The sequence below is a fragment of the Kitasatospora azatica KCTC 9699 genome (assembly GCF_000744785.1).
Classification (GTDB): domain Bacteria; phylum Actinomycetota; class Actinomycetes; order Streptomycetales; family Streptomycetaceae; genus Kitasatospora; species Kitasatospora azatica.
In genome coordinates this window covers 1-225,293 of record NZ_JQMO01000002.1, presented here as the reverse complement: position 1 = coordinate 225,293, position 225,293 = coordinate 1, and the positions used below count along the sequence as shown (strand labels likewise).

General features: G+C 70.8%; 233 protein-coding genes and 14 pseudogenes (1 of these 247 running past the window's edge). 132 read left to right on the top strand and 115 right to left on the bottom strand.

Going from position 1 to position 225,293, the window contains the following annotated elements; translation table 11 throughout:
- A protein-coding gene (locus tag BR98_RS01650; RefSeq protein ID WP_035839253.1) for a beta-ketoacyl-[acyl-carrier-protein] synthase family protein crosses the window boundary here: on the top strand, positions 1-462 show its final stretch. It extends 759 nt beyond the left edge of the window; 462 of the gene's 1,221 nt are visible here — the last part of the coding sequence; its start codon lies off the left edge, out of view; its stop codon occupies positions 460-462.
- 12 nt (positions 463-474) lie between these two features.
- On the opposite strand, the gene BR98_RS01645 is transcribed toward BR98_RS01650, so the two are convergent.
- On the bottom strand, positions 475-1,455 hold the full coding sequence (locus BR98_RS01645; protein WP_051969188.1) for a biosynthesis cluster domain-containing protein: 981 nt from the start codon (positions 1,453-1,455) through the stop codon (positions 475-477).
- A 154-nt stretch (positions 1,456-1,609) separates the two neighbouring features.
- Here BR98_RS01645 and BR98_RS01640 point away from each other — a divergent pair, with 154 nt between their 5' ends.
- On the top strand, positions 1,610-1,858 hold the full coding sequence (locus tag BR98_RS01640; RefSeq protein ID WP_035839250.1) for an acyl carrier protein: 249 nt from the start codon (positions 1,610-1,612) through the stop codon (positions 1,856-1,858).
- A 43-nt stretch (positions 1,859-1,901) separates the two neighbouring features.
- Here BR98_RS01640 and BR98_RS01635 read toward each other — a convergent pair.
- Positions 1,902-2,258: pseudogene (locus tag BR98_RS01635) on the bottom strand (extracellular solute-binding protein); the annotation flags it as partial.
- Between the two features lie 285 nt (positions 2,259-2,543).
- On the opposite strand from BR98_RS01635, the gene BR98_RS01630 reads away from it, so the two are divergent.
- From BR98_RS01630 to BR98_RS40030, 4 genes and pseudogenes are all read left to right on the top strand, one after another.
- Positions 2,544-2,963, top strand: coding sequence for a TOBE domain-containing protein (locus tag BR98_RS01630; protein WP_035842413.1), 420 nt, complete (start codon positions 2,544-2,546; stop codon positions 2,961-2,963).
- A gap of 365 nt (positions 2,964-3,328) precedes the next feature.
- Positions 3,329-4,153, top strand: coding sequence for an FAD binding domain-containing protein (locus BR98_RS01625; RefSeq protein WP_035839248.1), 825 nt, complete (start codon positions 3,329-3,331; stop codon positions 4,151-4,153).
- Positions 4,150-4,443: pseudogene (locus BR98_RS37310) on the top strand ((2Fe-2S)-binding protein); the annotation flags it as partial. The gene BR98_RS01625 and the pseudogene BR98_RS37310, both read left to right, overlap by 4 nt.
- 31 nt (positions 4,444-4,474) lie before the next feature.
- Entirely contained in the window at positions 4,475-4,771 is a 297-nt protein-coding gene (locus BR98_RS40030; protein ID WP_198042190.1) for a hypothetical protein, read from the top strand.
- Between the two features lie 72 nt (positions 4,772-4,843).
- Here BR98_RS40030 and BR98_RS01615 read toward each other — a convergent pair whose 3' ends face one another.
- From BR98_RS01615 to BR98_RS01530, 18 genes are all read right to left on the bottom strand, one after another.
- Positions 4,844-5,155, bottom strand: a complete 312-nt coding sequence (locus BR98_RS01615) for a GNAT family N-acetyltransferase (RefSeq protein WP_035839241.1) — start codon at positions 5,153-5,155, stop codon at positions 4,844-4,846.
- A 156-nt stretch (positions 5,156-5,311) separates the two neighbouring features.
- Positions 5,312-5,662, bottom strand: coding sequence for a BBE domain-containing protein (locus BR98_RS40795; RefSeq protein WP_157537302.1), 351 nt, complete (start codon positions 5,660-5,662; stop codon positions 5,312-5,314).
- On the bottom strand, positions 5,662-6,474 hold the full coding sequence (locus tag BR98_RS35905) for an FAD-binding oxidoreductase (protein ID WP_157537300.1): 813 nt from the start codon (positions 6,472-6,474) through the stop codon (positions 5,662-5,664). Before BR98_RS35905 ends, BR98_RS40795 begins: the two co-directional genes overlap by 1 nt.
- Positions 6,475-6,616: 142 nt before the next feature.
- Positions 6,617-8,269, bottom strand: coding sequence for a thiopeptide-type bacteriocin biosynthesis protein (locus tag BR98_RS01600; protein WP_051969186.1), 1,653 nt, complete (start codon positions 8,267-8,269; stop codon positions 6,617-6,619).
- Positions 8,270-8,347: 78 nt separating this feature from the next.
- Entirely contained in the window at positions 8,348-10,228 is a 1,881-nt protein-coding gene (locus BR98_RS01595; RefSeq protein ID WP_035839237.1) for a TOMM precursor leader peptide-binding protein, read from the bottom strand.
- Positions 10,225-12,009 (bottom strand): hypothetical protein, encoded by a 1,785-nt coding sequence (locus BR98_RS01590; RefSeq protein WP_035839234.1) that lies wholly within the window; start codon positions 12,007-12,009, stop codon positions 10,225-10,227. The genes BR98_RS01595 and BR98_RS01590 overlap by 4 nt, the downstream gene beginning before the upstream one ends.
- On the bottom strand, positions 12,006-13,181 hold the full coding sequence (locus tag BR98_RS01585; RefSeq protein WP_035839231.1) for a lantibiotic dehydratase C-terminal domain-containing protein: 1,176 nt from the start codon (positions 13,179-13,181) through the stop codon (positions 12,006-12,008). The genes BR98_RS01590 and BR98_RS01585 overlap by 4 nt, the downstream gene beginning before the upstream one ends.
- 148 nt (positions 13,182-13,329) lie before the next feature.
- Positions 13,330-15,963, bottom strand: coding sequence for a lantibiotic dehydratase (locus BR98_RS01580; protein WP_051969185.1), 2,634 nt, complete (start codon positions 15,961-15,963; stop codon positions 13,330-13,332).
- A 112-nt stretch (positions 15,964-16,075) separates the two neighbouring features.
- Entirely contained in the window at positions 16,076-16,261 is a 186-nt protein-coding gene (locus tag BR98_RS01575) for a thiazolylpeptide-type bacteriocin (protein WP_035839228.1), read from the bottom strand.
- Between the two features lie 294 nt (positions 16,262-16,555).
- A complete protein-coding gene (locus tag BR98_RS01570) occupies positions 16,556-18,013 on the bottom strand; it encodes an ammonium transporter (protein WP_232247196.1) in 1,458 nt (485 codons plus the stop codon).
- The gene (locus BR98_RS01565) at positions 18,010-19,395 is read right to left on the bottom strand and encodes an ammonium transporter (protein WP_035839226.1); all 1,386 of its coding nucleotides are present in this window, start codon (positions 19,393-19,395) and stop codon (positions 18,010-18,012) included. The genes BR98_RS01570 and BR98_RS01565 overlap by 4 nt, the downstream gene beginning before the upstream one ends.
- A 63-nt stretch (positions 19,396-19,458) precedes the next feature.
- On the bottom strand, positions 19,459-20,457 hold the full coding sequence (locus BR98_RS01560) for an urease accessory protein UreD (protein WP_051969183.1): 999 nt from the start codon (positions 20,455-20,457) through the stop codon (positions 19,459-19,461).
- Complete coding sequence (gene ureG / locus BR98_RS01555) at positions 20,454-21,074, bottom strand: urease accessory protein UreG (protein WP_035839224.1); 621 nt, start codon at positions 21,072-21,074, stop codon at positions 20,454-20,456. Before ureG ends, BR98_RS01560 begins: the two co-directional genes overlap by 4 nt.
- A gap of 35 nt (positions 21,075-21,109) precedes the next feature.
- A complete protein-coding gene (locus BR98_RS01550) occupies positions 21,110-21,859 on the bottom strand; it encodes an urease accessory protein UreF (RefSeq protein WP_083975851.1) in 750 nt (249 codons plus the stop codon).
- Positions 21,856-23,580, bottom strand: coding sequence for an urease subunit alpha (ureC, locus tag BR98_RS01545; RefSeq protein ID WP_035839222.1), 1,725 nt, complete (start codon positions 23,578-23,580; stop codon positions 21,856-21,858). The genes BR98_RS01550 and ureC overlap by 4 nt, the downstream gene beginning before the upstream one ends.
- The gene (locus BR98_RS01540; RefSeq protein WP_035839220.1) at positions 23,580-23,978 is read right to left on the bottom strand and encodes an urease subunit beta; all 399 of its coding nucleotides are present in this window, start codon (positions 23,976-23,978) and stop codon (positions 23,580-23,582) included. Before BR98_RS01540 ends, ureC begins: the two co-directional genes overlap by 1 nt.
- Before the next feature lie 99 nt (positions 23,979-24,077).
- On the bottom strand, positions 24,078-25,040 hold the full coding sequence (locus BR98_RS01535; protein WP_198042099.1) for a sirohydrochlorin chelatase: 963 nt from the start codon (positions 25,038-25,040) through the stop codon (positions 24,078-24,080).
- A 3-nt stretch (positions 25,041-25,043) separates the two neighbouring features.
- Positions 25,044-25,349, bottom strand: a complete 306-nt coding sequence (locus tag BR98_RS01530) for an urease subunit gamma (RefSeq protein ID WP_035839218.1) — start codon at positions 25,347-25,349, stop codon at positions 25,044-25,046.
- Between the two features lie 425 nt (positions 25,350-25,774).
- On the opposite strand from BR98_RS01530, the gene BR98_RS01525 reads away from it, so the two are divergent.
- Together BR98_RS01525 and BR98_RS01520 are read left to right on the top strand one after the other, a co-directional pair.
- Entirely contained in the window at positions 25,775-26,473 is a 699-nt protein-coding gene (locus BR98_RS01525) for a response regulator (RefSeq protein WP_035839215.1), read from the top strand.
- A 179-nt stretch (positions 26,474-26,652) separates the two neighbouring features.
- Positions 26,653-27,639, top strand: coding sequence for an Acg family FMN-binding oxidoreductase (locus BR98_RS01520; RefSeq protein ID WP_035839212.1), 987 nt, complete (start codon positions 26,653-26,655; stop codon positions 27,637-27,639).
- 82 nt (positions 27,640-27,721) lie between these two features.
- Here the strand turns inward: BR98_RS01520 and BR98_RS01515 are convergent, their stop codons facing one another.
- Positions 27,722-29,440 (bottom strand): sensor histidine kinase, encoded by a 1,719-nt coding sequence (locus tag BR98_RS01515; RefSeq protein ID WP_035839209.1) that lies wholly within the window; start codon positions 29,438-29,440, stop codon positions 27,722-27,724.
- A gap of 176 nt (positions 29,441-29,616) precedes the next feature.
- Here BR98_RS01515 and BR98_RS01510 point away from each other — a divergent pair, with 176 nt between their 5' ends.
- The gene (locus BR98_RS01510; protein ID WP_035839207.1) at positions 29,617-30,660 is read left to right on the top strand and encodes a zinc-dependent alcohol dehydrogenase family protein; all 1,044 of its coding nucleotides are present in this window, start codon (positions 29,617-29,619) and stop codon (positions 30,658-30,660) included.
- 13 nt (positions 30,661-30,673) lie between these two features.
- Here the strand turns inward: BR98_RS01510 and BR98_RS01505 are convergent, their stop codons facing one another.
- The 7 genes from BR98_RS01505 to BR98_RS01475 all read right to left on the bottom strand — a co-directional run bounded on the left by BR98_RS01505 (position 30,674) and on the right by BR98_RS01475 (position 35,961).
- A complete protein-coding gene (locus tag BR98_RS01505; protein WP_157537297.1) occupies positions 30,674-31,036 on the bottom strand; it encodes an SMI1/KNR4 family protein in 363 nt (120 codons plus the stop codon).
- Positions 31,033-31,476, bottom strand: a complete 444-nt coding sequence (locus tag BR98_RS40790) for a GNAT family N-acetyltransferase (RefSeq protein ID WP_035839202.1) — start codon at positions 31,474-31,476, stop codon at positions 31,033-31,035. The genes BR98_RS01505 and BR98_RS40790 overlap by 4 nt, the downstream gene beginning before the upstream one ends.
- 385 nt (positions 31,477-31,861) lie before the next feature.
- Positions 31,862-32,209, bottom strand: a complete 348-nt coding sequence (locus BR98_RS01495; protein WP_232247195.1) for a hypothetical protein — start codon at positions 32,207-32,209, stop codon at positions 31,862-31,864.
- A 310-nt stretch (positions 32,210-32,519) separates the two neighbouring features.
- On the bottom strand, positions 32,520-33,002 hold the full coding sequence (locus BR98_RS01490; RefSeq protein ID WP_035839196.1) for a macro domain-containing protein: 483 nt from the start codon (positions 33,000-33,002) through the stop codon (positions 32,520-32,522).
- Between the two features lie 146 nt (positions 33,003-33,148).
- Positions 33,149-34,126 (bottom strand): S16 family serine protease, encoded by a 978-nt coding sequence (locus BR98_RS01485; protein WP_035839194.1) that lies wholly within the window; start codon positions 34,124-34,126, stop codon positions 33,149-33,151.
- Positions 34,127-34,331: 205 nt separating this feature from the next.
- The gene (bla, locus tag BR98_RS01480) at positions 34,332-35,240 is read right to left on the bottom strand and encodes a class A beta-lactamase (protein ID WP_035839191.1); all 909 of its coding nucleotides are present in this window, start codon (positions 35,238-35,240) and stop codon (positions 34,332-34,334) included.
- Positions 35,241-35,424: 184 nt separating this feature from the next.
- Positions 35,425-35,961 carry a hypothetical protein gene (locus BR98_RS01475; protein ID WP_035839188.1) on the bottom strand — a complete coding sequence of 179 codons (537 nt, stop codon included), beginning with the start codon at positions 35,959-35,961 and terminating at the stop codon, positions 35,425-35,427.
- A 155-nt stretch (positions 35,962-36,116) separates the two neighbouring features.
- Between BR98_RS01475 and BR98_RS01470 the strand changes: the two are divergent.
- Together BR98_RS01470 and BR98_RS01465 are read left to right on the top strand one after the other, a co-directional pair.
- Positions 36,117-36,818, top strand: a pseudogene (locus BR98_RS01470) (glycosyl hydrolase family 18 protein); the annotation flags it as partial.
- Positions 36,819-37,082: 264 nt separating this feature from the next.
- Positions 37,083-37,646, top strand: coding sequence for a dihydrofolate reductase family protein (locus BR98_RS01465; protein WP_035839185.1), 564 nt, complete (start codon positions 37,083-37,085; stop codon positions 37,644-37,646).
- A gap of 22 nt (positions 37,647-37,668) precedes the next feature.
- Here BR98_RS01465 and ppnP read toward each other — a convergent pair whose 3' ends face one another.
- Positions 37,669-37,950: a pyrimidine/purine nucleoside phosphorylase gene (ppnP, locus tag BR98_RS01460; protein ID WP_035839182.1), complete on the bottom strand. Its 282-nt coding sequence runs from the start codon at positions 37,948-37,950 to the stop codon at positions 37,669-37,671.
- A 751-nt stretch (positions 37,951-38,701) separates the two neighbouring features.
- Between ppnP and BR98_RS01455 the strand changes: the two genes are divergently transcribed.
- Positions 38,702-39,019, top strand: coding sequence for a barstar family protein (locus tag BR98_RS01455; protein WP_035839180.1), 318 nt, complete (start codon positions 38,702-38,704; stop codon positions 39,017-39,019).
- A gap of 282 nt (positions 39,020-39,301) precedes the next feature.
- On the opposite strand, the gene BR98_RS42240 is transcribed toward BR98_RS01455, so the two are convergent.
- The 5 genes and pseudogenes from BR98_RS42240 to BR98_RS01440 form a co-directional block, all read right to left on the bottom strand.
- Positions 39,302-39,523, bottom strand: a complete 222-nt coding sequence (locus tag BR98_RS42240) for a hypothetical protein (RefSeq protein WP_051969181.1) — start codon at positions 39,521-39,523, stop codon at positions 39,302-39,304.
- A 3-nt stretch (positions 39,524-39,526) separates the two neighbouring features.
- Positions 39,527-39,997 (bottom strand): hypothetical protein, encoded by a 471-nt coding sequence (locus tag BR98_RS42235; RefSeq protein WP_051969180.1) that lies wholly within the window; start codon positions 39,995-39,997, stop codon positions 39,527-39,529.
- A 217-nt stretch (positions 39,998-40,214) separates the two neighbouring features.
- Positions 40,215-40,607, bottom strand: a complete 393-nt coding sequence (locus BR98_RS01445) for a DUF6193 family natural product biosynthesis protein (RefSeq protein ID WP_232247193.1) — start codon at positions 40,605-40,607, stop codon at positions 40,215-40,217.
- A 7-nt stretch (positions 40,608-40,614) separates the two neighbouring features.
- A pseudogene (locus BR98_RS40785) lies at positions 40,615-40,955 on the bottom strand (NF041680 family putative transposase); the annotation flags it as partial.
- A 684-nt stretch (positions 40,956-41,639) separates the two neighbouring features.
- Positions 41,640-42,365: an ASCH domain-containing protein gene (locus tag BR98_RS01440; protein ID WP_035842386.1), complete on the bottom strand. Its 726-nt coding sequence runs from the start codon at positions 42,363-42,365 to the stop codon at positions 41,640-41,642.
- Positions 42,366-42,662: 297 nt separating this feature from the next.
- On the opposite strand from BR98_RS01440, the gene BR98_RS01435 reads away from it, so the two are divergent.
- Together BR98_RS01435 and BR98_RS01430 are read left to right on the top strand one after the other, a co-directional pair.
- Positions 42,663-43,760, top strand: coding sequence for a hypothetical protein (locus BR98_RS01435; RefSeq protein WP_035839178.1), 1,098 nt, complete (start codon positions 42,663-42,665; stop codon positions 43,758-43,760).
- A gap of 34 nt (positions 43,761-43,794) precedes the next feature.
- Positions 43,795-44,070: pseudogene (locus BR98_RS01430) on the top strand (transposase); the annotation flags it as partial.
- A gap of 226 nt (positions 44,071-44,296) precedes the next feature.
- Here the strand turns inward: BR98_RS01430 and BR98_RS01425 are convergent.
- Positions 44,297-45,214, bottom strand: a complete 918-nt coding sequence (locus tag BR98_RS01425) for a DUF6891 domain-containing protein (protein WP_035839176.1) — start codon at positions 45,212-45,214, stop codon at positions 44,297-44,299.
- 68 nt (positions 45,215-45,282) lie between these two features.
- A pseudogene (locus BR98_RS40780) lies at positions 45,283-45,978 on the bottom strand (TerD family protein); the annotation flags it as partial.
- A gap of 4 nt (positions 45,979-45,982) precedes the next feature.
- Between BR98_RS40780 and BR98_RS01415 the strand changes: the two are divergent.
- Positions 45,983-47,806: pseudogene (locus BR98_RS01415) on the top strand (ATP-binding SpoIIE family protein phosphatase); the annotation flags it as partial.
- 125 nt (positions 47,807-47,931) lie between these two features.
- Here the strand turns inward: BR98_RS01415 and BR98_RS01410 are convergent.
- Both BR98_RS01410 and BR98_RS01405 read right to left on the bottom strand, forming a co-directional pair.
- The gene (locus tag BR98_RS01410; protein ID WP_035839174.1) at positions 47,932-48,768 is read right to left on the bottom strand and encodes an ATP-grasp domain-containing protein; all 837 of its coding nucleotides are present in this window, start codon (positions 48,766-48,768) and stop codon (positions 47,932-47,934) included.
- 281 nt (positions 48,769-49,049) lie between these two features.
- The gene (locus tag BR98_RS01405) at positions 49,050-50,063 is read right to left on the bottom strand and encodes a helix-turn-helix transcriptional regulator (RefSeq protein WP_035839172.1); all 1,014 of its coding nucleotides are present in this window, start codon (positions 50,061-50,063) and stop codon (positions 49,050-49,052) included.
- 158 nt (positions 50,064-50,221) lie between these two features.
- Here BR98_RS01405 and BR98_RS01400 point away from each other — a divergent pair, with 158 nt between their 5' ends.
- Positions 50,222-50,908 carry an alpha/beta fold hydrolase gene (locus BR98_RS01400; RefSeq protein ID WP_035839169.1) on the top strand — a complete coding sequence of 229 codons (687 nt, stop codon included), beginning with the start codon at positions 50,222-50,224 and terminating at the stop codon, positions 50,906-50,908.
- Positions 50,909-51,238: 330 nt separating this feature from the next.
- On the opposite strand, the gene BR98_RS01395 is transcribed toward BR98_RS01400, so the two are convergent.
- Positions 51,239-52,324 carry an MBL fold metallo-hydrolase gene (locus BR98_RS01395; protein ID WP_051969177.1) on the bottom strand — a complete coding sequence of 362 codons (1,086 nt, stop codon included), beginning with the start codon at positions 52,322-52,324 and terminating at the stop codon, positions 51,239-51,241.
- Between the two features lie 457 nt (positions 52,325-52,781).
- Between BR98_RS01395 and BR98_RS01390 the strand changes: the two genes are divergently transcribed.
- The gene (locus tag BR98_RS01390; protein ID WP_035839167.1) at positions 52,782-53,516 is read left to right on the top strand and encodes a Type 1 glutamine amidotransferase-like domain-containing protein; all 735 of its coding nucleotides are present in this window, start codon (positions 52,782-52,784) and stop codon (positions 53,514-53,516) included.
- 64 nt (positions 53,517-53,580) lie between these two features.
- On the opposite strand, the pseudogene BR98_RS37290 reads toward BR98_RS01390, so the two are convergent.
- The 3 genes and pseudogenes from BR98_RS37290 to BR98_RS01380 all read right to left on the bottom strand — a co-directional run.
- Positions 53,581-53,754, bottom strand: a pseudogene (locus BR98_RS37290) (IS630 family transposase); the annotation flags it as partial.
- A gap of 84 nt (positions 53,755-53,838) precedes the next feature.
- Positions 53,839-54,135, bottom strand: a complete 297-nt coding sequence (locus tag BR98_RS01385; RefSeq protein ID WP_035842371.1) for a cupin domain-containing protein — start codon at positions 54,133-54,135, stop codon at positions 53,839-53,841.
- Positions 54,136-54,587: 452 nt separating this feature from the next.
- A complete protein-coding gene (locus tag BR98_RS01380) occupies positions 54,588-55,619 on the bottom strand; it encodes a medium chain dehydrogenase/reductase family protein (protein ID WP_035839164.1) in 1,032 nt (343 codons plus the stop codon).
- A gap of 121 nt (positions 55,620-55,740) precedes the next feature.
- Between BR98_RS01380 and BR98_RS01375 the strand changes: the two genes are divergently transcribed.
- The gene (locus BR98_RS01375) at positions 55,741-56,400 is read left to right on the top strand and encodes a TetR/AcrR family transcriptional regulator (protein WP_051969176.1); all 660 of its coding nucleotides are present in this window, start codon (positions 55,741-55,743) and stop codon (positions 56,398-56,400) included.
- 1 nt (position 56,401) lies between these two features.
- On the opposite strand, the gene BR98_RS01370 is transcribed toward BR98_RS01375, so the two are convergent.
- The 4 genes from BR98_RS01370 to BR98_RS38890 all read right to left on the bottom strand — a co-directional run bounded on the left by BR98_RS01370 (position 56,402) and on the right by BR98_RS38890 (position 58,359).
- Positions 56,402-56,656: a hypothetical protein gene (locus BR98_RS01370; RefSeq protein ID WP_051969175.1), complete on the bottom strand. Its 255-nt coding sequence runs from the start codon at positions 56,654-56,656 to the stop codon at positions 56,402-56,404.
- A gap of 36 nt (positions 56,657-56,692) precedes the next feature.
- Positions 56,693-57,331, bottom strand: a complete 639-nt coding sequence (locus BR98_RS01365) for a hypothetical protein (protein ID WP_157537293.1) — start codon at positions 57,329-57,331, stop codon at positions 56,693-56,695.
- 306 nt (positions 57,332-57,637) lie between these two features.
- Positions 57,638-58,132 carry a hypothetical protein gene (locus BR98_RS01360; RefSeq protein ID WP_035839158.1) on the bottom strand — a complete coding sequence of 165 codons (495 nt, stop codon included), beginning with the start codon at positions 58,130-58,132 and terminating at the stop codon, positions 57,638-57,640.
- A 62-nt stretch (positions 58,133-58,194) separates the two neighbouring features.
- Positions 58,195-58,359, bottom strand: a complete 165-nt coding sequence (locus BR98_RS38890) for a hypothetical protein (protein WP_157537291.1) — start codon at positions 58,357-58,359, stop codon at positions 58,195-58,197.
- A gap of 296 nt (positions 58,360-58,655) precedes the next feature.
- On the opposite strand from BR98_RS38890, the pseudogene BR98_RS38885 reads away from it, so the two are divergent.
- Positions 58,656-58,769: pseudogene (locus tag BR98_RS38885) on the top strand (IS5/IS1182 family transposase); the annotation flags it as partial.
- Positions 58,770-59,069: 300 nt separating this feature from the next.
- Here the strand turns inward: BR98_RS38885 and BR98_RS01355 are convergent.
- On the bottom strand, positions 59,070-59,480 hold the full coding sequence (locus BR98_RS01355) for a RidA family protein (RefSeq protein WP_035839155.1): 411 nt from the start codon (positions 59,478-59,480) through the stop codon (positions 59,070-59,072).
- A 517-nt stretch (positions 59,481-59,997) separates the two neighbouring features.
- On the opposite strand from BR98_RS01355, the gene BR98_RS01350 reads away from it, so the two are divergent.
- Both BR98_RS01350 and BR98_RS01345 read left to right on the top strand, forming a co-directional pair.
- Complete coding sequence (locus BR98_RS01350) at positions 59,998-60,420, top strand: hypothetical protein (protein ID WP_035839153.1); 423 nt, start codon at positions 59,998-60,000, stop codon at positions 60,418-60,420.
- 114 nt (positions 60,421-60,534) lie between these two features.
- Entirely contained in the window at positions 60,535-61,665 is a 1,131-nt protein-coding gene (locus tag BR98_RS01345; protein WP_232247192.1) for an ADP-ribosylglycohydrolase family protein, read from the top strand.
- Positions 61,666-61,887: 222 nt separating this feature from the next.
- Here the strand turns inward: BR98_RS01345 and BR98_RS35890 are convergent, their stop codons facing one another.
- The 4 genes from BR98_RS35890 to BR98_RS01335 form a co-directional block, all read right to left on the bottom strand.
- Positions 61,888-62,580: a hypothetical protein gene (locus BR98_RS35890; RefSeq protein WP_051969174.1), complete on the bottom strand. Its 693-nt coding sequence runs from the start codon at positions 62,578-62,580 to the stop codon at positions 61,888-61,890.
- Positions 62,577-62,687: a hypothetical protein gene (locus BR98_RS40770; protein WP_407639402.1), complete on the bottom strand. Its 111-nt coding sequence runs from the start codon at positions 62,685-62,687 to the stop codon at positions 62,577-62,579. The genes BR98_RS35890 and BR98_RS40770 overlap by 4 nt, the downstream gene beginning before the upstream one ends.
- 128 nt (positions 62,688-62,815) lie before the next feature.
- Positions 62,816-62,938: a hypothetical protein gene (locus tag BR98_RS41900; protein WP_267886033.1), complete on the bottom strand. Its 123-nt coding sequence runs from the start codon at positions 62,936-62,938 to the stop codon at positions 62,816-62,818.
- Between the two features lie 267 nt (positions 62,939-63,205).
- On the bottom strand, positions 63,206-63,670 hold the full coding sequence (locus tag BR98_RS01335) for a GPI anchored serine-threonine rich family protein (RefSeq protein WP_035839149.1): 465 nt from the start codon (positions 63,668-63,670) through the stop codon (positions 63,206-63,208).
- 681 nt (positions 63,671-64,351) lie between these two features.
- On the opposite strand from BR98_RS01335, the gene BR98_RS01330 reads away from it, so the two are divergent.
- A complete protein-coding gene (locus BR98_RS01330) occupies positions 64,352-65,977 on the top strand; it encodes a flavin monoamine oxidase family protein (protein ID WP_232247191.1) in 1,626 nt (541 codons plus the stop codon).
- 201 nt (positions 65,978-66,178) lie between these two features.
- On the opposite strand, the gene BR98_RS01325 is transcribed toward BR98_RS01330, so the two are convergent.
- Positions 66,179-66,943, bottom strand: a complete 765-nt coding sequence (locus BR98_RS01325) for a bestrophin-like domain (protein ID WP_198042098.1) — start codon at positions 66,941-66,943, stop codon at positions 66,179-66,181.
- 351 nt (positions 66,944-67,294) lie between these two features.
- On the opposite strand from BR98_RS01325, the gene BR98_RS01315 reads away from it, so the two are divergent.
- The 4 genes and pseudogenes from BR98_RS01315 to BR98_RS41895 all read left to right on the top strand — a co-directional run bounded on the left by BR98_RS01315 (position 67,295) and on the right by BR98_RS41895 (position 70,711).
- Positions 67,295-68,470, top strand: a complete 1,176-nt coding sequence (locus tag BR98_RS01315; protein WP_035839142.1) for a cytochrome P450 family protein — start codon at positions 67,295-67,297, stop codon at positions 68,468-68,470.
- Between the two features lie 35 nt (positions 68,471-68,505).
- Positions 68,506-69,082 (top strand): annotated as a pseudogene (locus BR98_RS37275) (transposase family protein).
- 178 nt (positions 69,083-69,260) lie between these two features.
- Positions 69,261-69,959 carry an SDR family oxidoreductase gene (locus tag BR98_RS01310; RefSeq protein ID WP_035839139.1) on the top strand — a complete coding sequence of 233 codons (699 nt, stop codon included), beginning with the start codon at positions 69,261-69,263 and terminating at the stop codon, positions 69,957-69,959.
- 629 nt (positions 69,960-70,588) lie between these two features.
- Complete coding sequence (locus BR98_RS41895; protein ID WP_267886032.1) at positions 70,589-70,711, top strand: hypothetical protein; 123 nt, start codon at positions 70,589-70,591, stop codon at positions 70,709-70,711.
- A 371-nt stretch (positions 70,712-71,082) separates the two neighbouring features.
- Here the strand turns inward: BR98_RS41895 and BR98_RS01305 are convergent, their stop codons facing one another.
- The gene (locus tag BR98_RS01305) at positions 71,083-72,021 is read right to left on the bottom strand and encodes a hypothetical protein (protein ID WP_035839135.1); all 939 of its coding nucleotides are present in this window, start codon (positions 72,019-72,021) and stop codon (positions 71,083-71,085) included.
- Here BR98_RS01305 and BR98_RS42435 point away from each other — a divergent pair.
- A complete protein-coding gene (locus BR98_RS42435) occupies positions 71,918-72,295 on the top strand; it encodes a helix-turn-helix domain-containing protein (protein ID WP_407639434.1) in 378 nt (125 codons plus the stop codon). The two genes, BR98_RS01305 and BR98_RS42435, sit on opposite strands and share 104 nt — an antisense overlap.
- A 121-nt stretch (positions 72,296-72,416) precedes the next feature.
- Here BR98_RS42435 and BR98_RS01300 read toward each other — a convergent pair whose 3' ends face one another.
- Together BR98_RS01300 and BR98_RS01295 are read right to left on the bottom strand one after the other, a co-directional pair.
- A complete protein-coding gene (locus BR98_RS01300; RefSeq protein WP_035839131.1) occupies positions 72,417-73,352 on the bottom strand; it encodes a hypothetical protein in 936 nt (311 codons plus the stop codon).
- A gap of 151 nt (positions 73,353-73,503) precedes the next feature.
- The gene (locus BR98_RS01295) at positions 73,504-74,424 is read right to left on the bottom strand and encodes an NAD-dependent epimerase/dehydratase family protein (RefSeq protein ID WP_035839129.1); all 921 of its coding nucleotides are present in this window, start codon (positions 74,422-74,424) and stop codon (positions 73,504-73,506) included.
- 128 nt (positions 74,425-74,552) lie between these two features.
- On the opposite strand from BR98_RS01295, the gene BR98_RS01290 reads away from it, so the two are divergent.
- On the top strand, positions 74,553-75,299 hold the full coding sequence (locus BR98_RS01290) for a TetR/AcrR family transcriptional regulator (RefSeq protein ID WP_035842359.1): 747 nt from the start codon (positions 74,553-74,555) through the stop codon (positions 75,297-75,299).
- Between the two features lie 7 nt (positions 75,300-75,306).
- Positions 75,307-75,597, top strand: coding sequence for a hypothetical protein (locus tag BR98_RS38875; protein ID WP_035839127.1), 291 nt, complete (start codon positions 75,307-75,309; stop codon positions 75,595-75,597).
- Here BR98_RS38875 and BR98_RS01280 read toward each other — a convergent pair.
- Together BR98_RS01280 and BR98_RS01275 are read right to left on the bottom strand one after the other, a co-directional pair.
- Entirely contained in the window at positions 75,584-76,249 is a 666-nt protein-coding gene (locus BR98_RS01280) for a maleylpyruvate isomerase N-terminal domain-containing protein (RefSeq protein WP_035839124.1), read from the bottom strand. The two genes, BR98_RS38875 and BR98_RS01280, sit on opposite strands and share 14 nt — an antisense overlap.
- A 518-nt stretch (positions 76,250-76,767) precedes the next feature.
- Entirely contained in the window at positions 76,768-76,995 is a 228-nt protein-coding gene (locus BR98_RS01275; protein WP_035839122.1) for a DIP1984 family protein, read from the bottom strand.
- Positions 76,996-77,346: 351 nt separating this feature from the next.
- Between BR98_RS01275 and BR98_RS01270 the strand changes: the two genes are divergently transcribed.
- The 3 genes from BR98_RS01270 to BR98_RS01260 are packed head-to-tail and all read left to right on the top strand — an operon-like array spanning position 77,347 to position 79,465.
- A complete protein-coding gene (locus tag BR98_RS01270) occupies positions 77,347-77,709 on the top strand; it encodes a MarR family winged helix-turn-helix transcriptional regulator (RefSeq protein WP_035839119.1) in 363 nt (120 codons plus the stop codon).
- Positions 77,706-79,139 (top strand): MFS transporter, encoded by a 1,434-nt coding sequence (locus tag BR98_RS01265; RefSeq protein WP_035839116.1) that lies wholly within the window; start codon positions 77,706-77,708, stop codon positions 79,137-79,139. Before BR98_RS01270 ends, BR98_RS01265 begins: the two co-directional genes overlap by 4 nt.
- 32 nt (positions 79,140-79,171) lie before the next feature.
- A complete protein-coding gene (locus tag BR98_RS01260) occupies positions 79,172-79,465 on the top strand; it encodes a DUF1330 domain-containing protein (RefSeq protein WP_035839113.1) in 294 nt (97 codons plus the stop codon).
- A gap of 28 nt (positions 79,466-79,493) precedes the next feature.
- On the opposite strand, the gene BR98_RS01255 is transcribed toward BR98_RS01260, so the two are convergent.
- The 3 genes from BR98_RS01255 to BR98_RS01245 all read right to left on the bottom strand — a co-directional run bounded on the left by BR98_RS01255 (position 79,494) and on the right by BR98_RS01245 (position 81,771).
- The gene (locus BR98_RS01255) at positions 79,494-80,036 is read right to left on the bottom strand and encodes a hypothetical protein (protein WP_232247189.1); all 543 of its coding nucleotides are present in this window, start codon (positions 80,034-80,036) and stop codon (positions 79,494-79,496) included.
- A gap of 364 nt (positions 80,037-80,400) precedes the next feature.
- Complete coding sequence (locus tag BR98_RS01250) at positions 80,401-81,165, bottom strand: glycoside hydrolase family 12 protein (RefSeq protein ID WP_035839110.1); 765 nt, start codon at positions 81,163-81,165, stop codon at positions 80,401-80,403.
- Between the two features lie 378 nt (positions 81,166-81,543).
- The gene (locus BR98_RS01245) at positions 81,544-81,771 is read right to left on the bottom strand and encodes a hypothetical protein (RefSeq protein WP_157537283.1); all 228 of its coding nucleotides are present in this window, start codon (positions 81,769-81,771) and stop codon (positions 81,544-81,546) included.
- Between BR98_RS01245 and BR98_RS01240 the strand changes: the two genes are divergently transcribed.
- Positions 81,770-82,021, top strand: a complete 252-nt coding sequence (locus BR98_RS01240; protein WP_157537281.1) for a hypothetical protein — start codon at positions 81,770-81,772, stop codon at positions 82,019-82,021. The two genes, BR98_RS01245 and BR98_RS01240, sit on opposite strands and share 2 nt — an antisense overlap.
- 189 nt (positions 82,022-82,210) lie before the next feature.
- Here the strand turns inward: BR98_RS01240 and BR98_RS01235 are convergent, their stop codons facing one another.
- From BR98_RS01235 to BR98_RS38870, 3 genes are all read right to left on the bottom strand, one after another.
- On the bottom strand, positions 82,211-83,254 hold the full coding sequence (locus BR98_RS01235) for a hypothetical protein (protein ID WP_035839101.1): 1,044 nt from the start codon (positions 83,252-83,254) through the stop codon (positions 82,211-82,213).
- 5 nt (positions 83,255-83,259) lie between these two features.
- Positions 83,260-83,748 (bottom strand): hypothetical protein, encoded by a 489-nt coding sequence (locus tag BR98_RS01230; RefSeq protein ID WP_051969173.1) that lies wholly within the window; start codon positions 83,746-83,748, stop codon positions 83,260-83,262.
- A 248-nt stretch (positions 83,749-83,996) separates the two neighbouring features.
- A complete protein-coding gene (locus BR98_RS38870) occupies positions 83,997-84,368 on the bottom strand; it encodes a sarcosine oxidase subunit gamma family protein (protein ID WP_051969172.1) in 372 nt (123 codons plus the stop codon).
- Positions 84,369-84,981: 613 nt separating this feature from the next.
- Here BR98_RS38870 and BR98_RS38865 point away from each other — a divergent pair.
- From BR98_RS38865 to BR98_RS38860, 6 genes are all read left to right on the top strand, one after another.
- Positions 84,982-85,434 (top strand): hypothetical protein, encoded by a 453-nt coding sequence (locus tag BR98_RS38865; protein WP_035839098.1) that lies wholly within the window; start codon positions 84,982-84,984, stop codon positions 85,432-85,434.
- A gap of 369 nt (positions 85,435-85,803) precedes the next feature.
- A complete protein-coding gene (locus BR98_RS40765; protein ID WP_232247188.1) occupies positions 85,804-86,019 on the top strand; it encodes a DUF5988 family protein in 216 nt (71 codons plus the stop codon).
- Between the two features lie 169 nt (positions 86,020-86,188).
- Positions 86,189-87,508, top strand: a complete 1,320-nt coding sequence (locus tag BR98_RS01215; protein WP_083975845.1) for a beta-ketoacyl synthase N-terminal-like domain-containing protein — start codon at positions 86,189-86,191, stop codon at positions 87,506-87,508.
- A gap of 100 nt (positions 87,509-87,608) precedes the next feature.
- The gene (locus BR98_RS01210) at positions 87,609-94,022 is read left to right on the top strand and encodes a type I polyketide synthase (RefSeq protein WP_035839096.1); all 6,414 of its coding nucleotides are present in this window, start codon (positions 87,609-87,611) and stop codon (positions 94,020-94,022) included.
- 58 nt (positions 94,023-94,080) lie between these two features.
- Positions 94,081-94,629: an ATP-binding protein gene (locus BR98_RS35880; protein WP_198042097.1), complete on the top strand. Its 549-nt coding sequence runs from the start codon at positions 94,081-94,083 to the stop codon at positions 94,627-94,629.
- Positions 94,630-95,393: 764 nt separating this feature from the next.
- Positions 95,394-96,680 (top strand): Mu transposase domain-containing protein, encoded by a 1,287-nt coding sequence (locus BR98_RS38860; RefSeq protein ID WP_035839093.1) that lies wholly within the window; start codon positions 95,394-95,396, stop codon positions 96,678-96,680.
- 324 nt (positions 96,681-97,004) lie between these two features.
- Here BR98_RS38860 and BR98_RS01195 read toward each other — a convergent pair whose 3' ends face one another.
- The gene (locus tag BR98_RS01195; protein WP_051969169.1) at positions 97,005-97,787 is read right to left on the bottom strand and encodes a phosphotransferase; all 783 of its coding nucleotides are present in this window, start codon (positions 97,785-97,787) and stop codon (positions 97,005-97,007) included.
- 80 nt (positions 97,788-97,867) lie between these two features.
- Between BR98_RS01195 and BR98_RS42230 the strand changes: the two are divergent.
- The 5 genes and pseudogenes from BR98_RS42230 to BR98_RS35860 all read left to right on the top strand — a co-directional run.
- A pseudogene (locus tag BR98_RS42230) lies at positions 97,868-98,233 on the top strand (transposase); the annotation flags it as partial.
- 23 nt (positions 98,234-98,256) lie between these two features.
- Positions 98,257-98,586, top strand: coding sequence for an XdhC family protein (locus BR98_RS40755; RefSeq protein ID WP_232247187.1), 330 nt, complete (start codon positions 98,257-98,259; stop codon positions 98,584-98,586).
- A complete protein-coding gene (locus BR98_RS35870; protein WP_051969167.1) occupies positions 98,565-98,996 on the top strand; it encodes a hypothetical protein in 432 nt (143 codons plus the stop codon). The genes BR98_RS40755 and BR98_RS35870 overlap by 22 nt, the downstream gene beginning before the upstream one ends.
- 79 nt (positions 98,997-99,075) lie before the next feature.
- On the top strand, positions 99,076-99,522 hold the full coding sequence (locus tag BR98_RS35865) for an inorganic diphosphatase (RefSeq protein WP_198042096.1): 447 nt from the start codon (positions 99,076-99,078) through the stop codon (positions 99,520-99,522).
- Entirely contained in the window at positions 99,519-100,394 is an 876-nt protein-coding gene (locus BR98_RS35860; RefSeq protein ID WP_051969165.1) for a hypothetical protein, read from the top strand. Before BR98_RS35865 ends, BR98_RS35860 begins: the two co-directional genes overlap by 4 nt.
- Positions 100,395-100,483: 89 nt before the next feature.
- On the opposite strand, the gene BR98_RS01170 is transcribed toward BR98_RS35860, so the two are convergent.
- From BR98_RS01170 to BR98_RS01155, 5 genes are all read right to left on the bottom strand, one after another.
- Positions 100,484-101,011, bottom strand: a complete 528-nt coding sequence (locus tag BR98_RS01170; RefSeq protein ID WP_035839084.1) for a SixA phosphatase family protein — start codon at positions 101,009-101,011, stop codon at positions 100,484-100,486.
- Positions 101,012-101,047: 36 nt separating this feature from the next.
- Positions 101,048-101,194 (bottom strand): hypothetical protein, encoded by a 147-nt coding sequence (locus BR98_RS38850; RefSeq protein WP_157537275.1) that lies wholly within the window; start codon positions 101,192-101,194, stop codon positions 101,048-101,050.
- A 47-nt stretch (positions 101,195-101,241) separates the two neighbouring features.
- Positions 101,242-101,952 (bottom strand): response regulator, encoded by a 711-nt coding sequence (locus BR98_RS01165; RefSeq protein WP_035839082.1) that lies wholly within the window; start codon positions 101,950-101,952, stop codon positions 101,242-101,244.
- Positions 101,949-103,094 carry a sensor histidine kinase gene (locus tag BR98_RS01160; RefSeq protein ID WP_198042095.1) on the bottom strand — a complete coding sequence of 382 codons (1,146 nt, stop codon included), beginning with the start codon at positions 103,092-103,094 and terminating at the stop codon, positions 101,949-101,951. Before BR98_RS01160 ends, BR98_RS01165 begins: the two co-directional genes overlap by 4 nt.
- 101 nt (positions 103,095-103,195) lie before the next feature.
- Entirely contained in the window at positions 103,196-103,885 is a 690-nt protein-coding gene (locus BR98_RS01155; protein ID WP_035839079.1) for a hypothetical protein, read from the bottom strand.
- Positions 103,886-104,153: 268 nt separating this feature from the next.
- On the opposite strand from BR98_RS01155, the gene BR98_RS01150 reads away from it, so the two are divergent.
- On the top strand, positions 104,154-104,660 hold the full coding sequence (locus tag BR98_RS01150) for a hypothetical protein (RefSeq protein ID WP_157537273.1): 507 nt from the start codon (positions 104,154-104,156) through the stop codon (positions 104,658-104,660).
- A gap of 127 nt (positions 104,661-104,787) precedes the next feature.
- Here the strand turns inward: BR98_RS01150 and BR98_RS01145 are convergent, their stop codons facing one another.
- Positions 104,788-105,192 (bottom strand): hypothetical protein, encoded by a 405-nt coding sequence (locus BR98_RS01145; RefSeq protein WP_157537271.1) that lies wholly within the window; start codon positions 105,190-105,192, stop codon positions 104,788-104,790.
- A 91-nt stretch (positions 105,193-105,283) separates the two neighbouring features.
- On the opposite strand from BR98_RS01145, the gene BR98_RS01140 reads away from it, so the two are divergent.
- Entirely contained in the window at positions 105,284-106,615 is a 1,332-nt protein-coding gene (locus BR98_RS01140; RefSeq protein ID WP_051969163.1) for a lipase family protein, read from the top strand.
- A 153-nt stretch (positions 106,616-106,768) separates the two neighbouring features.
- On the opposite strand, the gene BR98_RS01135 is transcribed toward BR98_RS01140, so the two are convergent.
- Complete coding sequence (locus BR98_RS01135; protein ID WP_083975841.1) at positions 106,769-107,509, bottom strand: amidohydrolase family protein; 741 nt, start codon at positions 107,507-107,509, stop codon at positions 106,769-106,771.
- 416 nt (positions 107,510-107,925) lie between these two features.
- Here BR98_RS01135 and BR98_RS01130 point away from each other — a divergent pair, with 416 nt between their 5' ends.
- The 3 genes from BR98_RS01130 (at position 107,926) to BR98_RS38845 (ending at position 110,415) form a co-directional block, all read left to right on the top strand.
- Complete coding sequence (locus BR98_RS01130; RefSeq protein ID WP_035839072.1) at positions 107,926-108,573, top strand: LuxR C-terminal-related transcriptional regulator; 648 nt, start codon at positions 107,926-107,928, stop codon at positions 108,571-108,573.
- 267 nt (positions 108,574-108,840) lie between these two features.
- Positions 108,841-109,922 (top strand): IS630 family transposase gene (locus BR98_RS42745; protein WP_456152109.1). Its coding sequence is split into 2 segments (ribosomal slippage): positions 108,841-109,323 and positions 109,326-109,922, totalling 1,080 coding nucleotides; the frame shifts between segments, so codons are not numbered across the junction.
- Positions 109,923-110,163: 241 nt separating this feature from the next.
- The gene (locus BR98_RS38845; RefSeq protein WP_157537266.1) at positions 110,164-110,415 is read left to right on the top strand and encodes a hypothetical protein; all 252 of its coding nucleotides are present in this window, start codon (positions 110,164-110,166) and stop codon (positions 110,413-110,415) included.
- A 27-nt stretch (positions 110,416-110,442) separates the two neighbouring features.
- Here BR98_RS38845 and BR98_RS01110 read toward each other — a convergent pair whose 3' ends face one another.
- The 5 genes from BR98_RS01110 to BR98_RS01090 all read right to left on the bottom strand — a co-directional run bounded on the left by BR98_RS01110 (position 110,443) and on the right by BR98_RS01090 (position 115,423).
- Complete coding sequence (locus tag BR98_RS01110) at positions 110,443-110,919, bottom strand: DUF4265 domain-containing protein (RefSeq protein WP_035842321.1); 477 nt, start codon at positions 110,917-110,919, stop codon at positions 110,443-110,445.
- A gap of 73 nt (positions 110,920-110,992) precedes the next feature.
- Positions 110,993-111,595: a TniQ family protein gene (locus BR98_RS01105; protein WP_035839068.1), complete on the bottom strand. Its 603-nt coding sequence runs from the start codon at positions 111,593-111,595 to the stop codon at positions 110,993-110,995.
- Positions 111,592-112,650: a TniB family NTP-binding protein gene (locus BR98_RS01100; protein ID WP_407639433.1), complete on the bottom strand. Its 1,059-nt coding sequence runs from the start codon at positions 112,648-112,650 to the stop codon at positions 111,592-111,594. Before BR98_RS01100 ends, BR98_RS01105 begins: the two co-directional genes overlap by 4 nt.
- Complete coding sequence (locus BR98_RS01095) at positions 112,635-114,179, bottom strand: transposase family protein (protein ID WP_232247325.1); 1,545 nt, start codon at positions 114,177-114,179, stop codon at positions 112,635-112,637. The genes BR98_RS01100 and BR98_RS01095 overlap by 16 nt, the downstream gene beginning before the upstream one ends.
- A 530-nt stretch (positions 114,180-114,709) precedes the next feature.
- Positions 114,710-115,423, bottom strand: a complete 714-nt coding sequence (locus BR98_RS01090) for a TnsA-like heteromeric transposase endonuclease subunit (protein ID WP_232247185.1) — start codon at positions 115,421-115,423, stop codon at positions 114,710-114,712.
- A gap of 275 nt (positions 115,424-115,698) precedes the next feature.
- On the opposite strand from BR98_RS01090, the gene tap reads away from it, so the two are divergent.
- The gene (tap, locus tag BR98_RS01085; protein ID WP_035839063.1) at positions 115,699-117,957 is read left to right on the top strand and encodes a telomere-associated protein Tap; all 2,259 of its coding nucleotides are present in this window, start codon (positions 115,699-115,701) and stop codon (positions 117,955-117,957) included.
- A 6-nt stretch (positions 117,958-117,963) separates the two neighbouring features.
- Positions 117,964-118,518 (top strand): telomere-protecting terminal protein Tpg, encoded by a 555-nt coding sequence (gene tpg, locus BR98_RS01080; protein ID WP_035839061.1) that lies wholly within the window; start codon positions 117,964-117,966, stop codon positions 118,516-118,518.
- A 203-nt stretch (positions 118,519-118,721) separates the two neighbouring features.
- Here the strand turns inward: tpg and BR98_RS01075 are convergent, their stop codons facing one another.
- Positions 118,722-119,159 carry a hypothetical protein gene (locus tag BR98_RS01075; protein ID WP_035839059.1) on the bottom strand — a complete coding sequence of 146 codons (438 nt, stop codon included), beginning with the start codon at positions 119,157-119,159 and terminating at the stop codon, positions 118,722-118,724.
- Positions 119,160-119,300: 141 nt separating this feature from the next.
- On the opposite strand from BR98_RS01075, the pseudogene BR98_RS01070 reads away from it, so the two are divergent.
- Both BR98_RS01070 and BR98_RS01060 read left to right on the top strand, forming a co-directional pair.
- Positions 119,301-119,924, top strand: a pseudogene (locus BR98_RS01070) (ISAzo13-like element transposase-related protein); the annotation flags it as partial.
- 343 nt (positions 119,925-120,267) lie between these two features.
- On the top strand, positions 120,268-120,489 hold the full coding sequence (locus tag BR98_RS01060; protein WP_035839055.1) for a hypothetical protein: 222 nt from the start codon (positions 120,268-120,270) through the stop codon (positions 120,487-120,489).
- Between the two features lie 187 nt (positions 120,490-120,676).
- Here BR98_RS01060 and BR98_RS01055 read toward each other — a convergent pair whose 3' ends face one another.
- On the bottom strand, positions 120,677-121,270 hold the full coding sequence (locus BR98_RS01055) for a DUF4291 domain-containing protein (RefSeq protein ID WP_035839053.1): 594 nt from the start codon (positions 121,268-121,270) through the stop codon (positions 120,677-120,679).
- A 425-nt stretch (positions 121,271-121,695) separates the two neighbouring features.
- Here BR98_RS01055 and BR98_RS01050 point away from each other — a divergent pair, with 425 nt between their 5' ends.
- The 6 genes from BR98_RS01050 (at position 121,696) to BR98_RS01025 (ending at position 125,944) form a co-directional block, all read left to right on the top strand.
- A complete protein-coding gene (locus tag BR98_RS01050; RefSeq protein WP_035839052.1) occupies positions 121,696-122,226 on the top strand; it encodes a hypothetical protein in 531 nt (176 codons plus the stop codon).
- 10 nt (positions 122,227-122,236) lie between these two features.
- Positions 122,237-122,770: a hypothetical protein gene (locus BR98_RS01045; protein ID WP_051969160.1), complete on the top strand. Its 534-nt coding sequence runs from the start codon at positions 122,237-122,239 to the stop codon at positions 122,768-122,770.
- A gap of 70 nt (positions 122,771-122,840) precedes the next feature.
- A complete protein-coding gene (locus BR98_RS01040) occupies positions 122,841-123,044 on the top strand; it encodes a hypothetical protein (RefSeq protein WP_035839049.1) in 204 nt (67 codons plus the stop codon).
- A 265-nt stretch (positions 123,045-123,309) separates the two neighbouring features.
- The gene (locus tag BR98_RS38840; RefSeq protein WP_157537262.1) at positions 123,310-123,684 is read left to right on the top strand and encodes a hypothetical protein; all 375 of its coding nucleotides are present in this window, start codon (positions 123,310-123,312) and stop codon (positions 123,682-123,684) included.
- Positions 123,685-124,178: 494 nt separating this feature from the next.
- Entirely contained in the window at positions 124,179-124,748 is a 570-nt protein-coding gene (locus BR98_RS35855; protein WP_051969159.1) for a hypothetical protein, read from the top strand.
- The gene (locus BR98_RS01025) at positions 124,745-125,944 is read left to right on the top strand and encodes a PrsW family intramembrane metalloprotease (RefSeq protein WP_083975836.1); all 1,200 of its coding nucleotides are present in this window, start codon (positions 124,745-124,747) and stop codon (positions 125,942-125,944) included. Before BR98_RS35855 ends, BR98_RS01025 begins: the two co-directional genes overlap by 4 nt.
- Before the next feature lie 78 nt (positions 125,945-126,022).
- On the opposite strand, the gene BR98_RS38835 is transcribed toward BR98_RS01025, so the two are convergent.
- Entirely contained in the window at positions 126,023-126,193 is a 171-nt protein-coding gene (locus BR98_RS38835; RefSeq protein ID WP_157537260.1) for a hypothetical protein, read from the bottom strand.
- A 173-nt stretch (positions 126,194-126,366) separates the two neighbouring features.
- Between BR98_RS38835 and BR98_RS01020 the strand changes: the two genes are divergently transcribed.
- The gene (locus BR98_RS01020; RefSeq protein WP_035839044.1) at positions 126,367-127,722 is read left to right on the top strand and encodes a HEPN/Toprim-associated domain-containing protein; all 1,356 of its coding nucleotides are present in this window, start codon (positions 126,367-126,369) and stop codon (positions 127,720-127,722) included.
- A 133-nt stretch (positions 127,723-127,855) separates the two neighbouring features.
- Here BR98_RS01020 and BR98_RS35850 read toward each other — a convergent pair whose 3' ends face one another.
- Positions 127,856-128,398 (bottom strand): hypothetical protein, encoded by a 543-nt coding sequence (locus tag BR98_RS35850; RefSeq protein WP_157537258.1) that lies wholly within the window; start codon positions 128,396-128,398, stop codon positions 127,856-127,858.
- A 158-nt stretch (positions 128,399-128,556) separates the two neighbouring features.
- On the opposite strand from BR98_RS35850, the gene BR98_RS01010 reads away from it, so the two are divergent.
- Positions 128,557-128,925, top strand: a complete 369-nt coding sequence (locus BR98_RS01010) for a hypothetical protein (protein WP_157537256.1) — start codon at positions 128,557-128,559, stop codon at positions 128,923-128,925.
- Between the two features lie 103 nt (positions 128,926-129,028).
- Here BR98_RS01010 and BR98_RS01005 read toward each other — a convergent pair whose 3' ends face one another.
- Entirely contained in the window at positions 129,029-129,637 is a 609-nt protein-coding gene (locus tag BR98_RS01005) for a DUF6461 domain-containing protein (RefSeq protein WP_051969156.1), read from the bottom strand.
- A gap of 378 nt (positions 129,638-130,015) precedes the next feature.
- Between BR98_RS01005 and BR98_RS01000 the strand changes: the two genes are divergently transcribed.
- The 4 genes from BR98_RS01000 to BR98_RS00980 all read left to right on the top strand — a co-directional run bounded on the left by BR98_RS01000 (position 130,016) and on the right by BR98_RS00980 (position 133,204).
- Positions 130,016-130,927 carry a hypothetical protein gene (locus BR98_RS01000; RefSeq protein WP_035839042.1) on the top strand — a complete coding sequence of 304 codons (912 nt, stop codon included), beginning with the start codon at positions 130,016-130,018 and terminating at the stop codon, positions 130,925-130,927.
- 998 nt (positions 130,928-131,925) lie between these two features.
- Complete coding sequence (locus tag BR98_RS00990) at positions 131,926-132,234, top strand: hypothetical protein (RefSeq protein ID WP_051969155.1); 309 nt, start codon at positions 131,926-131,928, stop codon at positions 132,232-132,234.
- Between the two features lie 42 nt (positions 132,235-132,276).
- Positions 132,277-132,741, top strand: a complete 465-nt coding sequence (locus BR98_RS00985; protein WP_035839034.1) for a DUF6228 family protein — start codon at positions 132,277-132,279, stop codon at positions 132,739-132,741.
- Positions 132,734-133,204 (top strand): hypothetical protein, encoded by a 471-nt coding sequence (locus tag BR98_RS00980; RefSeq protein WP_232247184.1) that lies wholly within the window; start codon positions 132,734-132,736, stop codon positions 133,202-133,204. The genes BR98_RS00985 and BR98_RS00980 overlap by 8 nt, the downstream gene beginning before the upstream one ends.
- On the opposite strand, the gene BR98_RS00975 is transcribed toward BR98_RS00980, so the two are convergent.
- Positions 133,161-133,529, bottom strand: coding sequence for a DUF6262 family protein (locus BR98_RS00975; protein WP_051969154.1), 369 nt, complete (start codon positions 133,527-133,529; stop codon positions 133,161-133,163). The two genes, BR98_RS00980 and BR98_RS00975, sit on opposite strands and share 44 nt — an antisense overlap.
- Positions 133,530-133,984: 455 nt before the next feature.
- On the opposite strand from BR98_RS00975, the gene BR98_RS00970 reads away from it, so the two are divergent.
- On the top strand, positions 133,985-134,755 hold the full coding sequence (locus tag BR98_RS00970) for a hypothetical protein (RefSeq protein ID WP_157537254.1): 771 nt from the start codon (positions 133,985-133,987) through the stop codon (positions 134,753-134,755).
- A 365-nt stretch (positions 134,756-135,120) separates the two neighbouring features.
- Complete coding sequence (locus BR98_RS00965) at positions 135,121-135,606, top strand: hypothetical protein (protein WP_035839028.1); 486 nt, start codon at positions 135,121-135,123, stop codon at positions 135,604-135,606.
- Positions 135,607-135,738: 132 nt separating this feature from the next.
- Here BR98_RS00965 and BR98_RS38830 read toward each other — a convergent pair whose 3' ends face one another.
- Positions 135,739-136,779, bottom strand: coding sequence for an SCO2583/SCO2584 N-terminal domain-containing protein (locus BR98_RS38830; protein WP_157537252.1), 1,041 nt, complete (start codon positions 136,777-136,779; stop codon positions 135,739-135,741).
- Positions 136,780-137,136: 357 nt separating this feature from the next.
- On the opposite strand from BR98_RS38830, the gene BR98_RS00955 reads away from it, so the two are divergent.
- Complete coding sequence (locus tag BR98_RS00955; RefSeq protein ID WP_035839022.1) at positions 137,137-137,718, top strand: hypothetical protein; 582 nt, start codon at positions 137,137-137,139, stop codon at positions 137,716-137,718.
- Between the two features lie 148 nt (positions 137,719-137,866).
- On the opposite strand, the gene BR98_RS00950 is transcribed toward BR98_RS00955, so the two are convergent.
- Both BR98_RS00950 and BR98_RS41890 read right to left on the bottom strand, forming a co-directional pair.
- Positions 137,867-138,403, bottom strand: a complete 537-nt coding sequence (locus BR98_RS00950) for a DUF3732 domain-containing protein (RefSeq protein WP_035839018.1) — start codon at positions 138,401-138,403, stop codon at positions 137,867-137,869.
- 150 nt (positions 138,404-138,553) lie between these two features.
- Positions 138,554-138,925, bottom strand: a complete 372-nt coding sequence (locus tag BR98_RS41890; protein WP_198042092.1) for a DUF397 domain-containing protein — start codon at positions 138,923-138,925, stop codon at positions 138,554-138,556.
- On the opposite strand from BR98_RS41890, the gene BR98_RS00945 reads away from it, so the two are divergent.
- Entirely contained in the window at positions 138,914-140,083 is a 1,170-nt protein-coding gene (locus BR98_RS00945; protein WP_035839015.1) for a UDP-N-acetylglucosamine--N-acetylmuramyl-(pentapeptide) pyrophosphoryl-undecaprenol N-acetylglucosamine transferase, read from the top strand. The genes BR98_RS41890 and BR98_RS00945 overlap by 12 nt on opposite strands.
- 71 nt (positions 140,084-140,154) lie before the next feature.
- On the opposite strand, the gene BR98_RS00940 is transcribed toward BR98_RS00945, so the two are convergent.
- The 3 genes from BR98_RS00940 to BR98_RS00925 are packed head-to-tail and all read right to left on the bottom strand — an operon-like array spanning position 140,155 to position 143,529.
- Positions 140,155-141,288 (bottom strand): DegT/DnrJ/EryC1/StrS family aminotransferase, encoded by a 1,134-nt coding sequence (locus tag BR98_RS00940; RefSeq protein WP_035839012.1) that lies wholly within the window; start codon positions 141,286-141,288, stop codon positions 140,155-140,157.
- Entirely contained in the window at positions 141,285-142,514 is a 1,230-nt protein-coding gene (locus BR98_RS37230) for an ATP-grasp domain-containing protein (protein ID WP_232247182.1), read from the bottom strand. The genes BR98_RS00940 and BR98_RS37230 overlap by 4 nt, the downstream gene beginning before the upstream one ends.
- Entirely contained in the window at positions 142,504-143,529 is a 1,026-nt protein-coding gene (locus BR98_RS00925) for a dTDP-glucose 4,6-dehydratase (RefSeq protein ID WP_051969153.1), read from the bottom strand. The genes BR98_RS37230 and BR98_RS00925 overlap by 11 nt, the downstream gene beginning before the upstream one ends.
- 193 nt (positions 143,530-143,722) lie before the next feature.
- On the opposite strand from BR98_RS00925, the gene BR98_RS00920 reads away from it, so the two are divergent.
- The 3 genes from BR98_RS00920 (at position 143,723) to BR98_RS00910 (ending at position 149,205) form a co-directional block, all read left to right on the top strand.
- Positions 143,723-145,105, top strand: a complete 1,383-nt coding sequence (locus BR98_RS00920) for a hypothetical protein (RefSeq protein WP_035839009.1) — start codon at positions 143,723-143,725, stop codon at positions 145,103-145,105.
- Between the two features lie 37 nt (positions 145,106-145,142).
- Positions 145,143-145,466: a hypothetical protein gene (locus BR98_RS40745; RefSeq protein ID WP_232247181.1), complete on the top strand. Its 324-nt coding sequence runs from the start codon at positions 145,143-145,145 to the stop codon at positions 145,464-145,466.
- A gap of 142 nt (positions 145,467-145,608) precedes the next feature.
- Positions 145,609-149,205 (top strand): tetratricopeptide repeat protein, encoded by a 3,597-nt coding sequence (locus BR98_RS00910; protein ID WP_157537250.1) that lies wholly within the window; start codon positions 145,609-145,611, stop codon positions 149,203-149,205.
- 916 nt (positions 149,206-150,121) lie between these two features.
- On the opposite strand, the gene BR98_RS00905 is transcribed toward BR98_RS00910, so the two are convergent.
- Both BR98_RS00905 and BR98_RS38825 read right to left on the bottom strand, forming a co-directional pair.
- Entirely contained in the window at positions 150,122-150,568 is a 447-nt protein-coding gene (locus BR98_RS00905) for a hypothetical protein (protein ID WP_035839008.1), read from the bottom strand.
- 172 nt (positions 150,569-150,740) lie between these two features.
- Entirely contained in the window at positions 150,741-150,890 is a 150-nt protein-coding gene (locus tag BR98_RS38825) for a YaaC family protein (RefSeq protein WP_157537248.1), read from the bottom strand.
- A 402-nt stretch (positions 150,891-151,292) separates the two neighbouring features.
- Here BR98_RS38825 and BR98_RS38820 point away from each other — a divergent pair, with 402 nt between their 5' ends.
- The 5 genes from BR98_RS38820 to BR98_RS00885 all read left to right on the top strand — a co-directional run bounded on the left by BR98_RS38820 (position 151,293) and on the right by BR98_RS00885 (position 155,864).
- A complete protein-coding gene (locus tag BR98_RS38820) occupies positions 151,293-151,460 on the top strand; it encodes a hypothetical protein (protein WP_157537246.1) in 168 nt (55 codons plus the stop codon).
- 73 nt (positions 151,461-151,533) lie between these two features.
- The gene (istA, locus tag BR98_RS00900) at positions 151,534-152,802 is read left to right on the top strand and encodes an IS21 family transposase (protein ID WP_035839006.1); all 1,269 of its coding nucleotides are present in this window, start codon (positions 151,534-151,536) and stop codon (positions 152,800-152,802) included.
- Positions 152,802-153,623, top strand: coding sequence for an IS21-like element helper ATPase IstB (gene istB / locus BR98_RS00895; RefSeq protein ID WP_035839004.1), 822 nt, complete (start codon positions 152,802-152,804; stop codon positions 153,621-153,623). Before istA ends, istB begins: the two co-directional genes overlap by 1 nt.
- A 47-nt stretch (positions 153,624-153,670) precedes the next feature.
- Positions 153,671-153,991 carry a hypothetical protein gene (locus BR98_RS00890; RefSeq protein WP_035839001.1) on the top strand — a complete coding sequence of 107 codons (321 nt, stop codon included), beginning with the start codon at positions 153,671-153,673 and terminating at the stop codon, positions 153,989-153,991.
- Between the two features lie 223 nt (positions 153,992-154,214).
- Positions 154,215-155,864, top strand: a complete 1,650-nt coding sequence (locus BR98_RS00885) for an ISAzo13 family transposase (protein WP_407639401.1) — start codon at positions 154,215-154,217, stop codon at positions 155,862-155,864.
- 102 nt (positions 155,865-155,966) lie between these two features.
- Here the strand turns inward: BR98_RS00885 and BR98_RS00880 are convergent, their stop codons facing one another.
- Positions 155,967-156,284, bottom strand: coding sequence for a hypothetical protein (locus BR98_RS00880; RefSeq protein ID WP_035838998.1), 318 nt, complete (start codon positions 156,282-156,284; stop codon positions 155,967-155,969).
- 115 nt (positions 156,285-156,399) lie between these two features.
- Between BR98_RS00880 and BR98_RS40740 the strand changes: the two are divergent.
- A pseudogene (locus tag BR98_RS40740) lies at positions 156,400-156,486 on the top strand (ArsR family transcriptional regulator); the annotation flags it as partial.
- Between the two features lie 10 nt (positions 156,487-156,496).
- Here BR98_RS40740 and BR98_RS40010 read toward each other — a convergent pair.
- Both BR98_RS40010 and BR98_RS00870 read right to left on the bottom strand, forming a co-directional pair.
- Entirely contained in the window at positions 156,497-156,799 is a 303-nt protein-coding gene (locus BR98_RS40010; RefSeq protein WP_198042090.1) for a hypothetical protein, read from the bottom strand.
- A gap of 173 nt (positions 156,800-156,972) precedes the next feature.
- The gene (locus BR98_RS00870; protein ID WP_035838991.1) at positions 156,973-157,587 is read right to left on the bottom strand and encodes a hypothetical protein; all 615 of its coding nucleotides are present in this window, start codon (positions 157,585-157,587) and stop codon (positions 156,973-156,975) included.
- A gap of 330 nt (positions 157,588-157,917) precedes the next feature.
- Here BR98_RS00870 and BR98_RS00865 point away from each other — a divergent pair, with 330 nt between their 5' ends.
- Positions 157,918-158,538: a hypothetical protein gene (locus BR98_RS00865; protein WP_035838988.1), complete on the top strand. Its 621-nt coding sequence runs from the start codon at positions 157,918-157,920 to the stop codon at positions 158,536-158,538.
- A gap of 542 nt (positions 158,539-159,080) precedes the next feature.
- Positions 159,081-159,566: a hypothetical protein gene (locus BR98_RS00860; protein WP_035838984.1), complete on the top strand. Its 486-nt coding sequence runs from the start codon at positions 159,081-159,083 to the stop codon at positions 159,564-159,566.
- A gap of 149 nt (positions 159,567-159,715) precedes the next feature.
- Here BR98_RS00860 and BR98_RS00855 read toward each other — a convergent pair whose 3' ends face one another.
- The gene (locus BR98_RS00855) at positions 159,716-160,546 is read right to left on the bottom strand and encodes a barstar family protein (RefSeq protein ID WP_035838982.1); all 831 of its coding nucleotides are present in this window, start codon (positions 160,544-160,546) and stop codon (positions 159,716-159,718) included.
- Between the two features lie 1,475 nt (positions 160,547-162,021).
- On the bottom strand, positions 162,022-162,399 hold the full coding sequence (locus tag BR98_RS00840) for a hypothetical protein (RefSeq protein ID WP_035838975.1): 378 nt from the start codon (positions 162,397-162,399) through the stop codon (positions 162,022-162,024).
- Between the two features lie 96 nt (positions 162,400-162,495).
- Here BR98_RS00840 and BR98_RS00835 point away from each other — a divergent pair, with 96 nt between their 5' ends.
- The 6 genes from BR98_RS00835 to BR98_RS00810 all read left to right on the top strand — a co-directional run bounded on the left by BR98_RS00835 (position 162,496) and on the right by BR98_RS00810 (position 166,565).
- Positions 162,496-163,068: a hypothetical protein gene (locus tag BR98_RS00835; protein WP_051969151.1), complete on the top strand. Its 573-nt coding sequence runs from the start codon at positions 162,496-162,498 to the stop codon at positions 163,066-163,068.
- Positions 163,069-163,229: 161 nt separating this feature from the next.
- Positions 163,230-163,745 carry a hypothetical protein gene (locus tag BR98_RS00830; protein ID WP_035838973.1) on the top strand — a complete coding sequence of 172 codons (516 nt, stop codon included), beginning with the start codon at positions 163,230-163,232 and terminating at the stop codon, positions 163,743-163,745.
- A gap of 1,005 nt (positions 163,746-164,750) precedes the next feature.
- A complete protein-coding gene (locus BR98_RS00825) occupies positions 164,751-165,269 on the top strand; it encodes a hypothetical protein (protein ID WP_035838971.1) in 519 nt (172 codons plus the stop codon).
- Positions 165,270-165,450: 181 nt separating this feature from the next.
- Complete coding sequence (locus BR98_RS00820; RefSeq protein ID WP_051969150.1) at positions 165,451-165,843, top strand: DUF3085 domain-containing protein; 393 nt, start codon at positions 165,451-165,453, stop codon at positions 165,841-165,843.
- A 39-nt stretch (positions 165,844-165,882) separates the two neighbouring features.
- The gene (locus BR98_RS00815) at positions 165,883-166,083 is read left to right on the top strand and encodes a hypothetical protein (protein WP_035838967.1); all 201 of its coding nucleotides are present in this window, start codon (positions 165,883-165,885) and stop codon (positions 166,081-166,083) included.
- A 242-nt stretch (positions 166,084-166,325) separates the two neighbouring features.
- The gene (locus tag BR98_RS00810) at positions 166,326-166,565 is read left to right on the top strand and encodes a hypothetical protein (RefSeq protein WP_035838964.1); all 240 of its coding nucleotides are present in this window, start codon (positions 166,326-166,328) and stop codon (positions 166,563-166,565) included.
- 389 nt (positions 166,566-166,954) lie between these two features.
- Here the strand turns inward: BR98_RS00810 and BR98_RS00805 are convergent, their stop codons facing one another.
- The 4 genes from BR98_RS00805 to BR98_RS38805 all read right to left on the bottom strand — a co-directional run bounded on the left by BR98_RS00805 (position 166,955) and on the right by BR98_RS38805 (position 169,974).
- Entirely contained in the window at positions 166,955-167,536 is a 582-nt protein-coding gene (locus BR98_RS00805) for a hypothetical protein (protein ID WP_035838961.1), read from the bottom strand.
- 123 nt (positions 167,537-167,659) lie between these two features.
- Complete coding sequence (locus tag BR98_RS00800; RefSeq protein WP_157537242.1) at positions 167,660-168,079, bottom strand: DUF5959 family protein; 420 nt, start codon at positions 168,077-168,079, stop codon at positions 167,660-167,662.
- Positions 168,080-168,791: 712 nt separating this feature from the next.
- A complete protein-coding gene (locus BR98_RS35845) occupies positions 168,792-169,733 on the bottom strand; it encodes a DUF6000 family protein (protein WP_051969149.1) in 942 nt (313 codons plus the stop codon).
- 52 nt (positions 169,734-169,785) lie between these two features.
- Positions 169,786-169,974, bottom strand: coding sequence for a hypothetical protein (locus BR98_RS38805; RefSeq protein WP_157537240.1), 189 nt, complete (start codon positions 169,972-169,974; stop codon positions 169,786-169,788).
- Between the two features lie 66 nt (positions 169,975-170,040).
- Between BR98_RS38805 and BR98_RS00790 the strand changes: the two genes are divergently transcribed.
- From BR98_RS00790 to BR98_RS00700, 23 genes are all read left to right on the top strand, one after another.
- On the top strand, positions 170,041-170,325 hold the full coding sequence (locus BR98_RS00790; RefSeq protein WP_051969148.1) for a hypothetical protein: 285 nt from the start codon (positions 170,041-170,043) through the stop codon (positions 170,323-170,325).
- A gap of 759 nt (positions 170,326-171,084) precedes the next feature.
- On the top strand, positions 171,085-171,675 hold the full coding sequence (locus BR98_RS00785) for a hypothetical protein (RefSeq protein WP_035838955.1): 591 nt from the start codon (positions 171,085-171,087) through the stop codon (positions 171,673-171,675).
- Positions 171,676-171,860: 185 nt separating this feature from the next.
- Positions 171,861-172,811, top strand: coding sequence for a hypothetical protein (locus BR98_RS00780; protein ID WP_157537239.1), 951 nt, complete (start codon positions 171,861-171,863; stop codon positions 172,809-172,811).
- A gap of 975 nt (positions 172,812-173,786) precedes the next feature.
- Positions 173,787-174,305, top strand: coding sequence for a hypothetical protein (locus BR98_RS38800; RefSeq protein WP_157537236.1), 519 nt, complete (start codon positions 173,787-173,789; stop codon positions 174,303-174,305).
- 155 nt (positions 174,306-174,460) lie between these two features.
- Positions 174,461-174,658, top strand: coding sequence for a hypothetical protein (locus tag BR98_RS00770; RefSeq protein WP_035838949.1), 198 nt, complete (start codon positions 174,461-174,463; stop codon positions 174,656-174,658).
- The gene (locus tag BR98_RS38795) at positions 174,658-174,831 is read left to right on the top strand and encodes a hypothetical protein (RefSeq protein ID WP_157537234.1); all 174 of its coding nucleotides are present in this window, start codon (positions 174,658-174,660) and stop codon (positions 174,829-174,831) included. Before BR98_RS00770 ends, BR98_RS38795 begins: the two co-directional genes overlap by 1 nt.
- Positions 174,828-174,953 (top strand): hypothetical protein, encoded by a 126-nt coding sequence (locus BR98_RS41885; protein WP_267886031.1) that lies wholly within the window; start codon positions 174,828-174,830, stop codon positions 174,951-174,953. The genes BR98_RS38795 and BR98_RS41885 overlap by 4 nt, the downstream gene beginning before the upstream one ends.
- Before the next feature lie 889 nt (positions 174,954-175,842).
- Positions 175,843-176,865, top strand: a complete 1,023-nt coding sequence (locus tag BR98_RS00765; RefSeq protein ID WP_035838946.1) for a hypothetical protein — start codon at positions 175,843-175,845, stop codon at positions 176,863-176,865.
- 181 nt (positions 176,866-177,046) lie between these two features.
- Entirely contained in the window at positions 177,047-177,301 is a 255-nt protein-coding gene (locus BR98_RS00760) for a hypothetical protein (RefSeq protein ID WP_157537232.1), read from the top strand.
- A gap of 11 nt (positions 177,302-177,312) precedes the next feature.
- Positions 177,313-177,468 (top strand): hypothetical protein, encoded by a 156-nt coding sequence (locus tag BR98_RS38790; protein WP_157537230.1) that lies wholly within the window; start codon positions 177,313-177,315, stop codon positions 177,466-177,468.
- A gap of 8 nt (positions 177,469-177,476) precedes the next feature.
- Entirely contained in the window at positions 177,477-177,731 is a 255-nt protein-coding gene (locus tag BR98_RS00755) for a hypothetical protein (protein WP_035838939.1), read from the top strand.
- Positions 177,694-177,951, top strand: a complete 258-nt coding sequence (locus BR98_RS00750; RefSeq protein ID WP_035838936.1) for a hypothetical protein — start codon at positions 177,694-177,696, stop codon at positions 177,949-177,951. The genes BR98_RS00755 and BR98_RS00750 overlap by 38 nt, the downstream gene beginning before the upstream one ends.
- A gap of 4 nt (positions 177,952-177,955) precedes the next feature.
- Complete coding sequence (locus BR98_RS00745; RefSeq protein ID WP_198042089.1) at positions 177,956-178,441, top strand: XF1762 family protein; 486 nt, start codon at positions 177,956-177,958, stop codon at positions 178,439-178,441.
- A 17-nt stretch (positions 178,442-178,458) separates the two neighbouring features.
- A complete protein-coding gene (locus BR98_RS00740) occupies positions 178,459-178,983 on the top strand; it encodes a hypothetical protein (protein WP_035838934.1) in 525 nt (174 codons plus the stop codon).
- Between the two features lie 55 nt (positions 178,984-179,038).
- Positions 179,039-179,473, top strand: a complete 435-nt coding sequence (locus BR98_RS00735) for a hypothetical protein (protein ID WP_035838932.1) — start codon at positions 179,039-179,041, stop codon at positions 179,471-179,473.
- A gap of 60 nt (positions 179,474-179,533) precedes the next feature.
- Complete coding sequence (locus BR98_RS00730; RefSeq protein ID WP_035838927.1) at positions 179,534-179,770, top strand: hypothetical protein; 237 nt, start codon at positions 179,534-179,536, stop codon at positions 179,768-179,770.
- A gap of 564 nt (positions 179,771-180,334) precedes the next feature.
- Positions 180,335-180,598, top strand: coding sequence for a hypothetical protein (locus tag BR98_RS35840; protein ID WP_051969146.1), 264 nt, complete (start codon positions 180,335-180,337; stop codon positions 180,596-180,598).
- A 382-nt stretch (positions 180,599-180,980) separates the two neighbouring features.
- Positions 180,981-181,808: a hypothetical protein gene (locus tag BR98_RS00720; RefSeq protein WP_035838919.1), complete on the top strand. Its 828-nt coding sequence runs from the start codon at positions 180,981-180,983 to the stop codon at positions 181,806-181,808.
- Between the two features lie 153 nt (positions 181,809-181,961).
- Positions 181,962-182,201, top strand: a complete 240-nt coding sequence (locus tag BR98_RS00715) for a hypothetical protein (RefSeq protein WP_035838914.1) — start codon at positions 181,962-181,964, stop codon at positions 182,199-182,201.
- 253 nt (positions 182,202-182,454) lie between these two features.
- The gene (locus tag BR98_RS41880; RefSeq protein WP_267886030.1) at positions 182,455-182,580 is read left to right on the top strand and encodes a hypothetical protein; all 126 of its coding nucleotides are present in this window, start codon (positions 182,455-182,457) and stop codon (positions 182,578-182,580) included.
- A 112-nt stretch (positions 182,581-182,692) separates the two neighbouring features.
- Positions 182,693-183,115 carry a hypothetical protein gene (locus BR98_RS00710; RefSeq protein WP_035838909.1) on the top strand — a complete coding sequence of 141 codons (423 nt, stop codon included), beginning with the start codon at positions 182,693-182,695 and terminating at the stop codon, positions 183,113-183,115.
- A gap of 824 nt (positions 183,116-183,939) precedes the next feature.
- Complete coding sequence (locus BR98_RS00705) at positions 183,940-184,959, top strand: hypothetical protein (protein WP_035838905.1); 1,020 nt, start codon at positions 183,940-183,942, stop codon at positions 184,957-184,959.
- A 262-nt stretch (positions 184,960-185,221) separates the two neighbouring features.
- Positions 185,222-185,629 carry a hypothetical protein gene (locus BR98_RS00700; RefSeq protein WP_035838902.1) on the top strand — a complete coding sequence of 136 codons (408 nt, stop codon included), beginning with the start codon at positions 185,222-185,224 and terminating at the stop codon, positions 185,627-185,629.
- A gap of 126 nt (positions 185,630-185,755) precedes the next feature.
- Here the strand turns inward: BR98_RS00700 and BR98_RS00695 are convergent, their stop codons facing one another.
- Entirely contained in the window at positions 185,756-186,649 is an 894-nt protein-coding gene (locus tag BR98_RS00695; protein WP_157537228.1) for a hypothetical protein, read from the bottom strand.
- A gap of 511 nt (positions 186,650-187,160) precedes the next feature.
- Here BR98_RS00695 and BR98_RS00690 point away from each other — a divergent pair.
- The gene (locus BR98_RS00690; protein ID WP_035838899.1) at positions 187,161-187,400 is read left to right on the top strand and encodes a hypothetical protein; all 240 of its coding nucleotides are present in this window, start codon (positions 187,161-187,163) and stop codon (positions 187,398-187,400) included.
- Positions 187,401-187,637: 237 nt separating this feature from the next.
- Positions 187,638-187,997 carry a hypothetical protein gene (locus BR98_RS00685; protein ID WP_035838896.1) on the top strand — a complete coding sequence of 120 codons (360 nt, stop codon included), beginning with the start codon at positions 187,638-187,640 and terminating at the stop codon, positions 187,995-187,997.
- A gap of 250 nt (positions 187,998-188,247) precedes the next feature.
- Here BR98_RS00685 and BR98_RS00680 read toward each other — a convergent pair whose 3' ends face one another.
- Positions 188,248-188,820, bottom strand: coding sequence for an SMI1/KNR4 family protein (locus BR98_RS00680; protein WP_035838893.1), 573 nt, complete (start codon positions 188,818-188,820; stop codon positions 188,248-188,250).
- Positions 188,821-189,229: 409 nt separating this feature from the next.
- Here BR98_RS00680 and BR98_RS00675 point away from each other — a divergent pair, with 409 nt between their 5' ends.
- From BR98_RS00675 to BR98_RS00665, 3 genes are all read left to right on the top strand, one after another.
- The gene (locus BR98_RS00675) at positions 189,230-189,589 is read left to right on the top strand and encodes a hypothetical protein (protein WP_035838890.1); all 360 of its coding nucleotides are present in this window, start codon (positions 189,230-189,232) and stop codon (positions 189,587-189,589) included.
- Positions 189,590-189,933: 344 nt separating this feature from the next.
- The gene (locus tag BR98_RS00670; RefSeq protein WP_035838887.1) at positions 189,934-190,500 is read left to right on the top strand and encodes a hypothetical protein; all 567 of its coding nucleotides are present in this window, start codon (positions 189,934-189,936) and stop codon (positions 190,498-190,500) included.
- A gap of 499 nt (positions 190,501-190,999) precedes the next feature.
- Positions 191,000-191,284, top strand: coding sequence for a hypothetical protein (locus tag BR98_RS00665; RefSeq protein ID WP_035838886.1), 285 nt, complete (start codon positions 191,000-191,002; stop codon positions 191,282-191,284).
- 232 nt (positions 191,285-191,516) lie between these two features.
- On the opposite strand, the gene BR98_RS35835 is transcribed toward BR98_RS00665, so the two are convergent.
- Positions 191,517-191,990: a hypothetical protein gene (locus tag BR98_RS35835; RefSeq protein WP_157537225.1), complete on the bottom strand. Its 474-nt coding sequence runs from the start codon at positions 191,988-191,990 to the stop codon at positions 191,517-191,519.
- Positions 191,987-192,619 (bottom strand): hypothetical protein, encoded by a 633-nt coding sequence (locus BR98_RS00655; protein WP_157537223.1) that lies wholly within the window; start codon positions 192,617-192,619, stop codon positions 191,987-191,989. The genes BR98_RS35835 and BR98_RS00655 overlap by 4 nt, the downstream gene beginning before the upstream one ends.
- Before the next feature lie 429 nt (positions 192,620-193,048).
- Here BR98_RS00655 and mobF point away from each other — a divergent pair, with 429 nt between their 5' ends.
- Positions 193,049-197,542 (top strand): MobF family relaxase, encoded by a 4,494-nt coding sequence (gene mobF, locus BR98_RS41875; RefSeq protein ID WP_198042088.1) that lies wholly within the window; start codon positions 193,049-193,051, stop codon positions 197,540-197,542.
- A 320-nt stretch (positions 197,543-197,862) separates the two neighbouring features.
- Positions 197,863-198,975 carry an SMI1/KNR4 family protein gene (locus BR98_RS00645; protein WP_198042087.1) on the top strand — a complete coding sequence of 371 codons (1,113 nt, stop codon included), beginning with the start codon at positions 197,863-197,865 and terminating at the stop codon, positions 198,973-198,975.
- Here BR98_RS00645 and BR98_RS00640 read toward each other — a convergent pair.
- A pseudogene (locus BR98_RS00640) lies at positions 198,950-199,171 on the bottom strand (IS5/IS1182 family transposase); the annotation flags it as partial. The gene BR98_RS00645 and the pseudogene BR98_RS00640 overlap by 26 nt on opposite strands.
- A gap of 524 nt (positions 199,172-199,695) precedes the next feature.
- On the opposite strand from BR98_RS00640, the gene BR98_RS00635 reads away from it, so the two are divergent.
- The gene (locus tag BR98_RS00635) at positions 199,696-200,067 is read left to right on the top strand and encodes a hypothetical protein (RefSeq protein WP_035838878.1); all 372 of its coding nucleotides are present in this window, start codon (positions 199,696-199,698) and stop codon (positions 200,065-200,067) included.
- A gap of 308 nt (positions 200,068-200,375) precedes the next feature.
- Here the strand turns inward: BR98_RS00635 and BR98_RS00630 are convergent, their stop codons facing one another.
- Together BR98_RS00630 and BR98_RS00625 are read right to left on the bottom strand one after the other, a co-directional pair.
- Complete coding sequence (locus BR98_RS00630) at positions 200,376-201,425, bottom strand: tetratricopeptide repeat protein (protein WP_035838875.1); 1,050 nt, start codon at positions 201,423-201,425, stop codon at positions 200,376-200,378.
- Between the two features lie 472 nt (positions 201,426-201,897).
- Positions 201,898-202,221 (bottom strand): helix-turn-helix domain-containing protein, encoded by a 324-nt coding sequence (locus BR98_RS00625; RefSeq protein ID WP_035838872.1) that lies wholly within the window; start codon positions 202,219-202,221, stop codon positions 201,898-201,900.
- Between the two features lie 272 nt (positions 202,222-202,493).
- On the opposite strand from BR98_RS00625, the gene BR98_RS00620 reads away from it, so the two are divergent.
- From BR98_RS00620 to BR98_RS00595, 6 genes are all read left to right on the top strand, one after another.
- Positions 202,494-203,030: a hypothetical protein gene (locus BR98_RS00620; protein ID WP_035838870.1), complete on the top strand. Its 537-nt coding sequence runs from the start codon at positions 202,494-202,496 to the stop codon at positions 203,028-203,030.
- Positions 203,031-203,070: 40 nt separating this feature from the next.
- The gene (locus tag BR98_RS00615) at positions 203,071-203,268 is read left to right on the top strand and encodes a hypothetical protein (RefSeq protein ID WP_035838867.1); all 198 of its coding nucleotides are present in this window, start codon (positions 203,071-203,073) and stop codon (positions 203,266-203,268) included.
- A gap of 269 nt (positions 203,269-203,537) precedes the next feature.
- The gene (locus BR98_RS00610) at positions 203,538-203,972 is read left to right on the top strand and encodes an ATP-binding protein (protein ID WP_051969142.1); all 435 of its coding nucleotides are present in this window, start codon (positions 203,538-203,540) and stop codon (positions 203,970-203,972) included.
- Between the two features lie 181 nt (positions 203,973-204,153).
- Positions 204,154-204,522 carry a hypothetical protein gene (locus tag BR98_RS00605; protein ID WP_035838863.1) on the top strand — a complete coding sequence of 123 codons (369 nt, stop codon included), beginning with the start codon at positions 204,154-204,156 and terminating at the stop codon, positions 204,520-204,522.
- 215 nt (positions 204,523-204,737) lie between these two features.
- The gene (locus BR98_RS00600) at positions 204,738-205,409 is read left to right on the top strand and encodes a Type 1 glutamine amidotransferase-like domain-containing protein (protein WP_035838860.1); all 672 of its coding nucleotides are present in this window, start codon (positions 204,738-204,740) and stop codon (positions 205,407-205,409) included.
- A gap of 6 nt (positions 205,410-205,415) precedes the next feature.
- Positions 205,416-205,832, top strand: a complete 417-nt coding sequence (locus tag BR98_RS00595; protein WP_035838857.1) for a hypothetical protein — start codon at positions 205,416-205,418, stop codon at positions 205,830-205,832.
- Positions 205,833-205,917: 85 nt separating this feature from the next.
- Here BR98_RS00595 and BR98_RS41870 read toward each other — a convergent pair whose 3' ends face one another.
- The 3 genes from BR98_RS41870 to BR98_RS38785 are packed head-to-tail and all read right to left on the bottom strand — an operon-like array spanning position 205,918 to position 208,095.
- The gene (locus tag BR98_RS41870; RefSeq protein ID WP_267886029.1) at positions 205,918-206,052 is read right to left on the bottom strand and encodes a hypothetical protein; all 135 of its coding nucleotides are present in this window, start codon (positions 206,050-206,052) and stop codon (positions 205,918-205,920) included.
- 31 nt (positions 206,053-206,083) lie between these two features.
- Positions 206,084-207,376: an ATP-binding protein gene (locus tag BR98_RS00590; protein ID WP_035838854.1), complete on the bottom strand. Its 1,293-nt coding sequence runs from the start codon at positions 207,374-207,376 to the stop codon at positions 206,084-206,086.
- The gene (locus BR98_RS38785; protein ID WP_035838851.1) at positions 207,373-208,095 is read right to left on the bottom strand and encodes a hypothetical protein; all 723 of its coding nucleotides are present in this window, start codon (positions 208,093-208,095) and stop codon (positions 207,373-207,375) included. The genes BR98_RS00590 and BR98_RS38785 overlap by 4 nt, the downstream gene beginning before the upstream one ends.
- Before the next feature lie 421 nt (positions 208,096-208,516).
- On the opposite strand from BR98_RS38785, the gene BR98_RS00580 reads away from it, so the two are divergent.
- From BR98_RS00580 to BR98_RS00555, 7 genes are all read left to right on the top strand, one after another.
- Complete coding sequence (locus BR98_RS00580) at positions 208,517-210,034, top strand: S1 RNA-binding domain-containing protein (protein WP_051969141.1); 1,518 nt, start codon at positions 208,517-208,519, stop codon at positions 210,032-210,034.
- A 440-nt stretch (positions 210,035-210,474) separates the two neighbouring features.
- Positions 210,475-211,347, top strand: coding sequence for an integrase catalytic domain-containing protein (locus BR98_RS00575; RefSeq protein WP_157537217.1), 873 nt, complete (start codon positions 210,475-210,477; stop codon positions 211,345-211,347).
- The gene (locus BR98_RS42225) at positions 211,344-211,694 is read left to right on the top strand and encodes a Mu transposase C-terminal domain-containing protein (protein WP_083975827.1); all 351 of its coding nucleotides are present in this window, start codon (positions 211,344-211,346) and stop codon (positions 211,692-211,694) included. Before BR98_RS00575 ends, BR98_RS42225 begins: the two co-directional genes overlap by 4 nt.
- Positions 211,695-212,053: 359 nt before the next feature.
- A complete protein-coding gene (locus BR98_RS00570) occupies positions 212,054-212,998 on the top strand; it encodes a hypothetical protein (RefSeq protein WP_051969139.1) in 945 nt (314 codons plus the stop codon).
- Positions 212,999-213,932: 934 nt separating this feature from the next.
- On the top strand, positions 213,933-215,165 hold the full coding sequence (locus BR98_RS00565; RefSeq protein WP_035838848.1) for an IS256 family transposase: 1,233 nt from the start codon (positions 213,933-213,935) through the stop codon (positions 215,163-215,165).
- A gap of 48 nt (positions 215,166-215,213) precedes the next feature.
- On the top strand, positions 215,214-216,419 hold the full coding sequence (locus BR98_RS00560) for an IS256 family transposase (protein ID WP_083975826.1): 1,206 nt from the start codon (positions 215,214-215,216) through the stop codon (positions 216,417-216,419).
- A gap of 85 nt (positions 216,420-216,504) precedes the next feature.
- Entirely contained in the window at positions 216,505-217,251 is a 747-nt protein-coding gene (locus BR98_RS00555) for a phosphotransferase family protein (RefSeq protein WP_035838843.1), read from the top strand.
- 64 nt (positions 217,252-217,315) lie between these two features.
- On the opposite strand, the gene BR98_RS00550 is transcribed toward BR98_RS00555, so the two are convergent.
- The 4 genes from BR98_RS00550 to BR98_RS00530 all read right to left on the bottom strand — a co-directional run bounded on the left by BR98_RS00550 (position 217,316) and on the right by BR98_RS00530 (position 220,704).
- Positions 217,316-217,552: a hypothetical protein gene (locus tag BR98_RS00550; RefSeq protein WP_035838842.1), complete on the bottom strand. Its 237-nt coding sequence runs from the start codon at positions 217,550-217,552 to the stop codon at positions 217,316-217,318.
- 91 nt (positions 217,553-217,643) lie between these two features.
- Positions 217,644-218,150: a GNAT family N-acetyltransferase gene (locus BR98_RS00545; RefSeq protein WP_035838840.1), complete on the bottom strand. Its 507-nt coding sequence runs from the start codon at positions 218,148-218,150 to the stop codon at positions 217,644-217,646.
- Positions 218,151-218,203: 53 nt separating this feature from the next.
- On the bottom strand, positions 218,204-219,322 hold the full coding sequence (locus BR98_RS00540) for an IS630 family transposase (RefSeq protein WP_035838837.1): 1,119 nt from the start codon (positions 219,320-219,322) through the stop codon (positions 218,204-218,206).
- Between the two features lie 755 nt (positions 219,323-220,077).
- Positions 220,078-220,704, bottom strand: a complete 627-nt coding sequence (locus BR98_RS00530; protein ID WP_157537215.1) for a hypothetical protein — start codon at positions 220,702-220,704, stop codon at positions 220,078-220,080.
- 658 nt (positions 220,705-221,362) lie between these two features.
- Here BR98_RS00530 and BR98_RS00525 point away from each other — a divergent pair.
- Positions 221,363-221,677: a hypothetical protein gene (locus tag BR98_RS00525; RefSeq protein WP_035838828.1), complete on the top strand. Its 315-nt coding sequence runs from the start codon at positions 221,363-221,365 to the stop codon at positions 221,675-221,677.
- A gap of 177 nt (positions 221,678-221,854) precedes the next feature.
- Positions 221,855-222,478 (top strand): hypothetical protein, encoded by a 624-nt coding sequence (locus tag BR98_RS00520; RefSeq protein ID WP_035838825.1) that lies wholly within the window; start codon positions 221,855-221,857, stop codon positions 222,476-222,478.
- Positions 222,479-222,650: 172 nt separating this feature from the next.
- Here BR98_RS00520 and BR98_RS00515 read toward each other — a convergent pair whose 3' ends face one another.
- Together BR98_RS00515 and BR98_RS00510 are read right to left on the bottom strand one after the other, a co-directional pair.
- Positions 222,651-223,469, bottom strand: a complete 819-nt coding sequence (locus BR98_RS00515; RefSeq protein ID WP_157537213.1) for a hypothetical protein — start codon at positions 223,467-223,469, stop codon at positions 222,651-222,653.
- An 8-nt stretch (positions 223,470-223,477) separates the two neighbouring features.
- Complete coding sequence (locus BR98_RS00510) at positions 223,478-223,735, bottom strand: hypothetical protein (RefSeq protein WP_035838821.1); 258 nt, start codon at positions 223,733-223,735, stop codon at positions 223,478-223,480.
- Between the last annotated feature and the right edge of the window lie 1,558 nt (positions 223,736-225,293).

Below are 225,293 nucleotides of genomic sequence, written 5' to 3'. Positions count from 1 at the left end.
CTGCTCGCCGGCTGCGGGTCCACCACCGACGCCCACCACCCCACCGCTCCGCACCCCTACGGCCGAGGAGCCAAGCAGGCGTTGCGCGCCGCGCTGGCCGAGGCCGCACTCAGCCACCAGGACGTGGCCCACGTCAACAGCCACGGCACCTCCACGCTGCGGGGCGACGCCGTCGAGGCGGAGGCGATCAGCACGGTGCTGCCCAGCGGCCCGCTCGTCAACTCCACCAAGGGGGTGCTCGGCCACTCCATGGCGGCCGCGGGCGCGGTCGAAGCCGCCCTGACCGTGCTGAGCCTGCAGCACTCCCTGGTCCCGCCCAGCGCCAACCTCGACCGTCCCGACCCGGCCTTCGACCTCGACTTCGTCACCAAGGTTGCTGCACCCCGGCGCCTCGACGCGGCACTGAGCAACTCATTCGGCTTCGGAGGCCACAACGTCGTCCTGGCCTTCCGCACGCCCTGACCGACCGCCAAGTCACCGCCTGCGGTCGAGGGACCTCGCCACCACGATGGTGCGGTCGGTGGCGAGGTCGTGCACGGCGACGTCGGTCGCCTCCTCGGCGGGATCGTCAGGGTTGACGGAGCTGCGCAGTCGCAGGCGGAGAGTCGCATCGAGATCGGCATTGCCGAGATAGCAGATCCGGGTGTCGAGCACAGCGCGGTCGAGGAAGGAGCGGTCGGAGCGGCCGAGTGAACGCCACCGCTGGAGCTGGGCGCGTTCGACGATCGAGAAGAACGAGGCGAAGTACAGCAGTCCCACGCCGTTGATGTCATGGACGGGGTCGACGGCGTGGTCGACGATCAGATCGGGGCCCGATCGCGGCCAACCGTCCCGGGCCGGGTCGGGGAAGTCATGGGCCGAGCGGGCTGCGGTACAGAGAGCCCGTGGTGAGTACTCGTCGGGAAGCCTCGGCAACCGCGCCTGGGCGAACCCGGTCGGCGGAGCGTGGACCAGACCGACGTTGCTCCGAGCATCGCCCCGGGCGACCCAGACGTTCAGATTCTCGATGTACAGGCAGTCGGGCCGGGGTTTCGTGCGCAGCTCGGCCAGATCGAACGGCTCGCTGTTGTCCGGCCCGTCCGAGTCGGCCACGAGCCGGAGTCGGTGGACGGTCAGAACGGACAGCCGACCGGCGTCGAAGACGAGGGACTGGACCTCGAGCCGGTCCCCGAAGCTGAGCCGCCGCGGGTGGAGGTCACCGCCCGAGGCGATGCGGTAGTAGTAGAAGGCGAGGTAGGAGGGTGTGCCGCGAGGGTCACGGGCACGGAAGACGTCGAAACCGCACACGGTGCTCACCGTCTCCCAGGTCCAGTCACCCACGCAGGCCGCCAGCGCCTGGAGCGATCCGCACATGCCGGGTCGCACGGTCACCAGCCGCCGCACGGATGCGGGCCCGGTCCGCTCAACCTGCGCGAGGACCAGGGGGGAGGCGGGCAGGGCCAGCAGGTCACTCATCAGGAAACCCTCGTGGCAGACGGCGGACGGGCTCCGAGAATGGCACAGGCCGAGCCGGCCGGTCCCCTGAAAGCCGCTCCGACAGCTGCTCTTCAACCGAAAGAGGTCCGAGGCCAGGGCGTATCGGAGAGGTGGCGGTGGTCGTTCATGGTTCATGACCGATCGTCACACCCACCTGTTCGCCGACCTGCGGTCCATCCTCGTCGAGGAGCTTCGCATCCTTGCGCCCGACATCGACCCCGCCGCTTCGGTCCTGGACCTCGGCCTCGACTCGCTGGCCCGGATGGAGCTGTCCGTCGCACTGGACCAGCGCCTGGGCATCGCACTGCCGGCCCAGGCACTGCGCAGCGCAGAGACGCTGGGCGACATCGTTGCCCTGATGGACGCGCAGTCAGCCGGTTGATTCGGATGGCGCATGGCGGATGGCGGATGGCCATCCGCACAGGTCAGGAGGCGCTGAGGAAGCCGGCGTCGGCGAGGACCTGCTGGCCGGCGGGGGATTCCACCAGGGCGACGAAGGCCTGGGCGCCGGCGGTGTTGGGGGCGTGGGTGAGGGTGGCGATGGGGTAGTCGTTGATGGCGGAGGAGGCTTCGGGGAAGGTGACGCCGTCGACCTTGCCGGGGGCGGACTTGACGTCGGTCTGGTAGACGAGGGAGGCGTCGGCCTCCTTCAGTTCGACCTTGGTGAGGGCGCTCTTGACGTCCTGTTCGTAGCTGACCGGGGTGACTTGGACGTTGCCGGCGGTGAGGGCCTTCTGGGGGGCGGCGCCGCAGGGGACCTCCTTGGCGCACAGGACGACCTCATAGTGCCGCAGATGCAAGGACAGCCGGGACATTTGCCTGGCATTAGCCCAGTCGTACGAGCGCTGCCCGTTCGGCCGAGTGCGCCCGGAAATTCGTTCGGAAATTCGTTCGGAAATCACCTCGCCCAGGCAGGGTGAAAATTCACGCCTCGGGCCTGCGGGCCATTCGCGGGCTGCCAGCTCGCATCTGCGGCGGGCATTCCGCGCCGCCCGGAAAGACCGGATACGGTAATCGCGGCAGCACAGGAGAAATACCCGCTCCCCTATTTCGCGAGGTTGGCCACCATGAGCCTGAGCATCCGAAACCAGATCCCCGGTACCGTCACCTCGGTCAGCTCCGGCGAGGCCATGGCGACCGTGAAGGCCCGCCTGGCCGGCGGCCAGGAAGTGACCGCGGCGGTCACGGTCGACGCCGTCAAGGACCTCGGCCTGGTCGAGGGCACCGCGGTACGTGCCATGGTCAAGTCCACCGACGTCTCGCTCGCCACCGGCCCCGTCGCCGGCCTCAGCATCCGCAACCAGATCCCCGGCACGGTCACCGACATCGCCTCGGGTGCGGCCATGGCGACGGTGAAGGTCTCGGTCGAGGGCGGCGAGCTGACCGCGGCCATCACCAGGGACGCCGTGGCCGAGCTGGGCCTCGCCGCGGGTTCCTCGGTCGTCGCGCTGATCAAGTCCACCGAGCTGTCCCTCGCCACGGTCTGACGCGCCGTCAGGTTAGGCCAGTCAGGCAGTCGCGGCGGCCGGGATCCCAGCAGGGCCCGGCCGCCGACCTGTGCCCGGCCACCGACCTGTGCCTGGCGGCCGACCTAAGGGGGTTCCGGCGGGTTGATCGGGAGGCGGGCCCGGAAGCGCCACGCGATGTCCAGGCCGAGGCCGGCGCCTGCGGCAGCTCGCATTTGCCAGGTCACTATGAGTTCTGCCCTGGCGGATGAGAGGTACCAAGCCCCGGCTCTCTTGGGTGATCCTCCAGTGCGAAGGTGGATCATCGGTGTGCGAAACCACTCGTCCCCGCTCGTGGCGCGCTGCTTCAATCGCCGAATCGAGCTCGTCGAGGACGGTGGACCAAGGTGGATCTGAACACGGTGCAGGAGGTGCGCGACGCCCGCCGCCGCGACACGTGGCAGCCGGGCGACGCCTGGCTGGGTGGCGGCACATACCTGTTCTCCGAGCCGCAGCCCCACATCCGCCGGCTGATCGACCTGAGCCGGATGGGCTGGGAGTCCTTGCGGGTGACGCCGGACGGCGGCCTGGAGATCGCCGCGACCTGCACCATCGCCCAGCTCTCCCGCTTCCCCAAGCCCGCCGAGTGGACCGCGGCCCCGCTGTTCGAGCAGTGCTGCCGCGCCTTCCTGGCCTCCTGGAAGATCTGGAACATGGCCACCGTCGGCGGGAACCTGTGCAACGGGCTGCCGGCCGGGCCGATGATCTCCCTGACCGCTGCGCTCGACGGGGTCTGCCGGCTGCTGTCCCAGCAAGGCGGCGCGCGCGAGGTCCCGGTCGCGGACTTCGTCGTCGGCGCCGGCCTCAAAGTCCTGGAACCGGGTGAGCTGCTGCGTTCGATCACCGTTCCGGCCCGTGCGCTGCGCAGCCGGACGGCGTTCCGGCAGGCCTCGCTCTACGGGCTGGGCCGCTCGGGCGCGCTGGTGATCGGCGCGCTCGACCCCTTCGACGGCACCCTGACCCTCACCATCACGGCCTCCACCGTGCGGCCGATCCAGCTGCGCTTCCCGGTGCCGCCGAACGCGGAGGCGGTGCGCGAGGCGGTCGAGTACGCGGTCGAGCCGGGGGAGTACTTCGACGACATCCACGGACTCCCCGCCTGGCGACGGCACATGACCTTCCGCTTCGCCGAGGAGATCCGCCGAGAACTTACCGAGGAGGTCGGACGATGAGCTTCGAGATCCGCGTCAACGACCAGGACTTCGACGCCGAGCCGCGCCCCGGCCAGTGCCTGCGCACCTACCTGCGCGAGCGCGGCTGGTTCGGGGTCAAGAAGGGCTGCGACGCCGGTGACTGCGGTGCGTGCACCGTGCAAGTCGACGGCCGGCCCGTGCACAGCTGCATCTACCCGGCGGTCCGGGCCGGGGGCCGCTCGGTCACCACCGTCGAGAGCCTGGCCAAGGACGGCGAGCTGCACCCGATGCAGCAGCGGTTCCTGGACGCGCAGGGCTTCCAGTGCGGGCAACTTCTCGTGGTCGGGCATGGTGACCGACATGAGCGGCCACGAGGCGGGTTGGGTCTACGACTACTGGGACGGCACCGACAACTGCTCCGTCTTCGTGAAGTCGGAGTACGCGGGGGTCAAGACGTTCACCCAGATCTCGCTCAGCGCCGAGAACGGGCCGCGGGGGTCCGGTGGGTACGACCCCGGCAACTACTCCACCTACGCCGGCCCGGTGCGGGTCAACGGTGTCGGCACCTGCGTCGGCGAGTTGGTCCTCGAGAACGACCCCAACAACCACCAGATCGTCAACTGGTGGTCCGGCTGGCACTCCGGATCCGGCTGCTGACCCACCGGGCGAGCCTCGGAGCCCCGCCGCCCCGGATGGACTCCGGAGCGGCGTCGGTGGCCCGGGCGGTGGTCACAGGCCGAAGCGGGTGCGCTGGGCCTGCGGCACCAGGTCGACGTACTCCGGGTGCTTGCCCAGCCAGCCGCGGATGAAGGGGCAGTAGGGGAGCACGTCCGCGCCCTGCTCCCGGGCGGCGTCGAGGGCGGCGCGGGCCAGGATGCCGGCCAGGCCGCGGCCGGCGAAGGCGGGGTCGATCTCGGTGTGGATGAACGCGATCTCGTTCTCGTTCTCGGGCCGGAAGTACTCGGCGAAGCCGGCGAGTTCCCCGTCGTCGGTGATCTCGAACCGCGACCGGTCGGGGTTGTCCGTCACCTGAGTCGTCATCGTTCCTCCTGCCGTCGGGCTGCGGCGGCGGCCTCAGCGAGATTTAATTTAGCATTCAACAAGATGCTGATCAAGCATGCGCGAGGTCAGGCGGAGTCGTGTCGAGTTCCTCATCCGCATCCGCGGAAATGGCCCTACCGCCGTCGGGAGCCGGCCTCAGGCCAGGGCCACCGACTGGGGGAAGGCGAAGACCTGGTCCGGGTCGTAGCACCGCGACACGTCCTTCAGGCGGGCCAGGTTGTCCCCGTAGTAGGCGGTACCCCAGTCGGGCAAGCTCGCGTCGATGTAGTTGACGTACCCGCCCGTCGCGCCCAGTGCCGCGAGCCCGTCCCGGATCGCGTCCACCGCGGCCGTGGTCGTGTCGCGGTCGGCGGGGGTGGCGCTCGCGTACACCTGGGCCGAGGCGAGCGCCGAGCGGTGCGGGAACGCCGTCGCGTCCGGGGCGAGCTCGGCGACCGCGCCGCCCAGGGCGTCCAGCAGCAGGTCGATCCCGCTGTGCCCGGTCATCAGCTCCGCCACACCCTGCGGGTCGACCGTCCAGGATCCGGGAGACGGCGACGAAGGAGGCCCGGGGCAGCCGCCCGCCCTCGAAGACCGGGTGGCACTGCGCGATGGTGTCGTTGGCGCAGCCCGCCATGTACTTCATCGCGTCCAGATAGCCGGTCGCAGGTCAGCCCGTACTTGCGGGTCAGCACTCCGATCCCGCCGCCCAGGGTCAGTCCGCCGACGCCCACCGTCGGGCAGGACCCGGCCGGCAGCAGCCGCCCGGCCTGCGCCAGTGCCGCATAGACCTCGATCAGCCGCGCGCCCGCGCCGACCCGGGCCGTCCCGTCGGGCAGGACCTGGACCCGCGCCATCGGCCGCAGGTCCATCACCAGGCCGCCGTTCGGCACGCTGTACCCGAGATAGCTGTGCCCACCGCTGCGCGCGGCGATCGGCACGCCGTGCCCGCGAGCCGCGTCCAGGCACGCCTGCACGTCAGACGCCGAGGTGCACCGGGCCACCGCCGCGGGCAGCTGACCGTCGTTCAGCTCGTTGTAGCCGAGTCGGGCGGTGCCGTACCCCTGGTCCTGCGGCAGCAGCAGTCGGCCCGCGAGCCGCGCTTTCAGGGCCGACCAGTCCGGCGGCTCGGGCGCGACCCCGGGTAGCCGCTGCCAGGCCGAGGCCCGCAGCCCCCGTGCGTCGACGGCCGGCCGCACCGGCACAACACTGCGGGCCGTCCCACCGGTTGCCGCCCGCGCCACCCCGCCGGTCCCCGTCACCGCCAGCGCGCCGCCGAGACCCAGGGCCGACAGAAACCCCCGCCGATCGATCGTCATGTGCCCGCATCTCCCGGCGGCCCGGTCGGACCGCGCCCTGACCGCGCGGACCTGCTCCCCCGCCATCCTCCGTCATGCTCATCGGGGAACTGCCGAGCGGCGCGCGGGGTTGCGCCCATCGGTGGACGCCACCGGGAGGCGATCAGTCGGCGAGATCGCCCATGACCGGTACGGTCGAAGCCGACCCCAGCGGCAGCAGGTACTGGAGCGGTTGGTCCAGGTCGTCCAGGGAGAACAGCTCGTGGGCCAGGTCGTCGAGGAAGCCGGCCAGCGGGATGCTCGACAGTCCCAGCGCGGTCGCGCCGAGCAGCAGCGTCTGGGCCAGGTGGCCGGCCTCCAACAGGCCCAGGCGCAACGCCCGCAGGCCGTAGCGCCGCCGCAGCAGGCCGAAGTCCACATACAGGCCCAGGACGGCGGGCGCCTGGTCGATGCCGACGAGGTCGGGATCATCGGCGGGTCGCGAGAAGTAGGAGGAGAGCGCGGTGAGTTCGGCGACGGAGGGGGCCGGGCCGATCGGTCGCAGCGCGCGCTGCTCGGGGAGGCACTGGTAGGTGCCGGGCGGCAGCCCGTCGACCTCCAGGGCGATCAACCGCAGCCGGGCGGTGTAGAGCGCGCCGGCACTCGGGTAAGGGCGGTGCGCGACCGTGCGCGTGGTGCCGTCGGGCAGCCGCTGCTCGGTGCGGTGGCTCTCGGCGTGACAGGACCAGAGCAGGGTGCCGAGGGTGGCGGCGGACAACGGCCCGAGCAGCGGGCCGCGGGCCGACACCCGTGCGGTGAAGGCCTGGTGCAGTGAGCGCGCGGGCAACGGGCCGGCGGGGAGCGCGAGATCGCCGGGCAGCGGCTGGTCGGAGCCCGCGAGGTCGGCCGGTGGCAGGGTGCGCAGGGCGCTGTCCTGGGTGCGCCCAGCCTGGAACTTGCTCCGCTCCAGATACTGGCGGTCCGGTGCGCGATGGCCGGTGGGGAAGAACGACGGCACCTCGCCCGCGTCCAGCAGGGTTCGGGCGGCGAGCCGGCAGATCGCCCGCTCCTCGTCGGGCGTGATGCCCAGCCGGTTGAACAGCATGTGCAACTGCGAGGCCCACACCCATGGTTCGCGGACCTCGCTGTCGCCCACCCGGGACGCCCAGTCGAGCAGCCAGGGCTCGGCGGTCCGCTGCTCCAGGCCGGCCCGCAGCGCCGCGGCCCGCTGCACCAGCGCATCGTGCTGGAGCGCGAAGACGGAGTTGACCCGGGCGTGCACGGCGGCGCCCGGCAGCAGCGGGACCTCGGTGACCCAGCGCCAGCTCGCCGCGTGCCGGCGCAGCCACTGTGCGGCCGCCAGCCGGTCCATGCCCAGGGCCAGCGCGGTGGTGTGCGCCAGGTCCACGCCGAGCGCCAGCCGCCCGGCCCCGCCCTGCGGCCGCCGCAGCGCCAGCACCGCGACCCGGGAGGAGACCGTGAAGACCTCCTCCGCCTCCGGCAGCGCGGCCGCTCCGCCGTAGCGGTCGGTCTCGGGGACGTACGGCATCAGGCGGACCTCGCCGTGGTTCGAGGGCCAGGGTCCATCGACAGCGGGCACCGCCTTGCTGAGCCGACCCAGCGTGGCGGGCAACTCGGCGGCCGCGGCCGGCTGCAGACCGCGCACCCGGACGCGCAGGTGCGGACCGCCCTCGCCGTAACGGATGAAGAACCAGGCGTCCGCCCGGCCCTCGGCGACCAGCTGGTCGAGCAGCGGGGCCAGTTCGTCGGCGAGGAAGCGGTCGACCTCCTCGGTGTCGCTGTGCAGGAAGAGGTGGAAGCTGTGCCAGTCGGCCATGGGAGTCCTCGGTCCGTCGAGCTCATGGGAAGGCGGTCAAGGGCAGGCGGTCACGGGAAGGCGGTCATCGGAGGGCGGTCACGGGAAGGGATGCGGATTGATCGTCAGCTCTTCGTACGTCAATGCGCGTTCGGTGCGCCCGAGTCGGTGCGGGACCTCCAGCAGGCGGGGCAGCCCCCGGGTGCGGTGGTTGACGTGGCCGAAGGTCATCGGCAGGGAGCCGGGCACGACGACCTTCGCGCTGTGCAGGCCGAGCCGCTCGCGCACGCCGGGCTCGTCCTGGCGCACCGCGATCACCTCGAGGCCCTGTTCGGCCAGCCGCCCGACGGTCCGCGCGAGGAGCGCGGTCAGATCCCGTACCGGCTCCGGCGCCCCCGGCCACGCCTCGCGCCACTCCAGCTCCGGCGTCTCGGCGAACAGGAACTCCAGCCGTGGCTGGGCCTCGGGAAGGGTGTTCAGGCCGACGTGGTCGTCCAGGCCGCGGACCAGCTCCGGCTGGGTCAGCATCGGGCGCAACCGATCGGGCGCGTAGGGGCGTTCGGCGGACTGCGCGCGCCGGGCGGACGCGTGGACGGTGGTGACGACCTCGACCACCGCCGACCGGATGGCACTGCGCGGGTCGTGGTGGGCCCCGGCGGCGAGGAAGGCCCGCGGGGCGTCCGGATGGGACCCCTGGTACTGGCAGACGGCGACCACGGCCGGGATGCCGAAGTCGTTGGTGGCGTCGAGCAGCAGCAGCCGGTAGCCGAGCAGCGCCGTGCGGTCGGCGAGCCCGAGCAGTTCGGGATCGTCGGCGGGCAGCGCTATCCGGCGCAGCGGTGTCACGGTGTACCAGGCCATCAGGAACGCGTCGCGCTCGGCCACCTCGAAGAGGCCGTACAGCACGGCCTCCTCAGGGCTGTTGCCGAGGCCGCAGCCGTTGGAGCACTCGTAGACGACCTGTGGCCGGTCCGGGTCCGGCACCTCCCAGTAGGCGACGTGCTCGGGCACCGCGAGCGGCCGGGCCGCGGTCAGCGACCAGCCGTGCACCCAGTCGAGCTCCAGTTGGGGGGTGTAGGCGACGGAGCGGGCGGCCGGGTGTCCGTGGTAGCGGGGGTCGGGCAGGCCGAGGCGCTGCGGGTCCACGGCGCGGTCGGCGCCCAACTGCTCGAAGGAGGCGCGCAGTACGGTCCGACGGCCGGTCGGTCGCATTCCGGTGAGCCGCTCCACACCCTCGAACAGGGCCACGCGTTCGCTGCTCTCGAAGTCGGCCGCCCGACCGTAACCGCCGTCGTCCAGCGGGCGGCCGTCCGTGACGTAGGCGCTGGTCAGGCTGAACGCCGAGTCCTCGGTGCGGACCACGCGGCGCACCGGACCGAAGCGCTCGTCGTGCAGGGCGGCGCGCAGGTCGGCGGCGCCGGTACGGGAGTTCGGCCCGCGCAGCACGGCCGGATCGGGCAACCGGCGAGGGGCCAGCGGCAGTTCGGCGGCCAGCGCACTGTCCGGTGGCAGCGGTGCGCAGACCGCGCAGCCGCCCACCGGCCGGACCTGGTGGGTCGACCAGGTGGCCCGACCGCTGTGGACCAGGTGAACGGTGGCGCCGGCCCCGGAGTTCGACGGGTCCGGCGGTGCTGCGAGCAGCTCGGCGGCCAGCGCCGCTACGGCTTCCTCCAGCGTGGGCGCGACCAGACCGGCCAGCGCCAACCGCGGGCTGTGCCAGGGAACTCGACCGCCGGCGGTGGCCAGCCGCTGGTACTCGACGCAGCACAGGCAGGCCGCCGCGCCCGGCCGCAGCACCGGGCCGACCACGGTCAGCGCGGCGTCGCAGCGCACCGGTACCTGGAGCACCGGGTGGGTGAGCGCGTGGCGGCTCAACTGCTCGGCCAGGCCGAGACTCCACTCCTCCAGCAGGACGACGGCCGAGCCGGTGGTGGCGGCCAGCGCGGCCGCGCCGCTGAGGACGGGCAGTGGCCGGCTCATCGGGCGGCTCCGCCGGGTGTGCTGAGGACGGTGAAGCCGCAGGCGAGCAGCGCTGCTGCCAGGGCGCGATTTTCCGGGTCGGCCGCCTCCCGGAGCGGGGTGGCGCGCAGGTCGGCCTCCAGGTGCAGGCCGGCCTCTCGGTGCATGCCGGTCTCTCGGCGCAGGGCGGCGAGCAGGGCGGGCTCGCGGGTGGCGATGCCGGCCAGCCAACCCGTCGTCCAGCCCTCGTCCTCCCAGCCAGTGAGCACCAGTCCGGCGACCGCGAGTGCGGCTGATGCCCCGCTGGGCACAGATAACTGACGGAACGTCATATCAGCGCTGACGGTCCGTGCCACCGCCCCCAGCGCCGCGAAGGCGGCCGCATCGCCGGGCGTCGCCTCGACCGCACGGCTCAGTGGGCGGCTCAGCCGGTGGCCGGCCACGTGCACGGTGGCGCAGTGCGCCCCGGACCCGAGCCGCTCGACACTCAACTCTGCTGGTCTGTGGAGACGTTCGGTGAGCGTGCGCCACCAGTGCCGAGCCTGCGGGTGGTCGGCCCAGGAACGGGCGGGTAGCCGCTCGCCGCCCGCGCGTGACGCCGCCCGCCGTAGCGCGCGACCCCGGGCGTGCTCGGGGGTCGCACCGACCGCAACGTCGAACTCCTCCTCGCTCAGCCGGAGTTCGGCAGCCCGGCAGACCGCGTCCAGCCGGGCCAGATCGGTACGTGCGCCGGCCGCGAGGAGCGTGCCCCCGGGGATCGGGCAGCCGACCAGCGCGACGGGCAACTGCGGCAGCACACCGGGCAGCGGCGGAGGAAGCACGCCGAGCCGCTCGTCCCCGAGGGCGGCGACCCGGCGCAGTGCCTGCGCCAGCGTGTCCGGCGGAGCGAGCGGCGCGGGGTGGTCCTGGTTCTGCTCCGAGCCGGGTAGCCGCGGGCCGAGCCAGGCGTGGTACTCGGCGCGCAGCGGATCGGCGTCGGCGACCAGCACCGAAGGCCGGCCCGGAAGACCCAGGCGGTCGTCACCCTCACTCGCGGGATCGGGCAGTCCACCGACGGCGCACACCAGCCGCTGGGCGGCAGCCCCCGCGACCAGGGCGGTCAGCGCGGCTGGTGCACTCGACCCGTCCCCGGCCGCCCGGCCCAGTCGGGCGGCCAGCGCCGTGGCGTCCGCAGTGACCTGCTCGGGGGTGCCCGGTGCCGTGACGAAGCCACCGTCACCCGACATCCTGGCCGCGACCGCCACCGACCGGCCTGGTCCGCCCGTCGGCCCGAGCAGGACGAGCAGCCCGGCGGGCCCGCTGGTGGCGAGGGGTGCCGCGACGGAGGGTGTGGCCCCCGCGCGGTGCAGTGCCCGGGCGGCGGCCTGGGCGAACGGGCTCGTCGGATCGGCGCACAGCACCTGCGGGTGTGCCGCGGCGATGGCCGCGGCCGCCGCCGCGGGGTGCCGCGAGAGGGCGTGCAACCACCGCGACGCGGGCTCGGCCCGGTCGACCAGCAGGTCGTGGGCGTGCAAGTGGCCGATCAGGGCGTTCAGGGCGGTACGTAGCGGCGAGCCGGCCGGTGCCCGCACGGTCAGGGCGGTGTGGTCGCCGGTGCGCAGCGCCTCCTCCAGCAACTGCCACAGTGCGGGCAGTGCGCGACTGCCCTCCAGGGTCACGCTGGATCGCCAACCCCGCAGGTGCAACCCGTCGCGCAGCGGCGTGACGCCGACGCCCGGTCGCAGCTGACACCGCACCAGCCCGCCGAGCGCGTCCGGGACCGGATCGCTCGCGGCCGTGGCCGAATCGAGTGCGGCGGTCACGAGGCCGTCTCCACAGCCTCGACGACCTCGTCGAGCCGTTCGCGCCAGCGGTGCCCGGTGAGCGCCGGGACGGCCTGGACGACCAGGTACGCGGCCAGGTAGCGCTCCACCGGCCGGACGTCGCAGACCGTGAACAGTCGGTACAGGCCGTTGGTGCAGGCGCGGTGGATCAGGTAGTCGGGGTGGCTGAACATCGACCCCTGCGGGTCGGACCGGCGCAGCAGTTGGTGGAACTCGCTGTACCGGGTGCGGATTTCGGGGCTCCAGCGCTCCAGCTGGCCGGGATCCCCGGTGGCGGCCGCCCGCTCGCGGTACTCCGCCGGGTGCCCGGACAGGTCGGCCCCGGCGTCGAGCCGACGTCGCGTCAGCCGCCAGGCGTCCGCCGACCACTGGGCCCACGGCCGCTCGCGTTCGAGCAGTTCGCCGCCGGCGATCCGTCCGACCAGGGCGGTCACTGCCGCCCGGGAGTCCTGCCAGCGCTGCTCGAAGCTCTGCCGCAGCCGTCCGTCCGGGTCCTCGTGCACCAGGAAGTCCTCCAGGTGGGAGACGTACGAGTAGTGCCCGCCCACCAGCGAGCCCGGGTGCGCGGCGGCGTGCGCGGCGAGCGCCGACACCAGCAGCTGGAGCCGGGCGGCCGTGCCGTCCCCGTGCTCGCCCAGAAAGTTCGAGCCGGCGCGCAGGGCGGGCAGCCCCAGCTGCAGCAGGTCGTCGCGGAGCACGGCGCCGTCCGCGCCCAGCAGGGCGCGCAGGGCGGTGCGGTCGACGCATTCGATCCGGACCGTGTTGTCGGGCACAACCGGCCCGTAGGGCGGGGCGATCAGCTCGACGCGGCCCGCCTGCGCGGCTTCGGCGAGCAACTCGGCCTCGCTGCGGTCACTGCGCGAGGGGTGCACGGACAGCCAGCCGCGGACGGCGGCCGCGCTTTTCGCGGCGGCCGCGACCACCTGCGCGGGCGCCGGGACCACGTCTTCGGCTGCCGGGGCCACCTGCTCGGGCGGGCCGTCGATCCGCAGTCGCAGGTGTGGACCGTGCAGCCAGTGCCGCTCCACGTGCACCCTCAGACCCTGCTCCGCATACCATTCGGCGAGCGGCAGGACCGCCTCGCGCAGCAGCGGGCCCTTGACCGGCTGGTGGTAGTAGGTGACGACGTCACGGGCGGTCGTGTCGGACACGGGTGCCTCCTGCTCGGGTCGGTCGTCGGGTCGGTCGTCCGTCGTCCGTCGTCCGTCGTCCGGTCGGTCGTCCGGTCGGTCGGTCGGTCGTCCGGTCGGTCGTCCGGTCGGTCGTCGGGTCGGTCGGTCGTCGGGTCGTCGTCCGGCGTCATCGGGCCCGTCCGGCGCGGTAGGCCTCCACCACCAGCTCGACGGCCCGGGTGGGTCCGGGCCGCCCTCCGGGCGCGGGCAGCGCTTCCTCCAGCACCGCTCCGGCCGGGTGCCGGGCCAGCCACCGGCTCAGGCAGCGCAGGTGCAGGGCACTGCCGAGGTCGACGAACTGTGGCTTGGGCTGACGCAGTTGGGCGAGCAGCTGGTCCGCGGTCCAGTCCGCCGCGGTGGTCGGGGCCGGGCGCAGGAAGAGCTGCTCGGGCAGGCCGAGCAGGGCGCGCCAGCGGGCCACGGTCGCCACCGGGACCTCCCGGTCGGCGGCGAGCTCGGCACCGAGCACCCCGAGCACCTCGGCGGGCAGCTGCCAGCGGCGCCGGTGCAGCACCAGGTGGCGGTAGGTCAGCCGGGGTGTGCGGACCACCTGGCCGCCGGGCGCCGGCAGCGCGCGGTGGGGGAGCAGCGGGCGGAAGTCGACGACGCCGTGCGGGTGGTCGCTGAGCAGCGGGGCCAGTCGGCGCGGCAGCATGACGGGGGCCAGGAAGCCCGCGTACAGCACATCGAGCAGCTCGCCGGTGGCACGTAGCCGGAACCGGAGCTGGTCGCCGGCCTCGTCGTGGACCAGGTCCACATCGGACTCGCCGATCGAGGCCCAGCGTCGGTCGGGGCCGATCTCGTCGGGTACCAACAGCGGATGGAGGTTGGCGTTGAACCCGCCCACCGGGCGGACCTGGGCGGCGCGCGCGCCAGGTCCGAGACCCCGGCGAACCTGCCGGGCCACCTCGGTGGTGGCGGCGGGATCCAGCGCGTCCAGAAAGCGGCTGCTGAATCGGCCCCAGCCGCCGTACACGTGGTTGACGCAGAGCAGCTCGCTGCCCGGGTCGAGGTCGCGCTGGACGAAGTACGAGTAGCTGAGCGGGCGTTCGACGACCCAGCCGGGCAGCCGCGCACCGAGCCCCCGGACCAGCCCGGCAGGCAGCACGATGTCGCGCATCCCACCGTCGGCGTGGTCCGTACGGTCCGCGCCGGCTACGGCGGCCAGCACGGACGCCCGCAGTTCGGCCAGCTCCGCCAGGCCGCTGGGGAGTGGCTGCGGCGGAGCGAGAGCCGCCACCCGCCAGGCCTGTTCCCAGGCAGCGGCCACCTCGGCGCCGAACTCCCACACGTTCGGGCAGCAGCCGCCGGGCCCGTAGCGGGCCACGAAGCGGTCGCGGACGGCGCGGCGCAGCACCTGGCCGAGGTCGAACAGCTCGGCGAGCGGCGTCAGTTCGCAGAGCGCCTCGGTGTCCGCAGGGGACAGCTGCCCGTCCAGCCGCAGCGGGGTCGGTGCCACCACGTCCTCGGACAGCACGGTCAGCGGTGCGCCCCGCTCCGGGACCGGGCTGCCCGCCGCACCCAGCACGTCGGTCCAGCGGGTCGCAAGGTCGGCGAGCACGGCCGGGCGTCGGTCGGCAGCGGTCCGGGCGAACCGCGCGGTGCGCCGGGCGATCTCGTCGATCTGCTCGGCCAGTCGGGCGTCCTCGGGCCAGGCTCGCAGCCACCGCGCCAGCTGGGACAGCGGCTGCGCACTCTGCGGATCCAACGGCTCGCAGGGAACCAGCAGTTCGGCCTCGGCCAGCCGAGCGAGGAAAGCGGCGGCAGCCGGCGCATTCGCCGGGCCGCCGAGTGCGGAACTCAGTCGCAGCGTCAACTCGTCCAAGACGACCGGAGGTTGGCACTGCGCGGTGACGAAGGAGAGCGGCCCGCCAGCGGTCAGGGCGACCTCGTCCTCGGTGGTGATGAGGTAGCGACCACCGGCGAAAACCGGTCGGCTGCGGGCGTAGGTCGCACGGCCGTCGCTGATCCGCGCGGTACTGGTCATCCGGTGCGGGAGGTCGGCGCGCCGGCGCGGGGAGTCCAGCAGGGCCTGGCTGAGCGCGGCGACCAGCGTCCGGTTGGCCTCGACCAGCGAGGTCGGCGTTCCCAGCGCCAGGTCGTCGGGCGGTCGCCAGGGGCCGGACGATCCGGCGGGCAGCGCGCCCCAGCCGACGGCGGTGAACCACGAGAACGGACTCGTCTTGGTGCTGGCCCGCAGGGCGTAACGCAGCACCCCGGGCTCCTCCTTGCGTGCCTTGCGGTCGACGGCGCCGGCCCCCGCGCGCTCGACGGCGCGCAGCAGGTCGGAGCTGGTCAGAGCCACTGACTGAGCCAGCGCGGGTTCTCGGCAGAGCGCCGCGAGCGCACGGCGTTCGGCGGCCACCGCGGCCGGGGCGGTGCGGTCGGCTTCGGCGAGCAACTCGGTGTGCAGGCGGCGGAGCGTCAGCCAGGCGGCGAGCTCGGGCACCCGCTCGGGCAGGTCGCCGAGGCGCTGCAACAGCGCGGGCCGGGGCTCGCGGGCGTTGTGCAGTGAACGGCGAAGCGGCAGCACCACCTCGCGGTGGAAGGTCTGCGGGTGCCCGTCCCGGCTGGCGTAGAGCGCGTCGCCGAGCGCGGGGCCCAGCTCGGTCAGGTCTGTCACCAGCCGGGTCAGCCGGGCCAGTTCGGCACGGAAGGCGGCGGCCTGCGGGTGCTCGGCGGGGTGGTGCAGCACGGTGGCCCGGACCAGGGCGTACGGCGCGCAACTCACGGCGTAGCCGCCGTTCGGGCTCTCGGTCACGACACCCTCCCCTCCCAAGTCCATCCGCCGCTCCGGGCACCCGGGGCGCACGTCGGTGACGTGCGCCCCGGATACGGCGGTCAGCTCGCCGCCGGCCAGTCACGCGCCTCGGTCAGGCGACGACGGGCACCTGCGGCTGGGCACAGGACGAGGACCCCTGGCAGGAGCTGGAACCCCAGGACGCCCCACCCTCGGGCAGGGCGGCGGTGTCACGCATCGAGGTGACGGTGAGGTCGCTCAGGTCGAGGTCCTGGAGCTCGAAGTTCGGGTTGTCGGTGGTACCGGTGGCGTCGGACATGGTGATCTCCTGTCGTCGGAAACGCTGGACGGAGTGCAATCCGGGTCGAGCCGATCAGGCGCCGATCGACTGCCGACTCTAGGCCCGGCCGGCGTGGCCACCGCTCCCGAAGTCGCCTGGTACGGCTACTACATGAGTGACCATCAGACACTTCGCCAGGTTCCAGGACCACCGGGGGGCGAAATTCCGGGGATACGACGGGTCTGACTCAGGAACGCGGAAGGTGCTGGTCGAGACGAAGCTCAACCAGCACCTTTCCGGAGCCCGTGGGCCCACAGCCGGCCGTCCGGCGGCTCAGTCCTTCGAGCGTGGGGACTGCTCGGACCGCTCGCCCGGCTGCGTCTGCCGAGCCTTCTCGGGGTCGGCCGCCAGCATGCGGCGGACCTGGTCGAGGAGCGCGCTCGCGTCCGGTTCGGGGCCGGACCGGCCGGCGGGCTCGTCGGCGCCGCGGAGCGCGTCGACGATCTCCTTGAACTGGTCGTCCCAGTCGTTCTGGTAGACCTGCTCGTGCTCCTCGGTGCCGCCCCGCTGGCGCAGGCCGAGGGTGCGGTCGACCACCTTGCCGATGAGTGCGGTCATTCCGAACGAGAAGAGTCCGAGCACCAGCACGGCCACCAGCTGCTTGCCCAGCAGGTCCCAGCCGCCGCCGTACAGCAGGCCCTTCTTGCCGGTCATCGCGCCGGTTGCCGCGAGGCCGACCATCACCATGCCGAACAGGCCGCCCCAGCCGTGGATGCCGACCACGTCCAGGGTGTCGTCCACACCGAAGCGGTACTTCCAGCTGATCGCGAACGCGCAGGTCAGACCGGCCAGGAAGCCGATGATGACGGACCACATCATGCTCACGCCGCCGGCCAGCGGGGTCGTCGCGACCATGCCGGTGACCGCGCCCATCGACATGTCGAGCAGCCCGACCTTGCGGGTGCGCAGGTAGACGGTCACCGCCCAGCCGGCCATCGCGGCGCCGGCCGCGAGCTGGGTGTTCATCACGCCCATCGCCGCGGCTCCCGGCGTGCCCAGCGAGGAGCCGGTGTTGAAGCCGAACCAGCCGAACCAGAGCAGCGCGAGGCCGATCACGACCAGCGGCAGGTTGTGCGGACGGATCTTCGTACGCTCGAAGTCCTGCCGCTTGCCCGCCACCAGCGCCAGGGCCAGTCCGGCCGCTCCGGAGCTCAGTTCGACGACCGTGCCACCCGAGAAGTCGACCGCGCCGACCTGCTTGCTGACCCAGCCGTCGGGCGAGAACACCCAGTGCGCCATCGGGATGTAGACCAGCAGGGTCCAGGCGCCGACGAAGGCCATCCAGCCCTTCATCGTGGCGCGCCCGGCGACCGAACCGCTGATCAGGGCGACGGTCACGATGGCGAACGACATGTGGAAGACCGAGAAGATGACGGTGGGGACGCCGTCGGTGGTGCTGTTCATGCCGACCCCGGACATGAACAGGTGGTCCAGTCCGCCGATCAGCCCCTTACCGCCGGCGTCCGTACCGAACGCGAGGGTGTAGCCGACCGAGAACCAGATGATGGTCACGATGACCAGGCAGAGGAAGCACATCTTGAGCATCGCGATGACCTGACTGGTCTTCACCATGCCGCCGTAGAAGAACGCCAGCCCGGGTGCCATCAACAGCACCATGGCGGCGGCCATCATCAGCCAGGCCGAGTTGCCGCTGTCCTGGATGTTCGCAGCCAGAGTGTCCGCGGCCAGGGCTTTCGCAGCCAGCATCCCGGCTGCCAGAGCGGAAGTCACTTCTCGCTCTCCCGTCGCTCCAGCACCTCGCGCAGGTCGGCGAGCAGCTGATGGTCGGCAGCCGCGAGGTCGGCCTCCTGCCCGGCCGCGCCGCCCGCGCCGACCGTCACCGGAACCCGGGCCCGGACCAGGCGCGCCCGGATCTCGGCGATGGTCTCGTCGTCGTAGGCCAGCTCCTCCTCCTGGCCGGGAACGTGCTCGTACTCCTCGTCGGCGCGGAAGCCGACGGTCTTCTCGATCACCTTGGCGATCAGCCAGGTGGCCGTGAAGGAGAACACGGCGCAGGCGACCACCGCGACGGCCTGACGCCAGAGCAGATCGGCGCCGCCGCCGTAGAACAGGCCCTTCTTGCCGCTCATCTGGACGGTGGCGAACAGGCCGATGGCCACCGTGCCGACGATGCCGCCGAAGCCGTGCACGCCGACCACGTCCAGGGTGTCGTCGTAGCCCATCTTGTACTTGAAGTTGATCGCGAAGGCGCAGACCACACCGGCGATGAAGCCGACGGCCAGCGCGCCCATCGGGGAGATCTCACCGCAGGACGGGGTGATCGCCACCATGCCGGCCACGGCGGCACCGGCGACGCCGAGCATCTCGACGTGTCCGAGCTTCCACTTCTCGATCAGCGGCCAGCCCACCATCGCACCGGCGGCGGCGAGTTGGGTGTTGAAGAAGGCCATCGGGGCGGTGCCGCCGGTCTGCAGCGCGGAACCGGCGTTGAAGCCGAACCAGCCGAACCAGAGCAGCGCGAGACCGATCACGACCAGCGGCAGGTTGTGCGGACGGATGGTCTCCCGCTCGAAGTCCTTGCGCTTGCGCACCACGATCGCCACGGCGAGGCCGGCCGCACCGGAGTTGATCTCGACCGGGAGGCCACCCGCGAAGTCGAGCGCCCCCAGGTGTGCGGTGACCCAGCCGTCCGGGGCGAACACCCAGTGCGCCAGCGGCACGTACACCAGCAGCGTCCAGGCGACCACGAACCAGAGCCAGCCGCGCATGGTGGCCCGACCCGCGATGGACCCGCTGATCAGCGCCACGGTGATGATGGCGAACGCCATCTGGAAGCCGGAGAAGATGACGGTGGGGATGCCGGTGGAGCCCCAGAGGCTGGTCATCCCCACGTCGTGCATCATCCAGTGCTCGGGGGTGCCGATCAGGCCCAGGCCGCCGACGTCCTTGCCGAAGGCCAGGCTGTACCCGACGGCCAGCCACAGCAGGGTGACCAGGGCCAGGCAGACGAAGCTCATCTTGAGCATGACCAGGACGTGTTTGGTCTTGACCATGCCGCCGTAGAAGAAGGCGAGGCCGGGGGTCATCAGCAGGACCATGGCGGTGCTCGCCATGAGCCAGGCGGTGTTGCCCGTATCGAGGGTGGTAGGCATCCGAGGTCTCTCTGGATCGGGTCACCGTGCCCGGTCGGCATGGTGACGGCTCGTCAGGAATGGTCAGGATCTGCGCATCGCCGGTGCGGGTGCGCCGATCAGGAGTCGGCGCACGGCGTCCCAGGCGCGGTGTGCCGCCGCCGTGACGGCGGGGGAGTCGCTGCCCAGCACCCGGAGCCAGGCTCCGCAGTCCCCTGGCAGCACGCTCACGCCGTACAGCAGCCCGCTGCTCGCCAGCGCGCCGTGCAGCGTGTCGGCGATCGCGGTGGCGGGAGCGAGCGGGCTGACGGCGTAGAAGGTGGACACCAGGTCGTGGCCGGCCAGCACGGCCGGGCCGGTGACGCCGGAGCCGCCGGGCTCCAGCCGTACCGTGTCCAGCGCGAGGAGCCGGCCGTCGGGGCGGCGCCACTCCAGGTCGGAGGCGAACACCTGGTAGGCGTTGCGCTCGCCGTGCGCGATCCGGCCGGCCGACACGGTCTCCGAGGCGAGCACGGTGGCCGAGGGCGCGACCGTGATCACGGTGCGCTGGTAGCACCGTGAGTCGCGGTGGGGGATGATCGGTTCGGGCAGGTACTCGACGTAACTGCCCTCTGCTGCCGTCAGGTTGACCAACTGGGTCGCGTAGTCGGCATCCATTCGGTGGATCTTGGTGGCGGCCTGGGTGGTGAGGTGGACGGCGGTGTCCGGGCCGCAGTGCAGGTCGAGGCGCAGCCGGTCGGCCTGGACAATCCCGCCGCCGGTGGACATCAGGTAGGTGATCGCCAGGTCGGGCCGGGCCGGGTCGAAGTACAGCGGCCGCATGATCTGCAGCGGGGACTTCTGGTAGCGGGTGACGAGTTCGGTGCGCCGGCCTGTCTCCGTGGGCCGGCCGATCCGCTCGAAGCCCAGCTCCAGCAGCCCGATCTTCCCCGGCCGGCCCACCCCCAGCGTGTCGGGCCGACCGGCGTGCCGGAGCACCACGGCCGGGACGCGGTCCGGCTCGTAGTGCGCGGGAGTCAGTCGGTGCGCCGGGCTCGGCCGGTGTGACGGGCCCGGTCGGTGCGCGGTGGCGGCGGTCGTCATGCCGGGACCCTGCGGTAGGACTCCAGCAGGTCCGCGACCCGCTCCAGGCCCTCGCCGGTCAGGCTGTTGGTGAGCACCACCGGCTTGCCCTCGCGGACCCGGTCGGCGTCGGAGGCCATCACCTCCAGGTCGCAGCGCACGTACTGGGCGATGTCGACCTTGTTGATGACCAGGACGTCCGAATCGGTGATGCCCGGGCCGCGCTTGCGCGGCATCTTCTCGCCCTCGGCGGTGTCCAGCACGAAGAAGAACATGTCGACCAGCACGGGGCTGAAGGTCAGCGTGAGGTTGTCGCCACCCGACTCGTACAGCAGGGTGTCGATCTCCGGGAACCGCTCCAGCAGTTCGGCCCCCGCCGCCAGGTTCATCGTCGGGTCGTCCCGAACGGCGGTGTGCGGACACGCGCCCGTCTCCACCCCCACCACCCAGGCGGGGTCCAGCACCCCGGCCAGGTTGCGCCGGACGTGCTGGGCGTCCTCCTGGGTGTAGATGTCGTTGGTGATGACCGCCGGGCGGTGTCCCCGCGCGATGAGCACCGGTACCAGCGCCTCGATCAGCGCGGTCTTCCCGGAGCCCACCGGTCCGGCGATGCCCACCCGCAGCACGTGGTCCGTCATGTCTCAGCCCTCTACTCTTCCTGGCCGGCCTATTCCTAGCTGGCGAACATCCGGGCCTCGGCCCGTTCATGGCGACCTGACATGGCGTCAGCCACTGGGGTGCAGCCGCCCAGGTCCGCCAACTGCCGTTCCAGCGCGCCCGCCGTGACCTCGGCGATCACCGGCGCGAGCGCCCGCAGCGTGGTCTGGGCGCGCCGGTGGTCGGTCAGGCGCAGCCGCAGGCCGGCCCCGACGAAGCTGACCGCGAAGGCGAACAGGTCGCTCGCCACCGCCTGTTCGGTCGGCACGCCGCCGGCCGCGTACGCCACACCGGCGGCGACCGCCTGGCAGCCGGGTGACCGCCGGGCCGTCACCAGCTCCGCGTAGCGGTCCAACGCCTCGCCGCCCAGCGCCAGATGGGCGGTGTCCAGCATCTGCCGTCCGGTCCGGGTGGAGGCCAGCCGCAGCTCGCGGTTGAGCTTGCTCGCATGCAGGCGCTCGTCGACCTCGACCACGGCGTCCCAGTCCTCGACCACGGCCGCCCGGTGGGCCAGGGCGAGCGCGGTGGCGTCCGCCGGGCCGACCGAGTGCCGCAGCAGGTCGGCCAGCAGCGCCGGCAGGAGGTCGGCGTCGACCTGCTTGGCCTGCGCATAGCCTTCGAGGCCGTGCGAGAGGGTGTAGAGGCCGCTGGGGAAGGCCGAATCGGTGAGCTGGAGGCTGACCAGCAGCGAATCCAGGGAGGGGGTTGCGGCGGAGGGGGTTGCGGCCGGGATCCCGATCGTGTCCGCGGTCATGTTCCCGGTCATGCGAGGTAGAAGAGCTGGTTGAGCGGGAGGGTCCGGGCCGGCTCGATGGTGGCCGGCACCCCGTCGAGGGTGACCCGGTAGAGCTCCGGGTCGACCTCGATCCGCGGCGTGGCGTCGTTGCGCACCATGTGCTGCTTCCCGACCGTGCGGCAGTTGCGCACCGGCAACACCCTGCTGTCGAGGCCGAGTTCGGCCGGCACCCCGCGATCCACCGCGGCCTGCGACATGAACGAGACCCGGGTGGCCTGCCGGGCCCGGCCGAGCGCGCCGTACATCGGGCGGTAGTAGATCGGCTGGGTGGTGGGCAGCGAGGCGTTGGGGTCGCCCATCAGCGCCCAGTTGATCATGCCGCCCTTGATCACCAACTTGGGCTTGGCGCCGAAGGAGTTGATCGGCCAGAGCACGATGTCCGCGAGCTTGCCCGGTTCCAACGAGCCGATGTAGTCCGAAGTGCCGGACGCTATCGCCGGGTTGATGGTCAGCTTGGCCAGGTAGCGCAGCACCCGGAAGTTGTCGTTGCGCTCGCTGTCGCCGTCCAACCTGCCACGCTGGTCCTTGCAGTGGTGGGCGGTCTGGAAGGCCCGCGCGAAGGACTCGCCGATCCGGCCCATCGCCTGCGAGTCCGAGGAGAAGATGCTGATCACGCCCTCGTCGTGGAGCACGGTCTCGGCCGCCACGGTCTCGGCGCGGACCCGGGACTCCGCGAAGGAGACGTCCTCGGGGATGTCGTGGCTGAGGTGGTGGCAGACCATCACCATGTCGAGCAGCTCGTCGATCGAGTTGACGGTGTAGGGCAGGGTCGGATTGGTCGACGAGGGAAGGACGTTGGGCTCGCCCGCGATCCGCATGATGTCGGGGGCGTGGCCACCGCCCGCGCCCTCGGTGTGGAAGGTGTGGATGGTCCGGCCGTCGATCGCCGACAGGGTGTCCTCGTAGAAGCCGGACTCGTTGAGGGTGTCGGTGTGGATCGCGACCTGCACGTCGTACTCGTCGGCCACCCTGAGCGCGGTGTCGACGGCGGCGGGCGTCGTGCCCCAGTCCTCGTGCACCTTCAGCCCGCACACGCCCGCCTCGACCTGCTCGCGCAGGGCCTCGGGCAGCGAGGCGTTGCCCTTGCCCAGCAGGCCGACGTTCACCGGGAGGTCCTCCACGGCCTGGTACATCCGGCCGATGTTCCACGGCCCCGGCGTACAGGTCGTGCCGTTGGTCCCGTCGGACGGGCCGGTGCCGCCGCCGATCAGCGTGGTGATCCCGTTGGTCAGGCCCTCCTGGACCTGCTGCGGGGCGATGAAGTGGATGTGGGTGTCGATGCCGCCGGCGGTGGCGATCAGATGCTCGCCGGAGATCACCTCGGTGCCGGGACCGATGACCAGCTTGGGGTCCACCCCGCTCTGCAGGCGGGGGTTGCCGGCCTTGCCGACGGCGGTGATGAAGCCGTCCTTGACGCCGATGTCGCCCTTGACGATGCCGAGCACCGGGTCCATCACCACCACGTTGGTGATCACCAGGTCCAACGCACCCTGCAGCGAGGTCGCGGCCGGGTCCTGGGCCATGCCGTCCCGGATGCCCTTGCCGCCGCCGTAGACGGCCTCGTCGCCGTAGTGCCCCTGGTTGAAGTCCTTCTCGATCTCCACGACGAGGTTGGTGTCGGCGAGTTGAAAGCGGTCTCCGATCGTGGGGCCGAAGAGGTCGGTGTACTGCCTGCGCGGGATGATCGCCATCAGAGTTCGCCGCCCTCGTTCTCGCACCGGGCGCCCTTGAAGCCTCGCTCGACGGCCCGGCGCAGCGCCTTGACCCGGGTGTCGGCGGAGCCGAGGCCGCCGTCCACCAGGCCGCTGAAGCCGATCAACCGCCGGTGTCCGGCGTAGGCGGCGAGGTCCACCTCGCGGGTGTCGCCCGGCTCGAAGCGGATGCCGGTGCCGGCGGGCAGGTCCAGGTGCATGCCGAACGCCCGGTTGCGGTCGAAGTCCAGCGCGCGGTTGACCTCGAAGAAGTGGTAGTGCGAGCCGACCTGCACGGCCCGGTCGCCCGTGTTGCTCACCACCAGACGTACCTTCGCCCGGCCGGTGTTGATCTCGACCGGTTCCGTTCCGTACAGGTACGCGGGTCTGCCTGACATGGCGTCTCTCTCTCGTGCAACGGTGGGGGGCCGCTCGGGGGTCGGCGGGCGGGCGGGCTGGCTGGCTGGCTGGCTGGCGGCTGCGGCGGCTTGGCGGCGTCAGTGGTGGGCGTGCAGGCGGTGCTCGTGGCTGTGGTGATCGCTGTGGCCGACCGACGGCTGCGTCCCGTGCGCTCCGTGCGTGTCATGCGAGTCGTGCGGGCCGTGCGAGTGCGCGTGACCGTGGCCGTGCGCGGCATCGAGTCCGGCCGCGATGCCGTCCTGCCCCTGGCTCAGCCGGTGCAGCGCCTGCGCCACGCGGGCCCGGAGCACCCCCGCGACGGCCGACGTGCTGAGCAGGTGGCCGCCGTCCTCGGCGCCCGCCACCGGCCGGGCCGCCACCGGCCGGGCCGCCGCCGGACCGAAGGCCGCCGGCAGCATGACCACCCGCCGGGCGCCGAGGTCACGGCAGCGCCGGACGCCCTCGGCGAGGCCCGGATCTCCGCCGTCGAAGGCCACCTCCACCCACCGGTGCGAGCCGTGCTGCCGGACCAGCCGCGCGATCCGGAAGAGCTCGGCGTCCTCGAACGGTCCGGCAGCCGGCGCGGTGACCAGCACCGCGGAGTCCTCGGGCCGGGCGTCGGCCACCCGGCCGGCCGCGGCCCGCAGCCAGCCGACGAGATGCGTCGCGCTGCCGAAGGGCTCGGTGAGCGCGATCCTCCCCTGGGGACCCGGCCCGGCCGCCCAGCGCAGCGCCCGCGCGGTGTCGGCGACCAGCTGGGGATCCCGGCCCAAGGTCATCGGCACGACGCAGACCGGCAGGTCCGTCCAGGCCAACGCCTCGCTGACCGCGAGCGTCAGTTCCCGACCCACGCCGACCGCGCGCAGGGCGTGCCCGCCCTCGACCAAGGGACGCAGTGCGCTCGCATCGCCGCCTTCGTGCCCGCCGACCAGGACGAGCGTCGCTGTGCCGCTGCGCCCCCGATCATTGCTGCCCGCCCGGTGGTTGCCGCGTGCTTGGCCGTCGCTCTGCGCCCGACTGGTGCTGTGCGCTTGGCCGATACTGCGCCCGAAAGCCGTCATTGCTCAGGCACCCACCGGATCGTGGCAGGAGACGAGCTTGGTGCCGTCCACGAAGGCCGCCTCGATCTGCAGCAGCGGGAGCATGTCGCGCACGCCGGGCATGACGTCCTCGGCGGTGACGAACTTCTTCCCGATCTCCATGCACTCGGCGACGGTCCGGCCGTCCCGGGCCGCCTCCAGGATCCCTTCGCTGATCAGTGCGACGGCCTCGCTGTAGTTCAGCTTCAGGCCGCGAGCGCGACGTCTGCGGGCGAGGTCAGCCACCACGTAGACATAGAGCTTGTCGATCTCCCGTGGAGCGAGATTCACGGATGCACTCCTTTCGAGGGCGGGGCGGCTGTGTGCGGTCGCGCGGCGACTGAACCGGGCAGCCGGGGGGTTCCCGGGCATGCCGGAGGTCAGGCGGGCACCTGTTTCGGGGGACTACGCCCTGGGGTTCGGGGCGGCTTGGGCCGTGGGCCCGATGGGGCAGAAATTTCACTATGCGGAATTATGTTTCCGCATGAACGAACGTAGAGCGGCCACGAGCTCGCGTCAACGGGTTGTTGAAGGGCTTGGTCGTTTCTTTAACCGCGCACCGAGAGGCATGGACAGCGCCGAGGGATCGGGCGACTCGGGCCCTCGGGGGTGCGCCCGACCGAGCCCCCGGCCGGACCGCCTCCCGCTTCAGGCAAGGGTCCGCCGCCGCGGGCAGAATCAAGACAGGGCACCGTGGTCCGGGTCAGGAGGCAGTGATGGGCGCCAGTGAGGTCCGTGCCGAGTCCCGCGAGCCCGAGCTGCCCCTCCGGATCTTCCTCCTCGACGACCACGAGGTGGTCCGGCGCGGGGTGCGCGACCTGCTGGAGGCCGAGCCGGACATCGAGGTGGTCGGCGAGGCCGCCACCTGTGCGCAGGCGCTGGCCCGGATCCCCGCGCTGCGGCCGCGGGTGGCCGTCCTCGACGTCCGGCTGCCCGACGGGGACGGGGTCACCGTCTGCCGCGAGCTGCGCGATCGGCTGCCGGACCTGGCCTGCCTGATGCTGACCTCGTTCGACGACGACGACGCGCTGCTGGACGCGATCATGGCCGGAGCCGCGGGATACGTGCTGAAGCAGGTCAAGGGCGAGGACCTGGTCGCCGCGGTGCGCACGGTGGCCGCCGGGAAGTCGACGCTCGACCCGGCGAGCACCGGCAAGCTGATGGAGCGTCTGCGCCACCACGAGGAGAGCGACACCGAGGCGGTCCTGGGCCAACTGACCCCGCGCGAGCGCGAGATCCTCGTGCTGGTAGGTGAGGGCAAGACCAACCGGCAGATCGGCGAGGAGCTGTACCTGGCCGAGAAGACCGTCAAGAACCACGTCTCGCGGCTCCTCGCCAAGCTGGGCGTGGAGCGCCGGCTCCAGGCGGCCGTGCTCGCCGCGCAGGTCGAGGCCGAGCAGCACCACTCGCACTGACTCCTCCAGCCGTGCCGAGCCGTGCCGTGCCGAGCCGCTGCGGGCAGGGCAACCCGACCCGCGCCGGGGCCGGTCGCCCCAGCGGTAAGAGCCGATCGGCCCAAGCGATCCCGGCGGACCGGGCGGGAGAGTGGTCCCAGAAGCCAGAGCTCCGTTCCGTCCGGCCTAGGAGCGTCGCCATGATCGCAGCGGCCCTCGACGCCGCCACCCTGGAGAAGCTGATCTCCGCCGCAGTGGCCGCGCCGTCCATCCACAACACCCAGCCCTGGCGGTTCCGGCTGCGCCCGGAGACCTCCGTGCTGGAGGTCCGGGCAGCCCGCGAGCGCGCCCTGCCGGTCACCGACCCCCGCGGCCGGTCGCTGCACATCTCGGTCGGCGCCGCCGTGTTCAACCTGCGGATCGCCGCCCGCGAGCTCGGCTGGGCCCCCGAGGTGCGGCTGCTGCCCGACCCCGGCGAACCCGACCTGCTGGCCGCGGTGGTGCTGGACCGGCCGGCCCTGGCCGCCGCCTCTGAGACCGATCGGCTGTACCAGGAGATCTGGCACCGGCACACCGTCCGGGCGCCGTTCAGCGGGCAGCCCGTTCCCGCCGAGGTGCTCGACGAACTGGTCGAGGCGGCCGGCTGGGAGGGCGCGCTGCTGCACCTGCCGGGGCCGGCCGAGCGGACCCGGCTGCTCGAACTGACCGCCGAGGCCGAGCGCCGCAGCACCACCGACCCGGAGCGCAGCGTGGAGAGCCGGGGCTGGGTGCAGGGCCCTGGCGCGGCTCCGTACGGGATCCCGGTCGCCGCGCTCGGACCGCAGGACGCGGCCGGGCGGCTGCCGATGCGGGACTTCGCGGCCCTGCACCCCGCCGAGCACCAGCCGCCCGCCGCCTTCGAGGCCGACCCCTGCCTGGCGGTGCTGGCCACCCGTGAGGACCGCCCGGTGGACTGGCTGCACGCCGGGATGGGGCTGCAGCACGTGCTGCTGGTGGCCACCGCGCACCAGGTCCGCGCCTCGCTGCTGCACCAGGCGATGGAGTGGCCCTACCTGCGCTGGAACACCCGCGAGCCCCGGCAGGGCCCGGGCTTCACGCAGATGCTGATCCGGCTCGGCTACGGCCCGCAGGGCGCGGCGACCCCGCGCCTGGAGGTGAAGGAGGTGCTGGAGGGCGACGAGTACTGAGCAGTCGTCAACTGAGCAGCCGTCTACTGAGCAGCCGTCAACTGAGTGAGCGTCAACTGGGCAGTCGTCAACTGAGTGGGCGTCAGCTGTCGGAAAGCGGGACCCGCCAGACCAGCTCGGTGCCGCCCTGCTCCCGGGCCTGCGCGCGGAAGCTGCCGCCGTGGGCGGCGGCCCGTTCGGCGAGGTTGGCCAGGCCGCTGCGCCGGCCGTCCGCCGGCAGCCCGACACCGTCGTCCGTCACCGTGACCACCAGCTCGGAGCCGGCGGCCAGCTCGACCTCCACCGCGGTGGCCCGCGCATGCCGGGCCGCGTTCGAGAGCGCCTCCTCAAGCACCGCCACGGCGTCCTCGGCCAGCGGCGCCGGCACGGTGACGTCCAGCAGGCCGGTCATCCGCAGGGCCGGGGCGAAGCCCAGGGCCGCAGCCCCGCGCTCGACGGCCTGGACCGCGTGCGCCCGCAGACCGGTGGCCTGCGGGCCGCTCTCGCGCACCCGGAGACCGAAGATCGTGGCGCGGATGGTCCTCGCCGTCTCGTCCAGGTCGTCGACGGCGCGCAACACCCGCTCCCGCGCCTGCGGGTGGTCGATGAACCGGGTGGCGCTCTGCAGGGTCATGCCGGTGGCGAACAGGCGCTGGATGGCCAGGTCGTGCAGGTCCCGGGCGATCCGGTCGCGCTCGCTGAGCAGGGCGACCTGCTCGGAGTCCCGGCGTCGCTCGGCCAGCTCCATCGCGACCGCCGCCTGTCCGGCGAAGCCCGCCAGCGGCGCGGACTCGTCCTCGTCGAAGAGCGCCTTGCCGGCCGCCCGGGCCAGCATCAGCACCCCGCGCACGCCGCCCTCCGGTGTGCCGACCGGCACCGCGACCGCCGGGCCCAGGCCCGCCCAACGCGGCGGTCCGGCGGTGATCCGCGGGTCCTTGCGCACGTCGCTGCTGACCACCAGCCCGCCGGTCAGGGCCGCGGCGCCCATGAACGAGCCGGACAGCGGCAGCACGAGCCCGGCGTGCTTCTCGGCGTCCAGCCCGACCGCGATCCGTACCTCCAGCTCGTGGGCGCCGGTCACCGGCAGCGCGATCACGGTGAGATCCGCGCCGGCGATCTCGCCGGCCCGGGCCACCAGCAGGTCCAGCACCTCGGACTCGCCGTGCCCGGACAGCAGGCCGCTGGTCACCTCCGCACCGGCCGCCAGCCAGCGCTCGCGCAGTTGTGCCTGCGCGTACAGCCGCGCGTTGTCGATCGCCACGCCCGCCGCCACCGCGAGGGTGGACAGGACCGCCTCGTCCTCGGGGTCGAACTCGCGCCCGCCGCGCTTCTCGGTCAGGTAGAGATTGCCGAACACCTTCTCCCGCACCCGGATCGGTACACCCAGGAAGCTGTGCATCGGTGGATGGTTGGCTGGGAAGCCGTACGAGGACGGGTGGCGGGAGATCTCGGGCAGCCGCAGTGGCTGCGGGTGGCGGATCAGTTCGCCCAGCAGGCCGTGCCCGGTCGGCAGCCGGCCGATCCTCCCGACCTGCTCGTCGGTCACCCCGACCGGGATGAACTGTGCGAGCCGCTGGTCCTCGCCGATCACCCCGAGCGCGCCGTACTCCGCGTCCACCAGGCTCACCGCCGCCTCGACGATGTGCCGCAGGGCCTGCGAGAGTTCCAGGTCCCGGCCCACCGAGAGGACCGCCTCCAGCAGGCCGTGCACCCGGTCCCGGGTGCCGCGGGCGGTGTCGAGGCGGGCCTGCAGCTCGTCCAGCAGCTCGTCGAGCCGAAGGCGCGGCAGGCCGGCCGACCCCTCTTCCGATCCGTCGTCCACCGGCTCCTCCACCGTTGCCGAGCGCCTTCGACCAGCCTAGGCACAACCTGCTCGGGCGGCGTGCGAGGACCGTGGCGTGCGAGGACCGTTCGGCCCGGCACCGGGGCCACTCGGCCCATGCGACTCCCCGTCTCCGGGCGGAGGCTGAAGGGGACACCGAGACACGGGAGCGCGCGATGAAGGCACTGACGTACCACGGACCGGGCCGCCGCACCTGGGGCGAGGTCCCCGACCCCGTCGTGGTCGACCCCGAGGACGCGGTCGTCCGGGTGGACGCCGTCACCATCTGCGGCACCGATCTGCACATCCTCAAGGGCGATGTCCCCGAGGTCACCGACGGGCGCATCCTCGGCCACGAGGCCGTCGGCACCGTCGTCGAGACCGGACCGGGCGTGCGCACCATCGCGGTCGGCGACCGCGTCCTGGTCTCCTGCATCTCCGCCTGCGGCCGCTGCGGCTACTGCCGGCAGGGCGCTTACGGCCAGTGCACCGGCGGCGGGGGCTGGATCCTCGGCCACCTGATCGACGGCACCCAGGCCGAGTACGTCCGCACCCCCTTCGCCGACAACTCCCTGCACAGGCTGCCCGACAGCGTCACGGACGAGGCCGCCCTGCTGCTGGCGGACATCCTGCCCACCTCCTTCGAGGTCGGCGTCCGCAACGGCCGGGTGAGCCCGGGGGACACCGTGGTGATCGTCGGCGCCGGCCCGATCGGCCTGGCCGCCATCATCACCGCCCGCCTCTACAGCCCCGGCCGGATCATCGCCGTGGACCTGGCCGACAGCCGGCTCGACGCCGCCAAGCGCCTCGGCGCCGACGAGGTCCTGAACGCCGCACGCGCCGACGCTGCCGCGATCCGCGCGCTCAGCCCCGACGGGCTCGGCGCCGACGTGGCCATCGAGGCCGTCGGCGTGCCGGAGACCTTCGAACTGTGCACCCGCGTGGTGCGCCCCGGCGGCCGGGTCGCCAACGTCGGCGTCCACGGCAAGCCCGCCACGCTGCACCTCGAAGAGCTGTGGATCAAGAACCTGACCATCACCACCGGCCTGGTCGACACCAACACCACCCCGCTGCTCCTGGACATGCTCGCCGCCGGCCGGCTCGGCACCGCGGACCTGGTCACCAACCGCTTCGGCCTGGACGAGATGCCGGACGCCTACGACGTCTTCGCCGACGCCGGGAACAACGGCGCGCTGAAGGTCGCCCTGTTCCGCACCTGAGGACGAGCCGCGCTCAGGCGGCCCACGCCCGCAGCAGTTCCAGGAACGAGCCGAACTCGACCTGCGTCGGCGGCCCGCAGTCCACGCAGACCACCTGCCCCACCCGGCCTCCGCGCAGCGGCACCAGGTCCACCGCCCGGTACGAGCTGTCGCCGCCGTCGTGCACCGGCAGCCACCCCGGGTACCAGGAGTTCCCCTGACGCACGGGGTCACCGTTGCGCTGGTTCCACTCGCACCCGCAGTCCTCGTCGCCGTCCTGGTGGTCGCACGACGTGTCGGTACAGCCCAACAGCCCCTCGTGCGGCTCCGCGATCCGGTGCACCGGCAGGAGCTCGAGCGGTGGCCCCCACTCGGGGTGCTCGTCCGGGAGACTCAAGTGAGTCGAAGGTCGACGTAGGCGATGGTGTCGCCCGGGAGGATGTAGCGGTCGAACTCGGTGAAGCCGCGGGCGTGGGCGAAGCGCAGGCCGTCCTCGTTGGTGGCCAGGACGACGGTCTCGATGACGGTCGCGCCCAGCGCGCGGGCATGTTCGAGCCCGCGCTGGTAGAGCTGCTCGCCGAGGCCCTGGCGGCGGTGGGCGGGGAGGATGCGGGCGATCACGGTGGCGGTGGTGGGGTTGCCGCCGGCGGGCGGGCGTACGGTCATGCAGCCCACCGGTTCGCCGTCGCGGTACGCGACCACCAGGTGGTTGCGTCCGGCGCGTTCGCGCACCTCCTCGAGTGACAGGACGTCAGTCGGGATGATCACGTTGTGTATGTGCTGCCAGTCGGCGAGCGTGGCGTCGTCCGCCGGCTGCGTGAAGATGAGGTTGGCCACCGCAGTAGCGAACCGGCTGACCCGGCGAGCCGTCAACCGGATTCGCCGGCCGTGCAAGCAGGCGGCGGACCGCGAGCCGTCCTCCTGCTCATGCTGCTCATGCGGTACTGCGGTCACCCGCCGCCTCGATGTCGTGAGCTGCCGGGCACGGTGAGCGCGACCGAGCCCGAAGCGGTTGGGGCGGTGGGTAGTTGTCGCAGCCCGGCTACTGCTGTGATGCCCGTAGGGCCGCTCCCGAGGAGGCGACATCCAGGTCGATCACGACTTCCTCGCCTTCTCGGCGGCTGAACCGTGGGCTTGTACTCGCGTCAGACACCACGATCTACCGGATCAGGGCACGATCGTGAGGGCGGAACCCACACATTGATCGCCGCCGGTACCCGCCCTAGCCGTACGGGTTGAGAGCCCAGAAGCGGACGGTGTCGCTGCGACGGTCGAACCACAGTTTTGCGGACCGGCCGCCGCCATCGCGGTCGAGCTCGTGCGACCGGATCCACTCCGGGTTCTTCGGCCCCTCGCCCTTCAGCGGCTTCTCGAACCACGAGGAGAAGTCGTCGGTCGGCCCCTCGGACACGAAGGCATGGGCCGCCGTCAGCTCGGCCAGTTTCCCCGCTGTCAGCCGGGCGAGGCCCGAGATCACCAGCTCCGGCGACGGCGTGCCCCGGCCGTCGTCCCGGCTGCTCACCCACTTGGCGTCGGTGAGCGGGCCCAGTAGCGGGAACGCCTGCTCCAACGGTGCGGTGTCGGTGTGCCAGTTCCCCTTGACCCCGGTCGCCACCTGACGCAGGGCCCACCAGGCGGGTACGACTGCCAGTCCCGCCCCGAGCCCGATAAGCTTCCGTCGCTCCAACACATCCCCCTCATAATCCGGTCAATGCCGTCAGCGCACAAGATCATCACCGAAACCGGTTGTGGTGTCCTTAGCAGCTCGGCTGTGGCTCATGTTGACGGTCTGTTGGCAGCAGTTCCGCGCTCGTGGTCCGCGTGTCTGGAGGTCGACTGGGCGGTCGTTGCCCCGGCTCACCTGCCTATCCGGACAGCCGTCAGTCGTGGTCGTAGACCGTCACCGGGATGCCTTGATCGGTGAGGCGGGCGGTGACCAGCGGTTCCACCCGCTCCCAGCGGCCGCCGGCCAGGCCGCAGCCGATCCGGGGAAGGTGGACGGAGGCACCCAGCGGGAGGACCAGGTCGGCGAGCCGTCCCAGTGCGGTGTTGATCGCCTCGTAGCGGACCGGGACGCCGGCGGAACGGCTGGTACGAATGCCGCGCTGGCCGACCATGTTGGCCACCCAGGTGTCCGGTGCCACCTGGACCAGCTGCACCGCGCCGAGCCCGAAGTCGTTGCGCGCCCGTTCCCGGTGCCAGCGCCGGTAGGCCGCCTCCGGCTCCGGCCACCGACGCGAGAGGGCCAGCACGAAGCCCTTGCCCCAGCCCCCGAGGTCGTTGCAGACGTGCGCGATCACCTTGGGTCCCTTGGCCTGCGGACTGGTCGCATCGCCACGCAGGTATCTGATCTCACTCCCCATGCCCGCATGCTACGGACCGTCACCGACATCGCCCGCCCCTGAGGCGATCAGGCCATACGAACTGATGGTGGGCCGGGACGGTGGTGGTGCCGACGTTGTGGCGGTGCCCCCAAGTCGCCGCGCGTGCGACTCGAAGGCGCCGCCGCTCAGGCCGGCGGGGTGTATCCCTTCACCGGGTGTTTGGCGAGGGTGGCGCGGACGGCTTCGGGGAGGGTGGCGGCGAAGACGAGTTCGAGTCCCTGGCGCTGTTTGGCGGTGAGCTGGTGGCTGTCGGGTTCGTTGGCGGCCGGGGCGACCAGGCGGGTGGCGTGGCCGTGTTTGGCACCGGCGGCCGCTTCTTGCAGGTTCGCGGCCACCACCAGTTCGCCGGACGCGGACAGCGCCCCGGTCACCGCCGACTCGGGCCGGACGATCCGGCCGGTGAGCAGCGAGACCAGGGCGACAGCGGCCGCCACCGCGGTGCCGGCTGCGTGCTCGGGGCCCGCGCCGTCCGGCAGGCCGCCGTAGGGCTGGTCGAAGCGCAGGTCGTGGCGGGTGAACCAGTCGGTACCCAGCTGCGGCAGGACGTCGGCGGCATGGGCGCGGACGCAGGCGACGGCGGCTTCGGCCGGTGCGCCCAGCAGTGCGCCTAGCGGCCCAGTGGTGATGATCTGGCCCCGGCCCGGACCGAGGGCGACCTGGAGCGGCAGCAGCATGCCGGCCACCGGGGTCCAGGCCAGGCCGGGCCTCTGATCGTAGCGGTGGGCGAGAAGCTCGGACTCGGCCCGGTAGCGATTGGCCTGCTCCTGGTAGTGCTGATGGTTCTGCAGGTCGGCCTCGTAGTCGACGACCAGTCGGGAGGGGTTGGCGGGGTCGTACCAGACCGGGACTGTGCCGCCCTGCAGCTTGAGGGTGTGCGCGCGGGTCAGCACGGTGGCCTCGAAGGGCAGGTCCATCGGGTTCGGCGGGACCACCCGCAGCTTCAGCCGGACGTCCAGCCAGCGGGAGGTCAGGTCCTCGTCGGGGGCCCAGAGCGCGCGGAGGTTGGTGCCGCTGCCCAAGGTGGTGACCGACAGGATCTCGGCGGTCGCCTGGCAGCCCGTGCGACGCAACTCGTTGAGCAGGTGCTGGTGTTTGAAGAGCATCGACGCCCCCTCGTGCGCCGCCCCCGGCGGACGGCCGCCCCAGCATACGAGCAGCTTCTGAAAGGGTCCTGGGTGCTCGGGCTGGCACGTTGCCCCCAGTGCCCCAGGCCCGCTCTTGTGGATCGTGCGGGGCGCGCGACGCGGGTCCGCGTGCTCAGCCGGCAAGATCCCTATGAGATTGCTCTGGCCCTGGCGCTGCCGGTGGTCAGGTCAGTGTGGTTGCCAGCAGTGCGGCGGTAGCGGCGAGCAGTGGTTCGTCCGCGGGTGTGGCGGCGTGCTGAGTGGTGGCCAGGATTGCGATCACGATGGGTCCGTGGTCGGGTGGCCAGGCGATGCCGACGTCGTTGGTGGTGCCGTAGCCGCCGGTGCCGGTCTTGTCCGCGACCGTCCAGCCGTTGGGCAGTCCCGCTCGCAAGCGGTTGCCGCCGGTGGTGTTGGCGAGCAGCCATCCGGTCAGCCTCTCGCGGTCTCGCGGTTCGAGCGCGGTGCCCAGGGTGAGCCGGGCGCAGGTGCGGGCGAGCGCGCGGGGGCTGGAGGTGTCGGTCACGCGCTCGGGCTCCGCCGAGTTCAGCTCGGGCTCCCACCGGTCGAGCCGGGTCACGTCGTCTGCGATGGATCGGCAGAACCGGGTGACCGCGCCGGGGCCGCCGAGTTCACGCAGCAGGAGGTTCGCCGCCGTGTTGTCGCTGTGCTCGATGGCGGCCGCGCACAGGTCTGCGACGGTCATGCCGCCGGCGAGATTCTCGGGCTGGCCCGTGATCGGCGCGTAGCCCGACCGCGTGACCTCCTGCTGCGTGTACCGGATGCGCGTGGCGAGGAACTCGCCGTCCCGGTCGAGGTCCCTCAGAACCGCGGCCGCGGCGATCGTCTTGAACGTCGAGCACATCGGGAACAGTTCGTCCGCGCGGTGGAGCACGGTCCTGCCGGTGACGGTGTTGCAGGCGAACACCCCCAGGCGTGCGGAATGCGCCTGCTCAAGAGCGCGCAGCCGCCCGGTGATCCCGTCTTCGTCCGTGCCTTGCGCGAACGCGCTTTCCCCGGTGGGGAGAACAACGGCAAGGGCCGAGGCGGCGGCCCCGGCAAGAACCCCACGCCGACTGGGACGCACTTCCATGACCTTCTCCCTTTTTCTCACGCGATCACGCGATCGCGGTCACCCGGGCGCTATAGCTGCCCCTTTCAGATCATCTACCCCTCATCCATCCCTTGCGGGGACGCGCCGCATGCGAGCTCACCGGTTCGGGGCCGACTTGCCCGACGTGGACCAGCGACACGGTTTCGGCCCCTCAGCCAGACCTCTACTGGACCGGACCAGCCAGCGTTTCGATGGGTAGGGGCGGCCATTTCGGTTCCGTCCGGGTAAGGCTTGCCAGCTCTTCCGGTGGCTCGGCGCCGTCCTGAACGGTCGTGATGTAGGCCTTTGCTTCCTGCGGGTTCAGCCGCGGGGCCTGCTTGCGCAGGTGGCTCATTGCGGCCACGACGCCGGCGGAGTGGATGAGCGAGCGCACGGCGGAGGCCAGTGGATCAGGCGGTCTGATGCCCTTGGTCTGCAGGAGGTACTGCTCCTCCCAGCCCTCGTCCTCCCACCAGACGGCGGGCACGTAGTGGATGCTCCCGTCGTGCCGGTCAACCAGGTAGTGACCGCCAACGAAGCTGCCGCGCACCTCGCGAGAGCGGGCCTGCTCCGCCGAGCGCCAGAAGACGAGCCAGCCGACCGCGCGTTCCTGCACGTGGTAGACGTCCGGCGTGGGGGCGGACCCCCTCCATGGCTGCGTCGGCAGCTCTGTGGCCAGGAAGGACTCGACGAGCTCGACGGCGCGTTCCTTGGAGATCACGATCTCATCATTCGCCACGGGTCAACCAGTTTTCGGCATGCCGGCGCCGTCGCGGGCCGAGAAGGTAGCGACACGCCCCTTGCCCAGCGCTTCAGTTGGCGAAGCCCGCCGACCGAAGCGCTCAGTGCCGTGCAATTGGTCCAGACCTATTGACCGAGATGTGCCAGGCCAAGGCGGCCGGGGCGACGATCCTGATGTCGATCGGAGGTGCCACCGCCGGCATCGACCTCAGCTCCAGCACGGTCGCCGACCGGTTCGTGGCGACCGTCGTCCCGATCCTCAAGAAGTACAACTTCGACGGAATCGACATCGACATCGAGACCGGCCTGTCCGGAAGCGGCAACATCAACACGCTGTCCGCCTCCCAGGCCAACCTGGAGCGCATCATCGACGGCGTGCTGGCCCGGATGCCCGCAGGCTTCGGCCTGACGATGGCCCCCGAGACCGCGTACGTCACCGGCGGAAGCGTCACCTACGGGTCGATCTGGGGCGCCTACCTGCCGATCATCAAGAAGTACGCCGACAACGGGCAACTGTGGTGGCTGAACATGCAGTACTACAACGGCAGCATGTACGGCTGCTCCGGCGACTCCTACCAGGCCGGCACCGTGCAGGGTTTCACCACGCAGACCACGTGCCTTCAGGGCACCACCATCAAGGTGCCCTACGACAAGCAGGTGCCCGGCCTGCCGGCCCAACCCGGCGCGGGCGGTGGCTACATGGACCCGAGCCTGGTCGGCCAGTCGTGGAACGCCTTCGGCGGTTCACTGAAGGGGCTCATGACGTGGTCGATCAACTGGGACGGTTCGAAGGGCTGGACCTTCGGCGACAACGTCAAGTCCCTGCAGAGCCGTTGATTTCCGGCTGACTTCCGTCGACGTCCCGCGCTGTCGAGGAGCCGTTCCTGCAGTGCACTGCGTACGAACAGCGGGAGACGCGACGCGCCGCGGTGGCCCTGCATCGCGGTTCGCACCGGCGGCGCCGGCCTCGCCGTACGATCGATTGGGCCGCCCCAACCAGGTGGGCCGCCCGAACGGATTGGACCGCCCGAGACGAAGCGTCCTCGTGTCGACGTCGGCCCCGGCTGCGGTGGCGCAGCCCGCGGAAGGAGAGCCGCAGCCATGCTGATCTATTCGATGGGTGTCTCGCTGGACGGCTACATCACCGATCGATCGGGCAGGTTCGGGTGGACGGTCCCCAGCGAGGAGCAGTTCCGTTTCCACGTCGAGCAGACCCGAGAACTGGGCGGCTTTCTGTGCGGCCGCAAGCTTTACGAGACCATGCTGCCGTGGGAGACGGATCCGTCGATGCGCGAGAACGAGCTCTGGGCCCAGTTCGCCGACCTCTGGAGCGCACTCCCGAAGATCGTCTTCAGTCGCACGCTCGACAGGGTTCAAGGCCATGCCCGGCTCGCCGAGGCGTCGGTGTCCGAGGAGGCCGCCGCAGCGCTCGCCGAGACCGACAAGGAGGTCGCGATCGGCGGCGCCGGGCTGGCCGCAGCCGCGATCGAGCTCGGCCTGGTCGACGAGCTGCGGATGTTCCGCCATCCGATCGTCGTCGGTGGCGGTACACCGTTCCTGCCGTCGGTCACCGAGGACATCCGGCTGGACCTGGTCGAGACCAGGACGTTCGGCTCGCGGGTGGTCTACGAGCGTTACCGGCGCGCCCTCGACGACTCGGACTGAGTCCCGCGTCCGCCGTGGTGGGTCAGCGGTATTCGCAGAGGTAGGCGGTGTCAACCGCCACCTGGAGCTGGAACTTGCTGTCTCCGGGGACCTCGAAGCGGCTGCCGGCGGTGAAAGTCTCCCAGTCGTCGGCGCCGGGCAGCTTGACGGTGAGGGCGCCGCTGACCACGTGCATGATTTCCCGGGCGGCCGTGCCGAACTCGTACTCGCCGGGAGCCATCACGCCGATGGTCGCCGGTCCCTGCTCCTGGGTGAAGGCGATTGACGTGACCGAGCCGTCGAAGTATTCATTGACCTTGAACATGGACATCCTCCCGGGAAGTGAACGGAGACGGCTGCCAGGTATTCGGCGGCGGCCGGTCACCGATCGGGAACTCTAGCAGCGGTGACCACCCGTTCATCAAGTGTCCACCGCCATGCGGACGGGAACTGATCGGCGCCGAAATGGGCGCCTACCGCATCCCGGGTTTGCCTGCAACGTCGGCCCAGTCCGTGGACAGCTGCGGTATTCCCTGCTGCTTTCCGGGAACTGCCCGTCGTCCTCCTTTCCGGGCGATCCGAATTCCCCCATCCGGCACAACGCACCATTCGCTGCCATGGCGATCCCGCTCGGTGGCGCAAGCAACAGGAGGCATTCCCGGTACCGCTTCCCGTGGCCGTGCTGGACGGCCACGGGCCAAGCAGGACCGGACTCTGGCCCGCTACGGCCTCCACACCGTCGGCCCACTGGTCGAACCCGTGCAGGGGACCATCGAGAGGATCCTGGGTGGACGGGCCGGGCGTCTGGCGGCGAACCGGGCGCGAGGCATCGACCCGCGCCGCCTCATTCCCCGGGGACCTGCCCGACAGTGCCCGGGAGAAGATAATTCGCGGCCAAGTCCGGAAGCGTTCGCTAGGTTCGAGCAGCTCACGGCCGTCGAGACGGGAGCCGGTCCTGCCCTGGCGAAGTAGCGCTGCGGCGGGCTCGGCCACTTACGGATCGTCGGCAGGACTGGTGATCACCCAATACGGGGTGCGCTGAGTGAGGGCGGGGACGTGCATGGAGGGATCGTCGCATGAGGGTTGTCATTGACGGACAGTTGATCCGGACCGAGTCGGATGTGCATGACGCCCTGTCCGGCCCGCTGGACTTCGGCCCCTACTACGGCGGGAACCTCAACGCCCTGTGGGACCGCCTCTCCACGGACGCGGAGCGTCCGGTGGAGCTGATCTGGGAGCAGGCGCAGGCCAGCCGGGAGGCGCTGGGGGCGGCGAAGTTCGGGGCGATCTGTTCGGTGTTGCGACGGGCGGCCCGCGAGGATGCCGCTTTCGGGCGCAAGGAACGGTTCAAGGCGCGGATCGAAACCGAGAGCGGTTGGGAGGAGCTGGCATAGCAAGCGCGGGCCCGAGCAGCGGACATGTCCTCACGCACGTGACGACGCGGGGGGAGCCTTTCTAGTTCGGAGAATTCGCGGCCCACCTGAACTGGGCCGCGATCAGCCTGATGACCCGCCGCCTTGCTCGCCAGCAGCAAGTGGCACGTGGCAAGAGCACCCGCACACCGAACTGCTGAAGGCCGGAACGTTGCCGCCTGACTTGAGCTCGTGTCAGCTCCTGGCAGCCGTCCGGTCGCATCGCATCGCATCGCATCGACGTCGGCGCAGGAAGCGAACTGCCTACTGGATGGCCCAGCGGTGTGGATGCGCGGGATCGGTGGGGCAGGCGAAGATGTTGAGCTCGCCAGAACGGCCCACAATGACGCCGGTCGGCGTGGCGTACAGGTGTGGGGGCAGGCCGCGATCTTCGACTGGCGTCCAACTGCCGCTGCCGCCGTCCCACTCCGAGCTGTCGACGGTGAGCAGCAGATGCATCGGCGTCGCGCAGGTCGGGCAGTCCATCGGCTAGGGGTCGGTCCTGTGCCAGGAGGCGTAACCTCCCACACGCCAGCCCGGCGGAATGGACAGGTCGTACTGATAGTCGACTGACGCGCGTGTGCCAGCCCCTTCCGGCTGCGCAGCGTCCTCATCGAACCTCTCTTCCATGAGGGCGTCCTCCCACGCATCGATCCGGGCGCACAGGTCTTCGGGCAGGAGGTCGGCATACGGATAGGTGAACACCTGCTCCGGATGCACCACGCACGGCTCAGGCACGTGGCCTTCGCGGCCGACGACCTGTGGCTGCGGCGGCATGGAGAGCACCTGACCCACCTCCCGCGAGCGCCGCCACCTCAGGTCCAGCGCCCGGCCGTACCCGGTGGGGCCGTGCGAGTCGAGAGGGCACCAGAAGACCTGCAGCAGGTCGCAGTCGCCCGGTCCGGCCGGCAGGTCGGGCACGTCGCGCCGGTACAGCTGCGCCAGCGCGAGCATCGGCATCGGCTGGGCCTCACGCTCCCGCTGCTCCCGCCCCAGCTCGTCGAGCAGCCGGCGCTCCCGCTCAGTGAGCGGCGCGTGGGGACCGCGGGCCGTACCCAGGAGCCGCGCGGACAGCCATCACCGCGACGCCTGTCCGAACGGCTTCCTTGCACACACCAGGGCCCGACAAGCCGCTGACTGGGAACTACAGGTTCAGGCACAGGCGCTGAGCTTGCCGTTAGCCGTCGAGCTGCCCTTGCGTCGCCTCGTGGACAGCGAGTTCCTCCGGAGTGCCGAGGAAGGCCGGCCCGCAGCCGACCGGGAGGCGCTCCAAAACCATGGCGATGGCTTGAGCGACCGACTCCGCAGGCCCCACGGTCTGCGAACGGAGAGGACCTGACACCCAGTAGCTGTCGCCGGCTGCGGGCTGGATGTAGGGGATGTCCCACGTCCACCGTTGTTCGGTGCAGCGGCTGAAGTGCAGCTCACCCATACCGGTCCAGGGAAACAGCTGCCGCAGGCGCGGTTCGGCGTATGCGGCTTCCAGCAGCTCCGGGCGCACGCGTCCGTCAGCGCGGACCTTCTGCCAGCCTGCTTCGACAGCGTCATCGCTCGATGGCCTCAGTGTCATTGGGACATCATGGCCGGACGCGGCCAACGTCGTTAGGTGGCGCCGAACGGCGGCTCGTCGACCCGGGCGGTCGGCCGGGGCCGGGCCGGGTCGATGTTGGTGCACGCGCTGGCGCGTGGGTCATCGCGTGGAGGTTCCTGAACCCCGTCGGACCCGCGCCGGGGTGAGCCTGTTCGACTCGGTCCGCTTCTCCCGGGGGCGGCGGAGGTCGTCGGCCAGGGGACGGGCGGGCCGAAGCTGGGTTTGGGCGGCGATCACCAGCCACGTCCACCGGTCCGCAGCCTGTGGGCTTCGCAGCCTCGGCTTCGTCCAGCCAAGTGCCTGCTTGAACAGACGGAACGTGTGCTCGCGATGAACATCGGCCTCCGACCCACTCTCCCATGGCTCGGGGTCCGAGTTAGGAACGGACCAGGAAACCGGTATTGCTGTCAGAAGTTCTGAGAGGGTGTTCTGCGAGTCTTGGGTTGTTCTCGTAGTCCTTGAAGGCAGGTTGTTGTGACGTAGTTCCTCAGTTGGCCCGTTGGCGGTCCAGCCGACCCGGTGAGTGCCTGAGTTGATCCCCCGTCGCCACCCCACCTCAAGCTGAAGCCCGGAGAAGGCTCACAGAACACCCTCTGACAGGCCGTGATCCAGCCGCCAGGTCCGCCTCCTCTGCTTCCTGTCTGTCGTCAAACGAACGAATGACGACAGGTCTGGCGGGCGTCCAATGAACCCGGGCTTTCCGCGGCCTCGTGGTGGCGCGGATCCAATCAGATTCGACGGCAGCTGGTGACAGGGTTTGCTGACAGGGCTACACGCTCCGCGTCAGCGCCGTGCCCTTCGATCCACTGGCGGCTTCTGACTCGCTGCCAGCCTCTCGACGGCCCCTCGGCCCCGGTCACCTCGACTCAGCGCAAGGACCACCGTGAGTACGCCAACCGCGTCAACACCCCAGCGGACGACACCCCGTAGCGAGTCGTCCTGAATCCGAGATCATCCTGCTCGGAGTGGCCCCCCGGGGAGCGACGCATCGGCCTCGGACCGATCGCAGCATCACTGTTCGGCGTCAGGCGCTTCGACGGTAAACGTCACAACTTCGACCTCGGCATCGGAGGGCAGGCCTGGATAGTGGTCCTGTAGGCCCTTTTTGAGCTCGTCGATGCTCGTGCCGCCGTCGAGCCGAGCCTGTTCGGCGGTGAGGCGATCGAGCCGGTGGCGTTCGACGCCGGTGACGGTGCCGTCCAACGTGCGGTGGGCGTCGTCGTCCTCGAAGAGGAAGATCGCGGGCCCGAGCGCGATCGGATCGTCGTAGCGGACGGTGGAGGTCTTCCGCGCGGTGGCGATGGCCTCGTAGTAGCGCTTGTTGAACCGGACAATTCGACGCGCATCCGCATCGGGGAAGAAGTAGGTGTCCGGCAGGAGCTTCCGGATCGGGCGCAGCGCCGGCCCTTCGTCGGTCGGTACGGCGACGAAGATGTCGGGATGGAGGTCGAGAAGCGCCTGGCGGCAGCGCCCGCACGGCGGGATGAGGCCACGACCTCGATCTCCCGCGGCGGCGATGGTGACGAGCGGTCCGGCTCCCGCTGTTGCGGCGGCACCGAGTACGACGAGCTCGGCGCACGGTCCACCGGTGAAGTGGTAGACGTTGACCGCCTCATGGATCCTGCCGGCCGTGTCCATCGCCGCTGCGGCCACGGTGTGGTTCGGGTCGCTCCCAAGCGTGGCGGCGAGCCGTTCCGCAGCCTCGATGACGCGGCGCTCGGAGTCGAAGAGCTTCATGGAGACCATGGTGCTGACCATAGTGCGATGGACCGAGAACGTCTGCCGGGTTGATGTTCTCGGCCACGCGCGAGGAGTCACCGTCGAGTCGGGACCGCACTCCGACACCATGGTCCAGCTCGCCTCCGGGTGTTGAGATCGTCGCCACCCGTGAGTACTGAACTTGAAAGCGTGATGTCGGCCTGTCGGAGGTGGCCTCAGCGCCCGGCTCGGGGTCCGCTCGGCGGCGTTGGCATTGCGCATAGGGTTGGGCTGTCAGGCCCTCACGTTGTCCGTCGTCTGTGGCTGGAAGAAACCGTGACCATCGCCGCTCGTCTCATCGCCACCGTTACTGCACCGCTGGACCCGGGGACGGCAGAGGCTCCGCAGGTGCTGTGCTGGCCGGACCGCACGCTCCTGGTGCAGCGCGGCGACGCTGAGGTGGTGGCTGTCGACGTTGATCAGCCTGATGCTGGCCGAGGCGCTGAGATCCGCTTCCCCGCGCCCTGGCCCCGCCGCTTTGGGACGGTGACGGTGTCACCGGAGCGGGATGCAGCGGTGTTCGCCGGCGTGCACGCAGTACGGTCGGTGGAGGCGACTGGTGCGACGCGGTGGGAAGTGCGACATGGCTGCTGGGGTGGCTGTCCTCAGCTGCACGCGTCGTTCCACGAGTATGCGGACGACGAGGACCACCTGCATGCGGACAGCGGCTCGGCCGCTGTCAGCGCAGATGGCGAGCTCGTCTGGGCACACGTCCGCGGGCCGCTGGTCAGTGACGGGAACACGGAGGACGACCAGGAACTGTGGGTGGTCCTGGCCGCCGCGGCCGGAAGGCCCGTGGGACGTATGAACACCGGGACCGTGGCCTCCAGTTCCGAGCACACGTCACACCCGGACCCTTCGCAGATGGGGCTGAGCCTCGGCGAGGGAGAAGAAGGGTCGCCCGTGCTGTGGGGACGATGGGACGGGCAGCAGTTGACCGCCGAGCTTGTTGGCGACGAGCGGATCCTTCTTGCGGTGAGCCCGTCCGGTCGGCGGCTTCTGACCGTGCCCGTCGGGCAGTGGTCCCTCTCGCTCCACCAGCTGGAGAACGGCTGGAAGGTCGCGCGGAAACTGGACGCCACGGACGCCGTGCCGGCGCACCCGCAGAACACCGGCAACGGCAGGGTTTACTGGGACTTCGAAGCGGCCTTCGTGGACGAGGACACCGTCGTTGCCGGCACCTCCGAATGCGATGCCCGGTACGGTTCGGTTCGTCACTGGCTGGTCGACGTACGGGGAATGGACCTGCTTGGCGAGATCTCCTACCCGGTCCCAGCCTCGGGACCTGCGCGCGCGGCTGGGAGCGGCAGGTGGCACACGATCTCGAAGGACGGGACCACCGTGTACCTGTGGGGGCTGGCCCAGGAGAACTGACGTTGGCCGGCTGACGCTCGCGCCATTCAGGGACTGGGACAACGTCCGCCTCCACCTGACTGCCGGGATGCTGGAGTTCATCGACGCGAACGCCGAGTGGCTCACCGTGTTCCAGCTGCCCGCCTACACGCTTGACCTCAACCCCCAAGAGGTCATCTGGTCCCTGGTCAAGCGCGACGTCGGCAACCTCGCTGCCGCCGACCTGAGCCAGATCACCAGAGCCGTCAGACGCCGGCTCAAGCGCATTCAGTACCGCCCGGACCTCGTCGACGGCTGTCTCGCCGAGACCGGCCTGATCATGGACGACTGACCGCCGACATCACGCTTTCAAGTTCAGTAGCGTGACCAGCACACCCTGCTGCTGCTCGTCGGTCCCTTCACCGGCGTCTTCGACTTCCAGCCCGCCGCCGCAGGCCAGCTTTTCCTCCTCACCATCCCGGTCCGCCTCATCGGCGCCCTCTGAAATTGGCCCTGTTCGATTCCTGACCTGGGAAAACTCCGTCAGGACCTTTAGGAACAGGCTCTGCGGACCTTCTCTATCCGACCAGGCGGCGGCGCCAGTCCAGGGGCGTGATGGCGATAGCCCGGTCGGGGTCGCGGTCCCACTCGACGGGGAGGCCAACCGCTTCGAGAGCGGCTGCGACCTCGTGGCCGATGGTTGCGGTGGTATCGGACGAGCCGTCGAAGCCGCCGTAGAGCAGCATCAATCCGTGGCCGGCCGCGGCGGCGTCCGTGCACTGCGAGTGGAAGTAGACGAAACCGCGGGCGTCGGGCCCGCCTTCGGCGCCGATCTCGGACTGGCCGCAGCTGCGGCAGCAGGTGAAGTTTTCGCGTGCGGTGATGCCGGCCCCCTGCAGGGCGGTGAACGCGCGGGTGAGCCGTTCAGGGTCGGTCTCGCCCTGCCACTCGGTCTGCTCCGCAACGCGTGCCAGCCACATCCGGTCGGACAGCGCCGCAGCCTGCTCGCGCGAGACGGGCCGGCGGTCCTCCGTGACCAGGTACTCCTCGGCGAGCTCCGCCAGTTCGGCACGGGAGGCGTAGCCCCCGACCAGCATCTCGCGGACCCGCTTCTCCAACTCCTCGCGCTCGCCTTCGTCGAGGTCAAGAGGCGGCACCTCACTGACGGGACCCATGTCCAGCAACGACCAGGCCAGACCGCCGTCCCAACCGGACTTCCGACCGGCCCAGCCAGTCATCGCCGCGATCACGGTCTCGGGACCGTCGACGATCGTCTGGAAGTGCCGGTCGGCGGCGCCGTCGCGGTGCTCCAGCGTGTAGTCGCCGCCGGACTCGTGCCAGACCTGGGCGAAGACGTCCGGCAGGTCGGGTGCCCGCTGGACGACCAGGAACCGGTCACCGTCACCGCCGATGCGCCGGACCAACTCGGCCAAGTCCTCGGCAGACACGCGGACGTGCCGCTCCCCGTTCTCCGTCTTCACCACGATCTCGAGCATCCGCAGACTCTGACACACCCTCCTGACAGCGGCTCGCACCGCCTCCTCAGGGTCCAGATCGAGCAGTCGTAGTCCTGGACCTGGTCGGCGTTGAGCCGGTTGCCGTTGGTCTTCGTCTCCAGCAACGCGGTCCACAGCTTGCCTGCCCGCTCGACCCGGATGACGCCGTCAGGGCGCCTGGGCGTGTCCCCGTGGGGCAGCACGACCTCGGTGAACGTCTCCAGCCGGCCGGCGGGTGAGCCGAAGGGCGCGGTGAGGCGGCGCCCGAACTCCGGTACGTGCGCCATCACGGCAAGCAGGACCGAGGTGGCGCGCATCTCGCGCTCGCGGTCGTTCTTGAGCGAGGAGGCCGGGAAGAGTCGTGCGTGGTGCCAGTTCTCGTTCTCGGCCAGCGCAGGCTTGGCGGCGATCTTGGGCAGGACGACTTTCTTCTTGGCGGTGCGCGGCCGCCGAGCCGGGGTCGTCGGCGCGGTCGGCGGACCGTGCCGGGGGACCGCGCCGGCGCGGGCGGGCGGGATCGGTCCGTCGGAGGCGAGGGCCGCTTCGGGCTCGGGAGCCTCGGCCGGGGTGTCGTCGACATCGATGCCGAAGTCGGTGGCGAGTCCGCCGAGTCCGCTGTCGTATCCCTGGCCGATCGCCCGGAAGCGCCACAAGCCCGCCCGCCGGTACAACTCGCCGAACAGCAGAGCCGTCTCCGTCGTGGCGCCGCTGACGGAGAAGCCGAGCAGGATCTCACCCGCGCGATCCGCCACCGTGATCCGCACAGCGGTCCCCGACCTGGAAGCCCGCTGCCGCCAGGCGGCCGCACTGGCCTCTCCGACAGGCTTCGACGTGCGGATAGCGGCCGGGCGCCGGCATCATCTGCGGCTGGTCCCGGGGCCGGACGGACTCACCCTCTATCTCACCGATGTCACCGACCGGCGGCGGCAGGAGGCCGAGCGCTCCGCCGCCGAGCGCTCCGCCGCCGAGCGGGCCGCCGCAGAGCGCTCGGCCCGGATCGCCGAGTTGACCGCTGCACTCGCCAAAGCGCGGACCTCTCGCGATGTGGTCGATGCGGTCGCCCGGCGGGTGCTTCCGCCGTTCGGCGCCACTGGCCTGGCGGTGATCGCCGTCGAGGGAGACCGGGCGCAGGTCGTGGGCGCCGTCGGCTATCCCGAGGCCTTGCTCGACAAGGTCGGCGGCCGACAGATCATGGCGGGCGACCCGGTCGGGGATGCGGTGCTGACCGGCGCGCCGTCGTTCTTCTCCTCGGCGCAGGAATACGCGCAGCGCTACCCGCTCCTGAAGATGCGGCCCCAGTTGGCCGGCAAGCAGGCCTGGGCGTTCTTGCCGCTGACCGTCTCCGGGCGCACGTTCGCCGTGTGCACGGTCTCCTTCGACCAGCCCCGCCGCCTCACTCCCGATGAGCAGACTCTGCTGACCGCGATCAGCGCCCTGGTCGCACACGCCCTGGAGCGGGCGCGGCTCTACGATGCCGAGCACATCCGCGCCAAGGAGCTGCAACGCGGACTGCTCCCGAGCCGGCTGCCCGAGGTGTCGGCATGCACGGCTGCCGCGCGCTTCCTTCCGGCGGGGCAGGGTACGGACGTGGGCGGCGACTGGTACGACGTTATCCCGCTCTCGGCCGGCCGTGTCGCCCTCGTCGTGGGAGACGTCATGGGCCATGGCCTGCCCGAGGCGGCGACCATGGGGCGGCTGCGCACGGCCGTCGCCACACTGGCCGACCTGGAACTGCCTCCCGACGAAGTCATGATCCACCTCAACGACATCGTGGGCGGCCTGGGAGAGGACTCCTTCGCCACCTGCCTGTACGCCGTCTACGACTCCACCACCGGGACGTGCACCCTCACCGGAGCCGGCCATCCGCCACCAGCCGTCGTCCAGCCCGACGGCGTCGTCTATTTCCCGGACCTGCCTGCGAACCCGCCGCTCGGCGTGGCCCAGCCGCCATTTGAAACACGTGGGCTGACACTTCCCGACGAGAGCATCCTGGTCCTGTACACCGACGGCCTGGTCGAATCCGCACACCGCGAGATCGACCAGGGCATGGCCGACCTCAGCCAGTTCCTGCGCACAACCGACCGCAAAGATGACCTTGAACGGCTGTGCGACACCCTCACAGCCGGGCTGCTTCCCGACGATCAGCGCCCGACCAGCGACGACGCAGCTCTCCTGGCCGTTCGTGTCCACGCGCTCACCACCGACCGGATGGCCTCCTGGCAGCTCCCCGAAGACCCACGGGCGGCAGGGCAGGCTCGGAAGCACGTTCGGGAGCAACTCCAGGTCTGGGACCTGGATGATCTGGCGATGGCAACGGAACTCATCGTCAGCGAGTTGGTGGGCAACGTCGTACGACACGCCCAAGGCCCGGTGCGCCTGCGGCTGCTGCGCAGCACCAGCCTGATCTGCGAAGTCTCCGACGGAAGCCTGACCACCCCCCACATTCGCCGCGCGTCGGACACGGACGAGGGCGGCCGCGGCCTGCAGCTCGTCGCGGCACTCAGCCAGTGGTGGGGTACGCGCTACACGGCGTCCGGAAAGTGCATCTGGACGGAGCAGACACCCTCCGGTGACCCGAACGGCCTGCCATGATGTCCAGAAGATTCGGGCCGGCCAGGGCTTCGCCGTCACACGACGACCCTCGGACCGTTCCTGATGGACCGTCAGGAAAGCCCCGAAAGTCTGAGCGATCGCTTGTCGCAGACTCGTGTGCCGCCTCAGGTGCGGGGCTGAGTGTCCAAGAACCGGTGGAGGGATTCCGTCATGCTCGCCACGAAGGAGCTGCGGGTCTGGTCGGGGACCAGCTCCAGGGACAGGTAGGGGTTGAGGTCCTCCAACTCGACGAGGAGCAGCTCGCCTTCGCGGGTGCGGCAGGCGTCAACGCGCTGGATGCCGTGGTCGAGGGTGTTCCAGTCGATGAAGTTCCGGGCAAAGGCCAGGTCGGCGTCGGAGGGTTGGTAGGGCTCAAGGACCCAGCGCCGCTCGGGGTCGGGGGCGTGCAGGGCGTACTGGAAGGCGTCGTCGACGTAGTAGAAGGACACCTCGTAGCGGAAGTCGATGCGCGGCTGGACCAGGATGTCACCGTAGGCGAGGCGGTCCAGCTGCTCTCGGGGCACGAAGGCCAGGCCGATGGAGTCCGCGCCCGCCTTCGGCTTGACCGCGTACTGGTCGGTGTCAGGCAGTAGGTGCAGGTCCTCGGGCCGGTCGATGCTGGGGATGACCGGGTATCGGGCGGCGGTCAGATCCAGCAGGTACTGCTTGCCGGCCATGTCGCCGCGGCCGGTCAGCGGGTTGTAGACCCGGGTGCCGGTGGCCGTGGCCCGCTCACGGAAGGCGTCGTACTCCTCCTGGTAGTGCAGCACGGGACCGCTGTTGCGGACCACGACCACATCGAAGGCGCCCATCAGCGCGGCGGCATCCAGCGGGTGGCACAGGGCGATATCGAAGTCGCCGCGCAGTCGGGAGGACAGGAAGATGTCCTCGTCGCAGTAGCGCCGCCCCCGGGCCTGGTAGGCGAGGTCGGTCACAAACAGAACGCTACGGCGGTCGGGCATCGTGGACTCCCCTGGACGGTGCCACAAACCTACCTGTCCCGCTGGGCACGGTCTCGGGCAGCGGATCCACCAGCTCGGGCCCTCGCCTCCCATATCGCCGCAGGCCAGGAGTTGGCGGCTGGACCAGGCCATGACGCATTGGGACGCCCGGCATTGCACAGCTGTCATTGGGTGGGTGCTGAGGACGGGCAGGTCGCCCGTGATGACGCCGACTTCGGCGGTCATCCAGTTGGAGCAGCGCAGACCGTTACCAACTGACCCAGCAACAGGTCAGGGAGCCCTCACTCGCCACCGACGCCCGGGATCCAGCCCTGCCCGGCCTCCGATGTCGGCCCGGTCACGGCCGCACCAAGGCGGGATGCCATTGTGGCAACCGCGTCCCGGAGCTCCGGCCCGCCCACGACGTGGAAGGCGAGAGGGACCGCCGCCAGCCACTCCTGCGCGTACATCGCCGGGTTGCGGGTGCTGCCGACGAGCACGCAGCGTTCTCCCGCCACCCCCACCGGTTCGAGCCGTCCCATCGACGGCCCGATCCACGGGGTGACCTGCTCCACCGGTGCGTCGAAGAGCACGCGTGTGGGGTAGGCCCATCCGGTGCCCAGGTTCTCCTCCAGCATCGCGACCGGGTCGAGGTCCTCGGGCATCCGGAATCCGATCGCAGTCTCCTCGGCCGCCAGTACGCGATCGACCCGGTAGGTGCGCACTGCTTGCGCGCGATGGGAGTGGCAGAGCAGGTACCAGCGCGCCCGGCGTACGACGACCGCCCACGGGTCCACCTCCGCCTGCCACTGGTTGCCGGCCTCGCTCCGGTAGCTGATCAGCAATCGCTGCCGGGACGCGATCGCGTCCACCAAGACGCTGGTGACGGCGGGATCTGCGTAGGCCGCACTCGGATCGGGCGCGGCAGCGGCATGCTCGCGCAGCGCGGCCGCCTGACGCCCGATCCCCTCGGGCAGCGCGTGGATGACCTTGCCGAGGGCGGAACCGACGAGGTCCCCGGGATCGGTGGCGGCCGGCCTGCCGTCGAGAACTGCCATGACCAGGCCGAGCGCCTCGCTCTGGGTGAAGCTCACCGGCGGCAGCCGGGTCCCGCGCCGCAACCGGTAGCCGCCGTGCGGGCCGCGCACGGAGTCCACGGGGATGCCGGCCTCCCGCAGGATCGCGACGTAGCGACGTGCGGCGCGATCGGTCACGCCGAGCTTCTCCGCGAGTTGCTCGGCCGTCGTGCCCGGGCGCGTCCGCAGGATCTCGAGGGTGCGCAGGGCGCGGGCAGTGGGGCTCGTTCCGGTCTGCATGTCGGACAGGGTAGGCAGCTGCCGAGGAATCAGGAAGCTGATCGTCCTGAACTGCTCCTAGCATGGGAGAGCCCGGTCGGGCAGGCCGCGTCCACTGCGCGACGCTTTCGGCCATCTCTTTCAACCCCGACAACCCCGACACGAAAGTGGATCTCACTGTGGAAATCCTGCTCATCGGCGGCCTGTGGCTGGACGGCACCGCCTGGGACTCGGTGACACCGGCCCTTGAGGAACTCGGGCACCGCCCGCGGCCGGTGACTCTTCCGGGCCAGGGCGACGGACGCTCGTCCGCCACGCTCGACGAGCAGGTGACGGCAGTCCTCGCGGCCGTTGACGCAGCGTCGGAGAAGCCCCTGCTCGTCGCCCACTCCGCCGCCTGCACCCTCGGCTGGCTGGCCGCTGACGCGCGCCCCGAACGGGTGGCCAAGCTGGCGCTGATCGGCGGCTTCCCCAACGAGGACGGCCAGCCGTACGCCGACTTCTTCGAGATGCGCGACGGCGCCATGCCCTTCCCCGGCTGGGGCCCGTTCGCGGGAGCAGACAGCGCCGACCTCGACGAGGACCTCCGGCAGCGCATCGCAGCCGAGGCCATCCCCGTCCCACAACAGGTGGCCAGGGGAGTGGTCCGGCTGACGGACCAGCGCCGCTACGACGTTGCGGTGGTGGTGGTCTGCCCGGAATTCACCCCCGAGCAGGCCCGCGAATGGATCGCTGGCGGCGAGGCGCCGGAACTCGCCCGAGCCAAGCACGTCGAGTTCGTCGACATCGACTCCGGCCACTGGCCGATGTTCACCAAACCGGCCGAACTCGCCCGTCTCCTCGACCTGGCAGCGTCCCGGGACTGACCAAGCAGGGACTTTTCATTCCGTGGCTGTTGGTGCATCGGCTACCACCCCGAGTGCGGCCAACCTGGAATCCCGCAACAGCGACTGACGCCCACGCATATGCGAGGTGGGTGAGGTGACTTCAGTGGTGCCTTGAGGGGCGCCTCAGGAGAAGGGCGCCGTCTGGCCTACAGCCAGCGGTCGTACCAGGTGCGGATACGTGACCGCCTGGCTGAGCGGGACGTTGGTGTCCTGCTCGCCGTGCAGGATTGAGGAGGGCGGCGGGGGTGATGGCTGCCCGATGGTCGCTCAGCGGCTCAGCGGCTCAGCGGCTCAGCAGGGGAACGCCCGTCAGCCGGGACCGTCGCTGCCGGCACGGGTGCCGGGATCCGCAGGGCCGGGGTTGCGCAGGGCGGGCCGGGACCAGGGTCCGTCGTCGGCCGTTGGGGACTCCGGCCGTAGCCCGAGTTCGCGGAGCTGGTTGACCGCCACCATGGCGGTGAACATCGCATTCGGGTTGGCGCCGCCCACCTCCAGCTCGGCGAAGGCTTTCGCGTAGCCGGTGGCAAACGCGCTCGGCCGAACCTGACGGCTCTCTCCGATCACACCGAGGGCAGCTGCTTGCAGGGCGGTGGCCTGGTCCAGCAGCCCGTCCAGATAGGCCACCGCATCGGAACCGCGGCGCAGGGCGAAGGTGTGCCCGTCGGTGAGGAGCGTGGCTTCCTTCTCCTCGAAGAGTCGGCAGGCGGCGCCGAGCACGGTCTGGATCTTGAGCTGGTCGGCATCGATCATCGCACCGCAGGGCCCGTTGCCCTCGTCCGACAGGTGGAGCACGCCGCAGTCGCGCAGGTGCACGATCACGTGCCCGGCGCAGTGGCCCTGGCTGCGCAGCACCCGGACCGCGCCGTCGGCGAAGGTCCAGCCGGCGAATCGAAGCGAGCCGATGCGGATGGGCTCGAGCGGTCGCTCCTCGTAGGCGCGGGTCGTGACGCCGAAGGGCCGCATGGGCTGGAAGAGCGCCAGCATCTTGCCGGCGAGTGCCGACGGAGCGGGTAATGGCGACAGCCCCGCGATGCGGTGGAAGGACTGCACCCAGTACTGCGCAGGGTCTAGCATCTGGTCGATGTCCGGAGCGGGGACGTAGTGCTCCACCGGCACACCCAGTTCGTCGGCCAGGTCGTTGTTGCCGACATGGTCGGGGTGGCCGTGCGTGGTCAGCAGCAGTGCGCGTGACCATGGTCCGACGCGGCCGGTCGCCTCCCGTAACGCCGTGCGAAAGCTCTCCGTGACGCCGGTGTCGACGATCACCAGGGTGTCGCCGACCCGGTGGACGAGGGCGTTGGCGACATCCGGCTGATCCCGCTCGAGATGCAGTCCCTGCCCGAGGACCAGCGCGGTCCGGTCGTCGATCTCGATCAGCTCACCGAGCGCGGTCATGGACCCTCCCGCAGTCTCGTCCCGGTCCGGATCGTCGGGCCGTGAGCGGCGGAAGCGACGATCCATCCGGTGAGTGATGGCGGGTGTTGCCAGCCGATCCGTCTTGGCGGCCCGGCCGCCCACCGCCACGTTGCGGACGCGTCTTCGACGAGTCCCTGCCGACCAGCCTAGGCCGCGCGTCGCCGGCTGTCCGCGCGGAGCCGACGGCCGGGACATCCCTCGGCCACTCCGGCTCTGCCGCGCCCTGAGCGCCGAGCAGCGCCACCGGTTGCGTTGGCCGGTTGTGTCGTACCTGCCTTTTATGGTCTGGGAGTGGCTCGTTGTGGTGATCGGACCGATGTTCGGGTGGTGCATCGCGCCGCCCGGATTGGTCTGTGTCTGGCCCAAGCGCGGGTCCAGCGAGGCTCCTCGGGGCGCAGCGAGCGCTCCGCGGTAGGCAACTCAGGGAGGTAGGCAGATGAGAGCACTCCTTACGTCCTCCGGGATCAAGAACAGCAGCATCCACGACGCGCTGGTCGACCTGCTGGGCAAACCGATCGCCGAGTCCAACGCCCTGTTCATCCCCACCGCCATCTACCCCTTCCCTGGCGGGCCCGGCATGGCGTGGCGGGCGATGTCCGGTGAGGGCCCATCGCCGTTGTGTGGATTGGGTTGGAAATCGTTGGGGATCCTGGAGCTGACGGCGCTGTCGAGCATCGAGGAGGCTGCTTGGGTGCCAACGGTCCAGGCCGTCGATGCCCTGCTGGTGTGGGGCGGAGACCCCCTGTTTCTCGCCAACTGGATGCGGCGCTCCGGTTTGACCGGCCTACTGCCGACGCTGCGCTCCGAGGCGGTCTACGTGGGGGTGAGCGCCGGGAGCATGGCTGTTGCCTCCACCTTTGTCGAGACCTACCGCGAACCGCCCCGCGGGAACGATGGACCGTTGAGGTCGGAAGACATCGTCTTCGCCACGCCTCAGGGTGACGTCGACAGAATCCTGGTCACGGGACAGGGAGCAGGACTCGTCGACTTCGCGGTGATCCCGCACCTGGAGAATCCGGACCACCCCGACGCCTCCTTGCCCAACGCGGAAAGGTGGGCGGCACGAATTCCCGCGCCGACGTATGCGATCGACGACGAGACCGCCATCAAGGTGGTCGACGGCGCCGCCGAGGTCGTTTCCGAGGGGCAGTGGAAACTGTTCCAGCCCTAACAGCACCGGGCAGTTCCTGAGGGAACGTCGGTCGGGGCGTTCCCTCCTTGACCTGTCCGCCACGTCACGCCGCAGTTGACCGGGGCCGTCCGCCCCAGCGGACGCCTTTCTCGCTGCGGATACGGGCGCGTTCGCGGCGTTGGGCATCCCGGATGCCGGGGTGGCGGGCGTTGGCGTTGGCGTTGGCTTTGCGCCAGCGCAGGTAGACGTGCAGCGCGCGGGTCTGGACCGCGTGGTTGTCCAGGATCACGCTGGCGCGGTGCTGCGGGAGGAGGTCGGGTGACCCGGCCCGGCTACCCGGTTGCGTCGGTGGTGCGGGCGGCTACTTCAGCTCGAACAGCAGGGAGCGGACCTCGGTGTTCCCGGTGTTGTGAGTTGAGTGATCCACGGCTGGGAACCACATCGTCTCGCCGGCTGCGAGCGAGACCTCGATGGTTTCCCCGGACTCGTCGGTGAAGGCCACCTTCCCGTCCGCGAGGTTGTAGACGAGGTTGTCGCGATGATGATGCATGGCTGTCGTGGCACCAGGCTGAAGCCGGGCCTCGAGCAGCCGCACCCGATCGTTCTCGAAGAGGACCTTGTATGCGTCGGGTGCCACCTGTGCAGCGTCAGCTGCCATGGGAACCTCCTGATTGAGAGTGGAAGCATCGTTGACCTGCTGTCGACGGTAGCTCCGGGCACACGGCCGTGCACGGCGGGACAGCCCGGCCGGTGGGCCGGTCCTCGAGCGCTCCGCACCGTCAGTTCCAGCCGGCCCGAGGGTGATCGCAGAACGGACGTCACGTCACATTTCGTGTCGGAGGCCGCTCGGCCTGCTCTGCCTGCCCGGCCCCGGATCGCGGACGTCACCTGCGGACGACCTCGTCGGGATCGTCCGCAGAGTTCTGGCCGGCGACGCGCAGGGCGGTTACGGCCTGCGGCTTCTCGAAGCCGACGTGGCGCATCCTCAGGTCAGCGACCTCAAGACAGCGCCTTGGCCCGCCTGCCCCGTGCGACAGTTGGCGCCCGTTTGCTCGTTTGCCCGTTTGCCTGTTCGGCCGTTCGCCGGGACGGCCGTCCGACTCGGCGACATCAGGAGGTCAGCACCACCTTCCCCGTGACCGTTCCCGACTCGGCCAGCCGCAGCGCCTCGGCGGCCTCGGCGAGCGGGAGCCGGGCGCCGATGGGGGCGGTCAGCTCACCGGTGCGCAGGGCGGTGAAGACCTCGGTCAGGTCGCTGCGCAGCCGGGCGCGGAACCGGGTCGGCTGGAGCTTGCGGCCGGCCCAGATGTTGTAGAAGTGGGCGCGACGGCCGTTCGGCAGCGCGTTCCACAGCATGGTGCGGGCGAGGATCTTGAGCACCGGCCACTGCTTCGAGCCGCTGTCGTCCCGGGTTGCGGCGCTGCCGTAGCAGACCAGGGTGCCGCCGGGGGCCAGCATCCCCCAGGAGTCGACGACGCCGGGCCCGCCCACGTGGTCGAAGACGGCGGCCACGCCGCCGGGGGCCAGCTCGCGGACCTGGGCGGGCACGTCCGCCTCGCGGTAGTCGATCGGGCTGACACCCAGGGCGCGCAGCGCCTCGTGGTGCCGGGGCGAGGCAGTGCCGATCACCCGCACGCCGGCCGCGTTCGCGAGCTGCACCAGGACCTGGCCCACCCCGCCGCCGGCGCCGTGCACCAGGACGGTCTGGCCGGCCCGGACTCGGGCGGTGCGATGCAGCAGCTGCCAGGCGGTGATGCCGTTGACCACGACGGTCTCGGCCTCGGCGGCTGACAGGCCGTCGGGCACCTCGACCGCGTCCCGCGCGTCCACCAGCACGTGGCTGGCCCAGCCGCCGACCTTGAGCAGCACGGCCACCCGGCGCCCGGCGAGGGCCGGGTCCACCCCCGGACCGGTGCTCAGCACCCGGCCGACCACGTCGTACCCCGGGACGAAGGGGAACGGCGGCTGGTCGTAGTACCGCCCGCGGCGCATCTGCTGCTCGGCGAACGAGACGCCGGTGGCCTCCATGGCGATCACCAGCTGCCCCGCCCCCGGCGTCGGCACCGCCGCCTGCCGGATCTGCAGGCCTTCCGGCGCCACGATGCCCGGGAGCACGACCTCCGTGAGGGTCTGGTCGTTCATGTCCACTCTCCCATCCGTCCGCTAGTTGCTCTTGCGTTCGTTAGAAGTTGTAACACTCGAAGCCGTGATGGTCAATCGCTTCCGTGATACCTTCTAACCAATGCTGGAGCTGGACGGGAGAATGGAGCACGGGGTCGTGAGCAAGCCGGAGGCGGTGACACCCAGGGAGCGCTACCGCGCCCAGGTGCAGGAGGAGATCAAGCGCCACGCCTGGGAGCAGATCGCCTCGGCCGGTGCCTCCGCGCTCTCGCTCAACGCCATCGCGAAGCAGATCGGCATGAGCGGCCCGGCCCTGTACCGGTACTTCGTCAACCGCGACGAGTTGATCACCGAGCTGATCCGGGACGCCTACCGCAGCCTGGCCGACACCTTCCGCACCCGCGCCGAGGCCGGCGCCGACCTGGCCGGCCTCGCCCACGCCCTGCGCGACTGGGCACTGGCCGACCCGCAGCGGTACTTCCTGCTCTACGGGACCCCGGTGCCCGGCTATCACGCGCCCGAGGACACCACCCGGATCACCGCGGAGATCATGTCCGTCCTGCTGGACGCCTGCGCCGACGGGCCTCTCACCGCAGTTCCGACCTCACCGCTGGAGGCACGGCTGGCCGAGCACCTCGCCTGGGCCGGTCGGCACCCGGAGGCGACGAGCCGGCGCGCACTCGCCTTCTGGACCCGCCTGCACGGCGTGCTCTCCCTCGAACTGGCCGGCCACTTCACGGGCATGGGCTTCGACCCGGCCCACCTCTATGCCGCCGAGGTGGCCACACTCACCGGCCGCTGACTCAGTAACCCCGAGTGCAGAACACGCAGCCGTCGACGCACGCCAACGGCGCGAGCACCCGATGGCGGGGGCAGCGGAGGTCGTCCACCTCCTCCGGCGCCGACCCGGGCGCGACGGCGCCCCGGTCGAAGGCCTCGACCAAGCGGTGGAACTCCCGCAACTGCTCCATCACGAACGGCGGTTCGCATCCCAGCTCGTCCCAGCGGTGCCGCGCCATCGCCAACTCCACCACCCGCAGCACGAACGCCTTGTTCACCGCCTGCTCGGCCGCCCCCGTCTGGGCAGTTCGGACCTAATAGGGCGGTCTCGGCCGCGGTCCCTCCGAGAAGTACGTGCGGATCAATGAGATCTCAGCCACGCGATGGCCGCTAGACAGCGCCGACTCCGCAGCACTCATATCGCCCAACGGCCGTTGTTCGCGGCGAAATTGGGTGGCCCCTTCGAAGTACTGCTCGTTCTTGAGCAGTGGAAGGGACTCCTGGTCGCTGATCATCGTGATGACCAGGTAGTCGTCCGTCGCACTGTCGATGTAGTCATAGCGCTCGGCGCGGTAGCCTGCGCCGGGCGGGAATGGCGCCGCGGAGCCTTGCCAGTGGGCGGCGTTGAGCTTTTCGCACCACTGCCGGGCGACATCCTGGACGTTGCCGTCGAAGGCCAGGTACAGCGCCGTCTGCCGCTGGCAGAACACCGGGAGTGCAGGGTCGGAGGCGAACTCGCGCCGCTCTCTGAGACAGCGGTCCAGCGTCGCATCTCCCAGGCGTCGGGGAGCGCCGGGGAGCGTGCCGGCCGTCTCGGCCAGCCGGCGGTCCAGCTCCGCAGACGCGGTCCGGCTCGCAGCTGCCACTTCGGCGGATCGTGCGACACCCCCGATGCCCGGCCAGCCGGGTAGGTAGCCCCAGTAAGCGCCGGCGACAACCGCCGCGGCCAACACGCCGGAACCTAGGACCAGGGCTCTGCGCCGCCAGTGTGATCTTTCCATTGCCACACGGCCATGCTGTCGTCCGTTTGTCACGAAGCCGTCCCGGCCGCGTCGCTACCCTGACATACAGTCACCTGCTGACCAGCCGGGAGCAATAGTCAAGAGTTGTGGATGGGTTGACCATCCCGTTCGGATGTACCTGGCTGCGCCCGGCTGCGGTTGGCCCGGGAGACAGGTGGATCGTGCGAAGTCCTGGTAGGAGCACTGGTCGTTGGGCCCGCCGGTTGCACCACCAACCCGGCCCGAAGAGGCCCATCGTCACTGGCTCGGCGGAGTCAGCTCGGTCTGCATCGCACGAAGCATGTGATGGTACGGATGGTCCTTGTTGGCATCGTCGACCATGAAGATCCCGGTGCCGCTGGCCGCCTCCGGCCAGAAGGTGCGAAGCCACTCGGTGTATGTGTCCAGCTCCGCTTGCACTGGAGCGCTGGCCAGGAGGAACGCCTCGACCCGGCGGATCTCGAATTCGGTGTCCAACTTGTCGAGTTCCGGTGGCGCCGGGTACTCCGCCGTCGGGGTGGGCTGGGCCTGGTTCACCTTGTAGTACTCCATGGCCTTGTCGAAGAGCGCCTGCGCGGCCACGATCAGGCGGGCGTAGGCCTCATGACGGGCTGTGCGTATCTCCCGCTCGATCTGCAACCGGTGCTCCTGTTCCACCCGGCGGTACTGCCAGCGCTGGGAGAAATGGGCGGTGAGAAGGCCGAACAGGGCCGTGATGAAGACTCCGCCCAATGTACCGATGAGTGTCAGCATGATGCGCCTGAACCTACCAACGGGTGGGCCGGGAGACCTCCGAAATTGGGCACGCGATTCTGTCATGCGGCCTGGTCTTGCCGCTCGACGAGGACGCCGTTGTCGAACGTTGCGCCGGCTCGGACGAGCGGGACCAGATGGGCGCTGGTGATCGCCGCCGGTTGCTGCCGGGTCGGCGCCGACCAGCGCGCCAGGACCCCGGCCCAGGCGGAGGGGTGAAACCGCACCCGGTCACGCAAGATGCGAACTCGCCTTACAACCCGGATAACTGGTCAGGCACGTGAGAAGCCGATTCTGTTCGGTACTGGCAGGCCTGCCCGGAGCGGTCGGCTCGCCGTCGCTCGGGTGGGGGAGGGCGGCGAGCGCCGTTTGCGCGGCAACGGCGTATGGGCCCGGGGGTCGAAGCGCCGCTGCCGGATCGGCGTGGTGGGGCGGCGTTGGACCAGGTCCTCGAGACGGTCGGCGCTGGTCGGGACGGCGGCGCGAAGGGAGTGCATGCCGCGAGCGCGGCTGTGTGCACGGTCTGGCCCGCGACGCCGGCGTCTCCCGGGCCCCCGGCTACCGCTACCTCCACGAGGGCATCGATGTCCTGGCCGACCAAGCATCCGATCTGCACCGAGTCCTGACCCGCTGCCAACGGCAAAGGCCTGATCAGGTGCGTCCGAGCGCTTGGCGAGCGGGCCGCCGCCGAGCTCAAGGAACGCTGGCGCGCGCTCAAGCATGTCACGCTCAGCCCGTGCCGCATCGGCGACATCGCCCGCGCCGCCCTCCTCCTCAACGGGCAATCGAAGTGATCCTCGTGTCTTGAAGACCGTCGCGGCGGCCATGTCGCCGTGGGTTCGAATCCCACAGGCTCGACGCGGGAACGGTCTCCGAGCAGCAACACCGGTCGGGCGCCTCATGGTTGTCGGGTGGCGGTGCCGCCCGTCCGCTGAACTCAGGAATCGAGGACGGCAGCGACGGCCTCGATCTCGACGAGCTGGTTCTCGTAGCCAAGTACGGTGACGCCCAGCAACGTGCTGGGGACATCATGGTCACTGAACGCGTCCCGGACCACCTTCCAGGCGGTCACCAGGTCCTCACGTCGGGCCGAGGCGACGAGGACGCGCGTGCTGATGACGTCCTGGAGTGTTGCACCCGCGGCAGCCAGAGCCGTCTCCATGTTCTCGACCGCTTTCGCAGCCTGGCCCGCGTAGTCCCCGATCGCTGCCGTGGAGCCGTCGTCGTTCAGCGGGCAGGCACCGGCGAGGAAGACCAGGCGGGAGTCGGCGGGTGCCGTGGCCGCGTAGGCATACTCGGCGACGTCGGAGAGGGAGGCGGAGCGGATCAGAGTGACGGTACGAGGCATGCTGGTCAGTCCTTTCACGTCGAAGGTCGAGCGTGGGCATTTTGCCAACGCTCTGCTGGGTCCCGCCTTCCATTTCCTCTGCGCCCCCACGCGATGAGCGGCTGCGTCACGGGTTCCAGCCGCAGCCGCCGGCACGGCCAGGGGACCGGTTCGCACGGGCCGATCCGCCCGACTCGCACCACTCCTTCGCGAAGATCATTTCCCTGAGAAAACGTCACTCCGCCCATGAACAAAGTCACGGAGAGCGCAGAATTGATCCCGCGCTGGCAGGGACGGTTGGACACTGCGCTCGGTCGCCCGCCGACTGTCCACGGCCCGGTGTCGAGGATGACGTCGTCGAGGGCGTGCACGCCGTCTCAGGGCGCCGACGGCAGTGTCGGCGAGCCAGCGCCGATGCCGACAGTGGACCCGGGACGGGCCGGTGCCGCGTCCTGTGCACCGCGCCGTCGGCCGCGACGATCCGCACCGACCGGTCAAGGTGGACGGGTGATCGTTCGGGGGCTGGGACGATGTGCCTGTGCATGCTGATGATCAGGTTGGCGAGGGTGTCTCTGCGGAGCTCGCGGTGTTTCTCCGTAGCGCTGCCGACGGCCGTCCGGTGAGGATCGTTGCTTCTGTCTGTGGTGGGTGCGGCGGGCGGGTGTTCCGCGTGCTTGTCGACGATGTCGAGGGCGGAGCGGAGCGGCTCTGTGCTGGTTGCGGCCGCCGCGCGTTCGTCGCGGACAGCGAGGAGTTCTGGGCGGACGCGGATCCTGGCGAGGCTTGTTGCCCGTGCGGGAGTGAGGAGTTCGAGACGGCGGTCGCGTTCTCGCTCTCCGACTACGGGTCGGTCCGCTGGGTGACGGTTGGGCTGCGGTGCCAGCGGGACGGCTTCGTGGGGGTCTATGTCGACTGGAAGATCGACTACGGTCCCACGGATCACCTGGTGACCATGGTCTAGCCGTGGCGTGGCGGGGGAGCGGGTCGGCCGGGGGAGCGGGTGGGCGTCCCATTGGGCGCGTGGCGTGTTCGGGAAGCGGCCGACTTCGTGGAGGCGCTCTTGTGATGGGATGTCATGGTGAAACCGGTGGCGCGATGGGGGAGGCAGGGTATGGCGGGGAAGGCGGCGGTGAGTGAGGCGCGGGTGCGGGGGCTGGTGCTGGGAGCGGCGTTGGGGGACGCGGCGGGGGTGGTCCGGGGCCGGTGGCCGGCCGAGGGGCCGTTGCGGATCGGTGTGAGTACGCAGTTGGCGGCGTTCACTATCGAGGGGGCGATCCGCGCCTCGATGCGGAGCAGCCACAGGGGGATCTGTCATGCGCCGTCGGTGGTGTGGCACGCGTATTGCCGCTGGGCGTTTTTGCAGGGGATCGAGCCGGAGCGGATCGCCGAGCGGTGGGCGGGCAGTGGTGGCGACCGGTGGCCGGACGGCTGGCTGGCGCAGGTGCCTGCCTTGCGCGAGCGTCGCGGCTCGGCGCCGGCCACGGTGGCGGCGCTGACCGCCCTGACGCAGGGGACGTTGACGCGGCCGGTCTCCGACAGCCGGGGGGCCCACGCGCTCACCCGGAGCCTGGCCCTTGGACTGCTGTGGCAGCTGTCCGGCTCGGACGGCTGCGCCTCGGCGATCCGTGAGACTGCCGCGCTCACCCACGGTGCTGCGGACGTCCAGGAGGTGGTTGCCGGCTCGGCCGAACTCGTGTCCCGCTGCCTGACCGAGAGCGATCCGTTCCAGGGCTGGACGAGCCTTGGTCCGGTTGCGGAGCACCCGGCCGCCGCGCTGGTCCGTCGGCTGCCCCTGCCGCACTCGGCGAGCCCGGACACCGTTGTGGACCTGCTGAGGGCGCCCGGCGGCGTCGCGGACCACGGGCAGCTCGCCTGGATAGCTCCGGATGCGACGGCCTCCTCGGCGCTGCTCGGCGCGCTCCTGGTCGTCTCCCGCTTCCCCGGCCGCGACACCGTGCGTGCGGCCCTGCAATTCGCGGCCGGCGCGCCGGACGGCAACTCGGTGGCGTCCACCGCCGGCGCGCTGCTGGGTGCCGCGCACGGCGTGGACGCGTTGCCGGTCGAGCTGCTGAGCCGGCTCGAACTGGCCTGGGTGCTCGATACCTTGGCCCGCGACCTGCTTCAGGAGCACGTCGACTCGCCCGGTGGCAGCGAATACTTGCCGGCCCGCGACCCGAACTGGTGGAACCGCTATCCCGGCTGGTGACACCAGCCCCGGCCTCCCCTGGCTGGGCCACCCCTGGCCGGGACGGGAGGGACGGGACGGGTCCCGCAGGCCCCTGGGTCCCGTTCGTGTGGATAAGCCGGCGGCGTCTCGCGGCTCGGCTGACGCAGCGTCAGGCTGACTCGCGGGCGGGCACCCATGACGCAGCGCCAGGCCGCGCCCCAGTCCGCGAGCAGGCGCCCGCTGGACGACGGCTTGTCCTCCTCACGACGGCGGGGTCGGCGCCGCCGCTGCCGCACGTTGCGCCGCGTCCTGGGGCACGGGGACCGTCACTGCGGTGGCGATGACATCGCGGCTGCCGTTGGAGGCGTTCCGGCAACTGTCCACTCCAATGCGGACCTCGACGTCGGGTCCGCTCGCGTAGACGAACCGCACGGCCGCGACCGTGTCCGCATCGGCGATGCAGCGCATCGCACCCTTCGGTGCGGCGTCGAGCGACGCGACCAGGGCGTTCAGCTGAGGGCCGGACAGAGGGCCGGAGCGGGCGGGCACCAGACCCTCCGGGCTTCCCGGGGCCGTAGACGACAATGGAGCGTAGACGCAGAGCTGTGCGGACACCGGCGACGCCGGGACCATGACGCCCGCTGCCTCCGGGCGCTGCGAGGCGCTCAAGGGCTCCAGCTGCGCCGGGCACGGACGGTCGGTGCTGCTCGCCTGTACCCGCTCGGTATCCCCGTGCCGGTCGGTCAACGTCGTGACGGCCGACGCCCCGCCCGCCACGACCAGGACAGCGCCGGCGATGCCGAACAGCGTGAGCCGACGGCGCCGACGGCGCCGACGGCGCCGTGCACCGGCCGAGACGTTCGCGAACAGGTCAGTCCTTGCGGCCGGAAGGCAGGCGGCGGCGTCGCGCAACAGGTGCCGCACAGCCGTCTCCTCGTGGGTCGGCTCGTTCATGCCACCTCTCCTGGGGTCTGGGACAGCAACGCCGCCGGCGCCAGCCGGCGAAGGGTGGAAAGCGCTTTGGCCGTCTGGCTCTTCACCGTGCCGACGGTGCAGCCCATCGCCTCTGCGGTCTGAACCTCCGTCAGATCGGCGTAGAAGCGCAGAACAAGGCCGGGGCGGTGAGCTGCTCGAGAATCGCCGTCGGGTGGGCCGGATCGCCGTAGCCGTGGAACTTCTCGGTCTCTGATCAGGGCACGGCCGCCTGGGTCGCCTCGGCCGCCCGCACGGTGAGCGCCTTGCTGCGCTCGTGTTGGACGCGTCGGGGCTTGGTCGGCGGGGAGGCGGGTTCGCTGTTGGAGCTGCGGGACAAGGGCCGACCCGGACCCCGGTTGGAGCGGCCTGGGGCATGAACACCTGGGCCGCGAAAGCTCTCGGGTCGTTGCGGCTGCCCCTGCCCACCGAGAAGGAGCGGATGAGGCACCGGCGCGCCAGGACCGGGGATCCGTGGAGGGAGGTCCGCGTCCCGCGCCTCGGTGAGGCGCCCGGTAGCGCCTGATCGCGCATGCCCGTCAAGGACGTGGAGCGGCGGCCCGCCGGGGTGGTGGGCCGCCGCTTGGTGTTGTCGGTGGTCTCGGTGTCAGGGCCTTGCGGGTGCGGGTGCGGGTGCGGGTGCCAGTGCCGATGTGGGAATGGGTGCGTGTGCGGCGTGGGTGTTTCGGATGGTGAACTGGCCGGTGAAGCCGATGTCGGGCGAGTTCCCGAGTGCGATCGCGTAGGTGTTGTCGCTGGGCAGGTCAGCTGGGACGGCCCACTCGTAGTGGCCGGCGGCGCCGTCGACGACGGCGATCTGCGCGACCTGCTGCAGCGCGGTGGCCTGTCCCCTCATCAGCTTCAGCGGGTGCCGGCCCGGGGTGGCGTCGGTCCAGATGATCGAGTGTGGTGTGCCCGTTTCCCATACGACGTTGGTGATGGGTTGGGAGAACTTGGCGGCTGCGGCGGCGGGCTGCGGCTGGGCCAGGCCGGTGGCCGTCACGTATGCGAGGGCCAGGACGGCGGCGGCCGGAAGGCGTGGCCGCCGCGCGGTGGTGGTGAGGGTCTGCATGGCCTGCTCAACGGGTTTCTGCTCGAGCCGTCACCGGTTGTTGTCGTCCCCACGGGCCGGGCTGTGGTGCCGCGCTGAGTGGACGGCCCGTTGCCCGTCACCAACGCGCGCGTAGGGGTGTCTGGCGGGAGGGGCATGGGGCTGGGTCGTGGCCGTTGCGTGTGTGGGGTGGTTGGGCTCGGTTCGGGGATCGGCGGGGTCCGGCGCCTGGGTGTCGCCGGAGTGGCTGCTCGGCCTCGGCCTTGGGGTGGTGCGGGGGGTGTGTGTCGCGGCCGCCTCGGGCGTAGCTGCTCCGGGGTGTTTGTCGGTCTGGGACGGGGTGGTTGGTCTCGTTCGGGTGGTGTTGGTGGTGGTGTCGTGTCTCGTACGGGGCGGGGGAGTTGGCCAGGTGTTGTCCGGTTTTTCTGTTCCGACACCTTGGAGTTTCTTGTGGATCTGCCTACCAATCAGCCCGCCCCCGCACCCGGTCCGGGCCCTGTTCCCGATGCTGTCCCCGAGCCGGGTTCGGGGCGTGGTGGGGTGTCGCGTCGTGCGGTGCTCGGTTCGGCTGCCGCCGGTGCGGCGCTGGCGGGAGGTGCCGCGTTCGTGGGCCGGTCGTCGGCGGGTGCGGCGGCGGTGCCTGCTTCCCGGGGCGGGGGTGCTGACGAGGGTCTGGCGCGTGAGTTGGCGCGCAGGATGCTCATGGTGGGGGACGACGAGGCGAGTGATCTGAAGCTGGACTATCTGAAGGTCCTTATCGATGGCAGGTTGCCGGCCCGGGCGGCGCGTAAGAAGGTGCTGGTCGTGGGCGCGGGTGTGGCGGGGATGGCCGCCGCGGCGCTGTTGAAGCAGGCCGGCCACGAGGTGGTGGTGATCGAGGCGAACGGGAGCCGGGTCGGCGGGCGGGTCAAGACGTTTCGCGGGGTGTTCGAGGACAGGCAGCTGCACGCGGAGGCGGGGGCGATGCGCCTGCCGGACTTCCACCCGATGGTCCTGGCGCTCGCGGACAAGCTCGGTCTCAAGCGGCGCCTGTTCTACAACGCCGATGTCGCCGCAGGTGCGGCCGCGACCGGTGACCTGCCGCCGGTGGTGTACCGCTCCTTCACGGGCGAGACCTGGAGCAACGGCGACGGTGGGCCCAAGAACGCGCCGTTCGTCGCGCCGACGGCCAACTTCCGTACCAGGATCGCCGTCAACGGCGTCCAGAGCACCCGCGCCGCGTACGCCCAGTCACCGAAGTCGGTCAACGGCACGTTCGGCAGCGCCCTGGACGGCACCACGGCGGCCGCCGTCACCAAGGCCTTCGAGAAGGTCACCGTCCCGGACGGCCCGATCGCGGCCCAGCTGGCCGCCTGGGCGGGCATCTTCCAGAAGTACGACGGCTACTCCACCCACCGCTACCTGGTAGAGGAGGCCGGCTGGGACCTGCCCACCCTCCAGGCGGCCGGGACTTTGGAGAACATGACCTCGCGTCTGCACTACTCCCTGGTCCCCACCTTGATCGACCACTCGGTGATCAGTCCCACCAACCGGTACTGGGAGCTGGAGGGCGGCACCGACACCCTCACCGAGGCCATGGCGGCACCTCTGCGGAACGAGCTGCGGATGGGCCGGCGGATGACGCGCCTGCTGCAGAGCGACACGGGTGTGCGGATCGAGACCTGCGCGGAGAGCGGCGACGAGGAGTCCTGTGACGGCGCGCCCACCGACCCGGTCGAGGTCTTCGAGGGCGACTACGCGATCGTCACCATCCCGTTCAGCGCCCTGCGCTTTTGCGACATCCAGCCGCTCATGTCGTACCGGAAGCGACGCGCCGTCAACGAGCTCCACTACGACTCCGCGACCAAGGTCCTGCTGGAGTTCAAGACCCGCTTCTGGGAGAACGGACCTGGCGGCTTCACCGGTGGCGGCTGCGTCTCCGACAGCCCCAGCCGCTTCACCTACTTCCCCTCCCACAGTCCCGACGGGTCGCCCGGCGGGGTCGTCCTGGCCGCCTACACCTGGTCCGACGACGCCGCCCGCTGGGACTCCCTCACCCCGGGCGAGCGCTACGCCTTCGCCCTGAACGACATGGAACGCCTCTTCGGTCCCCAGGCCCGCACCGAGTTCACCGGAACCGGCGCCACCCAGTCCTGGGCCCGGGCCCGCTACGCGCTGGGTGAGGCCGTCATGTTCACCCCCGGTCAGCTCCACGAGCTGCACCCGGCGACTCGCACGGTCGAGGGCCGGGTCCACTTCGCGGGCGAGCACACCAGCCTCAAGCCGGCCTGGATCGAGGGCGCCCTGGAATCCGGCGTCCGCGCCTTCCTTGAGGTCCACCCTCGCTGAATCGCCGCCCGGCCCCTCGCCCGGCCGCCGCCCGTCTGGTCGGGCGGGGGCCGGGCGTGTCCGTTCCCGCGGCCTTGCGTTGTGCTGCGGTCGGGTCGGGTCGGGTCGGGTCGAGCCGAGGGCGGGGGCGGTGCATGGGGAGGACGCGACCCGGTCTGCGGCGACACCGCCAGCGCCCGGGCTGTCGGGTTCGGTTGGCGGTCAGATGACGGCGTAGCGGGTAAGGGCGAATCTCAACGCGTCGGGTGCTACGTGGATGCCCCCGCTGAAGGGGTGGTTCATGGCTGACAGCAGGGTCAGCACGCCGGACAGCAGCAGGGCCAGGCCGCCGATTCCGATGATTCCCGGCCAGGTCAACGCACGGATCTGGAGCGCGGATGTGGCTACGAGGAGTACCGCGGACAGGATCAGGCCGATCCACAGGTAGTCGGGTACGTGCTGGGAGACGGCCAGTATCCGCGCGCGCCGGGCGTCTCCCACTTCGCGAAGGGCCACGAGCGAGTCCCGTGCGAAGGTCTGCTCCTGCTGGGTGCTGCCTGCCGTGTCCTGCAGTACGCGCCGCAGTTCGTCGTACTGTTCCTGGGCGCGTGCGCTGGTGGCGCCCTGGGCCATCGCCGGCCACTCCTCGTTGATCACGGTGACGGTGTACTGGCGGGTGAGCTCGCGGACTTGTGCGCGTGTGGCCTGGGGCAAGGGTCGGGTTGCCCAGTAGAGGTTGACGAGGCTTGCGCCTTCGTTGCTGACCTCGTCGCCGGCTTTGCTCAGGCTCGTGCCGGCGGAGACGATCGAGAGGGCCAGGATGAAGCTGAATAACGTCCTGTTGAGGGCCGAGAAGTGTTCGAGGCTGTCCTTGAGGGTCGATCCCTCGTGCCAGCGCTGGGGGATGTAGCGAACCATGAGGAACAGGACGAGGATTGAGGCGCCGACACAGCCGGCGATCAGGACGGTGATGGAAGCCGAGCTCATGGGCCCCATTTGACCTCACCTACGGGTGCGGGCCGGGGCGTGCAGTGGTAGATCCATCCCATTGAGTGCACAGGACGTCGACGTTGTCATCGGTCATCCCCGCGCGGCCGGCGCCGAGTTGCCCGGCCCGGCTCGGTGGGTGCGGCCGGGGCCGCAGCCGCCGGGCGATGTCGCGTCGGCGTTCGGGGGCCTGATGCCGCGCTCGCACGGGTGGCGGCGGTACGTGTTGTGGTGGTGGCCATGGTCGGAGAAGATCCGCCTGGGGCCGGTGGCGCGGGCGTATGCCGCAAGCGAGATCGTCCGCACGGCCTCGCGCGAGGCACCGATGCCCGAGACGGCGCAGGGATGAGCATGAGCAACCCACTTCAAGATCCGGCCTTCTTCCAGAACCCGTACCCCGCCTTCGACGCGCTCCGAAGCGTTTCGCCGGTCCAGGAGGTGCCCAGTGGCGGCGGCCGGTCCAGTTACCTCGTGACCGGCTACGCCGAAGCCAGGGAGGCGTTCGCCGACCTGCGGCTGTCGAAGGACACGGCGCGCTTCTTCGCCGGCAAGGACACCGGGCGCAACCTGCACCCTGCTGTATCCCAGAGCATGCTGGCCACCGATCCGCCTCAGCACACGCGACTGCGAAGCCTGGTGACGAAGGCTTTCACTCCAGGAGCCGTCGCACGCCTTCGCCCGTACATCGCGAGCGTGACCGACGAGCTGCTCAACGAGTGGGTGCCCGGCGAGCAGACCGACGTCATCGAGAGCTTCGCTGTCCCACTGCCCGTCACTGTCATCTGCCAACTGCTGGGAGTTCCCGACGCCGACCGCGCGGCGGTGCGCGCATGGTCCAACGAACTCTTCGCGGCCGGACGGCCTGAACGGATCGACTCCGCCTCCCACGCCGTCGCCGGCTACATGGCTGACCTCATCGCGTTCAAGCGCCGCGCGCCGGACGACAGTCTGCTCAATGACCTGATCCGTGCCCGCGACGGTGAGGACCGGCTCAGCGAGGACGAACTCGTCTCCCTGGCGGTGCTCCTCCTGGTGGCCGGGCACGAGACCACCACCAACCTGATCGGCAACGGTCTCCTGGCCCTGCTCCAGACACCGGGGTCGTTGCACCGCCTGCGCGATGAGCCTGACCTGGTCGACGCGGCCGTGGACGAGCTTCTCCGACTTGACTCGCCAGTGAGCCTGGCCACCTTCCGGTTCACCACCGAGGCCATCAGTCTCGGCGGCACTGAGATCCCGGCCGGCTCACCCGTGCTCATCGCGCCCGGCGCCGCGAACCGCGACCCTGCCCGCTTCTGGGAGCCGGACCGGCTCGATCTCAACCGCGCTACGAAGGGGCACCTCGCCTTCGGACACGGCATCCACCGCTGCCTCGGCGCGCCTCTGGCCCGAGCCGAGGCCGAGATCGCGTTCCGAAGGATCGTCGCCCGCTTCCCCCGGCTGCGACTCGCCGTGCCCAACGCCGAGCTGCGCCGACGGCCCACGCGGCTTGTGCGGGGCCTCGAGTCTCTGCCGGTCCTGCCATAGGCGGAAACAGCCGTGAGCCGGGGCGCCTTCGCCTGATGGCAACTCGAATCTCCTGCTGCAAAACGTGGGATCTCGTTGGCGAGAGGGCGGGGCGGCCGTGGAGTCTGCCGCTGAGGACCGGATACTGCTGGTCGCGGTTTACGCGGACAAACCTGACACTGCGACAGCTCGCCCTGCTGTTCGGGGTGTCCAAGTCTGCTACCGACCGGATCATCGACCACATCGGCCCGCTACTCGCGCTCAAGCCCCGGCGTCGCTTCCACAAGGACACCGTGCTGATCGTGGACGGCACTCTCGTTCCCACCCGCGACCACACCATCGCCGAACAGCCGAAGACTTACCGGTACACCACCAACCACCAGGTCGTGATCGACGCCCACTCCCGCCTGGTCGTCGGCATCCACCGAATGGCAGGCCGAGCACAACCGCGAGCACAAGCAGGTTCGAGCCCGCGTCGAGCACGTCTTCGCCCGAATGAAGACCTGGAAGATCCTCCGCGACTGCCGTCTCAAGGGTGACGGCGTTCACCACGCCATCAGCAGCCCACGCAGGTACGCAGTGCGTTCTGCCGCAGGTCACGGCGGTGGAAGACCGGCGCCAGGCTTGCGGTGAGTTCAGCGAATACCGTTTCCATCAGCCCGGGATCGACACTTGCGGCGCAGGCCGCCCGATCTTGATGTTGCGTCACAACATCATGATTATCGGGTAGCCTGCGTCCGCCAACTCAGTGTTCACCGACACCTGAAGCCCGGCGCATCGCCGATACCGCCGTCACCAAGGAGGCTGTGCCATGGAACCCGTCACGTTGATCACCGGCGGTTCGAGCGGGATCGGTGCGGCCACTGCCCGTGTCCTGCTCAAGCAAGGCCACCGCGTGGCGATCACCGGCCGCGATGCCGATCGCCTGGCCGCGTTCGCCACCTCCACCGGAGCGGGCGAGCGGCTGCTGACCATCACCGGTGACGCCAGTGACGAGCGCCATGTCGCCGCTGCCGTGCGTCAAGTCGTGGGCTTGTGGGGCGGATTGGACACGGTGATCGCGAACGCCGGGTTCTCCCTGCCCGGCACGCTGGAGGACCACGACCCTGCGGCCATGCGTGCCATGGTTCTCACCAACATCCTCGGCCCGGCTCTGCTGGTACGCGAGGCACTGCCACACCTGAGGAAGTCCAAGGGCCGGATCGTGATCGTCGGTTCGGTCGCGGGTACCAGGAACACGCCCGGCAACCTGTACTCCGTCACCAAGTGGGCCGCGCACGCCCTGGCCGAGAACGTCCGACTCCTGGTGGCCAAGGACCGTGTCGGCGTCACTCTTGTCGCCCCAGGGGTTGTGGACACCCCATTCTGGGACGAGCGCGGCGGATCACCCGCAGAGGCGCCGACGCTGACCGCCGAGCAGATCGCCGAGGCGATCCTGTTCGCCGTCAATCAACCCGAAGGCGTGGACATCAACCACCTCGTTATGCGGCCCGCCGGCCAGGTCAACTGATCTCGATCGCGCTGTGGGCGACGGGGCGCATGAGCACCGACACCCTCGACGGCTTCATCGCCGGCACCAGCCGGACCCTCGACACCCACCGTCACCCTGACAAGCCGAAGTCAGTAGACCGCGTGCACCAGCCTAGGGGACGGTCGCACCAGGCACTTTGACCAAGCACGCCTGGACCGATTCGCCGGGCGAGGTCGGTGTCAGGTCCTGCTCGACGCCACGTCCACGTTGTCGGGGGGTAGAGGCACAGTGCTCCGTCAACCGGACACTGCAGGCCGACCGACAGGCGGCAAACCCGGCCGTCCGCGGCAAGGACAGAAGCGACCGACACGTGAAGCACGTCGTGTCCGGCGGGGCATACCGGGTCAGCTGATTTGCGGAGGACCTCACTCAGCCAGGGCAGTGGAGAGGCGGACGGCGTGAGTTCCCGGGGGTTCCGCTCGGGTAGACATCTCCGTCCACTATGTCGTTCGGCAGGCAGCAGCCCTCGCAGAAGCACTCGCCTGCGGTCACTTCGAACTGGTCCCAGTCGCACCATCTGCAGACGATAGGCGTGATCACCACCAGCCCGAGCGGCTCCCGGAGGACAGTCCGGCCCAGCAGCGACACCAGGCCGCCGCCGTCCGTCGTTGCCTCGCCCGCCGGTCCAGTGCTCCACGCGCCTGCCCGACCTCAGTCCCGCACAGGCCGCCGACGTGGTGGTCGACACGCTGCTGCGCGGGCTCGGCGCCCCCCTGCTCGCGGCGAGGTGAGTCACCGGGATGGGCACTCAAGGCCCGGTGGCGGCGGAGAATCGCCATATCCGAGGTGATGAACCGGACATGACGACCCGTCCGTCCGGCCGCCGGAGCGAGGGGAGCGCACCGCCGTGACGGACGGGCAGGAACCGCGCTGGCCGCCTGCCGGGAGACGGTGGCCGAACGGATGGCACTCCTGAACGGATGGCACTCCTGCTGGACCGCGCCCGGTCGGGCGAGGAGGTTCCCGACCGGCGCACGTCCAAGCGCGGCCTGCGGATCCACGCCGCCCTCGAGGGCCGCCACCAGGCGGTCACCGACGCGCTGGGCGCAGTGCTGATCGAGGGACTGCCGCTACTCGAGTACGGCGAACGCGGCTGCGGCTTTCAGGACTCCGCCGGCCACACGTCGCGGACGACGACCGTGCGGCGGACCCCCGCGTCCATCATCGCCTGCGCACGGTGCTGCCCGTTGACGTAGCCGACACCCTCGCTCGGCTGGATGGCCACGGCCAGGCTGAACAGTGAGCGCAGCGCTTCCCGCTGCCAGTCGTCCGCGCCGGCCGCGGCGGCGCGCTCGTCGGCGAAGCCGGCCATGTCCTCGGCTGCGATGGCCGCCTCGGTTCCTTGGGCGAGGATCGCGATAGCCATGCGGTTGACGGTGTGCCAGTCGCCGCGGTGGTACCAGCAGCAGTCACGGACGCCGCGCCACGGCACGGCCTGGCGCCACCAGCGCCGCCACCACGGCGTGCCCGCCGGCATGCACTCGGGCGCCCGGAACGGGTTGGGGCTGGACAACCGCCATACCGCCATCACCTCGAACTGCGACTCGGGCTCCGGGAGCGGCTCGCGCGGCACGTACCCGGCTCCCCGGTCCTCGGCGACCGGGCCGCCGACCAGCTTCGCCAACTGCTCGGGTGAGATGGTCCGCCACGTCGGCGAGCTCAGCCGGTACGGCTCGACCTCGCCGAAGGTGACCAGCTCGAACCGGTCCTTCATCCCGAACTCGCTGTCGTGCAGATGCCGCTGCACCCACAGCGGCGGGAACTCCTCGTTCGGGCAGTGCCGTTCCCACACCGCGGAGGCGTACACCTCCGCCGCGTTGGTCAGACTCATGCCTTCGTGCATGGTCTGCGAGGCCACCGCCACCGGTCGCTGACCCTCTGCGGTGAACAACTGCAGCCGGAACGACGCCGACGACCTGTCACCGGACGGCCGGAACATGTGGTCGTCAACCGTGCGCACCCGGGGCGCGGCGAGTTGCAGCACGGACGGCACGACACCGCGTGCGGGGTCCGTGCCGAGGGGGAGATCGTCATCAGTCATCCCCCGATCATGCCGCCCCACCCGCCGCCAGGGGCAGCCATCACGCAAGCCCGCCGCAGTCGTTGAGCCCGGCGCGCCCCGCTCCCCAGCCCCGGCCGGGCTGGCCAGGCACGAGCGCATCGAGGTGGAAACGGACGAGCACTGCGTCGCGCTATGGGCGCTGATCGGCACCGCGGGTGCCCGCCGCTTCGCCTCGCTCATCGCGCCGATCACCAACGCGTTCACCGCGGCGGGAACGTTCCAGGCCGTTCATGGACGGTCTGGTCTCGCATAGACGGTCCGTTGCCCGAGCAAGATCAAAAAGAGCTGCACGGAGATCACGAAGCATCGCCGCCGACGTCCGTGACCTGGTCAGGTCCTGCGGGCGGGAACGGTCGGCTCGACGGGGCGGCCGGTCACGCCGGCACTGCCGTGCGGGTCCCGGTGGCCGTCACAACGGACGCCGCCACGCCAACGGCCAGCAGGGCCACGGCCGTCAGGGTCGCGCCGTCGGGGTGGACGAGCGACTGGCCGCGCAGCGCTTGCCAGGTCAGGATCGCCAGCACGCCCGCGTAGGTCCCGGTCGCCACCAGGACCAGGCGTAGGCGCGTCCGCTCGTCGCCCAACCGCGGGAACCGGCGGGACAGCGCGACCAGCAGCCAGGCGAAGAGCGGGATGGCCTGCAGCGCGTGCAGGCCGACGAAGTGCGGGATGCGCAGGTCGCCGCCGGTGCTGCTCCAGCCGGTGATCGCCATGCCGGGCGAGTCGTCGGCGACGCCGACGCTGTGGGCCCCCACGATGCCCACGGTGGCCCCGCTGCGCATGGTGTCGAGTTGGGCAGGGGTCGGGCTGGTCATGAGGAAGCCGAGTGCCATGCCCACCAGTGCGAGGAGTAGGCCGAGCCGGACGGACCAGGTGGCCGCGCGGTCCCCGGTCCGCTCGCGAAACAGCCTGGCCGCGATGGCGAGGTTGGCCAGCCACAACGTGACGATCGAGGTGGCCATCGCGTACCAGAGGTCGGCGTCCAGCGGTGTGGCGACGTTGAAGTGGCTCTGTCTGCCGCGCAGTACCTGGCCGACGATGACGACCATCTCGATCACGTTGGCGGCGGCGATCGTCGTCCCGAGCCACCAGACCCAGCGGGGGGCCGTGCGGCCCAGGGACAGCATCCACGCGAGGGTCACCGAGTAGATCGCGATGGAGACGGAGAACTTGAAGGGCTTCAGCCAGATCGGCGCCCCGACCAGGACCCGGTCGTCGACCGCGAGGCCGACGGCGCAGACCAGGGCGAGGGCCGTCATGGCGGCGGCGAGGAGTACCAGCGGGCGGTGCCAGAGGCGGATCGTCATCATTTCCTCGGAGAGTGGACGGCACCGCGGTGCTCTAGGCCACGCTGCGCTTGGAGTTGATTCACTGAACGCGGCTTCGGCCCGCTCCCGACTCGCCGCAGGATCTGCGCAGCCCGATGGCCGATGCCCGGTGGCCGGTGCCTGGCAGGCGGCGCTACCGACTGAGCCTGGCCCGCCACCACTCGACGGTTGCCCCCAGCGCCTCGTCGATCGGGGTCGACGCCTCGCCGAAGGTCGCGGTGTAGGCCTGGGAGTCGAGCACGAACGGCCGGTCGAACTGGTACTGCACCTCCCGCAGTTCCCCGAGCATGGGGTTGACCAGGCCGACCAGGTGGAGCGGCCACCAGGGGATCCGGCTGACCTTGGCCGGCGGCAGACCCGCCAGCCGGCACAGGTGCCGGGCCGCCTCCCGGGTCGACAGCGGCGGGGCGGTGGGAACGTGCCAGGCGCGTCCCCAGGCTCGCTCGTCGGTGCCGAGCCGTACGAGCGCGCGGGCGACATCGGGGATGTAGGTGAAGCTGTGCGGTGCGTCCGGGTTGCCGATCAGCCGGACTGCACGGCCGGCCAGGAGTGCCGGCATCATCCGCTGGGCGAGGTGGCCGGCGTCGGTCACGCCGGGTCCGAAGAAGTCCGAGGCCCGTGCCTCCGCGACGCGGATCCGGCCGGCCTCGTGCCGGGCCAGCGCGTCGCGCCACATGCCGATGCGGACCCGGGCCTTGGTACCGGTGCCCGCGAGCGGCAGGTCCTCCGTGAGGGGGGCGTCGACGGGGCCGTAGCCGTACAGGTTGCCCATCGTCACCAGCACCGAGCCGGCGGACTCGGCCGCGTCGAGCAGGGCGTTCGCGATCGGCGGCCAGTCGGTGGGCCACCGGTGGTACAGCGGGCTCGCACAGTTGTAGATCACCTCGGCGCCCTTGGTTGCCTGCCGCAGTGACGCCGTGTCAGTGACGTCGAGCGCCGTACTCCCGTCGCCGCCGGTGCGGCTCAGGACGACGACCTCGTGCCCCTGTTCGTTGAGCAGTCGCGCCGTGGCGGCGCCGACCGGGCCCTTGCCTATGACGATGTGCCGTGCCACGGGAGTCCTCCTGGAGAGTTTCGAGAGCAGTGCTCTCTTCGTGGATAAGTGTTCTCGTATTGGTGGAGGTAAGTCAAGATCGGTGCTCTCGCTTGTGTGCACTGCTCTCGAATGACAGAATGGACGGCATGACGGCGTCGCAGACCGCGCGGCAACTGGCCCGCGCCGAGCTCACTCGCGCGATCAAGGAAGCCGCCACGCGGCAGCTCGCCGAGACCGGGGCAGCCGCGCTGTCGCTCCGCGCGGTGGCGCGTGACCTGGGCCTGGCCTCCTCGGCGCTGTACCGCTACTTCCCCAGCCGGGACGCACTGCTCACCGCGCTGATCATCGACGCGTTCAACGCCGTCGGAGCGGCGGCGGAGTCGGGAGCGGCTTCCGCCGCTCCCGCCGATCCGGGTGCTCCCGCCGCTCCCGCCGATCCGGGCGCCCGGTGGCTTGCCGCGTGTCGGGCGGTCCGCCAGTGGGCCCTGGCCCACCCGCACGAGTTCGCCCTGGTCTACGGCTCGCCCGTCCCCGGCTACCAGGCCCCCACCGACACGGTCGACCCCGCCACCCGGGTCACCCGGCTGATGGCCGGACTCGTCGTCGAGGCACACGCTTCGGGCCTCCTGCGACCCCCCACACGGCCGCTCCCCGGGCCGAGACTCGTCGCCCAGAAGGTGCTCGACAGCGCGGGCGGGGCGCCGGCCGAGCCGTACGCGGACCTGGTGGAACGGTCGCTCACCCTGTGGATCGCCCTGATCGGCACGATCAGCTTCGAGCTGTTCGGTCACCTGAACGGGGTGATCACGGACTACCCCGGGTACTTCGACGCCGCCATGACCGTTGCAGCCGAGGCGATCGGGCTCCACGTCCCGCCGCTTCCTCCTGCGTGACACCCCTGTGGCGGGCGGCGAGGTCGCGCATGGCAGCGAGGTCGCGCATGGCGGCGAGCTTGTGCTCGGCGGCGGCGAGGCCGGCGTCGATCGCGGCGACCTCGCCGAGCCGGCCCTGCGGCTCGGCCTCGCGGAGCCGGTCGAGCAGGTTGGTGTGGATCTCCTGCAGCCGGGGCATCTGCGCGGGGTCGGGCCGCAGGACTGGGCAGCGGATGCAGGCTTCGCTGAACTACGAAGTGATCAGCACCGCGTGCTGTTTGTCCGGGCTGACTACCTGCGATGGGTCAGATCGCGTTGATCGCCGTCGGAGCCCGCTCCACTCGGGTCAACGCTCTCAGCAACGCGGCTTGGCCGTGCCGCCGGGCGGCGAGCCGGGCCAACAGCACAAGCACCGGGTCGAATACGTCCCCCGGGAGTTCTTGGACGGCCAGCCCCACGCTGACGGCGAGATCGTCCATATGCACAGCGAGCTCCAACATCCGGGTGACCAGGAAGTCATCGAGACGCAGCGCCCATCCCGTCTGCGGCATGAACACGGCCTCCTCGCCCGAACACTCCGTGAGCCTGGTCCGCTGCTCAACGAACGAGGCGCGGGCAAGCTCTGCCAACCACGATGCCCCCTGGGACGCGATGCCCTCGCCCTTCGCCCGAATGCCGAGGTTGACCTCCCCGTCGAGCGGCGCATCGATCCAAGCAGCTCGGGCGTAGTGTTCCAGCAGGGGAATCGGCGCCTCTTGGGGCGGGGACTCCTGCAGGGCGGAGTTGACACACACTTGCAGGGCAGGGCTGACACTCAGGATCTGATAGGCGAGGTGGCCGGCCAGGCCGCCGACCGTCATCTTGGCCAATGCACTGGGCCGCTCCCAAGCCGTGGCAACTTCCGGAGCCTCCAGCAGTGCTAATGCCTTGTCCGCGGCGCCCAGGTAGGCGTCTATAACGCTAACGCTCATCAAGCCCTCCGTGATCTGGAACCCCCGACATTACGGGCCCTGGGACGTGGGTTGGGCAGCAGCCTCGCGTTCGGTGGTGACGTGACGTCCAGTGATGTCAGAGAAGGACGGTAAGCCGAGGTCGACCTGAGTGGCTGTTGACACCGCCATCCTGGCCCTGCTGTCGATCAGTTGCCACGGGTCCGCGGCCGCATGTTGATTCTCTGCGAGCCCCAACGGACCCTGACGACGCCTCTTGAGTGGCTCGGGGGTGGAGTTGGTGCGAGGGCCGTGGTTGTATGCACGGCCCTCGCACCGGGTGTGGGGCGCCCCGTTCCCGCCCTCGTCGTCCGGATCTGCACATGGTGGTGAGCTGTGTGGTGTGCTCTGTCACCTGTACGCGATGCTGAGCTGCATTGTTGGTGAGGAATCGAACCCCTGCGTTGCTCTTCACGCGCCAAGGGCCGGATAAACCGCCGGCCCGCGGTGTGTGCACGCCTCCGTGGCGACTACCTGCTTCCCACACCCAGCTTGTGGGGTCAGTCCTCGATCAGGTCGATCTCCCAGTTGGTGCGCTGGATCAGGGTGTCCACCTCGCGGATCTCCTTGGCCAGGAGGTCCGCCTGGGCGCGGAGCTCGGCGACCGGCAGGGCGGAGAGGAGTTCCTCACCCTCCTGGTAGCGGGCGCTGCCGACGACGCGCGCCCGCAACTGCTCCACCCGCCGCACCGCAGCCGCGCGCTGCGCGAGCGCCTCAGCCAGCTTCACCGCGTCATCACCTCTACGTCCTTCTGATCGTCCGGCAAGTATGCACGTCGGTAGCCGACGGTGCGGTTCGCGGGGCGGCGGGTGGAACAGTTGGGGGTGGTCGCGCCGGTGTGGGGAGGTGAACAGGCCGGTGAGCACGATGACTTCGGGGTAGGTGGCCACTTCGAGTCGGCGGTTCCACCTCTGCCGAAGAGGCCCTCCGCGACAGTCGACCATATCCATAAACTATGAATATAAAAGTGCTATGCTTCGAGCATGAGTCGTCAAGACACCGCTCCTGGCGCGTCCGCCGCCATCGGGGCAGCCCTCTACGGCCTGGCCACCAGGGCCGCGAGACGCCTTCCCCGCGACATGAGCCTGACGTCCGCCGCCACCCTGGCCACCCTGGACAAGACCGGCCCGCGACGGATCACCGATCTGGCCGCGGTCGAGGGCGTCACGCAGCCCGCGATGACCGCCCTGGTCCGGGTGATGGAGGAAACCGGGCTGGTCGAGCGGCGGGGCGATCCGTCCGACAAGCGGGTCACGCTGGTGTGCCTGACCGAGGCCGGCGCCTCGTACGTCCGGACGCGACGCCAGGCGGGCGTCCACGCGTTCGAGCGGTTGATCGGCGAGCTCGCCGGCGACGAGGTCGAGGCGCTGGTGGCGGCCCTTCCGGCACTGAAGCATCTGGCGGAGCTCGAAAGCCAGGACCGCGAAGGGCCGAAGCGGTGACCGGGCAGCCGGTCGGCGGGGTCGTGGTGAAGGCGTTCCCGGTGGCGCGTTCCGAGGCGCGGCTGCTGGTCCCCGCCCTGATGTTCATCGCTCTGGTCGTGGCGGCGGTCGCCAGCCTCGGGGCGCCGCTCATCACCAGCGTGGCGACCTCGTTCCACGTCTCGCTCGGCAGCGCGCAGTGGACGCTGACCGTCGCGCTGCTCAGCGGCGCCATCGCCACGCCGGTCCTGGGCCGGCTCGGAGCCGGCCCGCACCGGCGGGCCACGATCCTCGCCACCCTGGCGGTCGTCGTCGCCGGCAGTGCGCTCACCGTGCTGCCGCTGCCCTTCGCGTGGCTGCTGGCCGGCAGGGCGGCCCAGGGCGTCGGGCTCGGGCTGACGGCGCTGATGATGGGCGTGGCCCGGGACCACCTCCCCGAGGAGCGCAGCGCGGCCGTGATCGCCCTGATCTCGGTGGTCTCGATCATCGGGGCCGGCGTCGGCTACCCGCTGGCCGCACTGCTCGCCGAGCTCGGCGGGGTACGGGCCGCCTACGGCCTCGGCCTGGTCGTCACCGCCGCCGCCCTCCTGACCGCGTGGCGCTCCATGCCCGAACCCCCCGAAGGCCGCTCCGCCCACGTGGACGTGGCAGGCGCGGTCGTCCTGGCCGCTGCGCTGCTCCTGGTGCTGTTCCTCGCCGGCGAACGGAATCTGTGGAGCCGGCACCTCGCCGTGGCGGCGGGCCTCGCCGTCGTCGCTGTGGCGCTGCTCTGCGTCTGGGCCGTCATCGAGCTGCGCAGCACGACGCCCCTGGTCGATGTGCGGGCGGTGCGGCACCCGGCGGTCGCCGGGGCGAACCTCGCCATGTTCGTCGGCGGGATCGGCATGTACCTCCTGCTCACGCTCATCACCCGGTACGCGCAGACGCCGCACGGCGCCGGCTACGGCTTCGGGCTGACGACCTTCGTCGCCGGGCTGGTCCTCATCCCGTTCTCGGTGCTGGGGTTCGTCGCCGGCAAGCTCACGCCGCGGCTCCGGACGCGGATCGCCGACCCCCTGCTGCTGGCCGGCAGCGCCGTCGTGGTCGGCGGCGGGTTCGCCCTGTTCGCGGCGGCCCGGTCGGACCTGGCCGAACTGTTCGCGGCGATGGGCGTGCTCGGCTTCGGCGTCGGCGGCTTCTCGGCCGCGATGCCCGGCGTCATCCTGGCCGCCACCCCCAAGAGCGAGACGTCGAGCGCCATGAGCTTCAACTACGTCGTCCGCAGCGTCGGGTACTCCTTGGGCAGCGCCATCGGCGGCCTGATCCTCGCCGCGGGCACCGGCCCCGGCCACCTCTTCCCCGACGACAGCGCCTACACCACCGCGGCGCTGGTCGGCATCGGCGCCATGGCGATCACGACGCTGACAAGCCTCGCTCTGGCCCGCCGGCGCTCGTCCGAGACCAACCCGTAAGTCAGATGCACCATCCCAACACTGGAGGTTCCATGCCCAAGGGCTACTGGGTCAGCGTCTACCGCACCATTTCAGACCCTGAGAAGCTGGCTGCTTACAACAAGCTGGCCGCGCCGGCCGTCAAGGCCGGGGGCGGTCGGGTCCTCGTCCGTGGCGGTGGGGTCGTGGCGCATGACGCCGGAATCGCCGAGCGCACCGTCCTGATCGAGTTCGACAGCTTCGAGCAGGCCGTCGCGGCGCGCGAGAGTGCGGCCTACCAGGAGGCGCTGCTCGTCCTTTCCGACGCCGTCGAGCGCGACTTCCGCATCGTCGAAGGCATCGACTGACCGAGGTCCAGTCGGATCTTCACTGGAGTCAGGGTGGTGAGACGCCCTGCTCCAGGATTCGCAGTGAAGGTGGCAGTTTTCGGAGCGGTCCCGGCCCGAGCTGGGTCTGAGCAACGCCGAAACGGCGTGCTGCCTCCGCAGGCAGTTGGGGGTGGTCGCGCCGGTGCGGGGAGGTGAACAGGCCGGTGAGCACGATGACTTCGGGGTAGGCGGCCACTTCGAGTCGGGGCTCGGAGGGACGCTGGGGATCACCGAACGGGTCCTCGCCCAGCACCTCGAGTCGGCGGTTCCACCTCTGCCGAAGAGGCTCTCCGCTCTGCTCACCGGTGAACCATCTGGTCAGGCAGTCGCGGGCGTCGGTGGAGGCCAGCTCGGTGAAGGCCAGCTCGGTGGAGGGATGGGCGCCCCGGCGGACGATCCGGTGATGCTGGAGGTTGGCCCGCAGAACCTCGGGCAGCAGCGTCAGATCGTGTTGCTCTGCTCCGAGGAGCCAGCGGCTGTGCCGGTGGCAGACACCTTCGTGGTGCGGGGTGCTGCGGACGACGAGCCCGTGGACGTGCCGCCGGGCCATGCAGAGGCGGCAGGCAGGGCGGCGCTGCGGTTCGATGACCTCCTCTGTGGCGGACCGATGGTGTCGAAGCGGGTCGCTGATCGAGCCTGTGGGTCGGTGACGGAGCTGACGCCCAGGCAATCGCACCTCCGCTGGCGTACGCGGCGCCGGCGTACGCGGCCGGACCGGGCCACCAGGAAACGGAAGGCACCACAGGAAACGGAAGGCACCACGGGGCATTCCCCGCCTGGATTCGAGGACTCCGCATACCCTTCCGCCGGAACCTGTCGTTCGAGGCCCGGCGGAAAGGTATGCGTTGGGGAATCGCTCCGGCGTTCGTCCCTCTGCGCGGACGGAGTGCACCGTCGTGTCGCGCGTTTTGCGGCTAGATGTTTGATCCGCCGCCGGAGGTGTTGTTCCACCAGGCGCTGTAGGCGTTCAGCGAGTACCGCTTCTGCACGCCGCTGGTCGAGGTGATCTCGATGCCGAACTGCATCGTGTCGAAGTTGGTGTTGCGCAGGAGGTTCCACGACGCGGCCCATCGCCAGACCGCTGAGGCGTCGATGCTGCCGGTGTTGGTCTGCTGGGCGGGGATGAGCTGCAGGACGTTCCAGCCGGGATTGGCCTGCCAGATCGAGGCGTACAGGATGCCGCCGATGGTCACGTTGGACGCGATCTGCTTGCCCCAGCCACCCGCAGTCGGGTACCAGCTGGTGAAGACCATGATCTCGTCCTGATTGCCGGTCGACCAGAAGTCGCTCGTCCAGTCCCACCAGTCACTGCCGGAGACGGGAGCCGACGACGTGTTGTACCAGAAGCCCGCCGAGTTCAACTGCGACAGCGGGGTCTGGGGGCGGACCGAGGTGTTCGGGTAGGACTTGATCCCGCCGCCGGATTGGCTGCCGTCGACGTACCAGGACTTGATGCTGTTGACGGTCTGGCACTGCCAGCCGGCGTTCTGGCCCCAGATGTTGTTGTAGATCGTCCAACTGCCCTGGGTGTACTGACCCCCCCGGTCACAGGTGGAGGACACCTGGGCCTGCGCCGGAGACGCGAGGCTCAGGAACCCGGCGATCACGGCGACGATCAGGGCCAGCCGACCGAACCCGGCCGACTTTCTGGTGATGGATTTACGGGTGTGCCATCTCATGTGTCCTCCAAGGACGGCGATGCGTTGTTCCGGACTCCCCGGTCTGGTGGCGGGAGCCGGCGCAGCGAGGTGTCGCTGGCCGGCGAGTCCGGGTTCGGGACGGCGCGGCTCAGCCCCGTCCGAGGTGGTGTGCTCAACAACTGCGGGAACGGTGCCCGGTCCCCTTACTTGCAAGCACCGGGCTCGCCAGACGCAGGTGCGAAGGGTTGAAGCGCTTGCGTCTGTGGACAGTAATAATGACGGGGCCTCTGCACAGCAAGGCTCTGCGCAGCAGGACTCAGTTCTTTCACCTGCCGACTGTCGAATCGCTTCCGAACGACTGTCGAACCGCTTTCGAATAGCATCGGCCGCGCCAGCCACTTGGCCCTGACGGAACCGCTACTGGCCCTGGCGGATATGGCGGAAGGTGCCGGGGCAAGTGCCGATCTGACGGGTGAAGAGATTCCCGAGGTTGGTGGGGGAGGGAAAACTCGGACGGCGGGCGATGATCGTCACCGGCTCATCCGTGTGCATCGGCAACGGCAACGGCAACTGCTGTACCTCCAGCGCGACACGGGTGCCCTGGTCGGCGGAGACGCGGGACAGTTGGGCCGCAGCGATCTTCATGATGGTCAGCATCGAGGAGGGGGAGCAGGAAGTCGGCGGGGTCGACTTCCTGCTCCGGCGGCCCGGTTGGCCAGGCGTGGTGGTCGAATTCGCCGGCCTTGACGCCGTAAAGGAGGGAAGAGAGGGCGGAGGGGCTGGTGCGGAGGATGGTGTCACCTTCGTCGGACTCGCGGAGTTCGATCAGGTTGTCGTCTCACGGACTTCGACGCACTCATTGCTCATCGACACCCAGAGGCGACCTGACACCTGAACACGTGACGCCGCACCAGGCCTGACCTGGTCGCTGGCAGTCGCAACTGCGGGCTCGCCAGGGTCCGGCATGTCCAAAGTCGCCAACGTCGCGGTAGGGGAGGCTGGTTGCGGCTACGGTCAGCTGCAGAACATCGGCTTCGCTGGGGGACCTCGTGGTCGACCCAGCAAGCGTGGGCACCCGTACTGATCAGCCTTCGGTGTTCGTCCCGCCACGAGACTTGATGCGGTAGAGATCGAGCGCATCGGAGTCGGCCCCATAGGGGCGCAATGCCAGTCGGGTTACTTTGGTCCACATGTCGCGCTCGTCCGCGAGCGTTTCCGGCAATTCAAGCCCCAGCGACTGAGTGAGTGGCTTGCGGCCGACGTTGACGAGGGCGCGGACCGCCGCCGCCCAGCTGTCGGTCGCAGCGATCGCGCAGCGATACCAGACCAGCGCGAGGAGCGTAAGCACCAAGCCCGTGGTGAGCAGCAGTGTCGTGTTCGCGGAGGCGGAGGCCAGCGTCCCCGCCGCCGCTGTCGCGACGAGGAGGTGCCCGTAGAGGAGGGCGATAAAGAAGTCGACGTTCGTGCGAGCGGTCTCCGTTTGGTGTCGTACCGGTTCCGGTGCCACGGCGACCAGTTCTTCCCACAGTATCTGGCTGTCGAGCCGGAAGCGGTTGTGGCCGTACTCCTCGAATCGGCGGATCGCGTTGCCCAGCCGCGTGGGGGTGATCTGCTCGTCATCCGCGGGGTAGCGGCGAAGGCGCTCTCCGAGCAATGCACGCTGCACCATGTTGCTCCGCCCATCCCCGGCGCGGTAGCGGCGCAGCTGGGGGTCGTCGCGCAGCGCATTGAGCCTGTCCACCTCGGCGGCAGTCAGCGGATCCGCGTTTCGTTGTCTGGTCGCAAGGAGAATGAGGCTGCGCCGCTTCTTGAGTATCTGCTTCGCTCGGACATGGCGGGCGCAGCTCCAGGCCGCGAGTCGGCCGGGCCATAGCAGGTAGCCCTCTAGCAGCCGGTACAGCGGGGTCCGCAGAGCGAAGAACACCAGCCCGAGCAGTACTGAGCCGGTCAGCAGGAGCAGCGAGGTGCTCGGGGTCTCTGCGGGCCAGGTGCTGGTGACGAACGTGGTGGTGCGCAAGCCGGGCCAGACGACGATGAAGAAGATTCCCAGGTTGATTGCGGTGGGCAAGATCCAGCCCACCAGCAGGGACCATGCACCACTGAATGCCCCTTTGGCGATGTCACCCATCGTCGTCAGGCGTCTTCCTCGTCGTCCCCGAACGGAGGCCCCGGCGGTCCCGCGACGGCGGGATCGCGAAAGAACTCGCTCCCAGTCAGGTCCACGTTCCCCGTCCGAACGGTGGCCACGGACCCTTGCTCGGTAGTTATGACGCCACCGCTGACGCCAAACCCGCCTCCGGCTTCGCCGGCCAGGTGCTGAACCTGCTCGATCGCCTCTCGCAGCATCGTGGCGAAGTCAGGATCTTGCTCAGCCGCCTCCTCCAGCGAAAGCACCAGTCGGAGCCGAGTGCGCTCGCTGAGCTCGTCACGGCCCTCTGTGGCCTCCTCAAGGGCCCGCTCCAGTGCCCGGTCCTGCCCCAGCTTCGCTTCGACCAGCTCGTGCAGCCGGTCCATCCCAGCGTCCACTTCCCGGGCGATGTCATCGTACGTCCGGCCCGACACCCGCCGGGCCTTCCGCACCGCCCACGCAAACAGGTACCCCACGGCGATCTCAATGACCATCACCACGCACCCCCACCGGAACCGACCAGGCTGCACGACACTACTGGTGATTCGAGCTGAACGGAGGGTGTTCAGCGGTCAAAGGGGCCACTTGGACGTGACTAGACCGAGGGGTTCACATGCAGGCTGCGTACAGCGTGACCATTGGAAATGCGACTGACGTCTACCTCCTCAACCCCCCTCGTCGGCACCGCTGACGGAGAGTGGGAAGCCTGGTACCTGGCCCACTGGCTGCCCGGGGCCGTCCGCTACCGGTCCTTCTGGGACCTCATGAACGCCGAGTACGCACATCCGGGCTCGTCTCCAAGCGCCGCGCGCAGGACCGGCTCGGTCGTCGGCCCCGAGCCGTCGGGGCCGACGACGAGCCACTCGTCCGGTCCCAGCCACAGCAACTGGAGGTCGCCTGCTTGGACGGCGGTGTCGGCTCGGGTCGGCAGAGCCGCGCCGAGCGCCTTGCCGACCCGCGCTGCGGCCGCATCGGCCGGGTCGAGCCGGAGGTTGAGCTGGACGAGGAACGGGACCTCGCGCAGTCGCGCGCCTCGTTCGCCCGTGACGGCACGGGCTTCGAACGTGTCGGCGAGGTGTCCGAGCGGACTGTGCCGCAGCTGGTCAACCGTCACGGCGGGCTCCCTTCGGGTCGTAGAGGACGGGTTCGGCGATGGTTGCGGCGACCATGCTTGGACCTCGTGCCCGTCAGGCCTCGGACGCTTTGATATGTGCATGGAATCGTCGGACTGTGACCGCACGGTCGCGGTCCGCTTTTTCATGTCGTAGATCAGATTGAGGCCGAAGCGCTCGTGGATCGGCGCTTCGGGTTCGGCCTGCGTCACCCCTGGTCGGAGTACATCCTCACAACCACGAGGCTGATCCTGCTGCAGCCGAATCGTCATCAGGTCAGACCTGGTGAATTCAATACGCGGTTCTACTAGTATTGAAAAGTCTGCACGCTCTGACTTTCCCCAGGCTCCTCCGGGGAGCACTTCAGAGCGCGAGCCGGCGCGAGGCCCTGCGCATTGTGGTTCGCGCCTAAATTCGCCCATCGCGCCACCGCCGTGGTTGACTGAGCCCTTTTCTGGGACCTCCTTCGCTGGCAGGGTCATCCGTGTGAAGCGAGGTTCTGGCAAGCGGTTCCGGCCCGTGGCATACGCGAATCTCGGTGACCTACGGGTGCAACTCGCCGGTCTGAGCGCTCGCTGACACGCAGAGTCATGCAAAAAGCCGAAAGGAAAAGAAATGACGTTCTCCCGACTGGGCGGCCGAGCCGCTCTGCAGGCCGCGGCCCTGACGCTCGGCGTCCTCCCGCTCGTGTTGGCGACGCCGGCCTTCGCCGACTCGCACTCGGTGAGCCTGGCCGTCGGACCGCTGCCGGTCCCCCACGTGCCGGTCACCGCCTGCATCGACACGACCTGCGTGACGACCCCGCCGCTGACCAGTGTGACGCTCGCCGCGACCGCGACCGTGACGAGCGGCCCGCTTCCGGTGGTCCTGCTGCTGCCGGCCTCCTGCCCCAACGGCGGCAGCGGCGTCGAGATCAGCGTTTCCAGCCTCCAGCCCGTGACGGTCACGGTCAGCGGGTCGCTCTCCGGCACCACCACCAGCGGACCGATCAGCATCCCGCTGGGCCCCGTGACGCAGACCGTCGGCCCGGGCACCCCGGGCCTGCTGGTCTCCGCGTGCACGGACTGACCGCACCCGACAGTTGACGGCGGCGTGCCCGACCCATAGTGGTCGGGCACGCCGCCGTCTTTTCAGCACGAGCCCCGGGGGCGAGTGAGCGCCAAGGGTCATGGTAAATATGCGGAATCGGACCGCTCCCACTGGGGAATACCACCTATCATCGGGCTGCAGCTGCCGGGCCTATGGGGGCGCACAATTCAGTGCCATTGACCGTACGCGCCGATCGGCAATACTCGTACGCCTCACAGCACCTCGCATGATGTCATCAAGACCCTGCTCGCGCTCTTCCCTCCGGTCATTTTCAGGATACCTTTACCTTGCGTGGGTGAAGGTTCTCTCAGAGGAATCTCCTGCGCCGTCGGCTGATGGGGGGAGGTGATGATCGTGCGTCCAGCGACGCTCGCACTTCTCAGGGGTGGCCCTGACTATCTCCCGCAGATCTGGGAAGTGCCCTCCGACGGGCCTCCGGAACGCGTGAAGATCCCCCATGGGAACAGGTACGAACATTTTGAGTTTTCTCAGGAGTATGCCGACATCGGCTGCGGGCCGATGCCTGTCTACCGGTGGTCGTACAGCACAGCGGTAGCCGAGTAGAACCACCGACGCGGGCTGCGACACCAGCTGTCGCACCCGACGGGTCCATGAACCGGTCACAGGAACAGAGGTGAGTAGTGATGGGTGACTTCCCCTGCCGCAGGGCTACCAGCGCCAGTCGTCCGGCGCGAGCCCGCGAGCGTGTGTCGTGACCGGGTCTGCCGCGAGAATGGGCGGCGGCGGAGTGAGCGGGCGGGACGCCCTGGTCACCGGCTTGGGTTTCTGCCTGCCCGGTGACGACCGGCCGGTCTTCACGGTGGACGACCTCTGGAAGGTCGCCTCCCACGGCCGTACCTGCCTCAAGCACCAGGGCGTCTACTACGGCTCGGTGGGCCTTTCGCCCGCCCAGTTCGACGAGCGCCTCCCGGACGTTCCGGGGATCTTCTCCCAGCACTACACCGACGCGCACCGCTTCGGCCTGGTCTCGCTGGTGGAGGCCTGCGCGGACGCTGGGCTGAACATCCGGGGCGGGGACCTTGCCCAGGCGGCCATCCTGGCCGGCCGCGGAGGCATCGACGCCAACGTCGACAGCTATCTCGCCGTGCTGCAGGCCGATGCCGCTACGACGACACCGGACGAGGCGATGCAGCTCTTCGTCAGGGGCCAGCAGGCCCTGACGCCGTCCGACGTCGCCCTCGTGCAGGGCGCCCTCACCCGCACGACGGGCCCCTGCTTCACCGTCTCGTGCGGCTGCGCGTCCTCCGCCGTGCAGATCGGCAACGCCCGCCGCATGATCGCCGACGGTTCGGTCGACCTCGCGGTCGTCACCGGCGTCGACGTCTTCGGGGTCAACGTGATCCACAACGTCCAGCGCCTGCTGCACAGCGCGCAACGAACCTACGAGTCGATCCGGGTGGACGGCATGCCCGAGCTGCTTCCGTCGTTCGACCGCCTTATGCGGCCCTACGACCGGCGCGCGGATTGCGTGAACCACGGCGAGGGCTCCGCGACCGTGGTGCTGGAGAGCCGCGATCACGCGCACCGGCGCGGGGCACACGCCTACGGCCAGGTTCTCGCTCACGCCATGACCCGGGACGGACTCTCCAACCCGCTGGCGAGCGACGAGAGCGGCTCCTCGCTGGTCGCCGCCGTCCGTGGGTGCCTCGGCGACCGGTGGGACGTAGGACAGGTGCCGTACATCCACGGCGGCAGCGACGGCGACGTGGTGGTGACCGCCTTCGAGTCGAACGCGGTCAAGCAGCTGTACGGCACTGCGGCAGCCGACCTGCTGGTGACGTCCCAAGAGGCCTGCTTCGGCCACAACGGAGCGCCGGCAGGCGCCCTCGGCGTCGCCCTGACCCTGCTCATGATGGAGCACGGCGAGGTGTGCCCCACCGCCAACTGTGAGCAGCCGGCCGACAACCTGGCCTTCGACCCGCTGCCCGGCACCCACACCCGGGCGCTGGCGTTCGACTACGCACTGACCTGCAACTACCAGATCGGTGGCGTCAAGAGTGCGATCCTCCTCGGCACCCCCGACGTCGCCTGAACCCCTCCGGCAACCTCCGCATCGGCGCACGCCGGTCGACTCCCGGTCCCGGTAGCTCATGCCTCCGTCCGTTCGGCCTTGAAGCAAGAAGGAGGACCCCGTGGTGGGGCACGAAGACAACGCGAGCCATGCCGACGCGCACATCGCTGTCATCGGCATGGGCTGTCGCCTTCCCGGCGACGTCGATTCACCTGCCGCACTGTGGCGGCTGCTCGTGGACGCGCGCGACGCGGTAGGCGAACCGCCGCCCGGCCGCGGACTCTCCGAGGCGGGCCACCACCCCTCCAGCGTCGGCCCGTTGCCCCGATGGGGCGGGTACCTGCGGAACGTGGACGGCTTCGACGCGGACTTCTTCGGCGTCTCCGGCAAGGAGGCGGACGTCCTGGATCCGCAGCACCGGCTGCTACTGGAGGTGGCGTGGGAAGCGCTGGAGCATGCCGGACTGGTGCCGGAACGGCTGGCCGGGACGGCTACGGGGCTTTTCGCCGGGCTCAGCTACACCGACTACATGGAAGGCCTCGCCGGGCAGCCCCGGGAGCTGGAGGGCTCCATCCTCACGAACGGGCACTGTGTCGCGGCGGGCCGTATCTCCTACCTGCTGGGCCTGCACGGGCCTTGCGTCGCCCTGGACACAGCGTGTTCCTCCTCACTGGTCGCGCTCCATCTGGCCTGCCAGGCCCTGCGCGGCGACGAGTGCGACCTCGCCCTGGCCGGTGGTGTCACGCTCATGCTCGGGGCTCGGACGACACGGTCGTTCCAGCGGATGGGGATGCTTTCGCCCACAGGCCGCTGCCGCACCTTCGACGCCGCGGCGGACGGCTTCGTGCGCGGCGAGGGCTGCGGCGTCGTCGTGCTCAAGCGTCTGCGCGACGCGCTGCGCGACGGCGACCGCGTCCTAGCGGTGGTGCGCGGCTCGGCGGTCAATCAGGACGGGCGCTCCGACGGTCTGGCGGCGCCTTCGGCGCCCGCTCAACAGGCTTTGTTCCGGCAGGCGTTGGCCCGAGCTGGCACCGATCCCCGCGACGTGGGGATGATCGAGACGCACGGGACAGGGACACCGGTCGGGGATCCGGTCGAGTTCTCCAGCTCGGCCGCGGTCTACGGCGTCGGCCAGGGCCGCTGTGCGCTCGGTTCGATCAAGACGAACGTGGGGCATCTGGAGCCCGCCGCCGGAGTCGTGGGCCTGATCAAAACGGTGCTCTGTCTGCAGCACGGGCTCATACCGCCCAACCTGCACTTCAACCGCTGGAACCCAGTCATCAAAACAGCCGGGACACGCCTGTTCGTCCCCACCGAGCTGAGCGGCTGGCCCACACGAACGGCCTCACGCCTGGCTGCGGTCTCCTCCTTCGGGTTCTCCGGCACCAACGCCCACGTCGTACTGGAGCAGGCGCCACCGCTAGACCGTCGCAGGCCGCTCCGCACCAGCCTGACGGCACCACAGCGGAGGCCGGCCGTCGACGGCCCGCTCGTCCCAGCCCAGCGCACCGCGCGGAGTGATCTGAGTGAGGCGCCGACCCAGCGCACTGGCCGCAGTGAGGTCTTCCTGGTCCCGGCCGGATCGTCGGGCGTGCTGCCCACTGCTGCCGAACGGCTCGCCGCCTGGGTCGAGACCGACGGAGCGGCCGTCGCGCTGCGCGACATCGCCCACACACTGGCCCTGCGGCGCTCCTTCGGACGCGGCCGGCTCGGCGTGGTGGCCGACTCGCACGACCACCTGATCCGCGCCCTGCGCTCGTTCGCCGCCGGACGGGCCCACCCGGGTGTGGTCCACGGGGAGGTGGGCGCCGGGATCAGTCGGCGCCCGGTCTGGGTGTTCTCCGGGCAGGGCTCGCAGTGGCCGGGCATGGGGCGCGAACTGCTGTGCCACGAACCGGCGTTCGCCGCGGCTCTGGCCGAGGCCGATGCGCTGATCGCCGCCGAAGCCGGCTTCCACGTGCTCGACACCGTCCGGTCCGGAGCGCCGGTGAGCGGTTGCGGACGAGTGCAGCCCGTACTGTTCGCACTACAGATCGCGCTGGCCGCCACGTGGCGTGCCTATGGTGTCGAGCCAGCCGCTGTGGTGGGCCATTCCATGGGCGAGGTCGCGGCCGCAGTGGTCGCCGAGGCACTGTCACTGGCCGACGGAGTCCGGGTGATCTGCCGCCGATCCGCGCTGCTCACCCGGATCGCAGGGACCGGCGCCATGGCAACCGTAGGCCTTCCCGGCGCCGCCGTGGAGCGCGAACTCGCAGCTGTCGGCATCTCCGGGCTGGTCTCGGTGGCGGTCTGGGCAGCGCCCGACTCCGCCGTCGTCGCCGGCCCCGTAGACGAGGTAAAGCGGCTGGCCGCCGCCTGGCGGGCCCGGGGCATCCCCGCACAGCTGATCGCCGTCGACATCGCCTCGCACTGCCCCCAGGTGAACCCGCTGCTGGCCGACCTTGCCACCTCGCTCGCCGATCTCGACCCGCGCCAACCCGCCCTGCCCTTCTATTCGACGGTCCTGGACGACCCGCACGAGACGCCGCTGTTCGACGCCGCCTACTGGTGCGACAACCTGCGCCGCCCGGTCCGCTTCGCCGCCGCTGTGGCCGCCGCAGCCGCCGACCGCCACCAGGTATACGTCGAAGTCTCCCCGCAGCCCGTGGTCACCCGCGCCATTTCGCAGAGCCTGGCAGGCCTGCAGGCCGAACCCGTCATCCTGCCGACCCTGCGCCGCGGCGAAGAGGAGCTGAGCACCTTCCGCACTCAACTCGCCGCCCTTCACTGCGTCGGCGTCGACGTCGACTGGTCCGCTCTCTATGCGCGGGCCGATCTCGCCGACGTCCCCCCGCTCACCTTCAACCGCCGGCGCCACTGGGTGGAGAGTGCCGAAGACACGCCCGTCGACACCGGCCCGCAGACCCTGCCCGGCGCGCACACCGAAGTGCCCGGAGCCCAGCTGCGCCATCACTGGCATGCCGACACCGGATTCGCGGCACTGCCCTGGATGGCAGACCACCGTGTGCACGGCAGCCCCGTCCTGCCCGGCGCCGTCTACTGCGCCTTGGCACTGACCGCCGCCTGCGAGGTGTTCCACGCCGCGTCGCACGAAGTCGAAGCCGTCGACATCCACTTTCGCGAACTCATGCCACTCGCCGACCACACCGACATCAGAACGGTGGTCACCGAGCTGGCTCCCGACCACGCCACCTGCGACATCTTCGGGCGCTCTGCCGACGGGAGCTGGGTGCGGCAGGCTGACGCAGTACTCCGCCGCACCACCGCGTCGGCGCACGGGCCGGCCGCGTCGGTCGCCGAACTGGTGGCGCAGCACCCCACGGACCTCGACGCGGGCTTGCTCTACGCCGGTCTGCGAGAGCGGGGCCTGGAACACGGTCCCGCCTTCGCAGGCATCACCGACCTGCACACCTCGCCCCACAGTGACAGCTTCTGGGCCCGAGTCGAGGTGCCGAGCGCCGCACGGACGGCAGAGCACGGCCTGCGGATCCATCCGGTCCTGCTCGACCTGTGTGCGCAACTCGTGGTGACCGGCCTGAACCAGGAACCGGGTCACGGCCTCGTCCTGCCCGTCGAGGTGCAGCGGGTGCGGATCATGTCGGACCCCCTGGCCGCGACATTCGGCCACGCCCGGGTCTCGCGCGCCGACACGACAGGCATCGTCGGCGACGTGCTGCTACTGGACGAGGGCGGCCGACCCGTGGCCGCAGTCGATGGGCTGCGATTCGTCCGGCATGGCACGGACAGCGTTGTCGGCGTCGACCGGTGGTTTCTCGAGACCAGTTGGGACGCCGCGCCACGCCAGGAGACACCGACACCGATCGCTGAGGGAAGCTGGTTGGTCGTCGGCGAGGCGGACGGCTCCGCCGAGGTGCTCGCCGACGCCCTGCTCGCTGCGGGAGCGGCAGCCACCGTCCTCGACGCTCCGATCGGCGCCGAACCGTTCACCCGGCTCAGGGACCGCCTCACGCGGCACTGGGCGACATCGTCCGCGCGGCTGTCGTCCGTCGTCGTGGTGTGTGCGCAAACCGTACCCGGGGCGGATCCGGGCCCAGTCGCGCTTGACCGCGTCCGACGCCTACTCGCCGTCGCCCAGGCTGCTGCGGCCCACATCCGGCCCCCACGCCTCTACGCGGTCACCCGCGCCGCACGGAGCGTGGCTGCCGATCTGCCGGCCGAGCCCTCCCAGATCGCTCTGCGTGGCCTGGTGCGCGTGCTGACACACGAACATCCCGAGCTGCGGGCAACCCTGGTTGACGCCGATGCCGCCGACGCCGACCTCAGCAGCGTGGCGCACGAGATCCTCGCCGACGCCAACGAGGACGAGGTCGTCCTTCGGGGCGCCACCCGCCACATCGCGCGTCTGGCCTACAACCCACTGACCCAGGGCGAGCGCACGCGCGCCAGCACCCGCGCCGTCCGTTACGGCGCCGACCATGTCCAGCTGCGGGCCTCGCGCTTGGGCGACCTCGGTTCCCTGGAGCTCTTCACGGCCTCACGACGGGCGCCGGGCCCGGGCGAGGTCGAAGTCCGCGTGCGAGCGGCGGGTGTGAACTTCCGCGACGTCCTCACCACCATGGGCCTGCTGTCCACCGACGAGGGCGCCGGGTACCGGATCGGATTCGAGTGCGCGGGGCAGGTGACCGCGATCGGGCCCGGCGTGACTCACGTGGGTGTGGGGGACACCGTGCTCGCCGCCGACCTGCGGGGCGGCGCCTTCGCCTCGTTCACCACGGTGCCTGCCGCCCTCGTCGCACCAGTGCCCGCCGGGCTGACCGCCGAGAGCGCAGCGGGGCTGCCCACCGCGTTCCTCACCGCTTGGTACGCCCTGCGCCACGTCGGCAGACTGGGTGCGGGCGAGCGGGTGCTGATCCACAGTGCCACCGGCGGTACAGGTCTGGCAGCGATCGCCGTCGCGCGCGGCCTAGGCGCAGAAGTGCTGGCCACTGCTGGAAGCGACGGGAAACGCCGGTTCCTGCGCGACCTCGGCATCCGGCACGTGATGGACTCCCGCACCTTGGACTTCGCCGCGCAGACCCGCGCCGCTACTGCGGGCGAGGGCGTCGACGTCGTCCTCAACTCGCTGGCCGGTCCTGCGATCCGGGCCGGCCTCGAGACCCTGCGACCATTCGGCCGGTTCGTCGAGCTGGGCGTGCGGGACATCCTCGCCGACGCTCCGCTCGGACTCGCACCGCTGCGGCACAACATCACCGTCAGCACCGTCGACCTGATCGAACTCCAACAAACCCGCCCCACCACCTTCGGCACGGTCATGCGAGAGGTCCTCGCGGCGTTCGAGCACGGCCGTCTCAAGGCGCTGCCGCACCGCGCCTACCCGCTCGCCCGGGCCGGCGACGCGCTGCGCCTCATGGCCGGTGCCGGTCACCTCGGCAAGCTCGTCCTGACCGTCCCCGACGACGGCAAGACCACCGCAGTGCTTCGTGAAGCGCCATCGCCGGTGGCGGGGGAGGGCGCCTACATCATCACCGGCGGCCTCGGCGGCCTCGGCCTCGCCACCGCCGAGTGGCTGGCCACACACCGCGCGCGCCATGTCGTGCTCAACGGCCGCAAACCTCCCACCGCTGCCGCCGAGCAGGCGCTGACACGGCTGCGCGAAGGCGGCACCCGCATCACCGTCATCCTCGGCAGCATCGGCGAACCCGGAACCGCCGAGCGCCTCGTGACCGCCGCCACCTCCGACGGGCTGCCGCTGCGCGGCCTCGTACACGGCGCCATGGTCCTCGACGACGCCGCGATCGCCAACATCACCGACGAGCAGTTGGAGCGGGTGTGGCTCCCGAAGGTCACCGGCGCGTGGCACCTGCACCGAGCCACCGCTGACCTGGCCCCCGACTGGTTCGTCGTGTACTCCTCCATGGCCGCACTGCTCGGCAACCCCGGTCAGGGCGCCTACGCCGCTGCCAATGCCTGGCTCGACGCGTTCGCTGCCTGGCGCACCGCCCGCGGCATGCCCACGCTCGCCGTCAACTGGGGCCCGTGGGGCGAGATCGGCGTCGCCACCGACTTCGCCGCCCGCGGCTACCGGACCATCCCCACCGCAGCGGGCCTGGAGGCCCTGGCCGCTCTGCTGACCCACCGTCGCGTATGCACGGGTGTCATCCCGGGCGAGCCCGACAGCTGGATCCCGGCGGCCGGACGGCAGTCCTCGCTGTTCAGCCGCCTCATCCAACCCAGATCGGAGCCGAGCAGCGGTCAGGCCGTCGCCCGCGACACCCTGCGCGACCTCCGGTCCGTCGAAACCGCGCTCGCCCGCCGCACCGCCCTGGAGGCATACCTCGCCGACCACATCCGCACCGTGCTCCGGCTCACCAGCCCCACCCTCGACCCCCAGACTCCGCTGAAAGCGCTCGGCTTCGACTCCCTTCTCAGAATCGAGCTGCGCACCCGCCTGGAAGCCGGGCTCGGCGTCCGACTCTCCAGCGACTTCGTATCGCGGCACCCGACCTTGGCCACCCTCGCCACCGGCCTCGCCGAGCAGCTGGGCCTTGACCTACGCACCGATGTCGGCCGCTGACCCCAGCAAGGCCCGTGCCCCGATCACGCGGCCCGATCAACGGATCAAGGAGACCCCCGTGATCACGCCCGACCGACCCGGCGGCGGGACCCACGCCGGTGAGAACTTCGTCGTCACCTTCGCTGCACACCCCGACCGCGTGGGCCAGATACGCCACATGCTGAGAGCGATCCTCAGGTACCGGCGACTGGAACACCTCACTGCGGACGCCGAACTCGTCGCGAGCGAACTGGTGACCAACGCAATCCAGCACGCGCCCGACCAGCGCCCGATCACCATCACCGTCGATCTCGACGAGCAGTGGCTGTCGCTCGCAGTCCGGGACCACTCGGCAGACTGGCCGCGTCCCGCCGAGCCGGTCCCGTCCCAGGAGAACGGGCGCGGTCTGCTCCTCGTCGGGCGACTAGCCGGCTCATGGCACTGCGCCGCCCACACGGACGGCGGCAAAACCGTTTCGTGCCGGCTGCCCGTCAGCGATCCCAGCCCGGCGCGAAGGCTCCTGCCGCGTCGGCAGCACACGCCGCCGCTCGAAGCCGATGGCAGCGGCGCCCGCCAATCCGCCTCGGACCGGCCGCCCTCCCAGGACGCGTCGCTGAGCCAGTCCTGACAGATGGCTTGGGCGCGCCTTGTGCGAGCTCGTTCCTCCGGCTTGCCGCACCGCGCGCCGGTCGCGCCACAGTCCCGGCTTATCCTCGCCGGGCGAAAGGCATATACGGGCCTTCGGGGATGAGAGCGGAGAAAATCGGGCCGGCCGGGCACACTGCTCCATTTGGGATCAATCGCCCTTCGGAGTAAGTCGTTGAATGCCACGCTGAACTCGTACGTCGACCCACTGGGGCTATCATCAGTGGGCGAGGCAGAGGAACCGGCAGAATTGCGAGCTGACTGCGCTCGGTGAAATTACCCAGCCCGTCCACAGAATTCTGCCCACTGGCGCTCCGCGAAATTGACCAGGGTGGCGCAGCCTGACGGAGCACCCCTCCGGGCGATCATCACAGCCCCGCTCCGGAGCGAGCCACCGGTCGGTGACCGCATCGGCGGCGCCCCCCGCAACACCCCAGGGCACCGCAGGGTTCGACCAGCGACCCCTGCCCCGGATCGGTCACGCGCCCCGAGACCGGCCAGGGGTGGCGCACCATGGCGACCCTACGTCGCGCCGATCACCGCGCCAGGCGCAGGCCGGCCGGCCGCAAGACCCCGACCCGCATTCGGTGCCCGTCCTGCTCGGTGAAATTCCTCAATGAGAAGTTCGCAGATGAAACGTTTTTCTTGTGACACCGTCCAGGCCCCTCATGCTATGTTTCCCGCCTCGCTGCGAGCGTCGCCAGTCAGGTTCCGCATTGACGGAAGACCGGGTCGGAAGGGTGATTGATGCTCACGAGAGAAGAATATGTGGAGCTACGCAGACTCAGCCACCAAGGGTGGTCAATCTCAGCGATTGCCCGGCACCTGGGCCGGGACCGCAAGACCGTAAGGTCCCACCTCGGTGGCGAGCGCGTCGCGGGCGTCCGAAGCCCCGCACAGGACGAATTCCAGCCGTTCGAACCGTACTGCCGTCAACGCCTCGCCGATGATCCGCACCTGGTGGCGCGGGCACTGTTCGAGGAGGTCGTTGACCTGGCTTATCGAGGCGGCTACTCAACCTTCACCCGGGCGCTGCGCAAGCGCAGGCTCAGGCCGCGGTGCGAGCTGTGCGACCACGGCTCCCGCATCCACCGCAACCCCACGGAACGTTCGGCGCACGGGGAGGTGCGGCTCGACTGGTTGCGGCTCCCCGATCCGCCCGTTCAGTGGGACTGTGGGCCGCAGGCCCACGTGCTGATGGGCGAGGCCACACCTTCGGACTGCTGGCGTGCGGTGCTCGCCGAGAACGAGGAGTTCCCGCAAGTCATTGAAGCACTCGACCAGTTGCTGCGACGCCTCGGCAGCGCCGGCCGTTACTGGCGCCTCGGCCGGATACCCGGCGCGTCGTTCCCCTCGACCGGGAAGGTCACTCCGGAGTTCGACCAGGTTGCCAGGTACTACCGCGTGGAAGTCGAAGCCTCGCCCGGCTCCTGCCACCACCACGAGGACCGCCGCCTAGCCGTCCACCGCTGGTGGCGCACGGTACGAAGCGACACCCGCATCCATGTTGCCCAGGAGGCCCTCGACCGGCTCACGGAACAGTGGGACGCCGGCGTAGCAGCCGGCGGCACCATCCACGCCGATCCGCAGGACAACGACCGCCCGGCCGGCAACGCCAACGGCATGGCACGTCTGCCCGCCGACCCGTTCCCCGCCCACGTCCGCGCGATCCGCACCGTCAGCAGCCAGAACCTGATCCTGTTCCGCGGCAACGCATACGCGCTGCCGGCCGACCTCGGCGGTGCTGTTGTGGAAGTCCGCTGGCGTCTCGACGAGCCGTACCTGTCGATCACCACCAAGCGCGGAGCCGTTCTCGTCCGCCACCCCCTCGCGCCCCGAGGCGCAGGACTGGTCGTGGCTGGCCGTGGCCACACCATCGCCCTCGAACGCCCTACCCGCACGGCCCGCACCAGCAGCCCCTCCTGCCGTGCCAACACCCCCCGCCCCATCTCCGCAGCCGCCATAGCCCTTGCCGACGCGCTCCGCGCATGTGTCCCGGCAGGCCCGGAGGCCGACCGAAACAACGAACCCTGATCCGACCGGTGCCCTTCGGGCCAGGTTTGCTGACGGCGACTGGGCCGTCGACGGGCTGCTAGTCACGCTGACGTTCTATCGCTGCACCCCTTGGAGTCGATCACCTAAGATGATCACTGAAAATGTTGCGGGTGTGGCCCCGGCTCGGTTGGCTCTGAGCCAGTCTTGGCCGACCCACGACCCCGATGCCGACACGGTTAAGGCCGCTCTGCAGCAGCAGTAGCGACGGCCTGGCGGCCTTGCGTTCGTCCGATCGGACGAACGCAAGCAGTCTTCGCCACGGTGCGGCTACGCATGGCGAGTTCCCGATGACCGCGCGTCGGGTCATGCGTGGCCGAGAAGCTCCTCGCGCCGCGCCAGTGCCCAGGCGCGTTCCGCCTCGATGTCCGGGATGAAGTCCTGTCGCAGGAACGAGGCCCAGGGGTCCTCACCGAGTACGCCCAGGCGCGCGATCCGCTGGGTTTCATCGCGCTGCAGCCGCGCCAGGGCGTCAAGAACGTCGGCCGGGTCCGCGCCGTAGGCAGCGCACAACAGCTGAAGCCGTCGCGCGAGCGGTGCGCCAGCCTGGCCGTAGCCGACTTTGCGCTGGCGCTCGGGAAGACGCAGGGGCACGCTGTACCAGGCCAGTTGCGCAAGATCGTCCAGGGCCTCGCCGGGGATGGCCAGATCCCAGTCGATGAAACCCACCAGCTGGTCGTTCGCCCAGACCGAGTTCCAGCTGGTGAGGTCTCCATGACGCATGATCAGTCCGGGACGCCAGCGGGCATCGCCGTCGCACCACACGGCCTGCGGTGAGGGCCGGAAGTCGCGTACGGCCTCGTGGTAGTCGCGCAGCCACCGTCCGAGCGCGGTCACGCCCTCGTCCGCGAGGAGTGCTTGCGGCCACGGGTACAGCCCGACCTCACCGTGCAACAGCGACACCACCTCCTCGCCCTCGTCGGGGCCGGTGCCAAGGGCGCGCGGTGCGCCGGAGAATCCGACCCGCTCCAGGTGGCGGAGCAGTTCATGCACCGCAGGGGTCCACACGCGCCAAGGCCTGCGGATGGTCTCGCCTTCACGGCGTACCACCGAGAGGCCGCCCCGCATAGATTCACCGTCCTGGATCACGGCAGAACCTTATAGAAGATCATTGGATATGTTGCGGGTTTTGGTCCCGGCTCGGTCGAGCCGGGGCCAGAATCGTCTTCATGCAGGGGGAGTGGGCCGGGGAGCCGGTCGGGGCGGATGTGTGGGAGACCTGCCGGGAGTTGATCCCGGCAGGGAGCGTGTTCGCGTTCTTGGCCGAGCACCGCGAGACGCTGTTCCCGAGGTCGATGTTCGCGGACATGTACCCCTCGTCCAACGGCCGGCCGAGCATGCCGCCGCAGGTGCTGTCCGCCGCGGTGGTGCTGCAAAGCCTGTACGGGGTCTCGGACTTCGACGCGGTCCAGGAGTTGCGGTGCGACCTGCGGTGGAAGGCGGCCTGCGGTCTCGGGCTGCACGACACCGCCTTCGACCCCTCGTTGCTGACATATTTCCGCCGGCGCCTGCAACGCTCGGCGGATCCGAACCGGATCTTCACCAAGGTCATGGGGTCGTGGCGCCCACCGGCGTCCTCAAGGGCAGGCACCGCCGGGCGTTGGACTCCACCGTGCTGGACGACGCGGTCGCCACGCCTGCGGAGGGCGCCGTGCGTGACGTTCTGGACGAGGTGTACCCGTGGTACGCGGCCGGTGAGAGTGTCGGGCTTGCCACGGTGATCAGTACCTTCCACAGCGCGCCGCGCCCGCCCTGGGCGGCGATGGCGGTGTCGGAATCGGGCACCGTGGTCGGCAGCGTGTCGGGCGGCTGCGTGGAGGGGACGTCTACGAGCTGGCCCGGGAGGCGCAGACCACCGGCCGACCGGTGCTGCGCACCTACGGCGTGAGCGACCGCGAAGCCATCGAGGTCGGGCTGACCTGCGGCGGCACCATCGAGGTCTTCGTCGAGCCGGCGTCCCGCCGGGCGTTTCCCGAACTCCCGTCCCTGATAGCCTCGTTGGCGGCCAACGAACGGGTCGCGTTGGCCACTGTGGTGCCCGGACCGGATTCCGGGTCGGTCGGCTCGGCCGCCACCGGTGCTTGGGTGGGTCGCATGCACCTCTCCTACTCGCCGGGCGCCCGGTCTGTGGGCGCGCTCGATCGCCAGTTGGGACCGTTGGCGGCGCGCGTGCCGCGGTTCGGGTACGGCGGGCCCCACCGTCGTGCGGTGACCTGGGTCAACGCTGCGGAGATCCCAGCGGGCCCGGACGTTGTGGCCGGTCCGGGGCGGCAGGACACTGGGAGGGACCGGCGGTGAGGCCCGCCGCAACGGCACCGGCTCGGTGCTGATGGCCGCTACGCCCTTCACGGGGCTGGTAGCACGGGAGGTGGCGACGATGTCACGGATCTCGGTCGAGCTGGAGCCGGCGGTCGGCTCCACGATCAGCACGACCGGCGTGGGGCCGGCCGACGCCGAGGCGCGGCCGGTCGGCAGTGGCCGATTGCCGGACACGCTGAGCGAGGACGGTGAGCCGCTCGAGGTGCTTGTGCTGATGCCGTCCTCGGTCGCGGCAGGCGAGACGGTCGAGGCGCAGCCGGTGGCGCTGGTCCACCTGCGCCGGAAGGACCAGCCGCGTGACGAGGTGCTGTGCGTGGTGGACGATCCGCACCATGCCGAATCGCCCCGGTGGCAGGTGGACCCCGAGGCCTGGGCCGCTGCGCTGGCCCGGGTCGCGCCCAGCGGCGCTACCGAGATGACGGGGTGGGGTTCGCGGGCTGAGGCCGACCACTTTCTCGCCGAGGCCCAGCACGCCTGCCAGCGGCTGACCGGGTGCCTGGAGTGAGCACCGACCCGGCTTTCGGTGACGGCTTCGCCCTGTGGCCCGAGGCGCTCGCCCGGACAGTGGACGGCGGCTCGCGGCCCGGGCTTCGGGTCGTCGACGCGCGTACCGGGAAGTCGGCAAGGATCCCTTCCGGGGACCGGATTCTCGTGCGGACCTGTGTCCACCTCCCGGCAGGCGACGGCGGTGGTCGGGTCGGGCTGACCGAGCTTCGGGCCGTGCTGATCGGCGATGTTCTGCAGCGCGTCGCGGAGTGGGAGGGCCTCCAGGTAGTGCGGATCCTCGCCGTGCCGGACCTTGATCCGGAGCAGGTCAAGCTCCTGGACCGCGCCGCGGCCGCGCTCGGCGTCCATCCGCCGGTCGCCGTCGTCGGCCCGAGTGAGGTACGGGCGGCTCTGCAGGGGTCGGTGGACGTGCACGTGGTCGCGTCCGGCGCCGACTGGCCGCACGGCCCCGACGGCGTGTGGATCGCCGTCGGCGACGTTGGGAGGTCGTCCGAGGAGAGCGGCGTGGTCGAGGCGCTCGCCGGCGGTGCGGGTGATGCGACAGCACTGCGCCTGGTGCTGCTCTCCCACCCGTATCGCGAACTCGCCCGCACCGATCCGCAGGCGCTGAGCAACGCCGCCGAGACGTTGCGGGACTGGCGCCGACACGTCGCCGACTGGGCACACGCGCCCTCGCGGCCCGTCCCCGACGAGATCCGCCGCCGCGTTGCCGCCGCATTCACCTGCGACCTCGACACCCCGGCCGCGCTCGCTCTCCTTGGAGACGTCCAGCGGGCGGACGGCCTCGCCGCCGGTGCCAGGTTCGAGACCTTCGCGTCAGCGGACCGCGTGCTCGCTCTGGAACTCACCCGGGATCTGGGTCTGCTCTGACCGAGCGCGCAACCGGCCGCCAGCCTCCCGTGTTCCACCGAGAAGTCGCGGGTTGGTTGCCCACTGTTCATCGTCTACGGTCATGTGGATCAGGGTTTTTGGCCGCGGGGGACGACGAAGTCGGTCAGCACCGCGGAGCCTTCGCCGACCTGGTCCCACCGATCACTCATCGCCAGCGCCGCGAGAGCGGATGTCGGGAACTTCGCCGACATCCGCTCCCGTGCGTCGCCCAGCGCGTCACGGGCGAGAGCCAGCGCAAGCTCCTGCACACCAGGGAAGTGACCTACCAGCAGCAGGCACCGCACCTGCTCCAGCGTCTCGTGCAGCACGTCGAGGAGAACGGGGAGACTGGCGCCGTACACGCGCTCGTCGAAGGTCACCGCCGGTACGGCATCCAGTTCAGCCGCGACCAGGTCCCAGGTCTGGCGGGTGCGGCGGGCCGGTGAGCACACGACGGCGTCCGGCCCGCACCCGGCCGTGCGCAGCCATCGGCCCGCGGCCGGGGCGTCGCGCAGCCCTCGTGCGGCCAGCGGTCGGTCGCGGTCGCCCACACCCTCGGGCCAGGCGGATTTGGCATGCCGCAAGACGACCAGACGCCGGGACCGTTCCACGCTCATGAGGTCCAGCCTGACAGAAGCCGCCGCCGAAGCGCATCAGCTGCCCGTGAGCCCGAAGGGAAGCGTGCTCGGGTGGAGATCCAGCACGCGCTGGGCCTTGGTGCGGAAGTCGGGGCCGGTGATGAAGATCCAGCAGCGGTGCTGCCAGGATTTGAGCGTGTCCCGGTCCAGCCAGCTGCGCACGGTGGAAGCCGACACGAAGGACCCGTCAAGCCCGTGCGCGGGACCGGTCAGCCCAGGCCGTGGTCGCCGGCGTAGCGGACGGCCGCGACGCGGTCGCGGGAGCCGGTTTTGGTGAAGACGCGGCTGATGTGGGTCTTCACGGTGTTGCCGCTCAGGAAGAGGGCGGCGGCGATCTCGGTATTCGTCATGCCGCGTGCCATCAGTGTGAGGATCTCCGCCTCGCGGCGGGTCAGGCCGTCGGGGAGCGGCGGGTCGGCGGGGTCGGGGTGCGGCGGGTCGGCGGGGTCGGGGTGCGGGGGCCGGGCGGGAGCACTTGCCACCCTGCTCGCCGCGGCGAGCAGGGTGGCCTGGACCTTGGGGTCGAGGACGGACAGGCCCGCGGCAGCACTGTGCAGGGTACGGGCGATGTGCAGACGGTCGGCGTCCTTGGTGAGGTAGGCGCGGGCCCCGGCCCGCAGCGTTTCCAGGACGGAGGTGTCGTCGGCGTAGGTGGTCAGGACGACGACGGCGACCCCGGGGTGGTCGGCGGTGAGCCTGCGGGTGGTCTCGGTGCCGTCGAGCACCGGCATGTGCAGGTCGAGCAGGATCGCGTCGGGGTGGTGCTCGGCGACCCGGTCGAGCGCCTCTTGGCCGTTGGCCGCGGAGGCCACGACGTCGATGTCCGGGAGCAGGTCGAGCATGAGGGCCAGGCCCTCCCGGACGCTGGCCTGGTCGTCGGCGACCACCACCCGCAGCGGCCGGGCGTCCTGGGCGCTCATCGCGGCACCTCGGCGCACACGCGCCACCGGCCGTCCCGTGCCCCCGCGTCGAGCGTCCCGCCCAGCAGCAGGAGGCGCTCGCGCATCCCGGTGAGCCCGTAGCCGCCGTCGACGGTGGCGAACTGCGGCCTGTCACCGGCTCGTTGGGTGAGCGGGTTGTCGAGGGTGAGTGTCACGTGGTCGTCCTCGTAGGTCAGGATGACCTCCACCGGCTGGGTGGGAGCGTGTTTGGCGGCGTTGGTCAGGGCTTCCTGCGCGGTGCGGAAGAGGGGCAGTGCCTGGTCCGCGGGGAGTGGGAAGGGCTCGCCCTCGACGGTGAGCCGCACCGGTACGCCGTGCCTTTGCCGGTGGGTGTCCGCCGCCTTGGCCAGTTCCTCGTCGAGCGGTGCGAGGGACGAGCGCAGGGCGTGCACCGCGCGGCGAGTCTCGGTGAGGCCGTCGGCGGTCAGTCGCCGCGCCCCGGCGAGCACGGTCACGGCCCGGTCGATGTCCTGATGGTCCGTCAACACGGCGCTGGCGGCCTGGATCTGGATGCTCAGGGCACCGAGCGAGTGGGCCAGTACGTCATGGATCTCGCGGGCGATCCGGGTGCGCTCGTCCAGCACGGCCACCCGGCGCTGCTCGGCGCGCAGCAGCTCGGCCTGGGCTAGCAGGTCCGCGGACTGCTCGGCACGCAGCCGCCAGGCGCGCCGGTTGTGGCTGGCGATCAGCACCGTGACCACCAACAGCGGATAGCCGAGGGCGATCCCGCGGCCCGCCCCGCTGACCAGTACCCCGGTCTCCACCGCCGCCACCGTGCAGCCCGCCGCGGCCCAGCCCACCGGGAGGCTCGCCTCGGTGCCCAGTTGCATGACGAAGAGCAGTGCCAGACCGATGAGTGATCCGGCGTGCGGTAGGGCACTGGCGCACCCCGCGAGGACGGCGGCGGCACCGAGCAGCAGCCGCAGCCGTGGGGCATGGCCCGCGGCCGCGTCGCCGGTGACATCGGTGAGCCCCCACACCAGCAGGGCCACGCCACAGAGCGCGTAAGCGGCGACGGCGAGGGCGAGGCTCCCGGTCCCGGCCGGAGGGTGGACGAGGGTCTTCAGGCCGACGCACGCGTACGCGCCGGTCCGCAGCAGCCATGACACCGTACGAAGCACGGGCGCAGGATACCGGCCCGCCGGCCGCCCGGTCGCTCGGGCTTCGCCTTCACCGTCCGGCGCGGGAGGTATGCCCGGCGGGTGGCGTCGGGTCATCGCAGTCACCGGCCACCCTGGTCGCCGAGGACATCGCGCTCCAGGCGGTTGTGGGCGGTCGCGTACCGCGCGTCCTGCGGACCCGGGGTGGCCTGGGGGTACGGGGCGACCGGGGGATACGACGAGGCCTGCGGAGCGCTGCGCGCCGGCGGGTCGGCCGGACCGCCCAGGAGCCCCGCCAGGGTGCCCAGCACGTCGAAGGGGCGGCTGTCCTTCTCCGGGGCGAACGGCACGCCGGAGGCGAGAGCGCGCGGTGCGACGACGGCGGCCTGACCGAGCCGGTTGACGCCCAGCAGCATCAGGATCGGCGCCGTGGAGGCCGCCACGTGGGCGTCGACTGCCGTGGCGACGAGCGTCATCACCAGTCGCGAGGCCACCAGCGCGAGCCACAGCCACAGCCCGCGCACCGGCATCCGCGCCCACAGTGCACCGCCGCGCGACTCCAGCCGCAGCCGGGCTCCCTGGGCTGCGCCGATCCCGGCGGCGGCCACCGCGCCGATGACCAGGCAGGCGATGTCGGCGGTGGTGAGGTGGCGGCCGCCGTTGCCGAGACGGGTGAGACCGGCGACGGCGAGAACGGCGGGCAGCACGATCAGCCGCTTCCCGCGCAGCGGCTCACCGCGCACCTGACGCGCGATCACGAAGCCCACGACGGCGATCGCGACCAGCACTTCCAGAAGGTTCAGCACGTTCACTCGAGGACTCCCGTGGGGCACGCGTCGGTTCGGACGGCCTGTTGACCGCGCCGACACTAGATACGCCCGAGGCCGAACGCGTCACCCTGTGCGGTGACCCGCAGGGTGAGACCGGTGCCACCGCACGCCTCACGGCTCACCCCCCGATGTCACCCCCTGCTACGGCGCGGGGCTCTCCCCGCCGGCACGAGTCTGAGCAGGCCGGCCGGAACCCTCGGCGCACCGTTCATCGAGAGGCTGTGTCCCCATGTCCATGCTCACCCAAGCCATGATCATTAACGGTATGGTCCTGATCGCCGTCCTGGAAGCGGACCTCGGACCCCACCGGAAGATCGGGAAGCTGCGCATCCTGCGGCCGCTGCTGATGGCCACCGCGATCGTCCCCCTGTTCATCAGGAGTCCCGCCACCGACGGTACCGGCCTGGCCCTCGAACTCGCCGCCGTCGTCGTGGGGTTGGCCGTCGGCCTGCTGGCGATGACCTTCACCGAGGTCTACCGCAGCCCCAAGACCGGCGGTCCGGTCAGCCGGGCGGGTTTCGCCTACGCGGCGCTCTGGATCGTAGTGGTCGGCGCACGGGCCGCGTTCTCCTACGGTTCGGAGCGTTGGTTCGGCCAGCAGCTGGGCCGCTGGATGCTCGACAACCAGGTGTCCGGCAACGCCCTCACCGACGCACTGCTGCTGATGGCCGTGGCGATGATGCTCACCCGCACTCTCGGACTCGCGGCGCGAGCGGCCAAGGCCGGACGCCGGGTGCCGACCACCGCAGCCGTGTAGCGGTTGCCCTCGGGGGCGGCATCGTGGCATCGGCCGTGGCCCAGGAGCTGACTGTCCGTCAGGCAACGAGACTGCTGACCAGCCATCCCGACCATCTCGACGAGAGCCGTGAACCGGCTCCTGACGATCACTGCTGAGCCGAAAGCATGCTGTCTCTCCGGAGCATCCCCCATACGGTCCGCCGTCGAGCTCGGCTCGCCGAGGCGGAACGCATCCGCGTTCGTGCGCCGGTTCGGTTCACGGCGGGTCGGCCGGCGTCGACCCTGGTCAGGGTGAAGCCGTTGTTGGGCTTGCCGGCCAGAAGCGCGGCCGGTCCGCCGCTGAGGGCGTAGGTGAAGCCGCCCGGCCCGGCGACGACGTCGCTGGTGACCGGATCGGCGACGGTGTCCGTGACCGACACCGAAGGGTGCTCGGTCGGCGCGGCGGTCTGGTTTTCATGCGAACTTACGGCACATTGAGTTACGGCGCCATTGCTGCAAATCATCGCGAGGGGCCGGAAGTGGATCCCGTCATGTTCGGGGAGCCGTGACAACTCCCGTGCATTTCACGCCCGTTCGTAGCCCTCGCGGTGCGCGCCTTGCCAGGTTCGTGAACGACATCAATGAAGAGTGGTGGCAGTCCCCATGACGCAGGAAGCCAGGATCGACGTCGAACTGACGTGGAATCATGCTGAGGAGAAGTCCTCGGCCGAGAAGGTGGCGGAGTTCGCCAAGCACCTGCCGCAGGGCCCGTGGTTCGGTGCCCCCACCGGCGTGGCGCGCGCCGACGATCGGGAGCCGACGTACACCCTGCCGCTGCGGTCCGCGCGACCGTACCGGCGGGAGGTCGCCGTCGGCGAGGCCGCGGTGTACCTCGCCGACGGCCACGACGAGCTGGAGCGGCCGTTCATCTTCGCGGACGGCTTCAACTACGGTCCCAGCGACCTTCCGGGGCTGTTCGCGCACTTCAACGCGCCCTACCCAGGCAGCCAGGTCGGCTTCCTCGACCAGCTGCTCACCGCGGGCATCGACGTCGTCCTGGTCGGCTTCGAGCAGCGGCACACCTACATCCAGGCCAACGCCGGCGTGGTGATCAGCGCCATCCAGGAGGTCATCGCGCGGCGGCACGGCGACGTGGAGCTGATCGTCGGCGGGGTCAGCATGGGCGGCATCATCACCCGCTACGCCCTCGCCGAGATGGAGGAGAAGAAGCAGGACCACCAGACCGGGACCTACCTCTCGTGGGACTCCCCGCACAACGGCGCCTGGATCCCGCTGGTCCTCCAGCAGCTCGCATACTTCTTCGAGGCCCTGCCGGTCCCGCCCGGCGAGGTGAAGAAGGCCGAGCTGATCAGGAGCCCCGCCGCGCAGCAGCTGCTGTACGCCTGGGTCCCGGACGCGAAGTACTCCGGCCCGGTCGCCACCGCCAGCGAGCTGCGCACGCAGTTCCTGGCGGAGCTGGAGGACCTCGGCCAGTTCCCGCGGCGGCCGCGCAAGTTGGGCGTGGCCAACGGCACCGGCAACGGCATCGGGCGCGACCTGCCGGCGGGGCAGGAGGTGTTCAAGGTCCAGGTCCCGCTGGTCCACTACGTCCAGGCGAACTTCCAGCCCGACGGCGGCGAGTACCAGCCGATCGGTGAGATGCGGGCCGCCGGCCAGGTGCGGCGAGGCTTCACCTCGCACGTCCCCGGCCTGGACGGTGTGCCCGGCGGCATCCTCGACACCTTCGGTGGAATCGCCGAGGCGCTTGGGGCCACCATTTCGACGGAGTACGAGCGCAGTTGCTTCGTCCCCTCGGTGAGTGCGGTCGCGCTGGACTACGACCCGGTCGAGTGGAACGTCGACCCGTACGAGAAGGTCGAGGGGGCTGACGAGAAGAGCGCGCTCGACGAGTTCAAGTGCGACAGTGAGAACACCGTGCACAGCCAGGTGACCAAGCCGCTGGTCGACTGGATCGTGGAGCGGATCGTCCGCTGAGGCCAACGGCTTGCACAGTGCGGCCACCCCGGGTCGCAAGCCCGGGGTGGCCGCACTGTGGGATGCGGCCGGTCCCTGCCCGTGCTCGTGCCTGGCACATTCTCACGGACTTCACGGCGCCCACGTCAGAAGCGTTCGGCGACTGCGGGACCGTCAGCAGCAGCCGTGCCACTGGTAGTCGGCCGGCGCTTCCGGGCCGGGCTCGGGCTCATCGCTGTTGGCGGCGGCGGCGACGGCGGGATGGATGGTGGTTCCCTTCTTGATGGTCTCGGCGACCGTGATGTCCTTGATCTTCTCCGGTTCGACCGTCAGGGGGTTGGCGGAGAGGATCACCAGGTCGGCGAGCTTGCCGACCTCGATGCTGCCCTTGTGGTCCTGCTCGAAGTACTGGTGGGCGGCGTTGATGGTGATGGACTTGACCGCGTCCAGGGCTGATACGCACTGCTCGGGTCCGAGGACGATCTGGTCGGTGCGGGTGCGGCGGGTGACCTGGCTGGACAGGATGGCGATGGAGTTGGGCAGGGCCACGGGGGCGTCGTGGGGCGAGGTGTAGATCATCTGCCGGTCGACGGCCCAGCGGGCCGGGGAGATGGTGGCGGCACGCTCCGGCCCGAGGACGGTCTTGCGGTACCAGTCGCCCCAGTAGCAGGTGTGCATGGAGAAGAAGGACGGGATGACACCCAGGCTGGCGAAGTCCTCGATCTGGTCCTCGCGGGCGGTCTGGGCGTGGATCGCCACCGTCCGCCGGTCGGCGTCAGCGGGCTCGACCTCGGCGGCGGCCTTGACCGCCTCGATGAACTGGTCGATCGCGGCGTCCCCGTTGACGTGCGCCAGCACCTGCCAGCCCTTGGCGTACGCGGTGCGGACCTTTTCTTCGCGCTCAGCATGTCTCATGAGACACGGTGTCGATCACGAGCCAGGCGCTGGACCTGGGAAGCGCTGGTGCTCGCGAAGCCTCAGGGAACAGCACGCCTCAACAACTGCCTGACACAGCTGGAGCGAACGCTTCAAGTCGCGAGTCAACATCTCGCGTGGGCGGCCTACCGCGGACAGCGGCCCGGTGCGGCTGCCGCATTACCGGGCTGAGCAGTTCAGGGTGACAGGGTTCCGCTGTCCTGATGGGCTGAACCTCCAGCTGGCCGGACCGGTCCACGTCGATGCCTCGAGGATCCACTCTCAGGAACTGACCCTGACCTCCACTGACGGGTTCCTCCAACTGGCGAATGCAACCTTCGGCACGCCGACCACCATTGCCACAGGCACTGACGGCCCCCCGTCGGGGGACCGACGACCGTGACGGCGGAGCTGCCGTGCGCGCGGTGATCGCCGAGGACTCGGTGCTGTTGCGGGTCGGCCTGGTCAAGGTGCTGGAGATGGGCGGCTTCCAGGTCGTCGCGGAAGTCGGCGATGCGGAAGCGCTGTTGGCCGCCGTCGAGGAGCACCAGCCCGAACTCGCTCTGGTGGACGTCCGGATGACGCCCACCTTCACCGACGAGGGCGTGCGGGCGGCCGCGGTGATCCGCCGCGGCCGGCCGCGCACGGCGGTGGTCCTGCTCTCGCAGTACGTGGAGGAGCGGTACGCCGCTGACCTGTTGGCGACCAACACGAGCGGAGTGGGCTACCTGCTCAAGCAACGCGCGGCCGATGTCCAGGACTTCGCAGCAGCGGTACGGCGGGTGGCCGAGGGGGGAACGGCGCTGGACCCCCAGGTCGTCGCCCAACTTCTGCTCCGCCGCGGCGACCCCCTGGCCGCCCTGACCCCGCGCGAGCGGGAGGTGCTGGCCCTGATGGCGGAGGGCCGGTCCAACGCCGGCATCGCCGAGGCGCTGACGGTCAGTGAGAGCGCGGTGGCCAAGCACATCAACAACATCTTCGCCAAACTCGACCTGCCGGTGGCCGATGCGGACCACCGCCGGGTGCTCGCCGTGCTGCGCTTCCTGGGCGCGCCCAGGGGCTGAGCCCCGGGGGCACGCCTGCCGTCATCACGGCGACGGGCTCGGCGACGGCCCACGCTGCGCCGCGTCCGGGGGCACGGGGACCGTGTCACCGATACGGACGACGCCAGAAGTGATGCGGCCTCCCTGCAGGGGGATGACCTCGTCAACAATCTCGGACACGCCTCTGGTTCCTTTCCGTCGCCACTGTCCATACTGACTTCGGCGCGCCAGGGTGAACTGTCCCGGTTTGCCTGACGAGCTCGGTGTGGTGGCTGTATCCGATGGGGTGTGAGATACGCGGATGGGGGCGGGCTGACCGCTTCAGGACGGCTGCGCCGGGAGACGGTGCGGATGCAGGCGGCCGAGCTGTTCGAGCAGGAGGTCAAGCCGGCGGAGGTGGCCCGGCGCCTGCGGGTGAGTGGGAAGTCGGCTTACCAGTGGCACCAGTTGTGGCGCGAGGGCGGGGTCGAGGCGCTGGCATCACGTGGCCCGGGTGGGTCGCGGTGCCGCCTGTCCCCGCGCTGCCTGGAGAAGCTCGCCGGGTATCTGGACCAGGGCCCGGCCGCGCACGGCTGGGTGGAGGACCAGGTGTGGACGGCAGCGCGGGTGGCCACGCTGATCGGGCGGAAGTTCCACGTCTCGTACAGCGTCTCGGGCGCTACACGGCTGATGCACAGACTTGGCTTCACTCCGCAGATGCCCGCTAGGCGGGCTGCGGAACGTGACGAGCAGGCCGTCACCGCGTGGACGGAGGTGACCTGGGCGGAGGTAAAAGAGCCCGGGCGGACTGCGATGGGTGGGTCTGCTTCGAAGACGAGGCCGGCTTCACGCGCAGGCCGCCCCGTGGACGTACCTGGGGACGGCGGGGCATCACCCCGGTCGTGAAGGTCTCCGGCAGCCGCTCCGGACGTGTCTCGGTCGCTGGGCTGATCGCCGTGCGGCCAGGCTCCCGGACCAGGCTGTCCCACCGCATCCGGCGGCACACCGGTCGCAAGGGCGAGCGGCGGAGCCTCTCCGAGCGCGACTACATCGGCCTGATCGACGGCATCCACCATCTGGTGAAGGCGCCGATCGTGCTGGTCTGGGATCGGCTGAACACCCATGTCTCCCACGTGATGCGCGAGTTGGTCGCCGCCAGGAACTGGCTGACCGTATACATCCTGCCCGCCTACGCGCCGGACCTGAACCCCGTGGAGTGGCTCTGGGCGCACGTCAAGCACAGCCTGGCCAACCTCTCCTCGGTCGCCGTCGACCGTCTCGAAGCCCTCGTCCGCAACCGGCTCAAACGGCTCCAGTACCGCCCCGACATCCTCGACGGCTTCCTCGCCGGGACCGGCCTCTCCCTGGACCTGCCACCACCATCACCCTGAAACGCCGAAGTCAGTAACAGGTGGCTGGTGAGACGATGCGCGGATGGATCTCATAGGGGTGACTGAGCGGGAGCGCTTCGCCAGCGTCGGCGAGTACGTCAGTTTCGCTGCGGCATGCCCTGTTTGCAGAGGGGAGGCGCCATGCTCGGGCGGGCAAGCTCTGATTTCCGACCGCCTGGAATGGAGCATCGAGGCCGACTGTGCCGTTTGCGGGCCGTCAGCGGTATGCGGGAGTGGAGACGTGCCGGCCGATCTGCGTGAGCGATTGCTCGGCGAGCGTGGCCCCGCGCGCCTTGACCTCCCTCAGCAAGGTGCCCGAACCGCTGTGATCATGAAGGTGATCCGGGCGACGTTGAATGTTGAGCTGAATGAGGCCAGGAAGATGCTCCAGGCTGTGCAGTCAGGTCAGAGCGCGGCGACGTTGCCCGAGATCGAGCAGCTTGCTCGGAGACTACGCACGGTTGGTGTTGAGGCCCGAGCCGTCCGCGACTGAAGGTCCTCGCCGTTCGGTGGCGGACGGTCAGGCGCCCCACCACGCGTCGTTGCCGCACCCGACCTCGAAGTGCCACCAGCCTCCCTCCTTGCCGCGGTTCAGGAGCTTCTTGATCCCGGAGAAGTCGGCGTTGGCCGGAACGTTGACGGCGACCATGGGGAACTCCTCACTGAAGACCTCGCCTCCGAGCCCGAACGGTGAAAGGCGCTGGTGGACGGCTTGGGGGCTGCGGCCCAGAGGACCGGAAGGGATGGGGACGACCCGAATCGTGCAGTTGCCGGAGGCGCTGACCCGACCGACAGCCCAGTGCCTGCCGTCTGCGTCCGTCTGGAACCTCACGACGTCGCCTTCCGCCACCCCGTCCTGGAGGAACGCAACGTTCTGCACTCGCGCCGTGTCGGCACTGAGCTTGGTTGCCCACAGGCCCTCCGTGTCCTGAGGGAACCAGCCTTCGCGAGGGGTGAAGCGAAACCAGACCTTGATCTTCTCAACCGCGTTCGCCATAGCGGCAATGATGCGCGGATCGCCCGCAGCACCTTGCATCGGGTCTGGACCGCTCGCGTTTGGCGATGTGTCCTCAGCTGTGGGTGAGGGCGGAGCGCGTTCGGCCGAGGTAGGTGTTGATGCCGTTGTAGGTGAGCGGCGTGTCGTGGTCGTCCATCATCCGGGCCCAGATCTCTGCCGTGGGGAGACCCTCTGTGGCCATGGCGTCTATCAGATTCCGGCGAACTTCCCAGCCGGGAACTCTTCGTGAGAACCGGCGGGGTTCCTGCTGTTGGAGGGCCTTGCGGACGGTCTTGGGGTCGAGGCCGCGCCGTTGGGCGGCGAGTCGCAGGGGAATGCCTTCGTCCTGAAGGGCGGACGTGAGGAGCAGGAGGTCGACGTCGTGAAGGCTCGGCTCTCCGGATACGGGTTGTGGTTCGGCGGGCCGGGCCTTTCCGGGGGCGTCGGCGAGTGCTCGCCGCAGGTCGGTGGCTGACCGGTCGGCGAGCTGGGCGAGGAGGGCGATGTCGGGCTTCCCGTGGCGGGATTTCGGGCAGACCAGGCTGTTGAGGTAGCTGGGCTTGAGGTGGTTGCCTCGCGCGAGGCGGCGCAGGTAGGAGTCGGTGCCCTCGCCGAGGTGGGGACGGACCCGGACCGGCAGCGGCCGCAGCGGAGGCTGGGTGGGCGGAGTGTTCACCGGCGGCCGCCAGAGGGGGCGGTGCGGGCGTTGGTCTGCGCGGTGTGGTCGAGTGGGACGGCGTCCAGGCTGTCCTTGGTGATCTTCTCGGTGCCGGTGAGGATCGCGTCGATGGCCGCGCCGCGGATCTGGTGGGAGAGGGCGCCGATCATGCCGCCGGTGCGGTTGTGGAGGTGGCGGTCGAGGGCGACGAGGGTGCCGGGCCGGTGGTCGTGGAGCAGGAGGTTCTCCTCCAGGGTGGCGACCAGGCCGGCCCATTCCTCGCTGTAGGGGAAGGGGCGGGTGGGCAGGAGGGTGAAGCGGCCGGCGATCTGGGCGCCGCGGGTGCCCGAGAGCAGGTTGCTGCGTTCGATGTCGATGCCGGCGTAGACGAACGTGGCGGGGATGCGCTCGGAGAAGTACTTGAGGGTGTCGGCGACTTCGGCGCCGGCGCGGCTGGTCAGGGAGATGTTGTGCAGTTCGTCGACGAGGATCAGGCCGGTGCGGGTGTCGGTGCAGACGCCGACGACGGCCTCGATGATGTCGGTGATGTTGATGCGACCGCGGGTCGGCAGGCCGAGGAAGCGGGCGAACTCGGCGGCGATCATGCGGGCCGTGGCCGCGGGCGGGACGGTGATGTAGACGACTGGGATGCGGTCGCGGTTGCCCGGATGGCGGGCCTGGTCGAGGAGTTCGTGGGCGCGTCCGAGCTGGGTGATGGCGATGGTCTTGCCGGTGCCGGCCAGGCCGGAGAGGATCAGCCCGCGTCGAGCGCTGATGGCGTGCCGGTTCAGCAGGACCAGGCGCCGTCCGCAGGTGACCGCATGACGGACCGTCGAGGTGGCAACGACCCGAAGGCGGGCGTGGTGGTCGAGGCGGGCCTCGTCGTAGAGCATCCGCTCCAGGTCGCCGAGTGCTTCGTGTTCGGCGCGGGGCAGCAGTGCCGGCGGCGGGGGCGGGTCGGCTATGAACCGTCGCCAGCCCTCCAGCGTGGTCAGGTGCCGTCCGACCTCGTCCTCGCCCTCCTGCAGGGCGTGTCCGGTGAGGCTGTCGGGGGCGGTCACGTGCGTCTCCAGGGGTTTTCCAGGGGGTCGAACAGGCCGAGCGGAATGACCTTGGCCAGTGGCCGGCCGTCGTCGGCGGGCGGTTCCGAGGCTGGGTCTGGCGCGGGTGCGGTGGGGGAACCCTTCGGCGGGACGGCGGCCGCGGTGGCGGTCGCGCGGGTGCGGGCGGCGACCCGTCGGTCGCGGCGGCCGAGCTTGCCCGCGGCGGGCCGGTCGGGTCCGGCGTGGGCGCGGGTGAGCAGGGCGGTGACCGCGTCGGCGATCTCGGTCTCGGTGGCGCCGGGCAGTTGGTGGCTGATGTGGTCCCAGGCCAGTTCGCCGAAGGGGACCGGCGCGCGGTGCAGGTGCTTCCAGGTCGCCTGGATCCATGGCCGGCCGTCGCCTCGGTGGTCGCGTACCCAGATTCGGGAGACGTCGTAGGGGTCGCGGTGGACTTCCCAGAGGCCGCGCTTGGCGGTGATGCCGGAGTCCTGGCGGCGGAGCGGGTCGAGGTCGGGGCTGTCGTAGACGCGGTGCTTGAACTTGATGCCGTAGTCGTTGACCGCGCGCCACTCGGCGGGCAGCAGCTCGACGTAGTCGTCGCCGCCGAGCGCGACGGGGACGTAGCCGCAGGCCTCGACGAGGGTCGCGTACTTCTCGTTCGGGGTGAACATCCGGCTCGGGTGCGCGGGGTCGCGCAGGCTGTCGTGCGGGCGGTTCTGCCAGTGGGCGACGATCCACTCGTCCAGCAGCTCCTGGAGTTCCAGCAGCGACCAGAGCCGATCGCGCTCCGGGTGACGGCCGCGGTGGTCAGTGCTGCGGCCCAGGTGGCCGGGCAGGAACTGGACGAACAGCGTCGCGATCGAGGCCAGCATCTTCTCGATGTGGCCCTTCTCGAAACCGGAGCCCTTGTGTGCGGGCTGGAAGTCGATCTCCAGGAACCGGCAGGACGACTTGAAGTTCCGGGAGATGAACGCCTTCCCGTGGTCGCAGACGATCATCTCCGGGACGATCACCGGCCGGGCCGCGGCGTGCTCCAGGCGCTCGTCCAGGGTCAGCAACCGGCGGTGCGGCAGCACCGAGCGCGACATCCGCAGGGCGTCCGCCCAGCCCGGCCGCTGCGGCTCCGGCGTGACCGTGCGAGCCAGCAGCACGCTCGCGTCGACCGCCTTCGTGGTCGGCCGCAGCACCGCCGCGGTGAGCGTGCGCGTCGCCACGTCGATCATCGCCGTCAGCTCGATACGGCCCGGGACGCCGTCGTCCAGCAGGACCATCACGTCCATCGGCGTCGAGTCGATCTGCATCACCTCGCCCGGCGCGAACGCCGGCAGCTCGCCGAACGGGGTTTTCGCCCCGTGGGCCCTGGAGCGGCGGGTGCTCGCGGCGCCGAAGGTGTGGGTGCCGCGGGTCAGCTTCGCCAGCAGCCGGTAGAGCGTGCGCTGCGAGGGCAGCTCGACACCTTGGGCCTCGGGGGTGCGGCGAAGGATCTCCCCGGTCCGCCAGATCAAGTACGACCCGGTGCGGGTTGAGGCGTCGATGCCCTCGCTGATCGCCGCGCGCATCGCCGCGACCACCCGCCCGTCGACCGCGGTGAACTCGGGCGCCTTGGGGGCGGATCGGCGGTCGACCAGGCCGAGCACGCCATCAGCCTGGTACTTGCGCCGCAGGTTGCCGATCGCGCTGGCCGACACCTCGTGGCCGGCCGCCGCCAGCTCGACGGCCTTCGCCCGCTGCCGGGCCGTCAGCGACTTCTCCGGGCCGTAGCCCTGGCGCGGCGAAGCGTCCGAGTCGGCCTCCGGGCAGCGGCCGTGCAGGACTTCGAGGATGTGGCCCTCCCACCACAGTGCCCGCTCGATGGCCTCAGGCGGAAACGTCTCCAGCCGGGACTGGGCCGGCAGCGGCGTGCGAACCGGCAGGTCGACCACGGCGAAGTCCGGATCGCCCGTCAGCTCCGCGACCGCCACCTCCACCCGGCCGCCGCCGGTGTCCGTCAGCAGGGCCGTCGTCGCAGTGACACCCACGACTGCCCTGACCTGCCCGGCGAAGCGCACCCACGCGCCGACCGCGATCCCTGCCGGCCTCTGCCGCCCGCTCACCGTGTCCGCCTTCCGCTGACCAGCGTGGTGGACGACAGCGGCTCGCTCTCCAGATCGGCGGCCAGGTCGCCGTGCCAGAGCAGGTGGAACAACACTGGCAGCACCACCAGCGGATCACCCGCTTTTGTGGCCCCGGACCGCAGCGGCACCGGCTCGCCGAACACGTCGACCAGGCGCGCGGCGACCTCCGGGTTCGCGCAGCGGCTGCGGCGGTAGCGCGACAGCCAGCGCACGTTTTCCATCAGCACCGGCTCCGGTTCGCCGACGCGTACGAACTCCCAGCCGACCGCCCGACAGGCCTGCTCCGTCGCATCGAATGCCTCCGCGTCCGCCTGCTCGATCCGGTCGCCGGCCCGCACGTCCACGACCCGGCCACGGCCGTCCGCCAGCCGCACGAAGTAGTCCGGCGCGTGTCGGCGCAGCCGCTTCCCGTCGTGCCAGTGCAGCCAGAACGGCTGCGAGGCGATCCCGACGACCTCAGGCTCGCGATCCAGCAGGATCAACCGGTCCCGCTCCAGCCACGACTCGTAGCCCACGTGGTTGTCCACCGTCGCCGAGAAGTACCAGCCCGCGAAGCCCTGCCCGCCCTTTGCCCAGCGGAACTCGCGCACCGGATCGGCGGACTCGAACCGCCGGTTCCAGGCCTGCCCGAGCGGCAGCCGACGGCGCTCACCAGCGTCGACGAAGTCCAGCTCGAACGCAGACAGCACCGGATCGTCGTACGCCAACGCGGCAACAGCCACCGGACTCCCCACCACCGATCAAGATCAAGTGGCAGAAACCTACTGTCCGTCAAGATCATCTGGCAAACGGTCAAGATCATTTGTCACGGGACACCGGTCGTAGCAACCAGTGCGTGGGCGGCTGGCTCGACCGGGGGGACCAGCTCGAAGAGGGTTAAACGAAAGGGTTAACCGAAAGGGTTAAATACAGGGCGGGTACAGGGCTAAAGCAGTGCTAGGTTGTGAGCCGGAGGTGAGGCTTCGTGCCCACGCAGGACGAGTTGTTCGCGGCGGTGGACGCGCTGCTGGAGGGGGATGGCGGGCCGCGTCTGCCCGAGCCGGCTGAGCGGGTGCGATTGCGGGAGGCTGCGGAGGTCACGCAGGCCCGGCTGGCGCAGGTGCTGAAGACGACGGCGCAGTCGGTGAAGAACTGGGAGGCGGGTCGCTCCGAGCCGAGGCAGCCGCGCCTGGAGGCATATGTGCGGCTGCTGGAGGGCTGGGCGGAGAAGTATCCGGCCTCGGACACCGCCCCGGCAGCTTCGACGGTCGAGGAGGTGCCGGCCGCCTACGCCCCGGCGCCGGTGGAGCCCGAACCCGAACCCGAGCCCGTCGCGACCGACACGGTGGAGGATGCGGCCAATCAGGCCCCGCAGGAGGCTCCCGCCGCTTCGCCGGTACGGCCCACTGCGGTGCGTGCGGCCGGGCCGTCGCTGCGTCGCGCGGCGCGGCCGGCTCCGTACTTCGACGGGCAGTTCCCCAACGGGCCACTGGCCGTGTTGGACGGCGACGGCACCGCCTACGGCGTGGGCGGCCTGGTCCTGGATTGCCCGGCGACCACGCTCGCGCAACTGGTCACCTGGGCGCTGGGCGAGTCCGGTCTGGGCGCGGCACGCCTGCACCGCTCCGGGAAGGACTCCGACCCGCTGATCGTGCTGACCGCCGAGGCCGCAGCGAAGTTCGGACTGCCGGCCACGCTGGACGACCACCCCGCCACCCGCCGCACGCAGCGGCTGCCGGAGGACCACAAGGTGGTCAAGGCGCTGACCCGCTCGAAGTGGCAGCTCACCCGCCGCGGCTTCGGCCCGTGGCCCCGCATCTACAAGCCGGTCACGGAAGGCCGGCGCCAGTGCGTTCAGCTCGCCGTCCTGCCCTGGCGCGCCCTGGACCCCCGCTCCTGGGGCGACGCCGCCAGCCTTCCCGCGCCGGATCTGGCCCGCGTCCTCGGCATCTACGCCCAGCGGGTGATCACCCCGCGGGGCTCCACCGCCACCAGCGGCCTGGAACTGATGACAGCGCTGCGCCCGCCGACCCGCGCGGTGCGCGACGAGGCGACCGGCGGGTGGGCGTCGAGTGCGAACCCGGGCGCGCTGACCGAGACGGTGGAGGCCGCGCCGCCGGAGGTCCCGCCGGAGCACCCGGAGGCGCAGGGCTGGACCGGCGGGTTCCTGGACGAGGAGTCGTACCAGTGGAGCCGCCCCGTCGAGACCCTCTCCGACGCGGAGATGGTGCTGCCGTTCGCGGTGGGCATCGACCTGAACACCGCCTACCTCGCCGCCGCCTCCCGACTGTCGGTCGGGCTGAGCGGACCGGTGCACGTGACCAACCCGCGCTTCCACAAGAAGGTCCCCGGGAGCTGGTTCGTCGACCTGTCCGGCGTCCCGACCGACCCGCGACTGCCCAACCCGTTCACCCCGTCCGGCAAGCGCCCCGAGGGCCCGGCCTGGTACGCCACCCCGACCGTCGCGTACGCACTCGAGCTCGGCTACGACGTTGAACCAATGGAGGCGTACGTGCGGGAGAAGAGCGGCGCGTACCTCGACCCGTGGCACGACCGCCTGCGCGAGGCGTACGTGACCACGATGGCCGAGGCCGGCATCCCGGTCGACAAGGACACCGACGAGCGCGCCTTCCTCGCCTCGATGACCGCCCACCGCCTCCTCAAGGGCGCCGGCGAGGACCTGGAGGCGCTGCGCGCCGCACTCACAGCCGAGGGTCTGGGCCACCTGGCGGAGATGGGCGACGACCAGCTCGCCTCGGCGGCGTGGCGCCACCACCAGATCGCCATGGTCCTCTCGGCGGTGAAGTCGACGGTGAAGTTCGGGATCGGCAAGCTGCGCGAGCGCCCCCAGGGCGTCACCTACAAGAGCGGTGAGCCGTGGCCGGCGCTGGAGCGGCCCACCTGGCGCCCGGACATCCGGGCCGCGGTCATCGCCAAGGCGAGGGTAAACATGCACCGCAAGATGGCCAACGTGGCGAAGGCGAACGGCCGCTACCCGCTCGGCGTGAACAACGACTGCGTCGTCTACGCCTCTCCCGGCACCAGCCCACTGGACTTCCTGCCGCTCACCGGTGCCGGCCGGGTACTGCCCGGCACCTTCCGGCTCGGTGCGACCCCGGGCCTGGCGAAGGTCGAGGGCGTGCAGCAGATGCTCACCGTCGTGGACTGGCTCGAGCGCGACCAGCGCGCCAACCCGGCCCGCCACATCAAGGGCTACGACAGCACGCTGACCGACGGGAAGTAGGACACCGTGGAGGAGATCACCGACGCGATCGACCGAGCGGCCCCCATGCACTTCACCCAGGCCCTGCCGAAGTCCGCGCAGGCCCAGATGCGGGCGCTGGTCAAGGCCGCCAAGGGCGACAAGAAGACGGTCGCGGCCAGCCTCGGCGTCGACCCGAACACCGTGCGCCGCTACCTCAAGGGCGAGCGCAAACACCCGCGCTCCGCGCTGCGCGACGCCCTGGTCCGCGAGCTCCAGAAGGTGTGGCAGCCCGGCAACCGCCGCAAGGCTCGCAAGAAGGCCGCCACCAGCACAGGCATCACGGTGGAGGTATGGGCCTACTTCGGCTACACCGCCCCCGTCGGCACCACCGACGAGGCCCGCCTGCGGCACCTGACCGTCCACCTCCCCGCCGAGTACGCCGACCGTCTCTTCGCCGCCCAGGACCAAGGGGCCAGCGACCAGGAGCTGCGAGAGATCATGGCCGAGGGGTTCCAGGAAACCTATTTCAAGGACGGCGGACGGGCCACCGGCCTCGAAGTCGAATTCACCGGAATCCAAGCGATCGACGTGCAGTATTAGTGCCGAGGAGAAATACGGCGATTAGCCACATGTGACTGAGCGCTTCAGCTGGCCAATGAGCGCTCGAGTTGGCCGGCTACCCGACCACAACACCGGTCCCGGGATCCCCGCAGCGGAACCCGGGACGGACCGTCACCCGAACCCCGCACCAGTCCACCCGTTCCACCTGCCGCACCAAGAAAGGACCGGATACCCTCGGGTCGTCACCAGCCCTCTTCCGGAAGGCGGTAGCTCGGATGGTTAACCCGTCGAACATCCTCTTGAAACTGTTCGATCTGCCTCTGGAGGGGGTGCGTGGTGTGGTGCTGCTGCATCACGACGACAGACTGAGGCGGCCGAGGCGCCCCGCTCGGGGTCTGCATCACTGCATGGCGTTTCGTCTCTGAGCTCTCGCGGCCGACATGCTCCTGCCGAGCCTCGCGACGCCATTCCAGCTCATCGACGACCCAGTTCTCGTGCTTGTCCAGCAGCCTGCGCAGTTGCTGGCGCTCCTCTTCGGTCTCCCTAAGCGTCTTCAGTTTCGCTTGAGTAGACGTCAGGGCGAGAATGACGCTAAGGCGGCGGGGATCACTGGGAAGCATCCTTTTGAGCTTGTATTCCAGATAGAACTCATGGATCGCTAGGTAGTGAATGTAGTCCACGATCTACCCCTTCCGCTGGTCACCAGCGTGCGCGCCGATGCACTCAAACGCAAGGGGCCAAATTTAGCGGAGCCAGCGCCACGCGAAAACTGCCGCCAACCTGGCCATGTCACAGGTCGACGGCGGTATGGACGCAGGGCTATCGGCGCGACCCGGACCCGGACCGGGCTGAGCGTCCGCGCCGAGTTCGATCCCGGCACCTACCCCACCGGCGTCACCGTCCCCGACCACGTCATGAAGCGCCTTCCTCTGGACGCCCACGAGTGGCACGGCACCTGGAACTACTCCCTGCGTCCCGAACCACTGGCTCCCGAACGGCCCGTTGCCCCACCGGAGTTCGGCCGGTTCCCCACCGGAGACAAGGCGCCCGCCTGGCTGCACCATCCCAGCCTGACCGGCATGGAGAGCACAGCCTGGAGCGAGCTGCAGCAGCGCTATCGCCGCTACCTCGCCGACTACCCGCCGATCATGATCCCGGGCAAGAAGACCGGGCCGGGCACCGGCAGTCGCTACCTGTCAGTCTCCGACCGGCTGCTGGTCGGCGTCCTCAAGGCGCGTTGGAAGATCCACAACCCGCCGCTCGCGGCACTGCTCGGCACCTCACAGGCGCTGATCACCGACGCAGTCCGCGAAGCGAACCGGATCCTCGACGCCCTCGCACACTCCATCCCCCGCGGCGCGATCACCGTGACCACAGCCGACCAGCTTGCCGCCATCGCAGGCCACACCCTGGCACCCGACGAGCCTGCCAAGAGCAGCAAGTAATTCTTCGTCAGCTCCCTGGGGCGAAGCCACCGAAGGGAGCAGGCCCGGTGGCGGCCTGCTTCGGGTGGCCTCTACCGCGCTCCGGGGGTCCGACTGCTCTGCTGGCGGGACCGACTGGGCGTGCACGTGCCCCGCGGCCGCGTGTGGTGTCCGGCTCATCCACCGGCTGGACCACTGCCCGGTTCACGGCCTGGACGGTTACGAGCCGGCCGAGTTCGGGCACGGTGCCGACCGCTGCCCGGCGTTGGCCCCGCTGCGCGCCACCGCCTGACCTGGTGTCAAGGGGAGGCCGGTAGTGCCTGTTTCTGACATCCAAGATCGATCCATCGTTAGGAGTGCCGCGATGTCCGTCCCGACTTGGCTGGCCAGCCGTGTTCTGGCTGACGCGGCCATCGCGACCGCAAACGCCCGACAGGCCGCTACCGAGATCCACGACCAGGGTCGTGACCACTACGACGACCTGACCTGGCGCGCTGCGGTCGTCAAGGCCCACCGTGCGACGGACAAGGCCGAGGAGATCGGGATCAGCCCGCAGGGCGTCCTCGACGCATCCAAGGCTCGCTGAGCGCTCCCGGCGCCGTTCGCGAAGTGTCATCGTGACGCTTTGTCCGCTAGCGGCAGCCAGATCGAGCGTAACTACCACCCAGGCACTGAGCGGCACTCTCTACTGATGGCATCGCGTATTGGATTGTCGTGAGTTGCCGGGGCGGGCGGCGCCGGAACGGCAAGTCCGCAGCCGTAGGCGGTCGGGCTCAGCCGCGCAGATGGGCGAGAAGGGTGTCGCTCGCCGGATAGGGGCGTTCTGCGGGGAGGAGTTGCTGGGCTGCGTCTAGAGCTCCGTCCCTGACGTGGGCATGGATGGCATGCGCGAGCGCGGTGACATCGCTGATCGAGACGATCCACTTGTCCGCGTAGCGCTCGGCGGCCTCGCCGGCGAGGCCGAGTTGCAGGGAGCGGTGGGCAAGCGGTTGCAGGTGCAGGTCGCGTTCGGGGTCCCACTGCACTCGGGCGGGGGCTCGCTTCAGCTGGCGTTTCCAGGTGGAGCGGTCGGGATGCAGCCCGTGTTCGTAGTGGGCCAGGCAGGCGTTTGCCAGGGCCCACTCGAAACCCTCGCGGGTGATTTCGATCGCGAGGGCGGTCTCCTGCCCCTCCTTGGCTGCCCATCCGCACCGATACATCATCCAGAGGAACGACGGCTTGATCCACGTCATTCGGTCTCGTTGCCAGGCGCTGGGAAAGCGGCCGTCGTGTGCTGCGGGCAGGCCGATCTCTGGTGCGTATGCCTGGTAGACCGTCACGGTGGAAGCCGTATAGAGGGCGCGGATCTGATGCTTGGATTCTGACACGGTGACTAGCGTCGACGCTGGTCACGCTCCGCGCCATCGAATTGTTAGGTCGGGTGAGCCTGGTTGAGCGCTGAACGGAGTCAGTCAGGTATTTCGGGCTCGTCCTCGGTGGGAGGCGTAGGTGGCCCACGTGGCCCACGTGGCGCCGGTCTGGACGGCGTGGTCCTCGCTGCTCTGTGCGCGGTCCGCGCCGGCGGACCTGCCTCGTCACCAGGGCTTGAAGGTCGTTCCTGACCGTGTCACGCCGCTGTGGTGGTACCGCGTTGTCGAGCACGGGGTGTTGACGAGTTCGGCTTACGTGCAGTGCCGTGGCCTGGTAGGTGATCGCTTCCCGTGCAGTGTGTGATCGCTTCCCGCGCAGAACTGGGGTCTGCTGGGGCGACGGATCTTGACATGGGCCGGGATCAAACTGCGATCGTTGCCCGATGTTCACCACTCCCGCTCGGCCCGTCGACATCCTTGTGGTCTTTCCGGAGCTCGCTGTCTACGCGAAGGACGCGACCCGGCTGCACCCGCGTCGCGGGGTATCCGCGCCGGGGGCGAGTTCGGTGGCAGGGCCGATGCTCTGGCCCGCAGGCGAGGCCTGGCCGACCTGCCAGTTGCCGCACATGGTCGAGATCGAGCGCCCGGCCACCAGTGCGGAGCTGGAGGATTTCCGACGAGGTGACGCGCTCTTCGCCCAGCGGCTCAGCCAGTGGACCGCCGAGTTCCCCGAGCAGGCCGCCGATCCCGACTCGGCGCTGGGCAAGATGGCGGCGATGCGGCAGCAGTTCCTGCAGAAGGCCGGGAGCCGGCCGCCGAAGGAAACGGTCAAGACGTGGGAGCCCGAGACCCCAGCCGAACCGGTCTCCATGGTCCCGGTCATCCAGCTCCATGCGGCCGACATCCCCGAGATCCGGTTCCCCGGACGGGACAGATCTCCTGCAGATCCTGTGGTGCCCGCACCGGCACCCTGACATCCCCGGCATGCACGAGCACTACCACGGGCCGGCCCCGAAGGTGATCTGGCGGTCCGCCGCATCACTCACCGATGCGAGTATCGGCGGGAACAGGTCAGCGGACGACATGTACCTCCTCGAACCGTGTGTACTGCACCCCGAGCGGATCACCGAGTACCCCGACATCGAGGATCTTCCCGAGCAGTTGCAGTCCCGCATTCACGCCTGGCACAACAGTCTGGGGCAGGACCCTGGCTACGACTACGGCAATGACCTGTCGGTGGCGCCTGGTCTCAAGACGGGCGGGTGGCCGTACTGGCCGCACGGCCCTCGACCGGTCCGGTGCTCCTGCGACTCGGAGATGAGCCTGCTTCTGACGCTGCCCAACGGCGAGCGCGGCGCACTGAGCTGGACCCCTGTGGAAGACCGCTTCCGCGCGCGCAAGCGGGGCTATGACCCGGAGTTCCACGATCCGACGGGCTTCCGAGGCGCTCGCGATGAGCTTCTCATCTTCGTCTGCCGGCAGGACCCGCACCACGGTGTGTGGATCGCCCTCGAATAGGTGCCACGAACGGCTTCCACGCCATGACCGGTACTCCGAGCACGAGGGTGGGCTCGAGCACCGTACGGGTGTGAGCCTGATCGGTGACTTCCCACGTCAGGAGGAAGCGCGCGCGGCCCGCACCCGACTGCTCGGCCAGGCCGACTGGACGCTTGCCTCCAGGGAGTGGACTGGCCAGCACCATGAGGCGCTCTCGAAGGAGAAGGAGCGCCTGCTCGGGTGGGCGGGGAGCCTGGACCGGATGCCCGACCCCTGGAGCGAGGCGGCGCCGTGACACCCGCCGCCGGCCGGGCGCCCTCACGCGGTTCGCGGTCGTGCGCCCGGGTGGCTGGGCTGGAATCGGGGGTGGGTGGGGGCGGGTGGTGTTTCTAGGTTCGGCGGTAGGAAGCCACGCCGAGCGACACAGGAGCCCTGCCATGACCGCTCCGCCTACCATGCCCACCCCGTCTGCGGTGCCCACCGCGTCTGCCGCGCCTGCCGTGCCCGCCCCGCCTGTCTTACGCGCCGCGTCTGGTGGGGCTCGTTCGGGGTTTGTCCGTTTGCTGGCTCGGGATCTGGCTGCCGCCACCCCCGACCAACTGACGGGGCCTTTGGCCGGGGCTGACGGGACGTCCCTGCCGTGGTTCGCGGCCGCCGCCGACCATGCGCTGGCGCGAGCCGGCCACCAGGCCAGTTCCCCGGCCTGCGGCGCGGCCCGGGAGGTCCTGGCCGCCGCGGAGGAGGCACGTGCCTTCACCGTTCACATGTACAGCAGCGACCGGGCGTGCACGTGCCCGCGCGCCGCGTGCGGTGCCCGTCTCACCCACGAGCCGGACCACTGCCCTGTCCACGGCCCGGACGGTTACGAGCCGGCCGAGTTCGGGCACGGTGCCGACCGCTGCCCGGCGCTGGCGCCGCTGCGCGCCGCCACCTGACCGTCCGTCATGGGGCGGTCGGCTCACCGCCACGCCGGAGGCTGTCGGTGGGGGCTTGTGGGTGGGGCGGGTAAGCCAGGTCCCCGGTGCGACGACCGGCCCGGCCACCACCCTCCGCTCCCATCCGGCAGCTCTACGGGCTCCAGGGCCTCCCGGTGCGCCCGGGCGTGCCCTTCCCGCTCGACGAACGCGGCCAGCCTGCAGGCCCTGCTGGAACCTGTCCGCCTGTGAGCGCTTCGGCTTCGCCGCGGCCGCTGCCCGCCAGCCAGCCAGCCAGCCAGCCAGCTCCGGATCCTCCTCGATGCCGACCGCGGCCAGCAGTTCCATGCTTATGGGATTATTCGGGGCGCCGTGGCGCGGCCGGGACGGCCGCCGGCGACGGTGGAGCTTTCGAGGGGATGAGCGGTGTGAGTGCGGTGGACGTGGACCCGGGGGTTCCTGAGGGTCCGATAGTTGTGGAGCACCGGCGATGGGGCCTTGATCGGGGCAGCCTGGTGCCCGCCGCCGTGGTATTGGTGATCGGGTTGGTGCTGGCCGTGCTGCTGCCAATGGTCGACCGGTCGGTGGCGGACCATGCGGTGGTGCGCGCGGGCGACCGGCTCGACCTGGGAGCGGGCCTGACGCTCGCTCCGCCCGAGGGGTGGCGCCTGGTGAAGGGGGTCACGCTCGGCACGCCCACCATCGCGCCGGTGCCTGGCAAGGGCAAGGCGGTCGTCACCGACGGGACGGTGACCGCCGCGCTCCAGGTGGGCCCCTTCCGCGGTGACGCGTCGCAGCTGCTGGATCAGGTGAACGCCGACGAGGAGCACACGACCGACCTGCCGGGCTTCCGGGCTGCCGGCGACCGGGCGCACGTCACCGCGACCGGCGACGTCAGTGGGGTGCGGGAAACCTACCGCGCCACCTCCGGAGCGGGAGTGCTGGCCAGCTACGCGCTGTCCGACGGCCGAGGCCTGACCATCCTTGTCTCCGCCACCGACGACGGGCAGCTGACCACCCGCACCGACCAAATCCAGCGGATGCTGTCGAGCGTCGCGCTGACCACCCAGGGGGACCAGTCGTGACCACCGTCATCACCGGCCGGGAGCTGGAGGAGGCGAGGGCCGCGGCGCTCGACGCCTCCGGCTGGGGCACGCCGTTCAGGATCGTGCAGTGGCGCAACGCCTGCTTTTGGGTGCTCGTGCTCGGACTGCTCGCCGGAGCGGAGCAACTGGTGGAGTTCTACCAGCGCGGCGTCGGCGCCTACGGGACCGCACTGGCCGTCGGCGCGATCGCGTTCGGCCTCTACACCGTGCCGTGGGTGTTCCTGCTGCGCCGTCACAACCGGTACACCAGCCTGCCGGCGCGGCTGTTCGTCGTCGCCTTCGCCTGGGGCGTGCTGACCGCCACCTTCGTGATGGCGCTTCACGCCAACAGCGCGGCCATCTCGCTGGAGGGCAAGCTGTTCGGGCACGGCTGGATCGGCGACTGGGGCCCCGGCCTGACCGCCCCGTTCACCGAGGAGAGCGCCAAGGCCACCGCGCTGGTCCTGCTGATCGGCCTGGCGCCCCGGCTGGTCCGCTCGCCGTACCACGGGCTGCTGATCGGCGCGTTCGCCGGACTCGGCTTCCAGATCGCTGAGGACGTCCTGTACGCGTACAAGAGCGCCGTGGAGTCGTTCGGCGCCGACCAGGCCGGTGCCGCCCTGCTGGTCGTGGTGGGGCGCTCGGTGACCGGCTTGACCGCGCACGCGCTGTTCAGCGCGGTGTACTGCGCCGGACTGATGTGGCTGATCGGCCGCGGCGGTTCCGCGCACCGGCTGCGCGGCCTGCTACTGGTGGCCGGTGCGATGCTCGGGCACGGCTTGGTGGACTGCCTGATGTCCATGGGCCCCGCCCTGGGTGGCGGGCTCGGCGGGCTCGCCGCCCTGGGAGGGCTCGTCGGAGGGCTCGTCCTGCTGTCCGTCGCAAGCCTGCTGCTGCTCCGGCTCACCTTCAAGCTCGCCCTGCCGCAGGAACGGCGGTGGCTGCGCGACATCCTCGCCCCCGAGGTCACCGCCGGCCTGTTCACGCAGGCCGAGCTGACCGCCGCCACCGGGTCCCGCAGGGACCGCCGTGCCTTCCGCCGCTCCCTGCACGGCAGCTACCAGCGCGGCATCGGTAAGCGCGTGCTCACCGCCGTCCGCCGGCTCGCCCGGCAGCTCGCGCTCGCGCAGGGCGCCAGCACCGACGACGTCGCCCGCGCCCGCGAGGAGGTCTTCCGGCTGCGGGCCGGCGGCTGACTGTCAGACCTCGATCCGCGCGCCCGTGCCGGACGGTGCGGTCGTGGGGCAGCCCGCCGACCATCCCGCCCGACACGGCTACCCGTCGGCCGCGCCGTTGCGGTTCACATGCGCCGGATCCGGCCGGTCGCCCTCTGGCGAGCCGGTCGGCTGCTGCTCCCGTTCCAGGCTCAGGCAGGGGTCGCACAGCACCCGCAGCGCCATCGACCAGCTACATCGGCACACCTCGCCCGCCGCCCGGCCCGTCACGCTGCAAGAGCGGCTTGAAGGCGCCCGATCCAACCTCCGTTTCGCGGGCAGGCGGATCCCTGCCCTCGAAGCCGAGCTCCTCGAAGCCTGACAGCGGTGATCTCCGTTGCCTGCCGGGCGCGAAACTGTGATGCTCGCCAGGTGGATTCACGGAACGCTGATCGGAGAGTTGAGTGAGCGACAGGTGGTTCTTCTTCCTTGGCGAAGATGAGATCAGTTCGGGAAAGAACCACACTCCGACCAAGCTCATGACTATCTTCCAAGAGCATGACAAGTACATGGATGGGCGGTGGGCGAGCGAGGTCGACGCGGCAAATGCCGGGGACTTCAACCTGGACGCTGACGCTGCTGATTGGATCGAGGCCCCGTCGGAGGCATACGAGGGCGCGCCGGGGTCGAAGGAGTACGCGGGGGGTATCGAAGACGGTGACATGAGCACGGCTTTCGGCTACTCGGCCACCGTCGGAACCGTCGTGAAGCGGCTCAGTTTGATGGGGTTCACTTCGCAGCGCTGTCAGGCGGAGATGGCTGAGTTCCTGCGGGAACTTCACATGATCGACGGCGAGGACGCTCTCTACGTTCCAGTGTCGGGGACGCCCGAGGGCGAGCACCTGCCGATCGCCTGGGAGGACGTCGTGGGGATCGGCCTGCGCGCGTTGATCGCCAGCTCCAAGCGGTCGGACGAGCAGGAACCCCGGGAGAACTTCATGACGGCCTGCCTAGAGCAGCTTGAGGCGTTCCGGGAGTTTGACGCCGATCTGCGGATACTTCTTGCCGCGCTCCTCCAGGGCCAGGCACCCGACACCGTTGTCCGCCTCGACCTGCACGATCTCCTGGCGGCCGGCTACTTCAACCGGCATGACGCTGTCTCAGAGCTCGCTCAGCAGGAGCTGGCGACGGAGATGGCAAGCAGCGGGCCGATCATCGTCATGACCGAGGGAACCACCGATGCCCGGTTCCTCAAGCGAGGACTCCAGATCGTTGCCCCCGAACTTGCCGGCTACTTCACATTCCTCGACCCCGACGCGAAGGCTGCAGGCGGCGCCCCCGAGCTGGTGAAGAGCCTGCGAGCCTTCGCGGCAGCAGGGATTATGAACCGCGTCGTCGCACTGGTCGACAACGACGCCGCAGGGCGTCAGGCCGTGAAGACGCTGTCGGGCGCTCCGCTTCCCGATCGGTTCAGGGTCCGCCTGCTGCCCGATCTCGACTACGTGAAGGACTACCCGACCCTCGGGCCCACGGGTGACACCCGCTACAACATCAACGGGCGCGCGTGTTCCGTGGAGTTCTACTTCGGTCTCGACTGCCTGCGGGCAGCTTCTGGCGAGCCGCTCCCGGTCCGCTGGACCGGGTTCAACGGCGCTATCAACGACTACCAGGGCGAACTCGTCCCAGGCGACAAGAAGACCGTTCAGGACCGGATCGACAAGATGCTCACCGCTGCCGAGGAGGGCGGCACGCCGCTCGACGACCGATGGGACGCGATGCGCAAGATCGCGCAGACCCTGATTGCCGCCGCAGGACGCTAACCTCTGCCGCGTTGCTGACCCGGCCGCTAGGGAAGATCGGAAGGGCCAGGAGCGGGAGCGGTCAGTCAGTGATGAGCTGCCCGGGGATGCGGCCGGAAGACCTGAAGGCCAGCCGCCAGGGCCCGAGCGGTCGTCAGGTCCTACCTGCCGAGAGCCCGGAGCTCCATCCGGCAGCGTCACCCCGGCGACCAGGTCCTCTTCCTCGTCGTCTAGCTCGGCGACGCTCCCCGGGCCGAGGTGCCGCAGCAGTGCGGTCAGCAAGCTCGTGGGCCTCCTCGCCCTGCGGGCCGTCGAACGGCGGGTGCAGGAACAGCGACAGCGCGTTGCGAATCCAGTGGGCGACGGTGGCCGCGTCCCCTTGGGGCATCCACAGCCAGTAGCCCTCGCGGCCGAGGTCGTCTAGCACCTGCCGCAGCTCCCCGTGCTGCGGGCCGGGCCGCAGGCCAGCCGCGCGGTCGAGCGCGTCGGCGAACGCGTCGGCGAACGCGGCGAGCAGGGCGAGGTCGGCTTCCTGGACCTCGACGGAGACCAACTGCGCGATCACCTCGCCGCTCCTGTCGTACAGCAGCGGCGCGATGGGCAGCTCCTCCTCTGTGCCGTCCACCAGGTCCTCCGTGCCCTCGGGCAGTGCGTCGATCACCCGCCAGTACGCTTCGCAGACGTCCTCCACGGACACGCCGGGGACCGGCACCGCCGGCTCGCGGAACGGGCTGAGCGCTACGAACAGCCTCGGCTGGTACCCGGGAGCGGCGAGACCGGTGCGAGGGCTCGGGTCGGCCCACGCTCTTCGCGGCGGCCACCACGGCGCCGGCCTGGGGGAGCGAGGGCGATCTCGTGCCGCTTGGGGTGCTGCCCTGGCCGCTGCCGCGCGTCCAGCGCGTCGGCTGGATGTGCACCCTGGCGGGCGTACGCTTCATCCACGCCCACCTGTGCCCGAAGTGCAGCGGGAGCGTTCACCGGGCCGGTGGCGGCGGATGCGTCTGGATCGGCTTCGACCGCGAAGGCCGCTCGTTCGAGTGCCTGCGCACGTCCAGCCCCGCCCCCTGCACGGGCCCGTGCCCGAACGGCTGTGGCCAGCGGCTCGCCCGTGCCACCGTGGCCCGCCTGGAGTGCCCGGCGCTCCTGGCCGCCGAGGCCTGGACCGCACAGCGCCGCCAGTGGGAGCTCCTGCGCGCCGACGTCCGGTCGTCACCGCCGACATGACGCGCGAGGACCTGGCCCGCCTGCGCCACAGTGCCTGACCACCCATCAACCACCCCCGGGCAGCCCACCTGCCCATGCAGCCCCGCTCGCCTACGGCGAGTGTTCAGGGGATGTCCCAGGCAGGGGTGTTGATGAACCTGATCGTGTCAGGGAGCTCGACGGTCCTCAGCGGCTGGGTGAACCAGGCCGGCTCGATCACGGTCTGCATGACTCGCTCGGTGAGGAGGAACAGCTTCGAGCCGCAGAGTGCCGCCGGATCGGTGGCATCGCTCAGCCCTTCGTACCAAGCCGGGCTCCAGCGGGAGTCGCCCGCGCGGAGCGGTGTGAGGGTGCCCCGGGGCTCCTGATACACGACCAGGTCACCGTCAACGGCGTAGTGGACTCTGTCTCCGCCGTTGACATCGAGGAGGAGCCCAAAGCACCTGCCTCCCCGGGAAAGATCACGCAAGACTCGCGGTACGGCACCGGTCGATCCGACGACCTCCAGCGCGAACAGCACACCGTTTGCCGTCCCAACTGACACGAAGGGGCTGTGCCCATGGCGGGGCTGGAGATCGTAGATCTCATCGGCCGTGAGTAGGCGGGCGGCTTCCAGGTCACCGCCGAACCGCTTGATGACCTCGTCCTCTGCGACTCCCTCGATCAAGGTGAGGATCGGATAGAAGCCGTCCTCCTCGTCGACCCAGTCAAATCGGCCGTCCCGAACATCCATGCCCGCATGGATAGAGCCCCTCTGACACCTGGAGCTGGAGTCAACGCTCAGTGGGTCGGGGTTGGCCGGCGTGGTCACGGCTGGGCCAGTCACCCCGAGTTCGTGATGGGCGCCTGCCCTGGCCAGCGCCGAGGCGGTCACCGGGCCACACCTCGTGCACAAGCACCCCCCTTGCCCACGGTGCAGGACCCGCGCGGGCGGACCAGAGGTCGGCCTCTCCGGCCAACGTGACCGCGTTGTCAGGGCCTGGCGCTACGGTCGTCAGGCGTGGTCGGCACCGAGGCATCCAGCTCCGTGGCGCAGCCGCATCCCTGGTGCTGTCCGGGGGCGACCCGAGATGACGGCACGGCATACGAGTTGTGACAGGTGGGGTGCCAGATGCATCGGATCCGGTGCGAGATCGATACCGAATTCCGCACAGCGGATGTGCTCGCGCCCATCGCCCGGCAGTGGCTCTTCGACGGGGCCGAGCAACTCGCGGGGGAGTACTTCGGCGCGCTCCTGGATTCCGAGGGGCTGGCCGCGGACGGGCTCCGAAGGGCGGTTCCGTGTGGACCGCCGAATGCGCTGTGGGGTTTCTTCACGGTCCACAGCCCCAAGGCGGGCCGGGTGCGCAAGAGCCACGGTCTGCTCCTCAGGAAGAACCTGCCCAGATTCGAGAGGCTGCTGCGGGAGGAGTTCGTCGTGGCGGAGCTCGCGATCTACCGGCTCGACGACCAGGGTTGGCCACGCACGCAGTTCCTGCGGATCGGCGTGGAGCGCGAGCAGGACCTGCTGGACTGGGTCAGGTTCTCTGCCGAGGCGCCGGCCGAGTCGCTCGCCGCGGGTGAGCCCGAGGGCAACTGGCTCGGCCTGCTGCGCGACACCGCCGCCCAACTGGACGTCGCCTACGGGCAGATCGGCTACGAACGTGGTCTCGGCCGTACCGAGCACGAGGAGCGGGTCGGCCCACCCCTGCCCTCGATGACGATCCCGCAGTCGCGGACCTTCCTGCGCGGCTACGAGTGGGCCACGGTGGTCCCCAAAGAGATCGCCGCCAGGCTCGGCGGCGCCGACGAACTGCGGCGGATCGGCGAGTTCGCACAGGCCGCGCTACTCCCCTCCGGCGCGGTGCTGCTGCAGGCCACGGCGACCTTCGACGGCTTCGACGCCGCCGCCGTCGAGCGGACCTGGCGGGCCGTCGGGCCGGCGCTGCGCCCTGGGCTGCCGAAGCGGTCCAGCGCCCATGAGGAGGAGCGCGAGCCGCCGAGCCGGATCCACTACGCCGACCTGCCCGGATCCCGGGCATAGGCCAACCGCCCCACTCAGCACTGCCCCTGATCTTGCATCTGCGCAGGTAGAGCGATTCTTGCGGGAGTGTGTCTTCGCGCGGATCCGGTCTGGCCGGGAGCGGGTTCTGTCCGGCCGATCTTGGGCTGTGGGAGGATGCCGTCCATGACTTGCATCCGAGGGGGCCGTGCCGCGTAGAACGCCAGCTTCGCTTCGACCGCGGGAGCGCGGTTGGGGAAGGCCCTGGGTGCGGTATCGCGATGTCCCAGGTCTGTCGGGGGCGGCGAATGCCGCCGTCCGCCTGCTCGAGCGGGGGCGGTTGTCTCCGGGCATCGTGTCGGTGGCACTGAGCGTGTGGTCTGTGCGTGTCCACGGGACCAAGCGCCGGTGGAGGCAGTGGGAGGCCGAGTTCGCCTGCCCGTGCTGTGGCGAGGGCTGGGCCCGGGACAAGCTGCAAGAGGCTCTGTTCATGCTGCCGCCGAGGACCGCCACTGAACTCCGAGTGCAGATCGAGCGCCTGGATGCGGTACTACTCCGGCGAACGTGCCACGAGCCCATGGCAGATCCGGAGTTGGCATGGTGGCATCGCAGGTGCTGACCGTGCCCATGCCGTCCGCTGATTCGTTGGCTCATGTTCGGGAGGCACTCGCCCCGGGGCTGAGTTCGATGTGAGCGAGAGCGGGCGGCAATCCGCTCGCGCGTCGTTTGCCCGGCCGCGTACGGTCTGCGCATGACGAGGACCACGCCGGCCCGCAAGGTCGTGCTCATCGACCCCACCCGGGGAGTGAAGGCCAAAGGCCCGTCAGGGTTCAGCGGCACCACCGTCGCCGTCGACCAGCAGCGGCAGCTGTTCCGCCGCTGGACCACCGGCACCGACGCGCACCCGCACGAGGCACTGCTCGGAATCCTGGCACTCCTCCACGCAGCCTCCAGCAGCGAGGTTTCCGGCTCCTTCGGTGGGACGACCTCGACCCTGTCAACCGCACCATCCGCCTGGGCAAACGCCCCATCCGGTGCCTATGGACCCGATCAGCTGGTCGGCACTCCAACGCTGCCTGGCGCACCGCACGGACCAGCGCACCGACAACTCCCACGTGATCGTCACCGAGATCACCAAGAGCGGCGGGGCACCAGCGTCGACCGCCTATGCCAGCCACCTCCTGGACCCCTGCGGCGTTGCGCCTCGGACTCTGCGATGCACCCGCCTTGCCGGCCTCGTGAACACCCTGGACCCCAAACTCGTCGCCGCAGCCCTCGGCATGGATCCCGAGGGCGTCATGATCTACCTCGCCGATCACGTCGATGCAGGGCGCCTCCCCGACGCGTAATCTCCGCGACGGGTGGGGCCTGCGTGATCTACCGTTCAACCGATGAGCTCCCACGACACCGACCTCGACACGCCGACCGCCGTGACCGTCCGCTGCCGCAACAACCGCTCCGTCAGCGTGCGGCTCTGCGACTCCTCCCGGCCCGACGAGGACCGCGTTCAGTACGCCATCGAGGCGTCCGCGCCGGGGCTGACCATGCGCGTTGACGAGGTGGTCGCCTGGAACTGGGGCGCCGACCTGGCGCCCTTCCTGGAGGGACTGGCGGCCGACTTCCGCGGCTGGGACGGGCAGCGGGTCTGGCAGACCAACGACCGCGATCTCACCATCAGCGCGGTCTTCCGCTCCGGCGGTCACGTCGGGCTGACCTGGACTCTTCACCCATGGCGAAGTGCGGCAGGTGGTTGGGAGGCATCCGTCACGACCTGGCTCGACGCCGGCGAGCAGATGTCCGCCCTCGCGGTCGATGTCCGACGCTTCCTCACACAGCAGGACGGCGGCCGTGGCTGATCTGCGGCTCGTTTGGACTCTCAGCGGACACGGGTGGGCGGACTGCAGTATCGCTGACGGGCGAACCGATGCCGAAGTCACAGCCTCGTACATCACCAGCGCCCCCGAGGACCTCCTGAAGGCGATCGCCCGACTGGTCAGCGGTGAAGCCGAGACACGTGCCCAGTTCGAGGCAGAGCCCACCGCTTTCCGGTGGATCTTCTACCGTGCAGGCAACGACGTGTGGATCCGCCTCCTTCAACTACCCGACGGCGCGAAGCACGACAACGCTGGCACCGAGATCTGGTCGACCCAGCAGAGCGTCGACGCCGTGGCACAAGCAGTGATCCGCTGCTTCGACGAAGTCGCCACGAAGTACGGCGACAGCGGATATCGCGGCAAGTGGGGCGAGCACTTCCCCCGCACCGAGCTCGAAGCCCTCAGGTCGCTCTGGCGCGCGCACCGGTCCGACCCGGCAGCCTGACCCCCCGAACCCGTTGACTCTTCAGCCGGGTGATCTGGCCGGTCAGGGCGAGGACGAGGGTGCTCTCCGGGTCCGCCGGGCCGGCCGGTGCGGGGATGGGGCGGGTCTGGGCTCGCAGGCGTTCGATGCGTCCGCGCAGGTCGGGGTGGTTGTAGAGGAAGGCGTGGGAGACCCCGGCCTCGCGCTGGACGGCCTGGAAGGTGATCGCCTCGCCGCGCTTGATCAGCCGCCGGATGGCTTGCTCGGCGGCCCGCGTCTTGGCCTGCGACTTTGCCTTCGCGGCGGCGCTGAGGGTCTGGGTGCGCTTGCTGCGGGCGTCGGTCACGGCCGGGTCCTTCGGTGGCGGTCGAGGTCGATGGTGAGAGGGACGGGCCCTGTGGGGGCGGTGCCGCAGCCGACGCCCTGGACCGCGCGGCCGGGCTTGGCGTGGATCGTGTCTAGCAGCCTCGTGAGAGCCGCGTGCTCGGCCCGGCGCCTGCGGCCGTGTCGGCTTGTGCCGCGGTCCGGATCGGTTCCGGCACGTGGTCAGGCGGGGCCCGATCCAGGGGTTGGGAGCCGCCCGGGTGGGCGCCAGATTAGTCACCGGCAGCACGGTTCGACGCTCTCGCGCCGAACCCGCACCCCGCCGGCCTTGCCCGGCTCCGCGCTGCCGCGCCGTCTGTTCGGCCCGGTGGGTCGGCTGTCCGGTGCGTCTGTCTACCGCCCGCCGGGGGCTGCTTCCGGCGCCGCGCTGTCGCGCGGCCGGGCTACTTGTTCATCGTCGTAAGGAGCTGCACCGTCATGCCTTCTTCTTCCACCGCCTCTTGGGCTGTCTCGTCGGTCGCTGCTGTTCCCGCTGCGGGCCCGGAGCCCGCCCCCGCGGCCGTCGCCGGGGCTGTGCTCGCTGCGATCCACCGCAGCCCACACGCCTTCGACATGCTCGCCTGGTACGAGGCCCCCCAGAGCCACCTCCTGGAGCCCGGCCAGAAACCCGAGCACGGCACGACCCTGTGCGTGGCAGGCTTCACCGCCCACGTGACCGGCTGGACCCTCGTGGACGCCACCGACGCGCGCAAGGACGATCTGCACGTACGGATCGAGGACGTCGCCCGCAACGCGCTCGGCCTGAACAAGCTCCAGTCCGGCTACCTGTTCGACTCCGGGAACCAGAAGGCAACCGTCCTGGCGCTGCTTGGCCAGATCGCCGAAAGGCGCCCCTTCGACTACGCCGCCGCCCTCCAGGAGGCAACCCCCGGCTGGGACTTCGAGCAGCTCATCCGGGCCACGGCCCACGCCATCGGCTGGCGCTACACCACCGACGCCCACAACCAGCCCGCGCTCACCCACCTCACGGGCCACGAGGTGGCCTTCCTCCAGCTCCCGCCGTATCCGAGCGATGAAAGCCTCGACCTGGTCGTCACCATGACAGCGGGGCAGGAGGGCCGGGAAGCCGTCGCGGCCATCGCCCCGGACACCACCCTCCAGCAGGCCACCGGCGACCTGGCCGAGATCGTTACCGCGCTGCACCAGAGGCTGACCGCGCCCACAACGGCCGCCGAACCCCCAAGCTGACGAGCCGCGCCCGCCGGGCAGCCAGGACCGGCCACCGAGGCGACCGGGGCAGGACAGGGCCGGAGCAAATCCCGGGGTGGGAGCCGCGCTCAGTCAGGCTCGGTATCGTCTCGCGCCGACAGCCCGCGTCGTTCCCCTGCCCTGGCCCGCAGCCCGGTCTTGCTAGGCCCCGGTCCCCGGCCCCCGATTGGGAACCGGGGCCCGGGGCGCTTGGCGGTGGGGCTCCTCCCGGGTGGCGGTTGCCCTGCCTGTCTCCGGGGTTGTCTGGTGGTGGCGTATCCGGGGGTTGGTGGCGTCCGGGGCCGGGTGGAGTGTTCGTGGGAGTTGGCCGGAGTCGCCGGCTCGCTCCGTGTGGAGGGACTGCTGTGCCGAGTTACGCCGATGTGCTGCGTCTGAGGGTCCTCGCTCACGCCCGTGTCCACGAGACCGTGTACTACCGGGGATCTTCGTGGGCCGTCCAGGCCGCGCCGCGTACGGTGGCGCACCTGGCCGACACGATCGCTCTGGGGCGCTGGACCGCGCGGCAGGCCACGCTGCTGCTGGAGCCCACCGGTGGCTTCGCCCTGGTTGGAGACCATGACGGCCTTGAGGCGCTGTGCTGCGACCCGGCCCTTGCGCAGCCGGCCGGGTGGGAGCCGGTCGCCGGCCCTGCCCGCCATGGCGGGCAGAACATGCTTCACACCGGTTTCCTGTTCGAGGACCGGACCTGGTTCACGGCCTGCGGGGGCCGTGTCCACCGCGGGGAGTCGGTCGGGTCCGCAAACTGCCCGCTGCTGTGCGCGACCTGTCAGATCCTCGACGACGCGGCGGCCGCGCTGGCGGACACCACCCGCGCCCTGCTGGACTCCTGAGCAACGCCCGGGTGACCGCAGGCCCCGGCACCTGGGAGGCGGCAGCCGGCCGGGGATGCGGCTGGGGACGCGGCACTGGCGCCGGCAGCCCCCGCAGGCGCTGTGGAAGGACGTCCGGTCGGTCCAACTTCGCTACTGGGGGAGCTGGTTGGTGGTGCTCAGTACGTCGCCCTGGAGTGGTGAGCCCGTCGTGCGCCGGAGCGCGCCGACCGCCGGGTCGGCGAGGGAGACGGTGAGCGTGTAGGGCGCCGGGCCGGTGATGGTGTTCGTCGAGTCGATCGGCGGGCTGAGGCGCTGCTGGACGGCGAGGGCGTCGATGCCCGGGCAGAGCGCCTGGGCGGGGAGCGTCACCTCGGCGGTTGCGCCGTCCGGCGGTCCGATGCTGATCTTGCCTTGTGGGGTGTGCGCCGTGCCGTCGCCGAGCTTGACGGGCAGGTCGTACGCGCCGGCGACCAGCCCGTCGGGGCCCTCGATCTCCACGGCCACGCCCTGCGGTCCCAGCGGCGGGGACAGGTCGAGCGAGCGACTCGCGCCCGGTCCGAGCAGGAGATTGATGGTGAAGTGCCCGGGATCCCCGGGCGAGTCCTTGGAGAAGCCGTAGGAGCCGAGGGCGAGTTGCGGTCCCTGCGGCGGGGTGTCGGACCGCCCGTCGGCGAAGGCGATGGGGGCGGGGCCTGCGGGCGCGGAGGTTGCCGTCTGGGCGAAGTGGTGGAATCCCCGCATGCCGCACTTGCTGCCGTCGGAGGTCCCGCCGCCGCTCAGCGCGGCGTCCGTCGACGGACGCGGTGAGCCCGGCGCGTGCGAGGGCAGGACGTCCTGTGGGGAGTCGCCGAGGGAGAGCAGGCCGCTGCCCGGCCCGATGCCGATGGCCACGACCGTGGCGGCGACGGCGACCGCGATCAGCACCCCTGAACCGAGCTTGGGCGCGAGCCCGGCCCGCTTCGTACGCGGGCGGGTTGGGCCGGGGGCATCGAGTGACCAGCGGCGGCCGCCCGGATCAACCGGCGGCTCCAGCCGCCAGCGCGCCGCGAGTATTCGGGTGCGTGCTGCCGGTTCCTTGACGTCGGCGCCGCGAACGAAGTCCTCGTCCAGGACGAGCCCGTCGAATGGGTCCGCGGCTGTCGGCTCCGGCTCGTCGGAGGGGCGCGGGTCAGGGTCTTCGGCTATCGGCACCGCGTCAGTATGCAGGGCCGCCCTGGCGCTCTGACCAGCGAGGTGCCCCGGTTCCTGTGCGCCGTGGCGGGTGTGGCGCGGGCAGGTGGCGACGACGAACAGGGGAGCGAAGATGAACGTGGTGAACTCCTCCGGCGCCGCGTACTACTCACCCCGTGACCGTCACGCTCGGGCATCCCGAAATGTTGATCAGAGCCACTCTTGCTGGCCGCCAGTGGGGAGAACCATTGGCCGCCTCCGGGGAGAACAGAACTGAATGGCCGTTGACAGCCGCTGCGGCCTACCGGCCTGGGAGCTTCGGATGACCTGTCAGAGTGCGATGGCAGCATCCCAGCAGGACGAGACGAGGGGGACATCGTGAGCTTCCTGGGGATGTGGTGCCTGGTGCCGATGAAGGCCGATGCCATCACGCAGTACACGCCGGACCTTCGGCCGGCCGTTGAGGAGGAGGCGGCGCACCCCTCCTCCAGGGACCTGCTGCGGTGGTGGCAGGAAGTGGGAAGCACCGAGGAGTCCCGGCACCGGTTCGTCGAATCCGCTGCCCCGTCCGCGCTGGACGAGCGGATCTGTCTCGTCTACGAGGCCTGGGAGCACGGTCGCGACGAATCCCTTCCGTATCTCGTCGTCTCCTCCCGCAACTCCTATCCGGCGGCCGCGATGGCCTTCGCCCTGGGCCCTGAGCGGTTCGCTCACTTGCCCGGCTGGATTGGGGACATCATCCTCACCCCCGACCAGGTCCGCCAGAGTCTCCCCGCGATCGAGCGCGCCTTCAGCTGGAGCACTCAGAGCCGACGCCAGGCCGAGCGACTCCTGGCCGCCGCCCTGCGCGACGAGGGCGAGCAGGCTGACATCGACGCGCTTCTCGACGGAGTCCCCCCGGTATGGCGCGCCGCAGCGGAGGCCGACCGGGGGCTGCTCGGGACGCACTTCATCCCCTGAGCCACCACCTCCGCGGACTGCCGCCTTGCCGCGCCGCTACTGACGGGCTGTCATACCCGGTGGCTGTCGTCGGCCTCATGACAACCCAGCCCCCGGCCGACCGCGTTGACCTGTTGATGGGCGGCGCCGGACCTGGCCACGAGCGCGCTTACTCGTTGTCTTCGTCGTCGGTCTGCTCGGTGATCCACTCCGGCGGCACGAGGGCCTGGTTGTTGCTGTAGCGCCAGCGTTCCACGACGTGGTCGCGGAAGAACGGGGCGGCAAGGTCGGCATGCTCGACGACGATGACCTGGAGAGCGCCGTCGAGTGCCTCAACGGTGTCGTTGATGGTCCGATACACGTTCAGTAGGTGGCTGAGGTCCGTGCCTTGAGGGGTGGGCTCGCCGGTGTAGTCGGGCGGGAAGTACACCTGGGACGGCTGGTCCAGGATGAGCGTCCGCGGCACGGGGTTGCTGTGGTCGCTGAACCACTCGTGCAGGCTCAGCAGCGTGGCGACGTGGTAGCCGAGGTGGTTCTCGGCGCTGTCAGCGAGCCGGACCGGTCCGTCCGGGGTGTCGGCCACGACGGTCAGCCGGTTGACGTCGAGACGGATGGGAGAATCCGAGTTCTCGAGCCCCAGGTCCTCGGACTTGACCTGAATGCTCTGGCCGATCAGGGACAGGCAGCTTGTCGGGGTGTGCCGCAAGGGGGGCGCTGATCCACTTCCCGTTAACGACCTTCATGGTTTCAACACCTTGCACGGCAGGGAATGTGAACACGCGTACGCCAAGAAGGGCCGGCCCCTCCCTGCTACAGAGGGGGAGGAACCGGCCCTCGGCGTACGGGCGTTGCAAGGTCAGATCAGACCCTGACGCACGCCCTCGGTGTACGCCTGCCACTCGGCCGCGGTGTACCGCAGCGGCTCCAGATCGGGCCGCTTCGGATCCACGATCGCTCGCGCACCGTCGGGCAGCAGGACGACCTCAACGTAGTCGTCCCCCGTGTCCGCCGGCGGCCGCCACCGCGGGGCTCGACCTGGTCGGCAGGTGCGTGATGCGCCGGGCCCGGGCGCAGCGGGTGGCCGCGAGGACGGCGGCGAACTGCTCCCATTGGCACGGGGCGGGAGCCGCTGTCCGAGGTGGACCTGTGGCTGTCGGGCTCTCCAGACAGGCGCTAGCGTGGACCGGACGACGTCCGCGAACAGAGGAAGCGCCCCGTGACGCAGCACAGCAGCGAGCCGTTCCGGCTGATCGTGACCGGAGGTGGCACCGGCGGTCACACGTACCCGGCCCTGACCGCGGTCCGAACCCTCCAGGCGCGGCTCGCCGCAGCGGGCCGAGCGCTGGAGGTGCTGTGGGTCGGTGTCGACGGTGGCTTGGAGAACCGCGTCGCCGCCAGCGAGGGCATTCCCTTTCGCGCGGTCGCGACGGGCAAGGTCCGGCGCTCGTCCAACCCCCTCAAGCTCGTGTCGCCCGCGAACGTGCGCGACATGAGCCGCGTCCCGCTCGGCGTGGCCCAAGCCCGCGCGATCGTCGCCGACTTCAGGCCGAACGTCGTCCTCGCCACCGGCGGGTACGTGGCGGTGCCGGTCGGTCTGGCGGCGAAGATGTGCCGCAGGCCGCTGGTCGTTCACGAGCAGACTGTGCGGCTCGGGCTGGCGAACCGGTCGCTCGCGCGCGCGGCCACCAGGTTCGCGGTCTCCTCAGAGGCCACCCTCGAACTTCTGCCGGAGTCGGTGCGCGGCACCACGGTGGTGACGGGCAACCCGGTCCGGCCCGAGGTGCTAGCCGGCCACGCCCGGAAGGCGGTCGACGCACTCGGCCTGCACTCCTTCGCCTCCGAGCTGCCGACCGTGTACGTGACCGGCGGCGCCCAGGGCTCGCAGCAGATCAACGAACTGGTGCGGGACACCCTTCCGTGGCTCCTCTCGCAGGCGAACGTGATCCATCAGTGCGGGCCCGCGAACCTCGACGCCCTCAGCGCGACGGTGCACGCCCTGCGGCCGGACCTGGCCGCCCGCTACCACCTGACCGGCTACGTCGGCCCCGAGCTCCCCGACGTGCTGGCGCTGGCCGACGTCGTCCTGTCCCGCAGCGGCGCCGGAACGATCGCCGAGCTCACCGCCCTGGGCAAGGCCGCCGTGCTCGTGCCGCTCGCGACGTCGGCCGGCAACGAGCAGGCCCAGAACGCGATGCACCTGCAGCGGCGACGCGCAGCGGTGGCGCTGACCGGAGAGGTCAACGCCACCATGCTGCAAGGCGCGATCGGGCCGCTCCTCGCCGACCCCGGGCTGCGGGGACAGATCGCCTACCAGGCCCGGCAGATGGGCCGCCCCGACGCTGCCGAGCGACTGGTCGACGTGCTGCTGTCCGCCGCCTGCGCCTGATCAGCCGGCCTGGGGCGTCGTCGTCCGAGGTGCAGGGCTGTGGCCAAGGCATACGGTCAGGGTCTTGCGCATCACGGTCCTCCTGCCGATGTGAGGGCCTGTTCGAGTGAGTTCACCACGCGGTCGATGTCGGTTTCGGTGAGGTGCTGATGGAACGGCAGGCTCAGGATCTCCTCGCTGACCTTCTCGGTGAGCGGCAGCGGCCGGTGCCAGGGCTTGAACGCTGCCTGGAGGTGGTTGGGCGGGTAGTGGACGCCCACCGCGATGCCCCGGGCCTTCATCAGCCGGAACACGTCCTCGCGGTGCGGCACCCGGACCACGCACAGGTGCGGCACCGTGCGGGTCACGTCCACGTCCACCAGCTCCACCGCCGGGATGCCGCGCAGCGCGTCGCGGTAGGCGACCCACAGCTCCCGCCGGGTCTTCTGCGTCTCGGCGAAGCGGCGCAGCTGCGCGAGGCCGATGGCGGCGTTGATGGAGGACATCTGGTAGCGCAGCCCGAAGCTCTCCACGCTGTAGCTGGTGATGGCCTGGCGTTCGGCCTGGGACTGCACTACACCGAGCATCCGCACGCCGCGTAGGAAGTCGGCCTCGCCGGGGTTGCGCGGGATGACCATGCCGCCCTGACCGCAGGTGAGGTTCTTGATGGGCCCGAACGAGAAGCACGTCAGGGCTCCGGTCGCGCCGACGCGCCGGTGGTTCAGGTGCGATCCGAAGGCGTGCGCCGCGTCCTCGATCACGGCGATGCCGCGCTTGTGGAGGGTGTCGTAGGCCGCGCCCAGATCCACGGCCCGGCCGCCGTAGAGCACCGGCAGCACTGCATGAGTGCGGTCGGTCACGGCGGCCATGACCGTGGCGGCCTCCACGCACAGGGTGTCGGGGTTGACCTCAACGAAGCGGGGGACGGCGTCCACGGCGCGGATGGCCTGGATAGTGGCGCAGAACGTCATGGACGGCACGATCACCTCGTCCCCCGCTCCGACCCCGGCGGCCAGCAGGGCGCAGTGCAGCGCGGCCGTGCCGGAGGCGGTGGCCACCGCCTCCGGCACTCCGAGGAACCGGGCGACCTCCTGCTCGAACTGCTCGGTGACGGCGGTGTGCCCGTACTGGCCGCCGGCCAGGACACGCCCCACGGCTTCCAGTTCCGTCCCGTACAGGTACGGGCTGGCGTTGCGTGCGGCGTCGGGCCGCGACGGGGTGGTCACGATTCCTCCCGGGTCGGTCGGACGATCGGTCGGAGCAGTGAGATGGCCTTGTCCAGGGCCACGGACACGTCTGCGGGCGACGGTCCGGCGGCGGTGATCATGCCGATCTTGTGCCCGGACTGGTCATGCGGGTGCACGGGGTCTCCGGGCTGGGCGTACAGCTCGATGCCGGTGACACCGGGGACGTTGCGGGCTTCGGCGACCCCCTCCCAGGTGGCGAGTTCGCCTTCCACGTCGAGGGGGGAGCCGAGCAGTTCCACCCCGGCGTGCGCGTTGCGCGTCGGCGTCAGATAGGCGTCGAACGGCTCACCGAGCGCGAGTGCGATGAGCGCGCCCACGACGTTGACGCCCAAGGCGGCCTCGTGCAGGCGCGGGATGCTGTCCCCGCTCAGACGCGGGTTGGCTTCGATGATGCGCCCGTGGCCGTCCTCGCCGAGGACGAGGTCGAAGTTCGCGGGCCCGTTGACGATGCCCAGCGCACGGCACAGCCGCTCGGCGACTCCTTCAAGGTGGCGGTGTTGCGCCGGGGAGAGTTGCGCCGTGCTGATCCGCCGGACGACGCTTCTCCCGGCTACAAGGCGTTGATCCTTGATGCAGGTCATGGCCGACTTGCCGTCGCGGAGGAACAGGTCGATGGTCAACTGTCGCCCGTGGATGAACTCTTCGGCGATCACGGTCCGAGAGGCGGAGTAGGCGCGTGCACGGGCGATGGCGGCAGGCAGCCCGTCAGGGCGGGTGACGCGGGTGACACCATTGCTGCCCGATCCGTCCACCGGCTTGACCATGAGCGGGAAACGCAACCCGGCCGCCTTCGAGGCGACCTCGCCCGGGTCGTCCGATGCGGCCCACCCGTACCCAGCGACACCGCAGGACGCGACGACCCTGTGTAAGGCGGCCTTGTCGAGACCCACCAAGGCCGCCTGCGGGTACACGTAGGTCATGCCGTAGCGCAGGCCCAGGACACGCCAGGTGAGCAGCGCGGCGTCGGTCGCGCCGGCCACGATCCCGGCGGGCCTCGTGTCGCCCAGCGCTTCGGCGATGGCATCCGCGTCGCGGGTGGAGACCTTTATCGCCGCATCGGCGAAGGGGAACGCGGGGGCGTCCGAGCGCATGTCGACGGCGATGGTTGGGATTCCTCGGCGTCGCGCCTCCTGGTAGAGGGGGATGTGCTCCTCCGATGCGCCGAGCACGAGCAGCGCGTTCTGTGGCAACTGGTCACCGGACACGGTCACGCTCCGGGCTCGGGGCCGTGATGTGGCCGGCGGGTACCGGGGGCTGCGGGTTGCGGGCCTGTGGGGCCCAGCGGTCCGGGTGGTGCTGGTACCAGGCGACGGTCTCGGCGAGACCGTCGTCGAGAGAGCGGCACGGCCGGTAGCCGAGCTGCTCGGCCTTGGCGCAGTCCATCGCGTACCGCAGGTCGTTCGCGGTCCGGTCCGGGACGTACACCACGCGGCTCCAGTCCGCGTCGCAGGCGCGCAGCAGCAGCGCCGTCAGCTCCCGGTTCGTCAGATCCGTCCCGAGGCCGAGGTTGTAGGCCTCGCCGGGCATGCCGTCGCGCAGCACGAGCTCGACGCCGGCGCAGTTGTCCTCGACGTGCAGCCAGTTCCGCACGTGCTGGCCCTGCCCGTGAACGGTGACCTTGTCGCCCCGCATCAGGGCGCAGATGAACCGGGGGATGACCTTCTCCGGGTGCTGGCCGGGCCCGTAGTTGTTCGAGGAGCGGGTGACGCACACCGGCAGCCCGAACGTGACCGCGTACGACAGGGCGACCAGGTCCGACGCGGCCTTGCTCGCGGCGTAGGGGACCGTCGGGCGCAGCGGCGCGTCCTCGGTCGCGACACCGTCCAGGAGCGGCCCGTAGACCTCGTCGGTGGACACGTGGACGAACTTGGACACCTCGGCCTTGGCCGCGGCCTCCAGGAGCCGCTGGGTGCCCAGCACGTTCGTCGCCGCGAACGCCCCGGCGTCGGCGAAGCTGTGGTCGACGTGGGACTCGGCGGCGAAGTGCACGACCGCGGTGTGCCGGGCCATCAAGTCGGTGACGAGCGTGGTGTCGAGGATGTTGCCGTGGACGAACGTGAGCTTCGGCGAGTCGAGCGCCGAACCCAGGTTGTCCAGGTTGCCCGCGTACGTGAGGGCGTCGAGGACGGTGATCCGCTCGACATCGTCGGCGGCAAGCATCCGCTTGACGAAGTGGGATCCGATGAAACCGGCGCCGCCGGTGACGAGCAGCTGGCGCATGCGCGCCTCCAATTCCGGGGGCGGCCGCCCTGCCCTGTCGCAAGGAGCGGTCCGACCGGATTCCAGAACACTCCCGGAAGGGTGGTGTCCGGCAGGCACACAGAGGGGGCCCACAAAACACAGAAGCGGTAACGATGTTGCTGCCTGCGGGCCTAACCTCGAAGCCCGGCCACCAGCAGGCAGGAGACCCCTCATGGCGCCGGCACCACGCAGGACCCGCGAACCGAACCACCGCCTCGGCGCGCTCCTGGCCGCGAGCGGCCGCAGCCGCAAGGGCCTCGCGCAGCGGGTGAACGAACTCTCCGCGCAGCGCGGTCAGCCGCGCGCATACACCCATACGAGTGTCGGCAACTGGGTGGACAAGGGCATGGTCCCCGACGCCCCGGCGCCCGAGCTCATCGCCGTTGCGCTGGGAGAACGCCTCGGACGGCCCGTCACCCTTACGGAGATAGGCATGGCTGACCTCCCCGCTGACCCGGCCGCGATGGGGTTGGATTTCCCCAGAGACCCCGGCGACGCCGTGCGCAACGCAGCGAACTTCTGGAGCACCGTGCACCGACGCGACTTCATCGGCGGCGCATTCGCCGTCGCTGCCTACACCACCCCGGTCACCCGCTGGCTGGTCCAGCCCTCCGCGCCGCTGCCTGGGCACCGTGGCAGCCTCCAGGTCGGCCGCGCGGACCTGGAGGAGCTGTGGCAGGCCGCGAGCGAGGCCCGCTCCTGGGACTCGAAGTACGGCGGCGGCAGCTGGCGCTCGAGCAGCGTCGCGGACTGCCTCCGGCACCGCGCGAGCCCGCTGCTGGTCGGCACCTACCCGGAGAAGATCGGCGCCGAGCTGTACTGCGTGACCGCCGAGCTCGCCCGGGTCGTCGGCTGGGCCGCGCTGGACATGGGCCAGCACGACGCCGCGCAGCGGCACTTCATCCAGGCCCTCGCGCTCGCCCGCGCGGCCGGCGACACCGAGGTCGGCAGTCACGTGATGTCCACGATGGCGCTGCAGGCCATGCTGCGCGGCTACCCGAGCGAGGCCATCGACATGGTCCAGGGCGGCTACGAGCGCGCGAAGGGGTCGGCGAGCCCGCGGGTGCTGGCGTTCGCGAAGATGGTCGAGGCCCGGGCACACGGCCGGTCACGGGACCCGCGGGCGGCGTCGCGCGCCCTGTCGGAGGCTGAGACGCTCCTCGGCCGCGCACGGCCCGGCGACGATCCGGAGTGGATCAGCCACATGAGCCACACCCGGCTCGCATCGGATGCGGTCGAGGTGTGGCGGGACCTCGGCAACCCGAAGGCGGCGTTCACGTGGAACCGGCACGCCGACGCGATGCCTGAGGGCTCGTTCGCCCGCTCGGTCGGGCTGCGCCTCACGGTGCTCGGGACAGTGCACCTGCAGGGCGGCAGCCTCGAGGAAGGCGTCGCGATGGGGCACCGGGCGGTCGACATCCTCGCGCGGGTGCAGTCGACGCGGGCGCGGGACTACGTGCGGGACTACACGACGGAGTTGCGGCGCTGGCCGAAGGAGCCGGCGGTTCGGGACCTGCTGCAGCGGGCACGCATGGAGCTGGCCACGGCCAGCTGAGCGGCCAGGCACGCCGACCTGAGGTCAGCCAGTCCAGATGGGGTCGCTGGCCGGACTCCACCAGCACCGAGGCGTCAGCGATGTCCAGCTGCTCGGCCCCACCGACCCCACCGACCCCGCCTTCCACGGCATCGACCGCCACGGCAACGTCGGCCACGGCAACGTCGGCCACGGCCTGCGCCCCGGCGGCGTCACCGAAGCGATCGCCCGCATCGCCGAAGCCGAACGCGAAGGCTGGCTCGGTGAGGTTGAAGGACTCCGTGTCAGCCTGGCCGGAGCGGAAGACAAGCTCGCACAGGTCACCAGACGCGCAGCCAGTGCGTTGGTCGCAGGGCCAACCCACCCCAAGTGGAGCGGTTGACGGCCATTGCTTACAGAGGGAGCTTGGAGATAGCGGCTCGGGAGAGGAGCGAGTCATTCCCTCGATGAAGCACCTGCGGCGAGAGTCAACCCGCTTAGTGTGGTCCTGGCCCCCGTACGGTGCGAGGCGCCTGCGCCGGCTGGTGCGACTGTACCGCTGGGCGTTCGGGGGAAAGCTGTTCGTGCTGTTCCTTGGGGTGGCGCTATTCGGGATCGCGCTGGCCGGAATCGCCGACCGCGCGGCCCACTGGAGGGGCACGGTGCCCGCCGTGCTGGCACTGCTGCTGGGGACATTCCTGATCGCGGTCAGCCTGCGAGGCTTCCACACGGTCCGCATCCTGCCGTTCCGGAACCTGTCTGGCGGGGCCGAACGGGACAAGATGGAGCAGGTTGCGGTCGGCTTCGCCGAGCTGCTGGACCTTGAACTCAGACGGATTCGCGACTTGGTGACGCAGGAGCCGTTCCATCAGCCGGCCGATGTGCTCAATCCGGCCAGCGGCCGCGGCAAGACGATACAGGTCACTCTGTCGAGGGTGCCGTTCCGGACCGGGGTGGCGGTGGCAGGGCTGGGCGCCGAGATCAAACCCACGGAAGTGGGCACAGTGGCCCTGGGGCCGTTCAAGCTCCAGGTCGGAGCGGTCATCACACTGTTCGCGCGGATACTCGGCCAGGCCATGCGGGGATCCCTGGTACAGAACCGGGGCATGCTGGTCGTGGTGGCCAGCAGGTCCGGCGGCAGGAACCAGAGCTGGACGGAGCAGACCCCAATCGACGGTGACCTGTGCCGAGCGGGGGCCGTACTGGCCCGCAAACTTGCCCACCGGATTCAGCTGGAGCAGCCCAAGGGCCACGCCGTTGGCGCCGACGTGCACAGCTTCGAGATGCTTGTCGACGGGCTGGAATGCTATGACCACTTCCTGCACAAGGGTGATCTCCAGTACCTCGACCGCGCGGAGCAGCATTTCCGTGCCGCACTAGTGCACAGTCCCCAGTACGCCGCTGCCTACCACAATCTCGGGACGGTCAAGAGCGAACAGGACCGCGTGGGCGCGGCCATTGGTTTGCCCGTATCGACGGTCACCGAAAACGCGGCAACTCGGCTCTGGTGGCAGGCAATCGACCTCGACCCTGATCTCGCGCCCGCCCGCTTCCAGCTGACCAGGACCTACCTAGATCGGGCTGCCGACAAGAAGACGGACTCTGGCGACCGGGACCTCCTGCTCGCACAGGCGGTGCAGTCGGCTCTGGCCACCGAAGTCGGCGCGGACCACTCCACGGAAGGGGCGCTCGCCGCGTACTGGCTCGGCCTGTCACTACTGCGCCAGGCCCACAACCGGGCCGTGCGCAGGGGCAGGGGCAGACGGCGGCAGGTTCTGACCGAGGTTTCGTTGGCCAATCGGCTGCTGCGGCATGCGATGCAGTACCTGTACGACGAGAGGGCCCGTCGGCTAGTCGCTGGCAACGAGCAATCGAGCGTGCGACCGCTGGCCGATCGCATCGCGAGCGTTTACCTGGAGCAGGCCGCATGCGAGCGAGAGCTTGCACGGCTGCGATCCGGTCCCAGCCAAAAATGGCACAGGGCCAAAGCCGAACGTCATCAGCAGGCAGCTCTGAAGTGGGGAGCGAATACCGGAGAGATCGAGGCCAAGATCGGGAAGCTGATCGAGGATTCCGCCCAAGACCCGGGCTACCAGGACAAGGCGCTGGACCGATACATCAGTGCGCTGACCATGGATCCCCGTCAGTCCGACGCCCTGAAGGCGATGGCGCGCCTCACCTCAGACCTCGAGTGGATCGGAGGGTTCCGGACCGACGCCATTACCGTCGCCGCCCATCGAAATCCGGACGACCCCGAGCCCTGGCTGATGCTCTCCCGGGCCCTCCAGCTCGAGGGGGACACCGTCGGGGCCCTCGGCCTGGCCGGGATCGCGCTCACCCAGCACCCGAAAGGCACCGACTTGCACCAGAGCATGAACGTGCTCTTCAAAGCCCTCGAAAGCTCGCCGCCGGCCCGCCCGGGTAGCCGGGCAGCTGCACCCGGCACCGCGTACTACGCCTACCTCCCGGACCTGAGCCACGCCGATCTGCTCGCCGCACCAGATCCCAGCTGGGACCGCAGACCCCGCGAACGCTGGGTGCGGGCCTGGGCGCGCGCCAACACGGCCACCCTGGATCTCAACCGATCGACCAGCCGGGAGCGGTTGGAAGCAGCCATCACGGAGATCGAGTACCTGCTCGACACGTGGTCCGCCGAGCTGCCCGAGCTGCGCTTCGTCTCCCGGCAGCTGGGCCTGTTGCATCTCGCACTGGCCACCGCGCACTCGGCCTCGGACGCGGAGCGGCGGCATCTGGCGCGGGCCGCCGCATGCTTGGGGGAGGCCGTGGACACCGAGCTGCCTGGCAACGTGCCGATGCCCTTGCTATGGCAGGTGGAGCACGCCGAGGTGCAGGCATCACTCGGCGATTCACAGCAGAGTGTCGAACATCAGCAGGCCGCGGATCTGCTTCACCAGGGCGCAATCGACACCTACACACAGGCACTCGAACGGCAGCCGGTGCGAATGACCATCAGAACCGACTTCGAGGTCATCGAGCTCGCCGGAGACCCCCCTCACCTTCCCGCCCATGCCCGCGCGTTCGCCGGACGTGGGCAGGTGTACGCCGCGCAGGGCCGCGCCGCCGACGCCCTGCCCGACTGTCTGGACGCACTGCGCTTGGCCCCGCTGTACGCCTACCCCCGTTTCACCCTGGCCGGGCTTTACCGCGAACTCTCCCAGTACGAGCTGGCCGAGCAGCACCTGCGGCGGCTCGTCGACCTCCTCCAGGCCGGTTCCGAGCGGGACCGCGCACGGTGCGAACTCGCCTACACCTACCGTCAGCAGGCCGAGACCCGGAGCGGCAAGGAGCGGCAGCAGCTGCTCGAGAAGGCCCTGCACGAACTGACCACCATTACCCGCGAGCCAGGCCCGCACCGCGCCTTCGACCCCGGGGTGCAGGAGGAGACAGCGGAGATCCTGCACCTGCTCGGCCGGACCAAGGCCGCCATCGTCGCGTTGCGGGCCGCTCTGGCCGCCGACCGCGGTGGCGTGGGCGAGGCCCGGCGGCTGGACCGACTCGCCGAGCTGCTGACCGAGGAGGAGTGCCCGGACGCCGTGCTGCAGGCATTGGAGGAAGCCCGCACGGCCTGCACAAAAGAACTCACCCGCAACGTGGGCACCGACGATGAAAGACAGCTGCGCAGCCGGCGGGTGATGGTGACCATGCGCCAGGCGGCATACCTGGCCGAACAGGGGATCCGGCTCGACCACGCCCAACGGCTCGCAAACGACGAGCTGAGGAGAGCTCAGCATGCCCGGCTGGACGCAGGTCAGCTGGCCGACTGTGAGGACACCTGTGGCTGGATTGCCTACCGCCGGGGGCGGTTCGACGAGGCGATCCCACACTTCGAGGCCGCACTCGACCGCTCCGGGGGCAATGCGACCGAGTGGGCTCACCTCGCTCTGAGCCTGGAGGCCCGTGCCGCCGGGGCCAATGGCACCCGCCATAATCGGCACCGGCACGAGGACGATCTCAATCGGGCGCGGGACATCTGGCAGCAGATCGTGGACAAGTTCCCGAACGGCCTGGTGGCAGCCACCACGGCCGGGCAACACCTGCAACGCCTCCCAGAGCGGCCGCACCCCCCGATGCCCCTGGTCGCCAACCCGCTGATCACCCCATCTCCATCGGCACCCCCATGAGCGAGCCATACAACGTTCACGAGCCGTCCTGACCGGCGCCGAAAATCCACGCCGACAGCGCCGGTTGCGCGGCCAGGTGACTCCCCATCAGGTGGCCGCAGGCGGGGAGATCTAACGGCTCTGATCAACATTTCGGGATGATCGAGCGTGATGGTCATTGACGGCCGACACAGTCGACATGTATGAGCACGTCAGTCCGCGCGGGGACGTGGCCGGGATCGTTGCCGCGCTGCACCAGAGCTTGACTGCGCCCGTCCACCAGCCCGCGCCCGGCATGGCCGCCGCACCCGCGAGCTGACGAACCGCCACCTCCTTCCCGCGCCCGCCGCCGGGCGGCCAGGACCGGTCACCGGTTCCTGATTCCGGCCAGCCGAGCGCCCGTCGGCTGGCCGGACGATGCCCCGGCCCGATTCCGTTCGGCCGAGGAGCTCCCCCGCCCGACCAAGACAAGGCACGCCGGTGTCCGCTGGACGACGCGACGCCCGACCTACCCGCGCCGCCTGGCCGCGCTTATGCGCGGTGTGCCGGCCATGCGCACTGCGGCAGACCGCGACCTCCAGGACGGTGGGGAGGCGCTGTTCGTGCTGACAGCGCTGGCCGGCGCGGTCGCGCTCGAGGACGGACAGGCCTTCGGCCACGCCTTGGCCGGGGTACCGCTGGCACCACGATCCGACCAGCCCGGGCCGTCTGCTGGACTGCTCCGTTCGCTGGCCTTTCTACGAGGACTACCTCACCCTCGTCCTCAGCGAGCTCCGGTGCGGCCGTCCTGCCTGCGGCGGGGACGGCGTGCTGTGGGACATGGACGACCCGTGGCTGCTGCTCTGCGGCTCACTGAGAAGCGCGGTCACAACGGCCCTCGTCTGTCATCGCGCCAGCTACGGATCCTGCCGGGTGCCTCTCCGTCAGCCAAGCTCGGTCAGGTGCTGGATTCCTTGGGCTGACGGAGCAGGTCATCGAGCAGGCGGTAACCGTCAGTGTCGGCGTGCAGGACGGTGTCGTTCCAGTACGGAGCCCAGTTGGTAGAGAGCTCAGCCCAAGTGACATGCATCTGCTTGCGCCCCCAGCGAGGAGTTGGACGGATATTGAACACGTACAGGCCGAGCTCGTTGCCTCGCACGACGTACCCCGCCGTAATCATCTGCAGGCGCTCGATGACCTGCCCGGATCGTTTGTGCTGCCACAATTGCGGTTCTTCCGGCCGTGCCAGTTGGTAGGCGCTCCGGAGTCTGCTGAACGGCACATCCGAGCGGACACCGACCTGACTGGTGACCACGGCGTAGTCCTCGCGAACAGTCACCACTTTGAACACCATGCCGCTGTGGGGACGAATTGAAGCCCCCTCCACCACGTCTTGCAGATCCATCCCGTCCCCTCAACGAGCCTTGGCTGCTGCAGTTGCAACCTAGCGGCAGCTGATCAGGACGTCGACTGAGATCCTGGACTGCTTCGCGCCGCTGATGATCCTTGGGGTCCTGCACTGCGACCGGCGACGCCAGGCGCCGCCGCCTGACAGGCCGCCCTCAGGGGGTTGGCTGCTATGCCGCCACCTGAGCGATGGCCTCGGGCACGAGGCGCGGAAGCACGTCGATCGCGCTCTGCAGGAGCTGCACAATCGGCACCGCGTAGCGGCTGGAGTCCATGTCGATGTGCTGCTCCCACTGGGCGGGCTGGTAGCGGGCCAGCATCGGCAGGCTGCTGCGCCGGGTCCTGCAGCGGCACCGCTACGGCCGCAGCACCCACTGGCCCAGCGGTGACCTGGCCCTCGGCCCCGCCCGGTGCCCGGTGCCAGCCAGGCTCACCAACCAGCCAGGCGAACACTGTCCCGCCCTCGGGCCGGCCGGCCACGAGCGGGCCGGGGCCGGGCACGGCGCCGACCGCTGCCCGGCCATGGCGCCACTGCGCACTACCACCTGACTGTCCGCCGGGGGGCGGCCGGCTCTGGCTGCTCACAGCCCCGTCGAGCGCCCGCGCCCCGATCGCGGTCGTGCGCCCGGCGGCTCGGCCGGAATCGGGGGTGGGTGGCGGCCGGGGGTGTTCCTAGGCTCACCGGCAGGAAGCCACGCCGATCGACACAGGAGCCGCCCGCCATGACCACCCAGCCCGCTGCGCCCGGTGATGCCCGTTCGGGATTCGTCCGTCTGCTGGCGCGGGATCTGGCCGCCGCCACCCCCGACCATCTGACGCGTCCGCTGGCCGGAGCTGACGGGACGCCGCTGCCGTGGTTCTCTCGGCGACGGGTGAAAACTGACCGCTGAACGGCGGATCAAAGGTGACCCACCTCGCGATCGTCTGATCATCCTGATCTTCATAGAGGGTCAGGAGGAGAGGGTGATCCACGTGGAGGACTGGGCCGAGATCCGTCGGCTGCATCGGGCCGAGCAGATGCCGATCCGGGCGATCGCCCGCCATATGGGCATCTCGAAGAACACGGTGAAGCGGGCCCTGGCCACCGACCAGCCGCCCGTCTACCAGCGTCCGTTGAAAGGATCGGCGGTCGACGCGTTCGAGCCCGCGATCCGCGAGCTGCTCAAACAGACGCCGACGATGCCCGCGACAGTGATCGCCGAGCGGATCGGATGGACCCGCGGGCTGACGATCCTGAAGGAACGAGTGCGTGAGCTGCGGCCGGCCTACCTGCCCGTCGACCCGGTCTCGCGGACCGTCTACCAGCCGGGCGAGCTCGCGCAGTGCGACCTGTGGTTCCCGGCCGTCGACATCCCGCTCGGCTACGGCCAGTCCGGCCGCCCGCCGGTTCTGGTCATCGTCTCGGGCTACTCGCGGGTGATCACCGCTCGGATGCTGCCGTCGCGCCAGACCGGCGACCTGATCGACGGGCACTGGCGCCTGCTCGCCGACGGCTGGGGAGCCGTCCCCAAGACCCTGGTCTGGGACAACGAAGCCGGAGTCGGCAAAGGCAGGCTGACCAGCGAGTTCGCGGCGTTCGCGGGACTGCTGGCCACCCGGGTCCACCTCTGCCGCCCCCGCGACCCGGAAGCGAAGGGCCTGGTCGAACGCGCCAACGGCTACCTGGAGACCAGCTTCCTGCCCGGCCGCACCTTCACCGGACCCACCGACTTCAACACCCAGCTGGCAGCCTGGCTGCAGATCGCCAACCGGCGGATCCACCGCTCCATCGACGCCCGGCCCATCGACCGCTGGGAGGCGGACCGGGCCGCGATGCTCCAGATTCCGCCTGTGTCGCCGCCCAGCTGGTGGCGCTTCCACACCCGCATCGGCCGCGACCACTACGTCCGCGTCGACACCAACGACTACTCCGTCCACCCGCGCGCCATCGGCAAGACCGTGATGGTCCGCGCGGACAACGAGGAGGTCAGCGTCATCGCGGGCAACGACGTCGTCGCCCGGCACACCCGCTGCTGGGCCCGCCACCAGACCCTGACCGACCCCGAGCACGCAGCTGCGGCCCAGCTCCTTCGCGGCGAGGCGATCCGCCAGCAAGCCGCCCGCGCGGCCACCGCCCGAGCCGCCCTGCTGGCCCCGGACAGCCTCGGCATCGAGGTCGAGCAACGCGAACTGGCGACTTATGACCGCATGTTCACCCTCATCGAGGGCGGCGCCGGGAAGGAGGAACCCTGATGACACCCACCCCCACGACCAGCGCGGCCAAGCCCGACGGCCAGGCCCGCACCGGGCGACAGACCGCAGCCGACCTGGCGTTTTGCGCCCGCGCACTGAAGGCCCCGGCCTTGCTGGACGCCGCCGAAAGGCTGGCCGAACGCGCCCAGGCCGAGTCCTGGACCCACCTCGAATACCTCGTCGCCTGCCTGCAGCGCGAGGTCTCCGCCCGCGACAGCCACGGCGGCGAGGGCCGCATCCGCGCCGCCCGCTTCCCCGCGATCAAGACGATCGAGGAACTCGACCTCACCCATCTGCGCGGGCTGACGCGCCAACAACTCGGCCACCTGGGAACATTGGACTTCATAGCCGCCCGCGAGAACGCGATCTTCCTGGGGCCGCCGGGCACCGGCAAGACGCACCTGGCGACCGGGCTCGCCGTCCGGGCCTGCCAGGCCGGCCACCGGGTCGCGTTCGCGACCGCCGCCCAGTGGGTCGACCGCCTAGCCGCCGCCCACCACACAGGACGGCTCCAGGACGAGCTGATCAAACTCGGCCGTTACCCGCTGATCGTGGTCGACGAAGTGGGCTACATCCCGTTCGAGGCCGAGGCCGCGAACCTGTTCTTCCAGCTGATCTCGAACAGATACGAGAGGGCCAGCGTGATCGTCACCAGCAACAAGCCCTTCGGGCGCTGGGGAGAGGTGTTCGGTGACGAGACCGTCGCCGCAGCGATGATCGATCGGCTCGTCCACCACGCCGAGGTCCACTCCCTCAAGGGCGAGTCCTACCGCATGCGGGGCCGCGATCTCGGTCGCGTCCCCGCCACCGACAACGACTGAACACGAGCGCTGACGACGCGAAAAGGGTCAGATCTCGACCGACCAAAGTGGGTCACGGTTCAGCCGCCGCCGACAGGTTCGCGGCCGCCGCCGACCACGCGCTGGCGCGGGCCGGCCACCAGGCCAGTTCCCCGGCCTGCGGCGCGGCCCGGGAGATCCTGGCAGCCGCGGAGGAGGAACGCAGCTTCACCGTTCACATGTACAGCAGCGACCGGGCGTGCTCCTGTCCCGCCGCCGCGTGTGGTGCCCGGCTCACCCACGAGCCGGACCGTTGCCCTGTCCACGGCCCCGACGGTTACGACCCGGCCGAGTTCGGGCACGGCGCCGACCGTTGCCCGGCGTTGGCCCGGCTGCGCGCCGACACCTGACCGTCCGTCATGGGGAGGTCTGCTCACCGCCACGCCGCCTGCGGCCCGGCCCGCCGCGTCCCGCACCCGAATTCCGGTGCCGTCCGGCCCTGCCTGGGGCCGGACGGCTGCCGCCCCCACCCCGCTGCCGACCGCGGGTGCTACCAGGGGCTTTACGTCTGCTCGCATGGGGCCGTCGATGAATTAGTGGGTTGCTTACGGTAGTTGGGCTCGTTGATGTGGCATGGGGCGCTTTGATGGATCGGTGGAGTCGTTACGGGCGAAGTTCGAGGCGGTGACGCCGCATTTGAACGAGCGGCAGCGCCGGATCCTGTACGCGGCGGAGGCCCGGCAGTTCGGGCACGGCGGGATTGCCGCGGTGGCACAGGCTGCGGGCGTCTCGAAAGGCCGCGTCAGCCGTGGCCTGGCCGAACTCGATGCGGGCGAGGGACCGGACGGGCGGGTACGGCGGTCGGGTGCGGGCCGCCCGGCCCTGGCGGACAGGGACCCAGGTTTGGTGCCGGCCTTGCTGGCGCTGGTCGAGGACAGCACACAGGGCGATCCGATGAAGCCCCTGACGTGGACGACGAAGTCGTTGCGCCGCCTCGCGGATGAACTCGCCGCCCAGGGCAGGAAGGTGGGCCGCGACACTGTCGCGGCCCTGCTGAAAGGGGCCGGGTTCAGCCTGCGCGGCAACGCGCGGGTGCTGGCCGGCAGCCACCACCCAGACCGGGACGCGCAGTTCCAGCATCTCAACTCCACGGTGGCCGAGTTCCTCCAGGCCGGTGATCCGGTGATCAGCGTGGACACCAAGAAGAAGGAGCAGATCGGACTCTTCGCCCGGCCCGGACGCGAGTGGGCCCCGCCGGGCGCCCCGGTCAAGGTCCTCGACCACGACTTCCCCTCCCACGCCACGGGCACAGCGATCCCCTACGGCATCTACGACCTGGGCCGCAATACCGGGTTCGTCGTGGTGGGCACCGATCACGACACCGCCGCGTTCGCCGTCTCCAGCCTGCGCCGCTGGTGGACCGAGGAAGGGCGGCCCGCCTATCCACAGGCAAGACGCCTGCTGATCACCGCGGACGGCGGCGGCTCCAACAGCTCCCGCGCCAAGGCGTGGAAGGCCAACCTCGCCGTTCTCGCCACCGAGACCGGCCTGGAGATCAGCGTGTGCCACCTACCTCCGGGGACTTCGAAGTGGAACCGGGTCGAGCACCGCCTGTTCTCCTTCATCTCCCTCAACTGGCGTTCCCACCCGCTGACCAGCTACGAGACCGCCCTGAACCTCATCTCGGCGACCACCACCCGCACCGGACTGACCGTGACCGCCCGCCTGGACACCGGCAGCTACCCCACCGGCATCGAGATCAGCGAACAACACGCGTCCGCCCTCACGATCCGCCCGGAAGACTTCCACGGGGAGTGGAACTACACGATCCCGCCCCAGCCCGGCATCCCCGACGTCCCGCTCCACCCGCCCGGCCCCAGATCCCACCCCCGGCACGCGCACACCTTCGGCGCGACCCTGGCCACCCACCCCCTGCTGACCGGCATCGAGCGCCATGACCTGGACGAACTCACCGTCAGCGTCCGCGACCGGTTGGACGCCCTGCCGCCCAAGGAGCGGCCCCGGCACCGCAAGATGACCACAGAGAACATCATCTGGGCCGCCATCCTCGACCAGCGCGGCCTGTCCCGCTCGCTGACCGCTTACCTCTTCCGCGTCGGGGAGAACCAGATCAGAGCCCTGATCAAGCAGGTCCGCCCCATCCTGGAAGACCTGGGACACCACCCGGAACCGATCCCCGCCCGCCTGATCGACCCCAGCGACCTCGCGAACTACGTCATGCACGCGACAGCCGCAGACCGCGAGGACAAATCAACCCACTAATTCATCGACGGCCCCCATCCAGGTGCGGCTCGTCCGATCCGTCCGCGAACGGGCGGATCGCCCCACTCCGTGAAGATCATTCCGATGAGAAAACCTCACTCGCTACCCAGGGGGCTTCTGAACCATATACGTGACGCATACCCATTCATTCGCCCTCAGCCGCCACGCGAAGCACCCCGGGTCTGTGGGCTGCGGACCAGGATCGGGCTGCCGGTCAACGAACTTGGTTACAATCTCGCGGTCCTGAACGTTCGACATACCAACCTGGCGCTCAAGGTCGACGTTCATGACGTCAACCACCCCACCGATATACTGGATGGAGTAATTCTTCGCGACATCGGGGTACTTGTCGAACGCTGCCTGAATTTCAGCGAAAAGGGCCGCGTCGTGCGTTGGCCCGATCTTTGGCTTCACCTTCATGGATGCTCCAGGATGTTGGAAGTTACCTGGTTGCGTACCACGCGCAGAGCGTCTAATAAGCAGCTACCCAAACGATTAGCCCATTTGATCGATGCTGTCACTCGGGCAGCGGCAACGAGAGCGCTGGTGGCGTTCGGTGCACCGGACTACCTGGTTCAACGATCCAGAGCTGGCCGAGCGGGAGCCCGAGGCCGCACTCGCCGTCTTCGCGGTCAGTCCGCGTTCGCCAGAGCACGTGCCTGCAATGCCAGTTGCACGCCGACGAGAGGTTCGAAGATGGCGGCGCGCTCGTTGTCCAACCGGTGCCGGATCTCTTCCGCCTCCTGCTCGGCGGCCAGGGCCTCGCTGTACCGAATGACCTCTCGCAGCGCGCTGCCAAGCATGGACAGTGAGCTTGCGAGGTCGAGTGCGTGGGCGGCCAGCGCGGAGTCCGTGACCACGGTGGCGCCGCTGGGCGCGCTGCCGGCAGCGGCAGCCCTCGCCCCCGGCCAGGCGCACTCGATGGTGAAGGACATATAGACGACGGCGAAGGTCCCCGCGACTGCCCAGGCGAGCGCCCAGCCTTGCTCTCCCAGACGGGGGCGAGGCAACGGCGCCCGACCAGGGAGAGCGTCAAGCAACCTGTCCACGATTGGCAACCTCGCCACTTCGCTTTCCCCCGCCCTGGTCGACATCGTGAGGCTCCAGCCTAGGAAGGGCTGAGCTGCTCTTCCGGGGAAGCCGTGTTGGGTGCCGGACGGGTCCAGAGTGTGAGGTCGCTGCTTGTGGCGACGGCGAGAGTGCGTCCGGATGGGGAGAAGCCGGCGGCTCGAAGTTCGGAGTAGTTGGCGTCGAAGATGTGCCACCAGCTTTCTCCGTGCGGACCGTTGTGGGGTATGCCTCCGTCAGCGGACAGCAGGACGCGGTCGTGCGGCCACTCGGGGCTGACGACCTCCAGGGTCCAGCCGTCCTGGGTGGTGGTGTGCAGCCCGCCTCCGAAAAGGCCCGCGATGTGTACTCGGGTCGCGGCGATGGGGCCGAGCCCGGGGCAGGAGAGATCCGGCTCCGCGTCCGGGGTGCTGCCGTCAGGGTCACGGTCCCGGGCGATCTTCTCGCCGGTGGCGGCGTCGAAGAGCCCGTGGCCGTCGACGGAGACCACCATGACCAGGTCGCGGCCGTCGTCGGGGGCGGTGGCGAAGCCGATCCCGAGCAGTCCGCCGATGGGGGTGCGCCGGTCCAGGACCGGGCGCCAGGGGACGGGGAGCGGAATGACGGGGACGGACAGGAACTGTTCTCGCAGTCGCTGCTGGTAGTCAGAGATCACGTGCTCCCTCGCCTTCACCGGGCTGTTGACCGCCTCAAGGCGATGACGGGAATCGTGCCAGATCCGTTCGATGGCGTCCTGCCCCCTGCTGTCGGTGTCGCGCGGGCTGGGGGTGAAGCGGGGGGTTGGTGGCGTGCGGGGCGGGGGCAGTGTTCCTGCCAGCCGGGGCGGGCCGGTCGCCGTTCCGGCCCGCTCCCTGTCCATCCCGTGTGCGGGATGGACCCCTTTGAGCGGCCGTCATGCAACGCCACCCCGGTGGCCCTTCGGCCCTGCCTGGCGTGCTGCGGGCCTTGTGGCCGCCTGTTCCCCCTGTGAGAGGACCACCTGATTATGTCCGCGTTCGTGCAGCATGTCCGCCAGCTGCTGACCGAGGAGACCGTCATGAGCATCGGCGGGTCCCTGACCGCGATGGAGGAGGTGATCCAGCAGGCCGTCCCCCTGGAGGCCATGGATCCCCAGGACGACCTGCACGTCCCGATCCACCTGATGTCCATCCACCGCCCCGCCGTCGCACGCACCCGGGGCAGCGCGGCGCACGCCGACGCGACCGCGCTGATCCCTCTGGACCTGCCCGGTCAACTGCCGAGCGGCGGAACCGACTTCACCACCGAGATGGCCGCCTGGGCCCGCTCGCTGGCCGATGACGCCCGCACCCCTCGCCTGGACGACCTCCACGCCCCCGAGGGCCCAGCCGTGGGGCTGCTCATCGTCGTGGGGCGGCGGGCTTTCGGCCCGGTCGAGATACGCCGCCAGCGCGTCGTGCTCGCCGTCCTCGCCAACGGCACCGTCCTGCGCATCGTCCGCTCGCGCGGCGAGGCGATGGTGCGCCGCAGCAGGGGCACCGTCGTCGCCGCCCGCGACGAGCTGGCGGCCGCGCTGTGGCGCATCGGCCAGGCCCTGCACGCCTTCCCGGGCGACGAGCCGCCGCTGCCAACCGCCCGGCCCCGGTAGACGATCCGTCGCCGCGGTCCGGCACGCCCCCGCCGACCGCCCCGCGCCCGCGGCGGACCGCCGCCACGGGCGCGGGGCGCCAACCGGGGGGTGAGCCGCCTCGCGCCGCGACCGTGGAGTGCAACGCCCCCGACCCCTGCACAACCAGCGCGGACTCCGGCGGCGCTGTGCACGGCGCATGCCGACCGCACGTCGCCGCAGCCCACTTCCCGCCGCCGCCCCAATGCCATCAGGAGAGCCAATGGCCAATGGCCGATCGCGACGGGGCAGTGGGCCGCTCACCGGCGTGCGGCCCGTGGGCGGCAGGTGGCCGCCGAGGTGCTGCGCACTGCCGAGCACGGCATCGCGGTCGGGTGGTGAGCGGCGTGCGGCGGGGACGTCGTCGAGCCGCCGCCCGGCCGGCCCGGCGTCGGCCGGGCCGGGGCGCTCTGCCGCCGGTATCGCCCGGGCGGGGGGTGAAGCGGGGGTTGGTGGTGTCCGGGGGCGGGCGCAGTGTTCTCGCCAGCAGGGCCGGGGCGGCCGGCCCGTTCGGAAGGAGCATCGTGCCTACCTACGCCGAGACGCTGCGTCTGAGGATCCTCGCCCACGCCCGTATCCACGAGACCACGTACTACCGCGGGTCCTTGTGGGCCGAGCAGGCACCGCCGCGTACGGTGGCCCACGTGGCCGATCCGATCGCCCTGGGGCGCTGGACCGAGCGGCAGGCCGTGCTGCTCCTGGAGCCGACCGGCGCTTTCGCCCTCGCCCGGCCCCACTACGGCCTCGAGGCACTGCGCTACGAGCCCGCCCCCGGGCAGTCGGCCGGGTGGGAACCGACCGCGGGCCCGGCCCGCCACGGGGACCAGGCGATGCTTCACACCGGCTACCTGTTCGAGGACCGCACCTGGTTGACCGCCTGCGGGGGCCGCGTCTACCGCACCGAGGCGGTCGACACCGCGAACTGCCCGCTGCTGTGCCCGACCTGCCAGATCCTCGACGACGCGAGCGCCGGCCGGGCGAACACCGCCCGCGCGCTGCTGCGCTCCTGAGCCACGCCCGGCGCACCAACTCCAGACGGTGTGCACCGCCCTGAAGCACGTCGGCAAGGGCCCGGTCGTCGAGACGGAGGTGCCGCAGGCGGCCAGACCTGCGGCACCGACTCCATCTCAACCCTCATCAGTGCGGAGGCATCCAGCTGCTATCGGAGGACGACGCTGACGTTCCCCTCGTCGAAGATCTCGAGGATCACGTCAAACAAGGCGACGTCGCCATCTCCAGTGGACAGCCGCTCCGTCAACTGCGTTCTGGCCTCAGCCGAGTAATCCCAGAGAAGGGTGAACGGAGTGGTAGCACCCCAGCCGCCCCGCAAGCAGTCGATCACGGCGTCAAGGTTCCAGCCGAAGTATCCGCCGGGCCCATTGATAGCTTCGCCGAGCGCACAGTAGAAGCTGTCCCTGTCAACGATGTGCCGACCGTCCAGCGTGAACTCCTGCCCGCAAGGACGGTCGGGCTTCCCCTGGCGTTGGTACTCCCGGGACCAAAGGGCCACCGACAGCCACGCTCGTCTGTCCTGGGGACCGAGTTCATGCCACAAGCCGACGCGGCTCAGCCGACCGGTACGGATCAGGTCCCACACTGCGCCCGCACCAGCCAGCGCGTTGTCGCACCACAGTGTCACTGTGAGGTCAACGAGGCCCGCTCCGCGGGTTGACGGCTTGGCGTCGACCACAGTGACCTCTCCTACGAAGTAGGACCCCATGGTGGCACCGTCGGCGTCAAGGAGGTCGAGCAAGGCGTTCCCCGCCAAGGCCCACCGGCTGCCGATGTGGCCGGCACTCTTCAACAGGCCGCCCTGCGGGCGACAGCCCACGAGGTGCACTCGGCGCGCCCCCTCGTCTTCTGGCAGCGGAGTGAACAACCCCTCGGCCTCGTGGGCGAAGCCCCAGAAGTCGGCGTCGTCTTCGTCCGAGGTCAGCGCGTACTGCTGCCCCTCGCTTCCCTGCCGCTGTGCTCGCGCCACATTCCCCATCAGAGCGCTGATCCTACCGACATCCCGCGATCCGCCGGGCTGTCGCCAGCCAGTCCGCCAAGGCTGACCCCGCCTCGTAGATCTCGGAGCGGTCAGCCGGTCGGATACCGCGAAATAGGGGCGGCCTGGCCGAGGAGTGCCCAGCGCACTTGGTCGACGGTTTAGCCCGGTCGGGTGGCGGCGCCAACTCGGTTGGTCCTGGTGGGTGGCCTGGTCGCTGATGCGTGCGGGCCGGGGAGATGCAGGGGTTGGGGGAGGGTGGGGGTGGTCGTAGTTTGCCGTTCGTAAGGCCGGGGTGGTGGGTCGCCTCCGGCCTTGCCCTCCGCCCTTCCGCCCCGCCGCCCGTCGTCTGTTCGGCTTGGTGGGTCGGCTGTCCGGTAGGTCTGTGTACCGCCCGCCGGGGGCTGCTTCCGGCGCCGCGCTGTCGCGGGGCCGGGGCTATTTGTCCATCGTCGTGAGGAGCTGCACCGTCATGCCTTGTTCTTCCACCGCCTCTTGGGCTGTCTCGTCGGTCGCTGCTGTTTCCGCTGCGGGTCCGGATCCCGCCCCCGCGGTCGTCGCCGGGGCTGTGCTCGCTGCGATCCACTGCAGCCCACAGGCCTTCGACATGCTCGCCTGGTACGAAGACCCCCAGGGCCGCCTCCTGGAGCCCGGCCACAAACCCGAGCGCGGCACGACCCTGTGCGTGGCCGGCTTCACCGCCCACGTGACCGGCTGGACCCTCGTGGACGCCACGAACGCGCGCAAGGACGATCTGTACGTCCGGATCGAGGACGTCGCCCGCAACGGCCGTTCAGCCGCCGTAGCCGCGCCCGTCCCCCTACTGACGCCGCATTGCCCGAGCTGTTCGCCGTCATGGAGGCGGCGGTCGACGCCGGTCACGCCTTCTGGGAGTGGGCCGACGCAAGGCCATTCGTCGGCCCGTCACTCCACCTGCACGAGTGACCGCAGCGTAGGACCCATCGCTTGAACTACCGCCCCGTCAGGCGCTGATGCCACCAGCCGGCCCCGAGCTTCACCGGCGCACTCGGATCCGGGAGGGTCCGTCGTTCGAATTCCTGATCCAGTCGCGAGACGATCTCTCTCAGCTCGCGACGAGCACGCACGGGCAGGGCGTTCAGCATCGCCTCCACCGTGTCTCGGCCGCTCAGCGGATCGTGGCATGGGCAGTCCGCCAACGGCACATAGAGCAGACGCCCTGGGCTTCGAAGGAACTGCTCGAACTGGTCGAGGGAATCGCGCAGGCATCCGGGCCAGAACCGGTCAGCCTCCAGGCGCCGAACAGCGGCCTGAGCAGCACGCCCAAGTCCCGAGATCTGACTGAACTGCGAGGAACCACCCCGGACCAACCGCTTCTGGGCGCGCAACGCGCCGGGCGACCTACGCGGCATCGCCCCTATTGATCAACGTCATGGCGCTATCCTTCCACGCCACGGCCAGGGGTCGCCGCTGCTTTTCCTCCAGAACGAACCCAACTACCAAATGAGAACACCACCCGCGACGCCCTGCGCACGCTCGCACGCGTCCTCAATGTTCCTCAGCCGCTCCGAGATCTGCCGAACGTACTCCGTATGTGACTTCGCCGGATCGGCGCTGGGAGCTACGAGTTCGAGGTTGCTCCGGATCAAGGCACATTCAGCGAGGAAGTCCGCCGCCTGGTTCGGAGCAACCCGCAGGTCCCGGCTGGCCAGGATCGGGAAGAACCTCGCGCCCAATGACCGAACGGCCTCGGACCCCCACACGACCGTGCGCCAGCTCTCGAAGCCCGCGAGGTCAGAACTGCCCACCGGGACATCCAGCACCTCCATCTGGTCGTCCTCACCAACGACGAACACATCCACAGACAAGCTCATGGCCTCAGTCGATCACGGCAACGAAGCACTGGTCCAAAGGTTTCGCGCCCAGCCGCACGGTGGTCTCTGGAGGCGCCGCTCGCCCAATCGAGTGAAGTGCAGAGAAGCTCGCTGCGCCTGAAGATCGAGCCGTGCCGCCGCTGGATCGAAGAGCACTACCCCGACCCGCGGTCCTGCGTGCTGTACGTGGGGATCGACGCCACCGAACCCGGCCGGGTCCCGGCCATCACCAACGGCTGGCAACCCTACCGGGTGCGCTACCCGCTGCTGGAGCCCCCGAGCGCGTCCAGGCTGACCAAGCAGCAGATGCTCGACTGGGCCCGCGCCGAGGGCGTCGAGCCTCCGCTCATGTACGCCCTCGGGTTCGAGCACGCGAACTGCGCGGGCCGCTGCGTGCGCGCCGGACAGGCCCACTGGCTGCACCTGCTGGACGTGTGGCCCGACCAGTACGCCGCCAGCCAGGCCCTGGAACACAACGCCCGCGCCCTGTGGGGCAAGGACGTCGCCCACCTGCGCGCCACCCACGCCCGAAAGTCCCACCCCCTGACGCTGGCGCAGCTGCGCCGACGCCGGGAGATACGCGAGGCCTTCGCACAACTGCCCCTACAGCCCCGGACCGGGCGTTCTCGTGCGGGAGCGTCCGAACGGCGTGAGGAGCCCCTGTTCTGACGCCATGACCGGGCCCGCCCTCGTGGGCGGGCCGCCGGTCTGCTGCTGTCGTGGCCGCCCGTCCGGTCGCGGGTGCCGGACCGACCGGTGTTCTGACAGCCCGTCGGCTGCCCGGGCCACGCCCCGCCCGCCCGCCCGATCCGTTCGACCGAGGAGCCCCTGTGCCCGACCCAGACCACGACCCGCGCACTGGTGTCCGCTGGACGACCCGGCGCCCGTCCTACCCGCGCCGCCTGGCCGCGTTCACGCGCGGTGTGCTCGCTCTGCGCGCCCCGGCCGCTTGCGATCTCCAGGACAGCGTCGAGGAACTCCTTCCCGTGCCCGCCGAGTTGGCCGGCGACTTCGTGGCCGGCCGCGCGTTCGGCCGCACCCTCACCCAGCGCCGCTGGCACCACGACGCGACCCGGCCGGGCCGCTTGCGTGACTGCACCGTGCGCTGGCCCTTCTACGAGGACTACCTCACCGTCGTCCCCCGCGAGCCCCGAGGCGACTGCCCCGCCTGCCACGGTGACGGCGTCCTGTGGGACAAGGACGACCCGTGGCTGCTGCTCGGCGAGTGCCCGTGCACCGCACCGCTGCTGTGCCTGCCCGTACCCCACATGCTGCGCCGGATCCTGCACCGGCGCCGCTACGGTCGCCGACCGGCTACCGACTGGGACGGCGAACCGCCGTTGTGACGCCGGCCGTCGTGTGGGTGGGTCTGCGCTGCAGGTCTGCTCCCAGGGGGCCCGGCGCCCGCCGCGCGGCGCTTGCCCTCGGCCGCGTTGCCGCCCCTGCGGTGGTGTGTTGGGCGGTGCGGTGCGAAGGAAGTGGGGGTGGGTGGGGGCCGGTGGTGTTTCTAGGTTCGCCGGTAAGAAGCCATTGCGCCCATCGACACAGGAGCCCTGCCATGGCCACCCCGCCTGCCGTGCCCACCGCGTCTGCCGTGCCCACTGAGCCTGCCTTGCCAACCGCGTCTGCTGTGGCACCCACCCGGTCTGCCGCGTCTGGTGGTGTCCGTGCGGGGTTTGTCCGTTCGCTGGCTCGGGTTCTGGCTACCGCCACGCCTGACGGTCTGAGGCGTCCGGTCGCGCGGGCGGATGGGACGCCGCTGGCGTGGTTCGTGGCCGCTGCGGACCATGTGCTGGCGGGGGCAGGCCACCAGGCGCCTTCCCCGGGTTCCCCGGTGGGTGGTGCGGCTCGCGAGATCCTGGCCGCCGCGGAGCAGGAACGTGCCTACACCATTCACATGTACAGCAGCGACCGGGCGTGTGCCTGCCCCGCCGCTGCGTGCGGGGCCCGGCTTACCCACCGGCCGGACCGCTGCCCGGTCCACGGCCCCGGCGGCTACGAGCCGGCCGAGTTCGGGCATGGTGCCGCCCGATGTCCGGCGTTGGCGCCGCTGCGCGCTGCCACCTGACGGTCGGTCATGGGGTGGTCGGCGTGCCGCTGGCCGCCCCGTCAGTGACGGCTTGCCGCTGGGCGCCCCTGGGCTGGGTCGAGGTTCTGCTCGCTGCTCTCGGGTGGGCCCGGCCCGCCCCCGCCCGGCCCCGTCCGGCCTCGTCTCGGGTTGGTTGTGTCTCGCTCCGGTTCTGCCCCCGGGGGGCGGGGCGGTTGCTGGGCTGGGGCCCCGGCGTGGGTGTGGTCGTGTGCCAGCCCGGCGGCCGGTCCGGTTTTGTCTCTTGTGGAAGGAATGTCTCTGTATGCCTGCCAGTCTCTTTCTCAGTCCTGACAGCGTTGAGCATCTGGCGTCTGCGGGTCTGGGCTCGTTCGAGGCCGATCCGTGTGGTCTGGGCGGTTTCACCGTGTGCTGGGCCAGACTTGTGGTGCCGTGTCGTTGCTGGATTTTCGTGCTCCCCGCCAATTTCATCGTCGAGCCCGAGGACCCGGCCGTCTTCCGCCCGGCCGGCCCTTTCAGTTACATGGGCCGGTTCGAGTACGACTATGACGTCGCGTACTGGACGGGCCCGGTCGACGACGGCTTCGAGACTCTGCGGGCGGCTCACCTGCGGGCGTTCGACGACCACGCCCGCGTCTGCCACTCGTGGCGTCGGGAGGTCACGCCCTGCACCCGCTGCGGTGTTCTTGGCTTCGAGCATCGCCGTGCCCCGGCCGGGGGCGGGGCGGGTTGCGGCCGCTACACCCCGGCCGACGGTCCTGACGCCGCTCGTGTGGGCGTGCTGCGTGCCGAGCTGACCGACCGTGAGCCCGCCGACGGCTGACTGTGCCCTCGGGGAAGTCGGGGGTTGGGCGCGGCCCGGATGGCAGGCAGTCTTGCACCCATAAGCCGAACGGAACGCCCGGGCGGCACCTCACGCGCCCGGGGCCGCTCCGGTCAACTCCCGCCGGGTCGGCCATCTTGCGGCCCGCCGCGCCGGCCATCTTGCGTAAGGGATTCCCATCGTGACCGTGACGTCGATCAGCCTGCGGTTCGCCCTGTCCGACGTGCTGGCGCTGGCCGAGCACGCCGCCGCCGCGCCCTGGCATCAGAAGTACGGCAACTGCGAGCGGCCCGCGCTGGTCTGGGCGAAGGACGATGGGACGTACCTGATGTCCAACGGGCGCCCGCACCTGCCCGGCAAGGACCACCGCCGGGTCGTCCGCGCCCAGGGCTGGGGCCCGGGAACCGGGCACGAGCTGCGTCACACCGCTGTCGGCGGCGACGACTTCGCCCAGGCGATCCCGCTGGCCTCGGGGCTGCTGGAGCAACTGAGCCGGCACAACGCGCAGGGCGATGCCTGGTTCGTGTTGAAGGTCGAGCCGGACTGTTTCGGGTTCGGCTTCCTTCAGGCCTGAGCTCATCTTGAACCCACTGAACTGAACGAAGGGAACATAGTGTTCTTCCCCGCCTTCTTCTGCGCACGCAACCGCAGCCTGCGCGCGGCCCGCCGGGACGGTCGTGCCCAGGCCCTGGCGGACATCGCCGCCGGCAAGCCCGGAGCCCGTGACGGCGACCTGTCCGACACCGCCTTCACCGGCGACCTCCACGACACCGAGCGGCTCATCGGCTACCGCGAGCAGACCAACCGGTCCTGACCGGCCGCCCGCCCTCGCCACCAACGGCCCTGCGCCCGCCTGTGCGCCTGCGGTCAGGAAGAGGGGCCGCACGCACCTGTAACCGTGATCGACACTGCTCCCTTCGCTGTCAACTGACCGAACGGGGCACCGGCGCACCCACCAGACGGTGTTGCTGCCCGCGCGGCCGCTGCACCCGGGCCGGCCCGCTGTGCGGCCCCGCTCACCACCGACCCAGACCCCATTTGCAAGGAGGATTCCCAATGGCCGTCTACAGCGTTGCTCTGACCACGTGGGCGAACACCAGTGTCGAGGTCGAGGTCCCCGACGACGTCACCGATCCGGAGCGGATCGCTGAACTGGCCGTGGAGCACAACGACCCGCCGACCCTGTGCAATCAGTGCTCTGGCGGCGGGCGTAGTGGGCACCAGGAGTTGGAGCTCGGCGACGACTGGCAGGCCGTGACCTTCCAGGACCAGGCCGTCGTCACCCGGCTGGGCTGACCCATGACCCCGGCGATCGGGGGCTCAAGGCATCGAAGCCGCTCGGGGGAGCAGGCCCGGTGACAGCCGGTTTTCTGCGGCAGTCTCCGTGCAGGGGGGAGCTGACTGCTGCCCGCTGGGGCCCTTACGGGGCTGGCGGAGTTTGTCGGCGCGGTGGGGCGGGGGCGGCCACTGCTCGGCCGCCCCCGCCCCACTGTACGTTTGTTGCGACGGGTGGTGGATCCGGGAGTCGGCTGAGCCGCCGGTGGCCAGACCGGCAGCTGATCGCCCCTGGGCTGGGTCGGGGCACTGCCCGCTGCGGAGACGTGAACAGGGTAGGCCAACCCTGGTTGCTGAAGGTAGTGAAAGAGCGCCGGGGGAGGATCGGGCTTTCGGGCGTGTCGGGCAGGTCAGTTTTCGCCCAGCATCCAGCTGTAGAAGCCGCTCGCATCGGGGAATGCCAGGTCCGGGGCGAGGTCGACCAGCCAGACGGCGGCCATGTCCAGCTCGCCGTAGGAGCCGAATTCCTCTCCTTGAGCCACGATCAGGGCCCTGGCCCCGACCCGCCAGCCCGCGAAGTTCCACGGCCGGGGGTCGAGGGACCACCTCAGTGTGGTCTCGGCCGCGCCGAGCTCGGTGGCAACCGTGGAGCAAGCCGCCAACCAGGCCTGATCGAAGGCTGCGGGATCACCGTCCAGGCCGTCCCAGCCGACCATCTCGAACTCGTCGCCGAGCGGGCCGACGTCTGCCTCGTCGCTCGGATCGAAGAAGCAGAACGGCAGGTAGAAGCGCGACTGGCCGGAACCGAGCCGGTCGGGATCGCCTGGCACCAGCTGATGACCGCTGGCGGTGTCGTAGCCGTTCCACGACGACTCGTCCCAGCCCAGTCCGGCGAGGAAGCCATCGACGCTGGGATGGTCCCAGCCCGCCCGTGCAAGCTCGGCGAGTTGCTGGACAAGGGAACCGGACAGCGGCCTGAGCCGGACGATCACGTGAGACCTCGGAGCGTAGGGGACGTTCGTTCGGGCAATCGTCCCCCCTCGGCCAATCGACACCGACCGGCGGGGTGGCCCAGTCCCATTGCCCGGGTGATCTGACCGCCGGCCAGGAGACGGTCAGCCTGAAATGACCTGCCGTGCCTTCACCAAACGCGCTCGATGGTCATCGATCCAGTCGGCCGGCGGAGACATGGGCAGGCTGACCATCACCTGCGAGGACGGGTCGTCGCTGATCGACACCGCGATTGCCCTGGGGCTGAGCGGCTTGATCTTCAACTGGACCGTCCTGCCGGAGTTCAGCCACGAGACGAACCGGTTTCCGGCAAGGCTGTCGAGGGCCTCTTCCCACGCGTCCAGGTCGAGGGACGTGATTCCCACCGGGAAGCTGCCGGTGACGGTCTCCGTCGACACGACGAATTCACAGTCCAGGAACTCGTTGCCCGGCTCCGGTTGCTTCAGCACCCGCAGTGCGACGACGTGACCGCTCGTCCCAGGCGGATCGGCAAGGTGGATCAGATCGTCCAGCTCGTCGTCCATCACAGCCCTCTCACTCGATCTCGAACAAGGGCATCATTCCGGACGGCACCGACAGGCGCGACAGCGCTCTCACTTCTCGCCGACACTCCACGCACCATCAGCCAGCATCTGATCTCGAAAGCTACCAACAGCCGCACTCGACGGTCACCTACACAGCCAGAGCCGTGGGCCGATCCATCACCCCACCCAACTCGACGCTACCGGGCCTTGGCATTCCCGGATTTGGTTGCAAGCGTGTCCATCTCGCGCAGGCGTTCGTAGTGCTCGACCCCACGGGTGGCGGTTCCTGGAGCTGATGGCGTTTTCGCCGTGCCCGTCCACGGGGCCGGTGCTGCCCTGGCCGCGTTGCCCACGCCGACTTTCCCCCCGGCGCCGCCCTTGTCCGGCCCTCGCTGTCCCAGCGGCCGGGGCGGGGCCGCCTGTGTCTCCAGTCCGTGCGCCGCTGCTTGTCCCGGTTCGGGCCGGGGCCGTTCGGGGTTGGGCGGGGCCTGCGTCGCTCGTACTGTTCACGCCGTCCCCGGCCACCACCCCGCCCGCCCCCCACCGCCGACCGCCTGCCGCCAGCTACCGCGCCCCGCCGCGCCGCATGGATCCCCACACCACGCCCTCACGCACCATGACTGAATGAACTGCGCCGTGACCAGTGCGGCCAGCCAGGGCGCGACCGCGCTGGCGGCTCCGACCAATCCCGCTGTCTGGACGGGCCGTCGAGCTATCGCAGGTGTTCCCGGAGTCCGGCTGCCGCGGTCTCGGGCGAGGCGAAGAAGTCCCAGTGAGGACGGATGCCGGGTTCCGGCTGTCCCGACCAGCTCAACTCGACCAGCGCCCAGCGGATCGGGTTCTCGGCGATTTCGAAGAGCACGTGGTCTCGTTGGCTGCAGTGCGCGACCGCCACCAGCGGACGCTTGGCGAGCGGATGGTTCGGCTTGAGGTCGACTGAGACCTCCGCGACGAGTTCGGCCTCGAAGACGGCACGGTCGTGTCCGGGGATCGGGACCCATCCAGCCGGCAGGCTGACGGCCCGTTGGTCCGGGCCCGCCGGGTCGGCTTGACGTGCTTCCTCGACAAGGGCGCGGAGCTCGGCGACGCGGTTCTTCTGGGCTTCGAGGTATTCAGGGGACTTGTCGGGTGCCCACTGCTGCCAGAGCCCGTCTGGGGTGGTGAAGCGTTCGGCATAGTTGCTGCCGAGTTGCGTGTCTATGTCGAGCAGGGCTCCGATGGCCCAGTGCTGGTCGTAGTAGAGATCTGGCCGGCGCAGGTACTTGTCGAGGTAGTCGCAGAGGATCTGAGCGTCTGTCGGCGTGCCGAGGCAGGCCAGCGCGAAGCAGTAGCCCTGACCGGCGTAGGTCTGGCGGCTCTCGATGAGCAGCTCGCCGATCCGCCGGCGTTGCTGTGTGTGTCCGCCGATGCCGGCCATCCACGCGGCGACGAGGCGTTCGCGCCAGCCGGAGCCGTCTGCGAGGAGCGCGGCGAACTCCTGGTCAATGACCCGCTTGGAGTCCGCGATCAGCTCGCGGAAGAAGGCGGTGCGCTCCGTCGGCTCCAGCCGCCGCCGCTGCACGTTGCCGTGGAGCAGTTCGAGATGGCGGCGGTCGACGGAGGCATAGCGGCGGATAGCATCGCCAAGCGCGGCCGGAGCGGACAGGTCATCCATTCGATCATCTTCGGGTGCGGTCGTTGTGAGTGTCGACTGGATTAGCGGTGAATCATTCTGCGGATCGGCTGCTGCAGGGTTCGGTGTCGGGCGGGTCTTCAGTCGGCTCGGCGAGTTCGGCCAGGAGCTCCTTGATCCGGGAGAGGATGGCAGTGCGCCGCTCGACCACGCGGCCATCCGACGGCGACAGCAGATGGACGCCGACTGGGTGCTGCGGTGCCCGCCGCATCGGCGCGCGCACGCCGGAGACAGTAACGGCTGACCACGAACGCGACGGCGGCGTCGTCCACCGGGTCAGTGACGGCGGATGCGTCCGGATCGGCTCGACCACAAAGGCCGCTCGTTCGAGTCCCTGCGCCCGTCCAGCCCCGCCCCCTGCACCGGCCCGTGCCCGAACGGCTGCGGCCGGCAGCTCGCCCCGGCCACCGTGGCCCGCCTGGAGTACCCGGCCTGCTTGGAGTGCCCGGCGCTCCTGGCCGCCGACGCCTGGACCGCGCAGTGCCGCCGGTGGGAACTCCTGCGCGCCGATCTCGGCGTCGCCACCGCCGACATGACGCGCGAGGACCTGGCCCGCCTGCGCCACGGCGCCTGACCGCCCATCAACCACCCCCGGGCAGGCCGCCTGCCCGGGGCCCGGCTCGCCCGCGTGGCCGGGCTCCGGGCCGTGGTCACCGTCGCGGCCAGCACGGAGGCGGCCGCTGGGCCGCACCTCGTGCACCAGCACCCCCCTCGCCCACGGCGCGGCCGGCCCGACCGGGACCGGCCCCACGCCCTTTCCCACGTCCTTTCCTCATGCGCTGTCCGGTCCGGACGGGGCAGCCCGACACCTGCGGTACTACGGGCCGGTCCGGGCTGTGCTCCTTCCCGAGCCGCCGCCGTCCGGGCGTCCAACACCGGCTGCTCGCCGCAGCCTTGGACTCGCGCCGCGCCTGGGCGCTGACGCCGTGCCCGGATCCGGGGGTTTGGCGGGTCGGGTGCCGCTGGCAGCTTCAAGCCCAGCATCACCGGTGCCCAGCACCGCCGAGGCCGTCCGGGCCCGACCCGCCCGACCCGCCCGACCCGCCCGACCCGCCCGACCCGCCCGACCCGCCCGAGTCCCCGAGTCCCCGGATCGGGGGGTTTGGCGGGTCGGGGGCTGCTGGCAGTTTCAAGCCCGGCATCACCGGCGCCCGGCATCACCGGCGCCCGGCATCGCCGGTGCCCAGTACTGCTGAGGCCGTCCGGGCCCGACCCGCCCGACCCGCCCGACCCGCCCGACCCGCCCGACCCGTCCGAGTCCCCGAGCGCCGACCCACCCGAGCGCCGGGTCGTGACCGTCACCGACCGCCGCAACCTGATGAGGTGTCCCGCTGTGTCCCGTCCGAACGTCGTGCTGTTGTACGCGACTTTGGCTCACGTCACCGTCCACCCCGAGCTGTGGGACGAGTCCGTGCCCGGCGCGGGTTTCGCCGGCCACGCCGCCCGCCTGCACGGTGCCCGCTTCACCGACACGGGCGAGCGGGTGGTTCTCGACGCGGCCGCGGTCCAGCGCCTGGGCCTGCCCACCCACCGCCTCCCGCCCGGCCACCCCGGGGACGGCACTACCACTGTCGAGCACTACGCGTCCCTGGCCCTGGGGCTGACCGGGCGGATGCACCAGGTGCTGTTCGGGGACCCGGAGCGCACACGCCGTACCCCGCACGCCTGGCACGATCTGGTCGGCCTCGTGGTGCGCACCGACACCCTCGACACGCTGTGCGACCGCATCGAGGCCGCCGCCGCGCACGGTGTCCGCCTCTCCACCGACGACCACGAGGCGATCGCCTGCGCCCGCGCCCCCTACACCGACGAGGGCACCGACGACGTGTTCCTGCCCGCCCACGGCGTCCCGGTCGACCTGCCCGTCTACATCCGCAGCCTGGCCGCGCGCTGCCACAGCGCCCAGCGGCACAGCGCTGTCTGACCGGCACGCCACCCCGGTCACCCCGCCCCGCCCGGGCCCGGCAACCGGCCGGGCGCCGGGTGCCGGGCGCAGCGCAGGGCCGGCACGCGACGCCGCCACGGCCGTACCTCCGCCGTGGGTGCCCGGTCCGGGCCGCCCTTCTTCCGTCCTGTCGACGACCACGCAGTTGCGAAGGGACCCACGCCATGGCCGTGCCCCGCAGGAGCACGATGTACAACGGCCGTACCCTGCACGCGTTCGCCTCCTCCAGCCCGGGTGGTCGCCCCGGTGTGGTGGTGGGCGAGGACGCCCCCGTCGGCCCGGGCGACCAGCCGCGCGGCACGGTGCTGCAGGGCGATCCGGGTGAGAGCCGGGAAGCCTTCCTGGTCCGGGTCGAGGCGATGCTCGACGCCGTGGACGCCGCGCCGCTGGACGCTGTCCGGGCGCAGCGTGAGCCGTGGTGGTACGACGGCTGCGTGCTCGAGGTGTGCCCGCGCTCCCAGCGCCTGGCCCACCCGGGCCCACTGGGCCGCCTTGACCTGCACGCCAAGCGCATCGGGAAGGACTGCACCCACCACAGTTGTGTGGCCGTGCGCCGAAAGGCAGCGCGCCGCGAGGCCCGCTCCTTCGGGATCACCGGGTCCTCGGTGTCAGCGATGCCGCGCGAGAACGGCTTCACCGCCTACGACCCGTACCGCGCCCCGCACGGCTTCCACGCCGCCAGCGACGCCCCGGGCCGGCGGGTCACGCTGATCTGCGACACCTTGCGGGAGCAACTCCTCACGATGGGCTCCTGCCTGCAGGGCCGGGGCCTGGACGTGCGCCTGGAGCAGCAGGGCGGCTACCTGTCGGTGCGCACCCACACCGAAGCGATCGCCGCAGGCCTGGAGGTGGGCCCGCAGCGGCCTGGTCGCGCCGCGATGAAGCTGCCCAGCATCCCCGGCCTGCGCGCCGCGCTGCGCCAGGCGGGACTTCCGATCGCCTCGCGCAGCGACCGCGCGCCTGAGGGCGGGTGTGGGCTCCAGGTCGGTCGGGGTGAGCCGGGCCAGTGGCTGGTCACCTGGTGCGCGGGCAACGAGCTGGACGGAGGCGATGCCTACCGCCAACGCGCCACCCGCGAGCGCGACATGGTCGAGCGGGCCGCGAGGGTGCTGTAGGGCCGCTACGTGCTCACCGTGGACAGGCGCCCCACGTGGATACCGAAGGTCATCGTCACCGGCCTGACCGCCTGGCAGATGCACACCTAGGCCCTGGCTGTTGCCCGGTGCTGAAAATGCCGACGAGCCGGGCGTTCACGGCGGCGACGTTGTTAGGTGAGAGCGCTCTTCGCGACGCCGCCAGGGCCGCACCGCCACCGTGGGCGCCCGGATCCGGGCCGTCCTCGAGGTTCGCGGTATCACCGCCGTCGGAGACGGGGGCTTTCGTAGCGGTCGCCGTCCGGCTGCGGCTGTGCGGGGGAGCGGGGCTGTGGAGCGCCGACGCGGCGCCTGACTGCCGGCTGCGGGACTACTGCGGCGGGCGGGTCACGACTTGCCCCAGCGACCCGCGCGTAGCCGCTCCCGCCGGACCTCGCGTGCTCCTTTGCCTGCCCGGGGACGGGTACCGGGGCCTCGAAGGTGTGCGCGCCGGCCTGCTGGGCGCGGCCGGGGTCCGCCGCAGGCGCCGGCCGGCCATCACCACCGTGCGCTGTGCCCATCGTGGTCGGGCGCGCGGTCAGCGTCGTCGCCGACCCGGCCTGGCCTTGGGCTGGTCCCGGGCCTTCCCGGCCGCCCGCCAGCCCGGCGGGGCCGAACCCGCCAGGGGCGGGGCCCGGGGCCGAGGGGGTGACGGGGGGTCAGGTTTGGTGGATGGGTCGGGGATGTTGGGGTTGGTGCGGCCTTCCGACGGTCCTAGTTTTACCGGCAGGAAAGCAGGGGCGGGTTCCGGTCTCGTGTGGGCCGCCCGCCCCCGCCCCTCCCCGCCCCGCCCCCGCCCTCCCCGCCCGGCCCGGCCCGACCGGGCCGGGCCGGGCCTGGTCCTGGCTGTGGCGCCCCGCTGGTCGGGCTGTTCCCGCGGCCTGGCCCGCTCGCTGGTGCGGGCCGGTGCCGGGTGCAAGCCGCTTCCTTCCGTCCTCGAGTTGGTGTGGAGTCCTGTTGTCTTCCTCCGTGTATGTGCCGGCTTCGTACCGGCGTCGTCTGGCCGCCTTCGGCGCCGGTCTGCGCGCGTTCCGCCGCGATAGCGACTACGCGGGCCCCGATCCGCGCCTTCGTCAGGACTTCCACTCCGGCCGCGAGTTCGGCCATCTGCTCACCGGCTTCCACTACGCCGACCCCGCACGGGTGACGATCCCGCTGCTGCCGCTGACCTGCTACCGCCCCGCCCACGACCGCTTCCACCGCACGTTCACCCTCGCCTGCCCCACCGGCCACCCCCGCTGCACGACCTGCGGCGGCAAGGGCCACCGACGCACCTACTACCCCTACGCCGAGCCGGACGACAGCCACGCCGAGGACAGCGAGCCCTGCGACTGCAGCGAACCCCTGCTGCGCCTGCCCCTGCCCGACGTCCACCCCGCCCTGGCGCTGGCCCGCCTGCTGGCACCGCTGCGTCGGCGCATCCGCTGCGGCGCCCGGACGCCGGGGTCCGGCTGGGACGAGGGGTCTGCGTTCTGACACCGCCTCAAGCGGCTCGCGCACCAGCGCGGGCCGCCCCCGACCGCCAGTCACCTCCCGCAGTACCGGTGCCGGTGGAGCGGCGCTGGTCGGGATCCCGGAGAGGCAGACCAGGCCCACCGAGCCCCGAACACCTGACGAACTCTGGAGTTGAGATGACGCGCATGACACCGCTGCCTGCCGCGGACTGCTTCCGCCGCACCGGCCGCACCGTCCTGCTGGATGACCTGGGCGTGCACCTGCAGCGCCCGTTCCCCCGGTGCACCGCCGCTTCGAAGCCGCCCGCCCAAGGCGGCGCCCCCAAGGCCCGCGAGTCCCGCGGGCTCGTGGCCGCGCGTTCGGCGGTGCGGTGATGGGCAGGCTCACCAACGGCATGTCCGGCTACTCGACACACGGCCGCCGCACGCGGCGGCGTCCGGTCGGCGCCCGCTCGCGCGTCGGGTCCCTTGTCCTGCCCGTTGTCGCGCTGGTCGCGCTGCTGGGTGCGGTGGGCGTGCTGCTGCTCATGCTCGGGGGGCACCGGTGACGGACGAGGAGTTCGCCGCCGACCTGGAGCGGCAGACGGATCCGGACTACCTGGCCGAGCGGATCCAGTGGTGCCTCACCCTGCTCGACCTCGTGCACGGCAAGGAACAGGGCTCCCGGTGAGCCCGGCTCACAGGACAGCGCCACCTGCTGCTCACCAGAAGCCGGTGGCGATTGCACCAGCGCCCTGGCCGTGACGGTCGCTCGTGCGTGCGGTGGCCTCGGGGAACCTGACCGACCTGGCCGGCGGCGCGTCGCCGCACTACGGCGTGGCGCACCGGTTCCCGGCCGGGTGCCGGGCCGGGCCCGGGCCGCCGCACGACGCGGCCCCCGCCGGAGCGCAGCAGCCTCCTGGGCGGGCACGCACCGGACCCAGGTGACACAGGGCGCCGTGCACCCGGTGGCGCATCGGTTCCCGGCCCGCACCGGCCCCCCGCGCACGGCCCGCCCGTCCCCGCGCGGCGCCCGGCCCCCGCCGCCCCCGGCCCCGGCCCCGCCCGGCCCGTTCTTCCCGCGCTGCCGCTGCCCGCGCCGGTCCGCGCCGCAGTCCGGGCGGCTACGACCTGGCCGAGTTCGGGCACGGCGCTGCCCGCCGCCCGGGCCCCGCTGTGCGCCCCGTCCGACCGTCCGTCAAGGCCCGGTCGGCGCGCTGCTCGCCGGCCCGGGCTGTGCGCGCTGCTCCTCGCCGCCTCGGCCTTTGACGGGCACCCCGGGGCGCAGCCCCGCCCTGCGCGCAACCGGGGGTTGGGCGGGCACGGGAGCACCGGCAGTGTCGGTCCTGGCCTCGCCGGCTGATCGTCCGCCACCACCGGTGCCAGGGCGTCGCCTTCTGGTGACCGGTCCGGCCTGTGACGGCCGGCTGGGTCGGGTGGCTTCGAGCCGCCGCCTCTGGGAGCTGCCGCGCCGCCCTCCGGGGGGTGCCGCGCCGTAACGGGCGCCGCCACTGCCGAGTGTCACGACTCGATCGGGGCCAGCAGGCCCCGCACCCCTTCACCGACTGGAAAGGACCACCGTGTCCGCGTTCTCCTCCCTCAGCAACCCCGAGCAGGCCCAATGGCTCGCCGAGCGCCTCACCGCCCGCCAGATCCCCGCCGCCACCACCCCCATGGGCGGTGGCCTGCGTTCGGCCCTGGTCGAGCTGACCGTCAGTGGTGAGGCCCACCAGCTTTACCTGTCGATGGACGACGACGTGCTGTGGTGGCAGCTGCTGCGCACCAACGGCGAGGTGGTGCTGGACAGCATGTGGCCCACCACCCCCCACCGCGCGGTCGAGCACGTCCAGCGACTGATCCGCGCCATCGGCGCCCACCTGAACACCGGGCCCGAGCCGGTCCGGGCCCCGCTGGCCGACCTCGGGTCGCTGGGGGGCCCGGCCAGCGCGGGCCGCCGCCTGCTCCAGGCACTCACCACCGCAGGCCTGCACCCGAGGCTCTCCCGCGTCGAGCCCGTGCCCTCCGTGGTCGTCGGCGTCGGAGAAGGCGGCCAAGTGCTCATCACCGGCCGGGACAAGACACTCGACCACCCCGCCGCCCAGCACACCGGCTGGACCGCCACCCACTCCACCTACTACGGCGACGAGCTGCAGGAGATCCGGATCTACGACGGACAGCCGCAGCACGGATTCCCCCACGACACCGCCGGATGCGTCGGCGCGGTCGGCGCGCTGGCCGCGATCGGCCGCCACCGCCGCACCACCACCATCGGCGCCCGGATCCGGGCCGCGCTCGCCGAACGCGGCATCAGCACCGGTGAGGGCGGCGACCTCGGCGCGGTCGTGGTCGAGCTGCCCGGACCGGACGGCCCGCAGCTGTGGATCTCGGACGCCGACGGCTCGGCCGACGAACAGCCGCAGGACTACTACGGCGTGCAGGTCACGTACTTCCCCAGTGACCCGACCGAGGCCGCCCCCGCCGGAACCCGCGAACTCCTGGCCCTGACCGGGGACGAGCGCCGAGGCCTCGACGGCCTGCGCGCCGACCTGCCCGCCCTGCTCGATGTGGTCGAGCAGGCGCTCACCGCCGCCGACACGGCCTGACCTACCGGCAGGTCCCGGGCCACCCCGGCCCGGGACCGGCCGCCCACCGGCCCGGCACCGCCGCCGCGCAGCCCCGCAGACCGGCCTGCGCGCTGCCTGCCGACGCACCCCGCCCGGTCGCCCGCCGCCGCCGACACGGCCTGACCTACCGGCCCGCGGGCCGAACCGCCCAGGAGTCCCCGTGCCCACTGCAACCGACTGGGAATGGATCCGGCTGAACGTCCTTGCGCCCATGTGGCGCGCCGAGGACGCGATCGAGGAACTCCGGACCTGCGTCTGCCAAGCACCGCCGTGCGACTGGCTCGGCGGCACCACAGAGCCCGAAGCGCGCCTGTGGGACCGCGACGGCCGCACCGTGGCCGACAGCCGGGCCCTGGTCGTGCTGCGGGCCACCGGCCACACCTGCACCCGGCGTCGATCTACCGCTATCGCCTGAGGAGTCCCCTGATGGCCCGTTGGATCTTCCCGCCCGAGGTGACCGGCCCCGAACCGGCCGAGCCTGACCCGGGCGACTACTGCCCGAACTGCGGCGGCACGGCGATCGACTCGATCGACGACTGCAGGTGCGCCGACCTCGTCACCCCCCGACCCCACCAGCTGTAGGAGTCCCCGTGCCCGACACCGACCGCCTGCCCACCACCTTCACCGAACTCGCCTACCTGATGGTCGAACTCGACGAGCAAGCCGTGCCCGGCCAGCCCGACCCGTCCATCGGCCTCTGGGAGCGCCTGCAGGCACAGGAGGGCTACGACGTCGCGGCACCGCTGTGGCGTGACGCCTGCAACCACTACGACGCCTACTTGGTGCGCCGAGACAGAGGACTGACCCGTGACCGACAGCCAGCCCACTCCGCGCGAGCGGCTTGAGGTCGTGATCCGCACCGACCGCTGCGACATGCCCGTCTGGACGCTGACCGACGTGCAGGAACCAATCGACGCCCTCCTCGCCGACCGGCGCAACCAGGCCCTCACCGAAGCCGCCGAGTTGCTCCGGACCACCCGTGGCGCGCTCAACGGCGCCGAGTGGCCCGACCACGCTGCCGGCCTGCTGCTCGCCGCCCGCACCACCACCGCCCAGGAGCAGTGACCCCATGAGCCTGACCGCCCCCAGTTCAACAGGAGCAGCCGTGAGCCTGCACCTGGTGCCGGTCCGCTCGCGCACCGCCCGCGAGTACGTCGCCACCTGGCACCGCCACCACCAACCGCCCATCGGCCAGATCTTCTCCGTCGGCGTCGCCGACACCGACGGCGTCCTGCGCGGTGTCGCCATCGTCGGCCGGCCAGTCGCCCGACACCTCGACAACGGGCAGACCCTCGAAGTCACCCGCGTGGCCACCGATGGCACCCGCAACGCCTGCTCCATGCTCTACGCCGCTGCGTGGCGGGCCAGTTCAGCGCTCGGCTACACCCGGCTGATCACGTACACGCAGGCAGGGGAGAGCGGTTCGTCGCTGCGCGCGGCCGGCTGGCGGGTCCTCGCGCAGCGCCCGGCGCGCCCCGGCTGGACGACGCCCTCTCGCCCGCGCCACCAACTCGGTACCGAACACATGCCTCGGACGCTCTGGGAGGCGTCATGACCCCGCAGGAGCCCCATATGAGTCAGCCGTTGACCGACGAGCAGCACACCGCCATACGCGCCCTGCTCGGCGACGTGAAGCCCGCCAGCGACGACCTGATCACCGCCTTGGCCGAGAGCGTCCAGGACCGCCGCAGCCACGACCACCCGACCGGCAACGAGGACTGGTTCTGCAACAACATGTCCGGCTGGGCCGGCGACCGCGTGGCCGTGGTGCTGCGCAGGCTGCTCGATACGGAAGCCGAACGGGACCGGCTGCGCGCCGAACTTGCTGAGTGCACCCAGCTCCTGGTGGACGAGTCCAGCGAGCGCGAGCGTACCCAGGCTGAACGCGCCCAAGCCCGCGCCGAGCGGGACCAGTTCGCTAACCGCGTCGACACGTTGACCGCCGTCGCCAAGTCCAACCAGCGCGCGCACCGGATCCTCGCCGAGGGGTGCACGGCTGGTGCAGGTAGCGGTGGCCTGCTCCTCGTCGACCCGCCCCCGACCCCGAGGACTGACGGCCCGTCTGACGCCCTACACACGGCTACTGACGCCATCTGACGCCCGTCACGGCCGCCCCACCCGGGGCGGCCACCCCAACCCCAAGGAGCACCTGATGCCCCTCCTGACCATGGAGCAGGCCGAGGACTACCTCGACCAGATCGAGGACGCCCTCACCGCCGCCGGCTTCCAGACCACCTTCTTCCACACCTCCAACAGCGACGAGTACGGCGACGACGGCAGCACCATCCCGTCCGCCGTCCTCACCTGGCAGACCAGCGACGTGCTGATGGTCGGCGAGAAGTTCGGCCGGTTCGAGGACGGGATCCTCCTCGCCTGGGACACCGCCCGCGGCTGGGCCATCGCCGAACTCAACGCGGACGGCTCGAACAGCCAGCTGGAGCCCCTGCCGATGCCCGTCCTCGCGCCAACTGCCCGGGTCGTGGTCACCATCGCCCGCGCTGTCCTCGGGCAGCCGCTGACTGTCGACGGCGAGCCCGGCGGCCAGCCGTGGGCGTGGGAGCTGGCTGTCAGGCAGCCCGTCCAGTGACCGCCGAGCCGCCCCCGACCGACGAGCCGACACCCATCCCCTGCTGAGGAGCACACCACCGTGATCTACGTCCTGCTACGCGGCACCGCCCCGATCGCCGCCCGGACCAGCCTCGCCGACGCCCAGAAGGCCACCGAAGACGCCCACTCCCGCTACATGGACCACCCGACCGACTACCGGTGGGACGAGGAGACGCGCGGTCCCCACGACGGCTGCGTCTGGCAGTTGCGCGTCAAGGGCCTGACGGGCCGCTGGGCGAAGGCCTACCGGTCCGTCCATGAGGTCCCCACCAGCTGATCCCGCCCCGTTGCCGCCCGGCCTTCGGGTCGGGCGGCCCCTGCAACACCCACCCCAAAGCCAACCCCAAAGGAAGCACCCCATGACCGACCCGACGCCCGCCCACGAACTCTCGCCGCCGCGAAGATGCGCGCGTTCGCCACCGAGGCCGGCCACCGCGCATGCCCCGCACCAGATCCCAGGGCGCCGCCGGGCCCCGCAACGGGGGGTCCGGGCGAGCCCGGGACCCAACAGCAGTGCCACGCCCGGCACCACCCAGGCACCCGCTCCGCCCGAGCCCACAAGGGCAGGCAGCCCCGGCCCCGCCCGAGCCCGCCGGGGCCCTGCGCACCGGACTGCCAGCGTCCCTGAGATCACCGGCCCCGATGGCCGGCCCACCCACGTCGACCTCGCCGCCGACGACCCCGCCCCGTCCTGCCCCGCGTTCGACCCGCCGTCGCACCCACGCCGCACCCACCGGTCAAGCCGCCGAAGCCCAACCACACTCTGCAAAACGGGTGTTGGCCCGCAGGCGCTTTCGCTCCTAGCGTCACCACCAGTGAGGGCGGCGACTTCGGCGCGGTCGTGGTCGAGCTGCCCGGCCCCGACGGCCCGCAGCTGTGGATCTCGGACGCCGACGGGTCGGCCGACGAACAAGCCGAGGACTACTACGGCCTGCAGATCACGTACTACCCCAGCGACCCGACCGACGCCGCCCCCGCCGGAACCCGCGAACTGCTCCCCCTGACCGGCACCGAGCGACGAGGCCTCGAAGGCCTGCGCGCCGACCTGCCCGCCCTGCTCGATGCGGTCGAGCAGGCCATCAACGCCGCCGACGATACGGCCTGACCCACCGGCAGGTCCCGGGCCGCTACGACCCGGGACCTGCCGCCCACCGGCCCGGCGCGGTCCCGCCGTGCGGCTCGGCCGCCCGAAGACCGACGCGCGCGCTCCACGCCGCCGCACCCCGCCCGGCCGCCGACGGACCCGCAACCAGTCCAACCCGACCGGCACGCCCACCGCCCGACCACCACCGCCCGACCCCGCGCCCGCGACACCGGCACCGGCACCGGCACCGGCACCCGGCCGGCCACCCATCCCGGATCCGTCGTCACGGCGCTTGCGCCACCGCGCCGGTGGAGCACACGCCACGCCGCACCCGGCCCCAACGCCCGACACCGGGCCCACCCAAGGCCGGCGACCACCGCCACCACCTGATGCAGGAGCCCCGATGCCCGCACCCCGAACGACGATCCCCACCCACCTCGACCTCCTCCTCACCCCCATGCCGCACCGGCCCGGCTGGGCCGCGCTCGTCCTGGCCAACGACTTCAAGATGCGCGCCCACCTCGTCCACTACGGGCCCACCGACACCACCACCGACACCGCCGCCGCGCCCGGCCGCCACCGCATCCACACCCTCGCCGACCTCACCGACCCGCTGCTGCGCACAGCAGCCGAACACCTCCTGCGCCTGTGGAACTCCCGCCCCGACAACGGCGACGAACACGACTGGGAGCGCGAGATCCACCACTACAACCGGCGCGCCCTGACTGCCGCCGCAGGAGCACCCGCCCCGGCGATCGACGCACTCGAGCAGATCACCGCAGGCACCGCCCGCTTCAGCGACGGCGACGGCTACGCCCCGACGCTGAGCATCACCGGCGGCGGCCACCTGCTCGCGGCCCTGGGCCGCTGGCTCGACGACGGCCCCACCCCGCACACGGTCCTGATCGACACCGACCGCGCCGACCGCACGGTGTCGGCACAGGTCTTCGCCGAAAGCGTCGGCGACCTCCTCGCCTGGGCCCTGCACGCCACCGGCACCCACACCCACACCCACACCCACACCCGCCCGGCACACCAGCGCGAGCACGACTACGTCGTCACCTGGCAGACGCAGATCACCGCCACCGACCCGCACCGCGCCGCCCGCCGGGCCCGCACCGTCCAGCGCGACCCCTCCAGCACCGCAACCGTCTTCCACGTCACCGGCCCCGACGGCCGCCACACCCACGTCGACCTCGCCGACGACGACCCCGCCCCACCCCGCGCCTGACCCGCCCCCACGGCGCACCGCCGGCCACGCCGCCACACCCACCAACAACCCTGCACAAAAGGGGTGTTGGGCGGACCCCTCCTTGTTCCTAGCGTCGCCACCAAGACACCCGGACAGCGCCGGACCACCCGGCATCCACCAAGGGGGCAACCCATGAACACGACCGGCGACACCACCATCCATGTCGCGGTGGACCGCATCTCCGCCCAGATCTACAACGACGGCCACCTCGGCGGCACCTGGGCCGGTCTGCCCCGCGACGCCGCCGACATCCTCGACCAGGTCGAGCGCTGGGTCGCCCTGTCCGGCTACACCCCGGCCGGAAGCTGGCAGCGCCCCGACCCCGCCCGCGACCTCCTGATCCTCCCGCTGACCACGAACACCACCAGCTGACCGGCCGGGTGCGGGCGGCCCCGCTCAGGCCGCCCGCGCCGTCCCCACGCCGCGCCGTCCCCACGCCACCCACGCGGCCCGCGTCGTGCGCGCCGCGACGGCGCCGCTCCCGGCCCCTCCCGCGGGCCGCACCCACCACCGGGCGGCGCGGCCACACCCGCTCGCGCCTCGGGTCCCTTGTCCTGCCCGTGGTCGCTGTGGCCGCGCTGCTGGGTGCGGTGGGCGTGCTGCTGCTCATGCTCGGGGGGTACCGATGACCGACGAGGAGTTCGCCGCTGACCTGGAGCGGCAGACGGATCCGGACTACCTGGCCGAGCGGATCCAGTGGTGCCTCACCCTGCTCGACCTCGTGCACGGCAAGGAACGGGACTCCCGGTGACCTCGGATCGCAGGACAGCACCACCTGCTGCTCACAGGAAGCCTATGGCGACTTCCACCAGCGCTGTGACATCGTCACCAGGGTTTTTGTGGGACGAGGAACGGAGCAGTGCATGGAGCCGTCGAGCGACGCGAGCGATGCCTGGGCAGCGGCGATGGCCGAGGAGGCCCGAGAGCTTCTCACCATGCTGGATGGAGATCCAGGCCTGATCGACCGTGATCCAGTCCAGGCCCTGGCCTGGCTGGAGGCCGAGCTGGCGGACGTTGACACGCGTGACTACACCGAAGACGAGTTGCGTCCGTTCATGTCGCGCGTCATGTCGTTGTTGGCCGAGATCATCATCCGCCTGCATGACGCCCAGTGGGTGACGCACCCCGGGGCACCGCCGGCGGATCTGCATGTACTGGCTGGCGGCAGGCTGAAAGCCCCGGTGCGGATCGGGCCGCTGGTCACGCGGGCCTTCTGCCAGCCACGTGTGAGCGCGGTTGCCATGCTCAACGAAGCAGAGTCGGAAGGACGGCTGCGCGTCTTCTAGCCAGTCGGCCTGGCGCTGGTACTCCAGTGTGACTTCGCGATCATGTCGGTCTCCCGGTCTACCCTGCCCGCTGGCGGGCGTTGTTCGACCAGGCCATGGCCCGGATCGCGGGCCTGTTCGGGCGGGTGGAACCTCGCGCCACCGCCTGACTGTCCGTCAAGGTCCGGTCTGCCCACCCGCCTGCGCCCGGCAACCGGCCGGGTGCCGGGCGCGGGCCGCCACACGAAGTCGCCCCCGCCTCACAGCACCGACCGGGCGTGTGCCTGCCCCGGTGCCCAGTGCCCGGTGCTCCGTGCGGGGCCCGGCTCACCCATCAGCCGGACCGCTGCCCGCGCCGGTCCTCGCCGTGGTCCGGGCGGCTACGACCCGAGTTCGGGCACGGCGCCGCCCACTGCCCGGCCCTGGCCCCGCTGCGCGCCACCGTCTGACCGTCCCGTCAAGGCTCGGTCGGCGCACTGCTCGCCGGCCCGCCCGGGGCTGTGCGCGCTGCTTGTCGCTGCCTCGGCCTGTGGCGGGTACCCGGGCGCCCGGGGCGTCGACCTTCTGTGTATCCGGGGGTTGGGCGGGTGGGGGAGCAGCGGCAGGGTCGGTCCTGGCCTCACCGGCTGATCGTCCGCCGCTACCGGTGCCAGGGCGTCGCCTTCTGGTGACCGGTCCGGTTCGTGACGGCTGGCTGGGCCGGGCGGCATCGAGCCGCAGCCTCTGGGGGTTGCCGCCCGGACCACGGCCGCCGCGCCCGTAACGGGCGTTGCCACCGCCGAATGTCACGACCCCGTTCGGGGCCGGTAGGCCCCGCACCCTGTCACCGACCGGAAAGGACAACCGTGTCCGCGTTCTCCTGCCTCACCGAGCAGGCCCAATGGCTCGCCGAGCGCCTCACCGCCCGTCAGATCCCCGCCACCACCACCGCGACGGGCGCAGGTCGGCGCGCCGCCCTGGTCAAGCTGACCGTCAGCGGCGAGGCCCACGACCTGTACCTGTCCATGGACGACGGCGGCGTCCTGTGGTGGCAGCTGCTGCGCACCAGCGGCGACGAGCCGGTGCTGGACAGCATGTGGCACACCACCCCCGCCCGCGCGGTCGAGCACGTCCAGCAGCTGATCCGCGCCATCGGCGCCGACCTGAACACCCGGCCCGATCCGGTCCGGGCCCCGCTGGCCGACCTCGCCTCCCTCGGGGGCCCGGCCAGCGCGGGCCGCCGCCTGGCCCAGGCACTCACCGCCGCAGGCCTGCACCCCAGGTTCTCCTTCGTCGAGCACGTGCCCTGCCTGGTCGTCGGCGTAGAGGGCGGCGAAGTGGCCGCCACCGGCCGGGACAAGACCCTCGACCACCCCGCCGCCCAGCACACCGGCTGGACGGCCACCCTGTCCACCTACTCCGGCGACGAGCTGCAGGAGATCCGGATCTACGACGGCCATCCGCAGCACGGCTTCGCCCACGACACCGCCGGGTGCGTCGGCGCGCTCGCCGCGCTGGCCGCGATCGGCCGCCACCGCCGAACCACCACCATCGGCGCCCGGATCCGGGCCGCACTCGCCGAACGCGGCATCCACAGCGCTGAGGGCGGCGACTTCGGCGCGGTCGTGGTCGAGCTGCCCGGCCCCGACAACCCGCAACTGTGGATCTCGGACGCCGACGGATCGGCCGACGAACAAGCCCAGGACTACTACGGCCTGCAGGTCACGTACTACCCCAGCGACCCGACCGACGCCGCCCCCGCCGGAACCCGCGAACTGCTCCCCCTGACCGGCGACGAGCGTCGAGGCCTCGAAGGTTTGCGCGCCGACCTGCCCGCCGTGCTCGAGGCGGTCGAGCACGCGCTCAACGCCGCTGACACGGCCTGACCCACCGGCCGGTCCCGGGCCACCTTGGCCGGGACCGGCCGCCCAACGAGCCTGCGGGGGCGAATCGCCCCGGGCCCCAACCGGCCTGCGGGGCCGAACCGCCCCGGGGCCCCACCAGCCTGTGGAGACCGGCCGCCGCGCGCCGAACCGCCGCGCGCCGAACCGCCGCGCCGGTCGGCAGCGCGAACCCCGCAACACCACGTCATGAGCCTGCCCGGCCGGGGCCAGTGAACCCCGACAGGCCTACAAGGAGGTCCCACCCATGTCCACTCCCGCTCCCGCTCACTCTTCCGATCCTGCCCCTGCCGATGTCGCGGGCCTGGTCCTGACCGCCATCAGCGCCGCACCGCACGCCCTCGACATGCACTCCTGGTACTCCACCGCCGACGACCAGCCGTTGACCCCCGAAAAGGAACCCGGATGCGACACGACCCTGTGCGTGGCCGGCTGGACCGCCCACCTCACCGGCTGGACCCTCATCAACGGCGCGTGGGCCCGCCGGGATACCAGTACCCGGCTGATCGACGACGTCGCCCGCCACGCCCTCGGCCTGACCGGGCGACAGGCCGGACACCTCTTCCACACCGACCGGCAGATCGCCCTGCTCATGCTCCGCCAGATCGCCGCCGGACAGGCCGCCGACTACGCCACCGCCCGCCTTCAGGCCTGACCCCGCCCTCGGCAGCGCCCGCCCGCGGGGTGCAGCGCCGCTGTGACACCAGCCCCCGCACCGCCCCAGCCCCGCCCCCGCACCGCTCCAGCTGACAGTCCATCGCAGGCGGGGTCGTTCGCGAGACTACAGGCCGGCTCTGGCCAGCAGCTCTTCTGCCTGCTGACGAGTACGCGCCGCGGGGATGGGTGTTGGTGCTGGGCAGGCGTGGGGTTGACGGGCGAAGGTCAGGAACCACTCCAGTTGGGGATCGTCCGTTTCCAGCATGGTCACCAGGTCGTCGCGCATCGCAGCCGGGGTGTCGGCACGGGCCGCGATGGCGTTGCGCACGAAGATGTCCGAGTCCTCGGCCAATCGATCCCGCATGCCGGCCGGCAAGGCCGGATGGTCGGCGAGGGCCAGTCGGACCTCCACATCCGAATCAGTGACCATGTCAGCTGACGGCTCCGCACGCCGAACCGCAGCGGCACGGGTGACAGGATCGGCCAGCAGCCCTGGCAATAGGTCTGATGGCGGCGGGTATGCGTGGACGGCAGCCCTTCTGACTGCAGGCTCCAGGTCGGTCAACCACGCGCGTCGAACCTCCTCAGGCGCATCCCGCCAATGCTCGATGACCAACACGCGCACCCGTGGCTCCGGGTCCACGGCCAAGCCGGCGAGGATCTGTGGATCCAAGCGCTCGTTCATTGCCAGGAACTCGCGCACCATGGAGTCAGCATCCTTCGACAGGCGGACCAAGAGACCCGGAGGATCATCGGACGCACTGGCGGCAAGCGCCGCGCGGACGTCAGGCTGAGGGTGTCCAGCCAGCCGCTCTTTCATGCCGGCGGGCATCGACGAGTTGGCGGCGATGGTTCGGGCCGCGCCAAGCGAGATGATCTCCTCGATCAACTCCACGGGCAGGTCCCGCCGTCGAGCCACACAGCGGCGCGCGCCAGGATGGTGGACGAGACGGCGAAGCAGATCCAAGTCGAGTCCCTCTTGGACAGCCAACTCCTGTAGCTCAACATCCAAGCTCATGGCCTGAAGGCTAGGCGACTTGAAGGTTCGCGTCAGCCGCAGGCGGACTTTCCTCGCGACCGGCGACCGACGTCACTTCTCGCAGACATTGATCATGCCGAGACACCGCCAGTGACTCCCGAAGTCACCTCGAAACGACATCCACGAGAAGTTACACAGCCACCCAGGCGCCCGCACCGCTCGAGCCCGCTTGGGCGACTGTGCACTGGCCTGCCGGTGTCCCCTGAGACCACCGGCCCCGCCGGCTCCGATGGCTGGCTCACCCATGTCGACCTCGCCGCCGCCGACCCCGCCCTGCCCTGCCCCGCGTTCGACCCGCCGTCGCACCCACGCCGCACCCACCGGTCAAACCGCCGAGGCCCAACCACCCTCTGCAAAACGGGTGTTGGCCCGTGCCGCTTTCGTTTCTAGCGTCACCACCAAGACACCACGGCAGCGCCGGACCACCCGGCATCCACCAAGACACCACGGCAGCGCCGGACCACCCGGCATCCACCAAGAGGGGCAACCCATGAACACGACCGGCGACACCACCATCCATGTCGCGGTGGACCGCATCTCCGCTGTGATCTACCACGACGGCAACCTCAAGGGCACCTGGGCCGGCCTGCCCCGCGACGCCGCCGACATCCTCGACCAGGTCGAGCGCTGGGTCGCCCTGTCCGGCTACACCCCGGCCGGAAGCTGGCACCGCCCCGACCCCGCCCGCGACCTCCTGATCCTCCCGCTGACCAAGAACACCACCAGCTGACCGGCCGGGTGCGGGTGGCCACCCTCGGGCCGCCCGCGCCGCGCCCCGCCCCGGCGCGCCCCGCCGCCCGCCGCCCGGGCGGCCGTCCCCGCGCGGCCCGGGCCGTGCGCGCCGCGACGGCGCCGCTCCCGGCCCCGTCCCCGTGGGCCGCGCCCACCACCGGGCAGCGCGGCCCGCGCCCGCTCACCCCCGGCCGTGTCCGCCACACCACCGAGCCCACCGGAAACGAGAACCCACATGCCCCACACCGCCGCACGCGAACTCGCCCGCCAGCTCTACTTCTCCCAGCCGCACCACCAGGCCGCCTGCGCCGCGCTGGCCACCAGCCTGCGCGCCACCGCCCAGACCAACAGGCGGACCCTGCCACAGGAGTTGGCCGCACTGGACGACCACACCCTGACCGCCCGCTACACCGGCTACCTGTACGCCTGGCTCACCGGCCACCGGGGCCAGGCCATGGAGGCGGCGGCCCAGGACGCCACCAGCCACGTCCTTGCGGCCTGCGCCGACCTGCCGGAGCTGGACCCGCTCGCCTGCGCGAACTTCCGCAAGGCCTTCGACATGTGGCTCAGCACCGGCCCGGACACCGACGCCTGACGAGGCGACACAGAACATCGCCGCACAGCAGAACACCCCGACCACGAGGCGGCCACCGGCTGACCTGCCGGGCGCGGGCGGCCACCCTCAGGCCGCCCCCGCCCCCGCCCCCGCCCCGCCCCGAACGGCCGCCTGGTCGCCCGCTCCCGGCCCGTCCGCCCTGTGCCGGGGCCGTGCCCGCGCCGCGGGCTCTCGCCGGCCGGGTACCGATTCAGCGTGCCGCCGTCGCCTACCCGTGGTTGCCGTCGTCTCACCAGGCCACCACGTCAGGTCGGACCCGGGGCAACGCCCAAGGCTCCAACACGCCTGCGGCGAACTCGGCCATGAACTGAACCATCCCACCGGTGTAGTGCCACCAGACGGAACTTCGCGACGCGACGGTGACCGTCCACTCCCGCGGGTCTGTCGGATGGGTGCTCCAGAGGAAGAAGTCCCCTTGGGGCGACACCGCCCAGGGAAGCAGACCACCCGGGGCGGGAAAGGGATGAAGCGCAACGGCGAGGTCGGCCTCCTCGCACCACTCCCCGACGGTCTCCAACTCGTCTCGCGTCCCTTCCACCCATCCGCTCTCCCCACCGGGCTCCGGGGTACCGACGCTCAGGAAACCGCCGACGACGAAGGGCGGGTACAGCTCGCAGAGGAGCTTGTAGTCGGCCGGCAACGCGATACCCAGCTCGGCCTCCAACACAGGCCAGTCGATCACGGCCGGGACCGGCAGCCGAACCGAGGACATCCCCGGCACAGCGAGCTCCAACGCCGCGATCGCCTCCGCGGGATCGGTCAGACGGCGGATCGGTGCCTGAGTGCCAGCAAAGTCGTCCATGCGATCAGACTGCCAAAGCAGAACCCGGCCTATGCCACGGCCCCTGCCCCAGGCCGGAGCACCGGAGGGCAGACGTCGAGATGGCCCCCATCGGGAAACGACCACTCGCTCGACGGGAAACGATCTTCAACCGCTATCGAGCACCCCTGACCAGGAGCGCCACCGGCTGCCCGCCCGGGCACGGGCGGCCACCCCCGCCCCGAACAGCCGTGCTGCGCCTGGTCGCCCGCTCCCGACCCGTCCGCCCTGTGCCGGGCCGTGCCCGCGCCGCTCCCGCAACCCGCACCCACCCCCCCCGGCCGGCGCGGGGCGGGCTGCCACCGCCTCGCGAAGCGGGTATCGGCCCGCCTGCGCCCGCCCCCTAGCGTCCCCACCACACCCACCGCGACCACCGGAAACGAGACCCCGCATGACCCACACCGCCGCACGCGTACTCGCCCGCCTGCTCTACTTCTCCCAGCCGCACCACCAGGCCGCCGCCACCGCGCTCGCCGCCGGCCTGCGCGCCGCCGCCCAGGCCAACGGGCGGACCCTGCCGCAGGAGCTGGCCGCACTGGACGACCACACCCTGACCGCCCGCTACGTCGGCTACACGTACGCCTGGCTCCGCGGCCACCGCGGCCAGGCCCTGGACCCCGCCGCCCAGGACGCCACCAGCCGTGTCCTGACGGACCACGCCGACCTGCCGCAGCTCGACCCGGCCGCCTGCACGAACTTCCGCAAGGCCTTCGACATGTGGCTCAGCACCCACCCCAACGCCGACGCCTGACGAGGCGACACACACCGCCACCGCCCGGCAAGACAGCCCGACCACGAGCACCACCGACCGACCGGCCCGGCGGGGCGGGCCCCTCGGACCCTCCCGCCCCGCGCCGCCCCGCCCGCGCCGCACAGCCCGCGCTGCCCCGCCCGCGCCGCACAGCCCGTGCTGCACAGCCCGTGCTGCGCCCCGCCCCGTGCCGTGCGCGCCGCGCCCTGTGCCCGCTGCCCTGTGCCCGGGCCCGCGCGGGAGCGGGGCCGCCACGCCTCGCGAAGCAGGTATCGGCCCGCCCCCGACCGCCCCCTAGCGTCCCCACCACACCCACCCAGACCACCCGCAGAGCGAGGCCCCCCGTGACACCCGAGCTCCAGTCCGACGCCCAGATCACCGTCCTCACCCACACCAACTCGCCCGCCCCGTACGCGGCCCTGGCCAACCCCGGCGACCTCGCCGACCCGGCCCGCCTGGCCGCCGCCACCGTGTGGATGGACCACACCACCATCCGCGCCCTGGCCATCCGCCTGGGCGCCGACCCCGGCCTGTGGCCCCAGGACATGGTCATCCTGCCCGATGCCACCACCTTCACCCGAGACACCGACAGCGGCCTGTACCCGGTCCACGGCCTCCACTGGCACCTGTGGGAGCCCACCGCCGCCAGCCCCGCCGAGCCGCGCACCACCTACGCCCAGGGCGTCGCCGACCGCCTGGCCGCCCCCCGCGCCCGCCTGCGGCGCCAGGGCCCCGGCCCGGCCCGCCAGGCCTACTGGTCGGGCCACAGGGCGGCGGCCGAGCTCCTGCTCGTCCTGGACCACCTCCGGTACGAGGACGACGACGAGGAGCAGGACGCGCACGAGACGTGCTGGGGGATCCACCGCGGCGCCGACGGCGAGCACCAGACCTGCGACGCCCGGCCGATCTGACGGACCGCCACCAGGGGGTGGGGGCCACGGCGCGGCCCCGCGCCGTCACCCGCACCCTCCGCGAAGGGCCCTGACCTCCCCCTCGCCCGGGGTCGGGGCCCTTCACACACCCCGCCGCGACCGCGAAGAGCTCCACCTGCCGCGCCCGGGCCACCCCACACGGCCCGGGCCGACCGCACCCCCACGCGGCCCAGCCCCGGCGCACCGCGCCGGCCACTGCTGCGCCACGAAAAACAGGGGGTCGGTAGACCCGCCGACCGCTCCTACCGTCCCAAGCACACCCCGGCCAACCAGTAGGCCGGGCCCACCCGGTGACACCGCCCGCGCCCGGGCCGTCGGTATCGCACCCGAAAACGGGGGGTCGGTAGACCACCGGACCGCTCCTACTGTCCGAAACACACACCGGCCAACCAGCCGGCCGAGCCCACCCGGTACCACCGGCCATTGATCCGGCGGCCCGGGCGTGGACCCGCCCCCGCCACGAAGGAGACAGCCCCCAGTGAGCATCCACGCAACCAACCCCGCCCAGCCCGCGCCCGACCCGGCCGACGAGAAGGTCCGCGCGGCCGTCCAGGCGTGCCTGCGGCTGCGCACAGCGGCCCTGCACGCGCTCCTGATGACCGCCCATGCGGACCCGGCGCAGCTGGATCAGCCGGGCGAGCAGGTCGAGTTGCTGTCATTCGAGGCGAACGCCGCGATGCGCGAGGCCGGTCTCACCCCCGAGCAGATGGTCGCGCTGATCCCCGAGGGCGACCCGATCGGCTTCGACCTGCCGCACGCCTGACCCCGCGTCACCTCGCGCCCGCGCCGCGTCACCTCGCGCCCGCGCCGCGTCACCTCGCGCCCGCGCCGCGCCGCTCGGCGCAGCCCGTCCCGCCCGCCCCCGCGCGGGCGTGCCGGGCTGCGCACCACCACCCCGCCGCCGGGTTCGCCAACTCGCCGCGGCCAAGGGCCCCGCCCGCTCGACACCCCATCGAGCGGGCGGGGCCCTGTCGCGTGCCCGCACACCCGGGCCGCTACGCGCCGCCTGGCCCGCCCCAGCCGCCGGGGCCGGGTTGCTGCCACGGCGCGGGCCGGCCCGGCCCCGGCTGCCGCCCAGGCCCGGCAGACACGGCCGGGCCCGGCGCCGCAGGCTGCGCCACACCAGGCGCCACCGGGACCACCGGCACGGTCTGCGCGCCGGCCTGCCAGCCCGGAGCGCCCGCCCCGGACCCGCCGGGCCCGCCGGGCGCCATCGCGGTCCCCGTCCACCGCCCCGGGTCGGCCGGCGCCGCGAAGCAGCGCAGCACCGTATCCGCGTCCACGGTGATGGTGGTCCACTCGGTCACCAGCCGCACCGGCCCGCCGCCCTCGGTAGGGATGCTGTAGCCGCGCAGCCGAAACCCGGTACGGCACGGCCCGTCACGCGTGGTCTCGACGGCCTCGAACAACTGGCCCACCCACGAGGGATCCAGCCGCCCGGCCACGACCTCGGCCGTCACACCGCTCACCGGCCAGCCCCCGGCTGGGCCGGCCAGCTGGACTGCCAGCCCTCCACCACCGGCGCCACGCCGCCGGCACCCGCGCCGGGCAGGTGGTCCGGCAGCGGCGGCAGCCCGAAGCCCTCCGCCTCGACCGCTTCCTCGTCCGTCACCTCGACCTCCTCCTCGCCGGGCTCCGCGACCACCACCGCGTCGTCCGCGTCGCCGTCGCCGTCGCTGTCCCGGTTCCCACCCGCCCGCAGCCCGTGCGCGTCGCCGCCGTGCGGGTCCGCTCCGCCCGCCAGCCGCACCAGGGCCATGGTGCGCCGCACCTCGCCCAGGCCGATCCCCAACCGCGCGGCCACCTCCGCCTCCGGCGCGTCCAGCTCCCGCATCCGCACCACCGCCGACGCCCGCACCTGCCCCGCCACCTCCCTCGCCTCCTGCGCCTCCACACGCAGCGGCTCCATCCGCTTCTCCACCGCGGCCAGGGTCCGTTCCAGCGTCTCCCCGGCCAGCAGGTACGTCACCGCCAGCTCCACCAGTTCCTGCTGCCTGCGCGCGAACGCCTCGGCCTGCTCGGCCGCCGCCTGACGGGCCTTCTCCAACGCGCTCAGCGGCCTGCCGCTCTTCCTGTTGTGTGCCGAACCTGCCGCCACTGTTCACCTCCATCCGCCACCGGCCCCCTTTGGACGTGGCTGGTCCCGGGGCGGGACCGCCCGACGTGGAACGCGAAGGGCCGTACCCGGCAAGGGCACCCCGCCCCAGCCCGGACGCCGGGCGACGACCCCGTACCGGTCCCAGGGGTGGGAAGACCGCCGCCGGGGCCGCGTCGTGCTTCCACCCCTTGGAAGGCCCACCCGATTGCCCGACCAGGGCGCACTGGGTCCCGCCGAGGTGCCTCAGGGGTCTCCGCCATGGCTCGCCAAGGTCTGCCGAGACGGCTGCGACCTGCGCTAACGGGTGCTGGTGTGCTGCTGGGTGGGACGGTCGTCGGGTGTCGGCCGTGTGGGCTGAGGTGGTGCTGGACCCCTGCCCGCCGGGCTGACACCTTTTGCATCTTTGGCCACCGGCTTAGCGTTTGGGCCATGTTGACTGCCTCGCGCCGGCGCCCGGGGGAGTCGAGCCGCTACTTTCGCCGCCAGGTCCTCACCGGCGACCACACCCGGCTGCGCGGGGAGGACTTGGAGCGGGCGCTGGAGCGCATGGCGCTGCCGGCGGGGCAGTGGACCGGGACGGCGGCGGCCGCGCTGGGCCTTGCGGGGGCAGTGACGGACGCTCAGATGACGGCGCTGTTCGGCGAGGGGCTGCACCCGCTGGCCGACGAGATCGTCGCGGCCCGGTGCGCCGCGGGCGACAGCGCGCGCAAGGCGCTGCGCGCGGCCAAGCTCGGCGCGTCGTTCGGCCACTACCCCTCCGCGCTGGCGACCCACCTCGATGAGGTGGTCGCCTCGGCCGAGCGGGGAGCGGGACGGGAGCTGACCGGGCGCGAGAAGACACTGCTGCGCCGGGCGGAGGCCGGGCGCCGTTTCGCCCAGGACTACCTGCGCCCGCCCGAGGACGAGGCGGAGCTGGACCGCTACCTGAAGGCCGGGCTGCGTCCGGACCGTGAGCCGGTGGCCGCGTTCGCGCTGGTGCTGGCCGGGCCCGGCTCGTTCCAGTGGCTGTGGGCGCTGGGCGATGCGGCCACGTCCCGGGTGGCGGGGGAGTGCCATGACCAGGCGGTCGCGGAGACGGTGGCGTGGATCGAGGCGAACGCGCTGGCGACCCGGTCGGGGCCGGGCGGGGTGGCCCAGCACGACGCGGCGGGCGGGATGCTGGCGGTGCGTTTCACGCACTACGACTCGCGTCTGGGCGATCCGAACCTGCACGACCACCTGGAGATCGCGAACAAGGTCCAGGGCCCGGACGGGCGCTGGCGCTCGATCGACGGCCGCTGGCTGCTGGCGCAGACGGTGGCGGCCAGCGAGTTCTACAACCAGCGCCTGATCGAACTGGCCTGCCGGCGCCTTCGGCTGCGCGCGACGGCGCGTCAGGCCGGCTCCGGCGGGCGCCCGGTCATCGAGATCGACGGCATCGACCCGGCCCTGCACCGCGTCTTCGGCCGGCGCCGCGCCGACATCACCACCGCGCTGGCCGCCCTGCTGGAGCGCCACCGTGACCGCCACGGCCACGACCCGGTCACCGCCGCAGCCCGGCACGCGCTGATCCGCCGGGCCACCCTGGCCACCCGCCCGGCGAAGAAGACGGCGCGCACCCTGCCCGAGCTGCGCGCCCAGTGGCACGCCCGCGCCCTGGCCCGTCTCGGGCCCGAGCGCCTCCACGCGCTGCTGGCCGACGCCCAGGCCAGCGCCCGCCAGGCCTACGTTCGGCAGGCCCCTTCCCCGCTGCAGGTGGATGTCGCGGCGGCGGCCCAAGCGGTGGTGGCCGCCGTCGCCGAACGGCGGGCGGTGTTCTCCCGGCGTCACCTGGAGGCCCAGGCCCGGCGCCACACCGTCCTTGTGACCCGCGGCCACCCGCACGCCGCCGACCTGGCCGAGCAGATCCTGGAGCGCGCGATCGGTCTATGTGTGCCGATCACCGCCCCCGACGTCCACCGCCCGTTCGCACCGCTGCTGCGCCCGGACGGCAGCAGCGTGTATCGGCGCCGCGGCCACGAGCTGTACACCACCGGGCACAACCTGACCTGTGAAGCCGCCGTCATCGCCGCCTCGCGCACCCCGGCGATCCCCGCCGCCACCCGCCCCCTGTTCGACCACCATGCCGCCGCCCCGGCCCACCGGCGTCTGAATGCCGGTCAGCTCGCCTTGGCCCGCTCCTTCGCCTGCGACGAGCTCGCGCTGCGCGTCGCGGTGGGCCCGGCCGGATCCGGCAAGACCAGTGCGCTGCGGTTGGTCGTCGACACGGTACGCGCCGCCGGCCACCACCTGGTGGCCCTGGCCCCGTCCTCACGCGCCGCCCAGGTCCTCGCCGAAGACCTCGGCCAGGAGGCATCCACCCTGCACCGCTGGCTGCGCGCCCAGGAACGCGCCGCCGCCGGCAGACCCATCGACGCGCACCTGCGGATCCGCGCGGGCGACGTCGTGGTCGTCGACGAGGCCGGCATGGCCGGCAACACCAACCTCGCCCGCATCACCCACTACGCGCTCACCGCGGGCGCCCACGTGCGCCTGCTGGGCGATCCGGCCCAGCTCGGCGCCGTCGAAGCCGGCGGCCTGCTGCGATGGCTGGCCCGCGAGCCGGGATGCGTCAACCTCAACCAGCTGCACCGCTTCACCGACCCGGGTGAAGGCGAGGCCTCCCTCCAACTGCGCGACGGCCACGTCGGCGCTGTCGCCTGGTACCACGCCCACGGTCGCCTGCACGGCGGCGACAGTGACCACATGGCCGACGCCGTGTTCACCGCCTGGACGCACGACCTCGAACACGGCTACTCCAGCGTGATGCTGGCCCCCGACACCGCCACCGTCCACGCCCTGAACCAGCGCGCCCAGGCCTGGCGCACGGCCACCGGCCACCTCGCCGCCGGACCGGGCGCAAGGCTGCGCGACACGGTGCGCGCCCGCCCCGGCGACGTGCAGGTCACCCGCTCCAACCAGCGCACCTGGACCACGCTGGCCGGCCGCGACTTCGTCAAGAACGGCGACACCTGGACCCTCGAGCGCGTCCTCGATGGCGGGGACGCGATCGTGCGCCACACCGCCCACCGCGGCCGCGTACGCCTGCCCGCCGCCTACCTGGCCGAACACACCGAACTCGGCTACGCCACCACCGTCCACCGCGCCCAGGGCATCACCTGCGACACCGCCCACGCCCTGCTCGCCGAAGGCACCAGCCGCGAGAACGCCTACGTGGCCGCCACCCGCGGCCGACGCGCCAACCACCTCTACCTGCCCCACCCCACCCTGGCCCCCACCGACGCGCTCGCCGCGGTCCTGGCCACCTCCACCGCCCAGCGCTCCGCCCACCAGGCCATCGCCGAAACCGCCGACCACGCCCTCTCCCTCGCCACCCTGGCCGCCGAGTACGCCGACGCCACCGCCCGCGCCGACACCCTGCGCCTGGCCCACCGCGCCCGCACCGCACTCGCCGCCAAGGCCGAGGTCCTGCTCGCCGCCGACGCCTGGCCCGCCCTGCAACGGGCCCTGCTACGCGCCGAACACGACGGCTGGAGCGCGCAGGCGATCCTTGCCCGCACCGCCCGCTACAACCCGCGCACCGACACCTTCGGCCACGGCAACGGCTTCGAGAACGCCATCGACCCCGCCCAACTGATGGCCTGGCGTATCGACCACCACCTGCGCACCATCCCCGCCCCCGACCCCGGCGAGCAGCCGCGCCCGCTGGCCGGTCTGAGCGACCGTCAGCTGACCGCCATGGCCGAAGCCGCCGCACAGGTCGCCACCCGCGCCCTGTCCCACTCCTTCCGCACCGGACTCGGTCGCCCGCCCGGCCACCCCAGCGCCGAGCGCGCCGCCCAACTCGCCTACACCACCCGCACCGTGCAGCTGACCGCCACCGTGCGCTCGCGCATCGCCGACGAGCAGCGGCTGCGCACCCGCCTGCCCGACGGCCCCCGCCCACCGGCCGACCACACCGGACCCGTTCCCGACTGGCTCGCCGACCCCGCCACCCCCCTTGCCTGGCGCGCCCACCTGGCCGAGCGCCGCCAGGTGATCGCCGACCAACTGCGCCACAGCGGCCGGCGCCTGGCCGCCGCCCCGCCCGCCTGGGCCCGCCCCCTGGGCACCCCGCCCCCGGCCGAGGCCATCCAGCCGCGCCAAGCGTGGGAGCACGCGCTCGCGCTCACCGCCGCCTGGCGGGCCCTGCACCGCACCCCGGCCACCTTCGAGGCCCTCGGCCCGCGCCCCGCCGACCCCGCCCACCACCGGGCCTACGACGCCCTCACCGCCCACCTCGCCACCGTCGCCACCCGCACCCGCGCCCACCACACCCAACTGGCCCGCGCCACCGACCCGAGCGCGCTGCGCCACGACGCCCGCGCCCACCTGGCCGCCGTCGGGCGCCCGCGCCCGACCCCCGCCCCGCCCCACGAACCCGGCACGGTCGGCGACGCACCCGCCCCGCTGCTGATCGGGCACCCGGCCGCGGCCCGCCGCCTGGCCGACACCAACTGGCAGCTCCTGGAAGCCGAAACCCTCGCCCAAAGCGCCCTCGTGGCGGTGACGGCCGACCAGGAACCGCCCGAGCAGTGGATGGCCTACCTCCCCGCCCCCGACCCCGACGACAGCGACGAGCAGCAGCTCTACACCGACCTTCTCGCTGCCCTGGCCCACTGGCGCCAGCGCCACCACGTGCACGGCGAGGACCCGCTGGGCCCCCAGCCGAACACCGACGCCGCGGCCACCGAATGGCAGCACCTGACCCAGGCACTGGGCCTCTACCAGGCCTCGCGCATCAACGACCGCCTCGCCCTGATCCGCGCCCGCCGCTCCCAGGACCGCGCCCGCCTGGCACACGTGACCCGCGAAGGAGCCGAACGCGCCACCCTCCCGACCCGGCCCACCCAGCCCGGCACCGCACGCGCGACCACCCCCGACGACCGCGGCCGCACCCGCTGACCCGAACCCGCACGGCGGCCGTACCCGTCACCCGCCGACTCCGACTCCCCGCGCAGACCGCTGCGCCAGACCGCTGCGCCAGACCGCTGCGCCAGACCGCTGCGCTGCGCGCAGGCCGCGCCGCCAAGGTCAGTTCACGAGTTTCGACAGCACCTGGGATCGCTGGACGGTCCCTGTCGCCTTGGACGCGGGGCCGGTAAGAACTCCTAACGAAATGGCTCCGGAGAGTACCCCATAGGGCGACGACGTACAGTTGGGCGGCTTGTGCGCTCGGGTGGCTCTGGAGGAGTACGGCTGTGCACCCTGATGTGGAGCGTCTCGTGGCGCTCATGCCGCCCGGCCCGGAAGGCGGGGAGCGGGTCGACTGGTTGGCGGTAGAGAGGGATCTCGGTTCCCGGCTTCCGGCCGACTTCCGCGATCTGGTCGCGGTCTACGGAGTCGGCACAATCGACGAGCGTGTGATGGTCCTGCCGCCCAGGAGCACGGCGCACGAGTCGGAGATCCCGTCGGTGGGCCAGATGACGCCGAGCGCGGAGAAGACCGCCTGGCTCGAACACACGAAGTCCACCTACCCACTGTGGCCGGCGCCCGGTTCTCTACTGTGCGGCCTGCGCATGGTGGACGGGAACGGTGACCTGTGGGGTGCCGTCTACTGGCGGACCACGGGCCCTGACCCCGACCGGTGGCCGGTGGTCGTATGGGAGCGTTGCCACCCCTTCGTCGAGTTCGGCCTGACCATGACCGGTCTCCTGGTGAGGTGGCTTTCCGAGGCCGCGGACATCGACTTCGACCAGCGGATGGTCTTCGGTGCTCCACACTCGCGGTTCATCCACTGGCGTGCCGAGCGTGCGATGCGCGAGCGTGGCGTTGATCCCTGGGAGTACCTGGAGCCGCTCTACCTCGAAGCGAACGAGGAATGGGAAGAGCGGAACGTGGCCGGGGTCCCTCGAACATCCGGTGCCACACACGAGATCGAGACGCAAGCACCAGTCTCCTCGATCCCGCAGCTTGCCATCCTCGGCATCTCCGTTCCGCAGAGCGGAGATCTACTCATCACCGCTTCCGCCGCGCTCGGCAGCGGCCAAGCAGCACCCATGCGGCTCACGCCGCCGCTCGGCCCGCAGGGACCTGTCGTCGAAGTCACCGGACCGGAGGGGCTCCTTGCGGTCGCCTTCGGGGCAGATGTCACCGCGCCGGCGGCGGAATCACCGCTTCTGGTGTCGGCCGCCGAGCCGCTGGTTTTCGAGGTGCGGGTACTCAAGAGCGCCATCCTGAACTGCGCCTCCTGGCCGGAGTTGGTGAGCCGGCTCACCAATGACGCCAGCCTGAAGCTCGTTGTGCAGGATCCCGCGATTGCCGCCTTGCGCGCCGCGTCCACGGAGACCTCGGGTGCGGACGATGTCATGGTCAGCTGGTGGCCTCCACGAGGGTGAGTCGCCGCCAGCAGATCAGGGCACATCCGATGCCGAGCAGAGCCTCCTGGATGTCGTCGCGGACCTCCCAGCGGATCCGCAGGCGCCGGAAATGGTGCAGGAGGGCAGTTCGCTCGACCACCCATCGCTCAGTGCCCAGGCCGGAACCGTGCTCAGTGCTGCGGCGGGCGATCAGCGGCCGGATCCCGAGGTCGCGCTGTGCTGGGCCGGCGATCGGCCGCCCGGGTGAGACCCCGTTCCGCTGGGCGCCGTCCGCCCTCATGATGGCGGGCATGGATCACCTCGACGTTCCCGAGCCAGACCCGCTCGACCTGATGGAGTGTCTGCCGGACCCCGACGACGGCCTCGACACCTGGTCCGAGGACGAGTACGAATTCGTGCCCCGCTGCTGACCGAAGCCCCGGGCGCATGGGCCGGCACCGGCGGGCCGGCTCCCCGCGCGCCGACGTGGTCCGCTCGGGCCGCAGCCGGTCCGCCGCCAGGGGCGCGCCCCTTGTTCCGCAGGCGCCGGATCATGCGGCGCCTCGGCCGGTGTGGGGGCCTGGCCGCTGTATGCGAGTTCGGGGACGCGGAACTCCGCCAGCGAGTCACCGAGCTTGAAGACGACCTCGCCGCCGCCCGCACCAGCCTGCGCCGCATGATCCGGAACCAGTGCCGTTGACACAACGTGCAGGCAGGAAAGCCGTTGAGCACAGCGAGGCGGATCGAGATACTCCCCGGATGACCAACACAGGGAACGAGGTCCACCAGGGCTGGGATGAACCTTGGTACCGCGTCCGCACAGGCCGCTTCGAGGCGTCGTTCTTGCCCAGTGCGGGCGAGGATCTGGATGCCGTCTGCAACGTCGACGTCGAGGTGCTGTTGACAGCGGACGGCTCCCGCTGGAGCGCGACCGTGTTCACTCTCGCCGAGGTTGAGCGGCTGATGAAGCGGTGGTCCCAGACAGGCCAGGAGTTAGGCGGTCGCTACTTCTGGTGCTCTGATGGCCTGATCGTCCGGGACCCCGGCATCGAGAGCATGACTCAGGTGCTCGCCGACCTGCTCGATGCTGGTGAGTTCACGCAGGTTCTTCAGCGGCTCGACGACGAGTGACCGGCTGACTCATTTTGAAAGGATCAGTAGGCATAGGGTCCCGTGACTCACGTGCCTCACACACCCACATCGGCCTGGACTGCGGATGAGTTCCGCGAACCGCGAACCCCAGATAACGACGGTGATCGCCGTCTACATCGAGGCGTAGCGGCCCGCCCGGACAGCCACTGCGCCCCGGCCCTGCCGGCGGTACAGGCTCTGCGAGAGCGCGCCGCCGCCCGGGGCCCGTGCGGCGTGGTTCGGCGGCCGCCTGAGCACCTGTCCGCAGTGTGGGCCGCTCAGCGGCGGCCGGCCGCGCCGAGGTGAGGTCAGGCCTTGGGCACGGCGGCGAGTTCGGCGTCGGTGGCGATGGTGCGTGGGTGGTGGGGGCCGAACTGCCGACGCCAGGCGGCGGCACAGTGGGTGAGGTGTTCGCGTGCGTCGGTGTGCCGGCCGCGGGCCGCGAGGACGCTGGCGAGGGTGGTGGCGGCTTCCAGGCTGCGATGGTGGGTGGGGCCGTGGTGGGTCCGGGCGGCTTCGACTGCTTGGCGGGCCTGGGTTTCGGCGTCATCGAGTCGTTCGAGACCGAGCAGGGCCCGAGCGGTGAGGGTGTGGAGCAGACTGACGTGTTCGGTATCGCCGCTCTGCCGGCACCTCGTCCTGGCATCGGTGAGTATACGCAGCGCTTCTTCGTGGCGGCCTTGACCGTTGAGGCTGCGCGCGAGGCCGAGGCAGAGGTCGGCTCCGTCGTGGTGGGCGAGGGCGGCCCGCACGATGGTCTCGGCCGGGGCGTGGTGGCCGGCGCTGTTGAGGACGAAGGCATGGGCGCCGCTGATGGCCGCGCGCAGCGGGTCATCATCGGCCAGGCCGGCCAGAAGAGCCCGGGACTCCTGCTCGACCAGGTCGTGCTCTGCCAGGAAGGCGAGTTGGTGCAGCCGGTCGGTACGAACCCACAACAGCTGCCTGTCGTCTTCGCCGTAGACCGGTGAGGCGGCGTTCAGGAGCGCGGTGTACTCGTCCGCGGCCTCGCGGTGGCGGCCCAGGCAGCTGAGTGCGCTCGCAAGGAGCGTCCATGCCCGCAGGCGCAGCCCGTCCATGACGGGGTACACCGCCAGGACGACGCGGGTCAGTTCCTCGGCCCGCGCAGGGCGCCCCGAGGCGAAATGCGCGGTACCCAGATGCAGTCGCACTCCGTTGGCAGCCTCGTGGTGCTCACCCCAGGCGGCCAGGACCAGCGGGAGCAGGCCGCGCAGCTGCGCCACCGCTTCCTCGTGGCGCTGCAGCTCGATCAGTGCCCAGGCCAGGGCGCTGCGCGCGCTCAGAGTGGTGCGAGCGGTGGCGCCCAGCTGCTCGGTCCGCAGCTGGATGACCTGCCGCAAGACTGGTTCGGCCTGCGTCCACGAACCGTCAGTCAGTAGCCGGTTTGCTTCGTGGGTCAGGGATTCGGCAAGCCGGGGGTCGTGCTTGCGTGCCCGACTCCGCCGCCATGCCAACATGTTCGCTCCCTCGCCCGCCCGATGCGGCGATGATCGTACTTGCATACAGGCACTCGCGAAACGCCTGCTGGGGTGTGAGCGCGCGCCGCCGCCCCCGGGCCCGGTGCGGCGGCAGCTCGCGCGCCACCGGGGTGGCTCGCAGTACCGGCCGTGCCACCACGTCCCCGGTGCGCAACGTCACTGCCAACGGATCCCTCACACCGTCCATGGCCCGAGTGTGCGGCGACCACCGGGGCGCCACGGTGGCGCGGTCGGCGCCGTTGGCCCGGGGCTGCAACGGCGCTGACCGTCTGACGCCCGCTCAAGGGCGCCGTACCGGTGGCCCTCCCGTCCGGGCATCCGCCATCAGAAGTGCTCACGCGGCCTGTGCGAGGGCGAGGCAGGGCCCGGGCCGCTGGAGTACGGCATCGACCAGGGCCAGGCGCTCGCCGGCGTCCAGACGCAGCACCGTCACAAGCCCGGCCAGCACCTCCAGGCTCGGACTGCTCGCGCCGGTCTCGATCGCGGTGTAGTGGCGCAGGCTGATCCGCAGCGCCCGCGCCAGCTGCTCCTGGGTCACTCCCGAGTCCGCCTTCTGCCGCCGGCTGCGGGACAGTCCCAGGTCTTCGGGGGTGGTCCTGGAGCGCCACTGGGCGAGCAGCTGGCGCAGCGAGCCGCCGGTGGGCTGACGATCGGTCATGGGGCTGCTCCTCGTTGGCCGTGCGCCCCGGGGGACGGCGGGTCGGGAGATGAGTGTTGCTGGCGGCGGGGGTTCGTGCGCACCGCGCTGTTGTCCGTTGTCCGGTGTGACAACGGACGCGGCCACGAATGGGACATCTCACCCGTAGCGGACGGCAGTTCGCCTGCTGCGGCGGGATCCGGCCCTGCACCCGAGTCCGCTCGTAGGGGTTGCGGTCCGGCAGGGCACAACGATCGGCGCGGGGCAGGCGCGGTCACTCCAGGAAGTGAGCGGTGGACCGCGACACACGAATCGGGACCCCGGACGGCTCCGGGCGGCGTGCCTGCCGCCCGGAGCCGGTACCGGCTTTCTCGCGCCACAACCTATCCGTCACCCCGCGTCGGCCCCAGCGAGGGTCCAGTTGTTGCCTCGCACCGACGTCAGCCGACCTGTCGGCCGAGGTCTGGGACGGCAGCTGGTGGACCGTCACACGGCACGAGAACGACGGGGACGGCGGCGGGCTCGAGTACCGCCTGGTCGCCAACGCCAACGCCGCCGACCCCGCCGGACGCCTAGCCTGCGTCGGCTACGCCCGCCACGCACTGCGCTCCACCGCGACAGGCTGGGGCATCACCGGCCCCGCCCTGGACGACCTGCTCACCGTCGCCTCCGAACTGATCGCCAACGCCGCCACCCACAAACCAGCCCGCCACCATCGACGCCACGCTGCGCCTGGCCCCGCCAAGGCCAGCGGCTGCGCGTCGAAGTCGCCGCCGGCGGGCACGGCCGGCCCCGCCCGCAGGCCCGGATCGGCGACGACGAGGAGGTGACAGGCCGCGGCCTGCTGATGGTCGGCGCCCTCACCGACCGGTGGGGAGCGACGAAGACCGCGACTGGGACTTCGACGAGGCCGAGGTGGCCGTCGGGCTGACCTGCGGCTACTTGCGGATCACCCAGCCGCGTGAGATCGCCGACTACGTGCGCACCTTGACCGACCTGGCGTCTATGGCCGTCCACGGGGTCGGGGCCCGTCAGCTGATCACGGCGGCGGTAGCCACTCTCGGGTGACTTCGCGCAAGACGGCGCAACCTGAGGGCCATGCCGCGTACTCCCTACCGTCGATTCGTCGCCCGCCGTGACGGAGCGGACACCCGGTCCCCGGCGGGCGATCTGGGGCCGCTGCGCCCGCCTGTCCCCGGTCGGGTGGGCGCAGCTGTCACCGCCGACGAGAGAGCGGAGTACCGCGTGGCCGCGCACCCCATAATCCGCCCACGGGCCACGGCCACGGCTACGGCTGCGGCCGCATGCGGGCGGCGCAGGCGGGTGCGAGGTGCCCGGTGACCGCCGACATCGAGACCCCCACACGGCTAGAGGCCGCCGGCGCCGTCAAGGCGCTGCTGCCCTACGAGCCCCAGTCCGCCGCCACGGCCCGCCGCCTGGTGCGCACCACGCTGCGCGCCTGGCGGCTGGAGGACCTGGTCGAGGCCGGCGAACTCATCGTCAGCGAGCTGGCGGGCAACGCCGCGAAGACCGGCTGCCGGCGCCGGATGACGGTCACCGTCGAGCGTGTCACCGACCGGTGCGTGCGGATCAGTGTCCGCGACGGCTCCCGCACCCTGCCCTGCCTGATCGAGGCCGGCCACGCAGCCGAGTCGGGCCGCGGCCTGGCCCTGGTCCACCACCTGACCGGCGGTCACTGGGGTGCGACGTTGGAGACGTTCGGCAAGAGCGTCCACGCGGACCTGCGCACCCGCCCTCCCAGCCCGGCATAGCCCCACCAGCGCGCCGGGACCCTCTCTACTCCTCCCAGCACACCAGCACAGCGACGACAAGAAGCTCGGTAACTGAAGCCGCGGCAGCCAGACACCAACCGGACCGCGGCTGCGGTCAGCCCAGCCCGCCTGTCCTCGGCGCTTTCTGGAGACCTTCGCTGCGCCGCTCGCTGCCGTCTCCTTGGCCGTGGTCTTGCGGGGCGTCTTCCTGGCAGACGCGGCGCTGCTGGTGTTCTTCACGCCGCCGCCGGTCTTGGGGTGCTGTTCCTGGGCGTCGGCGAGCGCGGACCCCAGAACGGCCATCAGGTCGGTGACGGTGCCGCCGCGGGGCAGCACGCGGGACTGGGGGGCGTGGGGGCGGTTCGATTCCGGCGAGCCGGGCTTCGACGACTTCCTCCAGAGCGTGGTTGTACTCGTCGTGCTCGACCTCGATATGGAAGTCCTCGGTGACGGCGGCCATCAGCGTCCGGGCGAGCTGGACCTCCTTGGCGCGCAGCTCGATGCCCTCGGGGTCGATGCCGGCCGGGGAGCGGATCTCGTCGGGCCGTAGGAGGCTGCGGAGGAGCAGGGCGTCTTCGCGTACCCGGATCACGGCCAGGCATTCGCGGGTGCTTCTCCGAGCTAAGCAGTCATGCAGCAGATTTGCTTGCTTAGCGATCTGCGGGACGGCGACGTCAGCCAGAAGGAGGCGATGCTGCGGCTGCACCGCCTGCCCGCACCCGACCCCAGCGTCTGCTCGACGAACCGCCCTTCTAGGGTGGCGTGATGAAGCTTCTCCTTACCGACTCCGGTGTCAGGAACGCAAGCATTCTGGCGGTGCTGGTCGATCTCCTGGGCAAACCGATCGCCGAGGCCAGCGCCCTCTGCATCCCCACCGCCGGTTACGGGGGCCCGTACGGGGATCCGGGTGGGCCATGGCGTTTCATCAGCGGACAGTCCCCCAGTCCCATGACCGAGTTGGGGTGGAAGTCGGTGGGCGTGCTGGAGCTCACCGCCCTGCCCAGCATCGACATGGAACGCTGGGTCTCCTGGGTCCGAGAGGCAGACGCCCTCCTCGTCAACGGCGGCGACGCGCTGTACCTGTGCCACTGGATGCGGGAGTCCGGACTGGCCGATCTCTTCCCGTCGCTGCGCGACACGGTCTACGTAGGGCTCAGTGCCGGGAGCATGGTCCTGACTCCCCGCGTCGGGGAGTACTTCGTTGACTGGAAGCCGCCCACCGGTGATGACAGCGCGTTGGGAGTCGTCGATTTCTCGATCTTCCCGCACCTCGACAGCGGTCCGGAGTACAGCATGGCGGAGGCGGAACGGTGGGCCGCCGGGATCAACGGTCCGGCATATGCCATCGACGCTCAGACCGCCATCAAGGTGACCGACGGTAGCATCGAGGTCGTCTCCGAGGGTCACTGGAAGCTGCTCAACCCAGCTTCTAACTGATGCCCTGTGACCGACTCCCATGCCGAGCAGCCGAGCACCCGCCGCCTTATCGACTGTCAGGACTGCCAGGCCGGGCCGGACGGCGGCGACGTCCGCACCATCTCCGTCGGCCGGGACATGGCCGTCACGGAGATCTGGCACACCGACAAGTGCCCCACCTACACGATCGAGCGGATTCTGTTGGAAACCGGCGCCGCGAAGGTCAAGGAACAGGACGCCTGGGCCAAGGACGCCTTTCCCGCCGCTCACCAGCGACTCCAGGATGCCGCGGCCGCTGTCCCGGTCGACAACGCCGCTGCGCCGTTCGTTGTGGCCCTGCTGGAGCTCGTCCGGGCCCAGGCCGACGACACCGGACGCTTCGTCACCCTGCCGGCCTGGACCGAGATCCTTGACCGGAACTTCCCGCCGCAAGACCCGACCTGAGCGGTACCGCCACACCCGGCTGACGACGACATGCCGAAGGCGCCGGCCCCACGGTGGTCGGCGCCTTCGGCATGTCGCACGGGGGTCAGAGCACCTTGAAGGCGGCCTCGGTGGTGGCGGCCAGGACGAACGCGTCGACGTCGGCCTCGACGGGGAAGGAGTTCGGTGCGCCGCCGCCCCACTTGATAGCGGAGATCAGCCAGCCGGCGGTGAACGGCACTGGGATGTTGTACCGGTGACGGGGTGGGGGGTCAGCGGCCCGGGCCGGGGAGGTGCTGCAGGAGGCGTTCGGCGCCTGTCAGTCCGCCGTCGAGGGTGATCTGCTCGAGCCACTGCAGGACCTGAGTCCAGCGCTGGGTGGGGTCGGCGAGGTCGTGTGCGGGGTCGGCGAGAAGGTGCGCGCCGCGGCTGGTGCCGGCGTCGGGGACTGCTGTGAGGGCAGCGGTGTCCAGCACACTGGTGAGGGGTCGGGCAGTGACCAGGTGGAGGTTGCGTGGCTGGGGCACAGCGTAGGCGTCGACGCCGGCGAGCTCGGCCAGCGCCGCGATCAGGTCCGGGGTGGTAAGCGCCTCGGCCAGGGCGTCGATCAGGTGAGCGGTCTCGGGCAGGGTGACCGGCCGGTGCACCGGTTGCCACAGGCCCGCGGCAATGGTGCTGGTGCGGACGGTGACATCGACCTGGAGGGTCAGGTGCTGGCCGAATGTCCCGTACCCACCGGGAACTTCCAGGGTGGCCTGTGCTTCGATCGGCCGCGGCCGGTCGGCGGGCCAGGTGTCGGGGCAGGCCGACCAGGCCAGGCGCACCGAACGCGAACGGTTGAGCCCGGCACGGCGGAACCCGCTCATGCCGCCGGTGCCGGACGGGCCCAGCGCCATGCCGGCCATCACGATCGCGAGCCGGGAGCCGTCGAGCGCGCCGGCGAGCGCGGTGACGGCGCGCTCGGACAGCGGCCGCCACACCGCGGCGGCGGCGACGGGGAGGCTGACCCCGCTGCGCAGCACGAAATCGACCGCCTCGTCGGCGCCCCCGGCGGCCTGCTGGGGGATCTGCGGGGCCTGTAGGTGCCAGACCGCCTCCGGCGTGGCGGCCTGCTCGGCGAAGAGCTCGCCCAGGCGCTGCCAGTCGGCGGGGTGGGTGGTGTTTTGGTGGCGGACGTAGGCGACGCCGTCGACCAGCAGTGGCCGCGGGTGGGTGCCCGGCACGATCCGCAGCACCAGCACAAACAGGTCGGAGCCGTCGTTGAGCGGGACGGGGATGATCTCCGGCGTCCACGGCGGCTCGATCTTGGCAGCGCAGTGCTCGGCCACCGCCTCGATCGCCTTCTCCCTCACCCCGGTGATCTTGCGGTGGTCGTTGACGCCGACCAGGAGCAACCCACCGTAGGTGTTGGCCAGCGCCGCCACTCCGCGCGCGAGGGTCGGCCCGGGCTTCTCCTTGTATTCCACGGTCGGCGCCTCCGGCCCGACCTGCTGCACCAGGGTGCGGACCCGCTCGATCGTGAACGCCGAGGGGGCCGCGTACAGGAGAGGCTGCGTCGAGGTCACACCGGCATCATCCTCCCCCGCGGCCCCGCTGTGCCGGTGAACCCGGCAAATCGCCCAGCACTGGCGCTGGTTGAGCATGGGCCGCTGGGGCCGGTGGTGGCGCTTCGGCGGCCGGGCCGGTTCGGCCTGCTGGAGGGCGCGGCCGGGCCGAGAGGGCCGTGCCTACCACCTCGACGCCACGGCTCGGTCCGCCGGCGCGGCCGCGGCCGGCGATCAGGACGAGGGCGTGGACGGAGGTGGCCGGCCGCCGTCACGTCACCAGCGGGCCGCAGCGATCGCAGCGCCTCGTTGTACTGCACCAGGGCCATGCCCAGCCGGGTGCGATGTTCCGAGGTCACCAGCCGATCGTGCACCGCCTCGAACAGCGTGACGTCCAGGTGCGCGCCAAGCTGCGGCAGCTCGCTGGTCGGGGGCCGGTAGGTCTGGACGTACTCGTGCTCCGCCTCGTCTCCGGTCACGTCGTAGGCGACGTGCAGCTCCGGAGAATCGACGTGGGAGTTGCCGACGAACGCCATCATGGTGATCAGGCCGCCGGTGTTCCCGAGCGCCTCGTTGACGGCGTCGTCGAGGTTCGCGGCCGCCAGGTCGACCACGCGGTGCAGCGCACGGGGCACCTCGGAGTCGCCGAGCGGCTCGTAGCGGGTGAAGGCGCTCACCTGGAACTCGGTCTCCGGCTCCTTGTACAGCGTGGACCAGCCGGTGGTTTGGGGGATCACCACGCCCGGATCGGTGCGGACTGATGATCGGCGTGTGGTTTTCAGTTGGTTCGGCGTTGTTGTTCACCGGGTCTGAGCGGTGTGTTTCTCCTGTTCAGGGGCGTGCTGTGAGGGGCGTGGTGAACGGGAGGGCCGAGGTGGCGGTGAAAGATCACGCTGAAGTCCGGTGAATGGCGGCTGCGGATCGTGGTCACGGTTGTCTGGCCGGGTCTGCTGGGGACGGTCGGGGCCTGTGGACGGACGCGGTGGTTTCCTCCGGGGGCGTTGGATATGGGGGAGCGTTCGACCCGTTGGTTCCGGCAGGATGGCCCGATGAGTTTCTTCCGTCGACGTGAGCAGTTCCTCTCGGGCTCCGACAGCGGTGCGAGGGCTTTGAAGCGTCGTGGGGCTGCGGTGTCGTGCTCGGCTGCTGTGGGGCATTGACGTGCTGTCTTACGTGTACCGGATCACCAAGTACGACCCTGCGGACCGTGACGAGCAGGGTATCTACACGGGGGCGGAGGAGGCGGTCAGCGACCACGGGCCCGTCGAGGCCGCCTACCTCGAGGCGGTTGCCGCCTTCGCCGAGGACACCGGTGTGCGGCACCTGGCCATCCGCGAGCCTCAGGCCCCGCTCGGCTTCGTGCACTTCGGCTCGGAGTCGGCGGCCGAGGACGGTGGTCTCGCAGGCCTCTTCCCGCCCGACCTGAACGGCTTCCACGACGGGGCACAGGTATCGGTGCCGCTCGGCCTGGAGCTGGTGCAGGCGATGCTGCGCGACAGCGGCGCCTGGTGTCGCCTGGAGGCCGAGGACACCTTCGCCGTGCACGTCGGCTGGGACCAGTACGTGTACGTGAGCAGCAACGTGCCCTGCGAAGCGGCGCTGGCGCGCACCCGCGAACTGGGGCTCTTCCCCGAACCACTGGACGCTTCCCCGTACGAGGCGGTGTTCGACGAGCCGGTTGAGCAGCGCCCCGCCGATGACGTCTTCTGGGCGCGGGTGCGCTGGTGCGTGGCGATGCGCGAGGCGGCGCTCCTGGAGGAGATGCACGTCGACAACGCCTCCCGCTGGCACCGGCTCGCCGATGGCACGCTCGATGCGGTGCGCGCCCGGCTGACCCCGCGGGCCCGGCTGGCCGTCTGGCCGGACCTCTCCACCGATGTCGCCGCAGTTGTGGCCGGCCTCCCGGACGAGGGCCTGGTCGAATTTGTGTGGGAGGACCAGGACGGCCGGATCACCAGCACGGTCGCCGACGAAACCCAGTTCACGGCACTGGCCGCCCAGGTCCGCGGCGCACGTGCCGCCGCAGTTCTGCCCGTGGACGTCGACGGGCGCAGCCCTCGGTTCACGGCCGTGCTGCCCGACGGGGACGGCGTCCTGCGCGCCCGGTGGCGTACGGAGCCGACCCCGAGTGACCGGGACTGGGCCTTCCTCAAGGCCCTCCGCCGCGGCCAGGCCGTGACCGGCACCGTGACCGAGATCGCGAGCTTCGGCGTCACGTTCGTCGACATCGGCGGTTTCACCGCGATGATCAACATTCCCGAACTGTCGTGGCGCCCCATCAGTCACCCCTCCGATGCCGTCGCAGTCGGCCAGCAGATCACGGCGGAGGTCCTCGACGTCGACATGGTGCGGGAACGAGTACCGCTGTCCCTCAAAGGACCGCAGGAAGACCCGATGCTGCAGATTGTGCAGCAGGTGGGCCGGATCGTCACCGGAGAGGTCACCAAGCTCGTGCCGTTCGGTGTTTTCGTCCGCATCGAGGACCGGGCGGACGGCTTCGAGGGGCTGCTGCGCAGCACCGAACTCGCGCGACCACCCGCAGGCCGGCCCGAGGACACCGTCCGCGTCGGGGATAGGCTCACCGTGATGATCACCGACGTGGATCCAACCCGGCGCCGGATCACGCTGTCGCACACGCAGGCCAGCCTGCCAGGCGCGGAGGAACACCACCACGCCTGACACACGGGGCCGATGGCCGCCGCGCTGGCCGCTCGTGTTCGGCATGCGGTCCTCACCGGGTTCGGCGCAGGCGTTCACACCCAGTCCGACGGCCGCTCTGTTACGGCCGGTCAGAAGCCCTCCACAGGCGGACCCTGGCGCACAGCCCGCCCGGAATCCGGTGAAGCACCACGCCGAGGCCGCGGTGAAGACCAGAAACCGGCCGCCGTCGTGCCCGGCCCGACAAGCCAGGCTCAGCGGCTGGCGATCGGTGTCTCTCGGCTCTGGTGAAACATCCGCTGCGGACCTTCCCTTCGATCGTGTGCTGTCGTACGGCGTGTCGGGATGCGCCCAGGCATCGAGGGACAGCCTGCTGCCGACAGCGAGTCCGCTGAGGTCAGCGGACTCGTGCCCTTCAGTGGTTCGGGGGTGTGGTGGTAGTTCCCGACTCGCTCCGGCCGGTGCCGGACCGGGAAGCCGCGGTGGCCCGGTTGATGGATCTGGACAGCCGGAGCGAGCTGACCACGGTTCATGTGCGACTGGTCGCCTCGTCTCTCGGGGTCACTGTGCGGGCGGTGTGGTACTGGATCGCCGCAGCACGCAGCGAGGGCCGCCTTGCAGCCCGTCCCCGGGCCCGGCTGGTCGTCACCCCGGAGATCCGGCGTCTGCTGGCGTTCTGGGGCGGGAATGTCTCGGCCGTCCACCGCGAACTGGTGGCCCGCGCGGCCGCAGACCCCGAGGCCGGGCCCGTACCGTCGCTGTCTGCTCTGCACCGTGCTGTGGTGCGGGAATTGTCGGCGGGGGAGCGGGCCGGCTTGCGGGGCGGGGAGGCGGCCCGGCGGGCGCATGACGTGTTCGGGAAGCGGCCGGCGCTGTGGAGGAACGCGTGCTGGGAGGGTGACCACAAGCACGTGCCGGTACAGGTCGATGTCGAGGGTGAGCTGGCGTGTCCGTGGATCACCTGGTTCATCGACTGCGCGACCAAGGTGATCGCTGGGGTGGCTGTCACGCCGCACGCCCCGTCCAGGGACGCGGTGCTCGCCGCGCTGCGCGCCTCGATCACTCGCACCGAACCATTCGGCCCCGCCGGCGGCCTGCCCGCCCTGGTGCGCGTGGACCGGGGCAAGGAGTTCCTGTCCACCACGGTGATCGCCGCGCTGGGCGCGTTCGCGGTCCCCGTGCATGACCTGCCCGCCTACAGCCCGCACTTGAAGGGCACCGTCGAGGCCCTGAACGACGCGGTGGAGGAGATGTTCCTCGTCTCCCTCCGCGCTACACCCACCGCCCCAAACTCACGGGAGGCCGGAGCGCCGATCCGGACGCGCCACCACTGACGTTCGCCGCGTTCGTCGCGCTGCTCCTGGACTGGGTCCGCTGGTGGAACACCGAGCACCACCCGCCCGGCCTGGACGGCCGCACCCCAACCGAAGCGTGGAACGCGGACCCGACGCCGCTGCGCGACGTCCCGCCCGAGCACCTCCCGTTCTTCGCCCTGGAAGACGACGGCCGCACCCGCACGATCACCACGAACGGCATCTCCTGGCGAGGCCGCCCCTACGTCGCCCCGTGGATGGTCGGCCACACCGGCACGAAGGTCCGCCTGCGCCGCCTTCCGCACCATGACGGCGAGATCGAGGCGCGGCCCGGCCCGCTGGCCCGCCGGCGGTGGTGCTGCGGCTGATCAGCGACAGGAGCGCGGCGTCGAGCAGCACCCCGGTAGCGACGTGGAGCGGGAGTTCGGTGGCCTGGTCGAACACGTGCAATCTCCGATCTGCCAGCGGGCAAGACCCAGCCACGCTACGTGCTGTTCCGGTGACTCCGGGCCCGAATGAGGGGATCCATCCCTGCCCGTCGGGTGTGACCTGTTGGCGCTCTGGGGCGTGGAATGGCCTCGAACCAGGCCGCCCACTGCGGCCTGGCTGGCACCGCCGCCCAGCCCTTCTACACCGCCCCCGCCGGTGCTGGCCTCTCAGTGGAACCCGGTCTGTCTGACGCTCCGTCGCCCTATCATTCAGGCAACTTCATCGAGGAGGTGTATCGATGTCCGTGGTCACGGCGCGTGTGCTGCGCGAGGCGATAGGGGTCTTCTTCAGGGACGCCTTCAACGCGGACACGGTCGAGGAGATCTGCACCGAGATGGGGCTGGAGCCGCCGGTCCCGCCGGACGACGTCGCGTTCTCCAGCAAACGCGGGTACGTGGTCCGCCGCCTGCAAGGCAAGCCGCTTGCGGACCTTGTGACCCTCGCCGTCCGCCTCGATGAGGAGCACGATGTCCCCGAGCTGCGACAGCTGATAGCCCAGGTCGGCCCGGTCGGTGTGGCGGGCCAACCCAAGAACCTGATCTTCGCCGCCCTCGGTCCCAAGCACCGCATGGTCCTCAGCGACGCGATCAACAACGACATCCAGCTCGTCGGGAACGAGCAGTACTGCCTGCACTACGACCAGCCGCTGGACGCGGCAGGCCTCACCTGGCGCCAACTGACCGCATGGTGGGCCGCCCGAGAAGGGCTCGCAGCGAGTACAGAGGAGCAGGTCTCCCAGAACCTTTACCACCGGCTTCTGAAGTCAGCCGACAACGAGGCAGAAGAGCTGATCCTGCGCCGCTACGCCCAGCGCTACGTAGATGTTGGGCCAGACATTCCGGCCTTGATCCCTCAGGTGTACCTGCACTACGACCCCTACACCCGGCGCGACCTCGGACCCGCAGGCTCACCCTTGCCGCGCCAGCGGATGGACTTCCTCCTACTGTTTCCCAACCGGACCCGGATCGTCATCGAGCTGGACGGGATCCAGCACTACGCCGACCGGAAGACCAAGATCGCTGACTCTGACCGGTATGCGGCCATGGTTGCTGAGGATCGGCGTCTGCGGCTACGCGGGTACGAGGTCTACCGCTTTGGCGGCTCCGAACTGGTTGACCGTGAAGCCGCATCCATCCTGCTCGATGACTTCTTCACCCAGCTCGCTGCCCGCTACCAGCCGTAGTCGGCGCGCCAGCCGGGTGGGCGCTGCTCCTAGGTTGTCTCCTGTGGAGGGCATGTGCTGACCTCCTGAGGCTCGGTTCGCTGGGCGCTACGCCAAGGTCCTAATACTTCTTCCGGTAGGCCTGGGCGACGCGGGCACACTACGACCGGAGCCGGGCCGCCCTTCGGGCCGAGGAGGACCGCCGGCACCGCGAGAGCAGCTTGTCCACCCGCCTGGGCGAGGCTGGCCGCCGGGCGGCTGCGCCGCGCCCAGGCCGAGAAGGCCGACCTGGCTCTGCCACCTGGTGTGGACCTGGCTGCCTTGTACGGCGGCGTCAACGTCGAGGTTCCCGTGGCGACGGGGACTGGCCCGGATTGCCGGAGGAAGGGGTGTCGTTCTACCCCTCGGCGACAGCGAGTCGGGACCGCGATCAATAGTTCACCTGAAACATCGGCGTTCCCGCCCTGTCGTAGAACTCCAGCGCTCCTGGCTGAGTGCTGGGGATCACCAGTGAGACCGGGCAGTCTACGTACTGGCCTGGTCGTGGCATGGGTGCTCCGCTCAGGTCGCTGCCGTGCTGCCCGAGGTCAGTACAGGCTGCGGGGCCGATGCCTGCCTCCTGCGTCTGGCCGTCCTTGCCGTGAGCAATGCTCAGGACCTGTGGATCGGTTCCGGGAGGGCATGCGGTGGGCGTACCTTCCCGAATGATCCTTAAGGTCTCCGAGTAGGCCCGCGTTGCAGCGCGGGTCGGGAAGGTACGCCCGTGCTCAGCGTAGTCACCGACGACGGCTCCACCCGATGGCGTCCCGCTGTGTGGTGTAGCCGATCACGGGTGAGGTGTGCGCGGGCTCGCTCCCGGGGCGCACACCCGCAGGGGCCTCACACTCCCTGAGCATGGGTCAGCCACCGTGCAACTCTCCGATGTGAACGGGCAGTTCAACGAAGGAGACGCACGGTGGCCCTGTCCCAGTCTGACCTACTACGCCTGCTGGAGTCACTACGTTCGGCAGACGGGCTCGAACTCGTCCGCGGGGTGGCCGAGCGGATGCTCCAGGAACTCATCGAGGCCGAGGCCACCGCGAGGATCGGCGCCCAGTGGAACGAGCACACCGATACCCGCACCGCGTTCCGCAACGGGCACCGCGACAAGACGCTGACCACCGCGGCCGGCGACCTCGATCTGGCGATCCCCAAGCTGCGGGCCGGCAGCTTCTTCCCCGCCCTGCTGGAGCGACGCCGCCGGATCGACCAGGCCCTGTACGCGGTCATCATGGAGGCCTACGTCCACGGCGTGTCCACCCGCTCGGTCGACGACCTGGTCAAGGCCCTGGGCGCGGACACCGGCATCTCCAAGAGCGAGGTCTCCAGGATCTGCCAGGATCTTGACGGGCAGCTGACCGCCTTCCGGGGCCGGCCCTTGGACCACGTCCGCTTCCCCTACGTCTACCTGGACGCGACCTACTGCAAGGCCAGGGTCGAGCACCAGATCGTCTCCCGGGCCGTGGTCGTGGCCACCGGCATCACCGAGGACGGCGGCCGCGAAGTGCTCGGGGTCATGGTCGGCGACAGCGAGACCGAACTTTTCTGGACCGAGTTCCTTCGCTCGTTGCGCGAACGCGGCCTTGCCGGAGTCCGGCTCGTGATCGGCGACCACCACCTCGGGCTGGTCAAGGCCATCCGCAAAGTCATGCTCGGGGCCTCCTACCAACGCTGCAGGGTCCATTTCCTACGGAATGTGTTCAGCGTGATCAACAAGGAAGCCGGCGAGATGGTCGCCGCGACGATCCGCACGGTCTTCGCCCAGTCCACCGCCGAGGGGGTCCGCACCCAACTCGACACCGTCGCCGACATGCTCGGCGCCCAGTTCCCGAAGGTCAAAGCGATGCTGCTGGAAGCGAAGGACGACCTGACCGCCTTCGCCGTCTTCCCGGAACGACATTGGAAGAAGATCCAGTCCACCAACCCGCTGGAGCGGATCAACCGCGAGATCAAACGCCGCACCGACGTCGTCCAGGTCTTTCCGAACGACGACGCGCTCCTGCGACTGGTCACCGCCGTGCTCTTCGAGCTCCACGACGAGTGGATCGCCTTCCCCCGCCGCTACCTGCCCGAAGGCAGCATGGACCAGCTCTACCCTGCCAAGCTCCCCGAAAGCGCCCCCGCACTACCCAACACGCCCACCGACTGATCGGCTACACCACCAAGCGGGACACGACCCTCCACCCAGTCCGGCTCCCTGATCGACGAGATCGTGCGGGAAGGCGCCCGCCGGATGCTGGCCGCCGCACTGGAAGCGGAAGTCAACCAGTACATAGCCGAGTTGTCGGCCGAGACCGACGAGTACGGCCGACGTCTCGTGGTCCGCAACGGCCACCACAAGGCGAGGACCGTGGTCACCGCCGCCGGACCGGTCGAGGTCAAGGCCCCGCGGGTGAACGACCGCCGCGTCGACGATGAGACCGGCGAGCGCAAGCGGTTCTCCTCGAAGATCCTTCCGCCGTGGTGTCGCAAGTCCCCGAAGATCTCCGAAGTGCTGCCACTGCTCTACCTGCACGGCCTTTCCTCCGGCGACTTCGTCCCGGCGCTGGAGCAGTTCCTCGGCGGCACGGCCGGCCTCTCGTCCGCGACCGTGACACGGCTGACCAGGCAGTGGAGCGACGACCACGCTGCCTTCCAGAACCGGGACCTGTCCGACCGCGACTTCGTCTACGTATGGGCGGACGGGGTGCACCCGAAGGTCCGACTCGGCCAGGCCCACTCGTGCGTTCTGGTCCTGCTCGGGGTCCGGCTGGACGGCACCAAGGAGCTCATCGCTCTCGCCGAGGGCCTGCGCGAGAGCACCGAGTCGTGGGCCGACCTGTTGCGCGACTGCCGCCGACGCGGCATGCGCGACCCCGATCTGGTCGTCGGCGACGGCGCCATGGGCCTTTGGCGGGCGCTCGCCGAGGTGTTCCCGACAGCCAGGCCGCAAAGGTGCTGGGTTCACAAAACCCGCAACGTCACCAACTGCCTGCCCAAGTCCGCACAGCCCGGCGCGACGAAGGCGATGCAGGAGATCTACAACGCCGAGGACCGCACCCACGCCGAGAAGGCGATCGAGGCCTTCGCTCGCACCTACGGCGCCAAGTGGCCCAAGGCTGTCGCAAAGATCACCGACGACCGGGACGAACTCCTCGCGTTCTACGACTTCCCGGCCGAGCACTGGATCCACCTGCGGACCACGAACCCCATCGAGTCGACCTTCTCCACGGTCAAGCTCCGCACCAAGGTCACCCGCGGCGCCGGCAGCCCGGCGGCCGCGCTTGCGATGGTGTTCAAGCTGGTCGAGTCCGCTCAGGCGCGATGGCGCGCGATCACCGGAGCCCACCTCGTCGCGCTGGTCCGTTCAGGCGCCCGGTTCGAGAACGGCGTCCTGGCCGAGCGCGAGGGGCAGGCCGCTTGATCGACTGTAGGAGCCACTAGCCGGGCTGTGGCTGACACGCGATAACCCGGTGAATATCGTCGGCCATCCCGGGATACTGGCCGCCATGGATGAGGTCGAGGTTGTTGTCGCGCATTCCGAGCGCGCGACCCTGCGCGTCGGCGACGTGTTCCTGAAGGTGGACACCGATCAGGCCCGAATCGACGTCGAGGTCGAGGCGATGGCCCTCGCGCCGGTCCCCACCCCGAGGGTCCTGTGGCGCAATCCGCCCGTGCTCGCGATCACCGCTGTCCCGGGAACGGCGCTCGGGCGCCTCGGCGAGCCGTCGACCGCATCGTCGGCGGCTTGGGCCGCGGCGGGTGCCGCAATTCGGAAGTTGCACGAGGCGCCGTTGCCGCCCTGGCCCGGCCGACGCCGCCGAGGTCCCGACGAGTTGGCGGCGGAACTCGACGGCGAGTGCGAGTTGCTCGTGACGAACGGCATCCTGCCCGCCGACCTGGTCACCCGTAACCGCCAGATTGCCGAGGCCGCGATCCGGCCGTGGACTCCGGTCTTCACCCACGGCGACCTGCAGATCGAGCACGTCTTTGTCGACGGCGACGAGGTCACCGGCATCATCGACTGGTCCGAGGCGGGCCGGGGTGATGCCCTATTCGACCTCGCCACCTTGACGCTCGGACACGAGGGGCACATCGAAGACGTCATCGCCGGCTATGGCACCGACGTCGACCTCGACGTGATCCGCGCGTGGTGGTCGTTGCGAAGCCTGCTGGGGATCCGCTGGCTGGTCGAACACGGCTTCGACGCGTTCGAGCCGGGCTGTGAGGTCGACGTGCTGAGATCCCGGATGTGAGACTGCGCGGCCCGCCCCGTTGCAACGACCCACGCTCGCACGTCATCCCGTCCACAGGTCTTGACTATTGCTCCTTGCCGTTCCACCGGGCTCTGATGAACGGATAGGTGTCCAGGTCTGCTGTGCCCGTGTTCTTGACCTTGAGTTCAACGCAGACGACCTCGGTGCCCGAAGGGATGGAGTACCCGGCGCTGGGGTTGGACGTGGTCGTCTTGACATCGACCAGGGTCACATCGGCGGACCCGGTATTGGTGACGACCACGCCGTCACCAACGGTGCGGACGGACAGCGTCTGCCCCACGGCTAGTGCTCTGACCGCATACGTTCGCCGGGTTGGTGCTGGCGGTCTGCACTTGTGCCGCTCTCGATGGGCGACTGTCCTGATGGAACCGTCACACGGCTCGGTGCATGAACAACCGCGGCCACCTGTCCAGGCCATGGGCCGCTTCGCGCGTACGGATGTCCAGCAGACCCGGGCTGATCAGGTTGTCGTCCAGCGGCTGGAATCCGCAGCGTGCGTAGTAGGGAGCGTTCCACGGCACGTCGGTGAACGTCGTGAGGGTCAGGGCGGGAATGCTGTGGGCTGCCGCTCGCTCGGCAAGGTGATCCAGCAGCGACCGTCCGATGCCCTGGCCTGCATTGTCGGGGTGCACCGATACCTGTTCGATGTGCAGGTTGCCGTCGACGTGGTCAGCGATGAGATAGGCCACCGGAGTGTCGGACTCGTTGACGGCCACCCAGGCCATCCCCGCCCGCTGGTATCGAGCGAGCTCATCGAGCGGCAGCGGCTCGTCGTCCGCGATCTCGGGCATGCCGATGTCGCGGAAGCACCGTCCGGCCGCTCGCTCGATGTCCTGGAGCAGGGGCAGTTCCTCGATCCGGACCTCTCGAATACGCATGGCCCCATTGTCCAGGGCCCATGCTGTGCCGGGGAGGTTTCTGGGGGGCTTGATCACGCAGCGGCAGCCGGTCTGCCGCCCCAGCGGATCCCTTTCTCGCTGCGGATGCGGGCGCGCTCCTTGCGTTGGGCGGCCAGGACGTCGGGGTGGCGGGTGTTGGCGTTGCGCCAGCGCAGGTAGGCGTGCAGGGCGCGGGTCTGGACCGTGTGGTTGGGGTGGTTGGAGTTGGCCAGGGTGAACTGCCGCAAGGGTCCGAAGTGCGCTTCGATCGGGTTGGCCCAGGAGGTGTTGGTCGGGGTGAAGCACAGGTGGACGTTGTTGTTCTTGGCCCAGCGGAGGATCTTCTTGCCGTTGTGGGCGGAGAGGTTGTCCAGGATCACGTAGACCGGGGCGCCGTCCGGGCGGGCGGCCCGGATCGACTTGAGTGCGGCCAGGGTGTTCGCGGTGCCCTTGCGGCGGTGGTTGACGCCCCACAGTCTGTCGTCGCCGATCGAGTAGCAGCCGTGGAAGTACGTGACGCCGTGGGTGCGCTTGTAGGTCGCCGGAAGCCGGTCTGGCTTGCCCTGCTCGGCCCAGCAGCTGCCCGCGGTGGGCCGGATGCCGAGCGGGCCGAACTCGTCGAACGCGAACGTGCGGTCGGGGAAGTGTTCCAGGACGTGCTCGATCCGATCGAGTTTGGCGTCGTACTCGGGGTCGGTGGACTCCTTCCAGGTCTTGGTGCGCTGGAAGGTGACGCCGCGTCGGGCGAGCAGGCATCGCAGGGCCTCGCGGCCGATGCGGATCACCCGGCCGTGGACCCGGCGCAGGTAGGCGAGTAGTTTGCGGATGGACCAGCGGGTGAAGGGCTGGCCGAGCTTGGCCGGGCGGGTGGTGGCCGTCTGGACGACGAAGTCCTCGTCGTCAGGACTAAGAAGGCGGGGACGGCCTTCCGCCCACCGAGGGTCCAGGCAGGCCAGGCCGATCGCGTTGAACTTGTGGATCACGTCCCGCACGGTGTCCTCGTCGGCCTGGACCAGCTGGGCGATCACCGGGACCCGGTTGCCGCCGGCCGAGGCCAGCAGCATCATCGCTCGCCGGTAGCGCACCGTGTTCGTGCTGCCCCGGCGCACGATCCGCTGTAACTGCTGACCCTCCTGATCGGTCAACCTCCGGACCCTGACCGGCTCTGCCACTACGCCTCCCCACACCGGATCGGATGTCGGCCCACATCCAACCGGTTCCGGCGCCTCCACCGCCAACCCGGCGAACGTATGCGGTCAGAGCACTAGGGTCGGTGTCCCGCTGGACTGGGGAGCCTGTGATGTCCCGCTGGACTGCGGGGACTGCGAGGACTGCGAGGACTGGCCGACAGCGGGTGCAGGGCTCTGCACCGTTCCGCCGGCGCCGTTGCTGCATCCGGCGGCCGCGAGCGCGGAGGCCACGAGGATGGATGCCACGCCAGCGCGTGCAAGGCCTCCACCGGGAAGCGCCGAGACCCGTCATGGCCGCTCCCTTCAAGAGGTGCCCCTTCCATCTACCCCTTTGTAGACGCCTGGTCGGCGGGGCGCTGCTCGGGTTGGGCCAGGTGGCGGGGCAGGTGCCCGTACGGCCGCTGCTTCTGGCCTTCCAGCTCCAGCTCACCGCTGAACTCAGCCCCAGCGCCGTTCAGGAACTGTGCCGTTGACGGCAAGCCACCGAAGGCGCCAGCCACCACCTGATGGTCAGCGCCTCCTGCTGCCCGCAGCAGTCGGGCTGGGGGTATCGGCGCAGCAACGCCGTTGGCCGTCGGCGCGTACGTCAGCCTCCTGACTGGACAGGCCTCGGGCTCGCAGGGCAGGACGAGCACACCGGACGCGAGCGATCCGTGGTGGGAGGTCTGGCAGCAGCAGGCCCGTGACTGCCCCAACCGCTGGGTGTGGCCGCCTGCCGGCTGGCGTCTTGGGCGGAGTTAGTTTGAGGACTGTGTGGTGGTGGGGCCGAGGGCTTGGTGGATCTTGTTGACGGCTTGCGTGTAGTAGGCCGAGGCCAGTTGGGATGATCCGCTTCCGATCTGGAAGTAGGCGTAGGTGAGTGCTACGGGGCCGAGTCGGTCGATGGCGAGGTATCCGTTGACCTGTACGCCGCGGTAGGTGGCGTCCATTCGTGCCGCCGCCGATCCGGGGCCGCCGAAGTTGATGGGGCTCAGGGTGAACGTCAGGGGTTCGGCACCGGTCGGGAAGGTCAGTGTGTGGCAGGACGTGAGGGCCGCCCGGGCCTGGGCGTAGTCGGTGGTCAGAGCGGCCGGGGTCTCGGTGAGGAGCGACTCCTGCACGAAGGGCCCGGTGCTGCCGGCGGTGAGGAGCACGTCCTGTTGAACCTGCTGGGTCGTGCTGGCCGTCCCGTTCAGCATGCTGGCCAACGGCTCGCAGCCCGTGACGGAGGAGCCGCCGGTACCCGTGGTGTCGCTCGCGCTGCTCGAGGCGGCGAAGGCCGGCCCCAGCTCGCCCGCCGTCAGCAGCGCAGCCTGCAACTGTGCTGCGGTCAGCAGCGCGGTCGATGCGGTGGCAGGAGCAGAAGAGCCGGCTGCACTTGTCACGGTGACACTCGGGGTGACGCCAGACGATGTCTTCGAGCCTGCGCCGCAACCTGCTGCGCCCCCGATCAGGAGGAGTGCGGCAGCTGGGAGCGCGCATCGGGCGAGCCGCTGATGGCGAGTTCGCGCAGTGTGGGCCATGGGAGTCTCCCCGGCGCTACTGAGGGGTGCTTCACTCTCCAGTCTTCTCCCGCTCCCCACCCTGCGCTCCCCGGCTCTGCTCGGGGTGTGACCTGTTGGTGTTGTGTGGCGTAAATGGCCTCATACGCCGTCTTGTCTGGACCAATTGTCGAGACTGTTCGAGTGGCTAGCAGGGCTGCACCCGCCTCGCTTTTGGTGACTGTGTGTGGTGGTTGGGCGGGTTGGGGGGTCTGCTGGACGCCCGTTCGAGTGGTGGGCTGTTTTCGGTTGGTTTTTGGGCCATCGAATTGCTGTGGGGAGCTTTTGTGGAATTGGTTATTGGCTGAGTGCCGATGGTGTTCCGAATTCGCGCCTTGAGGGTGGCTGGTGGGGCGGTGTTCGGTTTCGTGGTGGTAGCGGCGGCCCCGGCAGCTGTCGCGCCCCTGACGTGTGGAGTGCTGTCGCGTGCTGTGAGGGCGCGGTAGCGGCTCGGTCAGGATCCGTCGCGCGCCTGCGTGTCGGCACGTGGCAGCATCTCGCCATGACCGCTCGCTCCAGACGTTTCACCGCCAGCCGCACCGTCTTTCTTGGGTATGCCGTGCTGCTCATCGTGCTCGGGGTCTGGACGACGGTGCAGCCCTGGGCCGATCCGTTGTCTGGCTCCGGCGAGCTGCCTGCGGTCGGCTTTGCGGTGGCGTCTGCACCGGCGGCGCTTCCGCTGGTCGCGACCGGTGTTGGCGGGACGCTGAGCGACCCGGCCTTCAACGCCCTGGTCGTCCTCGTCGCACTCGCCGAGGTTGCCGTCCTGCGCTGGATGCTACGGCGCCGCGCGCCGACGGGGCAGGTGGCTGACTGAGCGTCTGGCCCGGTGTTCGGTTTCGGGTAGCCGGGCTGCGCTTCCGCCTGGTGCCGGGGTGGTCCGGTGGGGCCGGTGCCCGTTGGTCTTCCGCCCGCTGCCCTGCCGTCCCGGTCCTGCGGTGGTGGACGGTCGGGCGCGGTGAAACTCGGTGGACATCGGTCCTACCGTGGGCGCATGGGTTGGTCGCTGGGATACCTGAAGCCGCGTGAACCGGAGTTCCTGGACGCGCTGTTCATGTCGGCCGGCCGGGCGTTGTACCTGGCTAACGCGTTCGAGTCGAAGTGCAAGTACCTGCTTCGGATCGGCAACCTTGTGGAGGCGGTTGGGTCCGATCCGGTGCTCGGACTCCAGGACGCGATCGCGGCGCTCCCGGCGGACAAGATGCTGGGCCCCACGCTGCGCGCTCTGGGAGACCACCTGTCGTGGGCCAGGACGTGGGACACGGACGTTCTCGACAAGGCCCGAGAGGCCCGGAACTTCATCGCGCACGAGGGCGCCGACGTGGGGGACATCTGCTTTTCGGACCGGCGGCAGATTTTGGCCCATGCATCCCGCCTGCGCGATGCTGTGACCGACCTGACGCGGGGAGACAACATCGTCTCGCTGTGGGTCTTCGGGACCGAGGAGCCTCACGAGCCGCCGCCCACTCATCTGATCGACGCGTACCCGGCGATGGTCGATGACTGGGTGTTCGGGCACTTCGGCGATCTGCTGAACGACGATGAACTGCCCAAGCAGCGGGCCACGCCAGAAACCGAGCAGGACAGCGCCTCCTCCCCGGTTGCCGACCACGGCTGACCGCCGCTGTCCAACGCGACGTGCTTGCCCTGCCTGGCGCCCGGCATGGCCGCTGTCCAGCCCCCCGGGGTGTCCGTCGAACTCCGCCCCCAGGTCGTGGTCGTCCTGCCTGTGGGGTGTGTTGGTCTTGAACTGCGCTGTTGCCCTGATGCGGCATGGCCTGATGGGGCTCCTAGCCGTCGATCGCCTTCTGATTGGCGTATTCGATGGCCCATTGGTCGGTGTATTCCTCGACCTCGTCGAGGTCCCGGCCGAAGTCGCCGGGATAGGTCCGGTGTCGGTTCTCCTTCCTGATCGACCAGAAGCGCCGTTCTTGCTCTTCGCGGTGGAGGCTGTCCCAACCCGGTTCGCCCCAGCCGATGAAGGTTTTCCGTGCGATGCGCGCGCGTTCGTGGGTACTGATGAGGCCGGGGTTGGCGGCGACGAGGCGGTGGTAGGCGGCCATCCAGGCCTCCATACGCGGGGCGGGAACGTGACAGCCGGCGAGGAACGCCTCGAGGAGTCGCGGGGAGGGCAGGCGGGGCTTCTGCTTGGTGTCGAGGAGCCGGTCGAGGGTGGTGTGGGGGAGGTGTCCGCGTGGAGCACCCTTCTGCAGGGCGCGGCTGGAGGGGCGGCCTGCCTGGAGGAGGATGTAGCGCATCGCAGTGCGCAGGTCGGTGAGGTTGAGGATCTCGCTGGGGGAGATGCGCTGGGGCGGGTCGGACTCGATGGCCCAGGCGGCGGCGCTGGCGGCTCGGCGGCGCAGCCGCAGGGCCTTGCCCACGTCACCGCCGCAGGCCCCCACGAACGCGATGGTGACGTCCTCGGTGGGCATGGCCGTACCGGCGACCGCCCGCTGGAAGGTGGCCATGCTGCGCCCATCACTCGCCGGATGCCTGGCGATGTCGTCCAGACTCAGGCCTGCGGCGGCTCGCAGGTCGCGCAGGTGCTGGATGAACGCGCGCAGCTCCTTGCCCGCGCCCGCCGGGATCGGCTTCTCGGGGCGTCCCACGGCCGGTTTCACCGCACCTGCGGGACGAGCGCGCTGGGGCTGCGCCGGCCAGGCATCAGGTTGAAGGAGAGGTCCACCAGCTTCATGCTGGCCGGCGGCAGGGCCACGACCGCGACGACGGTGTCCACCGGCACCCCGAGGGCGATGACGGAGACCGCGGCGAGCAGGACGACGACGATCACCAGGCGGCGCGGCGTACCCCTCAGAGGACCGCGCGAGTCCTCGAGACCGACGCAGGACAGGCGGGAGAGGTTGGACTTGGGCATGGCGAAGAAACTCCTGTCGAAGAGGGATAGCGGGAGTGATCTGAAAGGCCGCCATGGGGCGGGCTCTGCCGCTGGATCGACGGTTACTGGGGCCCGTCCTGCGGCGGAACAACCATGGCGCGTGGGCCCCCTGAGCGCCAACTCGTTCGCCGAGTTGTTGCAGATATGCCTACGCACGTCCGACCCGGTGATGCTTCGTTCCGTCAAGCCGATGCTTGCGCCGCATGTGGTCGGACCAGGTAAGAGGATGCGTGTAGTCGCCAGATCCGCCCCAGAAGGGCTTCACGCGCGGTTCTTGTCCGCCACGGCGGTTCAGCGTGGTGCTGGGTGGCCGTCAGGCCGCCCTGGAGGTTGTTCTGGTGGGCGTTCTGGTGGTGGGTGGGGGCTGTCGCGCCCGCTTGTCGTGTGGGGGGCTGTCGTGTGGTGTGACGTGGGCGGATGCCCTTGATTCCCTGTGTGTGGCGGGGGTGCGACAGGCGGCGGGGTGGGGCCGCGGTTGCTGCTCTGTGGTGGCCGCCTCCGGGTGCCGACGACCGCCAGGTGCTGGTGGCCGTCGAGAAGGCCGACTTTCTCGGCGGCCTGGTCCTGGTGGCTGGTGGCCTGGTGGCGGGTGGTGGTCGGCGGCCGGGTGGGGGTGCAACGCGGTGTTGCGGTGGGGTGCAACACGGGGCCGTGTTGCGGGTCTGACCAGGTGTTATGTGGCTGGGAGTGGGGGCGGGTGGGCGTGTTGCACTTCGTGTTGCACCCGGGCTGCGCCGGTTGGCCGGCCTCGGCGGGCCGCCCGCGTCGCCCGGTGCCGCGCCCGGGCTGCTGGGGGTCCTGGCCGTCGTCCTGGTCGGCCGCCAGGCCGTCCCGCTGGCGTCGGACGTGGCCGTCCTGCCCGCGCCCGCCCTGGTGGCGTCCCGCCCGCTGCCGGGGCTGCCTGCTGCTGGGCCCTGGCCGCCCGTCCAGGCCGCCGTCCTGGCCGTCCCGGCCCCTGGGGTGCTCGGCCGTCTCGGGGCCCGTCCTGGCCGCCGTCCTGGCTCGGTGTTCGGTTCGGTGTCGCCACACCGGGAATTGCTCCGTTGATGCCGGGCGGGATTTCCTCGGCGTCCTGGAACGGCCGGGCGCCGTGTCGGTGGCGAGGGCGGTAGGCCCCTTTCCGAGGTGCCTGAATGCGATTCATCGCCGCTGCGCCTCGAAAGGGGTTCGGATTGCCAAATGAAAGGGAGCGGAAGGTAATTCGCATTTCCGCCGGAAGTGCGGCCGGATAGAGCCGGGATGGACGGTTGCCGCGAGGTTGCCTGTTCGCGTTCTGCGCCCGTCCCGGGACCGGTAGGATAGGGCTGTACGGAAGTCGGGGAAACGCCGCCGGATTCGCTTCGGATTCCGGTCCGGAGTCTGCGGTTGAGGGCCCGTCAGCCACCGCCGTGCGGGGCGCCTGTGAGGGCCCGCCACCCGGGCCGGGGAGGCCCGAGCCGGACCGGCGGCCCCAAGGCGCCTCTCGAGGGCCGCAGGCCCCGCCCCAGGGACGGAGGATGGGGCGCCAGCCCAGCAACCAGGCGGCGGACCGGCCATC

Coding starts and splice junctions, on each gene's coding strand:
- BR98_RS01645 (WP_051969188.1), bottom strand. CDS start 1,455: ATGAGTGACCTGCTGGCCCTGCCCGCCTCCCCCCTGGTCCTCGCGCAG.
- BR98_RS01640 (WP_035839250.1), top strand. CDS start 1,610: ATGACCGATCGTCACACCCACCTGTTCGCCGACCTGCGGTCCATCCTC.
- BR98_RS01630 (WP_035842413.1), top strand. CDS start 2,544: ATGAGCCTGAGCATCCGAAACCAGATCCCCGGTACCGTCACCTCGGTC.
- BR98_RS40030 (WP_198042190.1), top strand. CDS start 4,475: ATGAGCGGCCACGAGGCGGGTTGGGTCTACGACTACTGGGACGGCACC.
- BR98_RS01615 (WP_035839241.1), bottom strand. CDS start 5,155: ATGACGACTCAGGTGACGGACAACCCCGACCGGTCGCGGTTCGAGATC.
- BR98_RS40795 (WP_157537302.1), bottom strand. CDS start 5,662: ATGACCGGGCACAGCGGGATCGACCTGCTGCTGGACGCCCTGGGCGGC.
- BR98_RS35905 (WP_157537300.1), bottom strand. CDS start 6,474: ATGACGATCGATCGGCGGGGGTTTCTGTCGGCCCTGGGTCTCGGCGGC.
- BR98_RS01600 (WP_051969186.1), bottom strand. CDS start 8,269: ATGGCCGACTGGCACAGCTTCCACCTCTTCCTGCACAGCGACACCGAG.
- BR98_RS01595 (WP_035839237.1), bottom strand. CDS start 10,228: ATGAGCCGGCCACTGCCCGTCCTCAGCGGCGCGGCCGCGCTGGCCGCC.
- BR98_RS01575 (WP_035839228.1), bottom strand. CDS start 16,261: ATGTCCGACGCCACCGGTACCACCGACAACCCGAACTTCGAGCTCCAG.
- BR98_RS01565 (WP_035839226.1), bottom strand. CDS start 19,395: ATGCCTACCACCCTCGATACGGGCAACACCGCCTGGCTCATGGCGAGC.
- BR98_RS01560 (WP_051969183.1), bottom strand. CDS start 20,457: ATGACGACCGCCGCCACCGCGCACCGACCGGGCCCGTCACACCGGCCG.
- ureG (WP_035839224.1), bottom strand. CDS start 21,074: ATGACGGACCACGTGCTGCGGGTGGGCATCGCCGGACCGGTGGGCTCC.
- BR98_RS01550 (WP_083975851.1), bottom strand. CDS start 21,859: ATGACCGGGAACATGACCGCGGACACGATCGGGATCCCGGCCGCAACC.
- ureC (WP_035839222.1), bottom strand. CDS start 23,580: ATGGCGATCATCCCGCGCAGGCAGTACACCGACCTCTTCGGCCCCACG.
- BR98_RS01540 (WP_035839220.1), bottom strand. CDS start 23,978: ATGTCAGGCAGACCCGCGTACCTGTACGGAACGGAACCGGTCGAGATC.
- BR98_RS01535 (WP_198042099.1), bottom strand. CDS start 25,040: ATGACGGCTTTCGGGCGCAGTATCGGCCAAGCGCACAGCACCAGTCGG.
- BR98_RS01525 (WP_035839215.1), top strand. CDS start 25,775: ATGGGCGCCAGTGAGGTCCGTGCCGAGTCCCGCGAGCCCGAGCTGCCC.
- BR98_RS01520 (WP_035839212.1), top strand. CDS start 26,653: ATGATCGCAGCGGCCCTCGACGCCGCCACCCTGGAGAAGCTGATCTCC.
- BR98_RS01510 (WP_035839207.1), top strand. CDS start 29,617: ATGAAGGCACTGACGTACCACGGACCGGGCCGCCGCACCTGGGGCGAG.
- BR98_RS01490 (WP_035839196.1), bottom strand. CDS start 33,002: ATGGGGAGTGAGATCAGATACCTGCGTGGCGATGCGACCAGTCCGCAG.
- BR98_RS01485 (WP_035839194.1), bottom strand. CDS start 34,126: ATGCTCTTCAAACACCAGCACCTGCTCAACGAGTTGCGTCGCACGGGC.
- bla (WP_035839191.1), bottom strand. CDS start 35,240: ATGGAAGTGCGTCCCAGTCGGCGTGGGGTTCTTGCCGGGGCCGCCGCC.
- BR98_RS01465 (WP_035839185.1), top strand. CDS start 37,083: ATGCTGATCTATTCGATGGGTGTCTCGCTGGACGGCTACATCACCGAT.
- ppnP (WP_035839182.1), bottom strand. CDS start 37,950: ATGTTCAAGGTCAATGAATACTTCGACGGCTCGGTCACGTCAATCGCC.
- BR98_RS01455 (WP_035839180.1), top strand. CDS start 38,702: ATGAGGGTTGTCATTGACGGACAGTTGATCCGGACCGAGTCGGATGTG.
- BR98_RS42240 (WP_051969181.1), bottom strand. CDS start 39,523: ATGGACTGCCCGACCTGCGCGACGCCGATGCATCTGCTGCTCACCGTC.
- BR98_RS42235 (WP_051969180.1), bottom strand. CDS start 39,997: ATGCCGATGCTCGCGCTGGCGCAGCTGTACCGGCGCGACGTGCCCGAC.
- BR98_RS01445 (WP_232247193.1), bottom strand. CDS start 40,607: ATGACACTGAGGCCATCGAGCGATGACGCTGTCGAAGCAGGCTGGCAG.
- BR98_RS01440 (WP_035842386.1), bottom strand. CDS start 42,365: ATGAAGCTCTTCGACTCCGAGCGCCGCGTCATCGAGGCTGCGGAACGG.
- BR98_RS01425 (WP_035839176.1), bottom strand. CDS start 45,214: ATGCTCGAGATCGTGGTGAAGACGGAGAACGGGGAGCGGCACGTCCGC.
- BR98_RS01410 (WP_035839174.1), bottom strand. CDS start 48,768: ATGCCCGACCGCCGTAGCGTTCTGTTTGTGACCGACCTCGCCTACCAG.
- BR98_RS01405 (WP_035839172.1), bottom strand. CDS start 50,063: ATGCAGACCGGAACGAGCCCCACTGCCCGCGCCCTGCGCACCCTCGAG.
- BR98_RS01395 (WP_051969177.1), bottom strand. CDS start 52,324: ATGACCGCGCTCGGTGAGCTGATCGAGATCGACGACCGGACCGCGCTG.
- BR98_RS01390 (WP_035839167.1), top strand. CDS start 52,782: ATGAGAGCACTCCTTACGTCCTCCGGGATCAAGAACAGCAGCATCCAC.
- BR98_RS01385 (WP_035842371.1), bottom strand. CDS start 54,135: ATGGCAGCTGACGCTGCACAGGTGGCACCCGACGCATACAAGGTCCTC.
- BR98_RS01380 (WP_035839164.1), bottom strand. CDS start 55,619: ATGAACGACCAGACCCTCACGGAGGTCGTGCTCCCGGGCATCGTGGCG.
- BR98_RS01375 (WP_051969176.1), top strand. CDS start 55,741: ATGGAGCACGGGGTCGTGAGCAAGCCGGAGGCGGTGACACCCAGGGAG.
- BR98_RS01360 (WP_035839158.1), bottom strand. CDS start 58,132: ATGCTGACACTCATCGGTACATTGGGCGGAGTCTTCATCACGGCCCTG.
- BR98_RS01355 (WP_035839155.1), bottom strand. CDS start 59,480: ATGCCTCGTACCGTCACTCTGATCCGCTCCGCCTCCCTCTCCGACGTC.
- BR98_RS01345 (WP_232247192.1), top strand. CDS start 60,535: ATGGTGAAACCGGTGGCGCGATGGGGGAGGCAGGGTATGGCGGGGAAG.
- BR98_RS35890 (WP_051969174.1), bottom strand. CDS start 62,580: ATGAACGAGCCGACCCACGAGGAGACGGCTGTGCGGCACCTGTTGCGC.
- BR98_RS40770 (WP_407639402.1), bottom strand. CDS start 62,687: ATGGGCTGCACCGTCGGCACGGTGAAGAGCCAGACGGCCAAAGCGCTT.
- BR98_RS01335 (WP_035839149.1), bottom strand. CDS start 63,670: ATGCAGACCCTCACCACCACCGCGCGGCGGCCACGCCTTCCGGCCGCC.
- BR98_RS01330 (WP_232247191.1), top strand. CDS start 64,352: ATGGTGGGGGACGACGAGGCGAGTGATCTGAAGCTGGACTATCTGAAG.
- BR98_RS01325 (WP_198042098.1), bottom strand. CDS start 66,943: ATGAGCTCGGCTTCCATCACCGTCCTGATCGCCGGCTGTGTCGGCGCC.
- BR98_RS01315 (WP_035839142.1), top strand. CDS start 67,295: ATGAGCAACCCACTTCAAGATCCGGCCTTCTTCCAGAACCCGTACCCC.
- BR98_RS01310 (WP_035839139.1), top strand. CDS start 69,261: ATGGAACCCGTCACGTTGATCACCGGCGGTTCGAGCGGGATCGGTGCG.
- BR98_RS42435 (WP_407639434.1), top strand. CDS start 71,918: ATGTGGTCGTCAACCGTGCGCACCCGGGGCGCGGCGAGTTGCAGCACG.
- BR98_RS01305 (WP_035839135.1), bottom strand. CDS start 72,021: ATGACTGATGACGATCTCCCCCTCGGCACGGACCCCGCACGCGGTGTC.
- BR98_RS01300 (WP_035839131.1), bottom strand. CDS start 73,352: ATGATGACGATCCGCCTCTGGCACCGCCCGCTGGTACTCCTCGCCGCC.
- BR98_RS01290 (WP_035842359.1), top strand. CDS start 74,553: ATGACGGCGTCGCAGACCGCGCGGCAACTGGCCCGCGCCGAGCTCACT.
- BR98_RS01280 (WP_035839124.1), bottom strand. CDS start 76,249: ATGAGCGTTAGCGTTATAGACGCCTACCTGGGCGCCGCGGACAAGGCA.
- BR98_RS01270 (WP_035839119.1), top strand. CDS start 77,347: ATGAGCCTGACGTCCGCCGCCACCCTGGCCACCCTGGACAAGACCGGC.
- BR98_RS01260 (WP_035839113.1), top strand. CDS start 79,172: ATGCCCAAGGGCTACTGGGTCAGCGTCTACCGCACCATTTCAGACCCT.
- BR98_RS01255 (WP_232247189.1), bottom strand. CDS start 80,036: ATGGCCCGGCGGCACGTCCACGGGCTCGTCGTCCGCAGCACCCCGCAC.
- BR98_RS01250 (WP_035839110.1), bottom strand. CDS start 81,165: ATGAGATGGCACACCCGTAAATCCATCACCAGAAAGTCGGCCGGGTTC.
- BR98_RS01240 (WP_157537281.1), top strand. CDS start 81,770: ATGATGGTCAGCATCGAGGAGGGGGAGCAGGAAGTCGGCGGGGTCGAC.
- BR98_RS01245 (WP_157537283.1), bottom strand. CDS start 81,771: ATGAAGATCGCTGCGGCCCAACTGTCCCGCGTCTCCGCCGACCAGGGC.
- BR98_RS01235 (WP_035839101.1), bottom strand. CDS start 83,254: ATGGGTGACATCGCCAAAGGGGCATTCAGTGGTGCATGGTCCCTGCTG.
- BR98_RS01230 (WP_051969173.1), bottom strand. CDS start 83,748: ATGGTCATTGAGATCGCCGTGGGGTACCTGTTTGCGTGGGCGGTGCGG.
- BR98_RS38865 (WP_035839098.1), top strand. CDS start 84,982: ATGACGTTCTCCCGACTGGGCGGCCGAGCCGCTCTGCAGGCCGCGGCC.
- BR98_RS40765 (WP_232247188.1), top strand. CDS start 85,804: ATGATCGTGCGTCCAGCGACGCTCGCACTTCTCAGGGGTGGCCCTGAC.
- BR98_RS01215 (WP_083975845.1), top strand. CDS start 86,189: ATGGGCGGCGGCGGAGTGAGCGGGCGGGACGCCCTGGTCACCGGCTTG.
- BR98_RS38860 (WP_035839093.1), top strand. CDS start 95,394: ATGCTCACGAGAGAAGAATATGTGGAGCTACGCAGACTCAGCCACCAA.
- BR98_RS35865 (WP_198042096.1), top strand. CDS start 99,076: ATGTCACGGATCTCGGTCGAGCTGGAGCCGGCGGTCGGCTCCACGATC.
- BR98_RS01170 (WP_035839084.1), bottom strand. CDS start 101,011: ATGAGCGTGGAACGGTCCCGGCGTCTGGTCGTCTTGCGGCATGCCAAA.
- BR98_RS01165 (WP_035839082.1), bottom strand. CDS start 101,952: ATGAGCGCCCAGGACGCCCGGCCGCTGCGGGTGGTGGTCGCCGACGAC.
- BR98_RS01150 (WP_157537273.1), top strand. CDS start 104,154: ATGATCATTAACGGTATGGTCCTGATCGCCGTCCTGGAAGCGGACCTC.
- BR98_RS01140 (WP_051969163.1), top strand. CDS start 105,284: ATGACGCAGGAAGCCAGGATCGACGTCGAACTGACGTGGAATCATGCT.
- BR98_RS01135 (WP_083975841.1), bottom strand. CDS start 107,509: ATGAGACATGCTGAGCGCGAAGAAAAGGTCCGCACCGCGTACGCCAAG.
- BR98_RS01110 (WP_035842321.1), bottom strand. CDS start 110,919: ATGGCGAACGCGGTTGAGAAGATCAAGGTCTGGTTTCGCTTCACCCCT.
- BR98_RS01095 (WP_232247325.1), bottom strand. CDS start 114,179: ATGCGCGCGGCGATCAGCGAGGGCATCGACGCCTCAACCCGCACCGGG.
- BR98_RS01060 (WP_035839055.1), top strand. CDS start 120,268: ATGTCCGTCCCGACTTGGCTGGCCAGCCGTGTTCTGGCTGACGCGGCC.
- BR98_RS01050 (WP_035839052.1), top strand. CDS start 121,696: ATGTTCACCACTCCCGCTCGGCCCGTCGACATCCTTGTGGTCTTTCCG.
- BR98_RS01045 (WP_051969160.1), top strand. CDS start 122,237: ATGCACGAGCACTACCACGGGCCGGCCCCGAAGGTGATCTGGCGGTCC.
- BR98_RS01005 (WP_051969156.1), bottom strand. CDS start 129,637: ATGGATGTTCGGGACGGCCGATTTGACTGGGTCGACGAGGAGGACGGC.
- BR98_RS01000 (WP_035839042.1), top strand. CDS start 130,016: ATGCATCGGATCCGGTGCGAGATCGATACCGAATTCCGCACAGCGGAT.
- BR98_RS00990 (WP_051969155.1), top strand. CDS start 131,926: ATGGACCCGATCAGCTGGTCGGCACTCCAACGCTGCCTGGCGCACCGC.
- BR98_RS00985 (WP_035839034.1), top strand. CDS start 132,277: ATGAGCTCCCACGACACCGACCTCGACACGCCGACCGCCGTGACCGTC.
- BR98_RS00970 (WP_157537254.1), top strand. CDS start 133,985: ATGCCTTCTTCTTCCACCGCCTCTTGGGCTGTCTCGTCGGTCGCTGCT.
- BR98_RS00925 (WP_051969153.1), bottom strand. CDS start 143,529: ATGCGCCAGCTGCTCGTCACCGGCGGCGCCGGTTTCATCGGATCCCAC.
- BR98_RS00920 (WP_035839009.1), top strand. CDS start 143,723: ATGGCGCCGGCACCACGCAGGACCCGCGAACCGAACCACCGCCTCGGC.
- BR98_RS40745 (WP_232247181.1), top strand. CDS start 145,143: ATGGGGTCGCTGGCCGGACTCCACCAGCACCGAGGCGTCAGCGATGTC.
- BR98_RS00905 (WP_035839008.1), bottom strand. CDS start 150,568: ATGGATCTGCAAGACGTGGTGGAGGGGGCTTCAATTCGTCCCCACAGC.
- BR98_RS38825 (WP_157537248.1), bottom strand. CDS start 150,890: ATGCTGGCCCGCTACCAGCCCGCCCAGTGGGAGCAGCACATCGACATG.
- BR98_RS38820 (WP_157537246.1), top strand. CDS start 151,293: ATGACCACCCAGCCCGCTGCGCCCGGTGATGCCCGTTCGGGATTCGTC.
- istB (WP_035839004.1), top strand. CDS start 152,802: ATGACACCCACCCCCACGACCAGCGCGGCCAAGCCCGACGGCCAGGCC.
- BR98_RS00885 (WP_407639401.1), top strand. CDS start 154,215: ATGGGGCGCTTTGATGGATCGGTGGAGTCGTTACGGGCGAAGTTCGAG.
- BR98_RS00880 (WP_035838998.1), bottom strand. CDS start 156,284: ATGAAGGTGAAGCCAAAGATCGGGCCAACGCACGACGCGGCCCTTTTC.
- BR98_RS40010 (WP_198042090.1), bottom strand. CDS start 156,799: ATGTCCTTCACCATCGAGTGCGCCTGGCCGGGGGCGAGGGCTGCCGCT.
- BR98_RS00865 (WP_035838988.1), top strand. CDS start 157,918: ATGTCCGCGTTCGTGCAGCATGTCCGCCAGCTGCTGACCGAGGAGACC.
- BR98_RS00855 (WP_035838982.1), bottom strand. CDS start 160,546: ATGGGGAATGTGGCGCGAGCACAGCGGCAGGGAAGCGAGGGGCAGCAG.
- BR98_RS00840 (WP_035838975.1), bottom strand. CDS start 162,399: ATGAGCTTGTCTGTGGATGTGTTCGTCGTTGGTGAGGACGACCAGATG.
- BR98_RS00825 (WP_035838971.1), top strand. CDS start 164,751: ATGCCTGCCAGTCTCTTTCTCAGTCCTGACAGCGTTGAGCATCTGGCG.
- BR98_RS00810 (WP_035838964.1), top strand. CDS start 166,326: ATGGCCGTCTACAGCGTTGCTCTGACCACGTGGGCGAACACCAGTGTC.
- BR98_RS00800 (WP_157537242.1), bottom strand. CDS start 168,079: ATGGACGACGAGCTGGACGATCTGATCCACCTTGCCGATCCGCCTGGG.
- BR98_RS35845 (WP_051969149.1), bottom strand. CDS start 169,733: ATGGATGACCTGTCCGCTCCGGCCGCGCTTGGCGATGCTATCCGCCGC.
- BR98_RS00790 (WP_051969148.1), top strand. CDS start 170,041: ATGCGTCCGGATCGGCTCGACCACAAAGGCCGCTCGTTCGAGTCCCTG.
- BR98_RS00780 (WP_157537239.1), top strand. CDS start 171,861: ATGGCCGTGCCCCGCAGGAGCACGATGTACAACGGCCGTACCCTGCAC.
- BR98_RS00770 (WP_035838949.1), top strand. CDS start 174,461: ATGACGCGCATGACACCGCTGCCTGCCGCGGACTGCTTCCGCCGCACC.
- BR98_RS38795 (WP_157537234.1), top strand. CDS start 174,658: ATGGGCAGGCTCACCAACGGCATGTCCGGCTACTCGACACACGGCCGC.
- BR98_RS38790 (WP_157537230.1), top strand. CDS start 177,313: ATGGCCCGTTGGATCTTCCCGCCCGAGGTGACCGGCCCCGAACCGGCC.
- BR98_RS00745 (WP_198042089.1), top strand. CDS start 177,956: ATGAGCCTGACCGCCCCCAGTTCAACAGGAGCAGCCGTGAGCCTGCAC.
- BR98_RS00740 (WP_035838934.1), top strand. CDS start 178,459: ATGAGTCAGCCGTTGACCGACGAGCAGCACACCGCCATACGCGCCCTG.
- BR98_RS00735 (WP_035838932.1), top strand. CDS start 179,039: ATGCCCCTCCTGACCATGGAGCAGGCCGAGGACTACCTCGACCAGATC.
- BR98_RS00720 (WP_035838919.1), top strand. CDS start 180,981: ATGCCCGCACCCCGAACGACGATCCCCACCCACCTCGACCTCCTCCTC.
- BR98_RS00715 (WP_035838914.1), top strand. CDS start 181,962: ATGAACACGACCGGCGACACCACCATCCATGTCGCGGTGGACCGCATC.
- BR98_RS41880 (WP_267886030.1), top strand. CDS start 182,455: ATGACCGACGAGGAGTTCGCCGCTGACCTGGAGCGGCAGACGGATCCG.
- BR98_RS00710 (WP_035838909.1), top strand. CDS start 182,693: ATGGAGCCGTCGAGCGACGCGAGCGATGCCTGGGCAGCGGCGATGGCC.
- BR98_RS00700 (WP_035838902.1), top strand. CDS start 185,222: ATGTCCACTCCCGCTCCCGCTCACTCTTCCGATCCTGCCCCTGCCGAT.
- BR98_RS00695 (WP_157537228.1), bottom strand. CDS start 186,649: ATGAGCTTGGATGTTGAGCTACAGGAGTTGGCTGTCCAAGAGGGACTC.
- BR98_RS00690 (WP_035838899.1), top strand. CDS start 187,161: ATGAACACGACCGGCGACACCACCATCCATGTCGCGGTGGACCGCATC.
- BR98_RS00685 (WP_035838896.1), top strand. CDS start 187,638: ATGCCCCACACCGCCGCACGCGAACTCGCCCGCCAGCTCTACTTCTCC.
- BR98_RS00680 (WP_035838893.1), bottom strand. CDS start 188,820: ATGGACGACTTTGCTGGCACTCAGGCACCGATCCGCCGTCTGACCGAT.
- BR98_RS00675 (WP_035838890.1), top strand. CDS start 189,230: ATGACCCACACCGCCGCACGCGTACTCGCCCGCCTGCTCTACTTCTCC.
- mobF (WP_198042088.1), top strand. CDS start 193,049: ATGTTGACTGCCTCGCGCCGGCGCCCGGGGGAGTCGAGCCGCTACTTT.
- BR98_RS00635 (WP_035838878.1), top strand. CDS start 199,696: ATGACCAACACAGGGAACGAGGTCCACCAGGGCTGGGATGAACCTTGG.
- BR98_RS00625 (WP_035838872.1), bottom strand. CDS start 202,221: ATGACCGATCGTCAGCCCACCGGCGGCTCGCTGCGCCAGCTGCTCGCC.
- BR98_RS00600 (WP_035838860.1), top strand. CDS start 204,738: ATGAAGCTTCTCCTTACCGACTCCGGTGTCAGGAACGCAAGCATTCTG.
- BR98_RS00570 (WP_051969139.1), top strand. CDS start 212,054: ATGTCCGTGGTCACGGCGCGTGTGCTGCGCGAGGCGATAGGGGTCTTC.
- BR98_RS00555 (WP_035838843.1), top strand. CDS start 216,505: ATGGATGAGGTCGAGGTTGTTGTCGCGCATTCCGAGCGCGCGACCCTG.
- BR98_RS00545 (WP_035838840.1), bottom strand. CDS start 218,150: ATGCGTATTCGAGAGGTCCGGATCGAGGAACTGCCCCTGCTCCAGGAC.
- BR98_RS00525 (WP_035838828.1), top strand. CDS start 221,363: ATGACCGCTCGCTCCAGACGTTTCACCGCCAGCCGCACCGTCTTTCTT.
- BR98_RS00520 (WP_035838825.1), top strand. CDS start 221,855: ATGGGTTGGTCGCTGGGATACCTGAAGCCGCGTGAACCGGAGTTCCTG.
- BR98_RS00510 (WP_035838821.1), bottom strand. CDS start 223,735: ATGCCCAAGTCCAACCTCTCCCGCCTGTCCTGCGTCGGTCTCGAGGAC.